Source organism: Streptomyces sp. RGM 3693 (assembly GCF_050471125.1).
In the GTDB taxonomy this organism is placed as follows: Bacteria; Actinomycetota; Actinomycetes; order Streptomycetales; family Streptomycetaceae; genus Streptomyces.
Genome location: NZ_JBMPPQ010000002.1, coordinates 1 through 223,847, shown reverse-complemented (window position 1 = coordinate 223,847; position 223,847 = coordinate 1). Strand labels below are relative to the sequence as shown.

The 223,847-nt window shown below is 71.1% G+C and carries 216 protein-coding genes, 5 tRNA genes, 1 other RNA gene and 5 pseudogenes (1 of these 227 running past the window's edge); 115 read left to right on the top strand and 112 right to left on the bottom strand.

The features are described from left to right. The 20 genes from ACO0M4_RS18315 to ACO0M4_RS18220 all read right to left on the bottom strand — a co-directional run. On the bottom strand, positions 1-20 hold the beginning of the coding sequence (locus ACO0M4_RS18315) for a bifunctional DNA primase/polymerase (protein WP_430371710.1). Its footprint begins 880 nt before the window's first position; the window shows 20 of its 900 coding nt (coding positions 1-20); its start codon is at positions 18-20; its stop codon lies beyond the left edge, outside the window. 87 nt (positions 21-107) lie between these two features. Further along, the gene (locus ACO0M4_RS18310) at positions 108-383 is read right to left on the bottom strand and encodes a hypothetical protein (protein WP_430371709.1); all 276 of its coding nucleotides are present in this window, start codon (positions 381-383) and stop codon (positions 108-110) included. A 40-nt stretch (positions 384-423) separates the two neighbouring features. Beyond that, positions 424-903 (bottom strand): single-stranded DNA-binding protein, encoded by a 480-nt coding sequence (ssb, locus tag ACO0M4_RS18305; protein WP_430371707.1) that lies wholly within the window; start codon positions 901-903, stop codon positions 424-426. Between the two features lie 15 nt (positions 904-918). Then, positions 919-1,053, bottom strand: coding sequence for a hypothetical protein (locus ACO0M4_RS18300; RefSeq protein ID WP_430371706.1), 135 nt, complete (start codon positions 1,051-1,053; stop codon positions 919-921). 11 nt (positions 1,054-1,064) lie between these two features. Beyond that, entirely contained in the window at positions 1,065-1,511 is a 447-nt protein-coding gene (locus ACO0M4_RS18295; protein ID WP_430371704.1) for a hypothetical protein, read from the bottom strand. 30 nt (positions 1,512-1,541) lie between these two features. Beyond that, positions 1,542-1,736 (bottom strand): hypothetical protein, encoded by a 195-nt coding sequence (locus tag ACO0M4_RS18290; RefSeq protein WP_430371702.1) that lies wholly within the window; start codon positions 1,734-1,736, stop codon positions 1,542-1,544. Between the two features lie 218 nt (positions 1,737-1,954). Next, on the bottom strand, positions 1,955-4,099 hold the full coding sequence (locus ACO0M4_RS18285; RefSeq protein ID WP_430371700.1) for a hypothetical protein: 2,145 nt from the start codon (positions 4,097-4,099) through the stop codon (positions 1,955-1,957). A gap of 73 nt (positions 4,100-4,172) precedes the next feature. After that, the gene (locus tag ACO0M4_RS18280) at positions 4,173-5,072 is read right to left on the bottom strand and encodes a hypothetical protein (protein WP_430371699.1); all 900 of its coding nucleotides are present in this window, start codon (positions 5,070-5,072) and stop codon (positions 4,173-4,175) included. Positions 5,073-5,812: 740 nt separating this feature from the next. Then, complete coding sequence (locus ACO0M4_RS18275) at positions 5,813-6,034, bottom strand: hypothetical protein (RefSeq protein WP_430371698.1); 222 nt, start codon at positions 6,032-6,034, stop codon at positions 5,813-5,815. A 47-nt stretch (positions 6,035-6,081) separates the two neighbouring features. Beyond that, entirely contained in the window at positions 6,082-6,396 is a 315-nt protein-coding gene (locus tag ACO0M4_RS18270; RefSeq protein WP_430371696.1) for a hypothetical protein, read from the bottom strand. 13 nt (positions 6,397-6,409) lie between these two features. Then, positions 6,410-6,745: an RRQRL motif-containing zinc-binding protein gene (locus tag ACO0M4_RS18265; protein ID WP_430371695.1), complete on the bottom strand. Its 336-nt coding sequence runs from the start codon at positions 6,743-6,745 to the stop codon at positions 6,410-6,412. After that, positions 6,742-7,254 (bottom strand): hypothetical protein, encoded by a 513-nt coding sequence (locus tag ACO0M4_RS18260; RefSeq protein ID WP_430371693.1) that lies wholly within the window; start codon positions 7,252-7,254, stop codon positions 6,742-6,744. Before ACO0M4_RS18260 ends, ACO0M4_RS18265 begins: the two co-directional genes overlap by 4 nt. Beyond that, positions 7,251-8,981, bottom strand: coding sequence for a hypothetical protein (locus ACO0M4_RS18255; RefSeq protein WP_430371692.1), 1,731 nt, complete (start codon positions 8,979-8,981; stop codon positions 7,251-7,253). The genes ACO0M4_RS18260 and ACO0M4_RS18255 overlap by 4 nt, the downstream gene beginning before the upstream one ends. Beyond that, complete coding sequence (locus ACO0M4_RS18250) at positions 8,978-9,172, bottom strand: hypothetical protein (protein WP_430371691.1); 195 nt, start codon at positions 9,170-9,172, stop codon at positions 8,978-8,980. The genes ACO0M4_RS18255 and ACO0M4_RS18250 overlap by 4 nt, the downstream gene beginning before the upstream one ends. Beyond that, positions 9,169-9,543 carry a hypothetical protein gene (locus ACO0M4_RS18245; RefSeq protein WP_430371689.1) on the bottom strand — a complete coding sequence of 125 codons (375 nt, stop codon included), beginning with the start codon at positions 9,541-9,543 and terminating at the stop codon, positions 9,169-9,171. The genes ACO0M4_RS18250 and ACO0M4_RS18245 overlap by 4 nt, the downstream gene beginning before the upstream one ends. Continuing rightward, entirely contained in the window at positions 9,540-9,818 is a 279-nt protein-coding gene (locus ACO0M4_RS18240; RefSeq protein WP_430371688.1) for a DUF6303 family protein, read from the bottom strand. The genes ACO0M4_RS18245 and ACO0M4_RS18240 overlap by 4 nt, the downstream gene beginning before the upstream one ends. Then, entirely contained in the window at positions 9,815-10,069 is a 255-nt protein-coding gene (locus ACO0M4_RS18235; RefSeq protein WP_430371687.1) for a DUF6284 family protein, read from the bottom strand. The genes ACO0M4_RS18240 and ACO0M4_RS18235 overlap by 4 nt, the downstream gene beginning before the upstream one ends. Positions 10,070-10,245: 176 nt before the next feature. Continuing rightward, positions 10,246-10,419 carry a hypothetical protein gene (locus ACO0M4_RS18230; protein WP_430371686.1) on the bottom strand — a complete coding sequence of 58 codons (174 nt, stop codon included), beginning with the start codon at positions 10,417-10,419 and terminating at the stop codon, positions 10,246-10,248. Continuing rightward, positions 10,416-10,607 (bottom strand): hypothetical protein, encoded by a 192-nt coding sequence (locus ACO0M4_RS18225; protein WP_430371684.1) that lies wholly within the window; start codon positions 10,605-10,607, stop codon positions 10,416-10,418. The genes ACO0M4_RS18230 and ACO0M4_RS18225 overlap by 4 nt, the downstream gene beginning before the upstream one ends. A 97-nt stretch (positions 10,608-10,704) precedes the next feature. Next, positions 10,705-10,836: a hypothetical protein gene (locus ACO0M4_RS18220; protein WP_430371682.1), complete on the bottom strand. Its 132-nt coding sequence runs from the start codon at positions 10,834-10,836 to the stop codon at positions 10,705-10,707. An 804-nt stretch (positions 10,837-11,640) separates the two neighbouring features. On the opposite strand from ACO0M4_RS18220, the gene ACO0M4_RS18215 reads away from it, so the two are divergent. From ACO0M4_RS18215 to ACO0M4_RS18195, 5 genes are all read left to right on the top strand, one after another. Next, positions 11,641-12,006, top strand: a complete 366-nt coding sequence (locus ACO0M4_RS18215) for a GntR family transcriptional regulator (protein WP_430371680.1) — start codon at positions 11,641-11,643, stop codon at positions 12,004-12,006. 243 nt (positions 12,007-12,249) lie between these two features. Further along, complete coding sequence (locus ACO0M4_RS18210; protein WP_430371679.1) at positions 12,250-13,464, top strand: helix-turn-helix domain-containing protein; 1,215 nt, start codon at positions 12,250-12,252, stop codon at positions 13,462-13,464. Positions 13,465-13,483: 19 nt separating this feature from the next. After that, positions 13,484-13,966, top strand: a complete 483-nt coding sequence (locus tag ACO0M4_RS18205) for an NUDIX domain-containing protein (protein WP_430371678.1) — start codon at positions 13,484-13,486, stop codon at positions 13,964-13,966. 504 nt (positions 13,967-14,470) lie between these two features. Further along, complete coding sequence (locus tag ACO0M4_RS18200) at positions 14,471-15,166, top strand: hypothetical protein (RefSeq protein ID WP_430371676.1); 696 nt, start codon at positions 14,471-14,473, stop codon at positions 15,164-15,166. Between the two features lie 81 nt (positions 15,167-15,247). Then, a complete protein-coding gene (locus tag ACO0M4_RS18195; RefSeq protein WP_430371674.1) occupies positions 15,248-15,949 on the top strand; it encodes a hypothetical protein in 702 nt (233 codons plus the stop codon). Positions 15,950-16,023: 74 nt separating this feature from the next. Here ACO0M4_RS18195 and ACO0M4_RS18190 read toward each other — a convergent pair whose 3' ends face one another. Further along, entirely contained in the window at positions 16,024-16,398 is a 375-nt protein-coding gene (locus ACO0M4_RS18190) for a hypothetical protein (protein ID WP_430371673.1), read from the bottom strand. Between the two features lie 84 nt (positions 16,399-16,482). Then, positions 16,483-17,010: a MarR family winged helix-turn-helix transcriptional regulator gene (locus ACO0M4_RS18185; RefSeq protein ID WP_430371671.1), complete on the bottom strand. Its 528-nt coding sequence runs from the start codon at positions 17,008-17,010 to the stop codon at positions 16,483-16,485. A 41-nt stretch (positions 17,011-17,051) separates the two neighbouring features. Here ACO0M4_RS18185 and ACO0M4_RS18180 point away from each other — a divergent pair, with 41 nt between their 5' ends. Together ACO0M4_RS18180 and ACO0M4_RS18175 are read left to right on the top strand one after the other, a co-directional pair. Continuing rightward, positions 17,052-17,981 carry a DMT family transporter gene (locus ACO0M4_RS18180; protein ID WP_430371669.1) on the top strand — a complete coding sequence of 310 codons (930 nt, stop codon included), beginning with the start codon at positions 17,052-17,054 and terminating at the stop codon, positions 17,979-17,981. 36 nt (positions 17,982-18,017) lie between these two features. Continuing rightward, entirely contained in the window at positions 18,018-18,782 is a 765-nt protein-coding gene (locus ACO0M4_RS18175) for a class I SAM-dependent methyltransferase (RefSeq protein ID WP_430371668.1), read from the top strand. 37 nt (positions 18,783-18,819) lie between these two features. Here the strand turns inward: ACO0M4_RS18175 and ACO0M4_RS18170 are convergent, their stop codons facing one another. Then, a complete protein-coding gene (locus ACO0M4_RS18170; protein ID WP_430371667.1) occupies positions 18,820-19,860 on the bottom strand; it encodes a bifunctional DNA primase/polymerase in 1,041 nt (346 codons plus the stop codon). A gap of 483 nt (positions 19,861-20,343) precedes the next feature. Here ACO0M4_RS18170 and ACO0M4_RS18165 point away from each other — a divergent pair, with 483 nt between their 5' ends. The 7 genes from ACO0M4_RS18165 to ACO0M4_RS18135 all read left to right on the top strand — a co-directional run bounded on the left by ACO0M4_RS18165 (position 20,344) and on the right by ACO0M4_RS18135 (position 26,538). Then, positions 20,344-20,649, top strand: a complete 306-nt coding sequence (locus ACO0M4_RS18165; protein ID WP_430371666.1) for a hypothetical protein — start codon at positions 20,344-20,346, stop codon at positions 20,647-20,649. A gap of 182 nt (positions 20,650-20,831) precedes the next feature. Continuing rightward, on the top strand, positions 20,832-22,100 hold the full coding sequence (locus ACO0M4_RS18160; RefSeq protein ID WP_430371665.1) for an acyl-CoA dehydrogenase family protein: 1,269 nt from the start codon (positions 20,832-20,834) through the stop codon (positions 22,098-22,100). Continuing rightward, on the top strand, positions 22,097-23,146 hold the full coding sequence (locus ACO0M4_RS18155; protein WP_430371664.1) for a bifunctional MaoC family dehydratase N-terminal/OB-fold nucleic acid binding domain-containing protein: 1,050 nt from the start codon (positions 22,097-22,099) through the stop codon (positions 23,144-23,146). The genes ACO0M4_RS18160 and ACO0M4_RS18155 overlap by 4 nt, the downstream gene beginning before the upstream one ends. A gap of 1 nt (position 23,147) precedes the next feature. Beyond that, positions 23,148-24,233 carry an acyl-CoA dehydrogenase family protein gene (locus ACO0M4_RS18150; RefSeq protein WP_430371663.1) on the top strand — a complete coding sequence of 362 codons (1,086 nt, stop codon included), beginning with the start codon at positions 23,148-23,150 and terminating at the stop codon, positions 24,231-24,233. Beyond that, on the top strand, positions 24,230-24,664 hold the full coding sequence (locus ACO0M4_RS18145; protein WP_430371661.1) for a MaoC family dehydratase: 435 nt from the start codon (positions 24,230-24,232) through the stop codon (positions 24,662-24,664). Before ACO0M4_RS18150 ends, ACO0M4_RS18145 begins: the two co-directional genes overlap by 4 nt. After that, positions 24,661-25,827 carry a lipid-transfer protein gene (locus tag ACO0M4_RS18140; protein WP_430371659.1) on the top strand — a complete coding sequence of 389 codons (1,167 nt, stop codon included), beginning with the start codon at positions 24,661-24,663 and terminating at the stop codon, positions 25,825-25,827. Before ACO0M4_RS18145 ends, ACO0M4_RS18140 begins: the two co-directional genes overlap by 4 nt. 159 nt (positions 25,828-25,986) lie before the next feature. After that, on the top strand, positions 25,987-26,538 hold the full coding sequence (locus ACO0M4_RS18135; RefSeq protein WP_430371658.1) for a SigE family RNA polymerase sigma factor: 552 nt from the start codon (positions 25,987-25,989) through the stop codon (positions 26,536-26,538). A 60-nt stretch (positions 26,539-26,598) separates the two neighbouring features. Here the strand turns inward: ACO0M4_RS18135 and ACO0M4_RS18130 are convergent, their stop codons facing one another. Genes ACO0M4_RS18130 through ACO0M4_RS18120 form a run of 3 tightly spaced genes read right to left on the bottom strand, consistent with a single transcriptional unit; the run spans position 26,599 to position 31,896 of the window. Further along, positions 26,599-26,793 (bottom strand): hypothetical protein, encoded by a 195-nt coding sequence (locus ACO0M4_RS18130; protein ID WP_430371657.1) that lies wholly within the window; start codon positions 26,791-26,793, stop codon positions 26,599-26,601. A 16-nt stretch (positions 26,794-26,809) separates the two neighbouring features. After that, a complete protein-coding gene (locus ACO0M4_RS18125; RefSeq protein WP_430371656.1) occupies positions 26,810-27,520 on the bottom strand; it encodes a response regulator in 711 nt (236 codons plus the stop codon). After that, positions 27,517-31,896: a HAMP domain-containing protein gene (locus ACO0M4_RS18120; protein ID WP_430371654.1), complete on the bottom strand. Its 4,380-nt coding sequence runs from the start codon at positions 31,894-31,896 to the stop codon at positions 27,517-27,519. The genes ACO0M4_RS18125 and ACO0M4_RS18120 overlap by 4 nt, the downstream gene beginning before the upstream one ends. Positions 31,897-32,119: 223 nt before the next feature. Here ACO0M4_RS18120 and ACO0M4_RS18115 point away from each other — a divergent pair, with 223 nt between their 5' ends. Beyond that, the gene (locus ACO0M4_RS18115; RefSeq protein ID WP_430371652.1) at positions 32,120-34,030 is read left to right on the top strand and encodes a SpoIIE family protein phosphatase; all 1,911 of its coding nucleotides are present in this window, start codon (positions 32,120-32,122) and stop codon (positions 34,028-34,030) included. 8 nt (positions 34,031-34,038) lie between these two features. Here ACO0M4_RS18115 and ACO0M4_RS18110 read toward each other — a convergent pair whose 3' ends face one another. From ACO0M4_RS18110 to ACO0M4_RS18095, 4 genes are all read right to left on the bottom strand, one after another. Next, on the bottom strand, positions 34,039-34,596 hold the full coding sequence (locus ACO0M4_RS18110; RefSeq protein ID WP_430371650.1) for a DUF6624 domain-containing protein: 558 nt from the start codon (positions 34,594-34,596) through the stop codon (positions 34,039-34,041). A gap of 114 nt (positions 34,597-34,710) precedes the next feature. Continuing rightward, positions 34,711-34,887: a hypothetical protein gene (locus ACO0M4_RS18105; RefSeq protein WP_430371648.1), complete on the bottom strand. Its 177-nt coding sequence runs from the start codon at positions 34,885-34,887 to the stop codon at positions 34,711-34,713. 224 nt (positions 34,888-35,111) lie between these two features. Continuing rightward, a complete protein-coding gene (locus ACO0M4_RS18100; RefSeq protein ID WP_430371647.1) occupies positions 35,112-35,315 on the bottom strand; it encodes a DUF397 domain-containing protein in 204 nt (67 codons plus the stop codon). Between the two features lie 10 nt (positions 35,316-35,325). Next, positions 35,326-36,174: a helix-turn-helix domain-containing protein gene (locus tag ACO0M4_RS18095; protein WP_430371646.1), complete on the bottom strand. Its 849-nt coding sequence runs from the start codon at positions 36,172-36,174 to the stop codon at positions 35,326-35,328. 245 nt (positions 36,175-36,419) lie between these two features. Between ACO0M4_RS18095 and ACO0M4_RS18090 the strand changes: the two genes are divergently transcribed. The 3 genes from ACO0M4_RS18090 (at position 36,420) to ACO0M4_RS18080 (ending at position 39,361) form a co-directional block, all read left to right on the top strand. After that, the gene (locus tag ACO0M4_RS18090) at positions 36,420-36,917 is read left to right on the top strand and encodes an ATP-binding protein (protein WP_430371644.1); all 498 of its coding nucleotides are present in this window, start codon (positions 36,420-36,422) and stop codon (positions 36,915-36,917) included. 149 nt (positions 36,918-37,066) lie between these two features. Further along, positions 37,067-37,555, top strand: a complete 489-nt coding sequence (locus ACO0M4_RS18085) for a carboxymuconolactone decarboxylase family protein (RefSeq protein ID WP_430371642.1) — start codon at positions 37,067-37,069, stop codon at positions 37,553-37,555. Positions 37,556-37,708: 153 nt separating this feature from the next. Continuing rightward, positions 37,709-39,361 (top strand): long-chain fatty acid--CoA ligase, encoded by a 1,653-nt coding sequence (locus tag ACO0M4_RS18080; RefSeq protein WP_430371641.1) that lies wholly within the window; start codon positions 37,709-37,711, stop codon positions 39,359-39,361. Between the two features lie 68 nt (positions 39,362-39,429). Here ACO0M4_RS18080 and ACO0M4_RS18075 read toward each other — a convergent pair whose 3' ends face one another. Then, a complete protein-coding gene (locus ACO0M4_RS18075; RefSeq protein ID WP_430371640.1) occupies positions 39,430-43,506 on the bottom strand; it encodes a PAS domain-containing protein in 4,077 nt (1,358 codons plus the stop codon). A 192-nt stretch (positions 43,507-43,698) separates the two neighbouring features. Beyond that, positions 43,699-44,256: an SSI family serine proteinase inhibitor gene (locus ACO0M4_RS18070; protein WP_430371638.1), complete on the bottom strand. Its 558-nt coding sequence runs from the start codon at positions 44,254-44,256 to the stop codon at positions 43,699-43,701. A 282-nt stretch (positions 44,257-44,538) separates the two neighbouring features. On the opposite strand from ACO0M4_RS18070, the gene ACO0M4_RS18065 reads away from it, so the two are divergent. The 8 genes and pseudogenes from ACO0M4_RS18065 (at position 44,539) to ACO0M4_RS18030 (ending at position 50,642) form a co-directional block, all read left to right on the top strand. Further along, positions 44,539-44,629, top strand: a tRNA-Ser gene (locus ACO0M4_RS18065). Positions 44,630-44,754: 125 nt separating this feature from the next. After that, positions 44,755-45,741, top strand: a complete 987-nt coding sequence (locus ACO0M4_RS18060) for a GlxA family transcriptional regulator (RefSeq protein WP_430371637.1) — start codon at positions 44,755-44,757, stop codon at positions 45,739-45,741. 65 nt (positions 45,742-45,806) lie between these two features. Beyond that, positions 45,807-46,250: pseudogene (locus ACO0M4_RS18055) on the top strand (HD domain-containing protein); the annotation flags it as partial. Between the two features lie 433 nt (positions 46,251-46,683). After that, a tRNA-Arg gene (locus tag ACO0M4_RS18050) sits at positions 46,684-46,756 on the top strand. 233 nt (positions 46,757-46,989) lie between these two features. Then, positions 46,990-47,556 carry a hypothetical protein gene (locus ACO0M4_RS18045; protein ID WP_430371635.1) on the top strand — a complete coding sequence of 189 codons (567 nt, stop codon included), beginning with the start codon at positions 46,990-46,992 and terminating at the stop codon, positions 47,554-47,556. A gap of 184 nt (positions 47,557-47,740) precedes the next feature. Then, on the top strand, positions 47,741-48,259 hold the full coding sequence (locus tag ACO0M4_RS18040; protein ID WP_430371634.1) for a hypothetical protein: 519 nt from the start codon (positions 47,741-47,743) through the stop codon (positions 48,257-48,259). 139 nt (positions 48,260-48,398) lie between these two features. After that, the gene (locus ACO0M4_RS18035; protein ID WP_430371633.1) at positions 48,399-49,244 is read left to right on the top strand and encodes a DUF4097 family beta strand repeat-containing protein; all 846 of its coding nucleotides are present in this window, start codon (positions 48,399-48,401) and stop codon (positions 49,242-49,244) included. A gap of 171 nt (positions 49,245-49,415) precedes the next feature. Then, the gene (locus tag ACO0M4_RS18030) at positions 49,416-50,642 is read left to right on the top strand and encodes a cytochrome P450 (RefSeq protein WP_430371631.1); all 1,227 of its coding nucleotides are present in this window, start codon (positions 49,416-49,418) and stop codon (positions 50,640-50,642) included. Positions 50,643-50,723: 81 nt separating this feature from the next. On the opposite strand, the gene ACO0M4_RS18025 is transcribed toward ACO0M4_RS18030, so the two are convergent. Further along, positions 50,724-51,512, bottom strand: coding sequence for an NAD(P)H-dependent oxidoreductase (locus ACO0M4_RS18025; RefSeq protein ID WP_430371629.1), 789 nt, complete (start codon positions 51,510-51,512; stop codon positions 50,724-50,726). Between the two features lie 96 nt (positions 51,513-51,608). Between ACO0M4_RS18025 and ACO0M4_RS18020 the strand changes: the two genes are divergently transcribed. From ACO0M4_RS18020 to ACO0M4_RS18010, 3 genes are all read left to right on the top strand, one after another. Next, positions 51,609-52,682 carry a GlxA family transcriptional regulator gene (locus ACO0M4_RS18020; RefSeq protein WP_430371628.1) on the top strand — a complete coding sequence of 358 codons (1,074 nt, stop codon included), beginning with the start codon at positions 51,609-51,611 and terminating at the stop codon, positions 52,680-52,682. Positions 52,683-52,937: 255 nt separating this feature from the next. After that, the gene (locus tag ACO0M4_RS18015; protein ID WP_430373840.1) at positions 52,938-53,798 is read left to right on the top strand and encodes a DUF2797 domain-containing protein; all 861 of its coding nucleotides are present in this window, start codon (positions 52,938-52,940) and stop codon (positions 53,796-53,798) included. A gap of 90 nt (positions 53,799-53,888) precedes the next feature. Continuing rightward, positions 53,889-54,782 carry an amidohydrolase family protein gene (locus ACO0M4_RS18010; protein WP_430371626.1) on the top strand — a complete coding sequence of 298 codons (894 nt, stop codon included), beginning with the start codon at positions 53,889-53,891 and terminating at the stop codon, positions 54,780-54,782. Positions 54,783-54,902: 120 nt separating this feature from the next. Here the strand turns inward: ACO0M4_RS18010 and ACO0M4_RS18005 are convergent, their stop codons facing one another. Next, positions 54,903-55,505: an NADPH-dependent FMN reductase gene (locus tag ACO0M4_RS18005; protein ID WP_430371624.1), complete on the bottom strand. Its 603-nt coding sequence runs from the start codon at positions 55,503-55,505 to the stop codon at positions 54,903-54,905. Between the two features lie 180 nt (positions 55,506-55,685). On the opposite strand from ACO0M4_RS18005, the gene ACO0M4_RS18000 reads away from it, so the two are divergent. The 7 genes and pseudogenes from ACO0M4_RS18000 to ACO0M4_RS17970 form a co-directional block, all read left to right on the top strand. Further along, the gene (locus ACO0M4_RS18000; protein ID WP_430371623.1) at positions 55,686-56,504 is read left to right on the top strand and encodes a response regulator transcription factor; all 819 of its coding nucleotides are present in this window, start codon (positions 55,686-55,688) and stop codon (positions 56,502-56,504) included. Positions 56,505-56,705: 201 nt separating this feature from the next. Further along, positions 56,706-58,295: a sensor histidine kinase gene (locus ACO0M4_RS17995; protein ID WP_430373838.1), complete on the top strand. Its 1,590-nt coding sequence runs from the start codon at positions 56,706-56,708 to the stop codon at positions 58,293-58,295. Between the two features lie 80 nt (positions 58,296-58,375). Beyond that, entirely contained in the window at positions 58,376-59,743 is a 1,368-nt protein-coding gene (locus tag ACO0M4_RS17990) for a glycosyltransferase (protein WP_430371622.1), read from the top strand. A 35-nt stretch (positions 59,744-59,778) separates the two neighbouring features. Beyond that, the gene (locus ACO0M4_RS17985; protein WP_430371621.1) at positions 59,779-62,103 is read left to right on the top strand and encodes an ArnT family glycosyltransferase; all 2,325 of its coding nucleotides are present in this window, start codon (positions 59,779-59,781) and stop codon (positions 62,101-62,103) included. A gap of 96 nt (positions 62,104-62,199) precedes the next feature. Next, positions 62,200-63,786, top strand: a complete 1,587-nt coding sequence (locus ACO0M4_RS17980; protein WP_430371620.1) for an MFS transporter — start codon at positions 62,200-62,202, stop codon at positions 63,784-63,786. A 99-nt stretch (positions 63,787-63,885) separates the two neighbouring features. Next, the gene (locus ACO0M4_RS17975; RefSeq protein WP_430371619.1) at positions 63,886-64,659 is read left to right on the top strand and encodes a TetR/AcrR family transcriptional regulator; all 774 of its coding nucleotides are present in this window, start codon (positions 63,886-63,888) and stop codon (positions 64,657-64,659) included. A 377-nt stretch (positions 64,660-65,036) separates the two neighbouring features. Further along, positions 65,037-66,234 (top strand): annotated as a pseudogene (locus ACO0M4_RS17970) (RNA-guided endonuclease InsQ/TnpB family protein); the annotation flags it as partial. 116 nt (positions 66,235-66,350) lie between these two features. On the opposite strand, the gene ACO0M4_RS17965 reads toward ACO0M4_RS17970, so the two are convergent. Both ACO0M4_RS17965 and ACO0M4_RS17960 read right to left on the bottom strand, forming a co-directional pair. After that, the gene (locus ACO0M4_RS17965; RefSeq protein ID WP_430371618.1) at positions 66,351-66,527 is read right to left on the bottom strand and encodes a hypothetical protein; all 177 of its coding nucleotides are present in this window, start codon (positions 66,525-66,527) and stop codon (positions 66,351-66,353) included. A gap of 190 nt (positions 66,528-66,717) precedes the next feature. After that, positions 66,718-67,962 carry a S53 family peptidase gene (locus ACO0M4_RS17960; protein WP_430373836.1) on the bottom strand — a complete coding sequence of 415 codons (1,245 nt, stop codon included), beginning with the start codon at positions 67,960-67,962 and terminating at the stop codon, positions 66,718-66,720. A 510-nt stretch (positions 67,963-68,472) separates the two neighbouring features. Between ACO0M4_RS17960 and ACO0M4_RS17955 the strand changes: the two genes are divergently transcribed. Next, positions 68,473-69,300 carry a TrmB family transcriptional regulator gene (locus tag ACO0M4_RS17955; RefSeq protein WP_430371617.1) on the top strand — a complete coding sequence of 276 codons (828 nt, stop codon included), beginning with the start codon at positions 68,473-68,475 and terminating at the stop codon, positions 69,298-69,300. Between the two features lie 93 nt (positions 69,301-69,393). Here ACO0M4_RS17955 and ACO0M4_RS17950 read toward each other — a convergent pair whose 3' ends face one another. The 3 genes from ACO0M4_RS17950 to ACO0M4_RS17940 all read right to left on the bottom strand — a co-directional run bounded on the left by ACO0M4_RS17950 (position 69,394) and on the right by ACO0M4_RS17940 (position 73,676). Continuing rightward, entirely contained in the window at positions 69,394-70,236 is an 843-nt protein-coding gene (locus ACO0M4_RS17950; RefSeq protein ID WP_430371615.1) for a YceI family protein, read from the bottom strand. 324 nt (positions 70,237-70,560) lie between these two features. Beyond that, a complete protein-coding gene (locus tag ACO0M4_RS17945) occupies positions 70,561-73,173 on the bottom strand; it encodes an MFS transporter (protein ID WP_430371613.1) in 2,613 nt (870 codons plus the stop codon). 20 nt (positions 73,174-73,193) lie between these two features. Then, positions 73,194-73,676, bottom strand: coding sequence for a MarR family winged helix-turn-helix transcriptional regulator (locus ACO0M4_RS17940; protein WP_430371612.1), 483 nt, complete (start codon positions 73,674-73,676; stop codon positions 73,194-73,196). Positions 73,677-74,109: 433 nt separating this feature from the next. Here ACO0M4_RS17940 and ACO0M4_RS17935 point away from each other — a divergent pair, with 433 nt between their 5' ends. Next, positions 74,110-74,343, top strand: a complete 234-nt coding sequence (locus tag ACO0M4_RS17935; RefSeq protein WP_430371611.1) for a hypothetical protein — start codon at positions 74,110-74,112, stop codon at positions 74,341-74,343. 26 nt (positions 74,344-74,369) lie between these two features. Here ACO0M4_RS17935 and ACO0M4_RS17930 read toward each other — a convergent pair whose 3' ends face one another. Then, on the bottom strand, positions 74,370-75,296 hold the full coding sequence (locus ACO0M4_RS17930; RefSeq protein ID WP_430371609.1) for a LysR family transcriptional regulator: 927 nt from the start codon (positions 75,294-75,296) through the stop codon (positions 74,370-74,372). 71 nt (positions 75,297-75,367) lie between these two features. Between ACO0M4_RS17930 and ACO0M4_RS17925 the strand changes: the two genes are divergently transcribed. Then, entirely contained in the window at positions 75,368-76,108 is a 741-nt protein-coding gene (locus ACO0M4_RS17925; protein WP_430371608.1) for an SDR family oxidoreductase, read from the top strand. Positions 76,109-76,391: 283 nt separating this feature from the next. On the opposite strand, the gene ACO0M4_RS17920 is transcribed toward ACO0M4_RS17925, so the two are convergent. Beyond that, entirely contained in the window at positions 76,392-76,754 is a 363-nt protein-coding gene (locus tag ACO0M4_RS17920) for a hypothetical protein (RefSeq protein WP_430371601.1), read from the bottom strand. Next, positions 76,751-76,957: a hypothetical protein gene (locus tag ACO0M4_RS17915; RefSeq protein WP_430371607.1), complete on the bottom strand. Its 207-nt coding sequence runs from the start codon at positions 76,955-76,957 to the stop codon at positions 76,751-76,753. The genes ACO0M4_RS17920 and ACO0M4_RS17915 overlap by 4 nt, the downstream gene beginning before the upstream one ends. Positions 76,958-77,297: 340 nt before the next feature. Between ACO0M4_RS17915 and ACO0M4_RS17910 the strand changes: the two genes are divergently transcribed. Then, on the top strand, positions 77,298-78,119 hold the full coding sequence (locus ACO0M4_RS17910; RefSeq protein WP_430371605.1) for a helix-turn-helix domain-containing protein: 822 nt from the start codon (positions 77,298-77,300) through the stop codon (positions 78,117-78,119). Then, on the top strand, positions 78,109-78,348 hold the full coding sequence (locus ACO0M4_RS17905; protein WP_430371603.1) for a DUF397 domain-containing protein: 240 nt from the start codon (positions 78,109-78,111) through the stop codon (positions 78,346-78,348). Before ACO0M4_RS17910 ends, ACO0M4_RS17905 begins: the two co-directional genes overlap by 11 nt. A 346-nt stretch (positions 78,349-78,694) precedes the next feature. Here the strand turns inward: ACO0M4_RS17905 and ACO0M4_RS17900 are convergent, their stop codons facing one another. Next, entirely contained in the window at positions 78,695-79,057 is a 363-nt protein-coding gene (locus tag ACO0M4_RS17900) for a hypothetical protein (RefSeq protein ID WP_430371601.1), read from the bottom strand. Continuing rightward, positions 79,054-79,260: a hypothetical protein gene (locus tag ACO0M4_RS17895; RefSeq protein WP_430371600.1), complete on the bottom strand. Its 207-nt coding sequence runs from the start codon at positions 79,258-79,260 to the stop codon at positions 79,054-79,056. Before ACO0M4_RS17895 ends, ACO0M4_RS17900 begins: the two co-directional genes overlap by 4 nt. A gap of 241 nt (positions 79,261-79,501) precedes the next feature. Here ACO0M4_RS17895 and ACO0M4_RS17890 point away from each other — a divergent pair, with 241 nt between their 5' ends. After that, on the top strand, positions 79,502-80,326 hold the full coding sequence (locus tag ACO0M4_RS17890; protein WP_430371598.1) for a helix-turn-helix domain-containing protein: 825 nt from the start codon (positions 79,502-79,504) through the stop codon (positions 80,324-80,326). Further along, on the top strand, positions 80,323-80,544 hold the full coding sequence (locus ACO0M4_RS17885) for a DUF397 domain-containing protein (RefSeq protein WP_430371596.1): 222 nt from the start codon (positions 80,323-80,325) through the stop codon (positions 80,542-80,544). The genes ACO0M4_RS17890 and ACO0M4_RS17885 overlap by 4 nt, the downstream gene beginning before the upstream one ends. A gap of 77 nt (positions 80,545-80,621) precedes the next feature. On the opposite strand, the gene ACO0M4_RS17880 is transcribed toward ACO0M4_RS17885, so the two are convergent. Continuing rightward, positions 80,622-81,098, bottom strand: coding sequence for a VOC family protein (locus ACO0M4_RS17880; RefSeq protein WP_430371595.1), 477 nt, complete (start codon positions 81,096-81,098; stop codon positions 80,622-80,624). A gap of 328 nt (positions 81,099-81,426) precedes the next feature. Here ACO0M4_RS17880 and ACO0M4_RS17875 point away from each other — a divergent pair, with 328 nt between their 5' ends. Further along, positions 81,427-82,575, top strand: coding sequence for a methyltransferase domain-containing protein (locus ACO0M4_RS17875; RefSeq protein WP_430371593.1), 1,149 nt, complete (start codon positions 81,427-81,429; stop codon positions 82,573-82,575). A gap of 188 nt (positions 82,576-82,763) precedes the next feature. Here ACO0M4_RS17875 and ACO0M4_RS17870 read toward each other — a convergent pair whose 3' ends face one another. The 5 genes from ACO0M4_RS17870 to ACO0M4_RS17850 form a co-directional block, all read right to left on the bottom strand. Continuing rightward, positions 82,764-83,564, bottom strand: a complete 801-nt coding sequence (locus tag ACO0M4_RS17870; protein WP_430371592.1) for a hypothetical protein — start codon at positions 83,562-83,564, stop codon at positions 82,764-82,766. Between the two features lie 300 nt (positions 83,565-83,864). Continuing rightward, entirely contained in the window at positions 83,865-84,704 is an 840-nt protein-coding gene (locus ACO0M4_RS17865; protein ID WP_430371590.1) for an RNA polymerase sigma factor SigF, read from the bottom strand. Positions 84,705-84,893: 189 nt separating this feature from the next. Next, positions 84,894-85,703 (bottom strand): RNA polymerase sigma factor SigF, encoded by an 810-nt coding sequence (locus ACO0M4_RS17860; RefSeq protein ID WP_430371589.1) that lies wholly within the window; start codon positions 85,701-85,703, stop codon positions 84,894-84,896. 266 nt (positions 85,704-85,969) lie between these two features. Then, the gene (locus tag ACO0M4_RS17855; RefSeq protein WP_430371587.1) at positions 85,970-86,263 is read right to left on the bottom strand and encodes a Dabb family protein; all 294 of its coding nucleotides are present in this window, start codon (positions 86,261-86,263) and stop codon (positions 85,970-85,972) included. A 55-nt stretch (positions 86,264-86,318) separates the two neighbouring features. After that, a complete protein-coding gene (locus ACO0M4_RS17850; protein WP_430371585.1) occupies positions 86,319-86,483 on the bottom strand; it encodes a hypothetical protein in 165 nt (54 codons plus the stop codon). Between the two features lie 638 nt (positions 86,484-87,121). On the opposite strand from ACO0M4_RS17850, the gene ACO0M4_RS17845 reads away from it, so the two are divergent. From ACO0M4_RS17845 to ACO0M4_RS17825, 5 genes are all read left to right on the top strand, one after another. Beyond that, a complete protein-coding gene (locus tag ACO0M4_RS17845) occupies positions 87,122-87,901 on the top strand; it encodes a DUF2127 domain-containing protein (protein WP_430371584.1) in 780 nt (259 codons plus the stop codon). A 28-nt stretch (positions 87,902-87,929) separates the two neighbouring features. Next, positions 87,930-88,418 (top strand): hypothetical protein, encoded by a 489-nt coding sequence (locus ACO0M4_RS17840; protein ID WP_430371583.1) that lies wholly within the window; start codon positions 87,930-87,932, stop codon positions 88,416-88,418. Positions 88,419-88,820: 402 nt separating this feature from the next. Further along, the gene (locus ACO0M4_RS17835) at positions 88,821-88,940 is read left to right on the top strand and encodes an azolemycin family RiPP peptide (protein ID WP_430371581.1); all 120 of its coding nucleotides are present in this window, start codon (positions 88,821-88,823) and stop codon (positions 88,938-88,940) included. Between the two features lie 88 nt (positions 88,941-89,028). Then, complete coding sequence (locus ACO0M4_RS17830) at positions 89,029-91,227, top strand: YcaO-like family protein (RefSeq protein ID WP_430371580.1); 2,199 nt, start codon at positions 89,029-89,031, stop codon at positions 91,225-91,227. Further along, the gene (locus tag ACO0M4_RS17825) at positions 91,206-92,426 is read left to right on the top strand and encodes a SagB family peptide dehydrogenase (RefSeq protein ID WP_430371578.1); all 1,221 of its coding nucleotides are present in this window, start codon (positions 91,206-91,208) and stop codon (positions 92,424-92,426) included. Before ACO0M4_RS17830 ends, ACO0M4_RS17825 begins: the two co-directional genes overlap by 22 nt. 67 nt (positions 92,427-92,493) lie before the next feature. Here ACO0M4_RS17825 and ACO0M4_RS17820 read toward each other — a convergent pair whose 3' ends face one another. Beyond that, complete coding sequence (locus tag ACO0M4_RS17820) at positions 92,494-93,564, bottom strand: serine hydrolase domain-containing protein (protein WP_430371577.1); 1,071 nt, start codon at positions 93,562-93,564, stop codon at positions 92,494-92,496. 259 nt (positions 93,565-93,823) lie between these two features. On the opposite strand from ACO0M4_RS17820, the gene ACO0M4_RS17815 reads away from it, so the two are divergent. Together ACO0M4_RS17815 and ACO0M4_RS17810 are read left to right on the top strand one after the other, a co-directional pair. Further along, entirely contained in the window at positions 93,824-94,564 is a 741-nt protein-coding gene (locus ACO0M4_RS17815; protein WP_430371575.1) for a MarR family transcriptional regulator, read from the top strand. 257 nt (positions 94,565-94,821) lie between these two features. Further along, on the top strand, positions 94,822-95,601 hold the full coding sequence (locus ACO0M4_RS17810; protein WP_430373834.1) for an SDR family NAD(P)-dependent oxidoreductase: 780 nt from the start codon (positions 94,822-94,824) through the stop codon (positions 95,599-95,601). Positions 95,602-95,684: 83 nt separating this feature from the next. Here the strand turns inward: ACO0M4_RS17810 and ACO0M4_RS17805 are convergent, their stop codons facing one another. The 5 genes from ACO0M4_RS17805 to ACO0M4_RS17785 all read right to left on the bottom strand — a co-directional run bounded on the left by ACO0M4_RS17805 (position 95,685) and on the right by ACO0M4_RS17785 (position 98,255). After that, positions 95,685-96,107 carry a DUF6463 family protein gene (locus tag ACO0M4_RS17805; RefSeq protein WP_430371574.1) on the bottom strand — a complete coding sequence of 141 codons (423 nt, stop codon included), beginning with the start codon at positions 96,105-96,107 and terminating at the stop codon, positions 95,685-95,687. Positions 96,108-96,155: 48 nt separating this feature from the next. Then, positions 96,156-96,698 (bottom strand): TetR/AcrR family transcriptional regulator, encoded by a 543-nt coding sequence (locus tag ACO0M4_RS17800; RefSeq protein ID WP_430371573.1) that lies wholly within the window; start codon positions 96,696-96,698, stop codon positions 96,156-96,158. A gap of 307 nt (positions 96,699-97,005) precedes the next feature. Beyond that, positions 97,006-97,093: transfer RNA gene (locus tag ACO0M4_RS17795), tRNA-Ser, on the bottom strand. A 68-nt stretch (positions 97,094-97,161) separates the two neighbouring features. Further along, positions 97,162-97,662 carry a tRNA adenosine(34) deaminase TadA gene (tadA, locus tag ACO0M4_RS17790; RefSeq protein ID WP_430371571.1) on the bottom strand — a complete coding sequence of 167 codons (501 nt, stop codon included), beginning with the start codon at positions 97,660-97,662 and terminating at the stop codon, positions 97,162-97,164. A gap of 65 nt (positions 97,663-97,727) precedes the next feature. Beyond that, positions 97,728-98,255 carry a hypothetical protein gene (locus tag ACO0M4_RS17785; RefSeq protein WP_430373833.1) on the bottom strand — a complete coding sequence of 176 codons (528 nt, stop codon included), beginning with the start codon at positions 98,253-98,255 and terminating at the stop codon, positions 97,728-97,730. 218 nt (positions 98,256-98,473) lie between these two features. Between ACO0M4_RS17785 and upp the strand changes: the two genes are divergently transcribed. After that, on the top strand, positions 98,474-99,109 hold the full coding sequence (upp, locus tag ACO0M4_RS17780; RefSeq protein WP_430371570.1) for a uracil phosphoribosyltransferase: 636 nt from the start codon (positions 98,474-98,476) through the stop codon (positions 99,107-99,109). Between the two features lie 89 nt (positions 99,110-99,198). Here the strand turns inward: upp and ACO0M4_RS17775 are convergent, their stop codons facing one another. From ACO0M4_RS17775 to ACO0M4_RS17735, 9 genes are all read right to left on the bottom strand, one after another. Then, positions 99,199-99,843, bottom strand: a complete 645-nt coding sequence (locus ACO0M4_RS17775) for a LytR C-terminal domain-containing protein (protein ID WP_430371569.1) — start codon at positions 99,841-99,843, stop codon at positions 99,199-99,201. Positions 99,844-99,970: 127 nt separating this feature from the next. After that, complete coding sequence (locus ACO0M4_RS17770; protein WP_016572550.1) at positions 99,971-100,270, bottom strand: type II toxin-antitoxin system VapB family antitoxin; 300 nt, start codon at positions 100,268-100,270, stop codon at positions 99,971-99,973. 178 nt (positions 100,271-100,448) lie between these two features. Continuing rightward, the gene (locus ACO0M4_RS17765) at positions 100,449-101,084 is read right to left on the bottom strand and encodes a DUF4232 domain-containing protein (RefSeq protein ID WP_430371568.1); all 636 of its coding nucleotides are present in this window, start codon (positions 101,082-101,084) and stop codon (positions 100,449-100,451) included. 45 nt (positions 101,085-101,129) lie between these two features. Continuing rightward, complete coding sequence (locus tag ACO0M4_RS17760; protein ID WP_430371567.1) at positions 101,130-101,705, bottom strand: hypothetical protein; 576 nt, start codon at positions 101,703-101,705, stop codon at positions 101,130-101,132. Beyond that, on the bottom strand, positions 101,702-102,382 hold the full coding sequence (locus ACO0M4_RS17755; RefSeq protein ID WP_430371566.1) for an RNA polymerase sigma factor: 681 nt from the start codon (positions 102,380-102,382) through the stop codon (positions 101,702-101,704). The genes ACO0M4_RS17760 and ACO0M4_RS17755 overlap by 4 nt, the downstream gene beginning before the upstream one ends. 27 nt (positions 102,383-102,409) lie before the next feature. Next, positions 102,410-102,922: an LPXTG cell wall anchor domain-containing protein gene (locus ACO0M4_RS17750; RefSeq protein ID WP_430371565.1), complete on the bottom strand. Its 513-nt coding sequence runs from the start codon at positions 102,920-102,922 to the stop codon at positions 102,410-102,412. Positions 102,923-103,070: 148 nt separating this feature from the next. After that, positions 103,071-104,396: a GTP-binding protein gene (locus ACO0M4_RS17745; RefSeq protein WP_430371564.1), complete on the bottom strand. Its 1,326-nt coding sequence runs from the start codon at positions 104,394-104,396 to the stop codon at positions 103,071-103,073. Positions 104,397-104,402: 6 nt separating this feature from the next. Then, the gene (gene rpmF, locus ACO0M4_RS17740) at positions 104,403-104,573 is read right to left on the bottom strand and encodes a 50S ribosomal protein L32 (RefSeq protein WP_430371563.1); all 171 of its coding nucleotides are present in this window, start codon (positions 104,571-104,573) and stop codon (positions 104,403-104,405) included. A gap of 222 nt (positions 104,574-104,795) precedes the next feature. Then, positions 104,796-105,851: an NAD(P)-dependent alcohol dehydrogenase gene (locus tag ACO0M4_RS17735; protein WP_430371561.1), complete on the bottom strand. Its 1,056-nt coding sequence runs from the start codon at positions 105,849-105,851 to the stop codon at positions 104,796-104,798. 85 nt (positions 105,852-105,936) lie between these two features. Here ACO0M4_RS17735 and ACO0M4_RS17730 point away from each other — a divergent pair, with 85 nt between their 5' ends. Then, complete coding sequence (locus ACO0M4_RS17730) at positions 105,937-106,842, top strand: helix-turn-helix transcriptional regulator (RefSeq protein ID WP_430371560.1); 906 nt, start codon at positions 105,937-105,939, stop codon at positions 106,840-106,842. 181 nt (positions 106,843-107,023) lie between these two features. Here ACO0M4_RS17730 and ACO0M4_RS17725 read toward each other — a convergent pair whose 3' ends face one another. Together ACO0M4_RS17725 and ACO0M4_RS17720 are read right to left on the bottom strand one after the other, a co-directional pair. After that, the gene (locus ACO0M4_RS17725) at positions 107,024-107,218 is read right to left on the bottom strand and encodes a ferredoxin (RefSeq protein WP_430371558.1); all 195 of its coding nucleotides are present in this window, start codon (positions 107,216-107,218) and stop codon (positions 107,024-107,026) included. Between the two features lie 65 nt (positions 107,219-107,283). Beyond that, positions 107,284-108,495: a cytochrome P450 gene (locus tag ACO0M4_RS17720; RefSeq protein ID WP_430371556.1), complete on the bottom strand. Its 1,212-nt coding sequence runs from the start codon at positions 108,493-108,495 to the stop codon at positions 107,284-107,286. A 301-nt stretch (positions 108,496-108,796) separates the two neighbouring features. Here ACO0M4_RS17720 and ACO0M4_RS17715 point away from each other — a divergent pair, with 301 nt between their 5' ends. Further along, positions 108,797-109,294 (top strand): MarR family winged helix-turn-helix transcriptional regulator, encoded by a 498-nt coding sequence (locus ACO0M4_RS17715; protein WP_430371555.1) that lies wholly within the window; start codon positions 108,797-108,799, stop codon positions 109,292-109,294. A 100-nt stretch (positions 109,295-109,394) separates the two neighbouring features. On the opposite strand, the gene ACO0M4_RS17710 is transcribed toward ACO0M4_RS17715, so the two are convergent. After that, positions 109,395-110,561, bottom strand: a complete 1,167-nt coding sequence (locus ACO0M4_RS17710; protein ID WP_430371554.1) for an SPFH domain-containing protein — start codon at positions 110,559-110,561, stop codon at positions 109,395-109,397. Positions 110,562-110,572: 11 nt separating this feature from the next. Further along, on the bottom strand, positions 110,573-110,824 hold the full coding sequence (locus ACO0M4_RS17705; protein WP_430371553.1) for a hypothetical protein: 252 nt from the start codon (positions 110,822-110,824) through the stop codon (positions 110,573-110,575). Between the two features lie 64 nt (positions 110,825-110,888). On the opposite strand from ACO0M4_RS17705, the pseudogene ACO0M4_RS17700 reads away from it, so the two are divergent. Next, positions 110,889-111,284: pseudogene (locus tag ACO0M4_RS17700) on the top strand (hypothetical protein); the annotation flags it as partial. Here the strand turns inward: ACO0M4_RS17700 and ACO0M4_RS17695 are convergent. Then, on the bottom strand, positions 111,272-112,279 hold the full coding sequence (locus ACO0M4_RS17695; protein WP_430371551.1) for a methyltransferase domain-containing protein: 1,008 nt from the start codon (positions 112,277-112,279) through the stop codon (positions 111,272-111,274). The pseudogene ACO0M4_RS17700 and the gene ACO0M4_RS17695 sit on opposite strands and share 13 nt — an antisense overlap. A gap of 64 nt (positions 112,280-112,343) precedes the next feature. Here ACO0M4_RS17695 and ACO0M4_RS17690 point away from each other — a divergent pair, with 64 nt between their 5' ends. Next, a complete protein-coding gene (locus ACO0M4_RS17690) occupies positions 112,344-114,053 on the top strand; it encodes a PLP-dependent aminotransferase family protein (RefSeq protein WP_430371550.1) in 1,710 nt (569 codons plus the stop codon). On the opposite strand, the gene ACO0M4_RS17685 is transcribed toward ACO0M4_RS17690, so the two are convergent. Next, on the bottom strand, positions 114,009-114,533 hold the full coding sequence (locus ACO0M4_RS17685; RefSeq protein WP_430371549.1) for a nuclear transport factor 2 family protein: 525 nt from the start codon (positions 114,531-114,533) through the stop codon (positions 114,009-114,011). The two genes, ACO0M4_RS17690 and ACO0M4_RS17685, sit on opposite strands and share 45 nt — an antisense overlap. Before the next feature lie 139 nt (positions 114,534-114,672). On the opposite strand from ACO0M4_RS17685, the gene ACO0M4_RS17680 reads away from it, so the two are divergent. From ACO0M4_RS17680 to ACO0M4_RS17655, 6 genes are all read left to right on the top strand, one after another. Beyond that, the gene (locus ACO0M4_RS17680) at positions 114,673-115,254 is read left to right on the top strand and encodes a TetR/AcrR family transcriptional regulator (protein WP_430371547.1); all 582 of its coding nucleotides are present in this window, start codon (positions 114,673-114,675) and stop codon (positions 115,252-115,254) included. Between the two features lie 124 nt (positions 115,255-115,378). Beyond that, the gene (locus ACO0M4_RS17675; protein WP_430371545.1) at positions 115,379-115,807 is read left to right on the top strand and encodes an SseB family protein; all 429 of its coding nucleotides are present in this window, start codon (positions 115,379-115,381) and stop codon (positions 115,805-115,807) included. Positions 115,808-115,820: 13 nt separating this feature from the next. Beyond that, positions 115,821-116,435, top strand: a complete 615-nt coding sequence (locus tag ACO0M4_RS17670) for a hypothetical protein (RefSeq protein ID WP_430371544.1) — start codon at positions 115,821-115,823, stop codon at positions 116,433-116,435. A gap of 38 nt (positions 116,436-116,473) precedes the next feature. Next, positions 116,474-121,198, top strand: coding sequence for a putative T7SS-secreted protein (locus ACO0M4_RS17665; RefSeq protein ID WP_430373832.1), 4,725 nt, complete (start codon positions 116,474-116,476; stop codon positions 121,196-121,198). Between the two features lie 93 nt (positions 121,199-121,291). Beyond that, positions 121,292-122,005, top strand: a complete 714-nt coding sequence (locus tag ACO0M4_RS17660) for a DUF6193 family natural product biosynthesis protein (protein WP_430371543.1) — start codon at positions 121,292-121,294, stop codon at positions 122,003-122,005. Between the two features lie 128 nt (positions 122,006-122,133). Then, the gene (locus tag ACO0M4_RS17655) at positions 122,134-122,493 is read left to right on the top strand and encodes a hypothetical protein (RefSeq protein WP_430371541.1); all 360 of its coding nucleotides are present in this window, start codon (positions 122,134-122,136) and stop codon (positions 122,491-122,493) included. A 43-nt stretch (positions 122,494-122,536) separates the two neighbouring features. Here the strand turns inward: ACO0M4_RS17655 and ACO0M4_RS17650 are convergent, their stop codons facing one another. Next, complete coding sequence (locus ACO0M4_RS17650) at positions 122,537-122,896, bottom strand: hypothetical protein (RefSeq protein WP_430371540.1); 360 nt, start codon at positions 122,894-122,896, stop codon at positions 122,537-122,539. Between the two features lie 125 nt (positions 122,897-123,021). On the opposite strand from ACO0M4_RS17650, the gene ACO0M4_RS17645 reads away from it, so the two are divergent. The 4 genes and pseudogenes from ACO0M4_RS17645 (at position 123,022) to ACO0M4_RS17630 (ending at position 125,213) form a co-directional block, all read left to right on the top strand. Beyond that, positions 123,022-123,816 (top strand): helix-turn-helix domain-containing protein, encoded by a 795-nt coding sequence (locus ACO0M4_RS17645; RefSeq protein ID WP_430371539.1) that lies wholly within the window; start codon positions 123,022-123,024, stop codon positions 123,814-123,816. Beyond that, positions 123,809-124,033 carry a DUF397 domain-containing protein gene (locus tag ACO0M4_RS17640; protein ID WP_430371538.1) on the top strand — a complete coding sequence of 75 codons (225 nt, stop codon included), beginning with the start codon at positions 123,809-123,811 and terminating at the stop codon, positions 124,031-124,033. Before ACO0M4_RS17645 ends, ACO0M4_RS17640 begins: the two co-directional genes overlap by 8 nt. A 179-nt stretch (positions 124,034-124,212) precedes the next feature. Next, positions 124,213-124,563: pseudogene (locus ACO0M4_RS17635) on the top strand (zinc ribbon domain-containing protein); the annotation flags it as partial. A gap of 68 nt (positions 124,564-124,631) precedes the next feature. Continuing rightward, positions 124,632-125,213, top strand: a complete 582-nt coding sequence (locus ACO0M4_RS17630) for a DUF4232 domain-containing protein (RefSeq protein WP_430371536.1) — start codon at positions 124,632-124,634, stop codon at positions 125,211-125,213. 215 nt (positions 125,214-125,428) lie between these two features. Here the strand turns inward: ACO0M4_RS17630 and ACO0M4_RS17625 are convergent, their stop codons facing one another. From ACO0M4_RS17625 to ACO0M4_RS17610, 4 genes are all read right to left on the bottom strand, one after another. Next, complete coding sequence (locus ACO0M4_RS17625) at positions 125,429-126,190, bottom strand: SDR family oxidoreductase (protein ID WP_430371535.1); 762 nt, start codon at positions 126,188-126,190, stop codon at positions 125,429-125,431. A gap of 361 nt (positions 126,191-126,551) precedes the next feature. Further along, entirely contained in the window at positions 126,552-127,775 is a 1,224-nt protein-coding gene (rocD, locus tag ACO0M4_RS17620; RefSeq protein WP_430371534.1) for an ornithine--oxo-acid transaminase, read from the bottom strand. Then, complete coding sequence (gene ddaH, locus ACO0M4_RS17615; protein WP_430371533.1) at positions 127,772-128,653, bottom strand: dimethylargininase; 882 nt, start codon at positions 128,651-128,653, stop codon at positions 127,772-127,774. The genes rocD and ddaH overlap by 4 nt, the downstream gene beginning before the upstream one ends. 160 nt (positions 128,654-128,813) lie before the next feature. Next, positions 128,814-129,344 carry an Lrp/AsnC family transcriptional regulator gene (locus tag ACO0M4_RS17610; RefSeq protein WP_430371532.1) on the bottom strand — a complete coding sequence of 177 codons (531 nt, stop codon included), beginning with the start codon at positions 129,342-129,344 and terminating at the stop codon, positions 128,814-128,816. A 250-nt stretch (positions 129,345-129,594) separates the two neighbouring features. On the opposite strand from ACO0M4_RS17610, the gene ACO0M4_RS17605 reads away from it, so the two are divergent. Together ACO0M4_RS17605 and ACO0M4_RS17600 are read left to right on the top strand one after the other, a co-directional pair. Beyond that, positions 129,595-130,380, top strand: coding sequence for a GntR family transcriptional regulator (locus ACO0M4_RS17605; RefSeq protein WP_430371530.1), 786 nt, complete (start codon positions 129,595-129,597; stop codon positions 130,378-130,380). 11 nt (positions 130,381-130,391) lie between these two features. Further along, positions 130,392-131,891: an MFS transporter gene (locus tag ACO0M4_RS17600; RefSeq protein ID WP_430371528.1), complete on the top strand. Its 1,500-nt coding sequence runs from the start codon at positions 130,392-130,394 to the stop codon at positions 131,889-131,891. 201 nt (positions 131,892-132,092) lie between these two features. On the opposite strand, the gene ACO0M4_RS17595 is transcribed toward ACO0M4_RS17600, so the two are convergent. After that, positions 132,093-133,826, bottom strand: coding sequence for an amidohydrolase family protein (locus tag ACO0M4_RS17595; RefSeq protein WP_430371527.1), 1,734 nt, complete (start codon positions 133,824-133,826; stop codon positions 132,093-132,095). 409 nt (positions 133,827-134,235) lie between these two features. Between ACO0M4_RS17595 and ACO0M4_RS17590 the strand changes: the two genes are divergently transcribed. From ACO0M4_RS17590 to ACO0M4_RS17580, 3 genes are all read left to right on the top strand, one after another. Further along, positions 134,236-135,162 (top strand): ATP-grasp domain-containing protein, encoded by a 927-nt coding sequence (locus ACO0M4_RS17590; RefSeq protein ID WP_430371525.1) that lies wholly within the window; start codon positions 134,236-134,238, stop codon positions 135,160-135,162. A gap of 32 nt (positions 135,163-135,194) precedes the next feature. Then, positions 135,195-136,022 (top strand): ATP-grasp domain-containing protein, encoded by an 828-nt coding sequence (locus ACO0M4_RS17585; RefSeq protein WP_430373830.1) that lies wholly within the window; start codon positions 135,195-135,197, stop codon positions 136,020-136,022. Between the two features lie 313 nt (positions 136,023-136,335). Beyond that, positions 136,336-138,591 (top strand): terpene synthase family protein, encoded by a 2,256-nt coding sequence (locus tag ACO0M4_RS17580; protein WP_430373829.1) that lies wholly within the window; start codon positions 136,336-136,338, stop codon positions 138,589-138,591. Positions 138,592-138,930: 339 nt separating this feature from the next. Here the strand turns inward: ACO0M4_RS17580 and ACO0M4_RS17575 are convergent, their stop codons facing one another. From ACO0M4_RS17575 to ACO0M4_RS17565, 3 genes are all read right to left on the bottom strand, one after another. Next, positions 138,931-139,653 carry a hypothetical protein gene (locus ACO0M4_RS17575; RefSeq protein ID WP_430371523.1) on the bottom strand — a complete coding sequence of 241 codons (723 nt, stop codon included), beginning with the start codon at positions 139,651-139,653 and terminating at the stop codon, positions 138,931-138,933. Positions 139,654-140,009: 356 nt separating this feature from the next. Continuing rightward, positions 140,010-140,273 carry a DUF397 domain-containing protein gene (locus ACO0M4_RS17570; protein WP_430371522.1) on the bottom strand — a complete coding sequence of 88 codons (264 nt, stop codon included), beginning with the start codon at positions 140,271-140,273 and terminating at the stop codon, positions 140,010-140,012. A gap of 29 nt (positions 140,274-140,302) precedes the next feature. Next, positions 140,303-141,154 (bottom strand): helix-turn-helix domain-containing protein, encoded by an 852-nt coding sequence (locus tag ACO0M4_RS17565; RefSeq protein WP_430371521.1) that lies wholly within the window; start codon positions 141,152-141,154, stop codon positions 140,303-140,305. A gap of 167 nt (positions 141,155-141,321) precedes the next feature. Between ACO0M4_RS17565 and ACO0M4_RS17560 the strand changes: the two genes are divergently transcribed. The 6 genes from ACO0M4_RS17560 to ACO0M4_RS17535 all read left to right on the top strand — a co-directional run bounded on the left by ACO0M4_RS17560 (position 141,322) and on the right by ACO0M4_RS17535 (position 146,026). Continuing rightward, a complete protein-coding gene (locus ACO0M4_RS17560; RefSeq protein ID WP_430371519.1) occupies positions 141,322-141,795 on the top strand; it encodes an ATP-binding protein in 474 nt (157 codons plus the stop codon). Beyond that, complete coding sequence (locus ACO0M4_RS17555) at positions 141,792-142,103, top strand: hypothetical protein (RefSeq protein ID WP_430371517.1); 312 nt, start codon at positions 141,792-141,794, stop codon at positions 142,101-142,103. The genes ACO0M4_RS17560 and ACO0M4_RS17555 overlap by 4 nt, the downstream gene beginning before the upstream one ends. Further along, positions 142,100-142,525, top strand: coding sequence for a hypothetical protein (locus ACO0M4_RS17550; protein WP_430371516.1), 426 nt, complete (start codon positions 142,100-142,102; stop codon positions 142,523-142,525). The genes ACO0M4_RS17555 and ACO0M4_RS17550 overlap by 4 nt, the downstream gene beginning before the upstream one ends. A 114-nt stretch (positions 142,526-142,639) precedes the next feature. Beyond that, positions 142,640-142,957: an Lrp/AsnC family transcriptional regulator gene (locus ACO0M4_RS17545; RefSeq protein WP_430371515.1), complete on the top strand. Its 318-nt coding sequence runs from the start codon at positions 142,640-142,642 to the stop codon at positions 142,955-142,957. Beyond that, positions 142,867-143,283, top strand: a complete 417-nt coding sequence (locus ACO0M4_RS17540) for an Lrp/AsnC ligand binding domain-containing protein (protein WP_430373827.1) — start codon at positions 142,867-142,869, stop codon at positions 143,281-143,283. The genes ACO0M4_RS17545 and ACO0M4_RS17540 overlap by 91 nt, the downstream gene beginning before the upstream one ends. 193 nt (positions 143,284-143,476) lie before the next feature. After that, positions 143,477-146,026 carry a SpoIIE family protein phosphatase gene (locus ACO0M4_RS17535; RefSeq protein WP_430371514.1) on the top strand — a complete coding sequence of 850 codons (2,550 nt, stop codon included), beginning with the start codon at positions 143,477-143,479 and terminating at the stop codon, positions 146,024-146,026. 158 nt (positions 146,027-146,184) lie between these two features. On the opposite strand, the gene ACO0M4_RS17530 is transcribed toward ACO0M4_RS17535, so the two are convergent. After that, complete coding sequence (locus tag ACO0M4_RS17530; protein WP_430371513.1) at positions 146,185-146,841, bottom strand: LuxR C-terminal-related transcriptional regulator; 657 nt, start codon at positions 146,839-146,841, stop codon at positions 146,185-146,187. Further along, the gene (locus ACO0M4_RS17525; RefSeq protein ID WP_430373826.1) at positions 146,829-148,025 is read right to left on the bottom strand and encodes a sensor histidine kinase; all 1,197 of its coding nucleotides are present in this window, start codon (positions 148,023-148,025) and stop codon (positions 146,829-146,831) included. The genes ACO0M4_RS17530 and ACO0M4_RS17525 overlap by 13 nt, the downstream gene beginning before the upstream one ends. A 308-nt stretch (positions 148,026-148,333) precedes the next feature. On the opposite strand from ACO0M4_RS17525, the gene ACO0M4_RS17520 reads away from it, so the two are divergent. From ACO0M4_RS17520 to ACO0M4_RS17510, 3 genes are all read left to right on the top strand, one after another. Then, a complete protein-coding gene (locus ACO0M4_RS17520) occupies positions 148,334-148,510 on the top strand; it encodes a hypothetical protein (RefSeq protein WP_430371512.1) in 177 nt (58 codons plus the stop codon). 631 nt (positions 148,511-149,141) lie between these two features. Then, a complete protein-coding gene (locus tag ACO0M4_RS17515) occupies positions 149,142-151,190 on the top strand; it encodes an ABC transporter transmembrane domain-containing protein (RefSeq protein ID WP_430373825.1) in 2,049 nt (682 codons plus the stop codon). Positions 151,191-151,404: 214 nt separating this feature from the next. After that, positions 151,405-151,932 (top strand): hypothetical protein, encoded by a 528-nt coding sequence (locus tag ACO0M4_RS17510; RefSeq protein ID WP_430371510.1) that lies wholly within the window; start codon positions 151,405-151,407, stop codon positions 151,930-151,932. Positions 151,933-152,050: 118 nt separating this feature from the next. Here ACO0M4_RS17510 and ACO0M4_RS17505 read toward each other — a convergent pair whose 3' ends face one another. Then, positions 152,051-152,500 (bottom strand): DoxX family membrane protein, encoded by a 450-nt coding sequence (locus ACO0M4_RS17505; protein ID WP_430371509.1) that lies wholly within the window; start codon positions 152,498-152,500, stop codon positions 152,051-152,053. Positions 152,501-152,690: 190 nt separating this feature from the next. On the opposite strand from ACO0M4_RS17505, the gene ACO0M4_RS17500 reads away from it, so the two are divergent. Beyond that, complete coding sequence (locus tag ACO0M4_RS17500; protein ID WP_430371507.1) at positions 152,691-153,935, top strand: amidohydrolase family protein; 1,245 nt, start codon at positions 152,691-152,693, stop codon at positions 153,933-153,935. Between the two features lie 88 nt (positions 153,936-154,023). On the opposite strand, the gene ACO0M4_RS17495 is transcribed toward ACO0M4_RS17500, so the two are convergent. The 5 genes from ACO0M4_RS17495 to ACO0M4_RS17475 form a co-directional block, all read right to left on the bottom strand. Then, positions 154,024-154,989, bottom strand: a complete 966-nt coding sequence (locus tag ACO0M4_RS17495) for an FkbM family methyltransferase (RefSeq protein WP_430371506.1) — start codon at positions 154,987-154,989, stop codon at positions 154,024-154,026. Between the two features lie 122 nt (positions 154,990-155,111). Further along, a complete protein-coding gene (locus ACO0M4_RS17490) occupies positions 155,112-155,870 on the bottom strand; it encodes a glycosyltransferase family 2 protein (protein ID WP_430371504.1) in 759 nt (252 codons plus the stop codon). Between the two features lie 3 nt (positions 155,871-155,873). After that, positions 155,874-156,662 carry a GntR family transcriptional regulator gene (locus tag ACO0M4_RS17485; protein ID WP_430371502.1) on the bottom strand — a complete coding sequence of 263 codons (789 nt, stop codon included), beginning with the start codon at positions 156,660-156,662 and terminating at the stop codon, positions 155,874-155,876. Positions 156,663-156,939: 277 nt separating this feature from the next. Continuing rightward, positions 156,940-157,899 carry a hypothetical protein gene (locus ACO0M4_RS17480; RefSeq protein ID WP_430371501.1) on the bottom strand — a complete coding sequence of 320 codons (960 nt, stop codon included), beginning with the start codon at positions 157,897-157,899 and terminating at the stop codon, positions 156,940-156,942. Positions 157,900-158,615: 716 nt separating this feature from the next. Next, positions 158,616-160,007 carry an IS1380 family transposase gene (locus ACO0M4_RS17475; protein WP_430371067.1) on the bottom strand — a complete coding sequence of 464 codons (1,392 nt, stop codon included), beginning with the start codon at positions 160,005-160,007 and terminating at the stop codon, positions 158,616-158,618. 410 nt (positions 160,008-160,417) lie between these two features. Between ACO0M4_RS17475 and ACO0M4_RS17470 the strand changes: the two are divergent. Further along, positions 160,418-160,852, top strand: a pseudogene (locus tag ACO0M4_RS17470) (TylF/MycF/NovP-related O-methyltransferase); the annotation flags it as partial. A gap of 82 nt (positions 160,853-160,934) precedes the next feature. Next, positions 160,935-161,144 carry a hypothetical protein gene (locus ACO0M4_RS17465; protein ID WP_430373971.1) on the top strand — a complete coding sequence of 70 codons (210 nt, stop codon included), beginning with the start codon at positions 160,935-160,937 and terminating at the stop codon, positions 161,142-161,144. Positions 161,145-161,719: 575 nt separating this feature from the next. Here the strand turns inward: ACO0M4_RS17465 and ACO0M4_RS17460 are convergent. Beyond that, positions 161,720-161,807 (bottom strand) — tRNA-Ser (locus ACO0M4_RS17460). A gap of 141 nt (positions 161,808-161,948) precedes the next feature. On the opposite strand from ACO0M4_RS17460, the gene ffs reads away from it, so the two are divergent. The 10 genes from ffs (at position 161,949) to ACO0M4_RS17410 (ending at position 173,034) form a co-directional block, all read left to right on the top strand. After that, an RNA gene (ffs, locus tag ACO0M4_RS17455) (signal recognition particle sRNA small type) lies at positions 161,949-162,047 on the top strand. 44 nt (positions 162,048-162,091) lie between these two features. Next, a complete protein-coding gene (locus ACO0M4_RS17450) occupies positions 162,092-164,620 on the top strand; it encodes a DNA polymerase III subunit gamma and tau (RefSeq protein ID WP_430371500.1) in 2,529 nt (842 codons plus the stop codon). A gap of 305 nt (positions 164,621-164,925) precedes the next feature. Then, positions 164,926-165,279, top strand: a complete 354-nt coding sequence (locus ACO0M4_RS17445) for a YbaB/EbfC family nucleoid-associated protein (protein ID WP_430371499.1) — start codon at positions 164,926-164,928, stop codon at positions 165,277-165,279. A 51-nt stretch (positions 165,280-165,330) separates the two neighbouring features. After that, positions 165,331-165,930, top strand: a complete 600-nt coding sequence (gene recR, locus ACO0M4_RS17440) for a recombination mediator RecR (RefSeq protein ID WP_430371498.1) — start codon at positions 165,331-165,333, stop codon at positions 165,928-165,930. Continuing rightward, positions 165,923-166,585, top strand: coding sequence for a DUF5063 domain-containing protein (locus tag ACO0M4_RS17435; protein WP_430371497.1), 663 nt, complete (start codon positions 165,923-165,925; stop codon positions 166,583-166,585). Before recR ends, ACO0M4_RS17435 begins: the two co-directional genes overlap by 8 nt. Before the next feature lie 351 nt (positions 166,586-166,936). Beyond that, a complete protein-coding gene (locus ACO0M4_RS17430) occupies positions 166,937-168,208 on the top strand; it encodes an aspartate kinase (protein WP_430371496.1) in 1,272 nt (423 codons plus the stop codon). Continuing rightward, positions 168,205-169,320: an aspartate-semialdehyde dehydrogenase gene (locus ACO0M4_RS17425; protein ID WP_430371494.1), complete on the top strand. Its 1,116-nt coding sequence runs from the start codon at positions 168,205-168,207 to the stop codon at positions 169,318-169,320. The genes ACO0M4_RS17430 and ACO0M4_RS17425 overlap by 4 nt, the downstream gene beginning before the upstream one ends. Before the next feature lie 458 nt (positions 169,321-169,778). Further along, a complete protein-coding gene (locus ACO0M4_RS17420; protein WP_430371493.1) occupies positions 169,779-170,441 on the top strand; it encodes a SigE family RNA polymerase sigma factor in 663 nt (220 codons plus the stop codon). A gap of 377 nt (positions 170,442-170,818) precedes the next feature. Continuing rightward, positions 170,819-171,817: a hypothetical protein gene (locus tag ACO0M4_RS17415; protein WP_430371492.1), complete on the top strand. Its 999-nt coding sequence runs from the start codon at positions 170,819-170,821 to the stop codon at positions 171,815-171,817. A 332-nt stretch (positions 171,818-172,149) separates the two neighbouring features. After that, positions 172,150-173,034, top strand: coding sequence for an SURF1 family protein (locus ACO0M4_RS17410; RefSeq protein WP_430371491.1), 885 nt, complete (start codon positions 172,150-172,152; stop codon positions 173,032-173,034). A gap of 92 nt (positions 173,035-173,126) precedes the next feature. On the opposite strand, the gene ACO0M4_RS17405 is transcribed toward ACO0M4_RS17410, so the two are convergent. Then, positions 173,127-174,971: a S9 family peptidase gene (locus ACO0M4_RS17405; RefSeq protein ID WP_430373824.1), complete on the bottom strand. Its 1,845-nt coding sequence runs from the start codon at positions 174,969-174,971 to the stop codon at positions 173,127-173,129. 219 nt (positions 174,972-175,190) lie between these two features. Here ACO0M4_RS17405 and ACO0M4_RS17400 point away from each other — a divergent pair, with 219 nt between their 5' ends. Both ACO0M4_RS17400 and ACO0M4_RS17395 read left to right on the top strand, forming a co-directional pair. Beyond that, complete coding sequence (locus tag ACO0M4_RS17400; RefSeq protein ID WP_430371489.1) at positions 175,191-176,027, top strand: class I SAM-dependent methyltransferase; 837 nt, start codon at positions 175,191-175,193, stop codon at positions 176,025-176,027. 244 nt (positions 176,028-176,271) lie between these two features. Next, entirely contained in the window at positions 176,272-177,348 is a 1,077-nt protein-coding gene (locus tag ACO0M4_RS17395) for a hypothetical protein (protein ID WP_430371487.1), read from the top strand. A 56-nt stretch (positions 177,349-177,404) separates the two neighbouring features. On the opposite strand, the gene ACO0M4_RS17390 is transcribed toward ACO0M4_RS17395, so the two are convergent. The 3 genes from ACO0M4_RS17390 to ACO0M4_RS17380 form a co-directional block, all read right to left on the bottom strand. Further along, entirely contained in the window at positions 177,405-179,432 is a 2,028-nt protein-coding gene (locus tag ACO0M4_RS17390; RefSeq protein WP_430371486.1) for a M3 family metallopeptidase, read from the bottom strand. A gap of 843 nt (positions 179,433-180,275) precedes the next feature. Further along, positions 180,276-184,298 carry a hypothetical protein gene (locus ACO0M4_RS17385; RefSeq protein WP_430371485.1) on the bottom strand — a complete coding sequence of 1,341 codons (4,023 nt, stop codon included), beginning with the start codon at positions 184,296-184,298 and terminating at the stop codon, positions 180,276-180,278. Between the two features lie 205 nt (positions 184,299-184,503). Further along, a complete protein-coding gene (locus tag ACO0M4_RS17380; protein ID WP_430371484.1) occupies positions 184,504-185,013 on the bottom strand; it encodes a hypothetical protein in 510 nt (169 codons plus the stop codon). 167 nt (positions 185,014-185,180) lie between these two features. Between ACO0M4_RS17380 and ACO0M4_RS17375 the strand changes: the two genes are divergently transcribed. After that, the gene (locus ACO0M4_RS17375; RefSeq protein WP_430371483.1) at positions 185,181-186,020 is read left to right on the top strand and encodes a hypothetical protein; all 840 of its coding nucleotides are present in this window, start codon (positions 185,181-185,183) and stop codon (positions 186,018-186,020) included. Here ACO0M4_RS17375 and ACO0M4_RS17370 read toward each other — a convergent pair. After that, positions 185,974-187,059 carry an Lrp/AsnC family transcriptional regulator gene (locus tag ACO0M4_RS17370; RefSeq protein WP_430371482.1) on the bottom strand — a complete coding sequence of 362 codons (1,086 nt, stop codon included), beginning with the start codon at positions 187,057-187,059 and terminating at the stop codon, positions 185,974-185,976. The genes ACO0M4_RS17375 and ACO0M4_RS17370 overlap by 47 nt on opposite strands. Positions 187,060-187,208: 149 nt before the next feature. Here ACO0M4_RS17370 and ACO0M4_RS17365 point away from each other — a divergent pair, with 149 nt between their 5' ends. Then, on the top strand, positions 187,209-188,246 hold the full coding sequence (locus ACO0M4_RS17365) for an amidohydrolase family protein (RefSeq protein ID WP_430371480.1): 1,038 nt from the start codon (positions 187,209-187,211) through the stop codon (positions 188,244-188,246). Then, entirely contained in the window at positions 188,243-188,947 is a 705-nt protein-coding gene (locus tag ACO0M4_RS17360) for an SDR family oxidoreductase (RefSeq protein ID WP_430371479.1), read from the top strand. The genes ACO0M4_RS17365 and ACO0M4_RS17360 overlap by 4 nt, the downstream gene beginning before the upstream one ends. 60 nt (positions 188,948-189,007) lie before the next feature. On the opposite strand, the gene ACO0M4_RS17355 is transcribed toward ACO0M4_RS17360, so the two are convergent. Then, positions 189,008-190,501, bottom strand: a complete 1,494-nt coding sequence (locus tag ACO0M4_RS17355; protein WP_430371478.1) for an alpha/beta hydrolase — start codon at positions 190,499-190,501, stop codon at positions 189,008-189,010. Positions 190,502-190,774: 273 nt separating this feature from the next. On the opposite strand from ACO0M4_RS17355, the gene ACO0M4_RS17350 reads away from it, so the two are divergent. The 7 genes from ACO0M4_RS17350 to ACO0M4_RS17320 all read left to right on the top strand — a co-directional run bounded on the left by ACO0M4_RS17350 (position 190,775) and on the right by ACO0M4_RS17320 (position 197,407). After that, a complete protein-coding gene (locus ACO0M4_RS17350; protein WP_430371477.1) occupies positions 190,775-192,034 on the top strand; it encodes a sensor histidine kinase in 1,260 nt (419 codons plus the stop codon). After that, a complete protein-coding gene (locus ACO0M4_RS17345) occupies positions 192,031-192,753 on the top strand; it encodes a response regulator transcription factor (RefSeq protein WP_430371475.1) in 723 nt (240 codons plus the stop codon). Before ACO0M4_RS17350 ends, ACO0M4_RS17345 begins: the two co-directional genes overlap by 4 nt. A 1,221-nt stretch (positions 192,754-193,974) precedes the next feature. Continuing rightward, complete coding sequence (locus ACO0M4_RS17340; RefSeq protein WP_069775160.1) at positions 193,975-194,178, top strand: cold-shock protein; 204 nt, start codon at positions 193,975-193,977, stop codon at positions 194,176-194,178. Positions 194,179-194,458: 280 nt separating this feature from the next. After that, positions 194,459-195,958 carry a DEAD/DEAH box helicase gene (locus tag ACO0M4_RS17335; RefSeq protein ID WP_430371473.1) on the top strand — a complete coding sequence of 500 codons (1,500 nt, stop codon included), beginning with the start codon at positions 194,459-194,461 and terminating at the stop codon, positions 195,956-195,958. Between the two features lie 75 nt (positions 195,959-196,033). After that, the gene (locus ACO0M4_RS17330) at positions 196,034-196,423 is read left to right on the top strand and encodes a CBS domain-containing protein (RefSeq protein WP_430371471.1); all 390 of its coding nucleotides are present in this window, start codon (positions 196,034-196,036) and stop codon (positions 196,421-196,423) included. 60 nt (positions 196,424-196,483) lie between these two features. Further along, positions 196,484-196,792 (top strand): SCO5918 family protein, encoded by a 309-nt coding sequence (locus tag ACO0M4_RS17325; RefSeq protein ID WP_430371469.1) that lies wholly within the window; start codon positions 196,484-196,486, stop codon positions 196,790-196,792. Positions 196,793-197,158: 366 nt separating this feature from the next. Then, the gene (locus ACO0M4_RS17320; protein ID WP_430371468.1) at positions 197,159-197,407 is read left to right on the top strand and encodes a hypothetical protein; all 249 of its coding nucleotides are present in this window, start codon (positions 197,159-197,161) and stop codon (positions 197,405-197,407) included. Positions 197,408-197,617: 210 nt separating this feature from the next. Here the strand turns inward: ACO0M4_RS17320 and ACO0M4_RS17315 are convergent, their stop codons facing one another. After that, complete coding sequence (locus ACO0M4_RS17315) at positions 197,618-198,166, bottom strand: DUF5994 family protein (RefSeq protein ID WP_430371467.1); 549 nt, start codon at positions 198,164-198,166, stop codon at positions 197,618-197,620. A gap of 1,271 nt (positions 198,167-199,437) precedes the next feature. On the opposite strand from ACO0M4_RS17315, the gene ACO0M4_RS17310 reads away from it, so the two are divergent. Continuing rightward, positions 199,438-199,764, top strand: coding sequence for a MerR family transcriptional regulator (locus ACO0M4_RS17310; protein ID WP_083106644.1), 327 nt, complete (start codon positions 199,438-199,440; stop codon positions 199,762-199,764). A 317-nt stretch (positions 199,765-200,081) separates the two neighbouring features. On the opposite strand, the gene ACO0M4_RS17305 is transcribed toward ACO0M4_RS17310, so the two are convergent. From ACO0M4_RS17305 to ACO0M4_RS17285, 5 genes are all read right to left on the bottom strand, one after another. Further along, positions 200,082-201,329 (bottom strand): PP2C family protein-serine/threonine phosphatase, encoded by a 1,248-nt coding sequence (locus tag ACO0M4_RS17305; protein WP_430371466.1) that lies wholly within the window; start codon positions 201,327-201,329, stop codon positions 200,082-200,084. Positions 201,330-201,380: 51 nt separating this feature from the next. Then, positions 201,381-201,785: an ATP-binding protein gene (locus ACO0M4_RS17300; protein WP_430371465.1), complete on the bottom strand. Its 405-nt coding sequence runs from the start codon at positions 201,783-201,785 to the stop codon at positions 201,381-201,383. Between the two features lie 385 nt (positions 201,786-202,170). Continuing rightward, positions 202,171-202,371 carry a hypothetical protein gene (locus ACO0M4_RS17295; RefSeq protein WP_430371463.1) on the bottom strand — a complete coding sequence of 67 codons (201 nt, stop codon included), beginning with the start codon at positions 202,369-202,371 and terminating at the stop codon, positions 202,171-202,173. Between the two features lie 71 nt (positions 202,372-202,442). After that, positions 202,443-202,516, bottom strand: a tRNA-Pro gene (locus tag ACO0M4_RS17290). Between the two features lie 270 nt (positions 202,517-202,786). Next, complete coding sequence (locus ACO0M4_RS17285) at positions 202,787-203,713, bottom strand: metallophosphoesterase (protein WP_430371462.1); 927 nt, start codon at positions 203,711-203,713, stop codon at positions 202,787-202,789. A 158-nt stretch (positions 203,714-203,871) separates the two neighbouring features. Between ACO0M4_RS17285 and ACO0M4_RS17280 the strand changes: the two genes are divergently transcribed. Continuing rightward, on the top strand, positions 203,872-204,336 hold the full coding sequence (locus tag ACO0M4_RS17280; RefSeq protein ID WP_430371461.1) for a GatB/YqeY domain-containing protein: 465 nt from the start codon (positions 203,872-203,874) through the stop codon (positions 204,334-204,336). 113 nt (positions 204,337-204,449) lie between these two features. Here ACO0M4_RS17280 and ACO0M4_RS17275 read toward each other — a convergent pair whose 3' ends face one another. Next, complete coding sequence (locus ACO0M4_RS17275) at positions 204,450-206,642, bottom strand: transglycosylase domain-containing protein (protein WP_430371459.1); 2,193 nt, start codon at positions 206,640-206,642, stop codon at positions 204,450-204,452. Between the two features lie 380 nt (positions 206,643-207,022). Between ACO0M4_RS17275 and ACO0M4_RS17270 the strand changes: the two genes are divergently transcribed. Beyond that, entirely contained in the window at positions 207,023-207,367 is a 345-nt protein-coding gene (locus tag ACO0M4_RS17270) for a WhiB family transcriptional regulator (protein WP_020930847.1), read from the top strand. 45 nt (positions 207,368-207,412) lie between these two features. Here ACO0M4_RS17270 and ACO0M4_RS17265 read toward each other — a convergent pair whose 3' ends face one another. Both ACO0M4_RS17265 and ACO0M4_RS17260 read right to left on the bottom strand, forming a co-directional pair. Continuing rightward, complete coding sequence (locus ACO0M4_RS17265) at positions 207,413-208,792, bottom strand: ArsA family ATPase (protein WP_430371457.1); 1,380 nt, start codon at positions 208,790-208,792, stop codon at positions 207,413-207,415. Then, the gene (locus ACO0M4_RS17260; protein WP_430371456.1) at positions 208,789-209,766 is read right to left on the bottom strand and encodes an ArsA family ATPase; all 978 of its coding nucleotides are present in this window, start codon (positions 209,764-209,766) and stop codon (positions 208,789-208,791) included. The genes ACO0M4_RS17265 and ACO0M4_RS17260 overlap by 4 nt, the downstream gene beginning before the upstream one ends. Positions 209,767-209,919: 153 nt before the next feature. Between ACO0M4_RS17260 and ACO0M4_RS17255 the strand changes: the two genes are divergently transcribed. The 4 genes from ACO0M4_RS17255 to ACO0M4_RS17240 all read left to right on the top strand — a co-directional run bounded on the left by ACO0M4_RS17255 (position 209,920) and on the right by ACO0M4_RS17240 (position 212,362). Continuing rightward, positions 209,920-210,078: a DUF4177 domain-containing protein gene (locus tag ACO0M4_RS17255; RefSeq protein WP_003967454.1), complete on the top strand. Its 159-nt coding sequence runs from the start codon at positions 209,920-209,922 to the stop codon at positions 210,076-210,078. Then, positions 210,075-210,539, top strand: a complete 465-nt coding sequence (locus ACO0M4_RS17250; protein ID WP_430371453.1) for a RidA family protein — start codon at positions 210,075-210,077, stop codon at positions 210,537-210,539. Before ACO0M4_RS17255 ends, ACO0M4_RS17250 begins: the two co-directional genes overlap by 4 nt. Before the next feature lie 90 nt (positions 210,540-210,629). Then, the gene (locus ACO0M4_RS17245) at positions 210,630-211,535 is read left to right on the top strand and encodes an NUDIX hydrolase (protein WP_430371452.1); all 906 of its coding nucleotides are present in this window, start codon (positions 210,630-210,632) and stop codon (positions 211,533-211,535) included. After that, positions 211,532-212,362 (top strand): MBL fold metallo-hydrolase, encoded by an 831-nt coding sequence (locus ACO0M4_RS17240; protein WP_430371451.1) that lies wholly within the window; start codon positions 211,532-211,534, stop codon positions 212,360-212,362. The genes ACO0M4_RS17245 and ACO0M4_RS17240 overlap by 4 nt, the downstream gene beginning before the upstream one ends. 53 nt (positions 212,363-212,415) lie before the next feature. Here the strand turns inward: ACO0M4_RS17240 and ACO0M4_RS17235 are convergent, their stop codons facing one another. Further along, entirely contained in the window at positions 212,416-213,249 is an 834-nt protein-coding gene (locus tag ACO0M4_RS17235; RefSeq protein ID WP_430371450.1) for a nucleotidyltransferase, read from the bottom strand. A gap of 130 nt (positions 213,250-213,379) precedes the next feature. Continuing rightward, entirely contained in the window at positions 213,380-214,054 is a 675-nt protein-coding gene (locus ACO0M4_RS17230) for a Crp/Fnr family transcriptional regulator (protein WP_003981529.1), read from the bottom strand. Between the two features lie 382 nt (positions 214,055-214,436). On the opposite strand from ACO0M4_RS17230, the gene nth reads away from it, so the two are divergent. The 3 genes from nth to ACO0M4_RS17215 all read left to right on the top strand — a co-directional run bounded on the left by nth (position 214,437) and on the right by ACO0M4_RS17215 (position 217,447). Further along, the gene (gene nth, locus ACO0M4_RS17225; protein WP_430371449.1) at positions 214,437-215,441 is read left to right on the top strand and encodes an endonuclease III; all 1,005 of its coding nucleotides are present in this window, start codon (positions 214,437-214,439) and stop codon (positions 215,439-215,441) included. 67 nt (positions 215,442-215,508) lie between these two features. Then, a complete protein-coding gene (locus tag ACO0M4_RS17220) occupies positions 215,509-216,234 on the top strand; it encodes an NUDIX hydrolase (protein WP_430371448.1) in 726 nt (241 codons plus the stop codon). A 13-nt stretch (positions 216,235-216,247) separates the two neighbouring features. Then, the gene (locus ACO0M4_RS17215) at positions 216,248-217,447 is read left to right on the top strand and encodes a MarP family serine protease (RefSeq protein WP_430371447.1); all 1,200 of its coding nucleotides are present in this window, start codon (positions 216,248-216,250) and stop codon (positions 217,445-217,447) included. 78 nt (positions 217,448-217,525) lie between these two features. Here the strand turns inward: ACO0M4_RS17215 and ACO0M4_RS17210 are convergent, their stop codons facing one another. From ACO0M4_RS17210 to ACO0M4_RS17185, 6 genes are all read right to left on the bottom strand, one after another. Beyond that, positions 217,526-217,723: a hypothetical protein gene (locus tag ACO0M4_RS17210; protein ID WP_430371446.1), complete on the bottom strand. Its 198-nt coding sequence runs from the start codon at positions 217,721-217,723 to the stop codon at positions 217,526-217,528. Between the two features lie 174 nt (positions 217,724-217,897). Next, the gene (locus ACO0M4_RS17205; RefSeq protein WP_430371444.1) at positions 217,898-218,827 is read right to left on the bottom strand and encodes an alpha/beta fold hydrolase; all 930 of its coding nucleotides are present in this window, start codon (positions 218,825-218,827) and stop codon (positions 217,898-217,900) included. Further along, entirely contained in the window at positions 218,824-219,282 is a 459-nt protein-coding gene (locus ACO0M4_RS17200) for a phage holin family protein (RefSeq protein ID WP_430371443.1), read from the bottom strand. Before ACO0M4_RS17200 ends, ACO0M4_RS17205 begins: the two co-directional genes overlap by 4 nt. Positions 219,283-219,326: 44 nt before the next feature. Beyond that, positions 219,327-220,721 (bottom strand): Na+/H+ antiporter NhaA, encoded by a 1,395-nt coding sequence (gene nhaA, locus ACO0M4_RS17195; protein WP_430371442.1) that lies wholly within the window; start codon positions 220,719-220,721, stop codon positions 219,327-219,329. A gap of 294 nt (positions 220,722-221,015) precedes the next feature. Next, positions 221,016-222,977: an acetate--CoA ligase gene (gene acs / locus ACO0M4_RS17190; RefSeq protein WP_430371441.1), complete on the bottom strand. Its 1,962-nt coding sequence runs from the start codon at positions 222,975-222,977 to the stop codon at positions 221,016-221,018. Between the two features lie 148 nt (positions 222,978-223,125). Continuing rightward, on the bottom strand, positions 223,126-223,847 hold a 722-nt coding region (locus ACO0M4_RS17185), incomplete at its 5' end, for a carbonic anhydrase (RefSeq protein ID WP_430371440.1).

Sequence of the window (223,847 nt, the reverse complement as noted above, 5' to 3'; positions counted from 1 at the left end):
GAGCGGGGGTCATGCGTCATGCTGGATGACTCCAGTTCTCTGGTTGGTGCTGGATGCCGGGGCGACCGCGCTTCTTTGGCGAGATGGGGCGGTCGCCCCGGGCGTATCTACTCGCTGTGGGCGAGGGGGAGTTCGTCGCCGGTGATGGTCTCGGTGCCCATGGCGACCAGGTCGCGGGCAGCGGGCGGGGTGACGGCGTAGGTGTCGTCCTCGTCGTGGACGAGACGCCAGCGTTGGGCTGCCGGGTCCCATTCGATGTGTTCGTCGCCGAGGGGGTTGGCGATGTGGCCATCCGGCTCGATGTGGACCGGTACGCCAGCGTCCACCAGGGCGTTGAGGCCGTCGAGGGCCTGCTGCCACGCGGTTCGGGAAGCTTGGGTCATGCTGGGCACTCCTTTGCAGGTGAGAGTGGTGTGCGGTGGGTTAGAACGGAGGCTGGTCGGCGGCTGGATCCGCGGGCGCCGCGGCGTTCGGGGTCGGTCGGTCGGCGGATGCCATGTCCCAGGGGTCGTTGTTGGCTGACGCGGGGTTGTTGCGCGGGGTGCGCTGGACGGTGGCGGTGGCGAACTGGAGGGAGGGGCCGATGTCGTCGACTTCGACGGCGAGCATCGAGCGGTTCTCGCCTTCGGGGGTCTGCCAGTTGTGCTGGCGGATGCGGCCGGAGAGCACGACACGGGAGCCCTTGGTGAGGCTGTCGGCGATGTGCTCGGCCAGCTGGCGCCAGGCCGCGCAGCGAAAGAACGCGGCGGTGCCGTCCGTCCACTGGCCGCTAGCCTTGTCGTAGGTGCGCGGGGTGGAGGCGACAGTGAACTTCGCGAGGGCAGCACCGTTGTTGGTGAAGCGCAACTCCGGGTCGGCCGTGAGGTTGCCGATGATGGTGACCGGGACTTCTCCGATGGACATGCGTGTCTCCCTGTGTCAGTCGCAGGTGCAGTCGGTGTATTGGCTGGAGCCGTCCGCGCCGCAACCGCAGCAGTGCGCGTAGGGGTACGGCTCGCTGTCGTCGCTCGGCGCGCACAGCTCGCAGTCGATGAAGTCGTCGTCCTCGTACACGAGGCGTCTCCTTAGCGGTGGTTGATGGTGCCGTTGGCCCGGCCGAACAGGCCGGTTGAGGTGATGTGCTGGGTGATGTGCGGGCGCTGCATCTCGCGCTGTGCAGCGGTGATCCGGGCCCGGACGCGCCCGATGACCGCGGCGGCTGCGGCGCCGCCGGCGGCGAGGGCGGCCACCGTGGACCACAGGACGTGGCTGACGGCGACGAGCCCGGGGGCCGCGGCGGACAGGCCGACCGTGGCCAGGGCGATGCCGCCGCCGACGGTCGGCGCCAGCAGTGCCGTGGCTTTGGCCCAGGCCGGGATCGGCTGAGCGACCGTCGGCGCCGGGACCGCGGATGGGGGCGGTGTGGTGGGCCCGGTGCTGTAGGCCAGGGCGCGTTCTCCGGAGGGGAGGATGACTTCCTGGACGCCGGGCGGGATGTCCTGCGGGGGCAGGGTGGGGTGTTCGGGGTGCATGGGGTCCTCCTTCTGCCCGGCGCCGGGCGGTTAGGCGGTGAGGTGGGTGAGGGCTTGGGCGATGGCTTGGCAGGCGGCGGTGATGGGCTTGCTGGCGCCGGTGCTGGCGATGAAGAAGCCGAAGAGGAACAGCACGAGCGCGGAGCCGAGTTGGACGTAGCGGGTGCGTATCAGGACCAGGCTGACGAGTCCGAAGAGGACGGCAGCGGAGATCGTGACGGCCATGGGGCGACTCCCTGGAAGGGTGTGGAGGACGCATCCGGCCGCCCGTTCGTGGGCGGCCGGTGGTGCGGTGTGGGCCTGTCATCCGGCCTGTCATCTGTCTGTCACCTGTCACCTGTCTGTCACCTGTAACGCGCAGGTCAGACAGGGGACAGGCCGCAGATGACACGCCGAACCCCCGCCTCGGGGGGTGGGCGACAGGTGACAGACAGGCGAGCTGGTTAGCCCTCGGTGGGGGGCTTGGGGGCGTGGGTGTGGTGGACGTAGCGGGCCTTGCTGCCTTCGCCGACGCGGACGGCTTCGCCGGATTCGGCCCATTCGCCGAGCCAGCGCTGGATGACCGGGCGGCGGGTGCCGTAGGTGTCTTTCAGGTCCCGTTCCATGGCGGAGGCGCCGGTGCCCTCGGGTCCGGCGGCGATCAGGAGGTTCAGGGCAGCCTGCCGGGCGTCGGGCTTGGCGTCGGCGCTCTTGCGGCCCGGGGCCCAGGTGGAGGGGTCGGACCAGTTGGTGCCAGGCCCGGAGGCGGGTTCGTCGGTGAGGCCGGCACCCACGATGTCGAGGAACTGCGCCTCCAGTTCCTTGTCCCGCGGCGCTCCCTCGGCCTGCGGCGGCCCGTTCTTGGGCTCGGGGGCATCCCAGTTGGCGGTGGCCCGCCAGGTGCGCGGGGTCGTCTCGCCCCCGCCCCCGCCGCCGCTGCCGCTGCCGCTGCTGGTGGTGGTGCTGGTGGCGGGTTGGAGGCCGAAGAGGTGCCCGCAGCGCTCCTGGGACCAGCGCTGCTCGTAGTCCTCTCCGGCCGCTTTCAGGGAGGGCGCGTCGAGGGTGGGGCGGCGGTGGGCGGTGGCGGCGCAGATCTCCTCGATGAGCGAGGGGGTGATGCGCCACTGGCGGCCCTTCTGCGGGGCCTTGCCGTCGGTGCCGACCTGGAGGGAGCCGGGGCCGTCGAAGGAGTCCTCCACCGTCATGGCCCGCCAGCCGAAGAAGTGCCCCAGCTCGGCATCTTCGGTGGCGCCGGTGCATACGCGGTTGGAGGCCATCTTGCGGACCATCGGGTCCGGCAGCACGTCCTGGGTGACGCGCAGGGCGGAGACGACGGCGCGGATGGCCATCGCGCGGGCGATGCGGATCACCTCGGAGATGCCCTTGAGGACTTCCCGGGCCTCGCGGGTGGCGGCGACCTCGGCGCCTTCGTCGGTGAGGATGATGATTTCGGGCAGGTCGGGGCCCACGGGCAGTTTGTCGTCGTCCTCGGCGCGCATGTGGTCCTGGTAGGCGACCTTGCGCTGCTTGGCGATGCGGACGGCGGCCTTGAGCATGCGGGTGGCTTCGGCGGGGGTGCTGGCCACCCAGTCCACGCCGGGGGCGGGGATGTCGGCTTCTGCCCAGCGGGAGCCTTCGGTGTGCTGCTGGGCTTCGCGCCAGGCGTGCAGCCACGGCAGGCCGAGGGAGCCGCCGTTGAGGTCGATGACCCACACCAGCACGTCGTTGGTCTGGTTCAGCCGGGCGATGAGGTTGTGGAGCCAGTTGGTCTTGCCGGTGCCGGTGGCGCCGGCCACGATCGTGGACGCCTGCCGCAAGTCCAACTCCGCCTTCCCGCCGTCTGACAGCAGCGCGAGCGGCACCGGGTTGTTCACCGTGGTGACCTGCGCCATCTCCGCTGCGGGGTAGGGGAGTTCGGTGCCGGCCATGGACTTGGTCGTCACCCGCAGCAGCACCAGGCGCCGGGAGAGTCCTTCGTGGACCTCCAGGCCGCAGCCGGTGGGCAGGTCCAGGTCGGAGGCGAGCGCGGCGGTGCGGTCCGCGATGGCTTTGCGGGTGACGCCGCCTTCGGGGAGCTTGACTTCGACGGTGTAGCCCATGCCGGTGGGCCAGTGCTCGATCGCCACGATCTCGATGTTCTCGACCCGGCACACCCGCGCGATGCGGTCGATCCACTCCTCGGCCAGCGCGCGGCGCACACCGAGGCCGAGGAGGGTGATGCGGCGGGCCTGCTCGGTCTCCTCGTGCGCTGCGAACCCCGCCGCCAGCGTGCCCGCGGTGATCCCGCCCACCGCGAGGGAGCCGAGCGCGGACAAGGTGGTAGGGCCGCCGGAGGTCAGGGCCCAGGAGGACCAGGTGCCGGCCGCCAGCCAGCACGCGGCGCGAAAGCTGGTGGTGGCGCGGGTCAGGCGGTTGCGGATGCCGGAGATGGTGGTGCCCACGGCCCCGGCCGCGCCGGCGGCGAGCATCCATCCGGCGGGTAGGTGGGCGGTGTGGGCGAGGGCGGTGGTAACCAGGGTTCCGGCGGTGGCGTTCAGGGTGCCGGAGACGATGCCGTGCCCGGCGCTCCAATCCACCCGCGTCGTGGTGGCGTTCTTCTTGCTGGCCATGGTGTCCTTCCAAGCGGACGGCCCCCGCAGGGCAGTTGCGGGGGCCGTCGGTCGAGAGCGGGTCAGGGGCTGGTCAGACGTTCCACTTGCGTTCGCCCTCGATGCCCTTGCGGGGGTTCTCATGCCGCTCGATGTCGGCGGCGTGGGCCTTGCGGTAGACGGTGCCGACCTCGGCCAGGGCGTCGATGACGCGGTTCATGGCCCGGTAGCCCTCCCCGATCTCCTCGGTGACGACCTGCTCGACCGGCAGCTTCTCGTCAGCCAGCTCCGCCAGGACCCGGATCGTCTCCTGCACCATTGCCATCGCTTCGGGCAGGTCGTCGATCAGCGCCTCGAACTCGCTCATCTGCTCGGGATCGAAGGTGGACGCGGCCTGCAACATGACTTCCGCCGCGTCCGACAGACGCGCCAGGCCCGGGGTGCTGGTCTTGGACACGGGTCCTCCCTTGGGAGCATCGAGGGTGACGGGACGGGCCGAGCGGCCCTTGCCCGGAGCCGAACGCGGCTTCTCGGTAGGCCGCTTGGGGTCGTTGACGGTCTCGCCCGGAACCGAGGTCTCGCCGGGCTTGCCCTTGCCGAGGATCGCGGCGTCGCGGATTTCACGAATCCGGCGGGCACGGTTGGCCAGACGCAGCCACACCGCCTTCACGTGCCGAGAGGCAACGCCGGGGCGGCGCCAGTTCCAGATGCCCGACGCCAGCCCCACACCGCCGGCCAGCACCGCACTCGCACCCATCCGCACCCCATGACGGGCGGCCGAACGCCGCAGCGCCTTGGCCTGCGCCGCACTGACCTGCCCCCGCCGCGCCGACGAGGACTCCGCCCGACGGGTCCTGCCCGACCTGGGGGCAGTGCCGGGCGGGGTCATGCCGGCGTTCTTGTATGCCTTCGCGGTGCCCCGGTCCGTGCGGCGGGTGGTGCGCTGCTCGGCACGGGCGGTGCGCTTGGGCGCACCCGCCTGCCACCGGGCCACCCCACGGGCCATACCGCCAGCAGCGGCCCGCGAGGCACGCGACAGTCCACCGGACGACGACCGCGGCCCACGGGGCGCCTTCGACAGCTGCACCCCCGCACCACCCCGGCCGGACCTGCCGGACGACGAGCGCGGGGACGGGACGGGGCCAATACGGCTGCCGGTGCGCGGATCGCTGGCCCTGGCCGCCGAGGGGCCTGCCGGTGCTCGGCGGGTTCCTGACTGAGGCGTGGAAGCGACGTTCGAGGTGGCGCGGCGGGAAGCACCGCGCCCTCCACCCCGCACCGCCCCCGCACTCGACCGCCCCATACGACCGACGCCGGACGCCAAGGGCGACCGCTGACCGGCCACGCCGCGGCTGCCCGCGACACCGGGGGTACGGAGGGGGGACCGCGTGCCGCGCCGCGGGCCCGCGGCGCGCCGGCGGGCAACGAGTGCGCCGACGCCGATGGCTCCGGCCGCAGCGCCGGTGGCGGCCAGGCCGACCGGTCCGCCGATCGCCATCGCACCAGCGACGACGGCTCCTATGGCGTTCGCGCCGGCAGCCGCAAGCGGCCGACCCGGCAACGGCGCCGGCGGCGAAGCAGCGGGTGGGGCCAGTGGTGGTGCGGTGGCTTGAACGGGGACTTCTGTCACGGTGTGGACCGTGGCTTCCGACATGATGGTGGTGCTCCCTTCACGGAGTGAGGTGCCCCCGGAGGCCCGGCAAAGCGACCGGGGGCACCAGATCGGGCAGCAGGTCAGAGTGCGTTGCGTTCCAGGGAGAAGAAGACGACGTTGGCGTGCGCCATCTCCGGGCTCTCCTCGGCGATTTCGGCCTTGAGGCCCATGAACACGTCACGGCGGGTAGCACCCTGCGGCGGGGTCAAGGTGCCGTAGAGCGTGTTCATCGCACGGCCCGGCAGCTCCAGGGTCATGACCCAGTGGTGGGAACCCTGCTGTTTGACGGTCTGGCTGGTCACAGTGGATCTCCTTGAGTTCGTTGACTGGTCGGCGCTGCGACCGCAGGTCAGCCGCGGTAGTGGTGGCTGGGGTGCTCGGCGGCGGTCTCCTGCCAGCGCCGGTTCTCGACGGCGTCGACGTGCCGGACGCGCACGGTGAAGGAGCAGGCCGGATCCGGGCACCGGTACGTCGTCGAGGCGAACGCCTTGGTGAGGAGGTCGACGGCCCACACGGTCGTGGCGAGGCAGGCCAGCGCGCAGGCGACGATCAGGGACAGCGGCACGTCGTAGGCGGCCAGCTTGGAGCCGATGGAGACGGCATCGGCCACCCCCAGCACGACGGCGACGGTCACAACGAGGCGAGAGACGGTCTTGCGGGACATCAAGGGTCTCCGTTCAAGCGGCGAGCGCGGGAACATCCGCGCAGATCAGGCAAGTTCCGAGCGAGGTGGGCAGGGTGTAGCCCGCGTCCTGGCCGCAGGTGGGGCAGGTGCGGCGGGCGGCCAACGCCCGTCGCACCGCCGCCCACTTGGCCGGGGTCATCGGCCGAACCGGCAGCGCCAGGTCGATGCGGTAGAGGTAGGCGACCAGTGGGCCTCGGCGGCGCCGGGGCCGTTCGAGCTGGGCGGCGACGTCTTGGCCGCCGGGCCGCAGCCCGAGGGCGCGGAGCTGGCGGCGGGTGGCCAGGCCATCCGGGCCGAGGCGCCACCGGTAGACCGGCACAGTGCTCACCGGGTGCCTCCGAGCGGGACCAGCCGGATACGCCAGGCAACCTCGGAGGCCGGGGTCGGGGATCCGCCGCAGCACGTGGTGGGCGAGGTCCATCCGTCCCGCGGGGCGCCCTCCGCCTCGGCTGCGATCTCCGCCGCGTCCCAGGAGGCGTGCACGCTGTGCAGCTCGCCGAAGCGGAAGAGGACGTAGACGCGGTCGGCCCGGGCGTTCTGCTTGCGGACGGTACGCAGCAGCGTCCGCAGCGCCTGCCGGTCCTCGGTGTCGAGGAGGGACTGGGCGCGCAGGGTCTCCAGCTCACCTTCGCGCCGGGCGACGTCGACGGCGGCCTGGGCGAGCGCGGCGCGCTGTTCCTCCAGGACAGTCTCCGCGCGGATCGCGGAGTCGGTGGCGAGCTCACTGCTCGACTGCTGCTGTGCGGCCTCGGCACGGGCGGCAGCGGTCTCCGTCTCCGCCTGGGAAACGGCGTCGCGCAGGGCGCGCAGGGTGCGGGTACGAACAAGGGCGATCATGCGGAAGCTCCCTCAAGAGTGGCGGCGCGCGGCAGGCGCGCGGCAGTGCGCGGTTCGCGCGCGGCGAGCTGCGCGGCGCGCGCGGCACGGAATTCCTTGAGCCAGTTGCGGGCGTTGCCGACGTGGATGCCGCAGCGGTCGGCGAGTTCGGCGGCGGTCGGCTCGACCTGGCCGCCGGTGGTGGTCATGACCTGGAGGTAGTGCTCCCAGCCCTGTTGCTTGGCCTCTGACCGGAACACCGTCCCCTCGCCCGTGCGGGCGGCTTCGGGGGCCTGAGAGCCGAAGGCGTCCAGCTCGCCGCGCAGCCGGTCATGGAGGAGAGTGGCCTCCTGGATCTCCCGGTTGACCTGCTCCAACGTGTCCTGACGGTCCTTGGCCAGGTCCTCAGCATCACGGCACTGCGCGACCAGAGAGTCGAGCTGTTGCCGTTGCTCGGTCAGCGCGTTTTGGGCTTGGTTCCAGGCGTTCTGGGCGTCGGTTGTGAGGCGGTCGGCTTCGGTGGTGGCGGCGGTGATGAGGGCTTCCGCGCGCTGCCGCGCGTCCTGCTCGGCCTGCCGCGCGTCTGCCGCGCGCTGCCGCGCAGCCTCCACCGCGCCGGCCACCCCGTCGTGATCCTTCAGAATCGCGTCGCGGGTTTCCTCGACCTCCGCCAGTTCCTTCCGCGCGGCATTCAATTCCTCTGCCGCGCGGTCCCGCGCGTCTTCCGCGCGCTGCCGCGCGTCCTCGGCTTCGCACCGCGCGCTTTCCGCGCGCTGCCGCGCAGCCTCCGCCTCCTCAGCGAGCGCGGAGGCTTCGATCCGCTCCACGGACGCCGTGACCGACAGGTCCTCGATCTTCTTCAGCACGACGTGCGGGTCGGAGTAGTCGAGCCGCGCGAGGTCTTCCACGCCGGTGAGGGTGACCATCCGCCGTGCCATCGCCAGCGCCTGGCGGCGGTCGGTGGCGATGTCCGCGCGGTCCAGGGCCTTCTGCGCCCGCCCCTGCAACCCTTCCCGCTTCCGCTCCGACCGCCGCTTCGCACGCTGCCCGTCGGGGACTTCGGCGTTCAGGATCAGGCGGAAGCGGTAGAGGCGCCGGGCGGCGCGCTGCGCCATGGCGGAGCGCGCGATCGCGGAGGACGAGGTGTTGGCGTCCAGGCCCCACAGGGCGAACAGTGCGGACCAGGCGTGCTGCCACAACAGCGCCACCAGCCGCGCCGGCCCGGGACGGGCGTCGGTGTCGTCGACATCGGGGGTGTGGAGCTTGCTGCGCAGTTGCAGTTCGATCAGCCACGCGGCCAGTGCCGGGACCGCGGCCAGGACCGGCCGGGCCCACCAGTTCGGCGCGTGGATGGCGTTCATGGCGCCGGAGAAGCCGACCAGAGTCCAGGCGGTGCGATGTATCAGGTGCAGCTCACGCGTCCAGCCGACCTTGGGGTCGGCGGTGCGGTAGAGCATCACCAGCAGCGTCATCTCCGCCGCGTCGAACACCCCGATGAACGCGATGGCGAGGATCTTGGGCAGGTGGACGGTCTCGGTGGCGAAGCCCCACAGGCCGAAGACGCTGACGGCGACACCGCCCAGTGCCACGATCGCCTGCGGGCCGATGCCGGACAGCCACACCGACTTCCGCAGCCGCCCAACACCCCAGGTGACCAGGGCCAGAGCGAGCAGTAAGCCGGCCAGCGGGGCGGCCCAGGACACCCAGGTCGGGGCACCGGGGAGCAGTGCGGTGAGTTGGGGGATCATCCGGCATCACCGCTGTCCTCGACCGCGAAGCGCGACAGCGAGACGGTGCGCCAGGGGTCCGCGGTCGCGGGCTTGTTGGTCGCCGGGCCCCACTTGTCGGCGGGGCACCCGAAGGACTGGGCACGGGTGCGCGCGCTCTCGACCGCCTGCTCAAGGGCGGCGAGGCGGGCCCGGGTAACAATGCGGATCACGCGTCATCCTCCTCGGGCTCGTAGACCATGCCCAGGTGCCACAGATGGCCGCTGGCCACCTGGAGATCGCCGAGCAGATCGGACAGGGCCCCGCGTGCGTCCAGGAGCGCGACAGCGGCGCCGTGTGCGTGTTCCTCGGGCACCGTCCCGTCATCCGGGGCGAGCAGGCCGGCTGCCAGATCGCGGTGCACACGCCTATCCATGTGCTCGGTCGCCTGCTGCAACCGCGCGCACATCTCAACCAAGGCAACCGCAGCGCGGCTGACCTCGGGCGTGCTGTCGTACCCACCGGCCATGGCCGCGTGGTTGTGCCGGCGCACCGCCTCGGAAGCCGCCTGCAGGTGCTCGGCGGGGCTCAAGGACTCACTCATGCCGCCACCCCCGTCCCTGCGGGCTGTACCTGCAGCGCGGCCAGCAGTTCCACGGAGTCCATGTAGCCGCTGGGCAGTTCCTGCCACTCCCACTCCGCGCGGGGGGCCACCTCGTAGCCGAGAGCCGCGAGCGCCCTGTCTCGCTGGGCGAGCGTCGGGATCGCCGCCGCAGCGCCGAACTTGTGCGTCGGCCAGTCCCAGGGATAGGGGCTGTCGGTGACGACGTAGATCTCCCACGTGCCGTCCGTGTTGGTCAGGCGGGCGCTGTGCGTCATGCCGCACCGCCCGTCTGCGCCACGCCGGCGCCGCGGTTGGACAAGTCGCGGCGGGCCGCGAGCATCTTGCGCCGGGCCCGCCGGATCCGCTGCTGGTCCAACTCCGTCACCAGACCGTCAAGGGCCCGGACCTGCGCGTCCAGCAGCTCGACCTCCGCCTCAATCAGCGGCGTCTCGGCGGCGATCGCGTCCAACTCTGCGGCCGTGGGCTCACGGTCCGGATCGGGGGCGAGTGCGATGATGGTGCTCATGGGTCGTGGTGTCCTTTCAGGTCGACGGCCCTTCAGCGGCCTCGGGATTGCGCCCCGGGGCCGCGCGCCGTCAGATAGGCCCGCGCCGGATGAGCGCGGGTGAGGTGGTGAGTGCCCTGGCCGGGAGTCGAACCCGGCCTGACGACCATCAGGGCTGATCGGCCAGGGGCTGGCCGTCAGTGGCGGATGCGGTGCTTGCACGACGAGCACGGCCAGCGACCGGTCCCGTAGATGCGGAGCATCCGCACGGTCAGGCCAGCGGCCTGGGCTTCGACCAGGCCCCGGGGGCAGTCGCCCAGCCAGCCGAACCCGTCGGCGTCGATGATCTTGTAACCCTTACGCGACTTCATGAGCGTTCCCTTCGGAGGGATGCGGTGTGGAGGTCGAGGACGTGGTGGCCCGCCGCGTACGCGCCTGCGGCGGCACCGGCTGCCGCGGCGAGCAGAGCGCGGGCCACCGGATGGTGGACGCCGTGACGGGCCAGGGCCCGCATCGCCGCGAAGTGCGTGATGCGGGCCCTGGCTACCGGGCTGGGCACGACCGGGGCTACAGGGAACCGCCGGGTTCGCGCTGGGGCAGCGACGGCATCTCGTCGGTGGTGTCGGGAGCGCGGTCGTGCTGCGGCTCGGGCTCGCTCACTGGGCCTCGCCCCGCAGCACCGCTGCTTGCTGCCGGGCGACTTCGGTCGCCTCCGCGGCCTCCCGGGCCGACTCGATGCGCTGCTGGGCAAGCGCGTCGGCGGCCTGCTGCTCAGCGATATCGCTCACCGGGAACCACCCCCGGCCCGCTGCGTGTCGGCCTGCCGGGCGCGACGAAGGAACTCATCCATCTGATCCGAATCACTGGACCTCACAGCGATCAGGAATGCCAAAATGGGAACCACAGGTTTGCCTCCAACTCAGGTGGCCTGTGCGCGGGCCTCGGAGGTGCAACTCCGGGGCCCGCACCTGTTTGTGGTCTCTCGTCACGAGCGACCACAGCCCCCGGCACCCCTGCCCGAAAACGGGGGTGTCGAGGACTGTGAGCACTGGTGCTCAGGAGAATCTGGGCGCGGCTGGCAAGCTGCGCGGTAGCCCCTACCAGGGGCCGTGGGTCTCACATGGACGCGGGCCGCGCTCGGTCCGGGGAGTCCCCTCCCGGACGTCGTCGCAACGGAATGTTGGTGCCGCGTCGTTCTTTTGCGTCGGCCAGTTCTGCAGCTCTCACCCCTCCCCGCAAGCAATGTGCCCTTGCGGATCGCCGGAATGGCCCAGAGCAACGCGTAAACGCATCACCCTGACCGACGGGTCTCCACTCACCTCCGGCCGGTGTCATCACGGCCGGTGTAGCGGTGGTGGATCACGCTGTGGAGTTCTCAAGTAACGACCGCTTCCTTCAGGCCCGTGTCACCGGGTCCCTCCGGACGGCGCACCCCGCGTTTCCGCAGGTCAAAGCAATGTCGTGCTGCTTCCTGCCGCCCCGAACGGGGTGACCAGCACTGGGACTGTTCTAGCACGACTGATACAACCAATACAACAGGTTGTGTTGTGCGTGCCGGTTGAGCTGGTGGAAGAGGCGGATAGCATCGCCGTATGACGCCAACCGCTGATGACTCGCGCCAAGTGAACGAGCAGATTGCGGATGCCCTTCAGAGGGACATCGAGTCAGGCAAGTTCAAGGCGGGTGCGAAGTTGCCGTCGGTCCGCGCGATCGTGAAGGACTTTGTCGTAGCTGCAGGTACCGCGTCGAAGGCGCTGCAGCTGCTCGAACAGCGCGGCCTCGCACGTCAAGACTCGACGCGTGGCTACTTCGTCAGAAGCCAGGCCGAGGAGCCGGAGACCGGCGAGCCCAGCCCGGAGTTCGTGGCGATCATGCAGGAGATCGAGGGCATCCGGACTCACCTGGCTCGTCTCGACGAGCGCCTGAGCCAGCTGGAGGGGCCGAAGGGCTCTGAATGAGCGTCGTCGCGAGTTCTTGCGCCCTCTCTGACAACGTATCTACCTCGGCAGAGAGCTCACTGATCGCGGTCTTTACCTCTTGCCATTCGCGTGCCGTCAAACCCACGACTCTTCCCCCTTGTTGCCGTCTCAGCGTGTCTCACTCTGTACGCCTTCGACGCTATGGCGCTGGTCCCGGGAGACCCCGGAAAATCCTTCCGGGGTCCCTTTCCGAACTGAGCTGAGGCTGAAGCCATGCGAGGAATGACGCAGCACCTAACGACCGGCGAGCGTGTTGCCTGGTACCGCCATCGCCGTGGTCTGTCTCAGGACGTACTGGCTGGTCTCGTCGGCCGCACGGCTGACTGGCTCGGGAAAGCAGAGAACAACCGCATCGAACTCGATCGCCTCTCGGTGATCCGGGCGCTCGCTCACGCGCTGGACGTGTCCATCGGAGACCTGATCGGCGAGCCGACCCTACTGGAGTGGTCCAAGGACAGCGGCCAGCGAACCGTGCCTGCCCTTCGCGAAGCGCTCATGGACTACCGGCTCCTCACCCCGCTCATCGGGAGGCCGGCCGACGGCGAACCTCCGACGCTGACGGCGCTGCGGTCGGATGTTGGCGAAGTCTGGGACGCCTACCAGGACTCGCGTTACGGATTCGCAGCCCGCCAGCTCCCACCGCTCCTGGCCGACGCCTTGCTCGCGGCTCGCACCTGCACTGGGGACGAACGCGACGAAGCTAACGGCTTGCTGGCCATGACCTACCAGGGCGCCGCCATGGTGCTGGGCAAGCTCGGCGAGAACGAATTGGCATGGATGGCGGCAGACCGGGGGCTTGGTGCAGCGCAGCTGAGTGGCAACAACGTGATCATTGGGTCGTTGTTCCGATCCGTGACGCACTGTCTGCTCTCCACAGGGCGCTTCGAGACGGCCGCGCAGCTCGTGAGGGACGCGGCCGGATTCCTCGAACCGGGACTGGGCGAGCCGACGCCGGCGTACCTGTCCGTGTACGGGACGCTGTTCCTGACCGGGGCCATGGCAGCGGCCCGAGCGGAGGATCGAGCGACCACCCAGGAATTCCTCCGGGAAGCCGGGAGTGCAGCCACTCGGCTCGGCACCGATGCCAACCACATGTGGACGGCCTTTGGCCCGACGAACGTGGCGATCCACCGGGTAGCCACGGCCGGCGAGCTGGGTGACATGCAGATCGCGGCAGAGCTCGGGCCCGAGGTGGACACCAGCGGCCTTCCGGTGGAGCGGCGCGTGCGGCACATCCTGGAGGTCGCACGGGCCCTCAGCGCGTGGAACCGTACCGACGAGGCACTCGCCGCAGTGCTGGAAGCCGAGCAGCTCGCGCCCGAACAGGTCAGGCACCACTACATGAGCCGAGATCTCGTCCTCGGCTGGGTCCGCGGCACCCGAGGACGCCCGAGCCAGCCGGTTGCTGACCTGGCGGAGAGGCTGCGGGTGGTGTGAGCTGGTTAGGCTCGTTCGCATGAGCGACAACGAGCACGAGGCGAAGATGGCGCGCCCGAGAATGGCCTCGGGCGCGCTGTTCTTTGACGACCAGGGGCGGGTCATGATGCTTGAGCCGACGTACAAGGACTACCGGGAGATCCCGGGAGGCTATGTCGAGACCGGCGAGTCTCCGCGCCAGGCGTGCATCCGGGAGGTGCGCGAGGAACTGGGCATCGAGCCGGAGATCGGGCGACTCCTCGCGGTGGACTGGGCTCCCAGCCCGACGGAGGGCGACAAGGTCCTCTACATCTTCGATGGCGGAGTCCTGGCCCCAGAGCTGCGGGGACGGATCGAACTGCAGTCATCAGAGATCGGCTCGTACGACTTCCACCCTGCTTCCGCCCTGGCAGACCTCACGATTCCTCGGCTCGCGCGGCGGATCGAGGCTGCCGTCCAAGCCAGGACCACAGGAAATGTGGCCTACCTGGAGCACGGGCGTGAGGCTCAGCGCGCGGCATGACCAGTCAGACCACCGGGGGAACGCCCTGTGGACGAGGCGTGGACGCGGCAAGGCAAAATGCCACCGACTAGCCGTTGCTGTGCAGGCCAGGTGCCTGGCGCTTTGTCCGCGGGCATTGTCTTGAAAACTGTCGTGGCGGCAACGTCACCGTGGGTTCAAATCCCACAGCCTCCGCAGGAAGAAGGCCCCTGACCAGGGAAATCCCGGTCGGGGGCCTTCTCCGTTCCTCGCTGATCTTCCCGCATGCGGTCTGCTTCCCTCGACCGACTGGCTCTGCGTCGTTACGCGCGTAAGGCATAAGGCCGTCCTCCGGATTAGAGGCCGCGAACGTCCGGTTGGGCTGCCGTAGAAGTAAGGATGGCCGATCACCCGAAGCGGTTTGCTGACTGATCCGGGGGTTCGGAATTCCCCACCCGTTTGACCGTCGCCGAGGTGTGCCTTGCCTTCCAGCGGGATCTAGTTGGGACGAGCGGCCGATGTGCGGCCTGACCGAAGGGATCCACTGTGCCCGACTACACCGTGCGTGTCACGATCGACTCGGATTCCATCAAGGAGATGGACAAGTACACCCTTTACGGGTTCAAGGCAGTGAAGACGTCAGGCGATGCCGAGCCTGTCGTGTGGTTCGCGGACAACTCCTACAGCACCAACACCGACATCACTTGGCATACGGAGTATCAGGCGTATGCGTCCCCCTTCGCCCAATCGGGCCCGATCAGCACGTACCACCCGGAGGATATTGAATTGGGGGAGACCTTCAAGGTCGAAGACAAAAAGTGTCTGGGCAGCGTAATCGGGGATCCGGATCCCAAGCAACCCATCACTGTGACCAACAGGGTTCTCTCGACGAAGTTCAGAGTGGGGATCGCCCAGAAGCCTTCGGTGAGAGACGAGTTTCGCCCACTCTGCACATCGACGATGATCGCGGATGGGACAAACGCCTTCATGCCCGTCGAGAGGGTGTTGCTCATTTTCGCAACGAAGGAAATCGACGAGGGTGCTGTCATTACGAAAGCCTTCTCGGCTGGCGTACTGATCGACCTGACCGGCGCCGAAAAGAGGACCGTCAGCTTCAGTACGCAAAACTCGTGGAAGTGGGACGAAAAGGCGAAGTGGGCGAAGAAGATCACGCAGGATGATCCGATCACCCAACACTTGGTCTCGGCGCAGCAGCACAGAATGCTGCTGCACTCGGCTTAGTCGCGTATCCCCGGCGCCACGCTGGCTCTTGGCGTGGCAGTGGCGCCGGGGCTGGGTAGATCTGAAGGAGTGGTGTCGACCATGGCTGAATATGAAGTGACCTTGTTTGTTGACGCTAGTAATGATGGCTCGGGCGCTAAATTACCAAAGCTCTATGGATTCAAGGCGGCAGGCGATAATCATCCGCAGAGTAAGCCACTCGTCTGGTTTCATGCTGAGTATGTAACCAGGACCTCGATCAAGTGGGATACCCGAAGCTGGGTTTATGTCGCCAAGGCTCGCCAAGGCAAGGAGCCTCTCACTTCGTATAGCCCGCGTGAACTGCAGTGCGGGGAGCAGTTTGTAGTTGATTCGGTAAAGGGGTCTGGGCAGGAATTGGCGTACGACGATCCTACGCATATCGCCGTAGTCAATAAAGCAGGGAAGGGGCTCCGGGCTGGTATGGCCGGAGAAGTCTCGGTGGCCGGCACCCCTATGGAGACAATCCCCTACTGCGAGAACCCCCTCGCAAATGAGGCGATGACTACATTCAAACCCGTTGAGAAAGTGATTCTTTTTATCGCTCAATCAAGCGCCGAAGAATCTGAAATTAAGAAGGGGGTTGTCGTTGAAAATGCACTGTCGCCCGGCGTGGTCATTGATGCGGCTATTGCCGATTGGGAAGGGGAGGAAATGAAAGTGCGTTTCAACGAAAAGGAGGGAACCTGGAGTTGGCCTGAAGGGGCGGCGTGGGCGCGCAGCATCGAGAAGGGGGATGACCTCACCAACTTCGTCCATTTCTAGCTTAAGCCGAAAGGGATGCCGCTGGTTCGTGCGGACCGGCTCTCGCTTAAGAGTGGGTGGGCGGTCCGGTGGGGTTATTCGCCGAGGGCCTGGCGCTCTTCGGACTCTTCCTCCTGGGCGTGGAGGTGTTTGAGGGCGGAGCGGGCGGCGGGGGTGTCGTCGCAGGTGGCCCAGAAGGGGTGGGTGACGACGCGTTCGGCGAGGGTGAGTTGGCGGGTGCGCAGCTCGGAGACCTGGGCCTGTTCCTCGTCGGTCCAGCCCGGGGAATCGGGGCGTTCGGTCTCGTGGAAGTGGCCGTTTTCCTTGGTGTGCGTCCAGCCGGGGAGCGGTTCGATCGACCACGGCAGGTGTTGGTAGAGGTCCGCGAGGGCGGACCGGACCTGGTGCAGCTCCAGCTGTGCTTCCCGCAGGTCCTGGGGGAAGTCGTAGGTCTTCTGCTTGTCAGCCACAACGGAAGGATACCGCTCATCCGTTCGATTCCGTGGGGACGGCGCGGGCGCTGTGGGGGGTTTCACCCGGTTGGCGGGTGGGTGTCAGGGCGTTGCTCGTGGGGGTTCGACGCGGGCCAGCCAGGTGGTGAGGAGGGCTTCCAGTTGGGCGGCCTCTTCGGGGTTCAGGTCGTCGAGGAGGGTGCGCTCGTTGTGCATGTGGTCGGTGAAGGCCCGGTCGAACAGGTCGCGGCCGGCTTCGGTCAGGGCGACCACGCGGCCGCGGCCGTCGGTGGCCGAGCGGCGGCGGGTGACCAGGCCGTCGTGTTCGAGTCGGTCGATCCGCTTGGTCATCGCGCCGGTGGTGACCATCGTGTGCGCGGCCAGTTCGCCGGGTGCCCGCTCGTAGGGCTCGCCGGCGCGGCGTAGGGCGGCCAGGACGTCGAACTCGCCCTCGCTCAGGCCGTATCGGCGGTAGACGAGGTAGAGGCGGTCGGTGAGGAGGGCGCCGAGGCGGTGCAGGCGACCGATGACGCCCTGCGGGCTGACGTCGAGGTCGGGGCGTTCGCGGGCCCATTCGGCCTGGATGCGGGAGATGTGGTCGGGGGGTGGGGGTGGCGGGATTTCGGGCATGGGGGGAGCCTATGGCTTCCTTGGAAGGTAGTTTAGCTTCCATGGAAGGTATTTTGCGGTGGGGATTGCTGACGGCCGTCGCGCCGGTGGCGTGGGGCACCAACTACTTCGTGACGCATGAGTTCCTGCCGGACGGCCATCCCCTGTACGGGGCGGCGATCCGGGCGCTGCCCGCCGGTGCGCTGCTGCTGGCGGTGGGTCGGCGGCTGCCGCGGGGCGCGTGGTGGTGGCGGTCGGTGGTGCTCGGCGTGCTCAACATGGGCGGGTTCTTCGCGCTGGTCTACGTGGCGGCGCAGCGGTTGCCGACGAGTCTGGCCTCGGTGGTGATGGCGTTGTCGCCGCTGGTCATGGCGTTGATCGCGTGGGGGCTGGTGGGTGAGCGGCCGCGGGTGGCGCATCTGGCCGGGGCGGCGGTGGGCGCCGGCGGGGTCGGGCTGATGCTGCTGACGGCGTCGGCGGCGGTGGACCCGGTCGGGGTGCTGGCGTCCGTGGGGGCCATGGGGATGTCGTCGCTGGGCTATGTGCTGGCCAAGCGGTGGAGTTCGGGGGACGGCGCCGGGGTGGACGTACTGGCGTCCACGGCCTGGCAGTTGGTGGCGGGTGGGCTGCTGCTGGTGCCGTGCGCGGTGGTGGTGGAAGGGGCGCCGCCGGTGCTCGACGGGCGGGCGTTGCTGGGGTTTGGCTATGTGACGGTGGTGGCGACGGCGGTGGCGTTCGCCGCGTGGTTCGCCGGGTTGCGGCGGCTGCCGGCCGCGACGGTGGGGTTGATCGGGCTGCTCAATCCGGTGACGGGGGTATTGCTGGGGACGGCGCTTTCCGGGGAGGCGCTCGGTGGGCGGGAATGGTGCGGATTGGTGCTGGTGCTGGGTGGGGTGTTTCTGGGGCGGCCGGGAGGCAAGGCCGAAAAGGGCGGGAAGGCGGCGCGGGGGAATGGTGCGCGGGGGCGTGTGGGGGTCGGCGGGGAGAAATAGCTGGCAGGGAGGGTGGGGGGCGGTGAGGGTGGGGGGATGGAGCGTTCTTTTGAGGAACTGGTGGCGGAGGCCGCTGAGGTGTCGGTGGCGGGCTGGGACTTTTCCTGGTTGGCCGGGCGGGCCACCGAGCAGCGGCCTTCGTGGGGGTATCAGCGGTTGATGGGGGAGCGGCTGGCGCGGGCGTCGGCGGCGCTGGACATCCAGACCGGGGGCGGTGAGGTGCTCGCCGGCGCGGGGGTGTTTCCGCCGGTCATGGCGGCCACGGAGTCCTGGCCGCCGAACGTCGCCAAGGCGACCGCGCTGCTGCATCCGCGGGGTGCGGTGGTGGTGGCGGACGCGGACGAACCGCCTCTGCCGTTCGGTGACGCGGCGTTCGACCTGGTGACCAGCCGGCATCCGGTGACGGTGTGGTGGGAGGAAATCGACCGGGTATTGCGGCCGGGCGGCAGGTATCTCTCCCAACAGGTCGGTCCGGCCAGTGTGTTCGAGTTGGTGGAGTATTTCCTGGGGCCGCAGCCGGCGGAAGTGCGGCGGGCCCGGCATCCCGAGGACGCGCGGCGGGCGGCGGAAGCGGTGGGCTGGGAAGTCGTCGATCTGCGGCACGAAACGCTGCGGACCGAATTCTTCGACATCGGGGCCGTCGTCTATTTCCTGCGGAAAGTGGTGTGGATGGTGCCGGGATTCACCGTGGAGCAATACCGGGAGCAGCTGCGGGAGTTGGACCGGCTGATCCGCCGCGAGGGGGCGTTCGTGGCGCATACGACGCGGTTCCTGATCGAGGCGCGGAAGCCGGTCGGGTAGCGGCGCGGGTGGTCCCGGGGCCGTCCGCCCCGGGCGCTCAGCGGTGGGCCGCCGAGGCGAGGGTGGCGCGGGCCTCGGTCTCCGGGAGGCCGGTGTGGCGGGCCGCGGCGACCAGGCGTTCGGCGAGTTCTGCCCCGAGTCCGGATTCGTAGGCGCGGCAGGCGGCCCAGAAGAGGCGGGTGTTGCGCTGGCCCCGGGGGGCGGCGCGGACGAAGCGGAGGAGGGCGGCGGCGGGCTGCTGGGGGCGGGCGTGCGGGTCCGCGTACGGGGACGGGTGCGGGCGGCCGGGCGGGGTGCCGAGCGGGGGCAGTAGGAGCGTCAGCAGGGCGTGCGGGGCCGGGGCGGGGCGGCGGGGCGCGTCCGGCGCGAGGACGTACCGGCCGTGGGTGGTGAGGGAGCCGGGGCCGACCAGATAGCCGCCCGCGCCGCGGACGTCGACGCCCGGGGCGAGCCGGCCGGCGGAGTTGGGGACGGGCGGCGCCGGCGGGCCGGTGAACCACAGGTGGCGGCCGCCGCTGGGGGTCAGGACGGTGACCGTCGGGGGGAGCGGGAAGCCGTGCGCCTCGGCGATGAGGCGGAGGGCGGTGCGGCCGTCGGCGCCGTGCTTGGTGTCGAGGTCGAGGCCGATGAGGTGGTGTGGGGCCCGGCCGCAGGCGATGCCGTAGCCGGTGGCCCACGGGGCGGCGGCGAACATCCGGCGGATCGCGAGCGGGTCGGTGGCGGCGTCGTGGACGCCGTGGCCGAGGCGGCCGCAGGCGCCGTGGCAGGGCGGGGCGGCGAGGTCATCGCGGGTATCGGGCGCGCCGTGGTCGTGGTGCGGGGACCGCAGGGCGGGGAGTTTGCCGCGGGTCAGCGGGATGACGGGGTAGCCGCGCTCGGCGGCGAGGAGGGCGTGGGCGAGGGCGGTGTGGTGGGCGTCCGCCGGGGCGAGGGCGGGGGCCGGGGTCGGGGAGGTGTGGGGCGCCGTCCGGAGGGCCGGGCGGGGGTCGGGCCGGAGGTCGGCGGGGGCTGCGGGCGGGAGCGTGGCCGCCGCCGGGTGTGCGGTGGGCGGTGCGATATGGCGTCGGGGCGTGGCCATGGCTCTATTTTCGTACGAATGTTCGATGAAGGGAAGGGGGATGGGGTGGGCGTGCGGCGAAGATCACGTATGCGCCGGGTCTGTTGGGGCGCCGGGTGACGGGTGGTTCTCAAGGGGCGACTGGGCCGTAGTGGATCACTGCGGCGCGCGGGGGTGGCGCGGGGGCGCGAGTGGGGGCGTCGGGGTTTACCCGGGGTTCCTCATGCTTGCGGGGGAATCGGTCGTTCGCTGCGGGTTCGCTGCGGATCGGTGGGCAATCCTGAGGTCGCGACGTCGAGGCAGGTACCGCGGTGGTCGGCCAACTACCCGGTGGACACATGGAGTTAGCGCTTTACGGACCGGCCGGGACCGGTCGTCCGGAGCGGGGGACCAGGAGGAAGGGGACCCCGTCCGGGGGAGGGTCCCGCAGGCCGGGCCCCTTTATCGGATTTATCGGATCCATCAGGTCAGAAGCTAGAAGTTTGCCTTCCGTAGGAGGAAGACATGGCAAGCACCCGTACCGCCCGTGTCATCGCTGTCGCTCTCGCACTGCCCTTCGCGGCGGCGCTCTGCGCCGGTGTGGCGCAGGCCGACAACGGCGGCTTTGCGAACAACGGGTCGAGCTCGGCCGCCACGAGCCAGATGGGCACCGGCGTCGGTCACGACAACCACGGCAACTCCACGACCGGTCAGCAGGTGGCCAACGGCGCCGGCGCGTCGAACCAGAACAACACCGCCAGCGTGAACGGCCACGGCTTCACCGTGATCGACCAGGACAACGCCAACGTCGACTTCAACCAGATCTGGTGAGCCGGTCCGCCGCACTCGGGTGCGGCGGTTGACCGGCGGGTGATACGAGGCGCCGCGCGGCGGGCCAGTGAGCCGCTCTGGGGTTCGCCGCGCGGACCTTGACAGCGAGCGGGTTTCTGACGGACAGTCAGAAACCCGCTCGCTCGTTCGTACGGCCGTCACCCGAAGGAAGGCCCGCCGACGTGCACCTCGCCCCCACCGCGCGCCAACAGCGACTGCGCGCCGAACTCCGCGCCTACTTCCGTGACCTGCTGCCGGACGGGCCGGTCGCGGACCCGGTGGCCCAGCGCACGGTGCTCCGCCGGATCGGCGCCGACGGCCTCCTGGGCCTGGGCTGGCCGACCGCGTACGGAGGGCAGGGGCGCGGGCCCGACGAGCAGTTCGTCTTCTTCGACGAGGCGTACCGCGCGGGCGCCCCGGTCTCGATGGTCACGCTGAACACCGTCGGCCCGACGCTGATGAAGTACGGGACGCCGCGCCAGAAGGACTTCTTCCTGCCGCGCATCCTCAAGGGCGAACTGGTCTTCGCGATCGGTTACACGGAGCCCGAGGCCGGCACGGATCTGGCGTCGCTACGGACGCGAGCGGTGCGGGCGGCGGGAGCGGGGGACGGGGAGGGCGTCGGCGCCCCGGGTGGTGACGGGTCCGGCGCTGGCCCCAAGGGGGCGGTCGGTGGCCCCAAGGGGTCGGTCGGTGGCCCCGAGGGTCCCGACTGGTTGATCCACGGCAGCAAGAGCTTCACCAGCAACGCCCACCAGGCCGACTGGATCTGGCTCGCCTGCCGCACCGACCCGGACGCCCCCCGGCACCGCGGCATCTCGATCATCCTCGTGCCGACCGATGCACCCGGCTTCTCCTGGTCCCCCATCGAGACGGTCGGCGGGCTGATGACCACCGCCACCTACTACGACGGGGTGCGCGTCCCGTACGGGAACCTCGTCGGGGCGGAGAACGCCGGCTGGGGGCTGATCACCAATCAACTCAACCACGAACGGGTCGCGTTGGCGGCCATCGGGATGCAGGCCGAGGACGCCTACGAGGCCGCGCTGGCCCATGCCGGCAGGCCGGACCCGCAGACCGGGGAGCGGCCCGCCGACCGGGCCTGGGTGCGGTCCCGGCTCGCCGAGGCGCACGCCCGGCTGGCCGCCACCCGGCTGCTCAACTGGCGGCTGGTCGGCGACGTCGGCGCCGGGACGCTGAGCCCCGGGGACGCCAGCGGGGTCAAGTTCGCCGGTACCGAGAGCACGGTCGAGGTCTACCGGATGTGCCAGGAGGTGGTCGGCGACACCGCGCTCATCCGGGCCGGCTCGCCGGGCGCCTACGGGGACGGCGAGTTGGAGCGGATGAACCGCGCCGCACAGATCAACACCTTCGGGGGCGGGGTCGGCGAGGTGCAGCGGGAGATCGTGGCCACGATGCGACTGGGCATGCGGAAGGGGCGGCGGCGGTGAGTGGGGACGAGGAGACCCCGGTGCGGGACGGTGCGGGGGCGGACGCCTCGTACGAGCGGGCGCTGAAGGCGTACGAAGGGCGGTCGGCGGCGACCGGGGGGGTGGGGAAGGACCCGGTCAACGAGGCGATGATCCGGCACTGGTGCGAGGCGATGGGCGATGCCCACCCCGCCTACCGGGGGCCGGGCGGCGTCGCCCCGCCGACCATGCTCCAGGCGTGGACGATGGGCGGGCTCTCCGGTCACCAGGGCCGCAGCGGCGCCCACGACGAGCTGTTCGCCCTGCTCGACGGCGCGGGCTACACCGCGGTCGTCGCCACCGACTGCGAGCAGGAGTACCTGCGACCGCTGCGCCCCGGGGACGTGATCACCTTCGACGCGGTGATCGAGTCGGTCTCGGCGTGTAAGACCACCAAGCTGGGCACCGGGCACTTCGTCACCACGCGGATGGACATCCGGGCGAACGGGGAGGCGGCCGGGACGCACCGCTTCCGGATCCTCAAGTACGCGCCGGCGGCGCGCCGCGGCTCCAAGGGGCGGGGCCCCGACGGGTCGTCCCGGGGGAAGCGGCCCCGGCCGGTCATCAACCGGGACAACGCCGGGTTCTGGGACGGGGTGGCCGACCACAAGCTGCTGATCCAGCGCTGCGGCGGCTGCGGCACGCTGCGCTTCCCCTGGCTGCCCGGGTGCAACGGCTGCGGTGCGGCGGAGTGGGACACCGTCGAGGCGAGTGGCGCGGGGACGGTCTATTCGTACGTGGTGATGCACCACCCGCCCTTCCCGGCCTTCACCGCGCCCGAGGGGCCGGCCGGCGCGGCGGGGCCGTACGCGGTCGGGCTGATCGAGCTGGCGGAGGGGGTGCGGATGGTCAGCAACGTCGTGGGGGTGCCGTACGACCGGGTGCGGATCGGGATGCCGGTGCGGCTGGAATTCCTGCGGGTGGATACGGAGTTGGTGCTTCCGGTCTTCCGGGCCGGGGCGGACGCGGACGCGGCGGCCGGGGCGGAGCCGGCGGCCGGGGCGGCGGGCGCGGGAGGCGAGGGCTGACGTGGACTTCACGCCTACGGACGAGCAACGGGCCGCGGGCCACCTGGCGGCGGAGATCTTCGGCGACCTGTCCACACCGGAGCGGCTGGCCGCCCTGGGCACGTCCGCCGACGCCGACCTGTGGAAGGCCCTGTGCGCGGCCGGACTGCCGGGCGCGGTGGAGGAGGCCGGGCTGCTGGGCCTGGTGCTGATGGCGGAGGAGCAGGGGCGGACGACCGCCCAGGTGCCGTTCGCGGCCAGTTGCGCGTACGGGCTGCTGGCCGTCGGCGCGCACGGGAGCGCGGCGCAGCGGGCGCGGCTGCTGCCGGGGCTGCGGGACGGGACGGAGGTGGCGACCGGGGCGTTCGCGCGGGCGGCGGGGGCCGGCGGGCCGCGGCCGGTCGCCGCCGGACCGCCGGCGGACTCCGGGCGGGCCCGGCTGACCGGGACCGTACCCGTCGTCCCCTGGCTGTGCGAGGCCACGGTGCTGCTGGTCCCGGACGCGGAACGCCGACTGTGGCTCGTCCGGGCCGACGAGTCCGGCGTCGGCGTCGAGCCGGTGGCGACGACCGCGCCCTGGTCCGCGGGCCGGTTGACGCTGGAGGGAGCCGCGGCCGAGCCGCTCGGCGGTCCGGGCGCGCACCACCCCCACGGCGCCCACGACGAGGTGCTCGCCGTCGCCCGGACCGCCTTCGCCGGGCTCCAGGCGGGCGTGTGCGCGGGCGCGCTGGCCCGGGCGGTGGCGCACACCACCACCCGTGAGCAGTTCGGCCGCCCGCTCGCCACGAACCAGGGGGTCCAACTGCGGGCCGCCGAGGCGTACATGGACACCGAGGCGATCCGGGTCACCGCCTACGAGGCGGCCTGGCGCCTGGACGCCGGCCTGGACGCCGTGACGCATGCGCTGACCGCCGCCTGGTGGGCCGCCGAGGCCGGTAAACGGGTGGTGCACACCGGCCAGCACCTGCACGGCGGCATCGGCGCCGACCTCGACCACCCCGTGCACCGGCACTTCCTCTGGGGCCGGCAGCTCGACGCCTATCTGGGCGCCGGCGCCGAACTCCTCGAAGAACTGGGCGCGTTGCTGACCAAGGAGCCGCAGGCATGACCACCGACGCCGCCCGGGACGCGGACCGGGCCACCGCACCCCACCCGGGCCTGGAACTCCCGCCCCTCACGCTCCCCGTCACCCGCACCCTGATCGTCTCCGGGGCGCTGGCCTCGCGCGACTACCAGGACGTGCACCACGACGCCGAGGCGGCCCGGGAGAAGGGCTCCCCGGACATCTTCATGAACATCCTCACCACCAACGGCCTCGTCGGCCGCTACCTCACCGACCACTTCGGCCCGCGGTGCGTCCTGCGCAAGGTCGCGATCCGCCTCGGCGCGCCCAACTACCCGGGAGACACCATGGTGTTGCGGGGCACCGTCACCGCCGTCGACGGGGAGACGGTCCAGGTGCACGTCGTGGGGGCGAACGGCCTCGGCAACCACGTCACCGGCACCGTCACGGTCCAGCTGGAGGCGGGCGCCCGATGACCCGTCACCGCCCCGACTCCCTCGGCGGCCGGGCCGCCGTCGTCGGCATCGGCGCCACCGAGTTCTCCAAGGACTCCGGGCGCAGCGAACTCACACTCGCCGTCGAGGCCGTGCACACCGCCCTGGCCGACGCCGGACTCACCCCGGACGACGTGGACGGCCTGGTCACCTTCACCATGGACACCAATCCGGAGATCACCGTCGCCCAGGCGGCCGGCATCGGCGAGCTGACGTTCTTCTCCCGCGTCCACTACGGGGGCGGCGCGGCCTGCGCGACCGTCCAGCAGGCGGCCCTCGCGGTCGCCAGCGGGCTCGCCGACGTCGTGGTCTGCTACCGCGCGTTCAACGAACGGTCCGGCCGTCGTTTCGGCGCCGGCGTGCAGCAGCGCGAACCGTCCGCCGAGGGCACCGCACTCGGCTGGAACCTCCCCTTCGGCCTGCTCACCCCGGCCTCCTGGGTCGCCATGGCCGCCCAGCGCTACCTGCACACCTACGGTCTGACCCCGGACGCCTTCGGCCACGTCGCGGTCACCGACCGCCGGCACGCCGCCCGCAACCCGGCCGCGTACTTCTACGACCGGCCGATCACGCTGGCCGACCACGCCGCGTCCCGCTGGATCGTCGAACCGCTGCGGCTGCTGGACTGCTGCCAGGAGACCGACGGCGCGCAGGCGCTGGTGGTGACCTCCGTCGAGCGGGCCCGCGACCTGCCGCAGCCGCCCGCGCTGATCACCGCCGCGGCCCAGGGCGCCGGGCGCGCGCAGGAGCAGATGACCAGCTTCTACCGCGACGACCTCACCGGCCTCCCCGAGATGAACGTCGTCGCCCGCCAGCTGTGGCGCACCGCCGGCCTCACCCCGGCCGAGATCGACGTCGCCATCCTCTACGACCACTTCACGCCCTTCGTCCTCATGCAGCTGGAGGAGTTCGGTTTCTGCGGCCGCGGTGAGGCCGCCGACTTCGTGGCCGCCGACGCCCTCCCCCTGAACACCCACGGCGGCCAGCTCGGCGAGGCGTACCTGCACGGTATGAACGGCATCGCCGAGGGGGTGCGCCAGCTCCGCGGCAGCAGCGCCAATCAGGCCGGCACCCCCGACCACGTCCTGGTCACCGCGGGCACCGGCGTGCCCACGTCGGGATTGGTACTGGGGCGGGCGGGGTAGCCCAGCGGGCGTCGGCGACCGCCCCGCCCCTAGGGGAGCGCCCGGCGCGCTCCCCCCTGAGGAGGTCCGGCAGGCCCCACCCCTACAACTTGAGACGGACTCCGCTTCGGCACCTTGGGGCGACGCCTGCGCCCCGCTCCCGCTTCTAGCGTGGAACACATGACCACGTCAGTGTGCACAAGCGCCTCGATGCCTGCGACGTTCCCGTCGTTCGCGTCCTACGTACGGGCCCGGGGGCCGGTCCTGCTGCGTGCCGCGCGGTCCCTGTCCTCGAACCCGAACGACGCCGAGGACCTCCTCCAGACCGCGCTCACCAAGACGTACGTGGCCTGGGAGCGCATCGAGGACCACCGGGCGCTGGACGGCTACGTCCGGCGGGCGCTGATCAACACCCGCACCTCCCAGTGGCGCAAGCGCAAGGTCGAGGAGTTCGCCTGCGACGAGCTGCCCGAGCCGGACCCGGTCCCCGCGCCGGACCCGGCCGAGCTCCAGGGGCTGCGCGACGCGATGTGGCGGGCGATCATGCGGCTGCCGGCGCGGCAGCGCGCGATGGTCGTCCTCAGGTATTACGAGGACCTCAGCGAGGCCCAGACCGCCGAGGTCATGGAGGTCTCGATCGGCACGGTCAAGAGCGCGGTCTCGCGCGCCCTGGCCAAACTCCGGGAGGACCAGGAGCTGGCGGACCTGGGCCTGAGCCGCATCGCCGCCTAGCTAGGGCCTGTCCGGTGGATCAGGGTCGGAAGGGGCCCCAGGGCCGGGGCCCTGGGTCGTTCAACCGGCGTTCTTGAAGGCGGAGTTGAGGACGGCCATCACGTAGGGGCGTTCGGAGGCGGTGCCGGTGGGGTTGAGGGAGTAGGCCACGCGGCGTGTCAGATCGCGGGTGGCGAAGAGGCCGTTGGTCCACCCGGGCAGGGAGCCGGTCTTGCCCCAGACGGTGACGCCGTTGTCGAGGGTGACGCGCCCCATGCCCGTCAGGCGCGCCCTACACCTCGCGGCCGGCCATCAGCCGCTCCACCGAGTCCTCCAGGGCGGCGATGCGGTCGGCGAGGCCGGCGGACTCGGCGTCCCGGGCGTCGCGGAGGAGCAGTTCGATCTGGACGAGGCGGCTGGCGATGTCCGACAGGCGGGCCTCGTCGCCGGCCGTGGGCGTCGCGGTGGTCTCCGGCTTGGGGGGCCCGGACCGGTGGGGCTCGCCCTCGCCGACTTCGGGGCGACGGGGTTCGGTGGACGTCGGCCCCTCACCGCTACCGGTCAGCAGACGTTTCAACTGGTCTGCCTGGGAGGTGAGTTGGTGGTTCTTGCGGTACAGGTCGAGGAAGACGTTGACCTTGGTGCGCAGCAGCCAGGGGTCGAAGGGCTTGATGAGGAAGTCGGCGGCGCCGACCGTGTAGCCGCGGTAGGCGTAGTTGGGGTCCACCGAGGCGCCGGTCAGCAGGATGATCGGGACGTCCTTCGTCTGGTCCAGGCCCTTGATGTTGGCCGCCGTCTCGAAGCCGTTCATGCCGGGCATCAGGACGTCGATGAGGACGACCGCGAACTCCTCGCGGAGCATGGCCTTCAGGGCCTCCTCGCCGGAGCGGGCGCGGACGACCTTCGGGGTCAGCGAGCTGAGGACCGCTTCGAGGGCGACCAGGTTCTCCTCCATGTCGTCGACGATGAGGATGGGCGCGGTGTCGGGTGGGGGCGGGGTCATGGCTGCGGCCCTTCCGTTCCGTCGTCGGGGGTGTCGTTCGGCGGGTGAGCCGTTGGGTCGGCCGGCGTTGGGTCGGCCGGTGTGGAGTCGGCCACCGCTTTGGCGGGCGGGTCCAGCAGTCCGCAGATGACCGACAGCAGGCGGTCCACGTCGACCGGTTTGGGGATGTAGTCGTCGGCGCCGCTCTCGATGGCCTTCTCCCGGTCGCCAGGCATCGCTTTGGCGGTCAGGGCGACGATCGGGAGGTCGGCGAAGCGGGGGGTGCGGCGGATGGCCCGGATCATTTCGTAGCCGTCCATCTCCGGCATCATGATGTCCATCAGGACGAGGGAGACGTCCGGGGTCTGGTCGAGGACCTCCAGGCCCTCGCGGCCGTTCTCGGCGTATTTGACGTTGATGCCCACCCGGCCGAGGACGTGGGTGAGTGCGAAGACGTTGCGGATGTCGTCGTCGACGATGAGGATCCGGCGCTTGGCGAGGACCCGTCCGGGCCGGCCGCTGAGCCAGTCCTTGAGGCGGGTGGCCTCGGGCCAGGTCACGTCGCCGCTCTCCCCGGGGCGGATCGCCGCGTGGGCGCCAAGACCATCCTGACCAGGGAAGATATCGCCCGGGGCGGGAGTGGCGGTGACCGGTGGGGCGGTGAGCTGTTCGGCCAGGACCGGGCGGGCGGTGTGGGTGGGCCGGGCCGCGGACGCGGTGTTCGCGGGGGTCGGCGGACCGATGGCCGCGGCGGCGGGCCCGTCGGCTTCCGAGGGGAAGAGGACGGGGGCCCGGCCGCCGGCGCCCGAGGTGGTGCTGGTGGCCGGTGTCGTGGACGGCCCGGTGTAACGGGCGGGGACGTAGAGGGTGAAGGTGGAGCCGACGTCGACCTGGCTCTCGGCCTTGATGCGGCCGCCGAGCAGCGCGGCCATGTCGCGGCTGATGGAGAGGCCGAGGCCGGTGCCGCCGTATTTGCGGTTGGTGGTGCCGTCGGACTGCTGGAACGCCTCGAAGATCCCGTCGAGTTTCTCCAGGGGGATGCCGATGCCGGTGTCTTTGACGGACATCGCGAGGACGGCTTCCGCGGTGCGGAGGGACACCTCCTCGAACTGGCTGCACTGGTGGTCGGGGACCCGTTCCACGATGAGTTCCACGCCGCCGGTGGAGGTGAACTTCACCGCGTTGGAGAGGAGGTTGCGGAGGATCTGCTGGAGGCGTTGTTCGTCGGAGAAGAGTTCCGCGGGGACGTCGTCGCCGACCCGGACGTCGAAGCTCAGGCCGCGGTCGACGGTGAGCGGGCGGAAGGTGGCCCGTACGTAGTCGAGGAGTTTCTTCAGCGGCAGGGCCTTGGGGTGGACGTCCATCCGGCCGGCCTCGATCTTCGACAGGTCGAGGATGTCGTTGATGAGTTGCAGCAGGTCGGATCCGGCGCGGTGGATGGTGACGGCGAATTCCACTTCCTGGGGGCTGAGATGGCCTTCGGAGTTGTCGGCGAGGAGGCGGGAGAGGACGAGGAGCGAGTTGAGGGGGGTGCGCAGCTCGTGCGACATGTTGGCCAGGAATTCGGATTTGTATTGGGAGGAGGTGGCGAGGAGTGCGGCCTTTTCCTCCAGTTCGGCGTTGGTGAGTTGGAGTTCGTCGGAGCGTTGGCGGAGTTCGACGGTCAGGCGCTGGGATTCCGAAAGGAGGGATTCGGTACGGGAGTTGGCGATGATGGTGTTGATGGAGACGCCGATGGTGTTCACGAACTGGTCGATGAAGGCGAGGTGGACATCGCTGAAGCGGCTGAACGAGGCCAGCTCGATCACGCCGAGGACGTGGTCCTCGAAGAGGATCGGCAGGATGACGACGCTGGCGGGGGCCGCGGCGCCGAGTCCGGAGCTGATGGTGAGGTAGTCGGTGGGGACGGCCTCGACGAGGATGCGTTTCTTCTCCGTCGCGGCCTGGGTGATCAGGCCCCAGCCGGGTCTGCCCATCCGCAGCCGGGGCAGGCTGCTGCGGCCTTCGGCGCGGCCGGTGCCGTAGCCGGCGATCAGTTCCAGGCCCTCGCCCGGTGCGGCGCCCGCCTCGGCCAGGAAGAACGCGCCGAACTGGGCGTTCACCAGCGGGGTCAGCTCGCGCAGGATCAGGTCGGCGACCTCGACCAGGTCGCGGTGGCCCTGCATCAGGCCGGCGATGCGGGTCAGGTTGGACTCCAGCCAGTCCTTGGCGCGGGTGGTCTCGCGGAGGTTGGCGACCATGAGGTTGATGTTGTTCTTCAGGGCGGCGACCTCGCCCTGGGCGTCCACGGTGATCGAGCCGGACATGTCGCCCTGGGTGACCGCGCTGGTCACCGCGGCGATCGCCCGGACCTGCGTGGTGAGGTTGAGGGCGAGCTCGTTGACGCTGGTGGTGAGCTGCTTCCAGGTGCCGTAGACGCCCTCGACCCGGGCCTGGCCGCCGAGTTGGCCCTCGCTGCCGACCTCGCGGGCCACCCGGGTCACCTCGGAGGCGAACGAGGAGAGGGTGTCGACCATGGTGTTGATCGTCGTCTTGAGTTCCAGGATCTCGCCGCGGGCGTCGACGTCGATCTTCTTGGAGAGGTTGCCGCGGGCCACCGACGTCGCCACCTCGGCGATGTTGCGGACCTGGGAGGTCAGGTTGTCCGCCATGGAGTTGACGTTGTCGGTGAGGTTCTTCCAGACGCCGGAGACGCCGTGCACCTGGGCGCGACCGCCGAGCCGGCCCTCGGTGCCGACCTCGCGGGCCACCCGGGTGACCTCGTCGGCGAACGCCCGGAGCTGCTTGACCATGGTGTTCACGGTGTCCTTGAGCTCCAGGATCTCGCCGCGGGCGTCCACGTCGATCTTCTTGGTGAGGTCGCCGTTGGCGACGGCGGTGGTCACCTGGGCGATGTTGCGGACCTGCGAGGTGAGGTTCAGGGCCATGAAGTTGACGTTGTCGGTGAGCTCCTTCCAGACCCCGGAGACGCCCCGGACCTGCGCCTGACCGCCGAGGTTGCCCTCGGTGCCGACCTCGCGCGCGACCCGGGTGACCTCGTCGGCGAAGGCGGAGAGCTGGTCGACCATGGTGTTGATCGTCGACTTGAGCTCCAGGATCTCGCCCTTCGCCTCGACGGTGATCTTCTTGCCGAGGTCGCCCTCGGCGACGGCGGTGGCGACCAGGGCGATGTTGCGGACCTGCGTGGTGAGGTTGTCCGCCATGAAGTTGACGCTCTCGGTGAGGTCCTTCCAGACGCCGGAGACGCCGCGGACCTGGGCCCGGCCGCCGAGCTGGCCTTCGGTGCCGACTTCCCGGGCGACGCGGGTGACCTCGTCGGCGAAGGCGGAGAGCTGGTCGACCATGGTGTTGATGGTCGACTTGAGTTCCAGGATCTCGCCGCGGGCGTCCACGGTGATCTTCTGGCTGAGGTCGCCGTTGGCGACGGCGGTGGTCACCTGGGCGATGTTGCGGACCTGCCAGGTCAGGTTGGACGCCATGAGGTTGACGTTGTCGGTGAGGTCCTTCCAGACGCCGGAGACGCCGCGGACCTGGGCCCGGCCGCCGAGCTGGCCTTCGGTGCCGACCTCGCGGGCGACCCGGGTGACCTCGTCGGCGAACGCCCGCAGCTGGTCGACCATGGTGTTGACGGTGAGCTTGAGCTCCAGCAGCTCGCCGGTGGCCTCGACCGTCACCTGCTGAGTGAGGTCGCCGCCGGCCACCGCCGTGGTCACCACCGCGATGTCCCGGACCTGCGCGGTCAGCCGGGCCGCCATGGTGTTGACCGCCTCGGTCACGTTCAGCCAGTTGCCGGAGAGGCCCTGCACCTTGGCCCGGCCGCCGAGCCGGCCCTCGGTGCCGACCTCGCGGGCGACCCGGGTGACCTCGCCGGTGAACAGCGAGAGCTGGTCGACCACGCGGTTGACGCAGCTGGCCAGGCGGCGCAGGTCGCCGCGGAGCTGGCGGCTGCCGTCGTGCAGGTCGACGTGGCGGGTCAGGTCGCCGTCGGCGACCGAGTCCAGCACCCGGGTGGCCTTGGCGACCGGGGTGACCACCGCTTCCAGGACCGCGTTGGCGGCCTCGACGTTGGTGGTCCAGCCGCCCTGGCCGGGGCTGGCGCTGATCCGCTCGTCCAGTCGGCCCTGGCGGATGACCTCGCGGCGCAGTCGCTGGAGTTCGGTGGCCAGGTGGGCGTTGCGGGCGACGATCTGGGCGAAGACGTCGGTCATGCCGGCCAGCACGCCGTCGGCCGGCGGGTCGCCCGGGGCGAGCTCGGTGCGGGCGGTGAAGTCGCCGTCCCGTAGGGCGTTCATGGCGGCCAGGAGGGGGCGCAGCTCGCTGGTGCGCACCCACTGGCCGTCGGGGCGGGCGTCCGGGGGTGACGCCGCGGACTCTGGCCGGGTCGGGTCGGGCGCCATGGCACACCATCCCCCCAGTGATCGAGACCGAACGTGAACCGGACGGGGGCCGGGCCGGCCGGCTGGTGCAGAGCCCTCCGGCTCGTCCCGGGGCGGTCCGGAGCCGTCCCGGAGCCGTCCCGGCGCGGTCCCGAAGACGGTCCGGAACTGATCGAATTTGGCAGATATGTCATAGTATAAAGCGCCCGTAATGAGTTGCTTTCCAGATTCATCAGGGGGCGCAGTGACCTCGCTGTCCCCGCGGACGACGGCCCCGCAAGAGACCGAAACGGTGTCCCGCACCGGACTGCCGGCGAACCAGCTGGCCGCCGCCGGGGCCCGCAGGTTCGTGCGCACCCTGCTGACCGAACGGGCGGCCGCCCGTGCCGCCGTCCCCGGCGCGGCGGCGATCAGCCAGGAGTTCATCGACCAGGCCGTCCTCCTGGTCAGCGAACTGGTCACCAACGCCGTGATGTACGCGGGGACCGACATCGACGTCACCTGCCGGCTGGAGTACGGGCGCAAGTCGGCGGCGGGCCGCGGCCACGGCCCGGCGGCGGCTCGCGGTGACGGTCCCGGCGGCGCTACCGGGCCGCCCGGCCCGGCCACCGTCGCCGTCGTCCTGGAGGTCTCCGACCGCCATCCCTCGCGCGTGGTGCGCGGCGGGGTGGACGCCCGTAGTGGCGAGCCCGGCTACGGCCTCCAGCTGGTCAGCGCGCTCGCCGAGTCCTGGGGGGTGACCTACCGCAAGTCCACCAAGACGGTCTGGTTCCGCCTGGAGGCCACCGTGGGCGAGACGGAGGCCGCGCAGGCTGGCCCGGCCCGGCGTCCGCACGGCGCCGCGACCCCGGTCCGGGTGCCGCACGGGCACGACGGCCCGCCGCACGGCAACGCCGCCGAGTGGGTCGACCGCGGCGGCCCCTCGTTCCTCGCCGAGACCAGCGAACTGCTGGCCGGCCAGCTCGACCAGGACATGGTCACCGCGCTCGCCGCCCAGCTGCTGGTGCCCCGCCTCGCCGACTGGTGCGCGATCTGGCTGAGCGTCGAGGGGGGCGGGATGGCGCTCTCCCGGGTCTGGCACGTAGACGAGCGACGGATCGGGCCGCTCCGCACCGACCTGGAGCGCGACCCGCCGACCGACGTCGCCGGGCCCGGCGGCACCCCCTGGCCCTGGCCGGAATACGCCGGTGCGTCCTCGTCAGGCGGGTCGGCATTGGCCTTTCCCCTTGTGGCCCGCGGCGAACTCCAGGGCCTCCTGCTGCTGGGCCGGGCGGGCAAGCTGAAGATGACCGACACCGTTGTCCGCATGGTGGAGGACGTCGCCCGCCGGGTCGCCCAGGCCGTCCACACCGCCCGTCAGTACACCCGGCAGACCACCATCAGCCTGGCCCTCCAGCGCCGCCAGCTACCCGCCTCGCTGGCCAGCATCCCCAGCGTGGACACCGCGATCGTCTACGAGCCGCACGGTGAGGGGCAGACCGTCGGCGGCGACTTCTACGACGTCTTCCCCATGGGCGACCGTCGCTGGTGCTTCCTCCTGGGGGACGTGCAGGGTAAGGACCCCGAGGCGATGTCGGTGACCGGACTGGCCCGCCATCTGGTGCGTCTGCTGGCTCGTGAGGGCCACGGCGTCGAATCGGTCCTCGGGCGACTGAATCTGGCCATGGCCGAGGAGAGCGCGGAGGCGGTGGAACAAGGCGGCGAGCGGGCCGAATCCCGCTTCCTGAGCCTGCTCTACGGCGAACTGACCGTCGATCCCGGCGCCCCCGGGGCCCGTTGCACGGTCGCCAGCGCCGGACACCCACCCCCGCTCCACATGTTCGCCGACGGCGTCGTGGAGCCGGCCTCCGACCCGCAGATGCTGCTGGGCATCGACGAGGGCACCGAGTACCACTCCAGCACCTTCGTCCTCGCGTCCGGCGAGACGCTGCTCTGCGTCACCGACGGGGTCACCGAACGCCGTTGCGGCAACTGGCAGTTGGACGACAACGACGGCCTGGTCGAGGTGTTGCGGGACGGCCTCGGCCTGGGCGCCAAGGCCCTGGCGGAGCACGTCCGCCGGGCCGCCCACGACTTCGGCACCGGCCCGGTGGAGGACGACCTCTCGGTCCTCGTCCTCCAGGCGGTGACACCGAAGCGGGACCTGCTGCGGTGACCGCGTGGTCAGGGAGCGGAGGGCCCGCCGATGCCGTAGTGGCCGAAAAGGTCGCGCAGGGCCGCGGCGTACGCGGAGTGCGGGCCGAGACCGACGGTCGCGCGGCGGGCGTCGAGGTCTTCGGGGTCGGCCACCTCCCACAGTTGGTATCCGTGGCCGTCGCGCAGGTCCCGGTACTGCGTGCCGTACAGCTGTGGCTTTCCCTGCCGCATGAGGACACGGTCGGTGAGCAGGGCCAGTTGTTGCCGCGTGGCCTCCCCTTGCTCGACGGCGGAGGCGAGCAGGTCGAGGGAGCGCAACTGGAGGTCGAGTTCCGCGTGTTGGACGATGAGCCAGGCGGCGTTGGCGGCCTCCGTCCCGACGAGGGAATGTCCCGGCCACCCGTGCGCGCCGATGATCCGCCGGAGCGCCGCCGCGTTCTCGGCGTCGAGGGCCCGCATCCGTGCGAAGTCGGGCGGGACCTGGTTGCCGTCCTCCCGGACGCCGCGGGCGTGCTGGTCGGCGGCCATGCGGCGCAGTAACTCAGCTGCCAGGGCGGGCTGTTGCGGCTGGGCGGGGAAGGCCATGGGTGGTTCTCTCTCGGTGTGGTCCGCTGATGGACGAGAGCGGCGCCCCGAACGTCTGTCGCGGGAGGCCGGACGAGGCATGCCGACGCGGTCGACCGCGTCGAGGAGCGGGGATCAGAGGTGGCGTTCGCGGAGGTGGTGCCGCAGAAGCACGTTGCCGTCGGATACGGCGCTCAAGTCGCCGCGTCGGTAGGCATCGGCGCGCCCCTTGGCGAGTTCGCGGCACCGGGCGCAGTCGGGGTGTGGCTTGGGATCTGCCGGCCAGGCGGAGGGCGGCGGCGTGTAGAGCATGGGCAGTCTCCTGGTGCGGCGGCCGTTAGGGCCAGGGACCAGTCAGGGCAGGGGAGTTGCGGCGCGCAAAGAGCCGGGCCTTGCCGTGTATCGACTCCTCGCGGCGACGCACAGCGACGGTAGCGCCACTCGACGAAGCGTCGCAACAGTGTGACGTCCCTAAGTTGTGCCGGGATACGCGAAAGGCCCCCCACCTGCAGAGATGGGGGGCCGTGGGTGCCGCGTCAGGCGATCAGGTGATCGAACTCGCCGGCCTTGACGCCCAGGACGAACGCGCGAAGTTTCTCCACGGACGTCGTGACGATCACCTCCGGATCGTCGCTCTCGCGCATCTTGATTTCGCCGTCGACGGGGGCCAGTTCGATGCAGCTTTGATTTTCGTGCGGCCCGGAGAAAGACGACTTCTGCCAGTTGATTGCGTCGGTCATGTCGGTGAACTCACATTTCCTGTGCGATGCGTTGGATCCATTTTCTTGACTCGTTCGCGTTGAGTGAGATCGATTCGACTGAATCGAGCAGGGACCGGTATCTGGAAAGCTGGGCTTCGGCGTCCAGGAAGCCGCTGTCGAACGCGCTGTCAAGCTGGACGGTGTCGAGCGCCGGGATGATGGCCCCGGCGTACATCATCGATTCGACCGAGCTGGTGACCTGGGCGGCGAACGGGATGACGCGAATCTTCACTGACGGCCAGTGGGAGACTTCGACGAGAAATTCGAGCTGGTCCTGCATGGTGTCGGCCGCGCAGTAGCGCATGCGTAGCGCTGCCTCGTGGATGAACGCATCGAATGGCGTTGGCGCTGGCCGGTCGAAGATGTCGCGTCGTCGAATTCTGTGTTCGACGCGGGTGTTCACTTCGGTGGTCGGAAGTTCGGTAACGCCGCCGCGGATCAGTTCGCGTGCATACGCTTCCGTTTGGAGGATTCCGGGGACGTACAGCATTTGGATGGCGCGGATGTACTGAGCGTGGTGTTCCAGCTCGGCGACGTCGAGGAATCCTGGCGACAGTATTCCGCGGTAATCCTCCCACCACCCTTTGCTGCGTTCCTCGGCCATGTTGGCGAGTGCGTCAACGAGGTGCTTGTCCGTGGCGGAGTAGTGCGCGGCAAGGCGGCGAACGCGCTCAGCGCTGACCCCGTAGCGGGCGCTTTCGATGTGACTGATCTGTGCTCGCTCGCCACCGAGGAAGGCGGCGGCTTCGGTCCCGGACATGCCGGCGCGCTCGCGCAATTTCCGTAGCTCGGCGCCCAACCGCTTCTGGCGGGCGGTTGGGTAGCTCCTCGGTGGCATGGGCCCCTCCCTGTTCTGTGCGTAGAAGTGTGCCGCCCCGCAGTGTCGCGGGTCCACCCGAAGAGTTGGTACGGCCGTCACACTGTTGCGACGTCCCACTGTTGTGCCCTACGGTCCTCGCAACGGCGCACCGCATGCCGGGAAGACCCGAAGTGCAGCCATTTGCAAGCCCATTGGGCTCCGGGGGATGGACCAGGCCACGGACGGCAGCGGCGGCGTTCACGTTCTCGTGAGGAGACATGACCATGAGCACGGTCGACGAAAAGCCCGTTCCCCTGTCGCACCACCCCGTCCGAGAGTCGTACCGCTTCAGCGTGCCGAGCAGCTCCGCGGCCCCCAAGGTCGCGCGGGAGATGGTCGCGAGGCTGCTGGTTCTCACCGGACACGCCCCCGCATCCGAGACGGCGCGCCTGCTCGTCTCGGAGCTGGTCACCAACATCCATCTGCACACCCGCACCCGCACGATCCACCTCGACGTCTTACTCGGTCCGGCCCGGGTGAACGTCAGCGTGTGGGACGCCAGTCCGGAATTGCGCCCCGCGTTCGGCGCTGGTCGCGGCGGCGATGAGTCGGGGCGCGGGCTGTGCCTCGTCGACGCGTTGGCGTCCGGGTGGGGCGTCGTGTGGCCCACCGGCTCCGACGGCTGGAAGCGGGTGTGGTTCGCGCTGGACGAAGGCCGCGCGGAGGGCGGCACGACCGGCCGCGCCCACGCTTCCGAGCGGCCCGCGGAGGTAGTCCAATGACCGCCGCCCAGGCGCCGCCTCGGAAGGGCCGAAATTTCCCCAGGTCAGAGGCGTGCCAGAGAAGTTTTCCGGATTCCGGTCACATCTGTGTACGTCGACCCGTCAGGGGAGTGAAGACGCCAACCAGGCAGAAACGAAGGAGCCCAGCCATGACGAACACCTCCCTCTCCCGGATGCCCAACCCGGCCGAGTTCGTACCCGAGTTGAACGACGTCAGCGCCGCCCTCTTCCGGGCCACGGGCAACCACTCGGTGCCGCGCACCACGATGAACCTCATCCACCTGCGCGCCGGGCAGATCGTCCGCAACACCTACCTGACGATCCTGAACACCGGTTTCCTGCGCAAGGCGGGTGAGTCCGAGGAGCGCATCACCGCGGTCTCCTCCTGGCAGGACGCCCCGTACTTCACCGACGCCGAGCGCGCCGCCCTCGCCTTGGTGGAGGCCACCCTCCAGCCCGCCCCGCACGGCAAGGAGCGCGTCTCCGACGAGCTGTACGCCGAGGTGGCGAAGCACTACGACGAGAAGGCGCTGGCCACCCTGACCATCGCGATCGGCCAGATCAACTTCTTCATCGCCGTGGCCGTCATCGGCAAGCCGCAGCCGGTCAGCTCCCTCGCGGACGAGCAGTGGGACTGACCTGGCCGGGGCCGGGAACGCGTCCCGCCGACGCGTTCCCGGCCGTTTCCGGCCGGTAGGGAAAAGAACACGCCATGGAGACGTGACATACCACCTGGTATGCATCGACAATCGCAGCACCACTACCCGCCCGTAACTAAGCGGAGGCACTCGGTGCTCAGCACGATGCAGGACGTACCGCTCACGGTCTCGCGAATCCTGACCCATGGATCCACGGTCCACGGAAAGGCCCAGGTCATCACCTGGACCGGCGAGGCAGAGCCGCACCGCCGCACCTTCGCCGATATCGGCCGCCGGGCCGCGCAGCTCGCGCACGCGCTCCACGACGCCCTGGGGGTGCGAGCCGCGGAGCGGGTCGGGACCCTCATGTGGAACAACAGTGAGCACATGGAGGCGTACCTCGGCATCCCGTCCATGGGGGCGGTGCTGCACACGCTGAACCTGCGGCTCCCGGCCGAACAGCTGGCCTGGATCGTCAACCACGCCGAAGACCGGGTCATCCTCGTCAACGGCACCCTGATCCCGCTGCTCGCGCCCCTGCTGCCGCAGCTGCCCCAGGTGGCGCACGTGATCGTCGTCGGCCCCGGCGACCGCGCCCCGCTGGCCGGCAGCCACGCCCAGATCCACGAGTACGAGGACCTGCTCTCCGGCCGGCCGGAGAACTACGACTGGCCGGAGATCGAGGAGCGGGCGGCCGCGGCGCTCTGCTACACCTCCGGCACGACCGGCGAACCCAAGGGCGTGGTCTACAGCCACCGTTCGCTCTACCTCCACTCCCTCCAGGTCAACACCGCGGAGGCGTTCGCCCTCGCCTCGCGGGACATCGCGCTGCCGGTGGTGCCGATGTTCCACGTCAACGCCTGGGGACTGCCGCACGCCGCGTTCATGGCCGGCGCCTCGCTGCTGATGCCGGACCGCTTCCTCCAGCCCGCGCCGCTCGCCGAGATGATCGAGACGATCCGGCCCACCATCGGTGCCGCGGTCCCGACCATCTGGCAGGGCCTGCTGGCCGAACTCGACGCCCACAAGCGGGACGTGGCCTGTTTGCACACCGTCGTCATCGGCGGTTCGGCCTGCCCGCCCGCACTGATGCGGGGCTTCGAGGAGCGGCACGGGATCCGCGTGGTGCACGCCTGGGGGATGACCGAGACCTCGCCGCTGGGCTGCGTCTCCCACCCGCCGGCCGGGGTGAGCGACGAGGAGGAGTGGGCCTACCGCGCCACCCAGGGCCGCTTCCCGGCCTCCGTCGAGGCCCGGCTGATCGGCCCGGCCGGCGAGGTACTGCCCTGGGACGGCACCGCCGCGGGCGAACTGGAGGTGCGCGGCCCGTGGATCGCGGGTGCGTACTACGGCGGCGCGCAGGGCGAACCGCTGCGCCCGGCCGACAAGTTCAGCCCCGACGGCTGGCTGCGCACCGGCGACGTCGGCACCATCACCCCGGACGGCTACCTGACCCTGACCGACCGGGCCAAGGACGTCATCAAGTCGGGCGGCGAATGGATCTCGTCGGTCGAGCTGGAGAACCACCTGATGGCGCACCCGGGGGTCGCCGAGGCCGCGGTGGTGGCCGTACCGGACGAGAAGTGGGGCGAGCGGCCGCTGGCGACCGTGGTGCTGACCGACGGTTCGGCGCTCACCTACGAGGAGCTGCGGGCGTTCCTCGGCGAGCGGATCGCGCGCTGGCAGCTGCCGGAGCGGTGGGCGGTGATCCCGTCGGTGCCGAAGACGAGCGTCGGCAAGTTCGACAAGAAGGTGCTGCGGCGGCAGTACGCGGACGGCGAACTGGACGTCACGCTGCTGGGCTGACCGGACGGCAGGGCCCGCCGGGTGATTCCGGCGGGCCCCGGCGCCTGTCCGGTGGGCCGGTCGGCCGGCTAGTTCGTGCCGATCTTCGCGAGCAGGTCCACGATGCGGCTCTGCACCTCGGCGCTGGTGGACCGCTCCGACAGGAACAGCACCGTCTCCCCCGAGGCGAGCCCCGGCAGCTGGGTCGGATCCAGGTCGGCGGCGGTGTAGACGACCAGCGGGGTGCGGTCGAGCAGCCCGTTCGCGCGCAGCCAGTCCACGATGCCGGCCCGGCGGCGGCGCACCTGCATCAGGTCCATCACCACGAGGTTGGGCCGCAACTGCGTCGCCAGGGCGACCGCGTCGGTGTCCGCGCCGGCCCGGGCGACCTGCATGCCGCGCCGCTCCAGCGATCCGGTCAGCGCGCCCGCGATGGCGTCGTTCTGCTCGATGAGCAGCACCCGCGCCGGCTGGTTCTCGCTGTCCCGCGGGGCGAGCGCCTTGAGCAGCACGGCCGGATCGGCGCCGTACGCGGCGTCCCGGGTCGCCTGCCCCAGCCCGGCGGTGACCAGGACGGGCACCTCCGCGGCACCGGCGGCCTGCCGCAGCGACTGGAGCGCGGTACGGGTGATCGGCCCGGTCAGCGGGTCCACGAAGAGCGCCGCCGGGTACGCGGCGATCTGCGCGTCCACCTCCTCGCGGGAGTTGACGATCACCGGGCGGTAGCCGCGGTCGCTGAGCGCCTGCTGGGTGGCGACGTCGGGCGCCGGCCAGACCAGCAGCCGACGCGGGTTGTCCAGCGGCTCCGGCGGCAACTCGTCGTCCATCGGCGGCTGCTGACGGTCCGTCACCTCGATTGCGCCGTTCGGCCCGTCCAACGGCTCGGGACCCTCGCTGCCCTCGTCGGGCGCGGAGATGGCGAACGCCCGACCCTCACTGGCGTCCATGAGGTGCGGCTGCGGCCCCGGCTGCTTGGGCCGGGCGGCCGGCTGCGGACCGGCGGCCTGGTGCGGACCGGCACCGGGCGTCGCGGCCTCGGCGGCCGAGCCGCGCTCGTCCTCCGGCGGGGGCGCGGCGAGCTTGCGCCGACGACCGGAGCCGGTGGACGTGCCGCCCGGCGGCGTGCTCGTACTCCCCGGCGGGACCGCGCCGGGCTGCGGCGCCGGACGCTGCGGATCGGCCAACTGCTGGGCGAACGGCACGCCCTGGCCGAGCGTGCGCACACTGAACGCCCGCCCGGAGGTGTGCCCGGAGTCGTCCTCGGCGGGCGGCAACGGCTGCCGGGTCTGCGGGGGCACGGCGGCGCCCGACGGCGGCACCGGCCCGCCCGCAGGGCCCGGAGCGGGGGCGGGGGCGGCCGGGGCCCCCTCGGCGGGGCTGGGGCGGCCCCGGCGGCGGCCGGTGGGCGTGACCGGGGAAGGCGCGGGGGCATCCGCGATGCCGGGTGCGGTGCCGGTGCCCGTGCCGGTCGCCTCGGCCGGCACGACCGGGCCCGCGGGTTCGGACGGCTGCGCGACCAGGCCCTCGGGGCCCGCCACGAACGTGCCGGACGCCTCGGAGTCGGCCATCGCCGCGGCCGCGCGCTCCTCGGCGGCGGCCCGCCGCGCGCGCCGCCGGCCGGTCGGCTCGGCGTCCCATGTGCCCGGTCCGTCGGGGGAGTCGGCCGCGCCGGCCGGTTGCTCGGCCGGGGTGCCGGCGGTCGCCTCCGGGCCACCGGCCACCGGACGACGCGCCCGGCGCCGCCCCGTACCGCCGGTCTCCTGCGGTCCGGCCTCCGGCTGGCCGGGGGCCTGCGCGGGCACCGGCACCCCGCCGGCGATCGCGGGCAGCGCCGACTGCGCGGCCGGCGGCTGCGGTGCCCGGTCCGCCGCGGCCGGCGGCAGCGCGAACGGCGACCGCGGTCCGGCCGGGGCCTGGGCGGCCCGCCCGCCGGACTGCTGCAACGCGCCCGCGCCGTGCGCAGCGGCGCCGGCCGGGTCCGGCTCGCCGGGCCGCTCGGGTGCCTCGGCCAGCGTCCGTCGGGCCCGGCGGCCGGCGGCCGGTACGGGTCCCTGCGCGAGCGCCGGAAGGTGCCCCGGAGCCGCACCCTGGGGCTGCCCCGCCTGCGGTCCCTGCTGCCGCGTCCGCTGCTGCCCTTGAGCCTGACCCTGGAACGGTGCCTGGGACGGTGCTTGAGGCTGTGCTGGCTGTGCTGCTTGGGGCTGTGCCTGCGGCTGCCCCTGCGGCGGCACCGGCCCGAGTGCCGGGCTCACCGCGGGCGTCAGACCGGGTGCCGGCCGACCGACCGGGGCACCGTCAGCGGCCCCGGACGCCAGCGCGGGCAGCGCCGAACCCTCCGTCGCCGGCCGCGCCCGGCGACGACCGCTCGGCGGCCCCGCCTCGGCGCCCGCCGGCAGCCCCGCACCCTGCGTACCGTCGGCCGCGGCACCCGGCTCCGCGCCCGTCCGCCGGGCCCGCCGCCGTCCGGTCGGCTGCCCGCCGCTCGTACCGTTCTTCGCCTCCGCACCCGCGGCCGGCTCCCCGGCGCCGGGCTGCCCGCGGCCGTCCGTCCCCGGACCGCCCGGGGCGGCGGTGTCCCCGTCGGCCAGGTCGGCGTCGCCGTCCGGTGCGTCGGCACCCTCGGCCGCCGCCTCGTCGGCCGCCGGCGCCGGTTCGTCGATCAACACCGGCAGCTCCAGCACGTACGCGCTGCCGCCGGCGCCGGAACCACCGGGCACCTTGTGCGTCTGGATCAACCCGTCGTGCATCCGCACGATCCCGCGGACGATCGGCCCGTGCACCGGATCGCCACCGCCGAACGGCCCGCGCACCTCGATGCGGACGACCTCGCCGCGCTTGGCCGCCGCCACCACGATCGTCGAGTCGCCGGGCACCGGACGTCCGCCCGGCCCGGCGGTACCGCCACCGGCCGGGCGCCGACCCGTGGAGTCCACCCCGGCGACGTCCGCAATCAGGTGCGACAGCGCCTGCGCCAGCCGCTCCGCGTCGACCAGTGCCGCTATCGGCGGCGCGTGCACCGCGAACTGCGCCCGGCCCGGCCCGATCAGCTCGACCGCGCCCTCCACACCGGCCGCGACCACCTGGTCCAGCGACACCTTGGTGCGGTGGAGCTTGTCCTTGCCGGAGTCCAGCCGTTGGTAGCTGAGGACGTTGTCGACCAGCGCCGTCATCCGGGCGTGCCCGGCCGAGAGGTGGTGCAGGATCTGGTTCGCCTCGGGCCACAACTGGCCGGCCGGATCGGAGGCGAGGGTGCTCAGCTCACTGCCCAGCTCCGCAAGCGGCCCGCGCAGCGACTGCCCCACGACGGCCAGCAGCTGTGCGTGCCGCGCCACCAGCGCGTCGTACGGCCGCCGGTCGGTGAACGTCATCACCGCGCCCACCAACTGGTCGCCGTCCCGCACCGGCGCCGTGGTCAGATCGACGGCGACCGACCGGCCGTCCTTGGACCACAACACCTGCCCGCGCACCCGGTGCTTGCGCCCGGACTTGAGGGTGTCGGCGAGCGGGGTGTCCTCCCAAGGCAGCGACGAACCGTCCGCCCGCGAGTGGTGGACCAGCGGGTGCAGTTCCTTGCCGCCCAGCTCGCTCGCCCGGTAGCCGAGGATCTGCGCCGCGGACGGATTGACGAGGACCACCCGGCCCTCGGAGTCGACACCGACCACGCCCTCCGCCGCGGCCCGCAGGATCATCTCGGTCTGCCGCTGCTGACGCGCCAGCTCGGCCTCGGTGTCCAACGTCCCGGTCAGATCCCGCACCACGAGCATCAGCAGCTCGTCGCCCGTGTAGCCGTTGCGGTGGTCGGCGTAGGCGGCCTCGAAGGCGGACTCGTACGGGGTGCGGCCGTCCTCCAAGTTGGCGCTGGTCACCTCGACCAGCAACTCGGTGCCGTCGGTGCGCCGCGCGACCATCCGCGTCGGCCGGGTCCGCTCCTCCACGTCCTCGTCCCGGCGCCGCATGGAACCGGGGATCCGCTTGGAGTCGAAGGACGGCAGCAGGTCGAGGAGGCCACGACCGACCAGGGCCGTGCCCGGCGTCTCGAACATCTCCAGGGCGATGGCGTTCGCGTTGACGACGGTGCCGTTGCAGTTGACCAGCAACAACGCGTCGGGGAGGGCGTCCAGTATGGCTGCGAGGCGAGCAGCGCCTCGGGATGGCCTGCTGCTCACGCGACGCTTCCTCCCTGTTACCGCACCTTGCCGACCCACCATGGCGGATCGCTGGGATGGAGTCTACGGGCACATGCCGGAGACGCGGAGGCGGATGACGACCCACGTAATGCCGCGCTCCGACGCGACTCGCCGCACGCCCGACATGTGCCCCTCGTCCTGACCTGGCGCGCTACTCCGGCACGAACTGGGTCAGGAAACGGTCGACGGGAGCATCGGTTCGAAGCGGCTCCAGCGTTCGATCTCACACCCGTTGGTGCGCCGGAAGTCGGCGTTCACCGGGCGCCCCGCCCACGTCCCGCTGACGTGCGCCCGCGCCGGACCGCCGTACATCATCGTGCACTGCGCACCCTGCGGCACGGGGGCGAACTCGTCCTTGCCCCACCGCGTCATGTGGTCCAGCCGGTCGCAGGCGCGCCGCGCGTCGAAGTGGTTCCCACCCCGCGGATGGCAGTACAGCTCGAACCTGCCGTCCGTGCGGTCCGAACCGGAGCGGGTGACGGTGATCCTGAGGTGGTCCCCCCGCCGCCCACCGAGCGCCCCGGCGTCGGGCGCCCCGTGGCCCAGGAACGGCAGGACGTCGTGGTGGTACGGCAACGGCAACGGGATCGGGATCGGAGCGGCGGAGGCGGCCGGCGCCACGGCGAGCGCGGGCACCGCACACACGGCGGCGGTGGCGGCCGCGAGGACCGCGGCGAACCGGGGCAGCGACCGGGAGCGGAACGGGGACGGGATCCGGCGACGGGACATCACGGGCTCCTGAGGAGGAGGGCGGGCGGTCCGCGAGGCGCGGCACCGGCCCGTGCGGGAGGGCTCGGCGGCACGCGGTCCGTACCCGCCGGGGGCGCACGACGCGCGTGCGTCCGTGCCGCCCCGACTCGTTAACGCTCCGCCGCCCGCGACGTTGCGCCGCAGGAACGTCTTTGCCGGGTGGCCCGCGGGCCGAGTACCGTAGGGGGCGATTGGTGACAGGCCACCGAGCTGTGTCATCATTTGGTCACGCCACATCGCGCTCACGCGCGTCAGGTGTGTGGAGGCGTCGCCTAGTCCGGTCTATGGCGCCGCACTGCTAATGCGGTTTGGGTTTTAACACCCATCGAGGGTTCAAATCCCTCCGCCTCCGCTCTTGCATCACCCCGGGCCCGGTCGATCACGACCGGGCTCGATTTTTTATGCCCCGCGACCGCCACCGGGACGGCGGGGCTCCGGCGCCCGCCGCCCGCGGCCCCCCGGCCTACGCTGCCGGTCATGTCCCTGCCGAGGTCGTCGCCCCCGCCCCGGTCCGCGCCCGAGCGGCCCGGTCCCGCTCCCCGCACCCTCGTGATGCTGGCCTTCGAAGGCGCCCGACTGCTCGACATCACCGGCCCGTTGGAGGTCTTCAGCGCCGCCGCCCGCCTCGGCGGCCACTACACGATCCACCTCTGCTCCCCCGACGGCCGGACCGTCACCACCGCCTCGGGCACCCGCCTGGTCGTCGACGCGGCGGTCCCGGATGTCGCCGGCCGCCCGGTGGACACCGTCCTCGTCCCCGGAGCCGAGGAACTCACCCGGGGCCGGTTCCCTCCCGGCCTGCTGGACTCCGTACGCACCCTCGCCGGGCGCTCCCGCCGGGTCGCCTCGGTCTGCGCCGGGGCGTTCGCGCTGGCCGGGGCCGGGCTGCTCGACGGGCGGCGGGCCACCACCCACTGGCGCCACACCGCCACCCTCGCCGCCCGCCACCCCACCCTCACCGTCGACCCGGACGCGCTCTACGTCCGGGACGCCGAGCTCTTCACCTCCGCCGGGGTCTCGGCCGGCATCGACCTCGCACTGGCCCTGGTGGAGGCCGACGAGGGCCCCGACCTGGCCCGCGAGGTCGCCCGCGACCTGGTCATCTTCATGCAGCGGCCGGGCGGCCAGTCACAGTTCTCGGTACCCGCCCGGACACCGCGGCCCCGCCACGACGCGCTGCGCGCCCTCCTGGACGTGATCGCCGCCGACCCGGCCGCCGACCACTCCAACACCGCGCTCGCCGCCCGGGCCGGCGTCAGCCGCCGCCACCTCACCCGGCTCTTCCGCGAACACACCGGCACCACCCCGACCGGCTACGTCGAGGCGGTACGCCTGGAGGCCGCCCAGAACCTCCTCGCGAACGGCGAGACGGTCACCGCCGCCGCCCGCCGCCCGCCGCCCGCCGCACCGGCATCGGCAGCGACGAATCCCTCCGCCGCCTCTTCCTCCGCCGCCTGGGTGTGACCCCCTCCGCCTACCGCTCCCGCTTCCACACCACCACCCGCTGACCGCCGCCGGCGCACCCCCGCATGTCCCCATCTGTGGGCCCCCTGGCCCGCACACACCGGGCGCCGGCCACCCCCGCCACGCGACCCTCCCCCCATGCCCCCAACAACACCCCCTCCCCCTCTCCCTCCTCCCGCTCCCTCGCCGGGATCCCCGTCCCGGACAGCCGGCTGGCCCGCGAGGCCACCGAACTGGTCCGCGACGTCGCCGACGACCTGATCTACCACCACTCGCACCGCGTCTACCTCTTCGGCGCCCACCACGGCCGCCGGCACCACCTCACCTTCGACCCCGAGCTGCTCTACGTAGGTGCCCTCTTCCACGACCTCGGCCTCACCGCGAAGTTCCGCACCTCCCAGCAGCGCTTCGAGATCGACGGCGCCGAGGAGGCCCGCGCCTTCCTGACCGCCCGCGGCATCCCCGAGGACCGCGCCCGCCTCGTCTGGGAGGGCATCGCCCTGCACACCACCCCGGAGATCCCGCACCGCATGGCCCCGGAGGTCGCCCTCGTCACGGCCGGCGTCGAACTCGACGTCCTCGGCATCGGCTACGACACCCTGCCCCGGGAGACCCGCGAGGCCGTCGTCGCCGCCCACCCCCGCCCCGACTTCAAGCCCCGCATCCTGCGCGCTTTCCACGCCGGACTGGCCCACCGCCCCCAGACCACCTTCGGCAACGTCAAGGCGGACGTCCTGGAGCGCTTCGAAGCGGAGTACACCCGCCCGAACTTCGTCCGGATCATCGAGGAGTCGCCCTGGCCGGCCTGTCCCCTCACTCACGGGCTCACGGCCATTTCCGCAGGTCAGCAGGGGTGCAGCAATCAGATTTCGCCTAACGGCGCAGGTCATGTAATGTTGTTCCCGCAACGCCGACCGGCAAGAAAAACCGCCGGAAAGCCAAGCGCTCGTAGCTTAACGGATAGAGCATCTGACTACGGATCAGAAGGTTGCAGGTTCGAATCCTGCCGAGCGCACAGCAGTCAAAGCCCCCGCCGGGTTCTCCGGGCGGGGGCTTTGTCGTGCCGTGCGGCAGTGAAGTGCAGTAACCGGGTCGGTCGGTGCGGGTGCGGGTGCGGGTGGGGTCGCTGGGGGGAAGGGGCGACGGGGGCGATGGGTTGGGGTGTCGTGCCGTCGCCGTCTCCCATGCTGAAGTCAGGCATAGGCTCAGGGGCTTGATCGATGTGGGAACCGGCCAGAAGCGGACAGGGTGGATGCACTCACGCAGTTGGTGACTGTCGCTGCCGTGCTGCTTGGGGCATTGACGACGTATGTCGCGAATCACTTGGCGGAGCGGAGCGAGCGGCAGGAGACTCGGCGTGTTCGGTGGGATGAGAAGAAGTTCGTTGCGTACGCCGATTACGTCAGCAAGGTCCGTGCCACGATCAGCGCCAATGTGGTGCTCTATGAGGTCCGTGAGGGGACGCGGGGAACTCCTCGAAGTGAGCAGGACTTGCGGGCGGAACTCACTGAGGCGGGGCGCGTACAAGCGATTGCCTTCGAGCGGGTGATGTTGTTGGCCGGGGACGCCGTGGTCGATGCGGCCCACGCCCTACAGGAAGCGATGGCCGCGTGCGGACGGCAAGCCAAAGGGGCCGTCGAGGGGGCGTTGGATGAGTGGGGTGAGCTTCACGCTGCGACGTTCCGGGCGATCAATCAGTTTCACGAACAGGCGCGGGCCGACCTCGGTGTGAGCGGGAGGTTTGTGGGCGAGCGGCACTCGGCCCGTGGTCTGCCGCCATCGGCGAGCAACGAGCCTGGGGGCAGGGGCGATTGAGTCGCGGTCGGGTAGCGGACCGCGGGGGCTACCGGGGTGCCGGCCGTGGTGTCGCGTGGTGCCGTGATGGCGCAGGTTGATTCTTTTGTTTTTTGCCAGGTCAGGGGGGTCGTTCTGGGGTTCGCGCCACGTTAGGTGTCATTGGTGCTTGTGTGTGGTGCCATGGTGGTGTCATCATGGCGTCATGGACCTCACTCCGTATGTTGACACTCTGCGGCGCGAACTCGCGGTGGCTGCCGAAGCCGGCGGGGAAGATGCCCGTGAGCTGGCCGAGCGGCTCACCGCTCCGCTGGAGTCGGCGACCCGTCTGACCATGCTCAATGTGCTCTCCGCCGCGATGGACGAGATCACCCGCGAGCTCGCCCCCGGTTCGGTCGACGTACGGCTGCGTGGGCTGGATCCCGACTTCGTGGTGACGCTGCCGCCCGGTGACAGTGGCCGGTCGGAAGCGGCGGCCGCGCCCGTCGAACCGCTGGCGACGCCGCCTCCCGCGGACGGCGACGAGGGGGGCACCGCCCGCGTCAATCTGCGGCTGCCAGCCCGCCTCAAGGCGCGTGCCGAGGAGGCCGCGAACCGCGAGGGCCTGTCGGTCAATGCGTGGCTGGTGCGCGCCGTGTCGGCGGCGGTCGACGGTGGTACGCGGCCGCATACGACGGAGAAGGCCCGCACCGTCGGACAGAACTTCAAGGGCTGGGTGCGCTAGCCGCGTCCGCGCTCGCGCCACTTCACCCACGCCACTTCACCCACGCTACTTCACCCACGCCGCTTCACCCACGCCGCTTCACCCACATCACGTCCCCAGCAGCGGGGGCGATCTTGAGAGCCAAGAGGACGGGACAGCCATGCCTTCTTTCGACACTCCCGAACCGATCTCGGTCACGGCGCACGTGGACGCCGGATCCATCCAGTTCACCGCGGGCGACCGCCTCGACACGGTCGTCGAGGTGCGCCCCCGCGATCCGCAGCGGGACGCGGACGTGCGGGATGCCGGGCAGACCCAGGTGACGTACGCGAGTGGTGTTCTGACCATCAGGACGCCCAAGCAGCGTTATCTGCTCGGGCGCACCGGCACCGTCGATGTGACGGTTGACCTGCCTGCGGGCTCGCGGATCGACATGACCGGTGCCTGGGCCCAGGTGCTCGGCGAGGGCCGGCTCGGCGAGGTCCGGGTGAAGACCTCTTCGGGCGATGTGCGCCTGGACGCGACCGGACCGTTGCGGCTGACCGCGTCGCACGGCTCGATCAGCGTGGACCGCGTCGAGGGCATGGCCGAGATCAGCACCAGCTCCGGCAGTCTGCGGGTCGGCCTCGTCGACGGACCCGCGACCCTGAAGAACTCGCACGGCACCACGACCGTCGGCGCCGCGACCGGGGAGCTGCGGGTGAGTGGCGCCAACGGCGACATCGACATCCTGCGCGCCGAGGGCTCGGTCGCCGCGACCACCGCGCACGGCACCCTACGGGTGGCCGAAGTGGTCCGTGGGAACGTCCAGTTGGAGACCTCCTACGGAGCCATCGAGGTCGGTGTCCGCGAGGGTACGGCCGCCTGGCTCGACGTCAGCTCGGGCTCCGGTCAGGTGCGCAACACGCTCACCGCGTCCGAGTCCCCGGAGGAGGCCGAGGACACCGTCGAGGTCCGCGCCCGTACCCGGCACGGCAACATCGACATTCGGCGCGCCAAGCCCTGAGCGCCCCCGCGCCTCTCGTCTTCTCCTCAACTCGCCCCATTCTCTTGCTAGTTCAGCCATTGAACGGGAGGGCTCCATGGGTTCTTCTGTCATGCCTACGCTAAGGCGGCCGCGGCGTCCGCGGTCATCCGCCGTCGTCCGGCCGCACCGACCGCCACGAGAGGAAAACCGATGAGTGACACCACTCCCATCCCGCACGGCCTCCCGATGGAGCGCGACGCGAGCCCCTTCGACCCGCCCCGCCGCATAACCCAGCTGCGCGAGGCGCGCCCGGTCAGTCCCCTGATCTTCCCCAATGGTCACGAGGGCTGGCTGGTCACCGGCTACGACGCGGTCCGCCAGCTCATGGCCGACACCCGGTTCAGCTCCCGCCAGGACATCGGCATCCTCCACGTGCCGTTCGAGACCCCCGGCATGCCCGCGGCCACCGAGCCGTCTCCGCAGGTGCCGGGCCTGTTCATCAGCATGGACCCGCCGGACCACTCCCGGCTGCGGCGCAAGCTCACCGGCGCCTTCACCGTCAAACGCATGAAGCAGCTCGAAGAGCGCATCAGCGAGATCACCGAGCGGCAACTGGACGAGCTGGCGCGGCTGACCCCGCCGGTCGACCTGGTCAAGGAGTTCGCGCTGCCGGCGCCCTCGCTGGTGATCTGTGAACTGCTCGGTGTCCCCTACGCGGACCGGGAGAACTTCCAGGCCAACTCCGCCAAGTTCATGGAGAGGGAGGTGAACTTCGACGACAAGATGGCCGCGTACGGCGCGATAACCGCGTACCTGGCCGAACTGGTCGTGGGCAAGCGGGCCGAACCCGGCGAGGACATCCTGTCCGACCTGGCCCGCCAGGACGACCTCAGCATCGAGGAACTGGTCGGCATCGCCTTCCTGTTGCTGCTCGCGGGCCACGAGACCACCGCCAACATGCTGGCACTGGGCACCTTCGCGCTCCTGGAGCACCCCGAGCAGCTGGCCGAACTGCGCGCCAACCCGGATCTGCTGCCCGACGCCGTCGAGGAACTCCTGCGCTACCTGGCCGTCGGCGACACCTTCTACCGCTACGCCACGGAGGACATCGAACTCGGCGGTGAAACCATCACCAAGGGGTCGACCGTCGTCGTCTCGTTGCTGGCCGCCAACCACGACCCCCAGCGCTTCGACAACCCCGACACCCTCGACGTCCACCGCAAGGCCCGCGGTCACCTCTCCTTCGGCCACGGCGTCCACCAATGCCTCGGCCAGCAACTGGCCCGCATCGAGATGCGGGTCGGTTTCGAGGGACTGCTGCGTCGCTTCCCGACCCTTGAGCTCGCCATCCCCGCCGCCGAGGTGAAACTCAAGACCGACATGAACATCTACGGCGTGCACGCGCTGCCGGTCACCTGGACGGAAACGGCCCGGTAGAACCGTCGGCCGAATGCCGCAGCAGCAGGTCGGAGGCCCCGTCGAGGAATCGGCGGGGCCTGTGGTGTGTGTGGGGTGGGGTCAGAGGTGTGGGGGCGGGGCGGTGTAGTGGGCCCAGGGGCCGGTGGGGGATGTGGGGGTGAGGTGGGGGTGGAGGAGGAGGTCGTCGTCGTAGTCGCCGGTGTTCTGGTGGCGGAAGGGGAGGGGGTCGGTGGTGGGGAGGGTGAGCAGGCGGTGGCGTAGGCGGGCGGTGGCGGTGGCGTAGGCGTCGGGGGTGGTGCGGTCCGCGCCGGGGATCAGGAGGGGCGGGACGACGGACATGCCCGTGTACCAGAGGGCGCCGTGCTGGAGGGGGAAGAGGAGGTCGTTGAGGTCGCCGTTGACGCCCCGGGGGCCGAGGGTGGCGGCGCGGGCGCCGGCGGTGACGATGACCAGGGCGCGTTTGCCGGTCAGCGGGCCGTCGCCGTAGCGCTGCGGGCGGCCGGTGGCGGGGTCGGTGCGACCGAACGCGAAGCCCTTGACGAAGACGCGGTCGAACCAGCCCTTGAGGATCGCGGGCATGCCGTACCACCACAGGGGGAACTGGACGACGAGGGCATCGGCCCAGGCGAGTTTCTGCTGTTCGGCCGCGATGTCGGGGCTCAACCGGCCGCCGGTGTACGCGCGTTCGGAGGCGGCGCCCACCTGGAGGCGGTCGGTCGGGTCGTGGTCGTAGTCGGCGGCGTCGACCACCGGGTTCCACTTCATGGCGTAGAGGTCGGAGACCTGGTGCTGGTGGCCGTGGGCTTCGAGGGTGCGCAGCCCTTCCGTTTTGAGGGCGCCGTTGAGGGAGCGGTGGTCGGGGTGGGCGAACAGCCAGAGGACCTTCATGGGGCCCACCCTCCGGGGTGGGGCGGACGGCGGACGAGTGGCCAGATGGTCACGGTGTGCAAGGATCGGGCCATGGATGGGGCCATGGATCGGGTCATGGGGTGGGTACGAGTGGGCGAGCGGGAGCCGGACCGGGGCGAACGGCGGCGGCACCGGGTGGCGGTGTTGGTGCGGCCGGGGATGCTGCCCATCGAAGTGGGCATCGTGCACCGGATCTTCGGGGAGGCCAGGGCGGCGTCCGGCGAGGAGCTGTACGAGGTGGTGACGTGCGCGTTGGAGCCGGGGGAGGTGCGCACCGACGCCGACTTCACGGTCAACGTGGCGCACGGTCCGGAGGCGTTGGAGACCGCGGACACCGTCGTTCTGCCGGCGTCCGGGATGGACTACGACCCGGCGACCGAGCAGCGGGACGGGCGGCTGAGCCCGCCGATGGCCGACGCCCTGGCCCGGATCCGGCCGGGGACCCGGATCGCGTCGATCTGCACGGGGGCGTTCGTCCTGGCCGCGGCCGGGCTGCTGGACGGGCGGCGGGCCACCACGCACTGGCGGTCGGTGGATGACTTCCGGCGGTTGTTCCCGCAGATCGAGCTGGACGCCGATGTGCTGTACACCGACGAGGGGGACGTGCTGACGGCGGCCGGGGTCGCTTCCGGCGTAGATCTCTGCCTGCACATGGTGCGGTGTGATCACGGGGCGGCGGTGGCCAACGACGTGGCGCGGCGGACGGTGGTGCCGCCGCACCGGGAGGGTGGGCAGGCGCAGTACGTGCGGCGGCCGGTACCGGAGCCGCAGGTGTCGTCGACGGGCGCGGCGCGGGCCTGGGCGCTGGAACACCTGGACCGGCCGCTGACCCTGCGGGAACTGGCGGCCCGGGAGTCGATGAGCGTACGGACCTTCACCCGGCGGTTCCGGGAGGAGGTGGGGCTGTCGCCGGTGCAGTGGCTGACGCAGCAACGGATCGAGCGGGCCCGGCAGTTGCTGGAGGAGACGGCACTGACGGTGGATCGGGTCGCGGCGGACGCCGGGTTCGGGACGGCGGCGTCGCTGCGGCAGCACTTCCAGGTGGCGCTGGGGGTGTCGCCGCGGGCCTATCGGAGCACGTTCCGGGGGGCGGGTGCAGAGGCGGGGGCGGGGGCGGGGGCGATGGAGGCTGTGGAGGCTGTGGGGTAGTGGTGCCGGTGCTGATGTCGGTGCCCGTGCCGGTCTTGGTGCTGGTGGGCCCGGTGGGGCGGCGGTGCCGGTGGGGCGGTGGTGTGGTCCGGGTGGCGGGTGCGGGGCCGGGGCGTTGTCAGTGGGCGGTCGTACGCTGACGGTGTGTGGCGTTGTACGGGACCGCGGTGGTCGGGCGGCGGGCCGGGGGCCGGGCCGGCGGGGCGGTTCGGCCAGCGGCTCGGTTGGTACTGCGCGGAGCGGGGCGCCGAGCGGGTGAGCCTGCTGCCGCCGGGGAAGGCGCTGGCGTTCGCGGCGGTCGGGGAGCGGCGGTGCCTGGGGGTGCGGCGGGCCGGGCGGTGGCTCGTCTGCCCGTACGGCGCGGTGCTGGACGGCGAGGGGGTGAAGGACCAGTGCCCGCGGTGTGCGCAGCTGGACCGGTCGCGGTCGGTGGCGGCGGACACCATGGCCGATGATCCGCGTCCGTACGGCGTCTATCTGGCGTACTTCGGGCCCGGTCTGGTCAAGGTGGGGATCACGGCCGCGGAGCGGGGCGCGGCGCGGTTGGTGGAGCAGGGGGCGGTGGCGTACGCCTGGCTGGGGCGCGGGCCGCTGATGGCGGCGCGGCGGGCGGAGGCGCTGTTGGGGAGCGCGCTGGGGATTCCGGACCGGTTCGCGAAGGAGGCGAAGCGGGCGGCGCGCGGGGCGCTGCCTCCGGTGCCGGAGCGGGCCGCTGAATTGGCCGAACTGCACGGTGCGGCACGGGAGTTGGGCGGTTGGCCGGAATCGCTGGAGCCGGTGGATTTTGCGTGTGCGGATCACACGGAGCTGTTCGGGCTGGCGCGGGTACCGGCGGGCGGGGTCGCGGAGCTGGGCGGGCTGGTCGCCGGGGCGGAGGTCGTGGGCGAGGTCGTGGCCGGGGCGGGGGCGGATGTGTATCTGCGGTTGGCCGGTGCAGGGGCAGCTGACGGGGGCGGTGCGGGCGGGGTGATCGCCGTCATGGACGCGCGGGTGTTGTCCGGGTGGGTGCTGGGGGCGGCCCGGGGGCGGGTGACGATGGTTGCGGTGCGGCGGGCCCCGGAGGCGGACCGGCAGCGGGGCGGACAGCGGGGAGGGGAGCAGGAAGGGTTGTTTTGAGGGGCGGGTGGGGGTTGTGTGGGGCGCTGGTGGGGCGGGCGCCTGCGTGGGCGTGCGAGTGGGCGAGCGAGTGGGTGTGTGGGAGGGCGTATGGCGGGGCGTGTTGTGGTGGACGGGGACGGGCGGGTCGGGGAGTTCTGGCGGGGGCTGGGGCTGCCGGGGCTGATCGATGTGCACACGCACTTCATGCCCGAGCGGGTGATGGCGAAGGTCTGGGCGTATTTCGACGCCGCCGGGCCGCTGGTGGGGCGTCGCTGGCCGATTGCCTACCGCTATGAGGAGGACGAGCGGTTGGCGGTGCTGCGGGGCTTCGGGGTGCGGGCGTTCACTTCGATGGTCTATCCGCACAAGCCCGGTATGGCGCGTTGGCTGAACGGCTGGGCGGCGGACTTCGCGGCCCGTACGCCGGACTGCCTGCGGACCGCGACGTTCTTCCCGGAGGACGGGGTCGCCAAGTACGTGGCGGACGAACTGGCCGGCGGGGCGCGGGTCTTCAAGGCGCATGTGCAGGTGGGCGGGTACGACCCGGCGGATGCGGTCCTGGACCCGGTGTGGGGCCTCCTGGCGGAGGCCGGGGTTCCGGTGGTCGCCCACTGCGGGTCGGGGCCGGTCGCGGCCAAGCACACCGGGCCGGATCCGATCGCCCGGGTGCTGGCCCGGCACCCCCGGTTGCGGCTGGTCATCGCGCACATGGGGATGCCGGAGTACGTCGACTTCCTGGAGCTGGCGGCGCGCTATCCCCGGGTGTGCCTGGACACCACGATGGTCTTCACGGATTTCGTCGAGCAGGCCGCGCCGTTCCCGAGGGCGGAGCGGGGGCGTCTGCTGGACGTGGGCGACCGGGTGCTGTTCGGGAGCGACTTCCCCAACATGCCGTACGGGTACGCGCATGCGCTGGAGGTGCTGGCGCGGCTGGAGTTGGGGGAGGAGTGGCTGCGGGCCGTCTGTTACGGGAACGGGGCGCGGTTGTTCGGGCTGGAGTAGCGGGCTGGAGCAGCCGGCGGGCGGGGCGGGGTCCGGCTTCGGCTCTTGTTCCGGTTCCGGTTCCGGTTCCGGCCTCGGCTTCGGCTTCGGCTTCGGTTCCCGTTCGCGTTCCGGTTCCCGTTATGGGGCGGTGGGGGCGTCCGCGGTGGTGGCTTCGGCGGGTGCGGTGGCTTCGGTGGCTTCGGCGGATTTGGTGGTCGCGGTGGCCAGGTGGGTCAGGGCGGTGCGGAGGTCGGCGAGGGTGGGCCCGTCGGTGACGCGTTCGGTGACGGGGTCGATCTTCGGGCCGATGGCGGGGATCTCCCGGCAGGCGTCCGCGATGACCCGGCCGGTCATCATGCGCAGGGTTTCGCGGAGTTGGGCGTTGGCGTGGTCGCCGCCGGTGGGGAACGGGGAGGCGGTGATCACGGCGACCGGCTTGTCGACGCATTCGCCGCTGCTGACCAGCCAGTCGAGGGCGTTCTTGAGGACGCCGGGGACGCCGTGGGCGTACTCGGGGCTGACGATGAGCAGGGCGTCGGCGCCGGCGACGGCGGTGCGCAGGGCGGCGACGGAGGCCGGTGGGGTGGCGCCCTCGCCGTCCAGGTCCGGGTTGAAGTGCGGGAGCGCGCCGATGTCCGCGGTGGCGGTGGGGCCGTCGAAGAGTTCCAGGGCGGAGCGCAGGACGGCGCCGTTGGTGGAGCGGGCGCGGAGACTGCCGGAAATGGCCAGGAGTCGGGTCATGGGGGGTGACGTTACGGGGTGGCCTGATGGGGCGGGAGTGATGGGCCTGGGGGCCGAACGCGGACCAGTGGGCGCGTCCCATTGGGTGGCCGCGGCCTTGACCGAAGGGAGGGGAGATTCTCAGGAGATTCACAGAAACCGGCAAGGGAGCTTTCAGAGGCCCAGGTCAGGCTGCCTGGCATGACCCTGACTTCGTCGACGTCCTCAGCTTCGTACCGTGCGCCGGCCGCGGGCTCGTCCTCCAGGAGGGCGGCCGGCAAGACGCCCGGGCAGGGGCCCGGCAGGCAGCCGGAGTTGTTGCGGGCGGACGGCAGTCCGGTGCGGGTTCTGGTCGTGGACGACGAGTCCTCGCTGGCGGATCTGCTGTCGCTGGCGCTGCGTTACGAGGGCTGGGACATCCGGGCGGAGGGCGACGGCGCGGGTGCGCTGCGGTGTGCCAGGAGCTGGCGGCCGGACGCGGTGGTGCTCGATGTGATGCTGCCGGACATGGACGGGCTGACCGTCCTCGGCCGGCTGCGGAACGACGTGCCGGACGTGCCGGTGCTGTTCCTGACCGCCAAGGACGCGGTCGAGGACCGGATCGCCGGGCTGACGGCGGGCGGCGACGACTACGTCACCAAGCCGTTCAGCCTGGAGGAGGTGGTGGCCCGGCTGCGCGGGCTGCTGCGGCGGGCGGGTGCGGCCGCCGAGCGCAGTGAGTCGCTGCTGACCGTGGGCGGACTGGTGCTGGACGAGGACAGCCATGAGGTGTGGCGGGACGGCCAGGACATCCATCTGACCGCCACGGAATTCGAGTTGCTGCGCTATCTGATGCGGAATCCGCGGCGGGTGCTCAGCAAGACGCAGATTCTGGACCGGGTGTGGAGCTATGACTTCGGCGGGCAGGCCAATGTCGTCGAGCTGTACATCTCGTACTTGAGGCGGAAGATCGACGCCGGGCGGGATCCGATGATCCACACTCGGCGGGGCGCGGGCTATCTGATCAAACCGGCCGGGTAGCGGGCCGTGGGCTCTTCCGTGGTCGCGGCGACGCCCGGGGTCGATTCCCGCCCCGGTTCCCGCCCCGGTTCCGGTTCCGATTCCGCATCCGATTCCCCTTCCGGTTCCTCGGCTGATTCCCGTTCCGGTTCCCGTACCACCCGTACCCGGTCCCGTTTCGGGTTCGGTGTTTTCGGGTCGGGTGGGTGGCGGCGCTGGACGCTGCGGACGCGGCTGGTGGTGTCGGCGGTGGTGCTGATCGCCGTCGTGGGGGCGGTGATCAGCACGGTCACCGCGATTGCGCTGCATTCGTATTTGCAGGGGCAGTTGGACCGTCAGCTGATCGAGGGCATCACGCGGGCGGAGGAGCCGCGGCCGCACGATCCGTTGCGGGACCAGGGGCTGGAGTTCGTGGCCATGCCCGGCCAGCCCTTCGGGTCGGTGGGGGCGCGGGTCGGGCCCGGTGGGCGGCTCGACGACGGTGCGCGGATGAACCGTTCGACGAGCCGGCTGCCGTCCGAGCGGCTGACCTCGCTGCGTACGGATCAGCTCGCCGTGCTGGACGGGATGCCCCGGGACGGCAAGCCGCACAGTACGGATCTGCCCGGGCTCGGCTCGTACCGGATGCAGTACTCCCGGGACGGCGTGCTGGTGCTGGGGATGCCGCTCAGCGGCGTGAACGACACGGTCGGGCGGCTGGTGCTCATCGAATGCTGTGTGACGCTCGCCGGGCTGGTCGCGGCCGGTATCGCGGGCTCGACCATGGTCGGGATCGCGCTGCGGCCGTTGCGGCGGGTCGCCGCGACCGCGACCCGGGTGTCCGAACTCCCGCTCCACCAGGGCGAGGTGGCGCTGCACGTGCGGGTGCCGGCGGCCGAGGCGGATGCCCGTACGGAGGTGGGGCAGGTCGGGGCCGCGCTCAACCGCATGCTGGGGCACGTGGGATCGGCGCTCTCGGCGCGTCAGGAGAGCGAGACGCGGGTGCGGCGGTTCGTCGCCGATGCCAGTCATGAGCTGCGGACGCCGCTGGCGTCGATCCGGGGCTATGCCGAGCTGACCCGGCGCGGGCAGGAGCGGCCCGGTCCGGAGACCCGGCATGCGCTGGGGCGGATCGAGTCCGAGGCGGAGCGGATGACCGGCCTGGTGGAGGACCTGCTGCTGCTCGCCCGGCTCGATTCCGGGCGTCCGCTCTCGTACGGGACGGTGGATCTCTCGCCGCTGGTGGTGGATGCGGTGAGCGATGCGCGGGCGGCCGGCCCCGACCACCGCTGGCGTCTGGAACTGCCTGACGTGGAAGCGCCCGTCCCCGCGCTGGTGTGCGGGGATGCCGACCGGCTGCACCAGATCCTGGTCAATCTGCTGGCCAATGCGCGGACGCACACGCCGGAGGGCACGACGGTGACCGCCCGGGTGCGGACCGTCCGGCGGTCATGGCCGAGTGGGGTGGGACCGGGGGCGGAGCCCTCGGGCGGTGCGGGGGCGGGGCCAGTGGGATCAGTGCCGGTGGGGTCGGCGCCGGTGGCGTCAGGTCCTTTTGGTGTGGTGCGGGACGCGGTGCAGTTGGAGGTCGAGGACGACGGGCCCGGGATTCCGGCCGCGTTGTTGCCGCATGTCTTCGAGCGGTTCGCGCGGGGCGACGCGTCCCGTTCGCGGACCGCGGGGAGCGGTCGGAGCGGGGGCAGTACGGGGCTGGGGCTGGCCATCGTGCAGGCGGTGGTGGCCGCGCACGGCGGGACGGTGGTGGTGGCGAGCGTCCCGGGGCGGACGGTGTTCACGGTGACGCTGCCGGGGGCCGGGCGGGCGTCCGGGTAGGGCGCGCGGCCGCTGATCTCACAGCCCGCGCACAGCCTCACCACACGGCCGTGACAGGCCCCTTGGCGACCGTCGTGGGCATGACGACGCCTCCGCCGGGCCCGACGCCGTTGGGTTCCCTGCCGCCACGTGAGCATCTGCGCCCGGGCCAGATCGAGACCGTCCTCGATGTCGTGGTCCCCGTCTACAACGAGGAGAAGGACCTCGAACCCTGTGTGCGTCGGCTCCACGACCACCTGGTCCGCACCTTCCCCTACGGGTTCCGGATCACCATCGCGGACAACGCGAGCACCGACGACACGCCCCGGATCGCCGCCCGGCTGGACGACGAGATGGATTACGTCACCGCCGTACGGCTGGAGCAGAAGGGCCGTGGGCGGGCGCTCCGCACGGTGTGGTCGCTGTCCGAGGCGCCGGTGCTGGCCTATATGGACGTCGATCTGTCCACCGACCTCAACGCGCTGCTGCCGCTGGTGGCGCCGCTGATCTCCGGGCATTCGGACCTGGCGATCGGGTCCCGGCTCAGCCGGAGCGCGCGGGTGGTGCGCGGGCCGAAGCGGGAGTTCATCTCGCGCACCTACAACCTGATCCTGCGGGGCTCGCTCGCCGCGCGGTTCTCCGACGCGCAGTGCGGCTTCAAGGCGATCCGCGGCGATGTCGCGGGGCGGCTGCTGCCGATGATCGAGGACACCGGCTGGTTCTTCGACACCGAGATGCTGGTGCTGGCCGAGCGGGCCGGGCTGCGGATCCACGAGGTGCCGGTGGACTGGGTGGACGACCCGGACAGCACCGTGCACCTCGTGCGGACCGCGACCGACGACCTCAAGGGCGTGTGGCGGGTGGGGCGGGCGCTGGCGACCGGTGCGCTGCCGTTGGACCGGTTGGCCCGGCCGTTCGGCGACGACCCCCGGGACCGGGAACTCTTCGGGGTGCCGGGCGGGCTGGCCCGGCAGGTCGTCGGGTTCGCCGTGGTGGGGGCGCTGAGCACGCTGCTCTACCTCGGCCTCTACACCCTCTTCCGGCTCGGCGTGGGGCCTCAGGTGTCCAACGCCGCCGCCCTGTTGGTGTCGGCCCTGGGCAATACGGCCGCCAACCGGCGGCTGACCTTCGGGGTGCGGGGCCGGGAGCGCGCGGTCCGTCATCAGGCGCAGGGCCTGGTGGTCTTCGCCATCGGACTGGCGCTGACCAGCGGGTCGCTCGCGGCCCTCGACTCCGCCACCGTCAACCCCTCGCACGGCAGTGAGCTGACCGTGCTGGTGGCCGCCAACCTCGCGGCCACGGTGCTGCGCTTCCTGCTCTTCCGCGCCTGGGTGTTCCCGGAGCGCGAGCGGCGGGAGGCGGCGGGCCGCGCGGCCGGGGAGGGGCAGGGCCGGCCCGGGGAGCACGACAACAAGCTCGGTGCGCAGGACGCGCACGACCGGAACGACTTCAGCAGGAGCGCGCGATGAGCCCCCGTCCACCCCATACGGAGCAGGAGCGAACGATGGCCCCGCAGCCGGCAGCAGCGGACCACGTGTCGGAGGAAGGGCCGGGGAACGGTCCGCGGTCCGCCCCCGGGACGGCCGCGGTGCGCGGCTTCGCCCAGCGGGTCGTGCGGGGGCGGCCGGAGGACCCGCGCTGGGCCCGGCCGGCGCTGCTGGCGTTGTTGGCGGTCACCGCGGCGCTCTACCTCTGGGACCTGTCGGCGTCGAAGTACGCCAACCAGTTCTACTCGGCCGCCGTACAGGCCGGCAGCGTCAGTTGGAAGGCGTTCTTCTTCGGCTCCTCGGACGCGGCCAATGCCATCACCGTGGACAAGCCGCCGGCCTCGCTCTGGCCGATGGAGCTCTCCGTGCGGCTCTTCGGGCTGAGCTCCTGGGCGGTCCTGGTGCCCGAGGCGCTGATGGGCGTCGCCGCGGTCGGCGTGCTCTACGCGGCCGTGCGGCGCCGCTTCGGGGCGGCGGCGGGGCTGCTGTCGGCCGGGTCGCTGGCGCTCACCCCGGTCGCCGCGCTGATGTTCCGCTTCAACAACCCGGACGCGATGCTGTGCCTGCTGATGGTGTGCGCGGTCGCCTGTGTGCTGCGCGCCCTTGAGGCGGGCCGGACGAAGTGGCTGGTGCTGGCCGGGGTCTGCTTCGGGCTGGGCTTCTTGACCAAGACCCTCCAGGCGTGGCTGATCCTGCCGGCGCTGGCCGTGGTCTATGCGTGCTGCGCGCCGGTCCGGGTGCGCAGGCGGCTGGGGCAACTGCTGCTGGCCGGGCTGGCGCTCGTACTGTCCGGCGGCTGGTGGGTGGCGATCGTCGAGCTGCTGCCGGCATCGGCCCGTCCCTACATGGGCGGTTCGCAGACCAACAGCTTCCTGGAGCTGACGTTCGGCTACAACGGCCTGGGGCGGATCGACGGGAACGAGCGGGGCAGCGTCGGGGGCGGCCACCGCGGCGGCGGTATGGGCGGCGGCTGGGGCGCCACCGGGATCACCCGGCTGTTCTCCTCCGACATGGGCGGTCAGATCTCCTGGCTGCTGCCCGCCGCACTGATCCTGCTGATCGCCGCGGTCGGTGTGCTGTGGCGGGCGCGGCGCGCGGTCGCCGCCGAACAGGCGGCGCAGCGGACGGAGTTCCTGGTGTGGGGCGGCGCGCTGCTGATGACGTTCACCATCTTCAGCTTCATGTCCGGGATCTTCCACCAGTACTACAACGTCGCACTGGCCCCGTACATCGCGGCGTTGGTCGGCATGGGGTCGGTGCTGCTGTGGCGGCGCGGCGGACGGCTGGCGCGGGGCGTGCTGGCGCTGGTCGTCGGGGTGACCGCGGTCTGGTCGTACGTCCTGCTGGACCGGTCGCCGCAGTGGCTGCCGTGGCTGCGGTGGGCGGTGCTGGTGCTCGGTCTGCTGGCGGCGCTCGGGCTGCTGGTGACGGCAGGGACGGGCGCACGGTCGGCGGCTGACGGCGAGCCCGCCGACGGCGATCCGGCCGGCAGCGGTGCGGCGGACGGCGGTCCGGTCGACGGTGTTCCGGTGGACGGCCGGGTGCCGGGGCGGGCGCGGTGGCGGGCCGGGGTCGTGGCCGGTGTGGCGGCCGGGCTTGGGGTGGCGACGGCGCTGGCCGGCCCCCTCGCGTACAGCCTGGACACCATCAACACCCCCAAGGGCGGCTCGATCATCACCGCCGGCCCCGCGGTCCAGGGCGGCGGGAACTTCCCCGGCGGCGGTCGGGGGCGGACGTTCTGGAAGGGCGGCAACAAGATCGTCCTGCCGGGCGGCGCCGGCGGGCGGAACAAGGGCGGCCAGGGCTTCCCCGGCGGCCAGGGCTTCCCCGGCGCCGGCCAGATGGGCGGCGGCCCCGGCCAGCCGGGTGGCACCAAGGGGCACGGCGGCCGGACGCGCGGGGCGGCCGGTATGGGCGGTCTGCTCAACGGCGCCTCGGTGAGCGACCAGGCCAAGCGCCTGGTGGAGCGGAACGCCGACCGGTACACCTGGGCCGCCGCGGCCGTCGGCTCCCAGAACGCCGCGAGCTACCAACTCGCCACCCAGAAGCCGGTGATGGCGATCGGCGGCTTCAACGGGAGTGACCCGTCGCCGACCCTCGCCCAGTTCCAGCGCTACGTGGCGGAGGGGAAGATCCACTACTTCATCGTGGGGGAGCGGGGCATGTTCCGCGCCGCCCCGGGCGGTGCTGAGGGCAAGCAGGCCGGCGGCCAGGGGATGCCCGGTGGCGGCCGCGCCGAGCAGGGCCCCGCGACGCAGATCAGCGCCTGGATCGAGAAGACCTTCAAGAAGGTCACCGTCGGCGGCGCCACCTTCTACGACCTGACCCAGCGGAAGGCGTAGCAGCGGGGGGCACCACCCCGGCCGAAAACAGATGTACGGCGTATAAGAGTCCCTGTACGGTGTAAGTCATCCGCTCGCACCGTACAGGGAGCTCGTATGTCCGCCGTGGCCCCCGACGCCACCACACTCCAGCCGCCGGGCCGGCCCGCGACCCGCTGGCTGATCCTCGCCGTCATCTGCCTCGCGCAGCTCACGGTGGTCCTCGACAACACCGTGCTGAACGTCGCGGTCCCGTCCCTCACCGAAGAGCTGGGCGCCACCACCGCCGACGTCCAGTGGATGCTCAACGCCTACTCGCTGGTCCAGTCCGGCCTGTTGCTGATCGCCGGCAACTCCGCCGACCGCTACGGCCGGAAGAAGATGCTCGTCGTCGGCCTGGCGCTGTTCGGCCTGGCATCGCTGGGTGCCACCCTCGCCCAATCGCCCGGCCAACTGATCGGCGCCCGTGCCGTGATGGGGATCGGCGGCGCACTGCTGGTCACCACCACCCTCGCCGTCACCATGCAGATCTTCGACGACGCCGAACGCCCGAAGGCCATCGGCATCTGGAGCTCGGTGAACTCCCTGAGCTTCGCCGCCGGGCCGCTGATCGGCGGCACGCTCCTGGACCACTTCTGGTGGGGCTCGCTGTTCCTGGTCAACCTCCCGGTCACGGCGATAGCACTGGTGGCCGTCCTCGCCCTCGTCCCGGAGTCCAAGAGCCACGGTGGTGAGCGCCCGGACATGCTGGGCGCCCTGCTGTCGATGATCGGCATGGTCGGCGTGGTCTTCGCGATCATCTCCGGTCCGGTGACCGGCTGGACGTCGGGCCGGGTGCTGGTCTCGGCCGCGATCGGCATCGTGGGCCTGGCCCTCTTCGCCTTCTGGGAGCTGCGCATCCCGCACCCCATGCTGGACATGCACTTCTTCCGCAACCGCCGGTTCATCGGCGCGGTCTCCGGCGGCATCCTGGTGGCCTTCGGGATGGGCGGCTCGATCTTCCTGCTCACCCAGCACCTCCAACTGGTGCTCGGCTACGGCCCGCTGGACGCCGGTCTGCGGATGGCGCCGCTCGCCCTCACCGTCGTGCTGATCAACTTCACCGGCCTGAGCGCCCGGCTGGCGCCCCGCCTCGGTGGCACCCCGGGCATGATCGTCTCCGGTATGACCCTGCTGTCCGTCGGCCTCGCCGCGATCTCGCTGCTCGGCGCGCACAGCTACGGCGGCCTGCTGGCGGGCCTGATCATCATGGGCATCGGCGTGGCGATCGCGATGCCGACGATGGCCAATGCCGTCATGTCCGCGATCCCGCCCGCCAAGGCCGGCGTCGGCGCCGGGGTCAACGGCACCCTGATGGAGTTCGGCCAGGGCCTGGGCGTCGCGGTGCTCGGCGCGGTCCTCAACTCCCGCTTCGCCGCGCTGATTCCGCTGGTCGCCGCGGGCGCCGGCTCACTCCCCGCGGCCCTCGCCCGGACGCACACGGCCGAGGAGCGCACCGCCGTCCACGACGCCTTCGCGTCCGGTATCGGCACCAGCCAGCTGGTCGGTGCGGTGGCCGTCTTCCTCGGCGGGATGCTCGCCGCGGTCCTGCTGCGCCGCGCGGAACGGGCCGGCAGCGGCGCGGGCGGCTCCGAGGCCCAGGGCGGCGGGGAGACCGCAGGCCAGGGCGCCGGCCCCAGCCCCGCCCCGGCCCCGGCGGAATAGCATCGACACCGGACGGGACGTCACACCCGTCCCGTCCGGTCCGGCGGCCCCCACCGCCCGCACGACCTGCACGACCCGCACGACCCGAGGAGGGGCGCCATGGCAGCAGCGACGAACGGGCGCGCCAAGCAGCGGCCGCACAGCGTCTGGCTGACCGAACGCCCTCCGCTGAGGAGGAAGGCGGAGCAGCCGGCCGGACTCGACCTGGAGAAGATCGTCGGGGCGACGGTCCGGCTGCTCGACGCCGAGGGGCTGGCCAAGTTCTCCATGCGGCGCCTCGCCGCCGAACTCGGCGTCACCGCGATGTCCCTCTACTGGTACGTCGACACCAAGGACGACCTCCTGGAACTGGCCGTGGACGCGGTGGCCGGCGAGATGACGCTCCCCGACGCGTCCGACGACGCCGTCGACTGGCGCGACCAACTCCGCGGCCTGGCCCGCTCCTACCGCGACGTCCTGCTGCGCCACCCCTGGGCGCCCCGACTGCTCGGCGAGGTCATCAATATCGGGCCGCACTCCACGGCCTTCTCCAACGCCACCCTGCGCGTGATGGCGCGCAGCGGGCTGGGCCCGGACCACACCTCCGGCGCGCTCGCCTCGGTCTTCCAGTTCGTCTACGGCTTCGCGACCATCCGGTCCCTCCACGAGGCGCGCTGCCGCGCCGCCGGCATCAGCCTCGACGACTACTTCACCCAGGTCGTCGCCGCGATCTCGGACCGCCCCGAGTTCGTCGAGATGCGGGAGCTCTCCAGCCGCGCCGGCTACGCCATGGGCGAGGGCAACGCCTGCGACATGCTCGAACGCGACTTCGCCTTCGCCCTGGACCTCCAGATCGCGGGCATCGACGCGATGCGGGCCGGCCAGGCGGACTGAAGCGCCCCCACCCGGTGAGGGCACCGGCGCCGCCGCGGCCTCAGCGCCAGCTGGCGAGGGAGACCGACCGGGCCGCGCCGCCGGGTTCCAGTGCGCCGACGCGGACCGAGCAGCGCGGTGACGCGTAGAACGACGCGGCCGCGTAGTCGTGGTTGTACACCGATCGCGCGGGGCGGAACGGCGCGTCCAGGCAGTCACCTGATCCCTCCGAGGACGCCCCGTCCTTTGGGGCGGGGAGGAATCGGACTCCTGCGGAGCAGGGCAGGGGTAGCGGGATCGCCGTCAGGGTGATCCGGCGTCCATCCCGAATGGGCGTGAGCGAGCCCGCTGAGATCGATTGTTCTCAACTGTCAGTCCTCCCAGGTAGGTTCGGGTTTATGACGACTGCAGCGCAGACGGTGGAGGGTTCCGGGCATGCTCGTTACACCTTCCGCCTGCGTACGTCGTCCGGTGCACGGTCCGCGCTCGAAGCGGAGTGGGACCGGTGCCGGTGGATCTGGAACGAGTCCGTGGCCAAGTCGAAGGCCGTGCACGCGCACAACCAGGCGACCGGCGAGAAGGTGACGTGCGGTCCGGCCCGGCTCGACAGGATGCTGACCGAAGCCCGATCGCGTACACCATGGCTGGCACAGGGCGCGAGCGTTCCTCAGCAGCAGCTCATACGCGACTTCGCCACATCGCGGGCGAAGGCCCTGGGGGACATCAAGGCGCGGTTGCCGGTGCGGCAGCGGGCCGGGATGCCCCGGTACAAGAAGAAGCGCGAGGCGCTTGCCACGCTCAACTACACCCGGCGCGGGTTCCGCCTCAAAGACGGACGACTGCACCTGGCCAGCGGCATCGTCGTACGGCCGGTATGGTCGCGGGACCTCCCCAAGCCACCCAGTTCGGTACGTGTGTACCGCGACAGCACCGGAGCCTGGTACGCGTCGTTCGTCGTCGCCACGACCACCGAGCACCTTCCCGAAACCGGGCGTGTGATCGGCATCGACTGGGGCGTTTGCGAGACCGCGACCACCACCAGCGACGCACACGACCTTCCCCACGCCCAGCACGGCCGCACAGCCGCGCAGAAACTCGCCCGCTACCAGCGGATGATGTCCCGCCGCAGGCCGGCCAAGGGTCAGGCGGCATCGAAGGGCTACCGCGCGGCGAAGCTGCAGACTGCCAAGCTTCACAAGAAGGTGGCCCGTCAGCGGCAGGACACCGGCCGCAAGTGGGCCAAGAAGGTCGTCCGTGACCATGATGCTTTGGCCGTCGAGGACTTCCGCCCGAAGTTCCTGGCGAAGTCGACCATGGCGCGCAAAGCAGCCGACGCCGCGATCGGGGCGACGAAGGCGGCCCTGGTCGAGATGGCCCGCAAGCACGGGCGCATTGTGCACCTTGTCCACCCCGCGCACACCACCATGGACTGCGCACAGTGCGGAGCGAGAACCAAGCACGCACTCCCTCTTTCGGAACGAACGTATGCCTGCACCGCATGCGGAGCCGTCTCGCCCCGAGACAAGAACTCCGCCCGCGTGATGCTGGCCCGGGCTGGTCTGCAACCCGGCTGGTGCTGATCGTGTAAGACCTGCACGCCCGCCGGTCCGCAGGCAACGTGAGCTAGGAATCCCCCTCGTTTACGAGGAGGAGGAGTCAAGTAGGCGCGTCCGTCCGGGCGTGCCGGACGCCCGCTACGAGGCGTCCGCCCGCTATGAGGCGTCCGCCCGCCACGGGGCGTCCGCCCGCTCCGACCACGCGACGCCCTGCCGGTCGATGTGCTGCCCCTCGGGGTGTTCGGTCCGTGCGCAGGGCCGGGGGTTGTTGCTGGCCTTCGGCCGGGTCGCCCCGCAGAGCCGGGGCGTCCGGACCGGGCACGACTGGGTCATGTCACACCGCCACCAGGTTGGTACGGGCGCGGGCCCGGACCGGTCGGGAACGGTCCGGGCCCACTGGTTGGGGGTCGCAGTCCGGTTCGTCGGGCGGGCGCCGGACTGCGACGGTCGGTGGGGCGGCCCCCGACCGGCCCCGCGCGGTCCGGGGACCGCGCGGGGCCGGGTCAGGCCGCCGGTGGGTGGGTTACTTGATGAAGGCCGCGGTGCCGTTCGGGGTGCCGAGGCCGGTCGGGCCGTCGTAGCCCTTGCCCGCGGTGCACAGGTACGACGGCGAGCAGGAGCCGTTGGCACCGCTGCTGACGTCGTTCAGCGCCGAGGCGTGGGTGTACGGGTACGAGGCCGGGGTGTCGGACGCGCCCGGGGCCCCCGCGAGGGCGTAGACGCCGGCGATGAACGGGGCGGAGGCACTGGTGCCGCCGTACACGTTCCAGCCGCTGGCCTGGTAACTGTCGTAGACCGCGAGGCCGGTGGCCGGGTCGGCGACCGAGGCGACGTCCGCGACGGTGCGCTTGGCGCAGCCGGTGTCCTTCTGCCAGGACGGCTTGGCGTCGTACTGGGAGCAACCGGAGCCGGCACCCTCGCCGCCCGCCGTGGTGCCCCAGACCGACTCGGTCCAACCGCGGGTCCCGCTGTCCTTCTTGAGCGAGGTGCCGCCGACCGCGGTGACGTACTGCGAGGCCGCCGGGTACTCGACGCCGTAGCCGCTGTCACCGGAGCTGACGGTGATCGCCACGCCCGGGTGCTTGAAGTACTTGTCGTCCGAGGTGGTGTCGGTCGAGTCCTCGGGGCCGCCGTAGCTGTTGGAGACGAACTTGGCGCCCATGGTGACCGCGCGGTTCACGGCCGCACCCAGGTCGTCCATGTTGGCGCTGTTCGCCTCGACCAGCAGGATGTGGCAGGAGGGGCAGGAGGCGCTGACCATGTCGACGTCGAGCGATATCTCGCCGGCCCAACCGGCGTCCGGCGCCGGGTACTTGGTGCCGCCGTTCTGGTCGACCTTCTTGAAGCAGCCGTTGGCGGTGGTGCATTCCGGCAGGCCGTACTGCTTGCGGTAGGTCGCCAGGTCCTTCTCGGCGTTGGGGTCGTCGTTGGCGTCGACGATCGCGACGGTCTGCCCGGAACCGGCGGTCTTCGGCAGGTTGTAGGCGCTCTGCAGGTCGCTGGGGCCGAAGCCGGACGGGGTGAGGTGGCGGCCGAGCGCGAGGCTCTGCTTCACGTCCGTCCGGGCCACCGCGTTGCAGGCCATGTAGCCGGGCTTGGCCGGCTCCGCGCACAGGCGGTGGGTGGGGACGGAAGTGGTCTTCGACGCGGTGGGGGACGCGTGCGGGGCGATCGGGGCCGGGGCGGCGCCCGCCGGGGCGGCGGCGATCAGGCCGCCGATGACGAGGGTGGCCGCCGACAGCAGGGCCGGGACGCCGCGGCGCGCCAGCCCTCCGGTGCGGTCCGTTCTGCCGTTGTCTGCCGTGCTCTGTCGCAGGGAAGGCAAGGGAGTGACCTCCGTGGGGGGAGAGAGGAACCGGCGGCCGACGGTCCGCGGACGCCGGGTGGGGGGTGCGGGTGCGGTGCAAAACGCAGTGGTGCCGGTGGTGCGGTGGTGCCGGTGGTGCTGAGGGGCGGATCCGCGGAGTCGCGCGGTCCGGACGGCATGTCACGCACATGACAGGCGCTGATGCGGAGGTATGGCGCGCAGACCTCCGCACGGTGCCCCGTCACGTCACAGGCATGACGTCCGGCCCCCCGTGGACTCCGTACGAATCCGGTGGTGCGTCGCGCACGTGCACTCGATGGTGCCACCCCGGTCAGTGGTGGCTTGTTAGGAAAGTAGTGAACACACCGTCAAAGGGACACCGGGTTACGGCAAAGCCTTCTTCTGGTCCGCTTTTGGTGGCCCGCCGGACACCCGCCCGCCCGGCGGCGCGGCCCGATACCTTGGTGCGTCATGGAGTTGGAAGAGGACGCGGTGGGCAACCTCGTCGCGCTGGGCCTGGCCCGCTACGAAGCACGGGTCTATCTCGCCCTGATCAGGCGGGAGTCGTACACGGCGGCCGAGGTCGCCCGCGAGGCGGACGTACCGCGCCAGCGGGTGTACGACGTGCTGGACGCGCTGGTCCGGCGGCGACTGGCCAATACGCACCCCGGACGGGTGGCGACCTATTCGGCCGTCGCCCCGGAATTGGCCGTCGCCCGGCTGGTGGCGCTGCAACGCGAGTCCCTGGAACGGTTGGAGCGCGCCTCCGACACCCTGGCCGCGTCCCTCCAGCCGCTGTGGACAGACGGCCGCGGGCACAGCGACCCGCTCGACTACGTGGAGATCCTGCGCGACCCGACGGCGATCTCCGAACGGTTCGCCGACATCCAACGGCAGGCCCGCCGCGAGCTGTTGAGCTTCTGCAAGCCGCCGTTCGTCGCTCCGGCGGAGAACGCCGAGGGGATGGCGGCCGCCCGCCGGCTGCACCGGGCCGGCGGGACCATCCGCGCCATCTACTCCTCCGGAGCCCTGGAGGACGCCGGCATGCTCGCCAACGTCCGCAGCTTCGCGGAAGCCGGCGAGGAGGCCCGCTTCACCGCGGACCTCCCCCTCAAACTCGTCATCGCCGACGCCTCGGTGGTCCTGTGCGACATGCCCGACCCGGTGGCCGGCGCGGACTCCACCACCGCCCTGGTCATCGAGCACCCGGCGCTCGCGGCCTGTCTGCGGCTGGCCTTCCTGACGGTGTGGGAGACCGCGGCCACCGCCCCGGAGCCGCGTGCGGTGCTCCGGACGTAGCCGAAGGGGCGGGCCCCGGCGAAAGAATCGCCGGGGCCCGCCCCTTGGCGTGGACGCGCACGGACTCGCGTCGGCCACCGCTCGGACGGCTGATCAGCCCATGGGCAGGCTCTCGCCCTGGACGGCCTGGATGTCCAGTTCGACCTTGAGGGTGGTGCCGATGGCCGCTATACCGGCGGCCACGACCTGGTTGTAGTTCATCTTGAAGTCCTCGCGGCGCAGTTCCGCGGTGGCGCGGAAGGCGGCACGGACGCCGCCCCACGGGTCCGGGCCGGTGCCCAGGTAGCTGAGGTCGAGGTCGACGGGGCGGACCACGCCGTGCAGCGAGAGGTCGCCGTGCACCGTCCAGCGGTCCGGGCCGGCCGGTTCGAGACCGGTGCTGCGGTAGGTGATCTGCGGGTAGACCTCGACGTTGAGGAAGTCCTCGTTGCGCAGGTGGCCGTCGCGCATGCCGTTGCCGGTGTCGACCGACCCGGCCTTGATGACCGCCTCCACCCGGGACTTCTCGACGTCCTCGGCGATGTCGATCCGGCCGCTGAACTCGGTGAAGCGGCCGTGCACGCTGGAGATGCCCAGGTGCTGGGCGACCGCGGCCACCGTGGAGTGCATGGGGTCGATGGTCCAGGGGCCCGGCGGCGGGAGTTCCACGCCGCCCTGCCGGGCCAGGACGATGTTGCCGACGTCCATCCGGCCGCTGGCCGTGACGATCGCGCTGGAGGCGACCGGTGCGTAGCCGACGGCGGTCACGATGACCGTGTAGGGGCCGGCGGGCAGCGGCTCCGCGCTGCGCACCGCGCCGTCCTCGTCGGCGGACGCGCGCAACACCTGCGCGCCCGTCATGTCGGTGACGGTCAGCACGGCGTGCTGTACCGCCCAGCCGTCCCGCGTGCGGACCTGCGCCCGTACTCCCGCAGCTCCCGCGCCCGTCGAAGTCATTTACGTGCCTCTCCCGTTCAGTGCCGGTACGTGCCGTGTGGTGCGGGTACGTGCCGTGCCTGTCCGTGCGTGTGTCCGTGTGAGCGTGTGGTCCGTCGGGCCCTGCGGGCCCGGGTGGTCCCGGTCCGGCCCCCGGTGCGTACCGTTCCCCGGCCGGTCGGTGGAGGGGTGGACTCCGGCGGCGGCGTGCAGGCCGTCCCCTGCCTGTGCGCAGCGCCGCCGCCGGAGTCCCGGGTCCGGGCCGGGGCGCGTCTCCGCTCAATGCGCGCCCCGGTCCGGGGTGTGTCGCCCGGGCCGTCGCGGTCGCGCGGCCCGGGTCCGGGGTCAGTCCCCGGGGTGGGCGAGCTGGACGTCGTGGCCGTCCAGCCCGCCGGCGTTGATGGCCAGGCCGGAGGCGACCGGCGGGTAGCCGCTCGCGATGACCGTGTAGTCGCCGGCGTCCAGGTCGGTGAAGGCGTAGGCGCCGTCCGCACCGGTGGTGGAGGTGGCCACGACGTTGCCGGCCGCGTCGACCAGGGTGACCCGGGCGTCGGCCAGCGGGGCGCGGTCCGCCCCGGCCCGGACGACACCCTGCACCCGGGCGCCGGACAGCAGCTCGATCTCGGTCCGGGTGGTGCCCTGGCCGCCGATCTCGACGGGCTGGGCGGTGGGCCGGAAGCTCGCCGCGTTGACCGCCACGGTGTAGGTGCCGGGGGCCAGTTCGCCGAAGGAGAAGGTGCCCTCGGCGGAGGTCCGGCCGGTGGCGAGCACCTCGCCGCGGACGTCGGTGACGACGACCATCGCGTCGCCCACCGGTTCGCCGGTGATCGCGTTGCGGACCTGGCCGGTCAGGCCGCTGGTGCCGCTGAGCAGGATGTCGTAGCCGTGCGGCGCCTCGCCGATGACGACCGTGGACGCCTGCGGCTGGTGGCCGTCGGCCGCCGCGATCAGGACGTACGAGCCGGCGCCGGGCGCTTGCAGCGCGTACGAGCCGTTGGCCTGGGCGACCGAGCGGCCCAACTGCCGGCCGCTGAGCGAGATCAGCGTGACGGCGGAGCGGGGCACCGGGTTGCCCTCGGCGTTGCGGACGAAGCCGTGGACCGAGGAACCGGTCGGGGTGGCGTCACCGCCGCCGGCGGACGCGTACGCCGCCAGGGGCTGGGCCGCCGGGGCCGGCTTGGCCCAGGAGGGGGTGTGCAGACCGTCGTCGTCGGATATGGAGGGGGCGGCACCCACCAGGGCGGGCTCCCGCTCCCCGACCCCGGCGGCCGACGCGGGGGCGGACGCGGCCAGCGGGGCCGGTGCCGCGGCGGCCACGGGGGCCTGGGACGCGTCGCCGTCGCCGTCTCCGGCGAGGGCGCGCTCCGAACCGGACTTGCTGCGCAAGGCGACCTCCTTGATGAACAGGGTGATGATCAGGGCGAGAAGGGCGAACGGAGCCGCGTAGAGGAAGACATCACCGACGCCGTGCCCGTACGCGTCCTCCATGATCGACCGGATCGGGGCGGGCAGCGTCGACAGGTCGGGAATCCCGTCGCTGCTACCGCCGCCGTGGCTCGCCGCCGCGGCGGCCTTGGGGCCGAGAGCAGTGAGGCCGTCGGTCACGTAGTGCGTGACGCGGTTGGCGAGCGCCGCGCCGAGCGCCGAGACGCCCACGGCACCACCGAGGGTACGGAAGAAAGTGACCAGCGAGCTGGCGGATCCGATGTCCTGCGGCGCCACCTGGTTCTGGGTCGCCAGGACCAGGTTCTGCATCATCATGCCGACGCCGAGGCCCATCAGCGCCATGTAGATGGCGGCGTGCCAGTACGGGGTGTCCGTGCGCAGCGTGCCCAGCAGGCCGAGGCCCGCGGTGAGCAGCACACCGCCGCTGACGAGGAAGATCTTCCAGCGCCCGGTACGGGTGATGATCTGGCCGGAGATCATCGAGGAGAGGAACAGGCCCATGACCATCGGAATGGTCATGACGCCGGACATCGTCGGGGTCTTGCCCTCGGCCAGCTGGAAGTACTGCGAGAAGAAGACCGTGCCGCTGTACATCCCGATGCCGACGAACAGCGAGGCGATGGTGGCCAGCGTGATCGTCTTGTTGCGGAACAGCCGCAGCGGGATCAGCGGCTCCTTGGCCTTGGACTCGACGATCACGAAGATCACCGCGAGCACGATCGCGCCGCCGACCATGGCGAAGGTCTGCCAGGAGATCCAGTCGTAGTTCTTGCCGGCCAGGGTGACCCACACCAGCAGCAGGGTGACCGCGCCGGCGATGAAGAACGAGCCGGCCCAGTCGACCTTGACGCCCTCGCGCTTGACGACCGGGAGCTTCAGGGTCTTCTGGAGCACGACCAGCGCGAGGATGGCGAACGGCACGCCGACGTAGAAGCACCAGCGCCAGCCGAGCCAGCTGGTGTCGGTGATGACGCCGCCGAGGAGCGGTCCGCCGACGGTGGCGACCGCGAAGGTCGCGCCCAGGTAGCCGCTGTAACGCCCGCGCTCCCGCGGGGAGATCATCGCGGCCATCACGATCTGGGCCAGCGCGGACAGACCGCCCACGCCGATGCCCTGCACCACACGGCAGGCGATCAGCATGCCGGTGTTCTGCGACAGACCGGCGACGACCGAACCGCCGACGTAGATGATCAGGGCGACCTGGACGAGCGCCTTCTTGCTGAACAGGTCGGAGAGCTTGCCCCACAGCGGTGTGGTCGCGGTCATCGACAGCAGTGCCGCGGTGACGACCCAGGTGTACGAGCTCTGGCCGCCGCCCAGGTCGTGGATGATGTGCGGCAGCGCGTTGGAAACGATCGTCGAGGACAGGATGGCGACGAACATGCCGAGCAGCAGCCCGGACAGCGCCTCCATGATCTGACGGTGCGTCATGGGGCCGTCATGGGAAGCGCCGTGGCCGCCCCCATGCTTGGCATGCCCGCCCCGCACACCGGCTGGTGAGGTCGTAGCCATGTAGTTCCTTTACTTCCTTTTCATCCTGCTGCGGGGGTACGGGTGGTGGCGGGGGAGTCGTGATGCGCCCGGGTACGGCAGTCGCCGAAGCTCGTGCGGAGCCTGGCGAGCAGCTCGATGAGGTGCCCGACGTCGGTGTCGGTCCAGTCGTCCAAATACCGGGCGAGCGTCTGGGTGTAGCGCTCGGAAAGCTCCGCCAGGAGCTCCCTGCCACTCGGGGTCAGTCGCAGCAGCCGTGACCGCTTGTCCGCCGGATCGGGCTCGCGCTCGATCCAGCCGCGCTCAGCGACGTGCGCGACGTGCCGGCTGGTCACCGACATGTCGATCGCGAGCAGCTCGGCCAGCTGGCTCATCCGCATCTCGCCGTGCCGGTCGAGGAGCGTGAGCAGCCCGGCCGACGCCGGCGGGCAGTCCTGGGGCAGGATCCGCCCCATCTCCCGCTTGACGGCCCCGATGGCGCTGAGTTGCCGGGCCAGCTCTTCGTACTGACTGTGAGCGGCCACCGGCTCCTCCACGCCTCTTCACCTGCGCAACCTACGCGGTTGTTTTGTTGCTTGGGGCAACCATAGGCAAAGTTGGTTGCTGAAGGCAAACGATTCGGCGCGGATGCGGGTACGAGAATGGCAAAGTCTGACCCATGACTGAGCCATGAAAGCCGTTTCCGTGCGTAAAGGTGCTGGTCAATGCGGTAAATGGGCGGCCCGCCAAGGTGTACGCGGCGTTTGTGCCGCCCTGCCCCTCGTGCCCACCCGGACGCTCACGCCATGTACGCGTCACGCGCCACCCGGTAGGTGACCCGCCTCCGCTCTGTGACCAGCCGATCTGCGCTCCGTAGGCGGGGCCGTCCACCCTTTCCAGCCCGCGCTCGCGCCCGCCCGCGGAGGATACGCGCCCCAGGGGTGCCCCCGAGTCCCGGGTTCGCTAGGGTCCTTGCCCATGGCGACCAACCCGCAGAACCAGGCCGAGGGCAACTACGACCCGGCGGGCAGCACGCAGATGTTCAAAGCCTTCGTCGACGAGGGCGGTACCCCGCAGGGCGGCACCCCGCAGGGCGGCCGCCGTGCCCCCGCGCCCCAGCAGGCGTCCGGCGGCCCGCGCGTCGGCCTGATCGTCGGCGTGATCGTCGCCCTCGTGGTGGTGGCCGGCGCGGCCTGGCTGGCACTGGGCTGAGCGCCTGGGTCTGAATCCGGGCCGGATCAGCGGCACTCCGCGCAGACGTCCCCCGGACCGCCCTGCCGCAGCACCGTCTCCGCTGCCGCCTCGGCGAAGGCGCGGATGCGTCCGGTGTCCGCCGCGGCCCGCCACACCAGGCCGTACTCCAGCGGGGGAGCGTCGTCGAAAGGGACGTACGCGATGTTCGGCCGGGCGTAGTACCTGACCTCGTGCGCGGCGGCCGGATGTACTCCTCGCCCCGCCCCGACCAGGGCGAGGAGCTCCTGCCGGGTCGCTGCCCGCTCACCACGCTCGACGGGACGGCCCGCCGGAGTCGTGCGCGGCAGGAGATGGTCGAGCCAGTACTCCGGTACGGGCCCCGAGAGGCTGAGCACCTTGTCCCCGGCGAGGTCATCGACCCGGACGGAGGGCCGCTTCGCGAAGGGGTGCCGGGTGGAGACGGCCAGCACGCGGGTGTCGGAGATCAGTACGGGACCGGTGGCCAGATCGGGTTCGACGACGGGGAACTGGGCGAGCAGCAGGTCGAGTTCGCCCGAGCGCAGCAGGCCGAAGGGGTCGGCGAGCGGGGTCTCGTGCAGCAGGACCTCGCCGGCCGCCGGATGCCGCTCGCGGTAGGCGGAGGCGGCGAACAGTACGAGCTCACCGGCGAGCGGACTGCTGAACCCGACGCGCAGCGGCTCGGCCAGACCGCGTCCCGCGGCGACCGCCCGCTCGACGCCCTCCTTGATCAGCTCGTAGCCGGGGCGTATGTCGTCCGCGAGGCGGCGCCCGATCGACGTCAACTCCACGCGCCTGCTGGTCCGTTCGAAGAGTGCCGCGCCTATGCGCCGTTCCAGTTGCTTGATGGTCTGGCTGACCCGGGCCTGTGAGACGTGCAGGCGCTGCGCGGTGCGGCCGAAGTGCAGCTCCTCGGTGAGGGCCAGGAAGATCTCGACGTCGCGGCGTTCCATAACCATCAGGTTATCGATCGTTGCGGAACCGGCTGTTGTTCGGGGTCCGCCGGACGATCAAGGTTGAGGACATGAACACCGACCTGCACACCGCCGCCAAGCCCCTCGCCGTCATCACCGGAGCCAGCTCGGGCATCGGCGCCGCCACCGCCCGTACCCTCTCCGCACTCGGCCACCCCCTCCTGCTGCTGGCCCGCAGGGTGGAGCGGATCGAGGCGCTCGGCCTCCCCGACACCCTCGCCAGGTCCGTCGATGTCACCGACGCCGAGGCGGTGACCGGGGCCGTCCGGGAAGCCGAGGCGCTGTACGGCCCCGCCGACCTGATCGTCAACAACGCGGGCGTGATGCTGCTGGGCGAGGTGGCCAGGCAGCCGGCCGACGAGTGGGAGCGGATGTTCGACGTCAACGTGCGGGGTCTGCTCCATGGGGTACGTGCGGTCCTGCCCGGCATGATCGAGCGCGGCCGCGGCACGGTGATCAACGTCAGCTCGGTCGCGGGCCGCAGGACCTACGCCAACCACACGGTCTACAGCGGCAGCAAGTTCGCCGTGCACGGCATGTCCGAGAGCCTGCGCGAGGAGGTCGCGGGCCACGGGGTCCGCGTCGTCACCATCGCCCCGGGAGCCGTTGAGACCGAGCTGCTCTCGCACACCACCGACGAGGCGGTGAAGGCCGACTACCAGGCGTTCAAGGACTCCATCGAGGTGCTCGCCCCCGAAGACGTAGCTGCGGCGATCGGCTTCGCGTACCAGCAGCCGCAGCGCGTCACCCTGCGCGAGCTGGTCCTCGCGGCCACAGCCCAAGTGGCCTGAGGCCAACGATCCGGCAGGCGGCGGGAGTTCGCCCGACGGTCACCGTCCGCCCGGCGCCCCGACGGGCCTCGCCCGGCACCCCACCGCCGGCGCGGCCCCGCCCGGTGCTCATGCTCACCGGGCGGGACCGATTTCCCTCACCGCGCGGGCGGACCCACCGCGGCATCCTTCAGGGGAGCGCCCGGGACGCTCCCCGCGGGACGGACCGGGGCCGTGGGCCGAGCCCGTCGGCTCGGCCGGGACAGGCGCTGTCCCGTCTCACGGCTTGTCCGGTCGGGGGAAGTCACAAGTCGCCCTCGCGCTCTCCCTCTCCGTCGCTCCCGTCCTCCGCGTCGAGGTCATCCTCGTCCTCCGCGTCCTCCAACAGCAGCAGACGGGCGCCCCGACTCTCCGACACCCGGTGCACCTTGGCCAGGCGGTCGTTCAACTCGACGGCCAGCAGGTGGATTTCGCCGGGTGTCCATGTCCGGTCGGCGAGGATGCGGTAGGCGTCCTCGATGAGTTCGGCCGCCGAGGTCATCTGCTCCGCCTCGACCCGGTCGGCGAGCCGGGAGACGTATCCGGTCCCGTTACCGCGGACGAGGTAGCACGGCTTCCCGTCCCAACTGGTCCACGGCAGCAGCCGCGCGCCGTCGATGGCGTTCATCGGGCGGCCACCTCCACCCCGTGCAGCCGCCGCGGATCGACGTCGATCCCGTGCACCGCCAGCCACAACTCCCGCCGCCGGCCCCGCTGCACGCGGCGTTCCCGTCGTGCGGTGGGACGCGGACCTGCCGCCCGGTGGCAGCCGTGGGCGGGCAGTAACAGGCACAGCAGAATTTCGAAGATCGTTCGGATAGTGTGCAGCACTGTCGTCAACCTCCTGAGGGTTGAGGGCCACGCCCCCGGACGTACGCCGCTCCAGCAACGTCGCGGGGGTTTTGCGCGGCGGGATCTGTCTTGGCGAGCTGACTAGCGCCGGGATCCTTGGCGAAATTACGGCGCCAGTTATCGAGGCTGCTGTGACGCGCAGTCAAGCGCCCTGCTGACAGCTTGCTCTTGTTTGCAATGGATCCGCAATATTGCGGATCCAATCCGCAGGAACGTCTGAACGCTTGTTCTTATCCGGGTGCTGACAATGTTGTGCCAGACTGCGCACATGACCAGTGCTCAGACGTCACCGCCGGTTATGAGGCGCAGACTTGGGAGGATGCTGCGCCACTACCGCACTGAATCCGCAATGACGCTGGTGCAGGCCGCATCGTGTGTCGGATGGGAGAGCACTCGGCTGTCCCGAGTGGAAACCGGCCAGTACCAGATCAAGACGGAGGACGTCGCAAGGCTTCTGGGGGCGTACGGAGTTGGTGACTCGGAAGTCATCGTCGAGCTGAGCCAGGCCGCGGAGTCGAGCGTCAGGGCGTGGTGGGCGGCCTACTCGGACATACTCCCGAGGGCCTACGCGGACAGCATCGCGCTGGAGACAGAGGCGACGCAGATCCGCGCCTACTTCCCGCAGTTGATCACCGCCATGCTTCAGACGCCTGCCTATGCCCACGCCATTATTTCCAGCTCTCCCCGCGCGGAGACGCAGCGGGACGCCGATGCGCTCGTGCAGGTTCGGCAAGCTCGAAAGGCGGTTTTGACCAGAGCCGCCGGCCCCGTAGCACTGCGTACGGTGATCGATGAGTCCGCACTCCATGCCCGCTCAGGCTCCACGTCCGACGTCATGCGGGATCAGCTCCTGAGCCTGCTGGACATGTCGGAGCGCGACAACATCTCCATCCGCGTCATGCCTCTGGACGCGCCTGTTCACTCAGGCTTGACCAGCAACATGACGATCATGGACTTCCGGCACCCTTGGCCTTCGCTGGTGACGATCGACCACATCCGGGGAGGCGTCTTTCTGGAGCAACCGGAGGACGTCCGCGCCTTCTCGGCAGCGTTCGACGCCGTTTACGAAGCCGCCCTACCTGTTGATGACTCGCAAGACGTGATCAAGAAGTACATGAAGGGAAACTTCCATGACCGGTAAGGCAGCAATGAGCGCCGGCGATCTGACGGAGGCGACCTGGTTCAAGTCCAGCTACAGCGGCACCGACCAGTCCCAGTGTGTTGAGGCCGCTGACTTGACCGGCACTGCGTATGTGGCGATTGCCGTGCGAGATTCCAAGTACCCGCAAGGCCCTGCGTTGCTCTTCTCAGCGAGTGATTGGTCATCCTTCGTATCCGCAGTCGGGCGTGGGGGGTTCACCACCACCTGACCTGGTCGGCTACCAGCTACCGAAGTGAACGGCCCCCGCAACCGGGGGCCGTTGTCGTGTCGCCGCGAGGCTGATCCCGTCACCCTTTCCCGTCGGCGGCCGCCTTCAGGGCCGCGAGGTCCAGCTTCTTCATGTTCATCACGGCCTGCATGGCGCGGCCCCGCCCGGTGCTCATGCTCACCGGGCGGGACCGATTTCCCTCACCGCGCGGGCGGACCCACCGCGGCATCCTTCAGGGGAGCGCCCGGGACGCTCCCCGCGGGACGGACCGGGGCCGTGGGCCGAGCCCGTCGGCTCGGCCGGGACAGGCGCTGTCCCGTCTCACGGCTTGTCCGGTCGGGGGAAGTCACAAGTCGCCCTCGCGCTCTCCCTCTCCGTCGCTCCCGTCCTCCGCGTCGAGGTCATCCTCGTCCTCCGCGTCCTCCAACAGCAGCAGACGGGCGCCCCGACTCTCCGACACCCGGTGCACCTTGGCCAGGCGGTCGTTCAACTCGACGGCCAGCAGGTGGATTTCGCCGGGTGTCCATGTCCGGTCGGCGAGGATGCGGTAGGCGTCCTCGATGAGTTCGGCCGCCGAGGTCATCTGCTCCGCCTCGACCCGGTCGGCGAGCCGGGAGACGTATCCGGTCCCGTTGCCGCGGACGAGGTAGCACGGCTTCCCGTCCCAACTGGTCCACGGCAGCAGCCGCGCGCCGTCGATGGCGTTCATCGGGCGGCCACCTCCACCCCGTGCAGCCGCCGCGGACCGACGTCGATCCCGTGCACCGCCAGCCACAACTCCCGCCGCCGGCCCCGCTGCACGCGGCGTTCCCGTCGTGCGGTGGGACGCGGACCTGCCGCCCGGTGGCAGCCGTGGGCGGGCAGTAACAGGCACAGCAGAATTTCGAAGATCGTTCGGATAGTGTGCAGCACTGTCGTCAACCTCCTGAGGGTTGAGGGCCACGCCCCCGGGCCGTCCAGCAACGGTCGCGGGGGTCTCGCGTGTGGCGAGTGGTCTGGCGTCGGCTTGGTCACCCGGCTGTGTACCGGGTGTAGTCAATTGGTCACCAGATGGGCCTAACTTCCAATAGGCTGGGCGAAGTTCAGTTGCAAAATTGAGATTTACTCTGCGCTGCACCGCGGTGTCTGGTCGCAAAAGCAGGAGGTCACGGCGTTGGATGAGGCGACGGCTCCGGAGAACTTCAATCCACTTCAACGCTTCGGGGCGGACGTGAAGCGCGTACGGCTCGGGCGCAAGCTCACGCAGAAGCACCTGGCCAAGGCTGTGGGCTACTCCGATGGCTACGTCAGCATGGTGGAGGCGGGGAAGCAGATGCCCAGCGCGAGGTTCGCCAGCGGGTGCGACCTGGCCTTCGGCACAAACGGCCTGTTTGCAGGCTTGTTGAAGAGACTTGATGAGGCCGATCACCCGAGCTGGTTCGTCTCGTACCTCGAAAAGGAGAAGAGGGCGGCCAGCATCTGCGACTACTCGGTCCACGGCATCATGGGCCTCTTGCAGACGGAGGCGTACGCACATGCGATCTTCCGAGCTGGGCACCCGCACGCGCCAGCGGACGTGATCAAGGGCAAGGTCGATGCCCGCATAAGTCGCCGCACCGTGATGGCCCAGGGATACCCGCCAACACTGTGGGTGGTCCTGCACGAGGCGTGCCTGAGAACGCACGTCGGCGGACCCGCAGTGATGGCCGCTCAGTTAGGGCACTTGATCGCCTCGGCCGAGAGCCCCGGCATCGACATTCAAGTGATCACGTTCGCTGCCGGGGCTGCTGCGGCGCACGTGTTGCCGTTCACTCTGCTCACGTTCCACTCCGAGCCCACCATCCTCTACTCGGATGGACCACTCGGAGGAAAGCTCTACGACAGGGAGCCAACTGTCGCGACCGCCGTGCGCAACTATGATCGATTGCGGGCGCACGCCTTGTCTCCGGATGATTCGCTCGCCATGGTCAAGGGATTGCACAAGGAGTTCACCTCATGAGCGCAGGCATAGATCTCGCCGTCGCCGCGTGGTTCAAGTCCTCGTACAGCGGATCCGACGGCGGCCAGTGCATCGAGGTCGCCACCAACCTCGTGCCCTCGCACGGCGTCGTCCCGGTTCGGGACAGCAAGACCGTGGAGGGTCCGGTCCTCGCCTTCCCCGCTACGTCCTTCTCCTCCTTCATCGTGGCAGTCAAGGGCAACACGCTTTCCCGCTGACCCTGTTGCGCGGAGTGAGTAGCAGAACGGCCCCCGCGACCGGGGGCCGTTGTCGTGTCGCCGCGAGGCTGATCCCGTCACCCCTCGCCGTCGGCGGCCGCCTTCAGGGCCGCGAGGTCCAGCTTCTTCATGCTCATCACGGCCTGCATGGCGCGGGTGGCGCGGGCGCGGTCGGGATCGTTGAGCATGTCGGCCATTCCCTCCGGGACGACCTGCCAGGACAGCCCGTACCTGTCCTTGAGCCAGCCGCAGGGGCCCTCCTCGCCGCCCTCGGAGAGCTTGGTCCAGTAGTAGTCGATCTCCTTCTGGTCGGTACACGTGACGGCGAAGGAGATCGCCTCGTCGAAGGTGAACTCCGGACCGCCGTTGAGCGCGGTGAACTCCTGGCCGTCCAGCTCGAACTCGACGGTCAGCACCGTGCCGGCCGGGCGCGGGCTGCCCTCGGTGTAGTGCGTGACGTTCTTGATCTTCGAGTTCGGGAAGACCGAGCAGTAGAACTCGGCGGCCTCCATGCTCTGGGTGTCGAACCAGAGGTTGGGGGTGATCTTCGGCATGACGCGCTCCTGGTGGTGGGGCCGGGTGGCCGGATGGCCGGACGGTCGTGGTCGGTGGATCGGCGGCCCGGGGGCCGTCATCTGTATCGACCGCCGCGCGGCACCGGACTCATCGCCATTCGGGTGGGGAATCCGGCGGAAGCGGGGGCCGCTCACCGGGACCGTGGCGCATCCGGCAAATGCGCCCTGTCGTTGCCTCAACCGCGGGCCTACACTCCGGCGGACCTGACACCCGACGAAGGAGGCGCACCGTGGGCAAGCACCGTTCCCCGATCGGAGACGACGGTCAGCAGCCAGGTCGTCCGCCGCAGCCGAAGTAGGTCCGTTCGTGTCCCGTCCAGTGCCCGACGAGGCCATCGGCGCTCTACTGGAGCAGATCGCCGAACAACTGGGTGCGCCCGTCCCCGCACAACTACGGGCGGCCCTCCGCGCCGTGCCTCGTCATCTCTTCCTGCCGTCCACGCTGTGGTTGCGCGACGGCAAGGGAGGCTACGAGGCGTGCGACCGCGCGCGGGAGCCCGATCGTTGGTGGCGCGCGGCCTACCGCGACGTCCCGCTCGTCACTCAGTTCACCGAGTTGCCCGACGGGGACCTCGTTCCCTCCTCCTCCGCCTCGATGCCCAGCATGGTGGTACGCATGCTGATGGCCCTCGGCGGCCGGCGCGGACAGCGGTTGCTGGAGATCGGTACGGGCACCGGGTTCAACGCGGCGCTGCTCTCGTACCTTTTCGGCGCCGAGAACGTGACCTCGCTCGACGTCGATCCAGGGCTGATCCGCCGGGCCGAGCAGGCTCTGCGGGCGAGCGGCCAGCGGCCGGAGGTGCACTGCGCGGACGGTGCGGGCGGCTGGCGGCCGGCTGCCCCGTACGACGCGATCATCGCCACCTGCTCCGTCAGGACCGTGCCGCTCCCCTGGCTGGAACAGGTCGTGGCAGGCGGCCGCATCGTCACCCCGTGGGACACCGCGTGGTGCAACTACGGCACCCTCGTCGCCACCAAGCAGGCAGACGGTACGGCCGAGGGCGCCCTCGCTCCGTACGGTTCCTTCATGCTGATGCGGGCCCAGCAGGCCGACGTCGAACTGCACCGCGATCTACTGCGCGACGGCCAGCACCCCGAACGCTCCACGACCCGCCTCTCTCCCTGGTCGGTGGCCGGGAACGACCTCGATGCGCAGATGTACGTGGGCCTGCATGTGCCGGGAGCGTGGCATTCGTGGGACACGGAGGCGGAAGGGGCCCATACCCGGCTGTGGTTGGCCGACGATCAGGCGACGAGCTGGGCCAGCGTGGACTACGACGGCCGGCAGACGTCGACCTTCGCGGTGGCCCAGTACGGCGCCAGGAAGCTGTGGGACGAGGTCGTCCGGGCATACGACCAGTACGTGGCCGCCGACCGCCCCGGAATCGACCGACTTCGACTGCGGGTCTCCGCCGAAGGCCGTGGGACGCGGCACGAGGTGCGCCTGTCGGCCTGACACGTCAGCCCCGCGCCGTAGTGCGCCCCGCTCCGGCCGTTCACAGTGAGGAGAGCGTATGACCGCCAAGGGCGAGGGCCGTCAGCCGCAGTACAGATGATCCTGGACTCGGCCGCGTACGTCCTCGAATACGACATCGAGGCGTAGTGATGGCGGCCGACCGGAATCAGCCCCTAACTACCGTCCTGTCATTTCCACTTGAACGTTACGTCCTTGGTGTCCAGGTGCATCCCCAGCGGCACCCGCCAGGCGTCCACGCAGACCCGCCAGGTGCCGGTCGCCGGTTTGTCGGGGGCGAGGGGGAGCGGGAGTTGGTGGGTGGAGTCGAGCGTGGCCCAGTCGATGCCCAGGGCGCCGATGACGTGGCTGCCGAAGGTGACGGTGCCGGCGGTGACTGGGCGGTCGCCGGTGTTGAGGAAGTCGATGGTGATCCGCTGGCACCAGCGGACGTCGGTGTCCGAGAGGGCGGGTTTGCCGACCACCAGGCCGGACGGGGCGTCCGGGCCGGCCGGGATGGTGGGGGAGGGCGGCTCGGGCGCGGGGGATCCGCCGGGCGGTGGAGCGGGGGAACCGCCGGGTGGAGAAGGGGCGGTGGAGCCGGGGGCGCCGCCGCTGCCGTGGCCCGTGGAAGGCCCTGTGGGGGATCCGGGCGGGCCGGTCGGCGGGGTGCCGGGGGTACCGGACGGCGTGTGGCCCGCTGTGCCCGACGAGGGGCCTGGGGCGGCCGGGTCGGGGTGGCCGGAGGAGCCTGGGGAGCCGGCAGGGCCGGAGTCGTGGGTGCCGGCGCCGTCGCCGTCCAGGGGCGTTAGTTCGACGCTGCCCGGTGGGGGTGCGGGCTTCGTCGGTGCGGTGCCGTCGGAGGGGCCTGCCGCGCCCACCGCGGCATAGCCGGATCCGGCCGCGCTGCCGCAGCCGGTGAGGAGGACGCCCAGGCAGAGCACGGCCGCCGAGGCGGAGGCAACGTGGGCAACAGGCGTGGTGCGTCGCATCGTGCGGACACCTCCCAGCGGTGGCTGGGCGACAGTGTCGCTGACGAAGCGTCAGGTGTGAAGAGGTGGGCGTGGGGAGGTGCGTGCAAAGAGGTGGGTGTGGAGAGGGGTGTGCGGGTCGGCGTGGGTCGGCGCGGGGCCGGAAAGGGGTCACGGCAGACGGCCGACAGTGGGGTCACGGCACGCGACGACCGGTGAGGGCGGAGCCGGCCGTGCCGCGAGAGCGCGGTGCCGTCTCCTCTTGCTGTCCGCCGAGCGGCCCGGATGGGCTGTCGCCGTTGCCCCTCGGCGGACCGTTCCTCAGTCCGAGATCAGCCCTTCTCGGAGTTGCGCCAGCGTGCGGGTGAGCAGTCGGGAGACGTGCATCTGGGAGATGCCGACCTCCTCGCCGATCTGCGACTGCGTCATGTTGGCGAAGAACCGCAGCATGATGATTTGGCGCTCCCGGGGCGGGAGTTTGGCCAGCAGCGGCTTGAGGGACTCGCGGTACTCGACGCCCTCCAGCGCGGTGTCCTCGTAGCCGAGGCGGTCCGCGAGGGAGCCCTCGCCGCCGTCGTCCTCCGGGGAGGGGGAGTCGAGCGAGGAGGCGGTGTAGGCGTTGCCCACCGCCAGGCCGTCGACGACGTCCTCCTCCGACACCCCGAGGCACAGGGCGAGTTCGGGAACGGTCGGCGAGCGGTCCAGCTTCTGGGAGAGCTCGTCGCTGGCCTTGGTGAGGGCGAGGCGCAGCTCCTGGAGGCGACGCGGGACGCGCACGGACCAGGACGTGTCACGGAAGAAGCGCTTGATCTCGCCGACCACGGTCGGCATCGCGAACGTCGGGAATTCCACCCCGCGTTCGCAGTCGAAACGGTCGATCGCCTTGATCAGGCCGATGGTGCCGACCTGGACGATGTCCTCCATCGGCTCGTTGCGGCTACGGAAGCGCGCAGCCGCGTAGCGCACGAGCGGGAGGTTCAGTTCGATGAGTGTGTCGCGCACATACGCGCGCTCGGCGGAGTCCTTGTCGAGCGTGGCGAGCCGCAGGAACAGGGACCGGGAGAGCGAGCGGGTGTTGATGGCGTCGACGTCGTCATGCACGTGTGGTGCCGGCGCGGGAATCGCTGAAAGCACCTTTGAGCTGCCCAGTTCTACGGACATGCCACCCCCTTGAGGTCGCGGACGGGTCGCTGCGGCGTCCCCGGCCCAGGCGGACCGAGGAGTTATGCCTCCACCTGAATACCGGAGGCAGCACCACGGCAAACGCGGTTCCTGCAGAATGTCACATGTCGGCAACACGCTGTAGCGTCTTGTCGACATATCTGTGCAGGAACGGGTCGCCCATGCTGGTTAGGCGTCGATCCTGTTTGCGGATCGCAGACGAGCGAAGCTCCGCGACAGTAGCCGGGACACGTGCATCTGCGAAACCCCGAGCTCCGCACTGATCTGGGACTGCGTCAGATTGCTGTAGTAACGGAGCAGGAGGATGCGCTGCTCGCGCTCCGGGAGCTGGACGAGGAGGTGCCGTACGAGGTCTCGGTGCTCGACGCCGGCCAGTTCGGGGTCCTCGTAGCCGAGGCGGTCCAGGAGGCCGGGCAGGCCGTCGCCCTCCTGCGCGGCCTCCAGTGATGTGGCGTGATACGAACGGCCCGCCTCCAGGCAGGCCAGTACCTCGTCCTCGCCGATCTTCAGCCGCTCGGCGATCTCCGCGGTGGTGGGGGAGCGGCCGTGCAGCACCGTGAGGTCCTCGGTGGCGCCGTTGACCTGTACCCACAGCTCGTGGAGGCGGCGCGGGACGTGGACGGTGCGGACGTTGTCCCGGAAGTAGCGCTTGATCTCGCCGACGACGGTCGGCATCGCGAAGGTGGGGAACTGTACGCCGCGCTCCGGGTCGAACCGGTCGATGGCGTTGATCAGGCCGATGGTGCCGACCTGGATCACGTCCTCCATCGGCTCGTTGCGGCTGCGGAAGCGGGCCGCGGCGTAGCGGACCAGCGGGAGGTTGGCCTCGATCAGTGCGGCACGGACGCGGGAGTGCTCGGGGGTGCTGGGTTCCAGGCCGACCAGCTCGGCGAAGAGCACCTGCGTCAGCGCCCGGGTGTCCGCGCTACGGCTCTCGCGGGCCGGAGCCTTTGGCGCAGTACGGGCCGTCACGGTCACGCCACCCTTCACAGTGCATATATCGCAGCATGTATCGCGTATCGCATGTATCCGGCAAAAGCGGTCATAGCATCACAAGACATGTGCACTGTGTGCAAGCACCCCATAACGCCGTGTTGAAGAGAGAGTTGGCGTTGCGCGCGGGTTGCGCGCGGGTCGCGCGCGAGGGGGGTGCGGTGGGCGGCCCGGGCGCACGGCGAAGCCCCTCGCCTACGGGGGGCGAGGGGCCGGGGTGGGCGTCGCGGCGCGGGTGGCGCCGGAGGGGGTCAGAACTCGTAGTCAGCGATCACCCAGGTGGCGAATTCGCGCCACTGGACGGCAGCCGCCTGGTGGGCCGGGTGCTCGATGTACCGCTTGAGGGCGTCGGTGTCGGCGACGGCCGAGTTGATCGCGAAGTCGTAGGCGATCGGGCGGTCGGTGATGTTCCAGGCGCACTCCCAGAACGTCAGCTCCGGGATCTCCTTCTCCAGCGCGGCGAAGGCGCGGACGCCGTCCTGCACCCGCTCCTCGTCGCGCGAGACGCCCTCGTTGAGCTTGAACAGGACCAGGTGGCGGATCACAGCGGCCTCCGTGCGGCGGGACGATGCGCAGCCGGTCCGGCGGGCCGACTGGGACCTAGCTGACCAGCTGGGTCATGAACTGGCCGACGCTCTGCGCGGCGGTCGAGATGCCCTCGAAGCCTATCTGGACGAGCCCGGCTGCCCGTTTGGGGGTGGCGATGATCGTCCAGAACACGAAGATGATGACCAGGTACAACGCGACTTTCTTCGCCGTCGCCATCAGTTCCGTCTCCCCTACGGCAGGTCCCTACGCCCCTACGGCGTCCCCCGCGGACCCCCTGGCCCCCGTGGCCGCCCCGTTTGCCGGTGCGGTCGGGCGAGTGTAACCACAGGTGTTCGACCGGGGCAGGCGGAGCGGCCCGGCCGGCCCCGCCCTTCACATGGGCCTTATGGACCAAAGGCCCGCCAAGGAGGGCCCTTTGTCCGCCTGTTGGGGCGGCCCGCGGGCGGCAGTATGGAAGCACGGGTCACGGCGGATCTGGCAGGAATCCGCGGGGCCCCGGGATCAGTGCCCCACTGCGGGGTCCGTGCCGCGCGCCCCCTGACAGCGCGGTGTGGACATCGGGGCCCGGTCCTCATCGGGGGAGGCGGTTCCAGCCCCCTGGCCCGCCTCCCCCGGCCAACACCCCGCCCCCGCCCCGCGCTCCGTGCGCCGGGCGCGCGCACCGGTCCGGACCGTTTTCCCGGCAACCTCAGGACCGTTCTTCTCGTCCCTCTTCCCGTAAGGCATCCCCGTACGCCGGCGATTCCGCCATGTACGCGACAATCGGTCGGCACGGAGCGCGGGCCGGTCCGCGGCGGCCGACCGCCGTGGCACGAGCCCGCGCGGAACGACGAGAGGAAAACGGGGCTCCGACGATGAAGATCGACTGGGACCGGCGCACCTGCGCGCGGCGCGGGCACATCACCTATCTCCCGCACGAGGAGCACCTCCAGGCGAGACTGCACGCCAGCACCGCCCTGGGCACGGCCTGGCGCTGTCTGCGCTGCGGCGACTTCGTGCTCGGTGAGCCGCACGGCTCCGGGCCGGCCACCGACGCCCCCCTGGTGCCGCGCGGCAAGGCGCTGCGGGATCTGTTCATCCTGCGGTTCCTGGCCGTGGAACGGGCGCTGCGCGGGGTGTTCGTCGTGCTGGCGGCGCTCGCGGTGTGGCAGTTCAGCAACAAGCAGGACGCGGTCCGCCAGTTCTTCGACAAGAACCTGGACGTGGTCCGCCCGATCGCCGTCCACTTCCACTACGACCTGGACCACTCCCCGGTCGTCGACACCATCCGGAAGACCTTCGGCTACCAGCACTCCACTCTGGTCCTGGTGGCTGCGCTGCTGCTCGCCTACGCACTGGTGGAGATCGTCGAGGGGGTCGGCCTGTGGATGGCCAAGCGCTGGGCGGAGTACCTGGCGGTGGTGGCCACCTCCGCCTTCCTGCCGCTGGAGATCTACGAACTGACCGAGAAGGTCAGCTGGATCAAGATCGCCACCCTGGTCATCAACATCCTCGCGGTGCTCTACATCGCGTTCGGCAAGCGGCTGTTCGGCCTGCGGGGCGGTCGCGCGGCCTTCGAGGGGGAGCGGCAGAGCGCCTCCCTGCTGGAGGTCGAGACGTCCGCCGGGATGCCCGCACCCGCCCATAATGGCTGAACGCACCGTACGAGGGGGAAAGCAACCCATGCGACCGAAGCTCACCAACTCCGCGCACCGGCAGTCCGGTTCGCCGCACACGTCCGTCCGCCGGACCGTGGGGCGTCGCCCGATGGCCGTACTGGCGCTGCTGTTCGGCCTGCTGGCCGTCGCGGCCGGTCCGGCGGCCGCCGCCGGGCTGACCGACGCCGCCGCGGCCCACCCGGCCGCCGTGGCCGCCCCGCAGGCCGCGTCGGGCGCGCGGACGGCCGCCGCCGACGCCGCCGAGCGCGTCGAGGCGGCCCCCGCGGCCGCCATGAAGTGGCGGCACAGCACGCACAGCAGCTACCACCACGTCACGCACCTCACGCACCAGACGTCCTTCACGTCCCACGCCAAGCCGAAGAAGAAGATGGGCTTCTTCAAGAAGCTCGGCATCTTCCTGATCGTGATCATCGTGGTCATCATCGTCATCGTGATCCTGCTGATCTGGATGATCGTGCACTTCATCCGGAAGGCTTTCCGCCGCCGGGACTGACGGATCGCGTCAGCCTTTCGGCGCCGACCGCACACGCGGGGGCGGCCGGAGTCCGTAACGGGCTCCGGTCGCCCCCGTTTTTGTTTTCTGTTTCGGGCGTTTTCGGGAATTTCTCGGTGACCGGAAAAGGCTGGTCGGTGGCTCGCGGCCGGTTCGCGCGCTTGCGTCGGCGAGGGCTTCCGCGTCCTCCTCGGGCGATTCGAGAAAGCGCAGCTCAGTGGCGTAAATAAGGCGTCATTGAATCCATCACATCATCGTACTAATGGGGGATTGAGTCATTTCATAGGTTTTTCTTGACGTGGATTGCCGTGGTCCGCGGCAATGGTTGTCGAGCGCTCACCCGGAGCGATGGCGGGTGTGGCTCATGGGGTAATTGAAAAATCCACGGAAAGGGGAATCCGCATGACCGAGGAAGACGAGCTGTTCGAGGAGATGGCCATTCCGGAGTCGGAGACGGCTTTCGCCGGCCACAGCTGCCTTTGTTTCGTCACCGAATACGACGACTCGGAGTCCGCGGAGTAACGAGAAAACGTGCCTCCCGGCCGGTGCGACGAACCGGCCGGGAGGCGCCTCCGCGCCCCACCCCACGGCTCCCCGAAGGCGGACAGCATTGGACACCCCCCGGCCCACTCCCCGGCCCACCTCCCCGCTCACCCTCCGCCGCGACGTCCGGCTCGTCGCCCGCGGCGCGCACCTCTACGTCTGCGCGAGCACCGGCACCCTCCGGGTCCCCGTCCACCTGCCCGGCAACGGCACCGACCGGGGCACGGACCACGGGACGGACCACGGCGCGGACCACGGCGCGGACCACGGCGCGGACCACGGGACGGTCACCCTCGACGCGGTGCCCGAGCGGGTGGCCAAGGGGCTGCGCGCCCGCGGTCTGGCCCATCCCGGGGACGGGCGGCTGCCGCACCCGCTCTACGGGGACGGCGCGGACCGCAGCAGCCGGCCGGTCGCGGTCGCCGGGGACGGCCCGTTGGCCACCGAGGTGGCCGCCCTCCTCACCCGGGCCGGGATGCGGACCGTACCGGCCGACGGCGCCGACCAACCCGTCGCCGCAGTGCTCCCGTTGAGCCTCCCCGAGGACGAACTCCGGCGCTGGACCGGCCTGGTCCTCGACCGGGGCACGCCCCTCGTGACGTATCTGAGCACCCCGACGCGGCTGCTGCTCGCCACCCTCGCCCCGCCGCGCACGCCCTGCCCGGTCTGCCTCGTGCGGCGGATCCGGGCCAACCACACCTGGCAGCCGGTGGCCGGTCTGCCGCTGGACCTGCTGCTGGGCGCGGCGGAGAGCGAGGCGTGGCCGACCACCGCCGTCGCGGCCGGGGCGGTGGCCCATGAGGTCCTCACCGCGCTCGCCGCCCCCGAGGCGCCCACCGGCCCCCCGGAACTGACCGAACTCGACCACGCCACCTGGGAACGCACCCCGCACACCCTGTTCCACACCCCCGGCTGCCCCGCATGCGGCCCCGCCGCCGTACCGCCCAAGCGTGACGAGACGGCCACCGTGGACGCCCGGGAGAGCTGGCGGCTGATGCGCGGCGCGGTCGACCCGCTGACCGGGCTGGTGCCCGAACTGCGGGTGGACGGGACGGACGGCCCGGAGGGCGGTACCACCTACGCGCGGACCGCCGGGATGATCACCACCACGTGGTTCTCCCCGGTGGCGGCCGAGGCCCGCGGCGGGGCGGTCAAGAGCGACCCGGTCAACGCCCGGGTCTGTGCGGTGGGCGAGACCCTGGAACGGTACGCGGCCGGGGTGTACGACCCCGACCGGTTCGTCCGCGCCACCCTCGCCGAACTCGGCGACACGGCGGTCGACCCGCGCAGCCTGCCGCTGGGCTCCGCCAAGGAGTACGCCGCACAGCGCCGTTACGCGCCCTTCGACCCCGACGTGGCGATCGACTGGGTGGCGGGGACGTCCCTGACCACCGGCCGCCCGCGGTACCTCCCCGCCTGCGCGGTCTACCTGCCCTACCGCTTCCCGCGCGCCCACAAGCCGTGGTTCGACCCGATCTCCACCGGGCTGGCGGCCGGCGGCTCGTACCACCACGCCGTCCTCGGCGGCCTGATGGAGAGCGTCGAACGCGACGCCACCCTGGTCTTCTGGGAGAACCGGCTCACCCTGCCCAGCCTCGACCTGACCGACCTCCCCGACGGGCCCGCCCGGCGCATCGTCGACCGGATCACCGCCGAGGGCGCGACCGTCACCTGCAAGGACCTCACCACCGACCTGGGCATCCCGGCCGTCGCCGTGCGCTTCGCCGAGGGCACCGCGCAGCGGCCGATCGTGGTGCACGCCGCCCGCGCCGACCTCGACCCGCACACCGCGCTGCTGGGCGCGCTGGAGGAGGCGTGCCTGTGCCGGACCGGCGCCGGCATCTGGCTCGCAGAGGGCGAAGTGCCGGCCGCCGACGCCGCGTTGAGCAGCCTCAGCGAGTTCTGCCTCTACTACTGCGCGCCGGAGCGGCAGCACCACCTCGCCTTCTGGGCGGACGGCCCGCGGCACCCGCTGCCCGCGGCCCGGCCGGCCGGCAGCTTCCAGGACGACGTCGCCGAGGCGGTCCGCCGGCTCGCCGCCCGCGGCCACGAGGCGATCGCCGTCGACCTCACCCCCATCGACGTGGCCGAATGCGGGGTCAGCGTGGTCCGCACGGTCGTCCCGGGCCTGTGTCCGCTCACCCTCCGCAGCGACTTCCACCGGCGCGGCGGCCCCCGGGTCCGCCACGCCCCGGTCGCGATGGGCGTCCGCACCACCGCACTGACGGAGGACCAACTCAACCCGTGGCCACTGCCGTTCCTGTGACGCCCGCCGACCGCCACCCCTCGACCGCCGACGACCTGCCGGAGGGCGGGAACCACCCCATGGACGACACCACGGTCCACAACGCCCCGAGCGCGCTGAACGGCGCACCCGACGACACCGCGTACCACTACCGCCGCAACCCCGACCTGCTGCTGGAGTGGGCGGACGGCGGCGGCCCGGTCCTCGTCGACTGCGGCAGCTGGCGGAAGTTCGCCGCCAAGCCCGCCCTCGTCGACCTCCTCAACCAACTCGACCGCCCGCAGACCGCCGACCAACTCCGTACCCGCTGGCGGCACTCCGCCCCCGGCGGCGACGTACTTGCGCTGCTGGCCCGGCTCACCGCGGCCGGCATCCTCCAGCGCTGCGGCCCGCCCGCGCCGGACGCGGCGGAGAACGGCACCAGGGGCCCCGGCGCCGGCTGGACCCCGTACGAACGCGCCGTCCACGCCCGGTCGGGCCACGGTCCGGACGTCGCCGCCGGCCGGGGCACCCCGCCACCGGCCCGCCTCCACCACCCCGAGGCCGACGCGGTGATCGCCCTCCCCGACGGCGCCGACGCCCCCAGCCGCCCGCTGGCCGACGTCCTGGCCGCGCGCCGCAGCGTCCGCGGCTACGCCCCCGACCCCGTCCCGCTGCCGCTGCTCGGCGCCCTACTGGCCCGCGCCGCCCGGGTCCGCGGCCACCTGGCGCCTCGGTCGTACCAGCAGACCCAGCGCCCGGCACCCTCCGGCGGCGCCCGCCACAGCCTGGAGATCTACCTACTGGCCCGGGCCGTCGAGGGCCTGCCCGCCGGCGCCCACCACTACGACCCGTTCGCGCACACCCTGCACCGGCTCACCCCCTGGACCGACGAGCTGGCCGCCTTCCAGCAGCGGACCGTCACCGACCCCGCGCTGCTGGATTCCGCACCCCCGGTCAGCCTCTGCCTGGTCTCCTTGGCGGCCCGCACCACCTGGAAGTACGAGGGCATGGCCCTCAGCCTCATCTACCGCGACACCGGCTGCCTGATGCAGACCCTCTCCCTGACCGCCACCGACCTGGGTCTGGCCTCCTGCCTCACCGGCCGCATGGAGGCCCCCCTCACGGCCCCCTTCCTCCCCGCACACCACCGCGCCCACCTCAGCCACGTCGGCAACCTGGCCCTCGGCCTCCCCACGAGCCCCCCAGCGGCCCCAGAGGTCACCCCGCTCGACCTCTGACGCCGGGCCGTAGGGGATCCAGGGCTACCGCGTCCGCCCGGCCGAAGCGTTCGACCTGTCCCGCCCGTCACTTCCCGGCGGCGGGGAATTCCGCTTCGAGGACGGCGAAGAACGCGTCGAGCGGGTTGACCCAGTCGCCGTTCACGTTGCAGACGACCAGGCGCTTGCCGTCGCGGGTGCCCATCACGTACGTCCACGAGCCGTTGAGGGCGCCGCCGCCGCCGAAGACGGTGACCCCGTTGGGGAGCGTCTGCTCGAAGGTGCCCATGCCGTAGCGCGTGTCGGGGATCCAGCCCGCGCCCTCGGTGGAGACGGTGGCCCACATCTCCGCCTGTAGGGCAGGCGAGAAGAGTTCGCCGCCGAGCAGGGCGGCGAAGAAGCGGCCCAGGTCGCCGGTGGAGGAGACGATGCCGCCCGCGGCCCAGCCCAGGGACGAGTTCAGCTCGGTGACGTCGTAGACCTGGGCGTCGGGGTCACCGGCCGGCAGTTTGGTGTACATGCGCGAGTGCGGCCCGGCGATGATGGTCTCGGTGCCGGGGAGGTAGGTCCCGGTCAGGCCGAGCGGGCGGAAGAGCAGGCGGGAGAGCTCCTCGGCGTAGGTGCTGCCGCTGGCCCGTTCGATGATCAGGCCGAGGAGCATGTAGTTGGCGTTGGAGTAGCGGAAGGCGGTGCCCGGCGCGTAGTAGGGCGGGTACTTCATGCCGATCCGCACGAGCTCTTCGGGGGTCCACTGGTCGAACCGGTGCTTGAGGTAGTCGGTGCTGATGTAACGGTTCATCATGTCCGGGTCATCGAAGGCGTAGTTGACCAGGCCGCTGGTCTGCTGCAGCAGGTGCCGGACGGTGATCAGGCGCCCGTTGTTGCCGTTGCCCTGGACCAGGCCGGGCAGCCAGTGCTCCACGGTGTCGTCCAGGCGCAGCCGGTGCTCGTCCACGAGCTTGAAGACCACGGTGGCGGTGAACGCCTTGGTGAGGCTGCCGATGTGGAACTGCTCCTCCTGGGTGCGGGCGCGCCCGGTGGCGCGGTCGGCCACGCCGGCCGTGCCGAACCAGCTGCGCCCGCCGTCGCGGACCTCGGCGACGATGCCGGGCAGGCCCGCGGCGACGGCCTGCTCAAGAGCGTCCTGGATCGTGTTCATGGGGTACCCCTCTTCGGATGTGCGAGGCGGTGTCGACCGCGCCGCAACGAGCGTTCAGTACGTACTGAAAGCTACGGTGCATTCACCAAACGGTCAACACTAAATCTCATCCTGACCACTATCTATGCAGGTCACAGACTCATACTGGTGCAATGACCCTGTCGCCGAATGCACCATCACTCACCTCGCTGTTGCAATGATCTGACTCTGAATGCACACTTGGCGCCGGACACCGGAGCGCGAGACAGGGAGAACACCGATGCCGGGAAGCAGGCTCAGTCAGCAAGAACGCCGCACCGTCGCGGCAGGGCTGACCGAAGGGCTCTCCTACACCGAGATCGCCCGGCGCCTGGACCGGCCGACATCGACCATCACCCGGGAGGTGAACCGCAACGGCGGCCCCACCGGCTACCGCGCGGACCAGGCACACCAGGCCACCGAGCGGCGCGCTCGCCGCCACAAGGCCGCCCCGACGCCCCCATCGGCCGAGACCGGGACCGACGGGTCCGAACGGCCGGGGGTGCGCGACTTCGAGAAGGAGTTCACCGCGCTACTGATCCAGACCGGGCTGCCGGCGATGGCCTCCCGGGTGCTCGCCTGCCTGTACGCCGCCGACGCCGGCAGCCGCACCGCCGCGGAACTGGTGCAACGCCTGCGGGTCAGCCCGGCCTCCATCTCCTCCGCCGTGCGCTACCTGGACGAACAGGAACTGATCCGGCGCGAACGCACCCCCGGAAAGCGGCACGAGCGCTACGTCATCGACGACGACGTCTGGTTCCGGGCCATGCTCGCCAGTGCCAACGTCAACGCGCTGCTCGCCGACGCCGCCCACCGAGGAGCCGACACGCTCGGCGCCACCACCCCCTCCGGGCAACGCCTCGCGTCCATGAGCCAGTTCCTCACCCACGTCGGCCGTGACTTGGTCACCTCGGCCACACGCTGGCGGGAAGTCTTCGCGGCCGGGCCGGAGCCGACGCCGGGCGGCCCGACACCCGAGTGAGGACTCAGCCGGCCACGGCACACGCGTACGCGCCGCGACGGCGGTCCAGATCGTCGAGGAGCGCTTCCAGAGTGCGTCCGCCGCCAGCGGCCTTGACCCGAACGAACGGGCGCACGGGGCGCCGCATCAGCACACGCGCTTAACTAGCTTCTGCAACAGTGAAGTTGTGGGCAGTGTCGGAGCAGGCGAACCGCATGCGCACGGGCCACTGAACCGCTACCGGACTCGGCCGGGGCATGACGAGGGAAGAGGCGATCATGGGCGAACTGGACGGCAGGACCGCACTGGTCACGGGCGGCTCGCGCGGGATCGGGCGCGCGGTCGCCCTGCGACTCGCCGCCGAGGGGGCGCTGGTCGCGGTCCACTACGGCGGCAACGACGCGGCCGCCGCGGAGACCGTGGCGAAGATAGCCGAGACCGGTGGCCGGGCGTTCGCGGTGCAGGCCCGCTTCGGCGAGAGCGGTGCGGTGGACCGACTGTTCGAAGGGCTCATCGCCGGACTGGCGGACCACGGCGCGGACGGCCTGGACATCCTGGTCAACAATGCGGGCATCCACTCGGTCACGTCGATCGGGAAGCTCACCGAGGAGGAGTTCGAGCGGCTGCTGGCGGTCAACGTGAGCACGCCGATCTTCGTGGTCCAGCGGGCCCTGCCGCTGCTGCGGGACGGCGGACGGATCGTCAACATGGGCTCCGCGGCCACCCGGATCGCGAACCCCGCCCAGATCGGCTACACCGTCACCAAGGCGGCGCTGGCGGCGCTCGGCCCGTCGCTTGCCAACGAACTGGGCCGGCGTGGGATCACCGTGAACACGGTCGAACCCGGGGTGGTGCTGACCGACCTGATCGCCCCCTACACCGCGGTTCCCGGGGCGGTCGCCGGACTTGAGGCGATCACCGCGCTCGGACGGATCGGCGAACCGGAGGACGTCGCAGACGTAGTGGGCTTCCTCGCGGGGTCGCAGGGGCGCTGGGTGACCGGCCAGACCATCGACGTCTCCGGCGGTACCTACCTCGGACCGATCGCGGCCGAGTGAGCCGCCCGGGGCGCGGCCATGCGGCATTCCGTGAGACCGCGCCCGACGCGACTGCCTCTCCCGCTCACTGAGCGGCCGACAGGTCAAAAACCCGTCGTGAAACGGTCACGCCGCGACATCACCACGGCCAGCACCCCAATGGCGATCAACGACCAGCCACCCGAGACCGGTTCCAGCACCGCCACCGGGATTCCCAGCGTCAGCAGGATCCATCCGGTCTCCGCGGGCACCGTGCCCGTAACGATCACGGACCTCCTGGCAAGGAGTCCGAGACCGAAGAAGGCAATCCCGCTGACCATGAACCACAGGGCCGTCATGCGGGCGTCGTCGTCGTTGCGGACCGTGTTCCACAGCCCGTCGGAGACGATGCCGCTCCAGTGCGAGTAGGCGGCGACGACGCCCACCGTCATGTGCACCACGGCGGCAGCGAGCATCAGGCGGGGCACCCAGCGGCGGAGACCTCTGGCGTTGGACTGACGGGATTCCGGGCGTGCGGAGGCATTCATGACGCTGTGTTCCTTCCGGATGGGGGCCTACCTCGGTTGCCTGCCGAGTCAGGAGGCCGGCCGGTCCAGCAGCGGCATCAGCAACTCGTACATGCCGCGCAGCTCTGATTTCGGGAGCGGGGGCAGGAGGTGCTCTGCCCCGACCAACAGCAGATAGAGCAGCTTGGCCATTTGGTCCGGTCGGCCGTGACCGGCCTGTTCGCACAGCTCACGCAGATATCCGATGCGGGTCGCGTCGACACGCTCCTGCACCCGCGCCGCTTCCGGATCCTGTTTCGCCCAGGCCCGCATCGCGACCTCCAGCGAGGGGCCGGCCGCCTTGGTCGCCTCCGCCATGAGCCTGTCCAGCCGCTCCCGGGCCGGCAGTGCGTCGGACGCTTCCACTCCGTTGATGATCGTCGTGGTGCACTTGGCCTCGAAGTGGTCGAGCAGTCGAGTCCGATACTTCGGCATCGATCCGAAGTGGTGGTAGAAGGCGCCCTTCGACATGCCCATCCGCTCGCACAGCCGCTCCAGCGTGACCGCCGGGGCACCCTGCTCCGCCAGCAGCGTCAAGCCTTGGTCCAGCCACGCCGATCTCTCCGCGCTCACCCTGCCCCGCCTCTCCATACCAAAATGTTTGGTATGGAGAGACTAGCAGGGCGCGTGCGACAGCAAGGGGAGGCCGAGTCGAACTCTCAGGATCCGGCGGAGCCGACAACCCGTGAGCCTGCCGCTGTGGGCACCCTCCCGGCGCCGCAGTGGGGCGATCCTCCCCGTGCGGCACCAACTTCGTTGGCGTTCAGGGGAGTTGGGGGAGTTGGGAGAGGCGGGACGGTTGCCGTGGTGGCGGGTCGGCGCGCAGCACCACGCACAACACCCCCCTGATCTGCGTTTCCGCAGTTCAGGGGGGTGTTATTGGCGGTAGCGGAGGGATTTGAACCCTCGGTGACTTGCGCCACACTCGCTTTCGAGGCGAGCTCCTTCGGCCGCTCGGACACGCTACCGAGAGAGAGCTTAGCCCAAAGGCCCCCGTGCGCCGAAATCGGATTGCCGGGTGTGGGGCGCGGGCGGGTCAGCGGTCGCGGAAGAAAGCGGTGAGCAGGGCGGCGCAGTCGGTTTCCAGGACGCCGGCGATGACCTCGGGGCGGTGGTTGAGGCGGCGGTCGCGGACCACGTCCCAGAGGGAGCCGACGGCGCCGGCCTTGGCGTCGCGGGCGCCGTAGACGACCCGGTCGACGCGGGACAGGACGATTGCGCCGGCGCACATCGTGCAGGGTTCGAGGGTGACGAGCAGGGTGCAGCCGGTGAGCCGCCATTCCCCGTGGGCGCGGGCGGCGGCGCGGAGGGCGAGGACTTCGGCGTGGGCGGTGGGGTCGCCGGTGGCCTCGCGTTCGTTGTGGCCGGTGCCCAGGACCGTGCCGTCGGCGGACAGCACGACGGCGCCCACCGGGACGTCACCGGTCCCGGGGGCGCGGGCGGCCTCCGCCAGCGCCCGGCGCATCGGCCCGGTCCAGGGGTCGCGCAGCGGGTCGGGTGCGGGGGAGGGGAGGGAGGCGGGCGGAGGGACGGTCATGTCCCCAGTGTCGGGGACGGGGCGGTGAGGTGGGGCCGGGCCCGGGGTGCGTGGGCCCGGCGGGGTCAGCGGACGGCTTCCAGGAGCTCGGAGCAGCCCAGGGCGTCGGCGATCTCGCCGAGGGCGTCGCCGTCGAGGGCCAGCAGTTGCCGCTCGCTGACGCCGACGTCCTCCAGGAGTTTGGGGTCGCCGAGCGGGCCGCGGGCCACGGGTGCCTCGTCGGTCTCCGCGCTCTCGGGGTCCTCGTCCTCCCTTTCCGGTTCGCCGTCCTCGGTGCCGTCCAGGTCGAGGAGGTCGAGGTCGTCCTCGTCGCTGTCGTCACGGCCGAGGAGCTCGTCGGTCAGCATCGCGCCGTACGAGCTCCTGGCTGCCATCGCGGCGTTGGAGACGAAGACCCTCGGGTCCTCCTCGCCGTCGACCCGGACGACGCCGAACCAGGCGTCCTCCTGCTCGATGAGGATCACTACCGTGTCGTCGATCGCTGCCGCTCGGGCCAGGTCGGCCAGATCGGTCAGCCTTTCCACATTGTCGAGCTCTGTATCGCTCGCTTCCCACCCGTCTTCGGTGCGCGCGAGCAGTGCGGTGAAATACACCGTGACTCTCCCACTGGTCAGGGGCGTGCCGGGCCGGGCGGGGCGGGGCTGCACGCCGCTGCTTCCCGCCCCTTCGGAATCGTGGCAGAAACATCGCGTCTGCGCGGTGTCTTCGGCGCTGCGTCGTGCGGACGTTGTGAGAGATGTCGCTCACGTGCCGGAGCGTGGGCGGCGCACGGCGGGCGCCGGGGCCTGGTGGCTCGGTTAATGTCGATGTCATGCGGATCCACGTCGTCGACCACCCGCTGGTGGCGCACAAACTCACCACTCTGCGCGACAAGCGCACCGACTCCCCGACTTTCCGGCGGCTCGCCGACGAGCTGGTCACCCTGCTCGCCTACGAGGCCACCCGTGATGTGCGCACCGAGCAGGTCGACATCGAGACGCCGGTGACGGCGACCACCGGCGTGCGGCTGTCGCACCCCCGTCCCCTGGTCGTGCCGATCCTGCGGGCCGGGCTGGGCATGCTGGACGGCATGGTCCGGCTGCTGCCCACCGCCGAGGTCGGCTTCATGGGCATGGTGCGCAACGAAGAGACCTACGAGGCGCACACGTACGCCACGCGGATGCCTGACGACCTGTCGGGGCGGCAGGTGTACGTCGTCGACCCGATGCTGGCCACCGGCGGCACGCTGGTCGCGGCGATCAAGGAACTGATCAAGCGCGGTGCGGACGACGTCACCGCGATCTGCCTGCTGGCCGCGCCCGAGGGCGTCGAGGTCATGGAGCGCGAGCTGGCCGGTACGCCGGTGACGGTGGTCACCGCCGCCGTCGACGAGATGCTGAACGAGAACCGCTACATCGTGCCGGGCCTGGGCGACGCGGGCGACCGGATGTACGGCACGGCCGGCTGAGCCAGAGGTGCCCGGGGCGGGAGCGCCCCGATGGGTACCGGTAGACCGCGGGGCCCCGCATCACGTCGTGGTGCGGGGCCCCGCGGCGTTCAGCACTTCGCGGGGACCGGAGCCTGGGCCGGGCGGGACAGCAGGGCCAGGGCCTTGGCGGCGTCCTGCGGGGCGGTGAGCTCCTGGAAGGCGCCGCCGATGATCAGGTCGAGGTCGGCGCCCTTGCGGTCGTCGGTCTTCAGCTGGGCGCCGGCGAGCTGGGTGGCCAGGACCTTCAGCGGGCCGGCGGTGGCGGCCTTGGGGCCGAGCAGTATCCCCGTGCCCGGCACCTTCTTGTCGTAGGCGGCCGGGGCGTTGCCGACCTTTCCGATCTTGAAGCCGCGCTTCTGGAGTTCGTCGGCGGTGCGCTTGGCGAGGCCGGAGCGCGGGGTGGCGTTGTAGACGTTGATGGTCAGTGACGCCGGGGCGGGCGGCTTGGCGGCCGGCGGGGTGGCCTTGGCGTGGCCGGCCGCGGCGCTGTCCGGGCAATGTCTGGTGTCCTGCGCGGCCTGGGCCGTACTGCCCTGGCCGCCGAAGACGTCGATGAGCTGCAGAGTTCCCCAGCCGGCCAGCCCGAGGACACAGGCGCCGGTCACGATGCTGAGGATGATGCGGCGACGGTGGCGGGGGCGGCGCATCCGCGGGTACCTGTCGCCTTTGATGCGGTATTTACCGCCCATTCCTGGAGGCGTCAGCATGCTCATGGCCGCAGCGTAGTGCCGGGCGTGTGCCGTGCCTACTAGATGATCAGTGCGTTGTGTGAGGGAAACCCGAGTGGGCCAATTCGGGTGGCGCCTGCGCCGTGTCGGTGGTTAGGGCGGCGTCCGGTCGTCAGTTGTCGAGTTCGAGCACGCGGGCGTGCAGCACCTGGCGCTGCTGGAGGGCCGCGCGCACCGCGCGGTGCAGGCCGTCCTCCAGATAGAGGTCGCCCTCCCACTTGACGACGTGGGCGAAGAGGTCGCCGTAGAACGTCGAGTCCTCGGCGAGCAGCGTTTCGAGGTCGAGCTGCTGCTTGGTGGTCACCAACTGGTCGAGGCGTACCGGGCGCGGGGCGACGTCCGCCCACTGGCGGGTGCTCTCCCGGCCGTGGTCGGGGTACGGCCGCCCATTTCCGATGCGCTTGAAGATCACACGGAAAGCCTACCGGGCCGGGGGCACCGGGCGCAGCCAGGAAGCGGTGGAGCAAAGGCGATCAATCGCGGCAAAATTGGATCATTGGTGGGTGATGAGCTGGCTGATACGGCACGAACGGGCTATCGCTCGTCCGTCCGCCCGCGTCGGCCGCACGGTGCCCTGAGGGATGGCCGGATCACCACGTCCCGGTGGGCGCCGGGCCTGGTTGCCAGTACGTGACCGCGGCGGCGTCCGGGTCCACCCGGACCGGGGCGCGGCCGTCCACGCCGACCTGGGCGGGGGTGGTGCGGGCGGCCAGGGCGACGCCGAATTGGGACGCCTTTTCGGCCGTGCTGCGCGGGGCGCTCCGACCACCCGATCCGCCGGGCGTGGCGGCGGTGATCACCTCGGCGTGGGCGGTGCCGTCGGGCGGCAGCGCGACCGGGGTGCGCGGTCGGCTGTCCGGGAGGGGCCGGAGGGGGCCGGGACGGCGGTCGCCGAAGTGCAGCAGGGGGTAGGGCTGGGCGGCGAAGGTGCAGGTCCGGTCGGAGATGTTGGTGACGGTGAGCAGCATGCGGCGGGTCCGGTGCGGCTCCGCGCCGGCGTGGAAACGCAGCATGTCGGGCGTGCAGCCGCCCCGGTCGCCGCGGCTGGTCGAGCGGGAGACGGCGCGTGCGGCGGCGTCCGCCCGGTAGCCGGTGCCGTCCTGGCAGGCGGTGAGCGGGAGGGCGGTCGCGGCGGTCAGCGCGACGGCGGCGAGGGTTCGGGCGCGGCGGGCGGCGGTGGTGCACCGGGGCGGGGCCGGCGTCGGGGGTGCGGGCCGGAAGGGCATGGGCACGATTGTCGGGCACGGGAGGACGGGACGGGCAAGGGTCGGTCAGCCAACACTGGGTGTCGCTTTCCCCGTGGGCGGGGGCGAGGCGGACGAGGAGGGGGTGGGGGTGGCGCCGTGCGCCGCGCGGCCGGTGGGGGTGCCGGACGGCCGGGCGGTGGGGACGGGCGGGGTGGTGTTGTGCGGCGGGTGGCCGGAGGGGCGGCCCGGGGAGCTGGGGAGGGGGCCGCGGCCGGGTTCCGTGGACCGGTCCGGGGCGGACGGGGACGGGGACGGGGCCGGCGTGGTGCCGCGCGGGGTCGGCGGGGCCGGGCTCGGCGGGGCGGCCGGCTGCGGCGGGGCCGGCGGGTGGTCGGGGGCGGTGGCGAGGTGTGCGGCGAGGGCGACGACGGCGGCGGTCGCCGCGGCGGCCAGCGGCAGGGCGAGGCGGCGCGGGGAGAGGCGGGTGAGGAAGGCCGGGCGGGGGCGGCGGTTGCGGCGGAGGTGCGGGCCGGGGGGCGCCGCCGGGCGGAGGTCGTGGACGCCGATGGCGTCGGCGCGGGCCGTGAGGGCGCGGCGCAGCCGGTCCTCGACGGGGCGATCCGCGCAGGTGTCCCAGGGGGCGGTGTCGCGGGTACTCAAGACCGTTCCTCCAGGATCTTTTCCAGGGCGTCCAGGGCGCGGCTGGCCAGGGACTTCACCGCGCCGCGGCTGATGCCCAGGGTCGCCGCGATCTCCGCTTCGGTGAGGTCGCCCCAGTAGCGCAGGACCAGCACCTCGCGGCGGCGGGCGGTGAGCCCGCCGAGCGCGGCGAAGACCTCGCGGTGCTCCTCGTCGAGGACCACCCGCTCCTCGGCGGAGGGCGCGTCGGCCTCGTGCGGCGGGGTGTAGTCGCGGGCGGTGCGGCGGCGGCGCAGCACCGAGCGGGCGGCGTTGACCACTGCGGTGCGGAGGTAGGCGAGGGCGTTGTCGACCTCGCCGAGCTGTTCGCCGTGGCGTTTGTAGAGGGCGGCGAACGCGTCCTGGACGACGTCCTCGGCGGTGGCGCGGTCGTCGACGAGGAGGACGGCCAGCCGGACCATTTTCAGCCGGTGGGCGTGGTAGAGCTCGGTGATGGTGGGGCGGGACGGTTCCGGGGGCGGTGCGCCGTCCTGTTCGTACGTCAACTGCCGTGTGGGGACTGGCAGTTGGTGGACGGATGCGGAGTGGCGGGGCGGCGAATCGCGGCGGACGGCGCGCAGCAGGCGGTGCCAGGCGGCGCGCCGGAGCCCCGACAGGGCGAACCCTGTCGGGGCCGGGTGCGGGGCGTAGTGGGCCATCGTTCCCTCGGGCGTACCCGGTCGGGGTCAGGCGCGGTTGCGGCGGACGGCGTAGAGCGCGCCACCGCCCGCGGCGATCAGGACGGCCGCGCCGGCGCCCAGTGCGAGGGTGGTCCCGGAGGAGGCACCGGTCTTGGCGAGTTGCTTGTCGTCACCGCCGGCCGGGGTCGGTGCGGGGCGGCTGCCGGGGCGGCTGGGGACGGGCGAGGGGGTGGCGCTGTGGCCCGGGGGGACCGGCGAGGGGGTGGCGCTGTGGCCCGGGGGGTAGGTGGGGACCGGCGAGGGGCTGCCGCCGTGGCCGGGCGGCTGGGTGGGGACGGGCGACGGGGTGGCGCTGTGGCCCGGGGGCTGGGTGGGGACGGGGGAGGGGCTGGCGCTGGAGGCCGGGCCCGAGGCGAGTGCGGACGCGGGGGCGGCGTAGGCGGTGCCGGTCGTCGAGACGGCGGTGAGCGCTATCGCGGCCAGGAGGCCGGCACCGGCCGAATGGCGCAGCCGGTGGCCGGCGGTACGAGAGGTGCGAGCGGTACGGGACGGGTTCACGGTCGGCTGCTCCAGTTCGTCGACGGTGGCGCCCTAAGGCGCCCTCACCCGAGACGACGTGCGGCCGGGGACGGGGTTGCCGCCCGGGTCGAAAAACTTTTCGCGGGCCAGCACCGCCTCCGCGACCGTACCTCGTGATCCCGTGCGGCTATCCGGCCGCCGCGGGCGAGGGGGGCGGCGCGGTCCCGGTCCCGGTCCCGGCCCCGGTGCTGGTCCCGGTCCCCGGCTCGGGCTCGTGTGCGCAGATGTCGTCGGTGCCGTGCACCGCCCAGGCCGGGAACGGGTCGTCGTCCGTAGTGGGCAGCGGCTCGTCGGGGGCGAGGAGGCAGTCGGCCAGTGCGGCGTGCAGGGGCTCCGGGCGCAGGTCGGTGCCGATGAAGACGAGTTCCTGGCCGGAGGGGCCGGAGGGGCCGAGCGGTTCGAAGGGGTCGAGCGGTTCGGCACGGCCGTCGGTCGCATCCGCCCCAGTCGTGTCCGCCCCGGTTGTGTCCACCCCGGTTGTGTCCACCCCGGTCGGTTCGAAGCGGGCGACGGCGCCGGCCTGGGACCACAGGCCGGTGATGCCGGGCCGGGTGGCGAGGCGGAAGAAGCCCTTGGAGCGGAGGACGTCGCCGTAGTCGCCGCTGTCCAACCGTGTGGTGACGAACTGCCAGAGGCGGCCCGGGTGGAAGGGGCGGTCGGCCCGGAAGACTGTGCTGGAGATGCCGTACTCCTCGGTCTCGGGGACGTGGTCGCCGTTGAGTTCGCGCACCCAGTCGGGTGCCTGTTGGGCGCGTTCGAGGTCGAAGCGGCCGGTGTTCAGGACCTCGGCGAGTGGGACCCGGCCGTGCTGGGCGGGGACGATCCGGGCGGCCGGGTTGAGCCGGGCGAGGGTGGCGCCGAGGCGGTCCGCGGTGGCCGGGTCGACCAGGTCGGTCTTGTTGAGGACGAGGACGTCGGCGAACTCGATCTGGTCCATCAGGAGGTCGCTGACCGTGCGCTCGTCGTCCTCGTACTGGTCCAGGCCGCGCTCGACCAGGGCGTCGCCGCCGGCGAGTTCGGGGAGGAAGTTGGCCGCGTCGACGACCGTGACCATGGTGTCCAGGCGCGCCAGGTCGCCCAGGGTGGCGCCGTCGTCGCGCGGGAAGGCGAAGGTCGCGGCGACCGGCATCGGTTCGGAGATTCCGCTGGATTCGATCAGCAGGTGGTCGAAGCGGCCGGCCCGGGCCAGCCGGTCGACCTCCGTCAGCAGGTCGTCGCGCAGGGTGCAGCAGATGCAGCCGTTGGTCATCTCGACCAGGCGTTCCTCGGTGCGGGAGAGCGCCGCGTCGCCGCCGCGGACCAGCGCGGCGTCGATGTTGACCTCGCTCATGTCGTTGACGATCACGGCGACGCGCAGGCCCTCCCGGTTGCCCAGGACGTGGTTGAGCAGGGTGGTCTTGCCTGCGCCGAGGAAGCCGGAGAGCACGGTGACGGGCAGTCGGGGGTGCGGCACGGCCGGTCAGCCCTTCGGGTCGATCAGGCCGAGCTGGTACGCCTTCACCAGGCGCTGCGGGACCTGGTAGACGGAGCCGTCGATGGTGATCGGCACCAGCTGGGGGGTGCTGGCCTTCCACTGGGCGCGGCGGTGGCGGGTGTTGCTGCGGGAGAGCTTGCGCTTGGGCACGGCCATGGTGGTGGGCCTCCGGGGATCGGGTGGGTGCCGGTCGGAAGGGAGGCTATATGGAAATGGGTACCATTTCCAAGTAGAGTCTCGGTGCAGTGCCAGGGGTCACGGCACGCGGAACGCCCGGGGCGGCCTGTGGGGGCGGCCCCGGGCGTTCACCTGCCCGGATCCGACGGGTCAGTGCGATCGTCGGATTGGCGGATCAGTTCGTCGGATCGGCACGGCGGCTCAGATCGTCGAGGTGTCGATCACGAAGCGGTAGCGGACGTCGCTCGCCAGCACCCGCTCGTACGCCTCGTTGATCTGGTCCGCGCTGATCACCTCGATGTCCGAGGCCAGGCCGTGCTCGGCGCAGAAGTCGAGCATTTCCTGGGTCTCCGCGATGCCGCCGATCAGCGAGCCGGCGATCGACCGGCGGCCGCCGATCAGCGCGAACGGCGCGATGGGCAGCGGCTGCTCGGGGACGCCGAGCTGGACCAGGGTGCCGTTGGTGCGCAGCAGGCCGAGGTAGGCGCCCATGTCCAGGTTGGCCGAGACGGTGTTGACGATCAGGTCGAAGGTGCCGGCCAGCGCCTCGAAGGTGGCCGGGTCGCTGGTCGCGTAGTAGTGGTCGGCGCCGAGCCGCAGGCCGTCGTCCTTCTTGCGGAGCGACTGGCTCAGGACGGTGACCTCCGCACCCATGGCGTGCGCGATCTTGACGCCCATGTGGCCCAGGCCGCCCAGGCCGACCACGGCGACCTTCTTGCCGGGGCCCGCCTGCCAGTGGGCGAGCGGGGAGTAGAGGGTGATGCCGGCGCACAGCAGCGGGGCCGCGGCGTCCAGCGGGAGCGCGTCGGGGATGCGCAGCGCGTAGTTCTCGTCGACGACCACGTGGGTGGCGTAGCCGCCGTAGGTGGTCTCGCCGTTCCGGTCGGTGTCGCCGTAGGTGTTGACGGTGCCGAGCTCGCCGGTGCAGTACTGCTCCAGGCCGGCCCGGCAGTTCTCGCAGGTGCGGCAGGAGTCGACGAAGCAGCCGACGCCGACCCGGTCGCCCACCTGGTAGCGGGTGACCTCGGGGCCGGTCGCGGAGACCACGCCGGCTATCTCGTGGCCGGGGACGATCGGGAAGTTCCCGTTGTCACCCCACTCGGCGCGCACGGTGTGGATGTCGGAGTGGCAGATGCCGGCGAACTTGATGTCGATCAGGATGTCGTGGGCACCCAGCTCGCGGCGCGGGATGGTGGTCCGCTCCAGCGGTGCCTTCGGTGCGGATGCGGCATACGCGGCGACAGAGGTGTGCGTCATGCCACCGAGAATGCGTCGTCCCGCATGTCCTAACCAGTGCACTCTTGAACATATGAATGGTGTGCCTACTACTGACGGAACCACCTTGGGGGGCGGCGAACCCGAAGGGCCCGGTGGTGCGGCGGGCCGGCCGGGGCCCGCCGGTGACCTGGGGGTGGACCGGCGCACCGAGCTGAGCGAGTTCCTGCGCTCGCGGCGGGCCCGACTGCGGCCCGGGGACGTCGGGCTGCCGGAGCGCGGCGGTCACCGTCGGGTGCCGGGACTGCGCCGCGAGGAGCTGGCGCAGCTGGCCGGGGTGAGCGTGGCGTATTACATCAGGCTGGAGCAGGGCCACGGTCCGAACGTCTCGGACGCCGTACTGGACGCGCTCGGCACCGCGCTCCGGTTGACCCCGGCCGAGCGCGACCACCTCCGGCATCTGGTCCGCCCGGTCTCCCGGCGGGTCCGGGCCGCCCGCCAGCCGCAACGGGTCGGGCCCGCGTGCCGGCAGTTGCTGGACGCGCTGGAGCTGGTCCCGGCGTTCGTGGTGGGGCGGCGGCTGGACATCATCGGCTGGAACCGGCTCGGCTGCGCCCTGTTCGGGGACTTCCCGGCGATGCCCCCGGAGCGGCGCAACATGGCCCGGCAGGTCTTCCTGGACCCGGCGGTCCGCGCGCTCTACGTGAACTGGGAGGGCAAGGCGGAGGTGATGGTCGGGCTGCTCCGCCGCGAGCTGGGGCGGATGCCGGACGATCCCGCGCTGACCGGACTGATCACCGAACTGGCCGGGCAGAGCGAGGAGTTCCGGCGGCTGTGGGCCCGGCACGACGTCAAGGACAAGGGCTTCGGCGTGAAGCAGTTGCACCACCCGCTGGTGGGCCCGCTGACGCTGTCCTACGAGTCGCTGGTGGTGGCGGCCGACCCGGAGCAGATGCTGGTCACCCACCACGCCGCGCCGGGCTCGCCGTCCGAGGCGGCGCTGCGGAGGCTGGCGGCGAGCGCGGTGGCGTAGGGGCGGCGGCCCCGCGGTCGGGAGAAGGGCCACCTCGGCTGGCCGGGACGGGTTTCGGTGGGCGCGCCCCGGGGTCCGCGGGGAGTGCGGGAGCCGGGGCGCGCGGGGCGAGGGGCGGCCGGTCGGCCCGTCGGTCCCTCGGCCCGTCGCCCGTAGGCCAGCCGACCAGCCAGTCAGTCGGTCAGTCGGTCACCAGGATGGCGGCGGCGGGGCAGATGGCCGCCGCCTCGCGGACCGCGTCGTGCAGCGCGGTGGGCGGTTCGGGGTCGAGGACGATCACGATGCCGTCCTCCTCCCGCTGGTCGAAGACGTCCGGTGCGGCGAGGACGCAGCTACCGGCGCCGCAGCACTTCTCCTGGTCGGCGTGGATGCGCATGGTGCTCCCAAGTGGTGCGTGGTGGGCGGTGGTTGGGGGTGGTGCGAGGGGGTGAGGGGCGGAGGTCACCAGGCGATCGGCAGGGAGTGGACCCCGTAGATCGCCATGTCGCCGCGGAACGGGATCTCCTCGTACGGGACGGCCAGCCGCAGGGTCGGCAGCCGGCGGATCAGGGTTTCCACGGCGATCTGGAGCTCCACCCTGGCCAGCGGCTGTCCCAGGCACTGGTGGACGCCGAAGCCGAAGGCGACGTGGCGGCGGGCGTCCCGGGCCACGTCGAGGGCGTCGCCGTCGGGGAAGACCTCGGCGTCCCGGTTGGCGGAGTTGAGCATGCACAGGACGCCCTCGCCGGCGCGGATGGTGCGGCCGCCGACGACGACGTCCTCGGTGGCGACCCGAGGGGCGCCGTTGTGCACGATCGTCAGGTAGCGCAGCAGCTCCTCGACGGCGCCCTTGATGAGCGCGGGTTCGGCGCGCAGTCGGGCGAGTTGGTCGGGGTTGCGGAGCAGGGCGAGGGTGGACAGGGCGGTCATGTTGGCGGTCGTCTCGTGGCCGGCGACCAGCAGCAGGCGTCCCATGGTGGCGATCTCGGTGTCGTCGAGTTCGCCGCGGGCGGCCAGCCGGCTGACGATGGCGTCGTCCGGCTTCTCCCGCTTGGCCCGGGCGAGCCGGACGAGGTACTCCAGCAACTCGTCCTGGGCGGCCCGGGTTTCCTCGGGCGTGGAACGCAGGGTGAGCAGGATCCGGCTCCGCTCCTGGAAGAACTCGTGGTCCTCGTAGGGGACGCCGAGCAGCAGGCAGATCACCAGGGACGGCAGCGGCAGTGCGAAGTCGGTGACCAGGTCGCCGGAGGTGCGTCCGGCGGTCATCTGGTCGAGCAGGTCATCGGCGAGGCGTTGCACCTCGGGGCGCATCGCCTCGACCTTCTTGACCACGAACTCGGCGGTGAGCATCCGGCGCAGCCGGGCGTGCTCCGGATCGTCCATGCGGAGGAAGGTCCGGTTGGTGCCGAGGGCCTCGCGGTTGCCGGCGGTGAGGAAGGGGAAGCCGGGGCGGTGGGCGTCGGCGCTGAAGCGCGGGTCGCCGAGCACCGCCCGGACGTTCTGATGGCCCGTCACCAGCCAGCAGGGGGAGCCGTCCCAGAGGGTCGCCCGGGTGACCGGTTCGGCGCGCGCCGCGTCGGTGATGGCGGGGGCGGGGTCGAACGGGCAGCCGGGGGCGCGGCTGGCCGGGACGGTGAGGGGCTTCGGGGGAGCGGTGCGTTCTGCGGTCGTCATGCGGCCGGTCCTTCCGCGTGAGAGTTAATTACCTAACTTAGGTAACTAAGTTGTGGCCACGCTAACGCAGGCCCGGCGGGGGAGGGAAGGACGGATTACGGCCGGCCCGAGGTTGGCTCAAACTGCATGGCGGACGGGCGGAGGAACGGGCGGGTGGACGGAGGAACGGGCGGGCGCGGGGCGGTCCGTGGAGCGATCCGTAGGGCGAACCGCAGGCGGCGTGGTAGCGAGGCCCGATGGCGGCCGGATCCTGGTACGGACCGCGACGGATTCGGGAACCGGTGCCCGCTACAGTGCCCCCATGTCGGACCCCGCGCCCCACCAGGACTCCACCGCCGCCCTGCAAGGGGTGCTGGCCACGCTGTCCTACCTGCTCACCCGCTCGCGGGCGCACGAGCGCCACGCGAGCCAGGCGGGCATCACGGTCGGCCGCTCCGACCTGTATCTGTTGATGGCGCTGGAGGACAGCGGAGGCGTCAGCCGGGTCGGTGACCTGGCGGCGCAGCTGATGGTCGAGCCGCCGCACGTCACCCGGCAGATCAGCCAGTTGGTGGCGCAGGACCTGGTCGAGCGCACCCCGGACGAGATGGACCGGCGGGCCCGCCGGGTCGCGATCACGCCGCACGGCAAGGCCGTCCTGGAGAGCTTCAAGGCGGCCAGACTGGCCGGATTGCGTCAGGCCCTCGGCGATTTCGACGACGCCGAACTGGCCACCACGAAGGCGGTGCTGGACCGCCTCGTGGTCCACGTCCGCGACATGAACACGGAGGAGCCGCGGCCGCGGAGGCGCGGGGCGTAGCGCCCGCGCTCGGGGGCGAGCCGGGTGACGGCCCGCCCCCGGGTGGTGACCGGTGGTGCCGGTGCCGGGCGGTGGCCGGTAGCGCCGCCCGGCGTGCGGGCTACTCGATCTCGACGCGGCCGCTGCGGGCGGTGCCGTTGCCGGTCCCGGTGGACCCCTTCTGGGCGGTGGTGCCGCCGGACGCGTCGGGGGTGCCGAGGTTGCGGCGGACCGAGTCGAGGATGGTCAGGCCCTGGCCGACCAGGCCGGCGGCGATCTCGCCCAGGCCGTCGGTGCCGTTGAGGACGTTGACGTTGGCGTTGGCCAGGCCCGCGGAGGCTTCCTTGACGATCTGCGGGAGCTGGTCGATGAGCATCCGGTCCAGGGCGACCCGGTCGTGCGACGCGGCGGCCTCGGCCTGGATCTTCATCCGCTCGGCCTCGGCCAGGGCCAGCAGCCGGATGCGCTCGGCCTCCGCCTCGGCGGGCTTGACGACCTCGGCGACCAGTTCCTGCTGGCGCAGCTTGGCCGCGCGCTCGGCGAGTTCGGTCTGGGCGGCCAGCACCTCCTGTTGGGCGTGGGCCTGGGCCAGCGGGCCGGCCTGCGCGGCACGGGCTTGGGCGCGGTCCACCTCGGCGTTGTACTCGGCCTGGACCACGGCGGTCTGCCGTTGGTACTCGGCCTGGTTGCGCGCCGCCTCCTGCTGCGCCTCGACCGACGCCTGGGTGGCCTGGGCCTGGGCGATCTGGGCCTGGCGCTGGATGGCGGCCTTGTGCGGGGCGGACATCGCCGCGATGTAGCCGGTGTCGCCGTCGTCGATCGACTGGATCTGCAACGAGTCGACGGTCAGGCCGATCTTGGCCATTTCGGTCTTGGACGTCTCCAGGACCTCGGTGGCCAGCTTCTGCCGTTCGGTGACGATCTCCTCGACCGTCATCGAACCGATGATGGAGCGCAGATGGCCGGCGAAGATCCGGCCGGTCAGGACCGCCATCTGGTCCTGGTCGGACAGGAAGCGCTGGCCGGCGTTGACGATGCTCTCGGTGTCGTTGCCGACCTTGAACGCGATCACGGCGCGCACCGTGAGGCCGATGCCCTGCCTCGTCACGCACTTCTCGGCGACCTCGGCCTCACACATCGCCAGGGTCAGGAAGCGGACCTTGCGGAAGACCGGCAGCACGAACTTGCCGTGGCCGGTCACCACCCGGAAGGGCGCCCCGCCCTGTCCTCGCCTGCCACCGGAGATCAGCATGGCTTGATCAGGGGCAGGAACGCGGTAACCGAACATCACTTGTCTCCTCAACCAGCGTCGCCGGGATCACCGGCCGACGCGTCCAACGGATCGGCCCACTCCATGACGTTGACCTGGCGATTGCCACGGGACTCGATCACGAGCACGGTCGCCCCCACAGGCAGGGGCTCGGGGGACCAGGCGAGGAACGTCTCGGAGCCACCTCGGATCCGCACCAGAACCTCACCGGGTCCGGCAGCTCCACGTGTGCCGATCAGCAGTACTCCGGTACAGCCGATCACGGCTTCATCCCGGGCCATCGACCGCTGCCCTCCCCCGTTCGTTCTTGGATTCTGACCATAGCGCTCCGGCGCGCGGCGGCCTATGGCGGGAGGGCGGCGAGTTGGTGCGCCGTTGAGGTGGTGCGACGAGGAGGCCGGGCGGGGTGCTCCCGGAGCGGTCGGGTGGTGCGCCGGCGCCGGCCCTCGGCCGCGGCGGGCCGCCGGGTCGGGGAGCAGCGGGAGCAGCAGCGACCCGGCGATGTGGATGCTCCTGGTGGACTGGGAGGGGCAGGCGCGGGACCTCGTCGCCCCGTTCCGGGCGGACGCCGGCGAGCGCTTCGGCGATCCACGATGCGATCGACTGACCAAGGAACTCTGCGCGCGGAGCCCTGGGCTCGGCACCTGGTGGCAGGCGCACCACCTCGCGGACTTCGGAAGCACCCGGTGGGCCTTCCTGCATCCGACGGTCGGGGCGCTGACCTTCGACTACGTGAAGCTGGCGGCGCTGGAGGCGCCCGGGATCAAGCTGTTCGCCTGCCTGCCAGCACGACGAGCAGACGCGGGAGAAACTGCCCGCGCTACGGGAGTGCTGACCGGGTCGGCCCGGCCCTGCGGGTCGTCCGCGGGCGCGACGGCCACGGCCTTGAAGAACGTGTAGTGAAAGCTGCCGCCGGGGTCCGCGGAGCGCCGTAGGTCGGTGATGCCGCGGTCCCAGTCGGCGGGCGTGGTCAGCCCGGCGGCGAGGGCCTCGTCCCGGACGGATTCGACCATGGCGAGAAAGGTCCGGCGGGTGAAGCCGTAGACGAGGCCGGGCCGGCTCGCGTCGGCGTAGACGGTGCGCGGCCGGACGGCGACGTCCGCGAAACCGGCAGCGCTGAGGAGGGGGTGCAACTGCCGCCCCATCAGGGCGTTTCCGCCGGCCGCCGCCTGGAGGCGGACCTGGTGGCCGATCACCCGGCGGGCGGCCGGGCTGTCCGGGTGGAAGACGACCGAGCCGTGGTCGCCCTCGATGGCGGTGAGGGTGCCGCCGGGGCGCAGAACGCGGCGCAGTTCGGTCAGGGCGCGGACGGGGTCGGGGAGGTGTTCCAGGACGAAGCAGAGGAAGAGGTGGTCGAAGGAGGCGTCGGGGAAGGGGAGTTGGTGCAGGTCGCCGTGGTGCCAGGTGACCCGGTCCGTCGCGTCCGGGGCGTGCGTCGCCAGGTGGGCGCGGGCCTGGGCGAGGGAGGACGCGGAACGGTCGAGGGCGGCGATGCGGGCGCCCGGGCTGCCGTTCACCAGGTGGACGGTCTGCGCGCCGACGCCGCAGCCGACCTCCAGGACATGGCTCCCGTCCGGATAGGCGGTCCCGGCGTGGAGCAGTGCGGCCAGGGTGTCGGCCTGGTCGCCGAGGCGGCGGGCCTCGTCGTCGGAGTAGCCGTGGACGTAGGCGGGGGAGGCGTGGGCGTCGGTTCGGTGGGCGTAGGCAGGGGAGGCGTGGGCATCGGTTCCGGGCATCTCGGATGGGTGGACCTCGGATACCGGGGCGGGGGAGGGGAGTTGGGCTGGGGCGTGCGCGTTCATGGGATCACCGTCGCGGGAGAATGGTCCGGTGGACAGGTCCAAAGAAGGTGCGGTTGAGGGGTCCATAACGCCCGGGGGCGTAGTCGGCCCGTCCGCGGCTGTAGCCGGCTCCGATTTCCTCCAGTTGCGGATCGGGGAGGTGCCCGTCGGGGGCCGGGCGGAGCGGCTGGCCGGTGAGCTGCGGCGGGCCATCGCGGACGGCCGGCTGCCGGTCGGCAGCAGGCTGCCCGCGACCCGGGTGCTCGCCGCCGACCTGCGGGTCTCGCGCGGCCTGGTCACCGAGGCGTACCAACGGCTACGGGAGGACGGCCAGGTGGCCGGGCGGGGGCGCGGCGGCACGGTGGTGGTCGCCGCCCCGCTGACGGCCGGCGCGGCAACCACGACGGGTGCGGGCACGGAGGGCCCCGCCCCCACTCCCACCCTCTTCGCCGCCCCACCCGGCAGCGACATCTTCGACGCCCTCCGCTCGGCCCCCGCGCGGATCGACCTCACGCCCGGTGTGCCCGACCTGGCCTCGTTCCCCCGCGCCGCCTGGCTGCGCGCCGAACGCGCGGTGCTCGCCGGGCTCCCGTCGGCGGCCTTCGGCTACGGCGACCCGCGCGGCACCCCCGAGCTGCGGCGGGCCGTCGTCCACTGGCTGGCCCGCAACCGCGGTATCCGGGCCGACCCCGCCGATGTCCTGATCGTCGCCGGTACGGCACAGGCGCTCGGGCTGATCGCCCAGGTGCTGCACGGCGACGGCGTCGACGCCATCGCGGTGGAGGACCCCGGTTCGCTCGGCGCCCGCCAGCACCTCCACCACTGGGGCGCGGCGACCCCACCGGTCCCGGTGGACGAGGACGGCGTACGGGTCGACGCCCTACGGGCGACCGGCGCCCGCGCCGTCCTCCTCACCCCGGCCCACCAGTTCCCGACCGGCGTGGTGCTCGGCGGGGCCCGCCGCCGCGACCTGCTCCGCTGGGCCTCCGACACCGGTGGCCTGATCATCGAGGACGACTACGACGCCGAGCACCGCTACGACCGTCCCCCGGTCCCCGCCCTGCGCTCCCTCCTCGCGGCCCACGTCTGTTACGCGGGCAGCGTCTCCAAGCTGCTGGCCCCCGCCCTACGGATCGGCTGGCTGCTCGCCCCGCCCCGTTACCGGGAGGCGCTGGTGGCGGCCAAACGCTTCGCCGACCTCGGCAATGCCGCGCTGCCACAGCTCGTCCTGGCCCACCTGATGGAATCCGGCGAACTGGAGCGTCTGATACGGCAGGTGCGACGCCGCCACCGGGCCCGCCGGGACGCGGTGATCGCTGCGGTCCGTACCCACCTGCCGGCCGCGGCCGTCCACGGCGCCGCGGCCGGCCTGCACCTGACGATCACCTTCCCGCCCACCACCCCGCCCGACACCGAACTGGCGGCCGCCGCGCTCGCCCGCGGCGTCAAGGTCCAGCCGCTGTCCTGGCACAGCCAGCGGCCCTACGGACGGCCGGGCCTGGTGCTCGGCTACGCGGCGCGCACGCCCGGGGAGCTGACCGAGGGCGTCGCTGTCCTGGGGGAGGCGCTACGAGCCGTGGGCCAACGGGACGGCGACGACGGGGCATCCGAAGGGGGCGCATCCGAAGGTGGTGCATCCCAAGGTGGCGCACCCCAAATTGGTGCATCCCAAGGTGGCGCATCCTCACCGGAACGGAATCGGCAGCCCCCGTTCCCCCTCCGGCCGTGACCCGAAGATCCGCCGATCCGCCTCCTCGATCCGGACGTCGTGGATCCCGGCCTCCCGCCGCCGCATCAGCCCCGACGCGTCGAACTCCCACAGTTCATTGCCGTAACTCCGCCACCACTGGCCGCTGGCGTTCCGGCTCTCGTACTGGAACCGCACCGCGATCCGGTCCCCCGCGTACGACCAGAGTTCCTTGCGCAGCGCGTAGTCCAGTTCCCGGTCCCACTTCTGGCGCAGGAACGCGACGATCTCGGCGCGCCCGGTGAGGAAGGTGTCCCGGTTCCGCCAGACCGAGTCCTCGGTGTAGGCGAGGGCCACCCGCTCGGGGTCGCGGGTGTTCCAGGCGTCCTCGGCGGCCTGGACCTTCTGCCGCGCGCTCTGTTCGTCGAACGGGGGGAACGGCGGCCGGGGCGAGGACGTGGCGGTTGAGGTCGATGAGGCGGATGAGGCGGATGAGGCGGATGAGCTGGGTGTATCGGACATGGCGCGACTCCTGTCGGTGGCGGGTGGCATGACCGTGCGCAGCTGGAGGACGAGAGAACCAGAGCACTGGAGAACGCTCGTTCTCCGCTCGCCTCGACTAGGGTAGAGAACGTTCGTTCTCAACGGAAGGCAGGACCCTGTGACGGACCACGACGAGGTGCGGACACGGATCCTCGACGCCGCGGAAAAGCTCTTCTACGAGCGCGGCATCCAGGCCGTCGGCATGGACGAACTCCGTACCGCCGCCGGCGTGTCCCTCAAGCGCCTCTACGGCACGTTCCCGGCCAAGCACGACCTCATCGAGGCGTACCTGCGCCGCCGCGACGCCCGCTGGCGGGCCGACCTCGCCGCCTACGTGGACACCCACGCGAACCCCGACGCCCCGGCGGCCCGGATCCTCGCCGTCTTCGACTGGCTCGCCACCTGGTTCGCCGCCCCGGACTTCCGCGGCTGCGCCTTCATCAACGCCTACGGCGAACTGGGCGCCGCCTCGGGCGGCGTCGCCCACATCACCCGCGACCACAAACAGTCCCTGCTCGCCTACCTCACCCGCCTCGTCGAACCCTTGGGACACGACGACCCCACCGCCCTGGCCGGCCAACTGGCGCTCCTCCTCGACGGCGCCATCACGAGCGCCGCCATAACGGGCGCACCGGACCCCGCCCGCACGGCCCGCACGGCGGCCGAGGCACTGGTCGAGGTATCTACGGACGACTCCTAATACTTGAACGAAAAAAGAACTCCCGGCCGGTTTAATTGGGGAGATCTCCCGGCGGCGTTGTCAGTGCCGTATGCCAAAGTGGTTCCAGCGGACGAGCTGAACAACGACGGGGGAGGGGCTCGCCATGCCATTGGCGGACGAGGTGGCGGCGTTCCATGAAGCGCGGCCGAATCCGGCCGCATTGGTCGGCGAATTCCGGCGCACGGTCGTCATGCTCCCGATGGTCAACGACGCCATTCTCGCCGCTGATATGGACGGAATTCGCTGGCTTTACGCCTTCAGCGACGAGGGTGCCTTGTCCCGTTTTGCCGCGGCCCGTGGGAGCGAGCCGGCGACGGAATGGCAGTACCTCACCGTGTCCGGCGCCCGGATCCTTGACGTGCTGATCCCGGCCATCGAAGGGCCAGCGGGCGTGGCTCTGGACGCCGGAAGCGCAGCGGGCATGCTTTTTCCGCCGGTGTCCGGAATCGTTCCGGACCACGTCGCGGTGGACATGGACAACGGCATAGCCACGGCCTCAGTTGCCGATACGTCGGGCACCACGCACGCCTAGGGGGAGATCGTCCATGGGGCTTATCGAGGGAAGCGGCTACCGCGCTGATCCGGAGGCTTTTGAACAGCTCACCAAGGGCATAACCGCTGCGACGGACGAGCTAAAGGAGTTGGGTTTCGATATCGAGGCCCAACTCGGCCGAGGCTTCGACAAGTTGTCCTTGGACGCCGCGGAGTGTGGCGATGACGGGCTGGCGGCGGTCTTCTCCTCGTTCTGCGACCGCTGGGGCTGGGGCGTCTACAACCTCATGCAGGAAGCCAACGACTTCTCCAAGAAGCTGGGGATCACGGCCGGTCTCTACTACGAGCAGGAGCAGTACGCCTCCGACCTCCTCAAACAGGGGCTGAACGCCGCCGTCGGCGACCCGAACAAGTCGGCGGAAGAGCTGCACGGGACGTCCTGGAGCAAGCTCAAGAATGACACCGTCGATGCGTACACGCGCTGGGACTGGGACCCGAATTCGGCGGCCTCGCACGAGTCCTACGGGAGGACGAGCGAAGCCGCGCGGCAGTTCGGGCACGAGGTGACCTCGCTCCCGGACCGCCTGGCCAACGGGGGCGAGGATCCAACCGAGACCACCGCGAAGCTCCAGGAGCCGCATCAGACACCCGGGGGTAGTGACAAGTGAGCTTGTTGGGAGACGGCCTCAACAAGGTCTCCGAGGGGATGGGCGAGTTCACGGACGCCGTGGAGCGCGGCGCCGGCAAGGTCGTCGAGTACGGCGCCGACAAACTGGGCGACGGCCTGGAGGCGGTCGGTGCGGACGGCGCCGCGGATTCGGTCCGCTCGGGCGGCGACAAGCTCGCGGGCGCGCTCGGCGCCCACGTCGGCGAGCGACAGTTGGACGAGACCGAGGACCCCACACAGCTCATCCACGGAGACGTCGCGAAGCTCGAAGAGACGGTCTCCCACCTGAAGGACTTCGCGGCGGCGTTCAACCGCGTTGCCGACGGAATGCGCAAGTTGGGCTCCGGACAGCACTGGAGCGGCCAGGCCGCCGACGCCTTCCGCGAGGCGTTCGAGATGCACCCCAAGCAGTGGATGCACGCCGCCGACGCCTGCGACGACGCGTACAAGGCGCTGAAGGCGTACGCGGAGACGGTCTCATGGGCGCAGGGCAAGGCTTCCGAGGCGATCGAGAAGTACCGCCAGGCCCAGCAGGACCGCGAAAACGCCCTGCAGTCCTGGAAGTCGAAGGTCGACGCGTACGTGGCGCAGGGCGAGCGTTACGAAGCCGCCGTCCAACGGGGCGAGGACGCCGGCCCGCAGCCCACCCCGCCCGGCGACTTCGTGGACCCGGGCGCCGAGGGCCGCGAAGCCGCACAGGACATGGTCAAGAACGCCCGCAGTCAGCGCGACGAGGCTGCCGAGCGGGCCCGCAGCGCCATCCAAGGCGCCCTGGCGCACGCCCCCGACAAGCCGCAGTTCACCGATCTGGCGGGCGCCGGCCTGAAGGACGGCGGCAAGGCGTTCGCCATCGAGCACATGCACCTGCTCGGCGGTGTGGCGAAGGCCGGCATCGAGACCCTGAACCTCGCCCGCAAGGTCAACCCCTTCGACCCCTACAACATCGCCCACCCCTTCCAGTACGCCGCGAACGTCTCCACCACCCTCCTCGGGCTGGCTCAGGCGCCCCTGCACCCCGTCGAGACGGCCAAGGGCATGCTCGGCTCCGGCTGGGGCAGCGACCCGATGGAGGCGTACGGCACGTTCCTCGGCAACCTCGTCGGGGGCAAAGGGGCCGGCGGGCTGGCCAAGGGGGCGGTGAAGGCGGGCGCGAAGGACGCGCTCGAGGGCGCCGCCCGTAACGCCGCCAAGGAGGGCGGGAAACGGACGGTCCGCGACCGCCTGCGCACCGCCTGGTGCAAGACCTTCGGCAGCGACCCGATCGACCTGGCCACCGGCCGGATGATCCTGCCGCAGACCGACGTCTCCCTCCCCGGCAGCCTCCCCCTCGCCTTCACCCGCACCTTCGAGTCGTCCTACCGCACCGGCCGCTGGTTCGGCCGCACGTGGATGAGCACCCTCGACCAGCGCCTGGAGATCGACGCCGAGGGCGTCATCCTCATAGGCGAGGAGGGCAACTTCCTCCTCTACCCGCACCCGGCCGTAGGCGTCCCGACCCTCCCTCTCGAAGGCGACGGCGCGCCCCTCGCCCGCACCCCCGACGGCGACTACTTCCTCGTCGACCCGGTCACCGGAATCCGCCGCTACTTCACCACCTACACCGAGAACCTCGCCCTCCTCGACGAGATCTCCGACCGCCACGGCAACCACCAGACCTTCGACTACACCGAAGACGGCACGCCCACCGCGATCACCCACAGCGCCGGCTACCGTCTCCTGCTGACCACCGAGGGCGACCGCATCACCGCCCTCCACCTGGCCGGCGCCGCCCCCGACGGCAGCGACCAACTCCTGGTCACCTACGGCTACGACGCCTTCGGCCACCTCACCACCGTCACCAAGCCCTCCACCGACCGCCCCCTCTGCTTCACCTACGACGACGCCGGTCGCATCACCTCCTGGACCGACACCAACGGCAGCAGCTACTCCTACGCCTACGACGAGGCGGACCGCTGCACCTCACAGGGCGGCATCGCGGGCCACCTCCGCGCCCGCTACGTCTGGGGTGACCCGGACCCGCAAACGGGCCTGTGCACCAACCGTTTCTTCAACTCCCTGGATCAGCCCACCACTTACCAGGTCAACGACCACCATCAGATCGTCGCGACCACTGACCCGACCGGTGCCACCACCCGCACCACCCGCGACAGCAAGCACCGCGTCCTCTCCACCACCGACGCGCTGGGCCGCACCACCCGCTTCACCTACGACGACGCGGGCCGCCCCACCACCGTCACCCTCCCCGACGGCGCCACCTCCACCACGGCCTACGACGCCCACGGCAACCCCCGCACCGTCACCGGCCCGGACGGCGCCACCTGGACCCACACCTACGACGCCCGCGGCCAGCGCGTCGCCACCACCGACCCCGCGGGCGCCACCACCACCTACACCCACGACGCCCGGGGCAACCTCGCCTCCGTCACGGACGCCCTCGGCCACACCACCCGCATCGACTGCGACGCCGCCGGCCTACCCGCTGCGGTCACCGACCCCCTGGGCCACACCACTCACTACCGCCGCGACGCCTTCGGCCGCACCACGTCCGTAACGGACCCCCTGGGCGCAACCACCCACCTCCAGTGGACCGTCGGGGGCAATCTCGCCGCCCGCACCGACCCCACCGGCGCCACCGAGAGGTGGACCTACGACGGTGAGGGCAACCGCCTCACCCACACCGACGCCGTCGGGCAGACGACGCGCTTCGAGTACACCCACTTCGACCTGCTCGCGGCCCGCACCGACCCCGACGGCGTCCGCTACGAGTTCGCCCACGACACCGAACTCCGCCTCACCCAGGTCACCAACCCCCAGGGCCTGACCTGGAACTACGCCTACGACGGCGCCGGCCGCCTGATATCCGAGACCGACTTCGACGACCGCCCCCTGACCTACGTCCACGACGCCGCCGGCCAGCTCGCCACCCGCACCAACGCCCTGGGCGAGGTCACGACCTATACCCGTGACGCACTGGGCCGCATCACCACCAAGGACGCCGCGGGCCTGGTCACCACCTACGTCCACGACGCCGCCGGCAACCTCCGACAGGCCGCCAACCCCGACGCCACCGTCACCTACACCCGCGACACCCTGGGCCGGGTCCTGGCCGAGACGGTCAACGACCGCACCATGACGTTCACCTACGACGTCCTGGGCCGCCGTACCTCCCGCACCACCCCCACCGGCCACGCCACCACCTACACCTACGACGCTGCCGGCAACCGCACCGGCATGGACATCGCCGGCCACCCCCTGTCCTTCGCGTACGACGCCGCCGGCCAGGAACTCACCCGCACCATCGGCGGCACCCTCCACCTCAGCCACACCTGGGACCCCACCGGCCGCCTGACCAGCCAGTCACTGACCACCGCCGCCACCGACCCCACCGGCACCGCCCAGGCCGAGGTCCAACGAGTCCTCCAACGCGCCTACACCTACCGCGCGGACGGCCACCTCACCGCCATCGACGACTCCCACACCGGCCGCCGCACCTTCGACCTCGACCGCGCCGGCCGCGTCACCGCCGTCACCGCCACTGACTGGACGGAGACCTACGCCTACGACGCGGCGGGCAACCAGACGTATGCGTCTTGGCCAGACCAGCATCCGAACGCTTCGGCGCGGGGGGAGCGCGCCTATGAGGGCACGCGGATCACTCGGGCGGGGCGTGTTCGGTACGAGCACGACGCGTTGGGCCGGGTAACCCTGCGTCAGAAAGCGCGAATATCCCGCAAGCCGGATGCGTGGCGGTACACCTGGAACACCGAAGGCCACCTCAGTTCAGTCATTACTCCTGACGGTGTCACCTGGCGCTACCTACACGACCCATTTTCCCGCCGAATAGCCAAACAACGCCTGGCCGTCGACGGCGCAACGGTCATCGACCAAACCAACTTCGTCTGGGATGGAACCACACTTGCCGAACAATCCGCCTACGTGCCTGGTGCGGAAGGGGTCGTTGCTCTCACTTGGGACCACCAAGGAGTCACTCCCCTAACTCAAACTGAGCGCAAGGGCGATGCTCGAGAATTTTCTCAAGCATCCCAACAGGCTATTGATCAGCGCTTCTTTTCCATCGTCACAGATCTTGTTGGTGCTCCGACTGAACTCGTATGCGAATCCGGCGATGTCGCGTGGCGTTCTCAAACAACGCTTTGGGGTACGACCGCCTGGAACGGAGATGCCACTGCTTATACGCCGTTGCGGTTCCCGGGTCAGTATTACGACCCAGAGACGCAGCTTCACTACAACTACTTTCGCACGTTCGATGCCCAAAGCGGCCGCTATCTCACTCTCGACCCTCTCGGGCTTGAGCCATCCCCCAACCCGGCCGCCTACGTGGCCAACCCACATGCGTGGGCAGACCCTCTCGGCCTGACGCCCTGCGAGGTGGCCCTTGGGTACCAGCATCATGGCGTCGAGGCATTTGCCCAACAGAGAGGGCTCAAGCACTTCATGGGTCTTTCTGCTGATGAATGGCGGGGGCCAGTGTTGGATGCCATCAAGGACGGTTCAGTGAAAATTCACGTGAGTATGAAGGGATTCTCTGGCGGATTTGAGGGCATGGCCAAAAGGGGTCTGGGTCACGAGAAGGGGATAGCTCCGCACGCAACAGAGGAAGAGATGGGATGGATAGCTAGGTCAGTGAAGCATGGATATCGAGAGTGGGATTCGGTCAAGTTCTACGATCGCGATGGAAAGGCCATCAATATTCCCGAACCTGACTGGGGTGAATTTGGGAGGGTGATTCCGTTCTTTGATTGAGGTGATTGACTCTCTCTTGGGGAGCACTGCCCTGTCTTGTTATTATGGAGTCCACTATGCCGGCTCCAGTGTGGATTTGAAAGGTGTGGTCACATGCCAGAAAAAGATGGGGCGTGTTCGGAAGTCTTGTCGGCCGTGAACGTCGACTTGTACCCGGACTTGGTCCACTATGGAGGTCTCACATCAGCGATTATTCGAATCTCCATGGAGAATGGAGCCGAGTTGGGGTCAATTCGACCCGCTTCTGAATCTCGGCAGGGTCGATTTGTCACTGCGGAGGTTAAATCGGAGCGAGGGCCTATATTGGTCTTCCTGGGGGCGGAAGAGCGCTGGTTCTCCATCAGTATCGAGGGCGACGGCCATCAATGGGCGGGCGGTGGTACCGATGACCTCCTCACGGTAATCAAGGTGCTTGAAGCGTGGCGGCGAGGGGTAGGGCTTAAGGAGTTGAGAACTCGCTTCTCGTTCATGCACTATGACGATCTGGCGGAGGCACGGGAAGCCGGTGATCCGGTTTCATTTCAATGGATTCGGCTCCTTGCGGATGAGCAGTTCTCATCCGCTCGACCTCTATTGCGCCAGATCCACTCGAACGGCAAATTGTGTACGCTGTTCCCAGCTTTTAGCCGCGGCGTTCTTCGCCTCGCCAAAGACTACTCGGACCGGACTGCTGGAGAAATCTCCGTCACGCCGCTCCGTGGCGGGCATTACCGAGTCGAATCCACGGACCCAGGCGCTAATGGAAGAGAAGTGGATTCGATGGATGGTGCAATCGATGCCATTCTCTCCCTTCTTGGGCATCCGTAATGCCTATTCGTGAATGGTGAACATGCCATCTGTTTTGTAGACGCCTGGGGTGAGCAGGGGGCGAGTGGGGGGCGAATGAGTACGCGGGCTCATGTGGGCGGGTAGCGGCACGGGGTTGGCTGGTGGGCATGGAAGATGTGACGCTGCCGTTGGACGTGGAACGGGACTCCTATGCCTGGGTGGGGCCGTTGGCGTCGACCGTGGTCACGGTGGTGGTGGGGTTCTTCGCCCTGGTCTTCGCTGGGTTCTCAGCGATGGCCTGTGATGCGTGCAGTGGCGAGAAGGCGCATGGGTTCGACTCCAGTATTTCGACTGCCATCTCGGTGCTCCAGGTCGGTTTTCTGATGCCGGCTGCGCTGCTCCTCGCCAGTTGGGGACTGCCTTGGGAGCGGCGGAACGCCGGGCGGCGGGCGATGTTCGCCCTGATGGCCCCGCTGTCGATCGTCGGGTTGTTCGTCGTCTCCATGGCCATCGTCAACTGGCCGTGAGGCGGTAGGCCGGGGAGGAACGGGGCCGGTTCTTGCCCCCTTGCTAGTGGCGCCCCACGCCTTTCTCTTGATCCTTTTCGTCGTGTCCTGAGAGCGCCGGGAGGCGGCCGAGGCGGCTGTCGGCGATGCGGAGGGTGTTGGCGAGGGCGGCCGTGGTGCGGATGAGGGTCAGGCGGAGCAGGAGGGGGCCGGCGGCTTCGTTGCGCAGGGCGGTTTGGGCGTCGGTGAAGGCGTTGGCGGCGTTGCGCATTTGTTGGGCCTCCATGCGGTCTGCCTTGCGGGAGAGGTAGCCGTTGCCGTCTCCGGAGGCGGCCAGGTAGCAAGGTCGGCCGTCCCAGGTGGACCAGGGCAGCAACCGGAGGTCGGAGCCCGGCTGTTGGGGGTTGTCGGGGTCGTAGGTCATGGCGAGTTCGCCTCCGGGTGCGTCGTGGGCGGGCCTGTGGATTCCCCACCAGCGTTGTGTCACTGCGCGTAAGCTCGCAATAGACCGACGGTGACGGTGTTGAAGTCACGAGGGGGTACGCACGCATGACCAATACGTATGGGGAGTGGCTTCGGCAGCAACGGGAGCTGGCGGGGCTGACGCAGCAACGGTTGGCCGATTCGGCGATCATGACGCGGACGCATATTGCCCACATTGAGGCTGGTCGGCGGATTCCTTCCAAGGAGGACGCGAGGAGGCTGGACAGCGCTCTCAACACGGGGAACGTGCTGAGTAGCTTCTTGCCACAGGACGACTCGGCGGTGGTCGACTACTTCGAGGCGGCGCTGCACCTGGAGCGACAGGCGACGGTGATCCGGGAGTACGCGCTGTCGTATGTGCCCGGCATCCTGCAGACGGAGGAGTATGCGGGTGCGGTTCTGGATGCGGCATACCCGTCCCGAGGCGACGAGGAGCGTGACCGACTGCTCGTCACACGCCTGGGGCGCGCGAAGGTCCTTGTGAATCCGGTAACGCCCGAAGCGTGGGCGCTGTTTGATGAGGCGTTGCTACGTCGCCCGTTTGGTGGCCCGGAGGTCATGGCGAGCCAGATCATGCACATTGTCCGTTTGGCCGAAGCGCAGCGGGTGCGGGTACACGTCTTGCCACTGGGTCGCGGTGTGTATCCCCTGTTGCAGGGGATGCTGTCTCTGATGTGGTTCGAGGACCAGCCCCCGGCGGCCTATTCCGAGGGTCAGGCCATCGGCAAGGTGCATGATTCCCCGTCCGTGGTCGAGCGGTTGCAGGGCGCATACGCTCTCGCCATGGGCGAGGCCCTGCCGATGGCGGAGTCAATTGCCTTGATGAGAGCGACAGCGAAGGATTTCGGACACCATGACTGAACACACCATCCAGAGCGCCGCCTTGATATGTGGTTGGCGCAAGTCCTCCTACAGCGGGTCCGAAGGAGGCAGCTGCATCGAAGTGCTCGACCAGTACCCCACCGGCGTCCCTATCCGAGACTCCAAGGCCCCGCACGGGCCGGCGATCGTCGTCCCGGCGGGGGCGTGGAGCACGTTCGTGGATGCCGTGAAAGGTGGGGTGTTCGGGGGGAGTTAGGTCGTGTTTGAGGAGTGGCTTCTGTGTCTTGCCTTGGGGCGTGATGGTCTCGGTGTGGGGTGAAGGATCGTTCGCCGGAGTGCGGGCCGTTGCGGGCGGTCTATGGGCTCTTGCAGCGCTGGCGGCGTGACTCAACGGGGTGTATTGGGCTGGCGGTTGGGTGATGTGTCGTGGGCATGATGGTACGTACCGTGACGCCGAAGCTCGACCCCGAGACGCCGGGCAGCTTCCTGCCCAACGGGGCCGCCGCCAAGACGGGCTTGAACCGTTCGATCTCCGATGCCGGATGGGGGGTGTTCCTCGCGATCCTGAACGCAAAGGCTGAGAGTGCCGGGCGGCAAGTGATGGCCGTGGACCCCCGCAACACCTCCCGGCGGTGCCCCGAATGCGGGCACACCGCCAAGGAGAACCGGCCCACACAGGACAAGTTCCACTGCATCGCCTGCGACCACATCGCGCACGCGGACACGGTGGGCGCCCTGAACGTTCTACGGGCCGGGCTGGTCCGTCGCGAGCCTCAACCGGCATAGCGAGAAGCCCCCTCATTCATGAGGGGGAGGAGTCACGCTGATGACGGCGTGCCAGGGCGGGGACTCGGGTGCCGCGCAGGGCTCTTCGTCTGCCACTCCGGCCGGCGGCGCGGCCGCTTCGTCCGGCTCGTCGGCCACGGGCCAATCAGGGCGGCGGGAAGGGCTCCGCCGGGAAGGGCTCCGGTGGGCAGGGTACGGCCGCCGGGGCCGGCTCCAACGAGAACGGTAAGGCCGGCAAGTGCCGCACCGACGAGCTGAAGATCACGGCGACGGACAGCACCATCACCGGCGACCCCGACGGCACCGTCGCGGTGCAACTGAAGAACACCGGTGGCCGGGACTGTGCGATCTCCGGGTACGCGGGCGTCGACCTGAAGACCAACGCGGGGGCGCTGTCCGCGAAGCGCAGTGGTGAGCAGGCCACCTCGATTGTCCTCAAGAGCGGGAAGTCGGTGGCCTTCGGCATCAACTACCCGCTCAACACGTCGGGCGGCTCCGGCGTCCGCATCACAGGGCTGCTGGTGACCCCGCCGAACGAGACGAAGTCGGTCAGCCTGCCCTGGCCGGGTGCTGGCTCGCTGCCCGTCACGAACGGCTCCGGCTCCCCGGTGAAGGTCGGCCCGGTCGGAAGCGCCGGCCAGGGCGGCTGACCCGCACGCTTGAGAAGACTGCTGAAGACCTTGGGTACGGGCCCCACCGCGTGAGCGAGGGGGCCCGTGCCTGTAGGAGGGCCAGCCCAGTACGCCCCACGCCGTCACGCTGCCGGCGGCGGAAGAGCCCGTGGGCCGTCTGCTACGGCCCGTGCTCCGGCGAACGATCCCGCCACGGGCGCCAGTGAGGGCAGGTCTCGACGGTCGGTCGCCTGTTACAGGGATCGCAGGGCGCCTCCATCGATGTGGATCATGCTGCCGGTGGTGTAGGAGGCCACCGGCGACAGCACGACCGCCGCCAGGCGGCCGAACTCTTCGGGTGTGCCGTACCGGCGCAGCGGTATTTCGGCTGTTCGCTGCGTGCGTGCCTGGTCGGGGTTGCCGGTGGCCTGTTCGAGTTGGGTGAGGCGGTCCGTGGCGATGGAGCCGACTACGAAGCCGTTGACCCTGATGCCGCGTGGGCCCAGTTCGTCGGCCAGGGTCTTCGCCGCCATGGCGAGTCCTGGTCGCAGCCCGTTGGACACGCTCATGTTCGGCCAGGCGGCCTTCACGGACAAGGACAGGACGAAGCCGATGGAGCCTCCGGCGGGCAGTACCGGGGCAGCGGTGCGTGCGACGCGTAGGGCACCGAGGAAGACGGACTCAAAGGACTCCCGCCACTGGGTGTCGGTGATGGTGGTGATGGGCCCCGTCGGAGGCCCACCCACGCTGATCAGCGCACCATCCAGACGTCCGTACTGCTGGAGGGCGGCGGCCGTCATTCGGTCGGCCGCCTCAGGGTCGCTGTTGTCGGCGACCAGACCGATGGCGTGCTCTGGGCCACCCAGCTCCACAACCGCCTTCTCCACGGCTTCCTGAGTGCGTGAGGACACGACCACGCGGGCCCCTTCCGCGGTAAGGGCTCGCGCGGCCGCCAGTCCGAGCCCCTTGGTCCCTCCAGTGATCAGAAAAACCTTGCCGTCAATCATCAGATCCACGGATCACGACCCCCATGCTCAAGTGCGAACGTGCACAGTTCTCATGAGGGTCAACGCGAAGAACGGCCGCTCACATTCCGAGCTGGACATCTCGCTATGTGAACGCCGCGCTGGCCGTGGTTCTCGCTCCGAACTTCCCGGTGCGGGGCTGGAGTTGTCGGCGTGACGGGTTGGCCGCGTAGGGGGCCGGGGGCCGGATGTGTGGGCCTGCTGCCGGGAGTTGGTCCCGGGCGGGACTGCGTTCGCGTTCCTGGACCGACCCGCACGGGCAGCGCCTGGACGATCACCTCAGCCACCGCATGGACCGAGGGGCCGCCGGCCTACGACCGGACAGCCCCTCGACAAGATCGTGATCGGCCTTCTAGGCCAGGACGCGGCCCAGGGATCCGAGGGCCGAGGTCAGTTCGGGCTCGGTGATGGTCAGGGGCGGAGCCAGCCGGATGGTGGAGCCGTGGGTGTCCTTGACCAGGACGCCTTCGGCCATGAGGCGTTCGCTGATGGTGCGGCCGGTGCCGAGGGCGGGGTCGATGTCGACGCCGGCCCAGAGTCCACGGGTGCGGAAGCCGGTGACGCCGTGGCCGAGGAGGTCGGTGAGGCCGGAGTGGAGGACCTTGCCCAACTCGGCGGCGCGGGCTTGGAATTCGCCGGTGGAGAGGAGGTCGATGACGGCCGTGCCGACGGCTGCGGCGAGCGGGTTGCCGCCGAAGGTGGAGCCGTGTTGGCCGGGGCCGAGGACGGACATCACGTCGCGGCGGGCGACGACCGCGGAGACGGGGATGATGCCGCCGCCGAGTGCCTTGCCGAGGAGGACGACGTCCGGGGTGACGTGCTCGTGCTCGACGGCCAGTGTGGTGCCGGTGCGGCCCAGGCCGGATTGGATCTCGTCGGCGATGAAGAGGCAGTTGGCGCGGGTGGTCGCGGCGCGGACGCCGGCGAGGTAGCCGTCGTCGGGGATGAGGACGCCGGCCTCGCCCTGGATGGGTTCGATCAGGACCGCGGCGGTGGTGTCGTCGAGGGCGGCTTCGAGGGCGGCGAGGTCGTTGTAGGGGACGGTGCGGAAGCCGGGGGTGTAGGGGCCGAAGCCGGCGCGGGCGTCCTCGTCGTCGGAGAAGCTGATGATGGTGGTGGTGCGGCCGTGGAAGTTGCCGCCCGCGACGACGATGGTGGCCTGGTCGGCGGGGACGCCCTTGACCTCGTAGGCCCATTTGCGGGCGAGCTTGATGCCGCTCTCGACGGCCTCGGCGCCGGTGTTCATGGGGAGGACCATGTCCAGGCCGGTGAGGTCGGCCAGGCCCTCGGCGAACTGCGCGAGGCGGTTGTGGTGGAAGGCGCGGGAGGTCAGGGTGAGGGCGTCGAGCTGGCGGTGGGCGGCCTCGATGAGCGCCGGGTGTCGGTGGCCGAAGTTGAGCGCCGAGTAGCCGGCCAGCATGTCGAGGTAGCGGCGGCCCTCGACGTCCTCGACCCAGACGCCCTCGGCGCGGGAGATGACGACGGGGAGGGGGTGGTAGTTGTGGGCCAGGACCGGGGCCTCGGCCTCGATGAGGGAGGCGGAGGAGCGGCGGGCGTCGATGGACGTGTGCGTCATGGGCGAAGCTCCTGAGTGCAGCACTTGATGCCGCCGCCGGCCTTGTGGAATTCGGAGAGGTCGACGGGGACGGGGACGTAGCCACGGGCGGTGAGTTGGTCGATCAGGCCGGTGGCCTGGGGGGCGATGAAGACGTGGCGGCCGTCGGAGACCGAGTTGAGGCCGAAGGCCAGGGCGTCGTCGCGGGTGGCGAGGACGGCGTCGGGGAAGAGGCGGCGGAGCACCTCGCGGCTGCCGGGCGAGAAGGCTTCGGGGTAGTAGGCGACGGCGGCACCGCCGTCGGGGCGCCCGGGGTCGGCGGTCAGGCCGTCGTCGAGGACGAAGAGGGCGGTGTCCAGGTGGTAGAAGTACGGGTCGGTGAGGTGGAGGCTGATCGTCGGTAGGCCGAAGTGCTCCTGGACCTCGGCGTGGGCGTCGCGGGTGGTGCGGAAGCCGGTGCCGGCGAGGAGGTAGCGGCCGACGGGGACGAGGTCGCCCTCGCCCTCGCAGGGGGATTCGGGACGGTAGAGGTCGTAGCCGGCGGCCTTGAACCAGACCTCGTACTCGCGGGACTCCGGGCGGCGCTGCGGGGCGTGGAAGAGGGAGCCGAAGGCGCGGCCGCCGACGACGACCGCGGAGTTCGCGGCGAAGACCATGTCGGGGAGGCCGGGGGCCGGCTGGACGGTCTCGATGGTGTGGCCGTGGTCGCGGTAGGCGCGGACCAGGTTCTCCCACTGGTGGACGGCGAGTGCGGTGTCGACGTCGGCGTCCTCGCGCATCCAGGGGTTGATGGCGTACTCGACGGCGAAGTGGGTGGGCCGGCAGAGGAGGTAGCGCCGGGCACGGGGGGTGCGGTGCGCCGCGTTCAGCAGCGCGCCGCCGGGCTGGGTGGTGGGCACAGAAAGGGCCTCCGCTTCCTGGGATCCGTTGCCACTGCCCACCGGGTGACGGACCGTTATGGGGCGTCACCGGGGGCAATTCACGGTACGGAGCGGTCGATTCTGGCCACAAGAAATGAATGCTGCGCAGATACGCAGGAATGCTGCTTGTACGGGACGGTTACCGCTGGTTTGCTGCGCGCTTTTGCGGGTGGGGACGGTCCCGAGCGTCCTCGGAGGAGCGGCGAGCGCCGGCCTCGGGGCTGTCCGGGAGGAGGTGCGAGAGCACCATGTAGCTGATCGTCTTGCGGATGAAGGGCTCCGTCCGGATGCGTTCGAGGACCTCCTCGAAGTGCTCGACGTCGGTGGCCCGAACGTGCAGCAGGGCGTCGGCGCCGCCGGTGACGGTCATCGCGGCGGCGATCTCCGGGTGGTTGCGGACGACCTCGGCCAGGCGCCGGGGCGGCGCCGCGCTGTCGCAGTAGACCTCCACGTACGCCTCGGTGAGCCAGCCCAGGGCGGCCGGGCGGACGGTGGCGGAGAAGCCCGTGATGACGTTGCTCTCGCGGAGGCGGTCCACCCGGCGTTTGACGGCGGTGGGGGACAGGCCGATGGCCGAGCCGATCTCGGCGAAGCTCGCCCGGCCGTTCTCGATCAGCGCGGCGACGATCTTGCGGTCCAGCTCGTCGAACGGCGCGGACTTGGTGCTCATGGGGCGGCCCTTTCTTCCTCTCCCGTCCGGTCCCCCGGGTCGCGGGATCGCACGTCACGGTAACGGGGTCCGGCGGGTGGTGGCGCAGCGCTCGACCCCGGCAGGAAATCCGCAGGTCAGACGTTTGTGCAGGTCAGTGTGGGTGGCGTAACTCCGCCGAAACGGGGCTTGGCCTAGCGTCGGGGGCCCGGCGGTCGCCCGTCGGGGCACATCACAGGCGGCGCGGCGCGGCGGGGCGAGGAGGGCGGGCATGGGCGACGACGCGAACGACGGCGGGGACGGCCGGGGTGGCGCGGTCGGGGACGGGCTGACCCGGGCGGATCGGGCGCGGCGGGTGGCGCACGTGCTGCGCGGGCAGGTGCTGCGGGGCGCGTTCCCCGGGGGTGTGCTGCCCGATGAGCGGGCGCTGGTCGCGGAGTTCGGGACGACCCGCAACACGGTCCGGGAGGCGCTGGGGCTGCTGCGCGACGAGGGGCTGGTGGAGCGGCGGCGCGGGGTGGGGACGGTCGTCGTCGGCCGGACCTACGAGCATCCGCTGGGGGAGCTGTCCGGGCTGGCCGAGGTGTTGCAGCGGCACGGAACGGTGGTCAACGAGGTGCGGGAGGCGCGCACCGTGCGGGCACCGGGGGCGGTGGCGCGGCGGCTGGAGCTGCCGGCGGGCGGTCCGGTGGTCTATCTGGAGCGGCTGCGGCGGGTGGACGGGATGCCGCTGTCCTTGGACTGCACGTACCTCATCCCCGACGTGGGCGAGCCGCTGCTCGCGCTCGGACGGGAGCGGCTGGAGAGCCGGGACGTCTTCGACCTGATCGAGAGCGCGGCCGGGCGGCCGCTGGGGTCGGCGGAGGTGGCGGTGCGGGCGGTGGTCGGGGATCCGGCGACCTGCGGGGTGCTGGCGATGCCGGGCGGCGGCGCGGTGCTGGCCGTGGAGCGGCTGACGCGGCTGGCGGACGGGCGGCCGGCCGACCTGGAGTTCATCCACCTGCGCGGGGACCGGCTGACGCTGCGGGCGCGGATGGACCGGGTCCGGGAGGGGTGAGGGTGCGTCGGATGCCGGACCGGTCGGCCCCGCGGGGGCCGGTGACCGTGGCGATGTGTCTGTGCGTGACGTTGGTCGTCGGCATGGTCTCGGCGGTCAACCTGGCCATCCCGGACCTGTCCGCCGGGCCGCTGCACCCGTCCGCGCGGGCCGTGGTGTGGGTGGTGGACGGCTATGTGGTGGTCTTCGCCTGCCTGCTGGTGCCGGCCGGGGCGCTGGCCGACCGGCGGGGGCGCAAGGGGACGCTGCTGGGCGGGATGGGGGTGTTCGTCGTCGGTTCGGCGGTGTGCGCGGTGGCGCCGCACGTCGGGGTGTTGATCGCCGGGCGGATGATCAGCGGGGTGGGGGCCGCGGCGGTGCTGCCGAACACCCTGGCGCTGCTGGTGGACGGGCTGCCGGACGGGCCGCGGCGCCGGGCGATCGCGGTCTGGGCGGCGATGACGGGGCTGGCCGCGGTGCTGGGCAATGTGGGCGGGGGCGCGGCGATCCAGTACGGGAGCTGGCGGGCGCTGTTCGTGTGCGTGGTGCCGGTGGCGCTGGCCGCGCTGGTGCTGGTCGCGGTGGTCGCGCCGGTGGCGGAGCGGCATCCGGGGCCGGTCGCGCCGCTGGCCGCTGCCCTGTTCACCGGTGGGTTCCTGGCCCTGCTGAACGGGATCGTGAGCGGGCCGGGGGCGGGGTGGCTGAGCCCGCTGGTGCTCGGGTCGCTCGGGGTGGCCGGGCTGCTGCTGGCCGGCTGGGCCCGGTGTGAACTGCGCTCCGTGCGGCCGCTGTTGGACCCCCGGGTGTTCGCCCGGCCCGCGGTCCGGGCGGGGGCGGTGGGGATGGCGGTGCTGTTCCTGGGGATGTTCGGGCTGTTCTACCTCAACGGCCAGTACCTCCAGTACGCGAAGGGGTACGGGCCGTTCGGCGCCGGGGTGCGGCTGCTGCCGATGGCGGCGGCGCTGTTGGCGGGGCCGCGGTGCGGACTGGTGCTGGAGCGGTGGTGCGGGCGGCGCGGTGCGGTCGCCGCCGGGATGCTCGTACTGGCCGGTGGGCTGGCCACGGTGTCGGCCGCCGACGCCGGGACGCCGTACGCGCTGTACGCCGTCGGGGCCGGGTTGACCGCGCTGGGCTGCGGCACCGCGACGCCGCTGCTCTCGCACGCGATGATGTCCGCGCTGCCGCCGGAGGCCGTCGGGGTCGGGTCCGGACTCCAGAGCCTGACGCGGGAGTTGGGGAGCGCGTTGGGGATCGCGGTGACCGGGACGCTGACCGCCGCGGTGTTCACCGCCCGGCTGCCGGCGCCGCTGGCTGGGCCCGGCGGGCCGACGACGGTCGCGGCGGCACAGGCCGCGCTCGGGGGGCTGCCGGGCCGGGGCGGTGAGCTGCGGACGGCGGTGATCGGTGCCTTCACATCCGGGCTGCACATGGCGATGCTGTCGTTGGCGGTGGGGGTGGCGGTCGCGGCGGGGGCGATCTTCCGGTGGATGCCGGAGGGGGAGCGCGTGGAAGCGCCAAGGGCGCACGCCTAACTCACACGAAGTAACTGGGCGTGCGCGGGGCGTGGATGGCTACCCTGAACGCGTCGGGGCGGGAGCAGCTGCACGTGGAGCCGGCGAACGGATCGGCCTCCCAGCGCTGGCGGTTCGTGCGCGTCGGCGAGTGACGCCGGGCGGGGCGCGCCCGGTCGTTCCGGGCGCGCCCCGCCCGTGCTCCTCGCCCTGTCCGCGTTCCTACCGCGGTTCGACCCGCTGGATCTTGGCCCGCTTGACGACCTCCGGGCCCACCTCCGCCGCGCGGGCGACCAGCGCGCGGGCGTCCCAGTCGGTCGGCCAGCCCTCCCAGAGGCGGAGCCGGCCGGCGACCACCACGGCGCGGATCTGGTCGCGGCCGGCCAGCCGGACGAGCTCCCAGCGCAGGTCGTAGGAGGGGGTGAGTTCGGGGACGGCCAGGTCCACGAGGAGGTAGTCGGCGGCCTTGCCGACGGCGATCTGCCCCGTGACGCGGCCCAGTCCGAGGGCGTCGGCGCCGCCCGCCGTGGCGTGCTCCAGCCACAGGTCCCCGGCGCCGCACACCGAGTCGCCCGAGGCCAGCCCGTAGGTCAGCCGCTGGGCCGACTCCGCCGTGTCGACGAGCCGGAAGCCGTCGCCGCGGGTGCCGTCCGTGCCGGTGCCGAAGCGGACGCCCAGCGCGGCCCACATGGTGGCGTGCGCGACGGCGTTGCCCTTCCAGGCGCTGGCCACCGGGTTGTAGCTGACCGCGGTGCCGGTGTCGGCCAGCTGCCGCATCTCCGTGGGGGTCAGGAGGGTGGCGTGCGCGCCCAGGGTGTGCGGGCCGAGGGCGCCGAGGTGGTGCAGATAGTCCACCGGGCGGCGGCCGACGCTCTTCAACGAGCGTTCCACGGACGCCAGATGCTCGTTGACGTGGATCTGGAGCACCGCCCCGGCCTCGGCGCAGAGGTCGGCGGTGCGCTTGATGACCGGGCCGGTGGCGTCCTCGGGGACGGCGATGGCCAGGGACGGATGGACCAGCGGATGGCCGTGCCAGCGCGCGAGGTGGGCCGGGCCGCCGGTCCCGTCGGAGACGATCTTGCCCAGGACGCAGCGGATACCGGCTTCCTCGGTGCCCTTGGCCAGCGCCGCCACGTCGACCGGGGCCCGGGTCCCGGCGTCCGCGACGGTGGTGAAGCCGCCGCGCAGCGCCTCCAGCGCGGCCAGTTTGGCCGACAGGTAGGCGCTCTCCTGGTCCAGCGCGTGCTCCAGCGGCTCCCAGACGGTCTTGAAGATCTCCGACGGCTGCCCGAACGACTGGGCCTTGCCGAAGCTCTGGGTGAGGTGGTGGTGCGCGTCGACGAAGCCGGGCATCAGCAGGTGGCCGTCGAGGCGGACCGGGGCGGGGCCGTCGCGGTGCGCGGCGAGGAGGCGGGCGGCCGGGCCGACCTCGCGGAAGGTGCCGTGCTCGACGAGGACGGCGTGGTCGCGCACCGGGCCGTCCGGCAGCAGCACCACTTCCGGGACGAGGAGTTGGCGGGCGCCGGTCAACTGGTCGGGGCGGAGGGCGGGGTGGGCGCCCGGGCGGGGTTCGGTACGGGTGCCGGAGCTGGAACCGGGGGTCGGGGTGGCCCCTGCGGTCGCGGACCGGGCGTACGCGGTGCCGGCGCCCGCTCCGCCGAGCAGCCCGCTGGCGCCGACGCCGGCCAGTCCGGCCACGCCGGCGAGGAAGCCGCGGCGGCGGAAATCGCCGTGGGGGGCGGGCGCTTCGGGTGTCGCTGCGGGTCCTTCGGCCGTCGCTTCGGGCCCTTCGGGTGTCGTTTCGGGCGTCGCTCGGGGTGCCGCGCCGGGGGCTGCTCCGGGCGGCCCGTCCTGGGTGCCCGCGCTCCGTATGCCGTCCGGGTCCACGCCCGGACACCCGCCGGGGTGGTCCGTCCCGGCCTCCTGGGCCTCGTGGCCCCGCTGCTCGTTCGCCAACCCGCTCGCCTGCTTCCGTCACCGCGTACGTAGGCGCGGCCGGGCCCTGGAAACGGGCCGGCCGCGCCGGGGGGCCCGACCCTAGGACCAGCCATAAAGCGGAACAAGGCTTTCGACATGCGGGATTTGGGGAGGTCGGGGGTGGGTGGCGCAACCCCCCGAGGGGTGGACGGCGTCCCAGCTCACGGCGTGTGCCGAGGTCCCACCCGGTGGCGTAACGTCGCCGAAACACGACCTCGGGGGCGGCGGCCGGGCCACGACCGACCGCTTGATCGCCGCATGGGATCCTGGTGCGTCATGTTTCCGCCGGGCGGACGGTGTGCGTACGGCGACACGGGGTGGACGTGCGCCGGAGGTGGCGGACGGGTTGGCGATACGGGTGGACGTGCGGCGATACAAGGGTGCATCGATGAGACTCTGCTTCCTGGTGGAGGAGCAGTACCGCCACGACGGCATGCCGCGGGACGTGATCGCCCAACTCCGGGCCTGGGGGCACCAGGTGGACGTCATGTTGCCGGGCCGCTCGCTGATCCGGATGTCGGAGTTGTCCGAGGTCGTGGCGGACGGCCGGCATGACGCCTGGGTCCTCAAGACCGTCTCCGGCGGGCCCGGACTGACCCTGCTGGAGGCCGCCGCGACCACCGGCCTGACCACCGTCAACGACGTCCGGGCCATACGGGGCGTGCGCGACAAAGCACTCGCCGCGGTGGTCGCGCGGGCCGGCGGACTGCCGGTGCCGATGACGTACGCGGCGGCGCGGGCCGAGGAGTTCGCCGGGATACCGGAGGCGGAGTACCCGCTGGTGGTGAAGCCGGCGGACGGCAGTTCGGGGCGTGCGGTGCGGCTGGTGGAGCGGCCCGGGCAGCTGACCGCCGAGGCTGCGGAGGCGACGTCCGACGGGACCGGCACGGGCGACGGCATGCTGATCGCGCAGCCCTACGTCCCCAACTCCGGGACCGACCTGAAGGTCTACTGCGTCGCCGGCGACCTCTACGCGACCCAACGCTGCTCCCCGCTGCACCCCGGCCAGGCCGTGCCGGAACGGCAGGTGCCGCTGCCGCCCGAGGTCGCCCGGATCGCCGCCGAGGTCGGCACGGTCTTCGGGCTCGACCTGTACGGGGTGGACGTGCTGCTGGGGCCGGACGGACCGGTCGTGGTCGACATCAACGACTTCCCGAGCTTCCGGCAGGTGCCGGACGCGGTAGCCCGGGTCTCCGCGGCGGTACTGCGACTGGCCCGCCACGGCAGCGAGCGCGAACTGGCGACCGGCCTGCCCTTCATCGGCCACCAGCGCGAGCCGTGGCCCGCGGCGGAGGCGGTCGGGGGCGCACGGTGAGGACCGGAGCACGGACCGGGGCAAGGACCGGGGTGCGGGTCGGGGTGATCAGCGCGGATCCGGGGCACCCACTGCTGACGGCGACCGCGGCGGTGCTGCGGCGGGACGCGCACCGGGTGGAGTTCGTCGATCCGGGCGACACGCGCCCCGCGGCGGACGGGGACGCTGCGCCCGGGGCCCCCGCCGACGTCTATCTGCTCAAGGCGCGGACGCCGGCGGCGCTGGCCCTCGCCGCCCGCCTGGAAGGCCAGGGAGTACCCGTCGTCAACTCCGTCCCGGCCACCACCCGGTGCCAGGACCGGGTCGCGATGGCGGAGGTGGCGCGGGCGGCCGGGCTGCCGTTCGCGGAGACCGTGCGGGTGGCGACCGTCGACGCGCTGGTGGCCTCCAGGGCGGACCTCGACTTCCCCCTCGTCCTCAAGAGCCGCGAAAGCCGCCGCCACGACCTCGTGGCGCGCGTCGACACCCCGGCCGAGCTGGCGGAGCTGGCCGCCGTCTGGCGCCATGAACCCGTGATCGTCCAGGAGTTCACCGCCAACAGCGGCTGGGACCACAAGCTGTGGATCGTGGACGGGCAGCCGTTCGCCGCCCGCCGACGCTCCGAACTGTCCCCCGGCGGCCGCGGCCCGAACCAGCCGCTGCCGCCCGCCGCCCTCCCCGCCGCCTGGATCGAGAGTGCGTTGCACGCCGGCGAGGTCTTCGGCCTGGAGGTGTACGGCGTGGACATCCTTCACCTCGGCGTCGGTGCCCCGCTGATCGTGGACATCAACGCCTTCCCGGGCATCCGCGGCCAGGCGGGCGCCCCGGAGACGCTGGCGGCACTGGCGCTGCGCCGGGCCCGGGGCGGCACCGGGCGGTGACCGGCGAGGGCCCGGCCCGGACCGTCCGCGTCGTCCATGAGCGTCCCCCCATAGCCCACGCGCCCCGCGAGTTACACCCCCTCCCGGCCAACTCAACCCGAAAGAGTGCCAGTTCAGCGCGGGTGTGACGGCACAGGTCTAGGGCGTCGGGGCCCGGGGTAGGGCTGGCGCCGTCAGAGGGGGTGCTTTCGTGCGCCCTCCTTCCGTACACACCGTCCGTACGGAGGGGCACCGGTATCGGGAGAGGCCACCAACGGTGACGCAGTCACAGTCGCAGCCCACGTCGCAGCCATTCGTCCTGCCGCACTTCTACATGCCGCATCCGGCGCGGCTGAACCCGCATCTTCAGGCCGCCCGGGCGCACTCCAAGCAGTGGGCGCGGCAGATGAACATGCTGGAAGGTTCCGGCATCTGGGACGAGCGGGATCTGGCCGCCCACGATTACGCGTTGCTGTGCGCCTACACCCACCCGGAGTGTTCCGAGGAGGCGCTCAACCTCGTCACCGACTGGTACGTCTGGGTCTTCTTCTTCGACGACCACTTCCTGGAGAAGTTCAAGCGGACCCTGGACCGGGAGGGCGGGAAGGCGTACCTCGACCGACTGCCGGCGTTCATGCCGATGGACCTGGACACGCCCATGCCGGAGCCGACCAACCAGGTCGAGGCGGGGCTGGCGGACCTGTGGCGGCGCACCGTGCCCGCGATGTCGCTGGACTGGCGCCGCCGGTTCGCCGAAAGCACCGAGAACCTCCTGAACGAATCCCTCTGGGAACTCTCCAACATCAACATCAACCGGATCTCCAACCCCGTCGAATACATCGAGATGCGGCGGAAGGTGGGCGGCGCCCCCTGGTCGGCGGGGCTGGTGGAGTACGCGACCGGCGCCGAGGTGCCGGCGGCGGTGGCCGACTCCCGCCCCCTCCGCGTGCTCAAGGACGCCTTCTCCGACGCCGTCCACCTCCGCAACGACCTCTTCTCGTACCAGCGCGAGACCGAGGACGAGGGCGAGCTGAGCAACGGCGTCCTGGTGCTGGAGACGTTCTTGGACTGCTCCACCCAGGAGGCAGCGGACGCGGTCAACGAGCTGATCACCTCGCGGTTGCAGCAGTTCGAGGACACCGTCCTCACCGAACTGCCGACGCTCTTCGTCGACCGTGGCCTGGACCCGGCCGGCTGCGCCGCCGTGCTCGCGTACGCCAAGGGCCTCCAGGACTGGCAGTCCGGCGGCCACGAGTGGCACATGCGCTCCAGCCGCTACATGAACGGCGGCGGGGCGGGCGAGCCCGGTGCCACCGCGGCCCCCTGGTCGCCGCTGGTCTTCGGCGGTCTGGGCACCCAGGGGCTGGGCGCGCTGGTCACCGGCGCGCTCGGCCTGGGCACCTCCGCCGCGGACCTGCCGACCGCCCTCCGCACCGCCGGCGCCCAACGGCTCCGCCGCCGCACCCACACCCCCCACCAGCCGGTCGGACCCTCCCAACTCCCCGACTTCCACATGCCGTTCACCACCACGCTCAGCCCCCACCTGGGCGCGGCCCGACGCAACGTCGTCACCTGGTCACACCGGATGGGCCTGCTCCAGCCGCAGCCCGGCGTACCGTTCTCCGACATCTGGGACGAGGACGCCCTGCTCCGCTTCGACTTCGCCCTCTGCGCGGCCGGCCTGCACCCCGACGCCACCCTCGAAGAACTCGACCTCGGCACCCAATGGCTGACCTGGGGCACCTACGCCGACGACTACTACCCCGCGGTCTTCGGCCGGACCCGCGACGTCGCCGGCGCCATGGCCACCACCAAACGCCTCTCCGCCCTGATGCCCGTCGACGCGTCCGACCCGACCCCCGAACCGGCCAACGCCCTCGAACGCGCCCTCGTCGACCTCTGGAACCGCACGGCCGGACCGCTGACCCCGGACGCCCGCCGCACCTTCAAGGCCACCATCGACACGATGACGGCCAGTTGGCTCTGGGAACTGGACAACATGGTGCTGCACCGCGTCCCGGACCCGGTCGACTACATCGAGATGCGCCGCGCCACCTTCGGCTCGGACCTCACCATGAGCCTGAGCCGGCTCGGCCACGGCCGGCAGGTGCCGCCGGAGATCTACCGCAGCGGCCCGATGCGCTCCCTGGAGAACGCCGCCGCCGACTACGCCTGCCTGCTCAACGACGTCTTCTCGTACCAGAAGGAGATCGAGTACGAGGGCGAGGTGCACAACGGAATCCTCGTCGTACAGAACTTCTTCGACTGCGACTACCCGACCGGGCTGGCCATCGTCCACGACCTGATGACCTCCCGGATGCGCGAGTTCCAACACGTCGCCGCCCACCAACTCCCCATCCTCTACGACGACTTCAACCTCTCCGCCGAGGCCCGCGCCATCCTCGACGGCTACGTCAAGGAACTGGAGAACTGGCTCGCCGGCATCCTCACCTGGCACCAGGGCTGCCTCCGCTACCGCCCGGAACACCTCCGCCACCGCCCCGGCGCCCCCGGCTGGCTGCCGGGCCCCTCGGGACTGGGGACGTCGGGGGCACGGATGGTGGGGGCCATCGGGGCGGCGGCCGGGTAACGAGGGGGCGGGTGGGCTGCGCCGAGCGGAATTCGAGGTGAGCGGGCTGGGCGGGTGACCCCGGGACTGTTCGGCGCCGGGGCCGGCCCGCCCTGACCGCCTTGAAGCCCTGTACCAGCACCTGCTCCGTGCCCTCTAATTCCCACACGGTCGGGCACGGCCCCTCATCGCAGTCGCTAGCGAGCTGTTTGAGCTTCACCGGCTGCCCCCTGTCGGTTGATGTCCTGCTTGATGCTCCCGAGGATGTGACCCGAGGGCCAAGGGACCACAGTTGAGAGAACGGGAAACTGAGGCGGCCCACCTGGATGAGGGGGGTGCGGCTGCGGGGGCGTTCTGCCGTTACTCGGACGACGCGGTCGTGCGTGAGCGGCGGCGCACCGCGATCACTCCACCTACGGCGAGGGCCGCCCCGGCCGCGACGGCGCCGGGGACGATCCAGGAAGGGCCGTGTTCGACGGGTGCGCCGGCGATCGTGACGTGCTGTTTGGCGATCCGCTTGCCGTGGTCGCTGACCGCGGTGAGCGTGTAGCGGCCCTCGGGGACGTCTTCACGCACACGTGCGTGGCCCGCGTAGACCGTGCCGCCGCCATCGTCGCACTTGCATCCGGGATCGTCAGCGCTGTTCGTCGTGATGGTCATAGCGTCGCTGAAGACGGGGGACCTGACGGTCAGGGAGTCTCCCAATGCCGGTCCCTGAACGGTGAGGATCACCCGGACATCAGTGCCTGGCCGTATCGGGGCGGGTGCGTCGCTGAACGCCTTCTGGGGGCCGATGACGAACCGGCGGATCTCCGCCGGGCCCTCCGCCGCGACCTTGAGGCTCACGGTGGCGACCGTACGGCCGTGGCTGGTCGCCGTGAACGGGTAGGTGCCCGCGCGCAGACCCGACCGGATACCGGACCAGCCCAGCACCCTCGACTCCCTCGCGCCCTTCTTCAGGGGGACCAGGATGATCGGCTTGTCGAGGGCCGGGGAGGTGACCTCGACCCTGTCCCAGCCCGGCGCCATGCCTTCGACGCGGAACTCGGGCTCCGAGTCGCCCGAGACCAGGAGCCTGCCCATAGGTACGTCGTACTCCAGGCGGATGCCTGCCGACGGGCTCCCGGACGGAGCCGGGCTTACTCCATAGGCCGCTGCCCCTGCGGCCGTTCCCAGCGAGGGCACCGCGACAAGAGCGGCGACACTCAGGGCCCGGACTGCGTTGCGGAACATCGATTCCCCTTCGACAAGCAACGGTTGGGCCGGTTCGACCACATCGATCCGTCGTCCAGGAAGAGGGCGAAGGCGGGCATCAGGTTGCGAGGCGGCGCAGTTCACGATGCGAGGCGGACACCCGCCATCGAGGGTCGGGGAGGCGGGAGAGCCCCGGGCCGCGGTGGGCGGGTCCGGGGCTCCGGCGATGCCGTGCCCGTGCGTTCTCAGATGGTCGCGGGTGCGCTGTTCTTCAGTGACGTGAGGAACGAGTCCCAGGCGCCGGCGCCGACGGTCAGGTGGGGGCCTGAGGTGTCCTTGCTGTCGCGTATGGCGGTGGTTCCCGGGGCGTTGTGTGCCACCTCTACGCACTCGCCCCCGTCGCCGCTGTAACTGCTCTTGCGCCAGGTAGCGATCTCGACGCAGTTGCCGCCCGTGCCGCTGTAGCTGCTCTTCTGCCACGTGTGGTTCTCAGAGATTTGGGTGCTCATCGTTAGCTACCTCTCTGGCGCGGGTCCTGTTAGAGGCTTTTCCGCACCTGGCCGATCAATTCGATGCTTTCCGTGGGGCCCAGTGCGATCGACCGGAGCGATTCGAAGATCGTCGCGTACTGCACTGTTTCGTCCTGGGTCTCCATGTAGTGCATGCCGGTGCGGTGCTCCACCGATACGACTTCGGGATACGCGGGGTTGGGGAAGCTGAATAGTACGAACGCACAGTTCAGTCCGCCGTGAGCGCCTGCCTGGTCGGGGATGGTCTGCAACTCGACCGCGGGATGGTCTGCCATGGCCTCAAGGTGTTCCAACTGGCGGCGCATCACCGAGAGGCCGCCTACCTGAACTCGAAGCGAGGACTCGATCAGTATTGCGTGCAAGCGCGGCGGATTGGCGCGCTCCAGCACCTCTTGTCTTTTTACGCGCGCTTCCAGCAGAGCCTCTATCCCTTCGTGCCCGAGCGCGGACGGAGGTGCGGAGAGGATGGCGCGGGCATAGTCAGGTGTCTGCAACAGCCCTGGGATGAGGTTGTTCTGAAACGACCGGATGCACGAAGCGGTCTCCTCGTAGTGGACGAGGTCCTTCATCGAAGGACGCACGAGAGCCGCGCGGCGTAGCCAGGAAGGTTCTCGGCGTCGCTGAGCCAACTCCACCATGCCGTCGACCTCGGCGGGGTCGTCCACTTCGTAATACGTCAGCAGATCGCGCAGCTCACCCAGTGAGATCCCGAGGCGGGCGTTCTCGATTCTGTTGATCTTCGTGCGGTGGCAGCCGATGCGCTCGGCGGCCTCTTCTGGTGTCTTCCCTGCCTGCTCCCTGAACTCGACCAGCTTGCCGGCAAGGCGGCGCCGCCACACCGGCGGTTGTGTCCCGGCCATGAGGCCCCCCTCTCGACGTGTGCGTACGCAGAACACTAGCCCCTACGAGGTGAGTTGGGACAAGTTCCAATTGGTCGGTTGCAATCTGGAGTCGTCCGGAGCAGTCTAGTCCCGTAGTCACTCGGTGTGTTGAGTTGCTCACCGTCGAGTGATCTCGCAACTCCGTCATGCGCTCCAAGGGGATAGCCATGTCCGCACGCGCTCGGCCCGTAGTAGCTCGACTCGCCCCCGTCGTTTCCGCCGCCGTTGCCTACCGCATACCGAGTGAGCCCCGGAGCGCTGGATGGGCTCGTAGGGAACTGCGGCGGCTGTTGCGGCAGTGGTGCGTAGCGGACGAACTCGCTTGTACGGCTGGGGTGTTGGTGTCCGAGTTGGTTGCCAATGCGGTGCGGGCGCAGGCGGCGGTGGATGGGGCGTGGGTCGGGGTGCGGTTCGTGCTGGCGGACGGGGGTGGGCGGCTGCGGCTGGAGGTGCGGGACGGGAGTGCGGAAGAGCCGGTGGTGAAGGACGACGTGGAGGAGGACGCGGAATGTGGGCGTGGACTGGTGCTCGTGGACGCCTTGGCAAGTGGCTGGGGCGTGGTGCCGGACGGCATCGGAAAGGTCGTGTGGGCGGAGTTGGCCGTGGTGGGGGCGGTGTGAGGTATCGGGCGGAGGTGACGGTGCGGTGTCCGGACGGGGTGGCGATCGAGCTGGGCGGGCTGGCGTCGTCGTCGCCGCGTCGGGCGGTGGGGTGGGTCCGGCGGCGGGCCGTGCACGTGGCGCAGCAGTTAGGGGCACCGTATGAGGGTGGGGTGCGGGCCTGGCTGGACGGTGCGGGGGAGTTCGGCGGGGCGGTGCATGCGTTGGCGGGGGGAAGTGCCGTGGCGCTGACCGTCGTTGATGCGGAGGGGTGTGCGTATGCGCTGGTGGCGCGGCCGGTCGCCGCGTCGCTGGAGGTGGCGGCGTGACGCGGGGAGTGGGGACGCCGGGGATCTGGTGCGAGCGGGTGGTGTACCGGTCGCTGGACGCGGACATCGTCGCGTCGCGGGTGGCGTTCGCGGTGGACAGCCCGGCGCAGGCGGCCCGGGCGATCGGGGCGGATGCGCGGAGGATGGCCGGTGGGCTGGCCGGGCGGGCGCGGCGGCGGGTGTTGAGCGGGGTGCAGGGCGGCGGGCGCGTGGGGGCCATTGCCGCGTTGCACCGGGGGGAGCCGTGTGGGCTGGCGCTCAACTGCGGTGGGGTGTGGGTGGAGTGGTCGGCGCGGCCGGTGTTCTTCCTGCCGGTGGTGAGTCGTACGGGGCCGCGTTGTCCGGAGGTGGCTGAGGGGGGAGTGGGGTTCGGTGGTGTGGTGGGGGCGGCGGGTGGTTGGTGGTCGGCCGTGCCGGGGTGACCGGCCCCCTCGGGCGAGTGGCCGGATTTCCGTCCCGGCCCGGGGCGGTGGGTGGGAGCCTCCAGCCTCCCCCCCCCGTGTCACCGGCGGCCGCTCAACCGGGACGCGGAGGTTTTGGGCGAGCTGGATCACGCCGCCATCCGCATCCTGGCCCGGGAACCGCGCGCCGCCTTCGCCGACGTCGGGGCGCGCCTGGGCGTGCACGAGCGGACGGTCGCCCGCCGCCTCGACCGGCTGATCGCCGCGGGCCTGGTCCGCTTCACCGCCTTCCTCGTGCCCGAGCACCTCGGCGAGGGCCTGGCCTGGTCGTCGAACCCGACGGCCGCTGCGCCCCCGGCCGGCTGCACGAGACGGCACTGGCACTGGCCCGGCGGCCGGACGTCCGCGCGGTGGACGTGGCCACCGGCGCGTCCGAGGTCGTCGCCGAGCTGATCGTGCCGGGCCCCGATCAGCTGTTCTCCCTGGTCGACGGGCCGATCGCCCGCATCCCCGGCGTCACCGGCATCCACACCGCGGTCGTACTGCGCCTGCTGCTGACCGCCACCGACTGGGACCCGTACGGCGACGAACCCACCCCTACCCGGCGACGACCCCACCCCCACCCGGTGCCGGATCGCGGAGGGCGGGCCGCTGCCCGCGCCGCCGACCATCGACGGGAGCTGATCGGCACCGCGGCACCGCTCCGCTTTCGGGGTGCTCCCCTCCGCTTCTGCTCTGCCGCGGTGCTCCCCTCCGCTTCGCCTTCGCATTGCTCCTAAAATGGGCAAGGCGGGGCGTAGCGGGCAGAGTGTGGGCGCGGCGGGAAGGACACGGCGGCCGCCCCCGACACCGCCGAGCACGCCGGTGGACCACCGGCCCGGCGAGCGCCCGCCGGCGGCGGACCGTACCGGCCCCGCGCCACGGAGACGGCAGCGCCCCGGAAAGTACAGGCTGCGACGGACTGGCGATGCGATGACCTCGGAGAATGACCGGCCGCAGAGGCCGGGCGACGGGGCGGACGAGGGGCCGGGCCGGGCCTGCGACCTCGCCACGGCGGCCGCGGCCGAGCTGGACGGGCACGGGGTGGTGGTCTCCTGGACCCGGGCGGCGGAACGGCTGCTCGGGTACCCGGCGGCGGAGGTCCTGGGGCACGACGCGGTGGAGCTGCTGGCCGTACCGGGGGACGCGGCCCGGGTCGCCGCCGTGGCGCACTGGGCGGAGGACGGCTGGAGCGGGTCGGTGGCGGCCCGGCACCGGGACGGGCGGGCGATCCAGCTCGCGGTGCAGGTCTCGCCGGTGCTCGCCTCGACCGACGACGGGAGAGCCGGGGCCGGGCGGTGGTCGGTGGTCGCCCTGGAGGAGTGGCGGGTCCCCGGCGGCGGGGTGAACCAGCTGATGTTGGAACCGTTTCTGGCCCATGCACCGGTCGGCATGGCCGTCCTCGACACCGAGCTGCGCTACGTCTGGGTGAACGCCGTACTGGAGCGCCTGATCCCGCTGGAGCAGCGGCTGGGGCGCACGGTGGGCGAGGTACTGCCGCGACTGGAGGCGGAGGCGTTCGAGGAGCGGATGAGGCGGGTGCTGGAGACCGGGCACCCGGTGATGGACTACGAGTTCCGCAGCCCCACCTACGCCGATCCCACCCAGGAACGGGCCTACTCGGCGTCGTTCTTCCGGCTGGCCGGCCCGCACGGCCGGTGCGTGGGGATCTGGTACATGGTCATCGACGTCACCGAACGCTGGCGGGCCCAGGAAGGACTGGCGCTGCTGAACGACGCCAGCGCCCGGATCGGCAGCACCCTCGACGTGACGCGGACCGCGCAGGAACTGGCCGACGTGGCGGTGCCGGCGCTGGCCGACTTCGTGGCCGTCGATCTGCTGGACTCCGTGCTGCGCGGCGAGGAACCGGTCCCCGGGCCGGTCGACAGCACCCCGACGATGCGGCGGACCGGGCAGCGGTCGGTCCGCGAGGGGTGTCCGGAGGCCGCGCTGGCGGTCGGCGAGACGGTCCGGCGGGCGCCGTCGTCGGCGATGGCGCGCTGCCTGCTGTCGGGGGAACCGGTGGTGGAACCGCTGCTGCACGCCGACAGCCCCTGGGTGACCGAGGACCCGCGGCGGGCCGACATCGTGCGCGCCTACGGGTTCCGGTCGGCGATGGTGGCACCCGTCCGGGCCCGCGGCATCACCCTCGGCACGGCGACCTTCGTCCGGTCCCGGCGACTGGGGCCCTTCGGCGCGGACGACGTGCGCCTCGCCGAGGAACTGGTCGCCCGCGCCGCGGTCTGCCTCGACAACGCGCGGCGGTTCACCCGCGAGCGCACCGCGGCCCGGATGATGCAGCGCAACCTGCTGCCGCACGCGCTGGCCGGCGGCGCGGCCCTGGACGTCGCGTCCTGGTACTTCCCGGCGGACGCGCCGAGCGGGGTGGGCGGCGACTGGTTCGACGTGATCCCGCTGTCGGGGGCGCGGGTGGCGCTGGTCGTCGGGGACGTGGTCGGGCACGGCCTCGACGCCGCGGCCAGCATGGGCCGGCTGCGGACCGCGGTGCGGACCCTGGCCAATCTGGACCTGCCGCCGGACGAACTCCTCGCCCGGCTCGACGACTTGGTGATCGGGCTGATGGAGACCCGCCGGGACGGCGGCGCGGCCGCCGACGACGAGACGGCCGCCACCCTCCAGGGCTTCCTGGGCGCCACCTGCCTGTACGCCGTGTACGACCCGGTCAGCCGGCGCTGCACGATGGCCCGTGCCGGCCATCTGCCGCCCGCGGTCCTCGCCCCGGGCGGCGCCGTGGAGTTCCCGGACCTGCCCGCCGGACCACCGCTCGGCCTGGGCGCGCTGCCCTTCGAATCGGCCGAACTGGAGCTGGCCGAGGGCAGTTTGCTGGCGCTCTACACCAACGGCCTGATCGAGACCCACGACCGGGACATCGGGGTGGGCATGGCCCGGCTGGGCGGCGCCCTCGCCGCGCCCGGCGCGACGCTCCAGGAGATCGGCGGGAACGTGGTGACGGCGCTGCTCACCGAGCCACCGTCCGACGACGCCGCGCTGCTGCTGGCCCGGACGCACGCCCTGGACGCGAGCCAGGTCGCCTCCTGGGACCTGGGCACCGACCCGGCCGTGGTCGCCGGCGCCCGCAACCTCGCCGGGCGGCAGCTGACGGAGTGGGGGCTGGAGCCGCTGCGGTTCACCACCGAACTGGTCGTCAGCGAACTGGTCACCAACGCCATCCGGCACGGCAGCGGCCCGATCACGCTGCGGCTGATCCGCCAGGAAGCCGCCCTGATCTGCGAGGTCTTCGACACCGGCAGCACCGCCCCGCATCTGCGGCACGCCCGGACCACCGACGAGGGCGGCCGCGGCCTGCTGATCGTCGCCCAGCTCACCCGCCGCTGGGGCACCCGTTACACGACCAACGGGAAGATCATCTGGGCGGAGCAGGGACAGGGGGACCGAGACGGGCAGGGGTCGGAACAGGCGTCGTCGTCGGGGGACGGGGAGGGCGCGGTCGCGGTGGGGTGACCGGACCGGGGTGCGGTCGCCTGGCACCCGCCTGGCACCCGCCTGGCACCCGCCCGGCACCCGCCCGGCACCCGCTCGGGCCGCTCGGGCCGTACCGGGCCCACCGGCCCGCGCGGCACGGTTCCCGCCCGCACAGGGTCGGTCGCCCGATGGCCCGTCTACGCCTTCTCCGTACGCCGGTTGAGATACGCCAGCACGGCCAGCACCCGGCGGTGCCCGCTGTCGCTCGGCGGCAGCCCCAGCTTCGCGAAGACGTTGCCGATGTGCTTGCTGACGGCCCGGTCCGAGACCACCAGCAGACGCGCGATGGTGGAGTTGTCCCGGCCCTCCGCCATCAACTGGAGCACCTCGCGCTCGCGCGGCGTCAGCGAGTCCAGCGGATCGTCCCGGCGGCGGGTCAACAACTCGGTGACCACTTCCGGGTCCAGCGCCGTACCGCCGCCCGCGACCCGTTCCAACGCGTCCAAGAAGGCGTCCACCCGGCCCACCCGGTCCTTGAGCAAGTAGCCGACCCCGCCCGCGCCGTCGCCCAGCAACTCGGCGGCGTAGGTCTCCTCGACGTACTGCGACAGCACCAGCACCGGCAGCCCGGGCAGCTCCCTGCGCGCCGCGAGCGCCGCCCGCAGCCCTTCGTCCCGGAACCCCGGCGGCATCCGCACGTCCAGTACCGCCACGTCCGGCCGGTGGGTGAGCAGGGCCGGCAGTACCTCCGGTCCGGTGGCCGCGACCGCCGCCACGTCGTGCCCGGCGGAGGTCAGCAACAGGACCAGCCCCTCCCGCAACAAGGCGTTGTCCTCGGCGATCACCACGCGCACGGCAGCTCCACTTCGATCACGGTGGGCCCGCCGACCGGGCTCACCAGCTCCATCGTCCCGTCGAGGGCGGCGACCCGCCGGCGCATCCCGAGCAGCCCGGTGCCGCCGGCCCCGGAGCCCGTGCCGGCCCCGGTGCCCCCCTCACGGGCGCCGCCCCGGCCCTCGTCCCGCACCCGGACCCGCAACGCCCCTGCCGAACGGGTGAGTTCGACCGCCGCCCGGTCCGCCCCGCCGTGCTTGGCCGCGTTGGTCAGCGCCTCCGCGACCACGAAGTACGCGGCCGCCTCCACCGCCGCCGGGGCGCGCGGCGCCTGGGTGCGGCCGCTCTCGCGCACCTCCACCGTCAGACCGCTGCCGGCCGCCAAGGCCCGTACCGCACCGGCCAGTCCACGGTCGGTCAGGATCGGCGGATGGATGCCGCGGACGACGTGCCGCAGCTCGGTGAGGGCCTCCTCGGCCTGGTCCTGGGCGTCGTCCAGCAGTGCGCGCGCGGCCTGCGGGTCCGCGTCGTACATCCGGCGCGCCAGCCCCAGCCGCAGGGACAGCGCCACCAAGTGGGCCTGTGCGCCGTCGTGCAGATCCCGTTCGATGCGCCGTAGTTCGGCGCCGTGGGCGGCGACCGCGCCGGCCCGTGTGACGGTCAGTTCCTCGACGCGTTCCGCGAGTCGGCCGGTGTGCAGGGCCTCCGGTGTCGGCGTCAGCAGTGCCCGCGACCACGCCGCGTCGAGGTCGGCGAGCCGCCCGATCAGCGGCAACACCACCGCCCGGCGCCTGAACAGCCCGCACCACACCCCGTCGACCACCAGCCCGAGCGCCCACAGCGGCAGGCAGACGTACGCCAGCAGCCAGCCGTAGCCGAAGTGCACCACCAGCCACCGCAGATCGCGCACCGTCCCGGGATCCGACAGGGCCGTCCGCACCCGTTCGCCGAGCCCGCCGCGCAACGGCAGATACGCCGCGGGGACCGGCTCGCCCGTCCAGGCGGCCACCCGGCGCCGCTTGAACCCGGCCATCCCGCGCAGCATCAGCACCGTCTCGGGCAGCACCCCCGCGCCGATCACGATGAGCGTCGCCACGGCGGTGAACAGGAGCACCGCCAAGAACAGGTACGACAGCAGCGCCAGCCCCGCCCCCGCCGTCAACTGGCCGGTGGCACGCGCCGCCCGCCGTACCGCTGTCCGCATCCCCGCCCCGCCCCCCATGGCCAACAGGCTAGATGGCCAACGGGCTAGGCGACGGTACCGGCGGGCACGGCCGGGTCGGCCCCAACCCCGGGGGTGTAGCGCGCTACACCCCTGATCAGGGGGTGCGCTCCCTCGTCGCCGGCCCGCGCGCCGGGCATCGTGGTGGACGGGCCGAGCGCACAGGGTCACCGCTGCTGACATGGCGTCCGCACCGGTGACCGCGCCCGCCCCAGCCCCCTGTTGTGCACCGCCCCGGGTCCCCGGCCCCAGGCCCCGGACCCGTCTCACGCCCGGAAGGAACGCCACCGATGAACGCCCTGAAAGCCCTGGTCTGGTGCGCACTGGCCGTCGCCCTCGTCGTCAACGTCGCCACCAGCTTCGCCTTCGACGGCGTCCAGCAGGTCCTGATCAGCGTCGGTACCGGCAGCGTGGTCATCGTGTCGGCCGCGGCCCTGTTCCTGATGCGTCGGAGGCGGCGCCCGTGACGCCGCCACCGCGTTCCGGGTGGCCCGCGTGGACCATCGGCAAGCGCCGGGACACCCACAGTGACCTGCCTGTTTTGCCTGAATTTTCACGCAAAGGTACTTGTTGGTGCCGAGTGTCCGTCGTAGTGTCGAAAGTGTCGCGGCGAGAACGTTCCGCCGGAACGAAACCGTTAGGGAACGCCCCGACGGGAGCGCCGAATCGCCACCAGAGCACGGTCCGGGAAGCTGCGGCGCCATTCCTCTCATAGGAGGCGAAGATGACCTTCAGGGCATTCTTCCCCCGCAACCGCAACAACGACCGCGGACGCCACGGTGGTGGCTGCGGAGACTGGGGTGACGGCTACGGAGGACGCGGAGGATACGGCGGGTACGGCGGACGCGGGGGCTATGGCCACCGTGGCCACGGCGGCCGTGGTTTCTTCCTCGTCGGTAGGTTCTGATCCGTCCATCCGACCTGTTGTCCTCATCTGTTGTCCTTACCTCGAACGACAGTTGACGACCAGTGACAGTGACATGTGATTCGGGCCTAGGGACCTGATACACAGCCCGAGGCGGGCTCGCGTATCGCACGCGAGCCGGCCTCGTGGGCTGCCGTCACCCGGTTCACCGGCCCGCACTACACCTCGTGACCATGCATCTGCGCACCTCCCGCCGCGCCCGCGGCCCCAGAACGGCCGACGGACGTAAGGCGGGGACGGCCAACGACCGGGAGACGCCGACGCCCCGCGGCCGAGGGACGAAGACGGCCACGCTCGCCGGGCCGTCGCCCGCACCGACCCCCGAACGCCCGCGCCCGACAGCACAATCCGCGCCACCCGGGCCGGAGATGGGGCCGGAGACGGGGCCGGAGCCGGCCCACCCCACCACCCCCACCACCCCCACCCACCTCCCCACCGACGCCCCCATCCTGACCCGCCACGTCGGCCCTGTGGAGGCGTTCCGCCGCTTCTGGCCGCTGACCCTGGGCGACCGCCGCTGGATGCTGCTGGTGGGACTGTGCGCCATCCTCGCCGCCCTCGCCGAGACCGTCACGATCCTGATCTTCGCCCAACTCACCGACCACGCCCTGGCGAAGGGCTCGGTCAGCGCCTTCTGGCACCCCGCCGGCATGTGGCTCGCGATCGCGGTCATCGGCGCCGTGGCGGGCTACCTCGGCAACTCCCTCGCCGCCTGGACCGCGGAACGCTTCCTGCTGCGCCTGCGCGCCCGCGTCTTCACCCATCTCCAGACGCTGCCGCCGCACTTCTTCCAACGCAACCGCCGCGGTGACCTCGTGGAACGGCTGACCGGTGACGTCGACGCCATCGAAAGCCTCGTGGTGAGCGGGCTGGTGGGCGCCTGCGCGGCCGTCTTCAGCACGCTCTTCTACGGCGCCGCCGCACTCCTGCTGCGCTGGGAACTGGCGCTCGCCACCTTCGTCGCCGCCCCGATCTTCTTCGCCGCCACCCGCCGCTTCACCGGCCGGCTCCGCGACGTCTCCCGCCGCCAGCGGGCCGCCGACGGCGCCCTCACCTCCGTCGTCGAGGAAACGCTGGTCAACGTCGTCCTCACCCAGGCGTACAACCGCCAGCGCGACGAGGAACAACGCCTGAGGCGGGAGGCCCTGCGCTGGCTGCGCGCCTCCGTCGCCAGCGCCCGCCTCAACGCCCTCTACGACCAGTTCATCGAAATCCTGGAAACCCTCTGCGTACTGGCCATCATCGGCCTGGGCGCCTGGGAGATCTCCGCCGGCCGGATGACCCTCGGCCAGCTCCTCGCCTTCGCCGCCTTCATCGGCTACCTCTACCCGCCGATCCGCTCCCTGGGCAAGCTGGGTCTGACCGCCACCGCCGCCACCGCCGCCGCCGACCGACTCTTGGAGATCCTCGACGCCCGACCCGCCGTCACCGATCCGGCACCCGCCCGCACCACCCCGTTCCCGTACCGCGCCCACGGCGAGGTCACCGCCGACGACGTCACCTTCCGTTACCCCAACTCCCCGCACCACAACGCCCTCAACGCCTTCTCCTTCACCGCGCACCCCGGCCAGTTCCTGGTCGTCACCGGCCCCAGCGGCGCCGGCAAGTCCACCCTCGCCGCGCTCCTGCTGCGCTTCTACGACCCGGACGCCGGCACCATCCGCCTCGACGGCATCGAGGTCGACCGCCTCCCGCTCGCCGACCTCCGCCGCAACATCACCCTGCTCCCCCAAGAGACGCTCGTCCTCCACGACACCATCGAACGCAACATCGCCTGCGGCCGCGAGAGCCCCGACCCGACCCACCAGGAAGTCGTCCACGCCGCCCAGGCCGCCGACGCCCACGCCTTCGTCACCGCCCTCCCGGACGGCTACGCCACGGTCATCGCCCCCGCCACCGCCGCGCTCTCCGGCGGCCAGCTGCAACGCATCGCCATCGCCCGCGCCATGCTCCGCGACGCCCCGGTCCTCATCCTCGACGAGCCCACCACCGGCCTCGACACCCTCGCCGCCCAGCGCATCCTCACCCCCCTCCACCGCCTCGCCGCCGGCCGCACCACCCTCGTCATCACCCACGACCTCGACCTGGCCGCCACCGCCGACCGCATCCTCGTCCTCGACGACGGCAACCTCACCGAATCGGGCACCCACACCGAACTCCTCCTCCGCGGCGGGTTGTACGCGGAACTGTTCGCAGGGGGGAGGCCCGACTCGGGGCACTAGAGCGGCCGGTATGCGCTGCTCCTCTAACGCGGCCACCACACCCACGACCAACGGGACGTCCCTCGGCGCCCCGCGCAGTGCTCTGGTGTGTTCGCGGCGGACGTGTCACCCTGCCGGCGCCTACGGCTCGGGCCGCGCCCGCCGGTTCGGCAGGTCACGGCACCCCGCCGACCGGCCGATCCCTTCGCGGCGCTCGACGGACAAGGAGACGGCCATGAGGACATCCCATGACGACGCGCCGCAGAACCCCGCACGCGACGCAGGCGGAGAGCGCCACGGCGAGGCGTCGGCCTCCGGGGACGGGGACGCCTTGCGCAAGCGGCATCTGGCACGCGGCCGTAGCGCGATCGACCGGGCCACGGCGATGTGCCGCTACGCCGGTATCGCCGAGGACGATGCGCAGGTCGTGCCGAAGGACCCCACCGCGAAGGCGGCCAACGCCGTCCGGCTGTCCGCGCAGGCCCTCGCGCGCCTTCCCGAGTTTCCCCTCGACCCCGCGGCCGACGCCCGTTGCGCACGGAACGCCGCCGCCGCGGCCGCCGTCGTAGCCAAGGTGGCGCAGTCCCACGCGGGAGCCGGTGACCTCTCGGACGTCGCCTACCGCGCCGCCATCAAGGCTTCCATGACCGGTGGAGCAGCCGCCGGCCAGGCCGCGCGGGGCCGGGACGAGGCGCTGAACCGGACGGCGGATGCGGACGAGGCGGCAGCCGTGGCGGCGGCCGAGGCGGCCGGCTGGATGTAAGACGAGCCAGCCCCGCCCCAGGAACCGCACCACTACGGGAACGCCCCCGTCACAGGAACCGCACCACTACGGGAACGCCCCCGTCACAGGAACACCCCCATCCCAGGGAACACCCCCGTCACCAGAACAACCCCAATGCGCCATCCACCGACCAGCTCTGCCAGGACACGGCGAAGAAGCCGACCGCGGAGACCAGCGCCATCATCAGGTTCTGCCCCTGCTCCGCCCAGTCGTGGATCATCAGGACGAGGTAGATCAGGTTGAGCACCAGTCCGGCGATCAGGGCGACGGGGGTCAACAGCCCGATGATCAAGCCGAGCCCGAGCGCCAGCTCCGCGTAGGCGACGACGTACGCCATCAGTCGCGGCCGGGGCTTCACGACGCGGTCGAAGCCCGTCCGGACCACGGACCAGCGGTGTTTGGCCGCGACGCCGGCCGCCCAGTCGATGCCGCCGCCGGCGAACCAGCTCTTCTTGTCCTTGTGGCGCCAGCTCTCCAGCCACCACAGCCCGAGACCGATGCGGAGGACGGCGAGCCATTCGGCGTCGGTGAGCCAGATCGTCTGCATGCGAGCTGCCCCTCTCACTTCCCTGGCTATCTGATGGTCCGTCAGTTCAGCGGAGGTCGGCCGATCGCGCAAGAGGTCGAGTTTCCGGCCCTCCCTTGTGGTTGCAAGGGCGAGCTCCTAACCTCCGAACTGATGGGTCGTCAGATTCCGGACCGGCGTGACTCACCGGCACGGCAGTTGGGGGTACAGCGTGACCAGCGGCAACAGCAGCACCAACGGCACCGCGGAGCTGCCGAGGATCATCAGCGTGGACGACCACGTGATCGAGCCGGCCCACCTCTTCGAGACCTGGTTGCCCCGGAAGTACCGCGACCGCGGCCCGAAACCTTTCACCGCCGGCATCGGCGAGCTGGCGTACGTCGGCGGGAAGTACCGCTTCACCACGGACCCGGAAGGCCAACTCACGGACTGGTGGGAGTACGAAGGGCTGCTCTTCCCGTACAAGCGCATCATCGCGGCCGTCGGCTTCTCCCGCGACGAGATGACGCTCGACGGCATCACCCGCGACCAGATGCGGCGCGGCTGCTGGGACCCCAAGGCCCGCCTGGTGGACATGGACGTCAACCACGTCGAGGCGTCGCTCTGCTTCCCGACCTTCCCGCGGTTCTGCGGGCAGACCTTCGCCGAGGCGGAGGACAAGGAGGTCGGACTGGCCTGCGTCCGGGCGTACAACGACTGGATGGTGGAGGAGTGGTGCGGTGACAGCGGCGGCCGGCTCATCCCGCTGTGCCTGATCCCCCTCTGGGACATCGACCTCGCCGTCGCCGAGATCAGGCGCAACGCCGCCCGCGGCGTCCGGGCGGTCACCTTCAGCGAGATCCCCACCTACCTGGGCCTGCCGTCCATCCACTCCGGCTACTGGGACCCGTTCTTCGCGGCCTGCGAAGAGACCGGGACGGTCGTGAACATGCACATCGGCTCGTCGTCGCAGATGCCGGCCGCCTCCCCGGACGCACCGCCCGCCGTCCAGGCGTCGCTCTCCTTCAACAACGCGATGGCCTCGATGATGGACTTCCTCTTCAGCGGGGTGCTGGTGAAGTTCCCGCGGCTCAAACTCGCCTACAGCGAGGGCCAGATGGGCTGGATCCCGTACGCCCTGGAGCGGGCCGACGACGTCTGGGAGGAGCACCGGGCGTGGGGCGGGGTGAAGGACCTGATCCCGGAACCGCCGTCGACCTACTACTACCGACAGATCTTCTGCTGCTTCTTCCGCGACAAGCACGGGGTCGAGGCGATCGAAACCGTCGGGGTGGACAACGCGACCTTCGAGACCGACTACCCGCACGTCGACTCCACCTGGCCGCACACCAAGGAGGTGGCCGCCGACCACGTAGGCCACCTCCCGGAGGACGTGGCCTACAAACTGCTCCGCGGGAACGCGATCCGCATGCTGGACCTGCCTTTCGACCGCGACCGCGCCGGAGACCGCGCCTGAGGCCGCGTCGGAGACCGCGCCGGAGAGCGTGGCTCAGGCCGTGCCCGAGGCCGGGCAGCGGCGGGGGCGCGGCCGGGGCGCGGGCCGGTCAGGTGAGCGCGTCCGCGTCCACCCGCGACAGGACCAGGTCCATCTGCTCGGTCACCGGTCCGCGCACCCGGACCGGTGGGCGCGGCTGTCGCAACATCGCCGGATAGTCCTCCGGCATATAGGAGTTGACCAGGCGGTACGGGTGCAGGCCGTGTGCCAGGAAGGGCGCCAGGACCTCGTCCGGGGTCGTCCCGCAGGCGGCCAGCCGGTCCGGGCTGACCTCCACCACGATCTCGCAGTCCGCCGGCAGCTCGTCGAGCAGCGGGACCAGGCTGGCCAGCACCGTCCCCTCGGCCCCCTCGACGTCGATCTTGATGATCCGGGCCCGCCGGAACTCCTCGGCGGTCACCGCCTCGGTCATCGGGAGGCCCGGCACCCGCAGCTCGGCCTCGTGCCGCTCGGGCTGGATCAGGCTCGTGGCGCCCAGGTTCCCGGCGTGCGGGACGAACAGCCGGACCTCGCCCGGCTCCGCCGTGATCGCGCACCGCACCGCCCGTACGTGGGAGAAGCCGTTCAGGTCAATGTTGGCCCGCAGCGCACTGTGCATGTCGGGGGCCGGCTCGACGGCGACCACCATTCCCTCCGGGCCAACCAGCTGGGCGGCGAGCAGGGAGTAGTACCCCAGGTTCGCCCCGACGTCCACCAGCCCGGAGCCGGGCTTCAGCCGCGCCGCGATGAACGCGCTGACCTGCGGCTCCCAGCACCCGTGCACCAGGATCGACCGCTGGATCAGATCCTCCGTCGTGCCGATGCGGACCCGGAAGCCGTACCGGGTCCGCACCACCCGATCGCGGCGCGGATTCTGCCGCAGCCCCACATCGAGCCACTCGCGCAACATCAACCGCTTCAGGCCGAGGCCCCACCCATGGCGGACCCACCAGCGGGACGCCAACAGCAGCGGCGTCCACGGCGGGGGCACCAAGTGCGTCTCGGACGGCGGAGGACGGAGCCCGGCGGAAGACATGTCCGCGACGCTACGAGACCTCCCGACGGACAGCAAGGAGACGCATCCCACACCGGCGGCCGCCCCCTGCCGACCCCGAAGGCACCACCGGCACCGAAGCCGCCCCAACCCCCCACACGCGACTAGCCATTGGCCGGAAAACGCCACTCGAAGCGGGCCAGCTGACGCGCCCGGGCCTCCACAACGGCCATCCGGGCGTCCCGCTCGGCCGCATCGGTGTGCGACGCCTGACTGGTCACCTGCCCGGGCCACTTCCGGTACAGCAGACCCACCTCAGAGGAGAACCAGCCGCGACTGGTGGCGTTCAACGCCAGGAGCAACCCCGTGTCCTCGGAGGCCGGGAGCGCCATCCAGCCCCCTAGAGCCAGCAGCAGATCGCGGCGGACACACAGGGACGCGGGGTGGACCGGCGCCAGGTAGTCGTGCGCCTTCCAGAAGTCGAGGACCGCGCCGCGCTCGATCGGACCGGGCGCCGGATCCCCCTCGAAGCCGACCGTCGAACCGTCCGGGAGCAGGTCGAGGACGCGCGAGGTCGCCCAGCCGAGGCTGCGATCGCCTTCCAGGACGGCCAGGTCACGGGCGAGCGCGCCGGGCGGCAACTGGTCATCGGCGTCCAGGACCTTGACGTACTCGCCCTCCGCCTGCGCCAGGGCGATGGTGCGCGCGACGCCAGGTCCGCCGGGCCGCCCCTGACGGAAAGTCACCCGCGGGTCGTCCGGAACGTGCGGAGCGACCTCCGCGCTCATGCCGTCCTCCTGGACGACCCAATGCCACTCCCACCCGTCAGGGAGCTCCTGCCGGCAGAGCGACGCGTAGGCGTCCGGCAAATACGGCGCGGAGGGGGCATGGACGGCCGTGACGATGATGATGCGCCGACGCACGGCTCACCACCTTTCCAGGAGAGTAGTGAAGACCAGTTCCGTGCGGTCGCCGGGCAGGATGACGTCGGTGACGTCCACGACGCGGCGATCGGTGTCGTAGGAGACCTTCCGGAGCACCAGCACCGACGTCCCGGGCGGCAACTCCAGCTCTTCGGCCTCCTCGGGCGTCGGCGGACGAGCGGTGACGTGCTCCTCGACGCGGTCCAGCTCGATCCCGACGGAATGGAGCTGGCTCTGCGAGCCTCCCGGCCACGGCTCCTTGGTCTCGTCCAGGAGGTCGGGATTGCCGACGATCATGTCGCGGACGAGGTAGGAGGTGACCAGGCTGAACGGGGCGCTCTCGACGGTGCACCGGGTCCGGTAACTACGCCGGAGCAGCGCCGTCCCCTCGGGGACGCCGAGCGCCTGCGCGAGGGCCGCAGTCGCCTCGACCTCGCGGTACCGCGCGCGGAAAACCAGATCGCCGACCCGGAGGCCGGTGTCGTGCTCGGTGGCCCCGGTCTGCGCCCGCCGCTCCAGTGGCGCCCGCGCCCGGTCCTTCTCCCACTGGTGCCGAAGATTGCTGCGCCGCGCGAGGGCACGCGGACGGCGGACGAAGTTCCCGATGCCGTGCTGCTTCTCGATGAGCCCCTCGTCCTGTAGCGCACGCAGCGCCTCCCGGATGGTCGGCACGCTACGACCGAACTCCTCGGCGAGCTTCGTCTCGGCCGGCAGCCGGTCCCCGGGCCTCAGCTGGCCGCCACGGATAGCAGTACGAAGCTCGTCCGCGATCCGCTCGTACGCCACTGCCATGGGTGCTCACCGTTCCGTCGCCCGACGCTCCGGCCCGCGCCCCAGAAGCCCGGCCGCCCGCCCCAGCCGAATCAACCGCCTACCTCCAGGCTACGACTCCTCATGAGGTGTTGACGAGTTGCCAAATCGTGCGATGCACCTGCATCGTGCGCCCGCCGCGTAGCGGGCCGGAGCGGCCGGCAACAGGCGGCACCTGAAAGGAAACGAGGCGGAAGATTGCGTGGTGCCCACAGATCGGATGTGGGCACCCTCGCCGCCCAGTTGCGGAAGGAGACATCTATCCGTTCGGCTCGACGCCGACATTCTCGAGCCACGTGTCGCTGATATTGATAGCCGGCTGAATTACCTCCGGATAGCGATCCGCCAGGTACTCCTGCTGGATCTCCTTGCCGGTTCGCCGATCTTTGACGATCTTCACACCCGCCGCTTTCATCTTCTTCAGCGTGCCAATGGATTCGCCCGACACCAGGGCGTTAAATGCCTTGATGGCCTGCGCCGATTGCTGAACGCTGTCCCTGCTCACGACCCCGCGATTGACGTTGATCATGGTGTTCGTGTAGGTGGCGCGAGGATCCCGACCCACAAACTCGCGACAGGCCGATCCGATTCCGTCGAAGAAGAGGTCGGCGATACTCTCCGGCCACACTTCGGTAATGATTTTGAATGCGACAATCAATCCTGTTGCGCTGGAATGGCATTGCTTTCCCTTGCCGACCATACGAACGATGCGCTCCTCGTCGACCGGCCAGCTGGGGACCAAGTCCTGCAGCTGCTCCGGGGTCAGTCGCCCGTTGGTCCACCTCATCCAGTGGAGACCCGCTGCGCGGTTGGCCAGGATCTTCAGCGCGGCCGCGTAGACGTTGGCGTTGCTCTGCTTCATCTCCGTAATCTGCGCGACGAAGTCGGCGGCTGAGCGGACGCGACCACCGTCGATTGCGGCAAAGGTGTCCGGGCTGAGGTTGTATGTGACCTGTGCGGTCACCGTAACGCCGGTTTCGATAATGGCAGCGGCGCGGTGCTGTCCGTCGATGAGGCAACCGTGCCAGTCCAGCGCGAAGCCCTGATGCGTGGTGCGGAACAGCCTATTTCGCAGAATGGTTTTGAATTTGTCCACATTGGACCGCTTCAAGGGGACACGGTTGCATGTCCGCTTTTCCATCCATGTCGAGCACCTGTCCGGCGTCACCTCGATGGTTTCGGTATACGTGCGTGGCTCGCTGCTGTCTTCCGCGGGCATGACTTGTCCTTCCGTTCCGTGCTTTGCGTTAATTTCTCGGAGGTCCGAAGAGGAGTAGTTGGGAGTCTAGCTCTGTTTCAATGGATGGTAGAGGAGTGCATCTGTAGTCGCTGCCAGATTCCATGCAGTGCATACAACTGTGTCATTATTGGATAATCGCGATCTTCATTGATAATTTACTGAACTCTATTGATCTTCATTGACTGTTTTTGCTCCGTTGGCGTGGCCCCGGAGCTTGCGGTGTCGCCCCGCGCGAGACCAGCCCCCAGCCTTCAGTCGCCTTCCCCGTGCGCCTGGAGTACGGCTCCATGTCGCGTAGAAAACGGTGTGCAGGTGCGCACTGCCTCGATGTATGCGCCTCCAGCGACGGCGTTGAGTGGGAGGCGGCGAACTGCGTCAGCTGCGTCGAACGGCGACTAGAGCTGACGATTCCGCAGTACGTGCGACAAGTGCTGGGCGCCTAGCAGCTCTGCGCGGAGCGTCGCATCTGCACCCTCGACCGGCTGCGGCTGGACCGTCGGCAGCCTCCCTCGTACTGGCTGACGGACGCACAGCTCAGCCCCGATCCACCGGCTTGATTCCGGAGTGATCGTTTCGGTGGGTTCGGGTCCTTGAGGTTGGTTGATCCGGTGGAGGGTGTGGGGTGTCCGCTGGTCTGCCCAGCTTTTCCACATGTCCACAGGTGTCGGGCCCTCGCGGGCGGGTCGGATGGGGCGTCAGGCCGCTTGGGGTGGGGCGTGCACGGCGGCGAAGAGATTGTCGAACGCCTCCTTCCAGGGCCAGTGTTCGGGCAGGTGCAGCGTCAGCTTGCGGGCTGAACGCGCCAGCCGGGCCGGGGCGTTGATCAGGTGGTCGCGCAGGGTGGTGGTGGTCGCCTTGGCGTGGAAGGTGCCGGCCAGGGTGCCCGCGGCGCGGGTCAGGTTGAAGGCGCAGGCGGCCAGCGCCAGCCAGGCGGCGTTCGCCTGGAAGTCGCCGGAGGGTGCGTGCGCGAACGGCCCGCCCTTGACATCGGCGATCACCTGCTCGACGACAGCGTGCCGCCGGTGATCGGCTTCGGCCTCCACAAGCGGCAGCGGGGAGTCGGTAAACGCGGCGTGGTAGCGGTAGAGCGTGAACAGCTCACCCTGGCCCTGCGGGGCCGCGTCCGGGTTGAGGCGCTTGACACGGCGGACGATGAGACGGGCGGTGACCTGCTGCTTCTTCGGTTTCGAGGTGAACGCGGTGTAGGTGACCTCAGCGATCTCGGCGTCCGAGATCCAGCACTGCTCCTCCTGGTCCCACACCGCCTTCGGGTACTTGATCGGCCTCCAGGCGTCCTCGTCGATCGTCGCGATCGCCTTCTTGACGGAGGCGTTCATCCGCACCGTGATGGAGAACTTCGCGCCCAGGGACCGGCAGGCGGCGATCACCTCGGCGGCGTAGAACGCGGAATCCGCCCGCAGTACCACCAGACCACCGGCGCCGCAGGCCCTCGCAGCGCGGATCGCCTCAGCGGCGAACGAAGCCGCACCACGCACCGAGTTGGTCGCGCCCTTGCGCAGCCTGCTGGCCGCGATCACCGGGGCGGCCATCGGCGTGGAGACTACTGCCAGCAGCGCGTTGAGCCCCTTGACCTTGTTGTAGCCGTAACCGGTGCCCTGCTTCGCGTAGCCGTAGGTGCGCTTGATGGTGTCGTCCAGGTCGACGTAGGCCACCGTGTCGATGCCGAGCAGCAGCGGGGTGTGCGCGGCCAGTTCGGGCAGGAACCGCCGTGCCACCGCGTGCAGTTGCTTCACATGCCCGTGAGTGAAGGACCGCAGGAAGCTGCCCAGCGTCGAGGGCGCACGCACCCCGCCGAAGAGCTTCCCCATCGCACCGTGCCGCAACCGGTCCATGTCATCGATGCTGTCCGCCCCGGCCACCATCCCGGCGATCAGCGTCATCAGCTTCGCCGCGGCGAACGCACCGGTGCCGTCCCGGTTCTTCGGCAGCCGGATCAACTGCCCGGCCAGCCGAGGCAACCCGCACCGCTCCGCCAGGCGCACCACCGGGGCCAGCCCACCGTACGCGACCAGATTCGGATCATCGAACCGTGCGGAAACCCTCGCCGTGCTGTGAGAAGATCGCATCCCGGAAGTGCCTTGTCGATCGTGCGTGGTGGAAGCCTCAAGAACTCCCATCATCGCAGGTCACAAGGCACTTCCTCGTTCCCGGCCCCCGCCCGCCTCGATCACCGACCGGTGGATCGGGGCTCAGCGTGCTGGTGTCGACGAAGGGACTAAACGCGCAGGCACCAGAACGTCGCGAAATGAACGTTCGATGATGGAGGTGCTTACAAATCCACGGCAACCCTGTTCGCCCGCTACGCGACCGAAACGGCATCCTCCCGAAGGCGTACGAGGCGAGTGGCGCATTGACGTTGGAGCTGAGGCGATATCGCTCAGCTCCTCGTTGAGCGGGAGACCGTGAGTTTTTGTGCGCTTCCCGCTGCCCATGCATGGCGAGAAAGCACAATGCCGGAGCCGAGCGACGTTGAACGATGTGGCGGTGGCATTCCTATGGCGGAGAGGTTCGGTGGGACATGTCGGATGTTCGTGGAGCGCTGCGGGAGGCCCAGCTGGGCGAGCGACCGCGGACCGTCAACCGGGGGCGGATGCCGGTGGTGGAACGGGAGCTGTCGCGCGTGGTGGCCACCGGCGTCCCCGGAGCTGTGGTGGAGTTCGGCTGCTTCCGCGGCGGGATGACCGCGTGGATGCGGGCCGTCCTGGAGGGACAGGGCTGTTCGGACCGGGTGATCCACACCTACGACGCCTTCCAGGGGCTACCGGAAGCGGGAGCGCACGACGGCGACCATCTGGCTGCCGGCGAGTTCGCCGCCTGCGCCACGGAGGTGCGCAGTCTGCACGAGACCTGGGGACTGCCCCAACCGGTCATCCACGAGGGCTGGTTCAACCAGACGCTGCCCCACCACCTACCGGAGCGGATCGCGTTCGGCTACCTGGACGCCGGCCGGTACGCATCTCACCTGTCTGCGTGCCTGCGTACCGCGCCTTTCAGTGGGGTCGGTGCTCGTCCTCGACGACTACGCGGACGCCTCCGCACCAGGGGCGGACGGCAGGTATCCGGCGCAGCCGAAGTCGCCGGGCGTGATGAGGGCGTGCGAGGAGTTCTTCGGAGCGCCGTCGCCGGTGGCCGTGGCATCCGCCGGAGGTGGCTGGGGCCTGGGCGTCTACCGACATCTGGACCGCGCCGGCAGCTTCAGATGACCCCACGGCCGGCCCAGAACTTTCCACCTCACGAAACCCGACCACCGCAAATCGATCACCGAACGGACCGATCACCGAACGGATCAATCACGGAACAGAACGATCGTTGGACAGATCGAGCACTGAAAAGGTCGAGCACTGAACAGATGGGGCGCTGAACAGAGGGAGCGACCGGTGGAACGCCTGAACTGTTCCGCGGCGATAGGGCTCGGTGACCGGCAGCCGTAAAGGAGCGGGGGTATTCACCGGACCGCGAAAACCCCCAACACGAATTTCCGCCATGTCCCCCTCATGCCCTCCTCATGCCCTGCTCCTACTCTCCTCCCGTCCCCCTTCCCTTGCTGGCATGCACACGGCCCCGCTCGGACGTCAGCCACTCCGAGGACTCCCCAGGACAGCCGGCGCTCCTTGGCTAAGGAGGCGGTGAAGCCTTCGCCCCCACGACGCCGCCGAAGCGAAGCCGCCGGGTCGGCAGGCCCCAGGACCGGGAGGTAACCGGTGGGGGCTCGGACGAAACGTCGAAGGGCCCCACCGCGAACGGTGGGGCCCTTCGACATCGTGCCCGGTGAGAGCACTGGCGGAGGATACGAGATTCGAACTCGTGAGGGGTTGCCCCCAACACGCTTTCCAAGCGTGCGCCCTAGGCCACTAGGCGAATCCTCCGCCGCAAACAATACAAGACGTTGGGGAGTGCTCGCGAACACGATCTGGCGGGAGGGGTGGCCAGGGGGTCGGGGAGGGGGTGAGGGGGAGGCCGGTGGGGGGCAGGTTCGTTTCTTGGGGTGGGGATCCGCTAATGTGGGGCCCAGCCCCTCACGTGGCGCTATCTGACTGAACTCCCCCAGGGCCGGAAGGCAGCAAGGGTAGGTCGGCTCTGGCGGGTGCGTGAGGGGCGCTTGCGTTTGCGGGGCGACCGGTTGTCAGTGGGGCCCGATATCGTCGTATGCGTGTCGTCCCTTGCGCTGTACCGCCGCTACCGCCCCGAGTCCTTCGCCGAGGTCATCGGGCAAGAGCACGTGACCGACCCGCTGCAGCAGGCGTTGCGGAACAACCGGGTCAACCACGCGTATCTGTTCAGTGGGCCGCGCGGCTGCGGCAAGACGACGAGCGCGCGGATCCTGGCGCGCTGTTTGAACTGTGAGGAAGGTCCCACTCCGACGCCGTGCGGGAAGTGCCACTCGTGCGTGGACCTGGCGCGGAACGGCCGGGGCTCGATCGATGTGATCGAGATCGACGCGGCGTCGCACGGTGGTGTCGACGACGCGCGTGAGCTGCGGGAGAAGGCGTTCTTCGGGCCGGCCAGCAGCCGGTACAAGATCTACATCATCGACGAGGCGCACATGGTGACCTCGGCGGGGTTCAACGCCCTGCTGAAGGTCGTCGAGGAGCCGCCGGAGCACCTGAAGTTCATCTTTGCGACCACGGAGCCCGAGAAGGTCATCGGGACGATCCGGTCGCGGACCCACCACTATCCGTTCCGCTTGGTGCCGCCCGGGACGCTGCGGGAGTACCTCGCGGAGGTGTGCGGGCGGGAGGAGATCCCGGTCGAGGACGGCGTGCTGCCGTTGGTGGTGCGGGCCGGTGCCGGTTCGGTGCGTGACTCGATGTCGGTGATGGACCAGCTGCTCGCCGGCGCCGGTGAAGCCGGTGTGACGTATGCCATGGCGACGTCGCTGCTGGGGTACACGGACGGGTCGCTGCTCGACTCCGTCGTGGAGGCGTTCGCGGCCGGGGACGGGGCGGCCGCCTTCGAGGTCGTCGACCGGGTCATCGAGGGGGGGAACGATCCGCGGCGGTTCGTGGCCGACCTGCTGGAGCGGCTGCGGGACCTGGTGATCCTGGCGGCGGTGCCGGACGCCGCGGAGAAGGGGCTGATCGACGCCCCGGCCGATGTCGTGGAGCGGATGACGGCCCAGGCGTCCGTGTTCGGGGCGGCCGAGCTGAGCCGGGCCGCCGACCTGGTCAATGCCGGTCTGACGGAGATGCGCGGGGCCACCTCCCCGCGGCTCCAGCTGGAGCTGATCTGCGCCCGGGTGCTGCTCCCCGCGGCGTACGACGACGAGCGGTCGATGCAGGCGCGGCTGGACCGCCTGGAGCGCGGGATCGGCGCCGGTGCGGCGGCGATGGCGTTGGGCGGCGGGCTCGGGGCGGCTGGTGGCGCCGGTGGCACGGGGGGCGTTGGTCCCGGCGGGGCGATGGTGGAGTCCGGCGGGCCCGCGGTCGCGTATGCGCCGGGCGCGGAGGCCCATCCGCCGATGCCGGCTGCCGGACCGCCCGGACCGTCCGGACCGGCGGCGGCGCGGGCCGCGGTGCGTGGAACGACGGGCGGCCCGGGCGCAGGGGCGGCCTCGGGCGCGGCTCCGGTGCCCGGCGGGGGCCCGGGGGTGGGCCCTGCGGGGGCCGTTGCGCCTGCTGGCCCTGCTGCTCCGGCTGCTGCCGGGCCAGGCGGGGACGCGGGTGCGGCGCCGGCCGGGGGCGGTGCCTACGGCGCGGCGCAGACCGGTGCGCCGGGCGGCCAGGAGGCCGGGCCGGCCCCTGCGCCGCAGGGTGGCGCGGCGCGGCCCGGAGCGTGGCCCGGTGGCAGCCGCGGTGCCGGTGCGGCGGGCGCCGGGCAGGGCGCTGCGGCGCGGCAGCCCGGCAGTTGGCCGTCGGCCGTGGCGCCCGGGCAGGGCGGACCGGCGGCGACCGGGGCGCCGGCGGCGTCCGGGACCGGTGGCGGTGCCCCCGCACAGGCCGGTGGTGCACCCGTGTCCAGCGGCGGTGGCGCTCCCGCCCCGGTGGGGCCCGGTCAGTCGATGGCCGGTGGGCCGGTGTCCGGTGGGGCGGCGCAGGGTGCCGCGCAGGTGCGGCAGCTCTGGCCGCAGATCCTGGACGCGGTCAAAGGCCGCCGGCGCTTCACCTGGATCCTGCTGAGCCAGAACGCCCAGGTCTCCGGCTTCGACGGCACCACGCTGCAGATCGGGTTCCCCAACGCCGGGGCCCGGGACAGCTTCGCCAACGGCGGCAGTGAGGACGTCCTCAAGGAAGTGCTCGCCGAGCACTTCCAGTTGCAGTGGCGGGTCGAGGCGATCGTCGATCCGTCCGGTGGCGCCAATCCGCCGGCCGGCGGTGCCCGGGGCGGCGGAGGCGGCTTCGGCGGCGGGGGCGGTGCGCCGCAGCCGGCGGCGCCGCAGGCCCCGGCCCGGCAGAGCGCCCCGGCGGCGCCCGAGTCGTACGGGTCGGGCGGTGCCGGATCCGGTGGCGGTCAGGGCGCCCGGATGGCGCGCGAGGCGGTGGCCTCGTCGCCGTCCACGGGCGGCGGCCAGGGCGGACCGGCGGCGGAGCCCTCGTACGCCGCGCCGGAACCCCCGATGTCGATCGAGTACGACATGCCGGCGGAGGACGACCCGGACCTCGTCGACTCGGCGTTGAGTGGGCACGAGCTGATCGTGCGCGAACTGGGCGCGACGGTCCTGGAAGAGTTCGACAACGAGTGATGCGACCACGAGTGACCCGCGGCACCGAGTGGCATGCGGCCACGAGCTGAGCACGCGGCCATGAGTGAGCGGCGGTGTGGGGGCGGTGCGTCAGCGCTGGTGGGCGCGGCCCCGGCGGCGGAGCGTCACGCTCCGACCGCGCTCCGCGCACCTGGGCGGGAGGGTGGCCGCCGGCCCGTCCCAGGGGCGTACCGGGTACATCAGTGCTCCTCAGTGCTCCTCCCTACGGCGTAGGGCGCCAGGCGCGGGAAACACGTAGGCTCGGGCTACCGCACCAATCGTTGTCGTACGGCAGGAGCCATGTCGTGATCCCCGGTGGTCAGCCCAATATGCAGCAGCTGCTCCAGCAGGCCCAGAAGATGCAGCAGGATCTCGCGGCCGCCCAACAGGAGCTGGCCGAGACGCCCGTGGAGGGTTCCGCGGGGGGTGGCCTGGTGAAGGCGACGGTGACCGGCTCCGGTGAGCTCAAGGCGCTGGTGATCGACCCGAAGGCGGTCGACACCGACTCCGCCGAGGAGACCGCCGAGACCCTCGCCGACCTCGTCCTCGCGGCGGTCCGCGACGCCAACGCCACCGCGCAGAAGATCCAGCAGCAGAAGCTCGGTCCGCTCGCCCAGGCGCTGGGCGGCGGCGGTGGCATCCCCGGCCTCCCCTTCTGAGGAGTAGCCAACTAGCGTACGCAGCACGGCAGAAGAGAGAGAAGACGTTCCGTGTATGAAGGCGTGGTCCAGGACCTGATCGACGAGTTGGGCAGACTGCCCGGCGTCGGTCCCAAGAGCGCGCAGCGGATCGCCTTCCACATCCTTCAGGCCGAGCCGACCGATGTCCGCCGGCTCGCGAACGCGCTGATGGAGGTCAAGGCGAAGGTCCGGTTCTGCAGCGTGTGCGGCAATGTCGCGCAGGAGGAGCAGTGCCGGGTCTGCCTGGACCCGCGGCGCGATCTGGCGGTCATCTGCGTCGTGGAGGAGCCCAAGGACGTCGTGGCGATCGAGCGGACGCGGGAGTTCCGCGGCCGTTACCACGTCCTCGGCGGGGCGATCAGCCCGATCGAGGGCGTCGGCCCCGACGACCTGCGGATACGGGAACTCCTGGCCAGGCTCGCGGACGGCACGGTCACCGAGCTGATCCTGGCCACCGACCCGAATCTGGAGGGCGAGGCCACGGCCACGTACCTGGCCCGCATGATCAAGCCGATGGGCCTCAAAGTGACGCGACTGGCCAGTGGGCTGCCGGTCGGAGGCGATCTGGAGTATGCCGACGAGGTCACGCTCGGGCGGGCCTTCGAAGGGAGGAGACTTCTTGATGTCTGACGCCACGCTGCATGACACGACACAGAACCCGGACGACTTCGCCGTTTCGATCTCCGACTCGATCGAGAGCTTCATCGTCGCGGTGACCGAGGTCGCCAAGGGCGACGAGCCGGACAGCGCGGTGCCCTTCCTGCTGCTGGAGATCTCCCAGCTGCTGCTCACGGGCGGCCGGCTGGGCGCCCACGAGGACATCGTTCCGGACGAGCGGTACGAACCGGACACCGGTCCGGAGGTGGACGCGGACGATCTGCGCGAGCGGTTCGCGCGATTGCTCGACCCGGTGGACGTGTACTCCGAGGTCTTCGACCCGTACGTGCCGCGCAGCGAGCCGGTGGCCTGCCGGATCTCCGACGATCTCGCCGACGTCATCACCGACCTGCGGCACGGACTGGCGCACTACCGGGCGGGCCGGGTCACCGAGGCCCTGTGGTGGTGGCAGTTCTCCTACCTCTCCAACTGGGGCCCGACCGCCTCGGCCGCCCTACGGGCGCTCCAGTCGCTGGTCGCCCACGTACGCCTCGACCAGCCGCTGGACGCGCTGGAAGGGCTGGACACCGACACCTCCGCCGCCGGGGACGAGGACCGGCTCGCCGAGGAGGCCGGCAAGGTCATGGCGGCGGAGATCGCCGGTCCGCTGGGGTTGCGGGGGGTGTGACCGGCGCTCGCGCCGCCGTACGCTTGAGCGGTGTGCGAGGTGTGAGCTGGGTTACGTTCCGTGTGCCCGGGTGTGGAGCGGGAAGGTGCACGCCGAGCCGGTGCGACGGAGCACCGCGCTGGAACCAGCGAGGGACACGGCGTTCACGGACCGCGTTCGACGTGCTCATCGGGCGTTTTCACGAGCGTGGCCATGGTGAGCGAGTTGATCAAAGCGTGGGTTTTGTGTCTCACGATGTGGTAGTAGCGGGGCGGATTCCGCCCGCTCGTTAGACTGAGCCGACCGCAGTACCCCCATGTCAGGGGGTCCGGGAGGGACCCCCTCCCGCAGAGACAGTTGCGAGGAGCGCACGTGGGCCTTGTCGTGCAGAAGTACGGCGGCTCATCCGTTGCGGATGCCGAGGGCATCAAGCGCGTCGCCAAGCGAATCGTTGAGGCCAAGAAGAACGGCAACCAGGTTGTCGTGGTGGTTTCGGCGATGGGCGACACGACGGACGAGCTGATCGATCTCGCGCAGGAAGTGTCCCCGATCCCGTCGGGGCGCGAGTTCGACATGCTGCTGACCGCCGGAGAGCGGATCTCCATGGCCCTGCTGGCGATGGCGATCAAAAACCTCGGCCATGAGGCACAGTCCTTCACCGGCAGCCAGGCCGGAGTGATCACCGACTCCGTGCACAACAAAGCACGGATCATCGACGTCACGCCGGGCCGCATCAAGGCGTCCCTCGACGAGGGCAACATCGCCATCGTCGCCGGATTCCAGGGCGTGTCCCAGGACAAGAAGGACATCACGACGCTGGGACGCGGCGGTTCGGACACCACCGCGGTGGCGCTCGCCGCCGCGCTGAACGCCGATGTCTGCGAGATCTACACCGACGTGGACGGTGTCTTCACCGCCGACCCGCGGGTCGTGAAGAAGGCCCGGAAGATCGACTGGATCTCCTTCGAGGACATGCTGGAGCTGGCCAGCTCCGGCTCCAAGGTGCTGCTGCACCGCTGCGTCGAGTACGCACGCCGTTACAACATCCCGATCCACGTCCGTTCCTCCTTCTCGGGGCTGAAGGGCACGTGGGTCAGCAACGAACCGCAAGGGGACAGGCCGATGGAGCAGGCAATCATCTCGGGCGTCGCGCACGACACCTCCGAGGCGAAGGTCACGGTCGTCGGGGTCCCGGACAAGCCGGGCGAGGCCGCGCGGATCTTCCGTGCCATCGCCGACTCCGAGGTCAACATCGACATGGTCGTCCAGAACGTGTCGGCGGCCTCCACCGGGCTGACGGACATCTCCTTCACGCTGCCGAAGGCCGAGGGCCGCAAGGCCGTCGCGGCACTGGAGAAGACCCGGGCCGCGGTCGGCTTCGACTCGCTCCGCTACGACGACCAGATCGCCAAGATCTCGCTGGTCGGCGCGGGCATGAAGACCAACCCCGGCGTGACCGCGACGTTCTTCGAGGCGCTGTCGAACGCGGGCGTGAACATCGAGCTCATCTCGACCTCCGAGATCCGCATCTCGGTCGTCACCCGTGCCGATGACGTCAAGGAGGCCGTCCAGGCGGTGCACAGCGCCTTCGGCCTCGACAGCGAGACCGACGAAGCGGTCGTCTACGGCGGCACCGGACGATGATTCCGGCCGAGGCTGGCCGCCCGTCCCTCGCCGATTCGGCTGGGGCGGGGGCCCGCCCGGCTGCCAAGCCGCACCTCGCGGTCGTCGGTGCCACCGGTGCCGTCGGCCGCGTCCTGCTCGGGATCCTCTCCGAGCGGGCCGACATCTGGGGTGAGATCCGGCTGATCGCCTCACCCCGCTCGGCCGGCCGCAAGCTGACCGTGCGGGGCGAAGAGGTCGAGGTCGTCGGGCTGAGCGAGGACGCCTTCGACGGCATCGACGTCGCGGTGTTCGACCTGCCGGACGAGGTCGCCGCGCAGTGGGCGCCGGTCGCGGTGTCCAAGGGCACGGTCGTGGTGGACAATTCGGGCGCGTTCCGGGGGGACCCGGACGTGCCGATGGTCGTGCCCGAGGTCAACGGGTGCGCGGCACGGATCCGTCCGCGCGGCATCATCGCCAACCCGAACTGCGCCACCCTGTCGATGATCGTCGTCCTCGGCGCGCTGCATGCCGAGTACGGGCTGAGCGAACTGATCGTCTCCTCGTACCAGGCCGCGTCGGCGGCCGGACAGGCCGGCACCGACACGCTGCGGGCACAGCTCGCCGCGGTGTCCGGTACGGAACTGGGCGCCGCGCCGGGCGATGTGCGGCGGGCGGTCGGCGACACCCTGGGGCCGTTCCCGGCGCCGCTCGCCCTCAACGTCGTGCCGTGGGCCGGATCGCTCCAGGAGGACGGTTGGTCCTCGGAGGAACTCGCGATCCGCGAGGCGTCCCGGAAGGTCCTGGGGCTGCCGGAACTGCCGGTCACCGCGACCTGCGTGCAGGTGCCGGTGCTCACCACGCACTCGATGGCCGTGCACGCGCGCTTCGAGAACGAGGTCACGGTCGTCGGTGCGCACGAGATCCTTGCGGCCGCGCCCGGCGTCGTGCTGTGCGACGACCCGGCGGAGGGCGAGTACCCGACCCCGTCGGACGTGGTGGGGACCGATCCCACCTGGGTGGGGCGGGTGCGGCGGTCGCTGGACGATCCGCGCGCACTGGAGCTCTTCGTGTGCGGGGACAACCTGCGCAAGGGGGCGGCTCTGAACGCGGCGCAGATCGGTGAGTTGGTGGCGGGGGAGCTGCGGGGGTAGGGGCGGGGGAGGCTTGCGCTCTGTGCCTTGGGGCTGTGGCTCGGGTCTGTGCCGCTATTTTCGTCGCTCCTCTGTAGTGGGCGCGGTAGTTGGGGGGAGTGGCTGCGGTGGGCTGGCCGCCTGCGACATACTTTGCGGGGCGTGTGAAGATTTCGTGTGTGGAGTGCTGGTTCGAGCCGCTTGATCTGGGCTGATGTTCTGTTCGATCATTCGCTTCCCGTGGTGCTGCAACCGGCGGCCGACGGGTGGCGTCTTTTGGGGTCACTCCCTGGAGTGGGCCGCGGTGTTCGCGGGCCGCTTCCGGGGCCCTGGGGTGGCGGGGCGATGGCGTCAGGGCTGTCGCATCAGGGCAATTGGGGTGTTTGGGAAGAGCTGGTGCGCATGAGGGCATTTGACGCATCGCCGCAAGCGGTGCCTTGTGCGTACAACCCTTTTGGGGGGAAGCGTGTCCAACAGGCGTGGCAGAGGTACTCGGATTCACCATCGTCCCGGCGGGAGCGGCAGGCGCGGCAGTGCGCCCGCCACGCCCACGCGTTTCCGGGGGCATGCCGGTGATCGCCCCCTGGTCCGCCGCACGCCCCGCGCAGCTCCCGACGCAGCGTGGGGACACTGACGACGCGATGGCAGCCGGCACCACAGTCGACCACCTCACCGAGACCTATCGCGCGCACTACCGCTCGCTTCTCGGCCTGGCGGCGCTGCTGCTCGACGACACCGCCTCCTGCGAGGACGTCGTGCAGGAAGCTTTCATCCGCGTGCACTCCGCCCGCGGCCGGGTACGCGACCCCGAAAAGACCCTGGCCTACCTGCGACAGACGGTCGTCAACCTCTCGCGTTCCGCGCTGCGCCGCCGGATCCTCGGGCTGAAGCTCCTCTCCAAGCCGATGCCCGACATGGCGAGCGCCGAGGAGGGCGCGTACGACCTGCTGGAACGGGACGAGTTGATCAAGGCGATGCGCGGGTTGCAGCGCCGTCAGCGCGAGGTGCTGGTGCTCCGCTACTTCGCCGACATGACGGAGGCTCAGGTCGCGGAGACGTTGGGGATATCGCTCGGCTCGGTCAAGGCGTACGGCTCGCGGGGGATCGCGGCTCTCCGCGTCGCCATGGAGGCTCCGGCGTGAGTGCGGCAGGATCCAGCCGGGGGAACGCTGGGCACGACGAGGGCAGCTGGGACGACGGGGAAGCCCGGGAGGTCCGGGAGGTCCGGGACGCCCAGGGCGCTCGGGATGATGCCTGGGGTGTCTGGGGGGATGAAGCCGGCCGGGGGGTCGGTGGGGCGTATGAGGGGCGCGGCCGGGAGGACGACTTCGGGGCGCGGGTTGGGGGCGATTCGGCTTCCGGGCCTGGGGTCGGGTCTGGTTCTGGGTCTGGGTCTGGTTCCTGTGGGTCCGAATTCCGTTCTGGTTCCGGTTCCGGTTCCTGCTCTGGGGCTGGTGCTGGTGCTGGGCTTGGTGAGGGTGGTGCCGGGTTCGGCGGTGAGGACGATCTGCGGCGGCTGTTGCAGTCCAGCGTCGCCGACCTGGAGCCCGCGCCGGAGGCGCTGGAGCAGTTGCGGCGGGCGGTCCCGGCCCGTCGTCAGCGACGGCGGCATGCCCTGGTGGGCGCGGCCGCGGCGGTGCTGCTCGGCGGTACCGCGGTCCCGGCGATGGTCCACGTCGCGAGCTTCAGCGATGCCCCCGGGGACCGCCCGGCCAACGCCGCCAGCAGCCGGAGCGCCGAGCACGACAGCAGCGGCGCACACGGCGAAGGCACCGAGCAGGCCAGTACCCGCCCGACCGGCCAGAGCGGGGGGAAGCCCGACGCGGACCGCCCGCCGGGCACAGTGGGCAAGGGCACCGAGACGCCCGGTACGGGCCCCGGCGCCGGAGTCGGCACACCCGCCCCCGATACGACCATGGACGTCACCTCGCCGGTCTGCGGGCGTGAGCAACTCGGCAAGGGGACCGGCACGGTCGGCGCGGCCGACTCGTCGGGCCGGGTCTACGGCGCGTTCCGGGTGGTGAACACTTCCGATTCCGCTTGTTCCGTGCAGGGCGGCGGGACCGTGGACCTCACGCCGCAGGGCTCCACCAAACCGGACAAGATCCATGTGGTCGACCACACCTCGGGTGACGACGCCACCGGGCTGCCCGATCCGGCGACCACCCCCGACCAGTTGGTGCTGAAGCCGGGGCAGGCGTACGAGGTCAAGTTCGCCTGGATCCCGGCGGCCGGCGGCGGTCCGAGCGGATGCGTCAGCCCGCGGCCGTCGCCGACGCCCGACCCGTCCAAGGCGCCTGGGGAGTCGCCGGCCGCCGCGTCGACGACGAGCGGCAGCGGCAGTGGCACCGAAGGCCAGGCCGGCGGCGGAAACGGCACCGGGGACGGTGGCGCGGCGGCCGGCGGCGTGCTCCTCACCCATACGCCGGAGGCGGGCGAGCCCGTGGCGGCCGACGCCAAGATCGCGGACGCGTGCGCCGGCACGGTGTACCGCACGGCACCCCTGGCGGCGCCGTAGCCGGTGCGGCGCCGGGGCGGGCCTTTCGGTGAGGGCTTGTTGGCGAGGGGCCGTTGCCGCTGGTCTGTTGGTGGTTGGTGGTTGGTGGTTGGTGGTTGGTGGTTGTGGGGCTGCGGCTGTTGTCGTGTGGCCGTTGCTCTTGCCGCTCTTGCCGAAGTCGCTGCTCTCGCTGCCGTTGTCCTGAACGGTCTGGACGAGTCGTCGTTTGGTCGGTGCGGGTGCCGGGCCGTCAGGTGGCGTGTTCGCCGATATCCGCCCAGGTCGCGTGGGCGGGGCGGCGGTGGGGAGGGGGCGGTGCGGCCGTGCGGTGCAGGCCCCGTACCGTTGGTGGGGTGTACCGGTTCCTGCTGACCCCGCGGTGGTGGGGAATCAACGTCTTCGCCGTACTGGCGATCCCCTTCTGCATCTTCATGGGCAGCTGGCAGCTGAGTCGCTTCGACGCCCGGGTCGCCTCACACCAGCAGCAGGAGAACCGATCCGCCGACGCCAAGGCCGCGGCTCCCCGACCGCTGGAGAGCCTGCTGCCGGTCGACCAGGTCACCTCTGGTCACCAGGCCAGCGCCCGAGGCCGCTACGACACCGAGCACCAACTTCTGGTCCCCGACCGCACCCTTCAGGGCAAGCACGGCGACCAGCAGGGCTTCTACGTCCTGACCCTGCTGCGCACGGACAGCGGCAAGGCCCTGCCGGTCGTACGCGGCTGGCTCCCCGGTGACGCGAACGCCAAGGCCGACACGGCGAAGGTGCCCGTGCCGCCCAAGGGCGAGGTCACGGTGACCGGTGCGCTGCAGGCGTCCGAGAACGAAGGCACATCCGGGGTCCAGGCGGGCGGCGGTCTGCCCAAGGGCCAGCTCGGCATGATCAGCGCGGCGTCGCTGGTCAACATCGTGCCGTACGGCATCTACGACGCCTGGATCACGCTCGCCGACCCGCCGGCCCCGCTGCACGCCGTGCCGCCGGCCGCCGCGGAGGGCAGCAGCCTGGACATGAAGGCGTTCCAGAACCTCGGCTACACCGGCGAATGGTTCGTCTTCGCGGGCTTCGTCGTCTTCATGTGGTTCCGCCTGGTCCGCCGCGAGGCGGAAGCCGCCAAGGACGCCGCCCTGGGCATCCTCCCGGAGGGGCCGGACGGGGCGGTGGCCGGCGAGAGCGAGAGCAGGGGCGAGAGCGGGGGCGGGGGCGTCACGGCCGGGGACGAAGTGCCGGCGGGCAGGTAGGGGGCCGTTCCCCCGGGGGGCTTCCCCTCCCCTCCCCTCCCCCCTCCCCTCCCCCCTCCCCCCCCCACCCACCCCCACCCCCCGAATCGCGGCTACTCGGCCACTCGGCCGCTCGTTTGCTCGTTCGACGCCGGCCGTGCCGTCTCCAGGTAGCGGCGGGCGAAGTCGAGTTCCAGTCGGACCTGCTTGATGCGCTCTTCGACTACGAGGGAGCCGTGGCCGGCGTCGTAGCGGTAGACCTCGTGCGGGTGGTCGCGCGTTTCCAGGCGCTGGACGTAGTTCTCGACCTGCTGGATCGGGCAGCGGGGGTCGTTGACGCCGGCGGAGATGTAGACCGGGGCCCGCACCGCGTCGACGTACGTCAGCGGGGAGGACGCTTCGAAGCGTTCGGGGACCTCCTCCGGGGTTCCGCCCAGGAGGGTGCGGTCCATGGCCTTCAGGGCTTCCATCTCGTCGTGGTACGCCGTGACGTAGTCCGCGACCGGGACCGCGGCCAGGCCCAGCGCCCAGGCGTCCGGCTGGGTGCCCAGGCCCAGCAGCGTCAGATAGCCGCCCCACGAGCCACCGGCGAGCACCAGGCGCTCCGGATCCGCGAGACCGGAGGCGACCGCCCACTCCCGCACCGCGGCGATGTCCTCCAGCTCGATCAGCCCGACGCGGTGCTTGAGCGCGTCGGTCCAGGCCCGGCCGTAACCGGTCGATCCCCGGTAGTTGACGCGGACGACCGCGAAGCCGTGATCCACCCAGGCCGCCGGCGACGAGGCGAAGGAGTCGCTGTCGTGCCAGGTCGGGCCGCCGTGGATGTCGAAGACGGTGGGGAAGGGACCCGTGCCGGGGGGCTGCTGGACCAGGGCGTGGATCCGGCCGCCGGGGCCGTCCACCCAGACGTCGGTCACCGGAACCGACCCGGGGGCCTTCATACCGGGCGGATCCAGGACCACCGTGCCGTCCGTCGACCGCACCTCCGGCGGCTGGGCGGCGGACGACCACAGGAACTCCACCGTCCCGTCCGGGCGGGCGGTGGCGCCCGAGACCGTGCCGGCGGGGGTGTCGACCCGGCTCAGGGCGCTGCCGGGGGCGTCCGTGGCGCTCGCACCACCCGTCGTGCCCAGGTCGTAGCGCCAGAGCTCGCTGCGGGCCTGGTACTCGTGCTCCACCAGGAGCGCCGAGCCGTCCGGATACCAGTCCGCGGCCACATCGCCGGGCAGGTCGATCTCCAGCGCGGTCTCCGTGCCCGTCAGCGGATCCCAGACCATCGGCTCCCAGCGGCCCCGCCGCTGGTGCCCGACGAGCAGCCGGCTGTCGCCGTCCACCGGGGCGAAGCCCATCACCGACAGGCCCAGCTCCTCGGTGCCGCCGTTGGTGTCGTCCAGCTCGGCGACCGTCGACCCGTCGGGGCGTACGACGCGGATGGCGGAGTGCATGGCGTCGCCGTGCTCGGTGTGCTCGATGGCGATCAGTGAGCCGTCGTGGGAGAGGTCGCCGACGCCCGCTGACTCGCGGTGCCGGTAGATCTCCACCGGCGGCTCCCCGTGCCGTACGACGTGGATCGTGGAGCCCTCCTCGTCCGTGGAGCGGCCGATCACCGCGGTGCCGTCCCGGCTGATCGCCAGGCCGCCCGGATAAGAGGCGTCGAGCCCCGGTGCGGCCGGCTCGTCGGGGCCGCCCGTGAACGGCTGCCGCATCCAGACGCCGAACTCGTCCCCGTCGGTGTCGGAGAACCACCAGATCCATTCACCGTCCGGCGAGAGCGTGCCGTCCGTCGTGCCGTGCGGGCGGTCCGTGGCCTGCCGCTGGGTGCCGGTCGCGCGGTCCCAGGCGTACAGCTCGAAGGTGCCGGTGGCGTTCGAGACGAACAGGGAGTGGGCCGGGGCGTATTCGGCCCAGTCCGGCAGCCCGATCCGCGGAGCGCGGAAGCGCTGCTCCCAGGCCGGCATGCCGTCCGTCGCGCCCGTCGTGCCCGTCGTGCCCGCTTGCGGGCCCGTGGTCTTCGGCGCCGCCGACTCCACCGCGGCGTCGGCGGAACGGGGGTGGGCGGGGGACGGATCGGTGGGGGTGCGGCCGGGGCCTGTGGTCTCGTCAGTCATGGGGCCATTCTGCGCCCGGCGGGAGAATTTCCGTTGGCGAGGCCGTCAGGCTGTGGATAACTTCGCCCTATGCGAGAACAGAGGGGCCCCGATGACTGGCGTGAGGTGAATCGTGCGAGGTGGGACGAGCGCGTTCCGCTCCACACCGTGAGCGATTACTACGACCAGGACGCATTCCGGCGGACCCGGGATGTGATCCGTGACTTCGAGGTCGCCGAGGTCGGGGACGTCACCGGCCGGAGCCTGCTGCACCTCCAATGCCACTTCGGTCAGGACACGCTGTCGTGGGCGCACCGCGGCGCTGCCCGGGTCGTCGGCCTGGACTTCTCCGAACCGGCCGTCGAGACGGCCCGCGACCTGGCCGCCGAACTCGGCTACGGCCCGGACCGCGCGGCCTTCGTCGCCGCCGACGTCTATGACGCCGCCGAAGCGGTGCCCGACCCCGCGTACGACATCGTCTACACCGGCATAGGGGCGGTGAACTGGCTGCCGGATCTGGTCGGCTGGGCCGAGACCGCCGCGTCCCTGATCGTGCCGGGTGGTTTCCTCTACCTCGCCGAATTCCACCCGCTGAGCGACGTACTGGACGAGGAGACCGGTTCGCGCGTCGCCCACGACTATTTCCGTCGCGAGGCGTGGGACGAGGAGACCTCCGGCAGCTATACGGATTTCTCGGCGCAGACGGTCCATAACAGGAGCGTCGAATGGCAGCACTCCCTGGGCGACGTGGTCAGTGCGGTGGCGCGGGCCGGGTTGCGGATCGAGTTCCTGCACGAGCACGACATGACGCTGTTTCAGCGCTTCGGTGTGCTGCGGCGTGGGGAGGACGGTTTCTACCGTTTCCCGGAGGACCGGCCCCGCATCCCGCTGATGTATTCCCTGAAGGCGACGAAGCCGGCGGTTTGAGGGCGCGGTACCGGACGGGCTGAGGGCGGGGGAGCCGGGAGCCGGGAGCCGGGAGGCGGGAGGCGGCCCGTCAGGCCCGCCGGGGCGGCTCAGGACCGGGCCGGTTAATGTGGCGGACGGCCCGGTCGGTTTCGGCCGATTGCGGTCCGCCGCCCCAAGGGGCCACTGCGAAGGACCACTTCGAGCGCGACCTCCATCCGTGCCGACGCGGGCAATGACGAACGACTCTGCAACGGGGGTTTCCGTGCACGTACGGAGACGGATAGCTGGCGCCGCGGGCGCGAGCGTGCTGATGCTGCTGGCCGTGGGATGCGGCGGAGCGTCCGGCGGCAAGGCGAGCCCGGGGGCGTCCCCCGCCGTGGTGCCCGCCAAACCGCTGCCGATGGTGTCCGCGGCCCGGACCGGCACCTGGACCGGTTCGGACCACAAGGCGCGCCCGCTGCGGCTCAAGCCGACCCGGTTGGCGCTCGGCCACGCCTCGGACCTCTCGCACATCCGGTTGGACGACGACCTCAAGGGAATGGTCCCGTACTACCTCACCGTCTCCTACACCAACACCGGCAAGGGCACGGTGAGCCAGCTGTCCCCGCAGCGGAACTTCTCCGTCAACGGGGTGGACGGCCAGGCCGGCCAGCAGGTCTCGCTGTTCCGCACCGACCCGTTGGCCACCAGCAATGGTCTGCCGCCCGAGTGCCAGGATTCCGGCAAGGCCGAGCTGGCCGCCGGTGAGACCGCCGCGTTCTGCCAGATCTTCATGCTCCCCAAGGGGCTGAAGCCGGGGAACGTCTCCTACAAGGACGACGGCGGCGACACCCTGCTGTGGCAGGTCGGGGGCGCCCAACAGGGTGCGCGCGGGGTACTGCCCGCGCACCAGCCCGCCGACGCGGTCACCACGGACAGCGACAGCCGTACGGCGACCGTCCTGGCCACCCCGAAGAGCGTCCGCACCGGCTCCCTGGCCGATCTGAGCCGCTTCGACCTGAGCGCGGACCAGAAGAAGCTCGTCCCGTACTACGTGACGGTGGAGTACCGGAACACGGGCAAGCGGGACCTGCTCCCGAGCCTCAACGACAGCGTGGTGCTGAGCAGTGTTAGCGGCCAACAGGCCCGGAAGATGCTCCTGTTGGACATCGGCGGCCCCGGGGTCAGCCAGTGCCCCGAGGCGGTGCCCGACAAGATGCTCAAGCCGGGCGCCACGGCGACCGCGTGCACCATCCACATGTTGCCCAAGGGAGACCTGCCGGCCTCGCTGACCTTCCAGGGCAGCGGTGACGGTGCGCAGCCGGTCACCTGGCGGGCCGCCGCGGACGACGGGAAGTAGCCGGCGCCGGGGTGCCGGCGGGCCCGGCGCGGCCCCCGGCCCCCGGCGTCCGTCGGCTACTCCGCGACTGCCGCGCCCCGCCGCTCCAGCAGCGGACCGAAGTCCGGATCGCGGCCGATCACCGCGCGGAACGCCACCATCGGGTCGACGCTGTTGCCCCGGCTGAGCAGCTCCCGCCGGAAGATCTCGCCGCTCTCGCGGACCGTCCGGCCGTTCTCCCGGAACCACCGAACGGTGTCCGCGTCCAGGACTTCCGCCCAGCGGTACCCGTAGTACCCGGCCGCATAGCCGCCCCCGAAGACATGCGCGAAGTAGCCGGTCCGGTAGCGCGGCGGGATCGCCGGGTGGGCCAGCCCGTGGCGCTCCAGCACGGCCGCCTCGAACGCCTCGACGCCGTCCGTACCGGGCAGTTCCGCGGTGGGCAAGGTGTGCCAGGCCCAGTCCAGGACGGCGGCGGACAGGTGCTCGACGCTGTCGAACCCCTCGCCGAACCGTTCCGCCTCCCGCAGCTTGGCCGGCAGTTCGGGCGGCATCGGCTCCCCGGTGCGGTGGTGCCGGGCATAACGGGCCAGGACCTCCGGCCACTCTGCCCACATCTCGTTCACCTGCGAGGGGAACTCGACGAAGTCCCGCGGCACTTCGGTGCCCGCCAGCAGGGGATAGCGGACATCGGAGAACAGCCCGTGCAGCGCGTGCCCGAACTCGTGGAAGAGCGTGGTCACTTCGCTCCAGTTCAGGAGCACCGGCTCGCCCGCCGCCGGCTTGGCGATGTTCAGGTTGTTGACCACCACGGGCCGCTGCCCCAACAGGTTTGACTGCGTGACCAGTTCGTTCATCCAGGCACCGCCGCGCTTGGATTCCCGGGCGTGGAAGTCGCCGAGGTACAGGCCGAGCGGGCTGCCGTCGGCGTTGCGCACCTCGAAGACCCGGGCGTCCGGGTGGTACGCGTCCAGATCGGGGCGCTCGGTGAAGGTGACCCCGTACACCAGGGTGGCGGCGTGGAAGACGCCGTCCCGGAGGACGGCCTCCAGCTCCAGATAGGGGCGCAGCGCCGCCGCATCGAGGTCGAATCGTTCCTTCCGCACCCGCTCGGCGAAGAACTGCCAGTCGGCGGCGGGGACTTCCGGAACGCCGGCGGCCGCCTCCAGCGCCGCACCCTCCCGCTCGGCGTGGGCCACGGCCGGGCCGATCAGCTTCCCGAACATCTCCTCCACGGCGCCGGTCGTCCCCGCGGTCTGGTCGGCGACCTGCCAGGAAGCGTGGTGGGGGTGGCCGAGCAGGGCGGCGCGCTCGGCCCGCAGCCGGGCCACGGTGACCGCGACGGCCCCATTGGCGCCGCCGCCGCGCCCCATGGAGGCGGCCAGCAGCCGCTCCCGCAGCGCGGGGTCCTCCAGGGCGGCGAGCTGCGGCTGGTTGGTGAAGTTCAGCAGGCTCAGCGCGAAGGCGCCGTCGTGCCCGAGGGCCCGGGCGTTCTCGGCGGCCGCGGCGATCTCGTCGGCGGGCAGCCCGGCCAACTCCTCGGCGCGGTCCACCACCAGCGCGGCCGCCGCGGTATCGGCCCGCAGGTTCCGCCGGAACTCGGTGCAGAGCATGGCGATTTCGGCGTTCAGCGCCCGCAGCCGCCGCTGCTGCTCGGGGTTCAGCCGCGCCCCGGCCCGCACCCGTACGGCGTGGTGGCGCGCCAACAGCCGCAGCTGCTCACCGTCCAACCCCAGCCCGTCACGGCCGTCATGGAGCGTCTCCAGGCGGGCGAACAGGGCCGGATCGAGCAGCAGCGCATCCTCGTGGGCGGCCAGCCGCGGCACGATCTCGGCCTCCAGCTCCTGGGTGGCCTCGTCGGTGTCCGCGTTCGTCTTGTTGAAGAACACCGCGGACACCCGCTGCAACACCGCACCGCTGCGCTCCAGCGCCGCCACGGTGTTCTCGAACGTCGGCAGATCGGGGCTCGCCCCGATGGCGGCCACCTCGGCCAGCTGCTCGGTGATGCCCCGCTCGAAGGCGGGCCGGAAGTGCTCGTGCCGGATACGGGCGAAGGGCGGTAGCCCGTAGGGGAGTGCACTCGGCGAGAAGAAAGGATTCGACACCGCGTCGTCCGCGCGCCGCCCTGCCGCGCCCGAGGCCGTTGCGGATCCCGCAGCCGCCACCGGCCCCGCCGTCGTCTCGGAACTCGGACTCGTCTCGGAACTCTTCGCAGAAGTCACGGAGAACGACCCTACGCGCGCCGCCCTCCGACGGTCCGTAGCTTTACCGGCCCGATTACCCACGATCATGCCCGCCCCGACTGTGCCTGAGGAGACTGCTTGAGGCCGCCTGCCTCCGCATGCCTCCGCATGAGGCTGTATGGGACTGCGTGAGTCCGGGTGAGTCCGGGTGAGTCCGGGTGAGTGGGAGTGAGCGTGCGTGAGTCCGTATGTGCCTGCGGGATCTCGCGTGCGTGCGTACGAGTTAGGGGGCCGGGCTCCCGGAGATAGTCGGGCGTTCCGGGAAGGCAAAGAGGGGGAGAAGAGACGCCTTTTGTTTGAATGCGGAATCGTCGGTCCGCGCTATCGAAATGCCCCGCGCAGTGGGATGCCGCGGAAGGGAAAGGCGTGCTTTCGCTGGCTCCCGTACGGCGCGCAGGGCATCCGGGTCATGTGGGACATGCGCGACATGAAAGCGCCCGATCGCTGGCGACGGGGGATGCACCAGCGATCGGGCTGTGGCCAATCGTAGCAAGACTGGCTCCGAGACGGGAGTCAACTGCCGAATTGTCGGGCGGAGTTGTGACCGGTGTCACGGACTTCGGCGGGGCGCGGGGTGCGAACGGAGGGCCGAGGGCGCGGCGGAGCCGATCGGCCACGCCTCGCCCGGCGCGTCGGAATGGGCGGCTCGCCGCGCCCCGGACCGGATAGCCGGCGGCCCGGCTATCCGGCTACCTGCCTACTCGGCTACTCGCCGCACGGAGGCGCGTACGAGAGGTGAGGGAGATAGTCGTGCCATTTCTCCGGGGTCAGAACACCCCGGGTCGTCGAACAAATGCGTCGGATTGCCTCGTCGGTGTCCAGGCTCCACAGCCGGACGGTGCCGGCGCCGCTCGATACTCCGAGCAGGTGGCTTTGCGGACTGAACGACAAGAAATTGCCCGTCTTGGCGTTGGGGCTCGTCGATTGACCGATGGCAGCGGCCCTGGAGGGGCTCGCGACGTTCCAGAACCGGACCGTGTTGTCGTTGCCGCCGCTCGCCAGGGTGTGGCCGTCCTTGCTGAACGTCAGCGAGACGACCGCTTCGGTGTGGCCGGTGAGGGGGGAGCCCAGGCGGGTCGCCTTGCGCGGATCGGTCGTGTTCCAGAGCCGGACCGTGTCGTCGTCGCTGCCGCTGGCCAGCGTGCGGCCGTCCGGGCTGAAGGTGAGCGCGTTGACGGGGCCCAGGTGTCCCGCGAGGGGCTCGCCGAGCAGGGTGGCGTGCGCCGGGTCGGTGGTGTTCCACAGCCGGATGGCGTCGTCCGCGCTGCCGCTGGCCAGCGTGCGGCCGTCGGGGCTGAAGACGAGGGAGTTGACGTAGCCCTGGTGACCGGTGAGGAGCGGACCGAGCCGGCGGAGGTGGGACGGGTCGCTGACGTTCCACAACTGCACGGTGAAGTCGTCGTAGGCGGTCGCCAGCGTGCGGCCGTCCGGGCTGAAGGCCACGGTGTCGGGGCCCGCGAAGCGGATCGGCAGCGCCAGGGGCGGCCCGTAGGGGACCGGTCGGGTCGGGTCGGTGACGTTCCACAGTTGCACCGCGGGGCTGGGGTTTCCCGTCCGCACCGCGAGGGTGTGGCCGTCGGGGGAGAACGCCAGCGCGTAGACGTTGCCCCCCTTCCCGGACTGGAACGGCTCGGCCAGTGCCACCGGCCGCTTGGGCGACTCCACGTTCCACAGGCGCACCTTCTGGTCCCGGGCGGCCGTGGCCAGCACCCGACCGTCCGGGCGGAACGCGCCGATCCGGCCGACCATGTTGGACGTCGGGATCGACCACAGCCGCACCTTGCTGTCGCCGCTCCCCGTGGCGAGGGTCCGCCCGTCGGGGCTGAAGCCCACGGCGTACATCTCACCGCTGCTGCCCGCGAGGGACTCGCCGACCTGCGACGGGTACGCCGGATCGCTGACGTTCCACAGGCTCGCCGTGCTGTCCGCGCTGCCGGCGGCGAGCATGCTCCCGTCGGGGCTGAACGCCACGGACCACAGGGCGCCGGTGTGGCCGGTGAGCGGCGCGCCGAGCGGAGCGGGGTGTTCCGGGTCGGCCACGTTCCACAGCCGGACGGTGTCGTCCGCGCTGCCGCTGGCCAGCGTGCGGCCGTCGGGGCTGAACGCCACCGAGTGCACCGTGGCCGTGTGGCCGGTCAGCACCGTGTCGATCGGCGTCGGATGCCGCCGATCGGTCATCTCCCACAGCCTGATGGTGTTGTCGTCGCCGCCGGCTGCCAGCGTCCGCCCGTCGGGGCTGAACGCCACGGAGCGCACCGCGGCGGTGGGGCCGGTCAACGTCGCCAGCGCCGTCGGCCGGCGCCGGTCGCCGACGTCCCACAGGCGCACGGTGCGCCCCTCGGTGGCGGCGGCCAGCGTGCGGCTGTCCGGACTGAAGGAGAGCAGGTAGACCGTGCCGTCATGGCCGGCGAGCGGCGCGCCGATCGGTACCGGGTGGCGGGGGTCCCGCACGTCCCACAGCCGGATCGTGCCGTCGTCCGCAGCGCTGGCGAGGGTCTGCCCGTCCGGGCTGAAGACGGCGGTGCTCACCCAGCTCGTATGGCCGGTGAGGGGTTTGCCCAGGGGCTTGGGGCGGGTCGGGTCCGCCACGTCCCACAGGCGTACGGTCCGGTCGTAGCTGGCGGTGGCCAGGACCCGCCCGTTCGGGCTGAACGAGGTCAGGTAGACGGCGCCGGTGTGGCCCAGCAGCGGCGTGGCCAGCGGTGCGTTCACGATCGAGGACAGCCGGTTGTTCGTGCCCTCGTCGGAGGGCCGCATGCGGTGCGCCACCAGGTCGAGTTGCGCCGACAGGGACGGATCCGTGTACTGGGCGCGGTCGGCCTGCGCGAGCACCTGCTCGAAAACGGTGTCGTCCCGCTGCTGCCACGCGACCACCGCCGAACCAACGGCCAGCATCGCCATGACGACCAGGGCCGCCACCGCACCCCGGCTGAGCAGGACCGTGCGCCTGCGCAGCCGGACCGAAGCGGCCAGGAACTCCACCGCGCTGCGGGTCAGGAAGGGGTCGCCGGCGGATTCCGCCCAGGTGCGGGCCTGGGCCAGCCGGGAACCCCGGTAGAGCAGGGACGCGTCGCGGTGCGAGCCCTCCCAGGCCCGGCCGTCCTCCTCCAGCTGCTGGCGCAGCAGATTGCCGTTGCGGTCCTCGTCGATCCAGTCGCGCAGCCGCGGCCAGGCGTGCAGCAACGCCTCATGGGTGATCTCCACGGCCTCCGCGTCGAGCGTCACCAAACGGGCGTGCACCAGCGCTTCGAGGGATTCCTCCGTTTTGTTGGGATCCGTCGATTCCGCCGCCAGTTGGCGCCGGGTCCCCCGCCTACGGGTGGCCTGGGTGTCTTCGCCCAGCCGGACCAGCCTCAGCAGGAGCAGGCGCGCGGCCGTCCGCGCCGACGGGTCGAGGCCGGACCAGGCCCGCTCGGCGGTCGCCGCCACCGCGCCCTGGATGCCGCCCGCCGCGCGGTATCCGGCCAGCGTCAGCCGTCCCGCCTTCCGCCGCTGCCAGGTCGCGAGCAGGGCGTGGGAGAGCAGCGGCAGCACCCCCGCGTCGTGCGTCCCGCCGGGGCCGTCCGCGCTCACCTCCCGGATGATCAGCTCCGCCAGCCCCGGTTCGAGTTCCAGACCCACGGCCTTGGCCGGGCCGGTCACCGCCTCGCGCAGCTCGGCGGAGGTCAGCGGTCCGAGCACCATGTGCCGGTGTTGCAGCGCGTCGGCCAGTTCGGGATGGCCGAGGCACTGCTCGAAGAAGTCGGCGCGGATGCCCAGGATGACCAGCGCCGGGGCGGGATCACCGGCGTCGGTGGATGTGCACGCGGCGTGCAGGAGCTGGATGAACGTGCGTCGGGTCGCCTCGTCGGAGCAGAGCGTGAACGCCTCCTCGAACTGGTCCACGATCACGACCGGACGGGCCGCGGCGGACGCGCCGCGCCCCGCCCAGGCCGTGGTCGCCGCCCGCACCGCGGGCGCGAAGCCTGAGAGGTCCGGCGGCTCGGCCGCCGGCCCGTCCGCGGCCGCCAGGACCGGCGCGAGCTCGGGGATCCGGTGCGTCAGCTCCGCGAGCGGGTCGCCGCCCGGTACGAGCTGGAGGACCTCCCGGCCCTGGCCCGTCCCGTCGCCCAGCGCGCCGTTCTCCAAGGCGGGCACCAGCCCGGCGTTCAGCAGGGAGGATTTCCCCGCCCCCGAGGCGCCCACGAGCATGACCAGACCGCCCGTCTTCTCCGCCGCGCGCAGCTGCGCGACGAGGGCGTCCGTGCTCCGCTCCCGACCGAAGAACCACCGGGCGTCCTGCTGACGGTACGAAGCCAGGCCCCGGTAGGGGCACACGCCGGGGACGGCAGGGGCTTCGGCCGGGGGGCGCTCCTCTTCTTGTGCGGACGGCGCGGTGCGGTCGCCGACCGGGTCGGCGACCGCGCGCTCCCACAGACGCTGCCACTGCGCCACGTCGTACAGTCCCGCGGACACCGGCGCGGGGCGTGTGCGCCGGGCTTCGGGGATCAGGATGTGCAGCACCGCCGCGAGCGCGGCAAACTGCGCGGGGACGTTCTTGGCCCGCCGCCAGTCGCTGATCCGCTGCACGGACACCCGCACGGGCCGCCCTCGTTCGTCGACCCGCTGCAGCCGGACGACCGCCTCGGCCACCTTCTTGAGGGGCGGGTTACCGGCCTCCTTGTAGAGCAGCGCGAGACGTTCCGCGAAGGCTGTGCGTGCCCCTGAGTCGGAACTCAAGGTCTCCACCCCTTACTTCCCCCGCACCTGGACATCCGGACCGGAAAACTCACCTTAACTGGCTGACCTGGGGAAAAGCCCTTGTCCTGACGCCGGAATCTCCTCCGTGGAAGCCACAGCTGGCAGGATCACCACGCAGCAGGGCAGCAAATCGGGTACTACCCGGACAGGCCACCAGCTCAGCGCGCGGCGAGACAACCCCTGGGGCACGTTCTCACCCACCTGCTGCCGGAGTCACGAGTTGGTGGTGCGGATCTCGGCGCACGAGCGCGGAGGAATCCGACGAGTCGGTCCACCACGGACCGTTCTCACGCCGACCACAGTCCGGCCATCTTCGATCCGCCCACCCGCGGATCGACGCCGCCTGTGCCGTTCGGCACCGGTCCCCACGAGGGGAGGGACCGGTGCCGAACGGCGCGGAGTTCGACGGGACCGCCAGCAGTTCGCTCAGTCGGTCGGCCATCGGCACGGCCCCGTCCTGGCCCGCGACGACGCAGACCGGGTCGTAGGCGCGGAGCTGCTCGACGAGTTCCGCCTCGTCGGAGCCGATCACGTTGGCCAGGTAGTCGGAGAAGGCGGGCGGCGCCATGGAGGTGATGAGGTCCGGCGTGCTCTGCACGTGGACGAGATCGGCGCCGAGCCGGGCGAAGGCGGCCGGGTAGAAGTTGCCGGCGGAATAGCCGTCGACGACGACGGCGACGGGCTTGCTGTCTGCGGAACGCATGGGCGTCCTTTCAAGGCGATGCCCCGGACGGCGGTCCGCAGCACCAGCCGGCTGACGGGCGACCCGGTCCGGCAGGGCGGCTGCCGGGCGGCCGCCTGAGCCGGTCCCCCCACACAGGGGGGAAACAGGGGCAGATAGGTTGACGGAAGTCGAGCCCCAGGAGAACGATGCCGTCCGCCCAGCCCAGCGTCCTGTACGTCACCGACCTGACCTATGAGGCCCAGGGACGCCGGTACGGCGACGAGGACGTCTTCCTCAGCTCCCGGCTCCGCGACACCTTCACCGTCGCCCTCTGCCATCCCCGGGACGCGGTCGCGCTGATGGACGGCTTCGACGCGGTCGTCGTCCGCAACAGCGGCCCCGTACTCCACTACCAGGCCGCATACGAGGACTTCCGCACCCGGGCGCTGGCGCACGGCGTACGCGTCTACAACCCGCTCACCGGCAAGGCCGACATGGCCGGCAAGCAATACCTCCTCGACCTGAGCGCCGCGGACTACCCGGTCATCCCGACCGCCGACCGCCGCGACACCCTCGACCGGCTCCCGCCCGCGGACGCCTACGTGGCCAAGCCCAAGGCCGGCGCCGACTCGCTCGGCCTGCGCGTCCTCACACGGGACGACCTGGCCGGACTGGACGGACTCGACAGCGGCGACGTCCTCGTCCAGCCGCGCATCGACTTCCGCTACGAGGTCTCCTTCTACTTCGTCGACCACACCTTCCAGTACGCCCTCCGCACCCCCGACGCCGACCGGCGCTGGGCGCTGACGCCGTATCGGCCCACCGACGACGACCTGGCCTTCGCGCAGTGCTTCGTCGACTGGAACGCGCTCGACCACGGCATCCAGCGCGTCGACGCCTGCCGCACACGGGACGGCCGCCTGCTGCTGGTCGAACTTGAGGACCTCAACCCCTACCTGTCACTGGACCGCCTCGCCCCGGACGACCGTGACGCCTTCGTCACCGCCCTGAAGACGTCACTCCTCCACTTCGCCCAGCCGCACTGACCGCAGCGGCTTCGGAACTCAGGCGGTCGCCGTCCACGCGGGTTCCGACCTGCTTGATCTGGCGGAGGACGGGACTGATCTCCAGGGCTTCGACGCCGGGCAACGTTCCGACCCGGTCGGTGCTGAACTCGAAGAGCCGGTCGAGGTCATGGCAGTGGACGGCGGCGTGGAGGTTGTACGGACCGGACACCGCGGCGACGAACCCCACCTCGGGCATCTGCGCCATCGCCCGCCCGACGGTTTTGATCTCGGCCGGGTGGACCCGCATCCACAGGTTCGCCCGGGCCCGGAATCCCAGGGCCAGCGGTGCGGTCTCCACGTCGATGTGGACCACTCCGCCGGAGAGCAGCGCGTGCAGACGCCGGGACGCCCGACCCGGCGTGAGGTCGGCCGCGGCTGCGAGGTCGACGAGACTGGCCCGTCCGTCGGCGGCGAGGGCCGCGAGCAGCTTCTCGTCATGGGCGTCGAGCGGCGACGGGTGATCCCGCACCACCGGCCGTTCGGTGAACGGCCGGCCGCCGGGCCCGAGCGCGGACTCCTGCTCGGGCGTCAGGACTCCGGCGAGTGCGGCCCAGTAGTGCCCGCGCCCGCCGAGGAACTGTCGGAGGATCACCGATGTCTGGAGGTCGAGCACGGCGGCGGTGCGGGGGAGCCGGCGGCCCAGCAGGTCGTCGCGCTGTTCCTGTGAGCGCGAGCGCACGGCGCAGGTGACCTCGGAGCCGGCGGCGCTCAGGGCGACCCAGCTGACGTCGTCGCGCTGCGCGAGCGCTTCGGCGAGGGCCGTGCCGCTGCCGGGTCGGCAGCGCAGGCGCACCATCCACCGGCTCTGCCCGAGCGCCCCCGGGTCGACCACCCCGACCACCCGGATCGCCCCGGCCCGCAGCATGCGGCGGTAGCGGCGGGCGACGGTCAGCTCGGAGAGCCCCAGGACCGTCGCCACGGTCGCGAATCCGACCCGCGGATCAATCTGAAGGGCACGAAGGATTCGCACATCATCCGGCTCCAGGATGACGGAATCAACGATCACCGGACGCGCCATGGCGGCAACCCTACAGAAGGCGCCGTTTCCGGGCCGCTGCGCGCGCCGCGTGACCGAGGCTTGCCCGCACGGACACGACGGAAGGCGCACACGAGCGTGCGTCCCCGACGCGTACCCGGCTACTGCTGCCAGCGGCAGGGAGGAGCGTCATGAGAGTCATCGCCATCGAAGAGCACTGGACCACCACGAAAATCGACCGGGCACTGCGCGCGCAGCCGGCGGGGGCACGGGACGAGAGCGTGGCGTGGAACGACCGGGGGGACATCCCCGCCGCGCTGCTCGACATCGGCGAGCAGCGCATTGCGGCGATGGACGCGGCGGGCATCGACGTCCAGATCCTCGCGCTCGCCCCGCCGGGGACGCACGGGCTCCCGCCCCGCGAGGCGGTGGCGCTGAGCCGCGAGGCGAACGACCGCGCCAGCGAGGCCGCTCGTCGCCATCCGACCCGCCTGAGGGCCATGACGACGTTGCCGATGTCCGACCCGGACGCCGCGGTGGCCGAGCTCCAACGCACCGCGGACGCGCCCGGCCACGTGGGGATCATGTCCTACGGACGCAGCGGCGCGCGCCCGCTGGACGACCCCGCCCACGACGAACTGCTGGCCACCGCCGCCACCTTGGGGCGGCCCGTGTTCATCCATCCCCAGATTCCCCCGGACGCGGTCCGAGAGGCGTCCTACCGCGGGTTCGACCCGACCCTCGACCTCGCGCTGGCCACCTTCGGCTGGGGATGGCACGTCGAGGCAGGACTCGCGGCGCTCCGCCTCATCCTGCGCGGCACCTTCGACCGCCACCCGGACCTACAGATCGTCCTCGGCCACTGGGGCGAGCTGCTCCTGTTCGCACTTGACCGCATCGACGGCCTCTCCCGCCTCGCCACCCACCTCGACCGGCGAGTCGCCGACTACGTCGCCACCAACGTCCACATCGCGACCAGCGGCATGCTGACCCCCCGTCTGCTCCGCCATGCGCTGGCCTACACCAGCGTCGACCGCATCCTGCTCTCAGGGGACCACCCCTTCCACCGACTAGACGCCGCGACCCTCACCGCCTTCCTGCACACGCTTCCCAACCCCGACGACCAACAGAAGATCGCCCACACCAACGCCGAGTCGCTCTACGGCCTCCCACAGCCGCCCGCCGAGGCGGACGCCCGGACGACGACGAGCCTTCAGGAGAACTCATGAACCCGATCTCACCGAACACCACCGTGCTCCTCATCGGCGCCTCCCGCGGCCTCGGCCACGCGATCGCCGCGGAGTACCTCGACCGGGGATCCCGCGTCGTGGCGACCGTCCGCGGCCCGGCCCGCACCGCCCTGCACGAACTGCAGGAAACCGCCGGCGGGCGACTGGAGATCGAGCACGTGGACATCAACGCGCCCGAGCAGGTCCAGGCCCTCCGCGACCGGCTCGCCGTCCGCAGGTTCGATCTGCTCTTCGTCAACGCGGGCGTCACCCACCGCCTGGAGGAGACCACCGCGGACATCACGACCGAGGAGTTCACCCGCGTGATGATCACCAACGCGCTGAGCCCGATGCGGGTCATCGAAACGCTCGGCGAGCTCATCGCACCGAACGGCACCCTCGCGATCATGTCCTCCGGCCAAGGCAGCGTCGCCAACAACGAAGGCGGCGGCTTCGAGATCTACCGGGCCAGCAAATCCGCCCTCAACCAACTCATGCGCAGCTACGCCGCCCGCCACCACGACGACGGCCGCACGCTGCTCCTGATGGCGCCCGGCTGGGTCAGGACCGAACTCGGCGGCCCCCACGCCCGCCTCACCATCAGCGAGAGCATCCCCCACCTCGTCACGACCCTCGACGCCCAACGCGGCCACGCCGGCCTGCAATACCTCGACTACCGCGGCCAGACCGTCGCCTGGTGAGGACCCCGCCATCGAACCACCGCCGCGATCAGCCGCCGGGGAGGTCCGCCCGGCCGAGGTTCAGCCGCCGGCCCGGCAGTTGAGGTCCCCGGCCGGGAGCCGGCCCGTGGTCAGGTAGGCCGCGGCGCTCTTGTCCGCACAGGAGTTGGTGCCGTTGACGATGTGCCCCTCGCCACCGACGACGGTGACCATCCGGGAGCCGCGCAGGGCCCGGTGCATGGCCCGGCCGCCGGCCAGGGGCGTGGTGAGGTCCCATTCGTTCTGCAGGATCAGCGCACGGACCGTGTTGTTGACCGTCGTCCCGGGCTCGCTGCCCGGCTTCCAGAAGGCACACGGCATGACGTTGGACGCGAAATCGCCGGACAGCGGATACCGGGCCTTGTCGCGGATCGCGTCGCGCCGGTACTGCTCGGGGTCACGCGGCCACGACGTGCGGGTGTCGCCACACAGGACGGCCCAGGCGCCCGCGGCCGCATTGTCCGACGGAACGTCACGGGCAGAGGCCGGTGGGAGAGGCCCCGGGGCTCGCTCGGGCGCGCCGGACGGGCCCTGCTCCTCGGCCGCCTGCTTCAGCCCGGCGACCCATGCGGCGGCCTTCTGCATACGGGAGAACGCGGCGCGCTGAGCCCGGATGGCGACACCGGTGGAGCGCGTCCCGCCGTAGTCGATGGGCTCGCGGTCGGCCCGGGCCACGAGGTCCCAGAAGGTCCTGCGCACCTCGGCCGGGGTACGGCCCAGTCCGTACGTCCCGTGCCGCCGGGCGGTCCATGCGGTCCACCGCGTGAAGGCGGGCTCGGCCCGCTCCGCCATCGCCCGGAACATGCCCCGCCCGTACCGCCCGGGGTCGGCCGCACTGTCCAGCACGAAGCGGTCGGCTCGCCGGGGGAACATCTGGGTGTAGACGGCGCCGAGATAGGTGCCGTAGGAGAACCCCAGATAGGAGATCTTCTCCTCTCCCAACACGGCACGGATCACGTCCATATCGCGCGCCGTGTTGCGGGTGGTGAGGTGCCGCAGGACCTCACCCGCCTCGGCCCGGCACTTCTCGGCGACCGTACGCGCCCACTGCACGTCCTTCGCGAAGTCCGTGGCCTGGTACGGGCGTTCCACGTCCTGCTCGGCGTCGGTCAGACCACAACCGACGGGAGAACTGCGGCCGATCCCCCTCGGGTCGAATCCGATGAGGTCGTACTGTCTCTTCACTTTCTCGGGCAGTTTCACCGCCGGGTCGACCGGCAAATCCAGGCCCGGCCCCCCGGGGCCGCCCGGGTTGAGCAGCAGAACGCCGCGCCGCTCCTTCGCACTGCTCGCCCTCAACCGGGATACCGCGATGTCGATCGTCCTACCGCCGGGATCGCCGTAGTCCAGCGGCACTTTGACAGTCGTGCACTGTAAGGCGACGGGACGGTCCGTGCCACAGCGCTGCCAACGGGGATTCTGATGCGCCGCGGATTTCTCGGCGGCGGTAAAGGCCGTTGCGGGTGCCGGCGCCGAAACGAAAGTCGCCACGGTGCACAGGGCCAGGAGAGACGCTATTCGTGTGCTGCGCACCATGGTCAGTCCCTGGTGAGTTGTTGGTGGACGCACTGCGCGTATTGCCGCACCGGTCCCATGCGATGCCGTGCGAGGCGGCGACATCTCTCTTCCTTGCGTATCTCTTCCCTGCGTGTCTCTTCCTTGCGCATTCATCAGCCGTCCTCCGGTCAACTGCTCAGGGCACGATCCTGGTTTCCGGAGCCGCGAACGCGCATCGCGGGAAGGCGGGAGAAAATGCTCCCCCGATCGGGGGAGGCCCCCGGTGAACTGCGCGGCCATACTGGCCGAATCATGATCTGGGGAATCCGGCCGCTGTTGCGCGGCTCTACGTACGCGGGCATGCTGTTCGCCTCTTGCGGCGCATTGGCGAGCCTTCCACTGCTGCCTTTCGCCATGCTGCCGACACGGTTGTGGCCCTCCGCTCCCTATGGCGTGCAGGCCGTTCTGGTCCTCCTGGTCTGGGCCGTACTGATCGGCGCGGTGGGGCTGGCCCGCAGCACGCGGCGGGTGCTGATCGCGTGCGCCCGCCGCCTGCTGCGGGTGCCGTTGCCGGATCCGCTGGCCGTACGCCGGCCCGCGAACTCACCCGGTACCGGGCGGCCATCCGGCGCTGACCGCCTGCGTACTCCCCTCTGGCTGCTGCTGCACGTGGCGCTGGGGTGGACGGGAGCGCTGGTCGGCGGAGTGCTGATGCTCGGGGGCCTGGCCCTCCCGTTCGGCGCCGAGGCGGGGCTGAGCCTGTTCGGCCGGACGGTGCGGCCGGAGCCCGGCTGGCAGAGCTGGGTGGCGGCGCTCGGCTGCGTCCTGCTCGCCGCGGTGGTGTGCGTGGTGGTGACGAAGGCCCTGCGGTGGTTGGCGCCCAGGCTGTTGGGGCCGTCGCCGGCCGAGCGGCTCGCGCTGGCGGCCGAGCGGGAGCTGGCGCTGGCCGAACGCAACCGACTGGCCCACGAGTTGCACGACTCGATCGGGCACACGCTGACGGCGAACACGATCCAGGCCGCGGTGGCGGGCGAGGTGCTCTCCGCCGACCCGGTGGCGGCGCGGGCCGCCCTGCGCAGCATCGAGGAGTCGGCCCGGGCCGCACTGGAGGACCTGGACTACGTACTGGGCGTGCTGCGCGAGCAGCCCGCGGAGACCGCACCGCCGCGCACCCTGGCCGATCTGCCCGAGCTGCTCGACCGGTTGCGGCATGCGGGCGCGGTGGCGGAGCCGGAGCTGTCGGGCGACTTGGCGCAGGTGCAGGGGACGCTCTCCCGCGCGGCGTACCGGATCCTTCAGGAGGGACTGACGAACGCGCTGCGGCACGGGGCGGGCGGTCCGATCGAAGTCCGGGTGGTGGCGGCGTCGGACGCACTGGAGCTCCGTGTGATCAACCGGACCGAGGCGGCCACGGGCATCGGCACGGACCCGGGCGCCTTCCCGACGTCCGGGCGCGGCATGCCCGGTCTCGCCGAGCGCGTGCGGCTGCTGCACGGCGAGATCGAGGCCGGCCCGCACGGGCCGCAGCACTGGCGGTTGGCGGTCCGGCTGCCGGTACGGGTCTCGGCATGACCGGCCCTGACCCCAGCGCCACCGCCACGACCGGCGCCGCCATCAGCCCCACCCCTGCCGGCACCCCCGTCACCCTCCTGATCGCGGACGACGACGAGGTGACCCGCAGCGGTCTGCGTACGTTGCTCGCGGCCCAGCCGGGGATCAAGGTGGTCGGGGAGGCCGCCGACGGCGTCGAGGCGGTCGAGCAGGCGCGGCGGCTGCGCCCGGACGTGGTCCTGATGGACGTGCGGATGCCACGCCGCAACGGAATCGAGGCCACCCGGCAGCTGCTGGCCGAGTCGGCCGAACCGCCGAAGGTCGTGGTGATCACCACCTTCGAGAACGACGACTACGTCACCGCCGCACTCAGCGCGGGTGCCAGCGGGTTCGTACTCAAGCGGCTTCCGGTCCGGCAGATCGCGGAGGCGGTGCGGGTGGTGGCGGCGGGGGAAGCGATCCTTTTCCCCGCGGCGCTGCGTCGGATGGTCGCCGCCCGCCCACTGGACTCCGCCGCCGCGCTGCCGAGAGCGGCGCTGACGGACCGGGAGGAAGAGGTGCTGCGGTGGATGGCCACCGGCCTGTCCAACCCGGAAATCGCAAAGTCGCTCACGGTGAGCCTGGAGACGGTGAAGACCCACGTCGGCAACGTGCTGGCCAAGCTCGGCGCGCAGAACAGGACCCATGCGGTGGTGATCGCGTACGAGTCCGGCCTGGTGGTGCCGGGGTTCGCCGGCTGACCCGGTCTGACCTCGACCCTTGACCTCACCTGGCGGCCGCCGCCCCAGCGGCGGCCGCCAAATGACTCCCGGAATGGGGCCGTACAAGACATCGATTGGTCCCGCGCGGTTCCGGTGGACTTCCGGGAGAAGGTCATCTCCCAGATTTCTCCCAGACTTCTCCCACGAGGCGGTCTGCGGATGGTGTCACCCTGGCCGCGCGTCGCTTTGCATCAGCACGTTTGCGTGATCTTGTTCGCTACTGCTCGGCTGCTCACAGTCGAGTGTGGAGGGTGCTCATGGGCCAGGACGCCAGGCTCTTGCGGCGCGCTCGGACTGCGGGGATTCTCGTTGTGGTCCGCGAGCGACCAGCGGACGTCATGGACATGGTCCGCAAGGCCCGTTTGCGGGATGAGCGGGATGGCCGCCTTCGGAGCGCGGCGGGACGATGAGTCGGGCTTCGTCGACGGCCCTCAGGCTTCGTCCGCTATGACAGAAACTGGCCATGCGAACTACGAATGTCTACTGCTGCCAGTGTAGTTTTTCCTCGGTTGCAGCAAAGGGATCAAAACTGCCCGCAATGGCCGAGCGCCGCGTGCCAGGCTGGCTCCGCTGCCCTGGGTCGGCCTATGGGCAGTGTTTTCCGTCCCGCTGCCCGCTCGGGTTGTCCTCAGACTGCGCAGCCGCGGCTTCTCCAGCACCCGTCCTCCGAGATGGGACGGTTGCTTGCGTGAGCTCATGACTCCGGAGATGCCCAGCGGGCCGAGCGGGAAAGGCGTCATGCCCTGGCCCCGCGATCTCACCCGGCACGCCGCTCCTGGCGTGTCGCGCCGCGAACCGTCCCCGACGGTTGTGCGGTGTGGTGCGGCCAGGCGTGGTGGGTACCCGGCTCGTGCCTGCGGAGCCCGGGTGGTGGCCGAGGAGGTCGACGTATTCCCGCTCGAATACGGGCGAGCGGAATCCTGAATATCTCATGCCGCAACTACAGAAATGGCCACTGCCGCAGTAAGGTTTTTTTACGCTCTCGAAAGCTTCGGGACCATCTGCCGCGCACGGCCGCCAGTACCGTGCTACCTTCGATCTCAGTTGCAGTTGTGGTTCCCAAGACTTCAAGCGCGCTCGCTGTCGTACATGGCGGAGCGCTTTCGTATTGCCGGTGTTTCTTTCCGGACGGGCAATCAACGCAGCGATACGGAGCTCGCACGGTGTGGGCTCCGGGCATTGCCCCGAAGGAGATATGACATGGCTACTGGCACCGTGAAGTGGTTCAACGCGGAAAAGGGCTTCGGCTTCATCGAGCAGGATGGTGGCGGCGCCGACGTCTTCGCCCACTACTCGAACATCGCCGCCCAGGGCTTCCGCGAGCTGCAGGAAGGCCAGAAGGTGAACTTCGACGTCACGCAGGGCCAGAAGGGCCCGCAGGCCGAGAACATCGTTCCCGCCTGACGCTGACGCGTAGCACCGTAGCTGGGGCCCGCACCTTGGGTGCGGGCCCCAGCTCGTTGCTTTTTTCCGCGTGCCCCACAACGGCCGCGCACGTGGCGTGCGGGCGGGCAGCCAGTTGCTCTTCCTTACGGCGTTGCCGGACCCGCTTCGGCGCGCAGGGTCGACATATTCCCGCCCCGCTTCGTTCCATCTCATTTCATCGGTTCGTTCTTGCGATTCTTTGTGGGCGGCCCATTGCCGCCGGGAATTCCTCGACGCACCGCATCGAGGAAGGTTCTCCATGAACCGCACAGCTCGCACGAATGACCGCTACTCCCGCTCTGCCCGCTCGTCCGACTCAGGCCGCGGCGGCTACCGCTCCGGTCGGCCGAACCGCTCGGGCACGGGTCGTTCCGGGGGCCCCGGACGGCGTCCCGCGACACTGCAGGGAGAGTTCGCCCTGCCCGTCACCCACACTCCCGCCCTGCCCCCGGCCGAGGCTTTCGCCGAGCTGGACATGCCGTCGCCGCTGCTGGCGGCCCTCAGCGCGGAAGGCATGTCCGCCCCGTTCCCCATCCAGGCCGCCACGCTGCCGAACTCGCTGGCCGGGCGCGATGTTCTCGGCCGCGGTCGCACCGGATCGGGCAAGACGCTGGCCTTCGGTCTGGCCCTGCTGGCCCGTACCGCCGGGCAGCGCGCGGAGCCCCGCCAGCCGCTGGCGCTGGTCCTGGTCCCGACCCGGGAACTGGCCCAGCAGGTCACCGACGCCCTCACCCCCTATGGCCGGTCGCTCAAGCTGCGCCTGGCCACCGTCGTCGGCGGAATGTCGATCGGCCGCCAGTCCAGCGCACTGCGCGGCGGGGTCGAGGTGGTCGTCGCCACGCCGGGACGGCTCAAGGACCTCATAGAGCGCGGTGACTGCAGGCTGAACCAGGTCGCTATCACCGTGCTGGACGAGGCCGACCAGATGGCCGACATGGGCTTCATGCCCCAGGTCACCGCGCTGCTCGACCAGGTTCGGCCCGAGGGGCAGCGGATGCTCTTCTCGGCCACCCTGGACCGCAACGTCGACCTCCTGGTCCGGCGCTACCTGACGGACCCGGTGGTCCACTCCGTCGATCCTTCGGCGGGCGCGGTCACGACGATGGAGCACCACGTGCTGCACGTCCACGGCGCCGACAAGCACGCCACCACCACCGAGATCGCCGCCCGCGAAGGTCGGTCGATCATGTTCCTGGATACCAAGCACGCCGTGGACAACCTCACCAAACACCTGCTGAACAGCGGTGTCCGCGCCGCGGCCCTGCACGGTGGCAAGTCCCAGTCCCAGCGCACCCGCACCCTGGCCCAGTTCAAGACCGGCCATGTCACCGTCCTGGTGGCCACCAACGTCGCCGCCCGCGGCATCCACGTCGACAACCTCGATCTCGTCGTCAACGTCGACCCGCCCAGCGACCACAAGGACTACCTGCACCGCGGTGGCCGTACCGCGCGCGCCGGCGAGTCCGGCAGCGTCGTCACCCTCGTCCTGCCCAACCAGCGCCGCACCATGAACCGCCTGATGGCGGACGCGGGCATCACCCCGCAGACCACCCAGGTCCGCTCCGGCGAGGCCGAACTGAGCCGCATCACCGGCGCCCAGGCACCCTCCGGCACCCCGGTCACCATCGCCGCACCAGTTGTCGAACGCGCCAAGCGCAGCGGCTCCTCCACGCGAGGCCGCCGCAGCCGCCCCGCCCAGGCCCGTCGTGCCGCCGGATCAGCCCGTACCGGGACACCGACTGCGCGGCAGACCTCCTAGGCCCCGGCCGCCTAGCCCGGTCAGGACGATCACGCTCGGCTCGTCGGATCACCATCGTCACGGAGGCTTTCGTTGATGCTGCAGAGCTACCCCCAGGGGGACTTCCCCGGCAAGGCAGCCGGCGACGTCATGTCGTCGCCGGGACCACAGGTCGGCGACGACATGGTCGTCGACGTGGCTCTGTCCGTCCTCATCGGGGCCGGTGTCGACCATCTCCTCGTCCGTGACGAGGACGGGCGGTGTACGGGCCTGATCACCCGTTCCCAGATGACAGAACATCACCAAGGCTCCTGGTACACCGAGGAGACCCGGTTGCGGGACCTCATCTACGACCGTGGGCCCTTCACTTCGCCCGTGATGTCCGCACACGACGCGGAACGCGCCATGCGTCAACGCGCGCTGTGGGCCTCACCCGTGATCGGTGAGGACGGGCACGCCCTGGGCGTCGTCGTCCTCACCCGTTGATCCCTCTCCATCCGGGCCGGCGATCCGTTTCCGGCTTCTCTTCGACCTTGTGGAGGCACGATGCGCGTCGTCATCGCCCGCTTTCCTTTCGACCTGCTCAAGACCGAGGTGCAGGATGCGATGAAGGGCATCAAAGCCGAACCCGTCACGGGTGAGTCCGTGCTCATCGGTCGCCGCCATTACCCCGTCAAGCAGGTCGGGGAGATCATCACCGGGCAGGATCGCCGTGACTTCTCCGCCTGTGAAGTGACCCGAGCCCTGAGCCGCCTCGGCTTCGTGTGCCGCCCGGCTGCCGCTCTCGTGCCACCGACCGGTCTCACACCACTGGAGACGGCGTCGGCCTTGCTGGGGCACCCGGCCCGAGCCTGACCGGACCGCTGTGGGCAAAGAATCCGCCCCGCAGCTGCCAACTCGGCGGTCGGAAGAGCGCAAGGATCCCTGGCTGTCAGCGAGGCCCAACAGCCAAGAGGAGGGCGGAAGCTGTGTCCCGCACCCGGCTGCCGCTCTGGTGGAGCGGGCGGCCGAGCTGGTGGATGCGGCGGAGACTCGTGCCCCGGTCCGGCAAGGCCCCAAGAACGTGCTCCCCGAACGCCTCCGACCGGCCCGGGCCCCCCGTCCGGGACCAGCGTTCACCTCCTGCCATCGCCGGCCCCTTGCCAGGTCGGATCCTCCTGATCCATTGCTCCGCAGGCGGCATGTCACGCGAGAAATCCGCGAGCGATCTATCGTCAAGGTATGAGCGTGTTCATCAAGCTGGTGGAGAACCGGCCCCCCAAGGAATACTCGGAGCTGGCGGTTGCAGATATCTCCTACGACGACATCACCGAGGGCGAGTCGCCCGCGACGTACGAGTACGACCTGCTTCCGTGCGGCGCATTGCGGATCCTGAGGGTGACCAAAGGCGAAGCCGCTGTCGTCGATTCGATCTACGCTCCGGGACTCTGGTTCCGTGTCCGGGGGCAGTGGCGCGGTAATCCGGAATAGCAAGAACTCTGCCGGTGGCCGGGCGCTGCCGGCTGCTGAGCCCGGTCGTCGGCGCTTGAGGTCCGAGCAGAATGTGCTCATGCTTCGCGTCAGCCTACGGAATCACGTCGGAAGCTACCTGCAGGTGTACCGTGGATTGTGGGTAGCGCACTCTCACGTGTTGCGCCTGAAAGGACGGCCCCGGCGGTTTCACCGGGGCCGTTTCAGGATTCACGCCGAGCGTGCTGGCGCGGTCTCACGGGCGCCATGGCCGCCCTCGGAGTCCCAGACCGCTTCTCGCGCCTGGTCGGCTTCTGTCATGATCCGTTGGAATGCGGCCCTCTTTAGCAGATCACTCGCTGTGTGGCTGCGCAGCGGACCGGTAGCCGCGGTCATCAGCCAGGCGGCGATGGCCGGATCCGTCTGCGGCGGAATCACCAGCAGGTCCCAGCGGCCGACGGCGTAGGAGAGCAGCAACAGCTTGTGAGGGTCTTGCTCGGCCTTGAACCAGCCGACGCTCACCACGTGCCCATCAACGGGCACCCTCCGTGGGATGACCGGCCACTGGGTCGGGTTCACCGTGACATGCGTGATGCGCCCCCAAAGGGGATCCAGCACCGCGGTCAACGCAGGAAGTTCCGCCGCCAGGTCGCGGGAGCGGGGCCACCAGGCACCGTCAAGAAGAGCACCAGGGGTGTCCGTCGAGGCGAGTGCGAGTCGCAGCGGCAGCGAAAAGGTCCGCTTCTCGACCGCCGGCGTATACAGAATGGTCGCGGTCATAACGCGGACCTGTCCCCGGGCCGGTGTACGCCGGCCCGGTGTTGTGAATCGCCGAGAACGACAGGAGCTCAGAGACTCTTATGCGAAATGTCCTCGGTAATTTCAGGATACTCCCGAATACAGCCCGCCGGACGGTTTCGGGGTGACGGATATCAGGGCGTTTTGGCGTTGTCCCGCGACTCATCGGCATATGGTCTGTCGCTGGCTGCCGCTACAGGAATGCGGCGTTACGGAAAGCGTTGCGAATCAGGAAATCGGGTTTCGGTCGCGGGTGTAGTAAAACTCGTTTGGCAGACTCGCCGGGAAGGAGCCCGAAGGTCGTCTCCGTCGCGAGGGGCGTCGGGCTGGTCGATCAGCCGCTGGACTTCGCTGTGGCGTTCGCATTCAGCAGGCGTCACCGTGTGACGCCTGCTTGTCACGCGATCGGGGACTTTCCCGACCGGAGCCCGGAGCCGGGGGTGGTGGTGACGCTGTCGGTGAGGCGGCGGATCATGTGCCATCCGGTGCCGCCGTTGAGCCAGGGGTGCGTTCGCGCGGGGGCGCCGGGTTGAGGTCGCTGAAGGCGACGTTCGCTGCATCGGCGGTTGCGCCGAGTGCGAGGGTGCAGTGGCCGCCTCCGTGACGCAGGGCGTTGGTGAGCGGGCGACGCCGCGGGCGCGTGCTCACGCCCCGCTTGGGTCGGCTGTGCCGCCGGGCTCAGCTTGTGCCGCCGGGCCGGTCTTCAACTCGGATGGCAATCTTCCGGGTGTGCATGAGACAGAAGCCCACTCACTGACTGTTGAGAAAATCTGTCACGCCGAGAGTAGACATGGGTGCGTGCGGGGGTTAGTGTTTCCTCGTACCCAAGAAGTCGAAGAGGGCACGGCAGAGATGAACTGCCGTGCGAGCAGGTCAGGCAGGATGCGGAACGGCAGTGGAGTGGCGGGGCCGGAAATGGTGGGTTCCGTCACTGGCTGCCGGGCCGAGCGGCCCCAGGGGCCGCATGCAGTACCCGCGATACCCAGCAGTACAACCGAGCAACCGAATGAGGTAAGGAGCAGACGCCATCAGGATCGCCCGGGCGAGGAAGAACACCGCTCGGGTACTGCAGGCCCCGGATTGGAAGGTGGTCCCCGGTCACGTATTCGCGATCCCCGCACCTCCGCCCTCCCAGGCGGACCAGCGGAACAAGAGAGCCGGCGCAGTCAGCCGGTAGATGGTGTTGAAAGCTCGGGGCCCGGGTGCCAGTACGGCACTCGGGCCCCTCGACGCGTCCCCGAAAGAAGAGGTCTATGCCCCCTCGCAGTTCCCGCCCCGCCGACAAGTTCGACGACGACGATTACCCCGCCTACACCATGGGCCGGGCCGCCGAGATGCTCGGCACCACCCCCGCCTTCCTCCGCGCCCTTGGCGAGCACCGCCTGATCACCCCGCTGCGCTCCGAAGGCGGCCACCGCCGCTACTCGCGCTACCAGCTGCGCATCGCCGCCCGCGCCCGCGAACTCGTCGACTCCGGCACCCCCATCGAAGCCGCCTGCCGCATCGTCATTCTCGAAGACCAGCTCGAAGAAGCCCAGCGCATCAACGAAGAACTGCGCACCCGCGGCGCCACGTCGTAACGGCGTTTCGAGACCGATCTGCCCGAGCTGAGCACCGCTGCGGCCGCGACCTGACCCGCGACGGCAGACGTTGTCCCGGCGGCCGGGCCAGCACCGTGAACCAGGCCCGTCCGCTGCACCGAGGTTCAGGAGAGCCTTGCGTCGCTTGGCCAACTCGCCACGCCCCAACGCATGGCCGCCCGCCGGCAGTCCTGGGGACCGGGCAGGCTCCGGTGCTGCCGCCCGGGTGGCGTGGTGCGAGGCGAAGGATGTTTTCGACAGGGTGAATGAGAGCCGCTCGGGCAGTGGGATCGAGCAGCGATGGTGCGGGTGTCGGTTCACTCCATGGTGGCGAAGTGGTCGGCGGCGCCACCGTGCCACTCGATCATGAAGAGGGTGGCGTCGTCGCTGGTGCGCCCGCCTCGTTCCCTCTTCAGCGTGTGGGAGAGCCGGCGCAGGTCCGCCCGCAGCCCCTCTGACGGCTCTTCCCCCAGGCGGTTGACGCAGCCGATGAGGCGTTCCTCGCCGAACGGCTCCCCGCCGGCGACATGCTCCTCGATGATGCCGTCGGTGTAGCACAGCACCCGGTCGCCCTGCTGAAGCGTGTGCTCTCTGACCCGGGGCGCCTCGCCTCCGAAGCCGACGGGCAGCGTCGTCGCGCTCTCCAGCTGCCGCACGACCCGGCCCTCCCGGATCAGCAGCGGCGCGGGGTGGCCCGCGTTGACCAGCTCCATCTCCCCGGTGGAGATGTTCATGTGCATCAGCTGCGCCGTGACGAAGTGGTCAGGCCCGAACTGCTGGGAGATGGCATCGTCCATGAACGCGTACTTCTCGGCCAGGCTGACGAACACGCGCCGGGCATGGCGGTAGGCGCCGATGACGACGGTCGCCATCGCGGCGGCGTCCAGGCCGTGGCCCATCGCGTCGATGACGGCCGTGTGCAGGATGTTGTCGTTGAGGGCGTAGTCGAAGCTGTCACCGGCGACGCGGTAGGCGGGCTCTAGGATGCCGGCCACCTCGACCTGCGGCACGGACATCGTCAGCGGCGGCAGCAGGCCCCACTGGATCTCCGCAGACACGCTCATCGGCTCCCGACGCCGGACCAGGAAGAACTGGTCGGTGTAGGCATTCTTGGTGACCAGCATGTCGGCAACCAGGCCGGCGAGCCGGCCCAGCAAGCGCCGGTCATCGTCGTCGACGGCGTCCAGAGTCAGGGCCATGACGCCCACCTGGTCGCTTCCGTCCAGCAGGGGCAGATACATCCGGACGCTGCCGCCGGCCTGTGGTACCTCGACGACAGCCGCGCGCAGGAAGGCCCGGCCGGCGGGGGAGCCGGTCACCGGCTCAGGCTGGCCCACGTGCAGTTTCCTGCCAGGCAGCGGCACCAACAGCTCCTGCGCGTAGTCCTGGAGCAGGATGGAGACGTCACGGCCGCCGATCCCGGCCACCTCTTCCGCGATCAGGGGGGCGATCAGCTGCGGTGGCAACAGCCGCGCCCTGTCCAGCAGCAGGCCGAGCAGCCGCTCGCCAAAACCCTCCGACCGGTCCACCACGCCCTTGTCCGGCTGCCGCTCACCTTCCGCCATAGCCATGTCCTTCCATCCCGCTGGCCTCATTTCGCATGACACAGGGGCGATTCACCGGGCGGTGTGGTGTTCGGCTTCTGTGGCCTGGAGCCGGTGGGACTCGGTGCCGGTCTGGATGAAGGTGCAGCGGAAAGTGATCCGGTCAGCGATGGCCGCGCAGAGCCGCGGCTCGTTGATCGCCTCCCACTCGTTGAACGGGGAGTTTGTGGCGACCGCGGTCGCCTTGCGTTCTTCCCGCTCGGTGAAGATCTGGAACAGCAGCTTGGCGCCCTTCGTGTCCAGGTCGAGAGAGCCGAGAGGCGGCTTCCGCACCGTTGGCACCGGATGGTTGAGGGTCTTGACGACCGTCTTGCACGAGACTCTGTACCGCTGAGCCAGCGTCCGCTGCGACACCATCGGATCCAGCCGGCGGTCCCGGCGGATCCGCTCGAAGATCCACTCACGCGATCGGTACACGAAAAGGTCTCCTGACACGACCTTGACCAACGCACACAGCATGACCGGCCAACGGCCCAAGACCTCTATTACGCCGAAAGCGGCATGTCGCACACGATCAGATCGGGTGGTCCCCATTCTCGTTGCCCAGACGGTGGTCCCCAATCTCACCGCCCGAGTGGCCCCCCTACGCCCTGTCGAAAACACGTAGAGGGAAGACCGTCGCGCCACGCCGGTCTATCGGATCGGCCACGGACAGCGGCTGCGCGCAACGGCGCTGCGGGCGCTGCCCAGGTGACCCCCACGCCACAGCCATACAAGAACGCGCACGAGCCGTCTCCCGCCGCTTGCGGGCGTACCGATAGGGGATGGAGTCCCCTCTCGGCCCTTTTCGGCCGACGAGGCTTTACTGTCTGGTCAACCTGCAGCGGTTCAGGGTGGCCAAGACCGGGAACGTCTCGCGGATGCGGTCTGCGAATCCGGGGGCGAGCAGCGAGTAGGCCAGCAACATGGCGGCGTCGTATCCGACCGGGGCGAGCCCGAAGCCCTCCCAGTCCAGCAGATGCTGGGGGAGCCCGAACAAGATCGTCTCCCAGATTTCTCCCAAACGATCTCCAGGAACGAATCAGGGGCCTGATCCACCGAGTGGATCAGGCCCCTGATCTGTTGTTCCTTCAGTCGGGGTGGCGGGATTTGAACCCACGACCTCTTCGTCCCGAACGAAGCGCGCTGCCAAGCTGCGCTACACCCCGAAGCAACGAGCTCTACTTTAGCGGACTGATCCCCGTAGGTGAAATCCGCTTTCGGTCGGCGACGGAGACGGGTCTGACCTGGGGTTTTGTCGGGCGGGGTCGGCGGGGGTGCGGGGTGCTGGAGGGGCGGGGCGGGCCACCGAAGGGGGCAAAGTGACGGAGGTCACCACGGATTGGGTCGTGATGTGGCTTCCGGGGGCGGAGGCCGGCCCGCCGAGGTCGCACGCGGCCCCGGCCCCTGAGACGAGGGGCCGGGGCCGGGGCGTTGTGTCAGTCGCGCGCCGTCAGCGTCAGGAGGGTGGCCTCCGGGGGGCAGGCGAAGCGGACGGGGGTGTAGCGGTTGGTGCCGCAGCCGGCGGAGACGTGGAGGTAGGAGGTGCGGCCGTCGGCGGTGTGGGTGGAGAGGCCCTTGGCGCGCTGGGTGTCGATGTCGCAGTTGGTGACGAGGGCGCCGTAGAAGGGGACGCAGAGCTGACCGCCGTGGGTGTGGCCGGCGAGGATCAGCGGATAGCCGTCGGCGGCGAAGGCGTCCAGGGACCGCAGGTACGGGGCGTGGACGACGGCCAGCGAGAGGTCGGCGTCGACTTCCGGGCCGCCGGCGACCTCGGCGTAGCGGTCGCGCTTGATGTGCGGGTCGTCCAGGCCGGTCAGCGCGATCTCGGCGCCCTCCAGCTTGAGGTGGCCGCGGGTGTTGGAGAGGTTGACCCAGCCGGCGCTGTCGAAGGCGTCGCGGAGGTCCTCCCAGGGGTTGTGGACGACGCCGACGGCGGGGGTGTTGCCGTTCAGGCCGTGCCGGCCCTGGACCTTCTCGACCAGGTAGCGGGCGGGGTTTCGCAGCTTGGGGCCGTAGTAGTCGTTGGAGCCGAAGACGTAGGCGCCGGGGAACTCCATCAGCGGGCCCAGGGCGTCCAGGGTCTCCGGGACGCCCTCGGGGTCGGAGAGGTTGTCGCCGGTGTTGACGACGAAGTCGGGGCGGAGCCCGGCGAGCGACTGGAGCCAGCGCTGTTTCTTGCGCTGCCCGCTGACCATGTGGATGTCGGAGACCTGGAGGACGCGCAACGGCCGCATGCCGTGGGGCAGTACGGGCACGGTGACGCGTCGCAGGCGGAAGGAGCGGACTTCGAAGCCGGCGGCGTAGGCCAGGCCGGCCGCGCCGACCGCGGCAAGGGACAGGGGAACTCCGTATCGCGCGCGCATGTCTCCATGGTTGCAGAGTGGGCGGAGGGCGGGGAGCGGCGATCTTGGTCGGAGGGCCGGCGGGCGGCCCCCGCGGCGCGGCGGCGGGTGGGCGGCGGCGGGGCGCGCGGTGGGAAAAGGCGCGGCGGTTGTCGGTGGGTGGAGGCATACTCAACGTCATGACCACGCTCAAGGCCAAGCTCAAGGACGACCTCACCGCCGCGATCAAGGCGCGCGACGAGCTGCGTTCCTCCACCCTCCGTCTGACGCTGACCGCGCTCCAGAAGGAGGAGGTGGCGGGCACAGAGGCGCGTGAGCTGTCCGACGGCGAGGTCGAGAAGATCATTGCGCGGGAGGCGAAGAAGCGTCGCGAGGCCGCGGAGGCGTTCGACAAGGGCGACCGGGCCGCGCAGGCCGACCGCGAGCGCGCCGAGGGCGAGGTGCTCGCCGAGTACCTCCCCAAGCCGTTGACCGACGACGAGCTGGAGTCGCTGGTCGCCGAGGCCGTGGCGGAGGCCACCGGGGCCGGGGCCGAGGGCCCGAAGGCCATGGGCGCCGTGATGAAGATCGTCAACCCGAAGGTGGCGGGCCGTGCCGACGGCGGCCGGGTCGCCGCGATGGTGAAGAAGCTGCTGGCCGGCTGAGGCCGTACGCGACGGCCCGCCCTCGGCCGGCCGTTGCGCAGACGTCGAAGGGGCGCCCTCGCCAAGAGGGCGCCCCTTCTCCGTTCTGGAGGGCGGTCAGACGGACCGGCCGTTCACCAACCGCCGTTCCCGCCGCCCAAGAAGTCGGGGAAGCCGGGGATGTGCCAGCCGCCGCCGGGCTTGTTGTCACCGCCGCCGGGCTTCGGCTTCGGGTTGGGCTTCGGCTGGCCCTTGTTGCCGTCGTCGCCCTTGGCGTTGGGGTCGTCGATCGGGACGGTCGGCAGGGTCAGGGCCGGGCGGCCGGCCAGGGCACCGGTCATCAGGTCGCGCCAGATCGGGCCGGGGGTGTCGGCGCCGTAGACCTTGTCGTGCGGGACGCCGCCGATGGTGATGCCGTACATCTGGCGCTGGTGGCGCGGGTCGCCGACCCAGACCGCGCCGGCCGCGTTCGGGGTGTAGCCGACGAACCAGGCGGCGTAGCGGCTGTCCGTGGTGCCGGTCTTGCCGGCGCTGTCGCGGCCCGTGAGACCGGCCTGCTTGCCGGTGCCGTCCTCGACGACGCCCTTGAGGAGGGTGTTGACGGTGTCCGCGGTCTTCTTGGACATCGCGCTGCGGCAGTCGGTCTTCGGGACGTTCAGCGCCTTGCCCTGTGCGTCGGTGATCGACTCGATGGCGACGGGGGAGCAGTAGGTGCCCTCGTTGGCGAAGGTGGCGTACGCCGTGGCCATGGTCAGCGGGGACATCTCCTGGACGCCGAGCGCCATGGCGGGCACCTGCTTGAGGGGCTTGCCGTCGGCCCGTTGGAGCCCCATCTTCTGGGCCATCGTGATCGCGGGGCAGATGCCCATGTCGCTGATCAGCTGTACGTAGTAGGTGTTGACCGACTTCGCGGTCGCCTCCTTCATGGCGAACGGGCCGACTTCCTTGGGGTCCTCGTTCTGGAGCGTGCCGCCGCCGTTCCACTCGCCGGTGCAGGTCTGGACCGGCTTCGGGTACGCCATCTTGAACGGCGAGGAGTACTGCTGGTACGGGCTGATGCCCTGCTCCAGCGCGGCCGCCGCGACGATCGGCTTGAACGTCGAGCCGGGCTGGTAGCCGGCGCCGCCGCCCATCTTGCGGTCGACCGAGAGGTTGATCTGGGTCTGGTTGGTGCCGAAGCCGTACGGCCGGGACTGGCCCATGCCGAGGATCTTGCCGGTGCCCGGCTGGACGACCGTGGAGGCACTGGCGACCGGGTCGTCCTCGAAGACGTGCTTGCTCAGCGACGCCTGGATCGACTTCTGGGTCTGCCGGTCCAAGGTGGTGCGGATGGTCAAACCGCCCTGCATCCAGCGCTTGGAACGGATCTCGCGGGTCGCGCCGAACGTCTTGTCGTTCAGCAGCACCTCGCGGACGTAGTCGCAGAAGAAGCCGGCGCCGTCGGTGGCGGTGATGCAGCCGTTCTGCGGGCGGCTGATCTTCAGCTTGATCGGCCGGGCGGCGGCCGCGTCGGCCTGGGCCCGGGTGATGTTTTTCAGGTCGGCCATCCGCCGCAGGACGGTGTTGCGCCGCTCCGTCGCCGCCTGCGGGTGGTTGACCGGGTCGTACCGCGTCGGGGACTGGACGATGCCGGCGAGCAGCGCCGACTCCTCCAGGCTCAGGTCCTTGGCGGGCTTGCTGAAGTAGCGCTGGGCGGCGGACTCGACGCCGTACGCCTGCTCACCGAAGAAGGTGATGTTGAGGTAGTTCTGGAGGATCTTGCGCTTGCCGAGCTTCTCCTCCAGCTTGATCGCGTACTTCAGCTCCTTGACCTTGCGGCCGAGGGTCTGCTGGGTGGCCTGCGCGACCTTGTCCGGGTCGTCGCCGGCCTCCTCGATGAAGACGTTCTTCACGTACTGCTGGGTCAGGGTGGACGCGCCCTGGGCGACCCCGCCCGACTGCGCGTTCTTGTTGACCGCGCGCAGGATGCCCTTCAGGTCGATGGCGCCGTGCGAGTAGAAGCGGGCGTCCTCGATGGCGACGATCGCCTGCTGGACGTACGGCGACATGTTCTTGAGGTCGACGACGGTGCGGTCGCGGGAGTAGACCGACGCGATCTCGCCACCGTCGGCGTCGAGGATGGTGGTGCGCTGGCTGAGCGGCGGGGTCTTGAGGTTGGCCGGGATGTCGTCGAAGCCCTCGACGGACGTCTTGGCCGCGAGGCCGAGCGCTCCGGCGGCCGGCAGCGCGATCCCGGCGAGGACGGCTCCGGCAAGGACGCTGACACCGAGGAACTTGGCGGCCTGCTGGGTCTTGGATTGACCCCCGCCCTCGCGCTTCTTAGCCATGAGGGCACCCTACGTTCTCATTCGCCGGACAGGGGCGCACCTGTTCGCTTAGCCTGTTCCCATCTGCCGCAGCGGAATGGTTTCTCCCCAGTACGTCAACCCCTGCTCCCGGCGCGGACGCTGTCCCACTTGTCCGCCGTGCGCCAGAAATCCCTTGCTGTCACGGCGAAGTGTCCCGCTTGGGAGGGAAGTGACGTATGTCGCACGGTCACTCCGTTGGGTGATCTGCCGCGTACGCATAGTCCGTTCGGGCCATTCAAGATTGGGCCCGAAGGGGGTGTTGCGCCCTGCCTGCCTTCCGTAACGTCCTCAACTGGCAACGGTGAATATGCCGTTTGCCGCCGTGGGGGAGCCTCGATTCGGGAGAGGACGGCGCCAGCATGGGCTGGGTAACCGACTGGAGTGCACAGGCAGCGTGCCGCACTACCGATCCGGACGAACTGTTCGTGCAAGGGGCGGCGCAGAACCGCGCCAAGGCGGTGTGCACCGGGTGTCCGGTGCGCACGGAGTGCCTGGCCGACGCCCTGGACAACCGGGTGGAGTTCGGCGTGTGGGGCGGGATGACGGAACGCGAGCGGAGGGCGCTGTTGCGCCGCCGTCCGACGGTCACGTCATGGCGTCGCCTGTTGGAGACGGCGCGTACGGAATACGAGCGCAGCACTGGCCTGTTGCCGGTGGACTGCTCGGACGACGCGTTCGACGACGAGTACGCGGCGGTCGGGTAGGCCGCGTTCGCCGCCTGGCGGCGGGCCGTTGGCCAGTGGCGTCGGTCAGGCTTCGGTCTTGCCGGGGCGCAGCACCAGGCGGTCACCGATCGCGCGCAGGCCCGCGAGGTCATGGACGTCACCGGGCAGCGCGCCGACCTCCGTCACCGGCACCTCGGGGTGCAGTGCGGTGAAGCGGTCACGGGTGCGCCGTTCGCGCGCCAGGACCTGCATGCGTTCCGCGTGCAGCCGCAGCAGCCCGGCGGCGAGTTGCGCTGCCGAGGCCGGAGGGGATGCCGCCTGCTCCGCGGCGGCGGGGGAGGAGCCGCCGGGGGTACGTGATCCAGTCTTCCCGCCGGCTAGATCGACAATGCCGTCCGGCTCAAGATTTTCCGCGGACGATGAACCAGCCTCGCTGGAGGGCGAGTTGAGGTCGTCGTACGGCTCCTGCGGCGGCTCCGCGTCCTCTGGTGCGCGGTCGGCGAAGTCCTCCGTCAGGGCCTCCGCGGCGGCCAGCGCCCGCTCGGCGCTGAGCTGGGCCGCGCCGCTGCCGTGGACGCGGTTGAGCACCAGCCCGGCCAGCGGCATCTGTTCGGCGGCCAGCCGCTCGACGAAGTACGCCGCCTCGCGCAGCGCGTCCCGCTCCGGCGCGGCGACCACCAGGAACGCCGTGCCGGGCGCCTGGAGCAGGCGGTAGGTGGCGTCCGCGCGGGTGCGGAAACCGCCGAACATGGTGTCCATCGCGGCCACGAACGTCTGGACGTCGCGGAGGAGTTGGCCACCCATGAGCTTGCTGAGGGTGCCGGTCATCATCGACATGCCGACGTTGAGGAACTTCATGCCGGCCCGCCCGCCGACCTTCGCCGGCGCCATCAGGACCCGGATGAACTTGCCGTCCAGGAACGAACCCAGCCGCTTGGGGGCGTCCAGGAAGTCCAGCGCGGAGCGGCTCGGCGGGGTGTCCACGACGATCAGGTCCCAGTCGTCGCCGGCGCGGAGCTGGCCGAGCTTCTCCATCGCCATGTACTCCTGCGTGCCGGCGAAACCGGCCGACAGGGACTGGTAGAAGGGGTTCTCCAGGATGGCGCGGGCCCGCTCGGCGTCCGCATGGCCCTCGACGATCTCGTCGAAGGTGCGCTTCATGTCCAGCATCATCGCGTGGAGTTCGCCGCCGGCGGTCTCGTCGACGCCCTTGACCCGGCGGGGGACGTTGTCGAGCTCCGAGATGCCCATCGACTGCGCCAGGCGGCGGGCCGGGTCGATCGTCAGCACCACGACCTTGCGACCGCGCTCGGCGGCACGCACCCCCAGCGCCGCGGCGGTGGTGGTCTTGCCGACGCCACCCGAACCGCAGCACACCACGATGCGGGTGCGCGGGTCGTCGATCAGGGCGTCGACCTCCAGCCACGGGGCCGAGGCGTCCAGCGTCGTGTCGTCGGAGGTCATATGGGCCCCTGTTTCCGCAGGTCTCTGGCCAGGCCGTAGAGCCCGGCGAGGTCCACTCCCTCGGGGAGCAGCCCCAACTCGTAGGTGGGCAGGCCGAGGTCGGTCAGTGCGGCGTGCTGGGCGCGCTCCAGCTCGACCCGCTCGGCGTGCTCGCGCGCCTGCTCCAGCAACGGGTCGATCAGGCGCTCGGCGAGGCCGCCGCGCCGGGCGCCGCCCAGACCGGCCTGGGAGAGCGCCTTGGCGATGCCGGCCCGGGCGCCGCGGGCGGCGACCTCCAGATCCCCGTTGTCCAGCAGCGCGGGGCGGGTCATGTTGATGACGACGCCGCCCACCGGGATGCCGACGGCGCGCAGCTCGGCGATGCCGTCGGCGGTCTCCTGGACGGGCATCTCCTCCAGGAGGGTCACCAGGTGCACCGCGGTCTCGGGGGACTTCAGCACGCGCATCACGGCCTGGGCCTGATTGTGGATCGGGCCGATCTTGGCCAGGCCGGCGACCTCGTCGTTGACGTTCAGGAAGCGGGTGACGCGGCCGGTCGGCGGGGCGTCCATCACGACCGCGTCGTAGACGAACGCGCCGCTCTTGTCCTTGCGGCGGACCGCCTCGCACGCCTTGCCGGTCAGCAGGACGTCCCGCAGGCCGGGGGCGATGGTGGTGGCGAAGTCGATCGCGCCGAGCTTCTTCAGGGCCCGGCCGGCGCTGCCGAGCTTGTAGAACATCTGGAGGTAGTCCAGCAGGGCGCGCTCGGCGTCGATGGCCAGGGCGTGCACCTCGCCGCCCCCGGGGGCCACCGCGATCTTGCGCTCCTCGTAGGGAAGCGCCTCGGTCTCGAACAGCTGGGCAATGCCCTGCCGACCCTCGACCTCGACCAGGAGGGTACGGCGCCCCTCGGTGGCGAGGGCGAGGGCGAGGGCAGCGGCGACCGTGGTCTTTCCGGTGCCGCCCTTGCCGCTGACGACATGGAGCCTGCTCACGCCATGGAGCCTAACCAGTCCGCGTCCCGCGTACGCACGGGATACGCCTGGGAACACCCGGAGATCCGCCCGCACGCGGTCAGGGACGGCGTCGGGGATGTGCCCTAGGGGTCGCGGACCCGGAGCCCCCGGGACAGGCATTACGCTCGGCCCATGACCAAGTGGGAATACGCAACCGTGCCGCTGCTCGTGCACGCGACGAAGCAGATTCTGGACACCTGGGGCGAGGACGGCTGGGAGCTGGTCCAGGTCGTGCCGGGCCCGAACAACCCCGAGCAGTTGGTGGCCTACCTGAAGCGGGAGAAGGCGTGAGCGCCGTAGAGGAGAAGATCGCGGCGCTCGGCCTGAAGCTGCCGGAGGTCGTGCCGCCGCTGGCCTCCTACCAGCCCGCGGTCCGTTCCGGTGCGTACGTCTACACCTCCGGCCAGCTGCCCATGGTGGACGGCGCGCTGCCGGTCACCGGCAAGGTCGGTGCCGAGGTCAGCCCCGAGCAGGCCAAGGAGCTCGCCGCGGTCTGCGCGCTGAACGCGCTGGCCGCCGTGAAGTCCGTCACCGGCGACCTCGACAAGATCGTCCGGGTTGTGAAGGTCGTCGGCTTCGTGGCCTCCGCGCCGGAGTTCACCGGCCAGCCGGGCGTCGTCAACGGCGCCAGCGAGCTGCTCGGCGAGATCCTGGGCGAGAAGGGCGTGCACGCCCGCTCCGCGGTCGGCGTGGCGGTGCTGCCGATCGACGCCCCGGTCGAGGTCGAGATCCAGGTCGAGATCGCCGACTGACGCGGCACGAGCGGTGCGCTCGCGTCCGGATAGGGCCCGCTCCCCGGAGGACCCCTCGAACATCCGCACGCGAGCGCATAGCATCCGGCCATGGCGTCGACGACGAATGGCCAGTGGTATCCGCCGGAATGGCCGGCCCGCATCCGGGCCCTGACGAACGGCGAACTGACGCCGCCCGCGCCCCGGCGGGCCGCGACGGTCCTGCTGCTGCGGGACACCGACCACGGCGGTCCCGCCGTCCACATGCTGCGCAGACGCGCCTCCATGGCCTTCGCCGGAGGCGCGTACGCCTATCCGGGCGGTTCCGTCGATCCCCGGGACGAGCGTCCCGTGGGGTGGGCCGGCCCCTCGCGGGCCGAATGGGCGGTGCGGCTGGGCGTCGACCCGTCCACCGCGCAGGCCATCGTCTGCGCCGCCGTGCGCGAGACGTTCGAGGAGTCCGGGGTGCTGCTCGCCGGCGACTCCGCCACCACGGTCGTCGCGGACACCACCGGTGAGGACTGGGAGGCGGACCGGGCGGCGCTGGTCGGCCACGAGCTGTCCTTCGCCGACTTCCTGGCCCGCCGCGGCCTGGTGCTGCGCTCCGACCTGCTGGCCGCCTGGGCGCGCTGGATCACCCCGGAGTTCGAACCGCGCCGCTACGACACGTTCTTCTTCGTCGCCGCGCTCCCCAAGGGACAGCTCGCCCTCAACGTCTCCACGGAGGCGGACCGCACGGTGTGGATCCGCCCGGAGGAGGCCGCGGCCGGCTACGACCGGGGGGAACTGCTGATGATGCCGCCGACCATCTCCACGTTGCGCTCCCTCCAGCCGTACGCCAGCGTCTCCGAGGCGCTGTCCGGGGCCGGGGCGCAGGACCTGACGCCGGTACTGGCCCGCGCCCGTCTCGTGGGCGGCGAGATCGTGTTGAGCTGGCCGGGCCACGACGAGTTCACCAAGCACATCGCACCGGCGGACGAGGGCCCCGCCGGCCCGTCGGGAGGTCCCTCCGCATGACCGAAGCAGCCGCCCTCCCCGGTCAGCCCCGCGGCGGTGTCCTCTCGGGGCCGGCCACGGCGCGCGCCCACTGCATCCTGGCCCCGAACCCGTCCCCGATGACGCTGGACGGCACCAACACCTGGATCGTCGCCGAGCCGGGCTCCGACCTGGCCGTCGTCATCGACCCCGGACCGCTCGACGAGGACCACCTCGGGGCCGTCATCGACACCGCGGAGCGGGCCGGGCACCGGGTCGCGCTGACCCTGCTCACCCACGGGCACCCGGACCACGCCGACGGGGCGGCCCGGTTCGCCGAGCTGACCGGCGCCCCCGTACGGGCGCTGGACCCGGCGCTGCGCCTGGGGGACGAGGGGCTCGGCGCGGGCGACGTCATCACCACCGGGGGGCTGGAGCTACGGGTGGTGTCCACCCCGGGGCACACCGCGGACTCGCTCTGCTTCCATCTGCCCGCCGACCGGGCGGTCCTGACGGGCGACACGATCCTGGGGCGCGGCACCACCGTGGTCGCGCACCCCGACGGGCGGCTGGGCGACTATCTGGACTCGCTGCGCCGACTGCGTTCCCTCACCGTGGACGACGGGGTCGCCACGGTCCTCCCGGGCCACGGGCCGGTGCTGAACGACGCGCAGGGGGCGGTGGAGTTCTATCTGGCGCACCGGGCCCATCGGCTGGCTCAGGTGGAGACCGCCGTGGAGGCCGGCCACCGTACCCCCGCCGAGGTCGTGGCGAGCGTCTACGCGGACGTCGACCGCTCCCTGTGGCCGGCCGCCGAGCTGTCGGTGCGGGCGCAGTTGGAATACCTGGGCGAGCACGGGCTGATCTAGGGCCGGTCGGACGGGGGCCTGCCCATGCGGCGCCAAGGGGCGCTGCGGGGGCGTCAGGGCCCTTGTGGCGGCAAGGTCTTCGCCCCGTGGACGGCCAGGTATTCGTCGGCCAACCAGGGGGCGAGCCCGTTCAGCAGGTCGTCGAGCAGTTCGGGGTACGCGGCGGGGTGCCGGGCGGCGCGCGCCGCGGCGTGCATCTGGTCGGCGTGCGCCGGGTAGTAGTGCCCGAAGACCTCAGCGGACTCGACGAGATCGCTGGTCCAGCCGCCCCAGCGCGGCATGACCAGGGTGAATCCGGTGCGGACGAGGTTCCGTGTGACCCCTCGGGTCAGCCGGTTGCGCTCCTCCTGGGTGGTGGCCGCGGCGGCCCGCTCGCGCAGGCCGGGCAGCCGGCGGTGCAGGTCTCCGTTGGTCTCCCGGGCGAGGAGCGAGGTGGGCCGGTAACGGGGCAGCGCCGCGGTCACGTCCGGGCCGCTGAGCGGTGTGCACAGACAGGCCACGAACCAGCCCGTGTCGTACCGCTCTTCCGCGCTGAGCAGCCGTTCCTCGGCGATCAGCAGGATCCCGGCGCCGTCGATCTGCGGGAAGGCGGCGTCCAACTCCGTCTCGACGGCCCGGGCGGCGGCCCGGTCGGCGTCGGTGGGGTCCGTGCGCAGGACGAGCAGCGCGTCGAGGTCGGAGACCCCGGGGACGGCGGTGCCGCGCGGGATGCTGCCGTAGAGGTAGCTGCTCACCAGCCGGTCGGGGGCGAAGCGGGTGGCCAGCAGGGCGGTCAGCTCCGCCACGACGGGCGCGAACGGCGCGGGCACCCGTTCCAGGGAGCCCTCCCGCACGAAGCAGCCGTCCTGGTCGAGGCCCGTGCCCCGGGAATCCCCACTGGTGGTCATGGCGCCCACTATGGGGCGGCGGAACGGCGGGCCGCGAGCCGATTACCCGGCGGTCGCCTGCCACGCCCTGGACACGGCAAGGGCCCCGCCGGAGCGGGGCCCTTGGGGTGGTCGCCGTGAACGCGGGGCGTCAGCGCGAGCGCTTGGCCAGTCGTTCGACGTCCAGCAGGATCACGGCGCGCGCCTCCAGGCGCAGCCAGCCGCGGCCCGCGAAGTCCGCGAGCGCCTTGTTGACGGTCTCCCGGGAGGCGCCGACCAACTGGGCCAGCTCCTCCTGCGTGAGGTCGTGTACGACGTGGATGCCTTCCTCGGACTGCACGCCGAAGCGGCGCGACAGGTCCAGGAGGGCGCGCGCCACACGGCCCGGCACGTCCGAGAAGACCAGGTCGGACATCTGGTCGTTGGTCTTGCGCAGTCGGCGGGCGACCGCGCGCAGCAGGGCGGTGGCCACCTCCGGGCGGGCATTCAGCCAGGGCTGAAGGTCGCCGTGGCCCAGGCCGAGCAGTTTGACCTCGGTCAGCGCGGTGGCAGTGGCCGTGCGCGGTCCCGGGTCGAACAGTGACAGCTCACCGATGAGCTCGCCGGGTCCGAGGACGGCCAGCATGTTCTCGCGGCCGTCGGGTGAGGTGCGGTGGAGCTTCACCTTGCCCTCGGTGACCACGTACAGGCGGTCGCCCGGGTCCCCTTCGTGGAACAGGGCGTCGCCGCGGGCGAGCGTGACCTCTCCCATCGAGGCGCGAAGCTCGGCCGCCTGCTCGTCGTCGAGCGCCGCGAAGAGCGGGGCGCGCCGCAGAACGTCGTCCACGAGTTCTCTCCTTGTCGACATGCTCCGGAGGACTGTGGTCCCCATCATGCCGGAATGCAAAACAGTGCGATCAATCACAAGTTTGCCGGACCCGTGGCCCGAGCCATACGGCAGGGGGCCGATTGGGGTCACGAATCTTGGTGATCGAGTCGGATGTCAGTGGGTGGCCTTAGTCTGGCCGAGTGTCCAATACGCCGGTGAGAGCAGAGGACTGGGGGCCTACAGAGTGAGCGCAGGGCGCGATTCCGCTGTGGGCGAACAGCTGCCCGCAGGCGCCTCGAATACCGACAAAAGTAACAAATCGTCTTCCAGGGTGATGACCGCGCGGAAGCCGACGGCGCCCGCGACCGGCGCGTCGCGTTCCGAGGCGAAGGAGGCGGTCGTGAACGAAACCCCCGCAAAGCCGGCGAAGGAGACCGCGGCGAAGAAGGCCGCGACGACGAAGAAGACGGCCGCCAAGAAGGCCGCGACGAAGACGGCCACCGCCGCGAAGACCACTGGCACGAAGGCCGCCGCCACGAAGACCGCCGCGAAGACGACGGCCGCGGCGAAGAAGGCCGCGGCGAAGAAGGCAGCCGCCAAGAGCGCGGCGCCCGCCAAGAAGGCGGCGCCCGCCCGTAAGCCCGAGTCCCGGGTCGCCATGGTGCGTCGGGCCCGCCGGATCAACCGCGAGCTGGCCGAGCTGTATCCGTACGCCCACCCGGAGCTGGACTTCACCAACTCCTTCGAGCTGCTGGTCGCGACGGTCCTGTCCGCCCAGACCACCGACCTACGGGTCAACCAGACCACCCCCCGGCTCTTCGCGGTTTGCCCCACGCCCGAGGACATGGCCGCGATCCCCCCGGAGCAGTTGGAGGAGCTGATCCGCCCCACCGGCTTCTTCCGGGCCAAGGCGAAGTCCCTGATCGGGCTCTCCACCGCCCTGCGCGACCGCTTCGACGGCGAGGTGCCCGGCCGCCTGGAGGACCTCGTCACGCTCCCCGGCGTCGGCCGCAAGACCGCCAACGTGGTGCTCGGCAATGCCTTCGGCGTCCCCGGCATCACCGTGGACACGCACTTCGGCCGGCTGGCGCGCCGCTTCGGCTGGACGACCGCGCAGGACGCAGAGAAGGTCGAGGCCGACGTCGCCGAGATCTTCCCCAAGAGCGAGTGGACGATGCTCTCGCACCGGGTGGTCTTCCACGGCCGCCGGGTCTGCCACTCCCGCAAGCCCGCCTGCGGGGCCTGTCCCATCGCCCCGCTGTGCCCCTCGTACGGCGAGGGCGAGACCGACCCGGAGAAGGCGAAGAAGCTGCTCAAGTACGAGCTGGGCGGGCAGCCCGGGCAGCGGCTGAAGCCGCCGACCGACTATCCGGGGCAGCCCGCGCTCCCGCTGGCGGCCTCATAGGGCGACGACGGCGAGCACGACTCCACAGGGGGACCGACCCATCGACGTAAGCCTCAAGGGGGCGCGGATGACGAGTGCACGGGAGCAGTACGACGAGACGACGGATCCCTGCCGGGCGGTGGCCGAGCGGGAGGTCGCGGTCACGACCGAGGGCCTGCCCGGGTGGCTGGCTCCGGTGGCGCGTGCGGCCGCCACGATAGAGCCGCGCCAGCTCAGCAGCTTCCTGCCGCCGAAGGACGGCGGCCGGCAGTCCGCCGTCCTGATCCTCTTCGGGCACGGTGCCCGTGGGCCCGAACTGCTCCTGATGGAGCGCGCCGGCACCCTGCGCTCGCACGCCGGGCAGCCCTCGTTCCCCGGTGGGTCGCTCGATCCGCAGGACGGTGACCCGGACGGGCCGGGCCCGGTCCGTGCGGCGCTGCGGGAGGCCCAGGAGGAGACCGGGCTCGACCCGGCCGGGGTCCAGGTCTTCGGGGTGCTGCCGCGGCTCTACATCCCCGTCAGCGGTTTCGTCGTCACGCCCGTGCTGGGGTGGTGGCGGGTGCCGAGTCCGGTGGACGTGGTGGACCGGGGGGAGACCGCCCGGGTCTTCACGGTTCCCGTGGCGGATCTCACGGACCCGGCACATCGGGTCACCACCCGTCACCCCAGCGGCCACGTCGGCCCCGCCTTCCTCGTCGAGGATGCGCTGGTCTGGGGTTTCACCGCCGGAGTGATCGACCGGATCCTGCACTACGCAGGCTGGGAGATCGCATGGGACCGCGACAAGCAGGTCCCGCTCGACTGGCGCTCGTGAGACGGTGTCCGGCGTGAACGTCCTGGACATCCTGCTGCTGATCGCGGCCGTGTGGTTCGCGATCGTCGGTTACCGGCAAGGCTTCCTCGTCGGCATCCTGTCCGTGATCGGCTTCCTCGGGGGAGGTCTGATCGCGGTCTACGTGCTGCCGGTGATCTGGAACGGGGTCACCGACGACGCCAAACCGGGCACCTTCGCGGTGATCGCGGCGGTCGCCATCGTGATCGTCTGCGCATCGGTGGGCCAGGCGCTCACCACCCATCTCGGCAACAAACTCCGCCGCCACATCACCTGGACACCGGCACGGGCGCTGGACGCCACCGGTGGGGCGCTGGTCAACGTCCTGGCGATGCTGCTGGTCGCCTGGCTGATCGGCTCGGCGCTGGCCGGTACGTCGCTGCCCACGCTCAGCAAGGAGGTCCGCAACTCCAAGGTGCTGCTCGGGGTGTCCCAGGTCATGCCGCCGCAGGCCAGCACCTGGTTCGCGGACTTCTCCTCGGCACTGGCGCAGAACGGCTTCCCGCAGGTCTTCACGCCGTTCTCCAACGAGCCGATCCGGCCGGTCCGCCCGCCGGACCCGGGCCTGGCCAACGGCCCCGTGGCGGCGGACGCCCGGCACAGCATCGTCAAGATCGTCGGACGGGCGCCCAGCTGCGGCAAGATCCTCGAAGGCACCGGCTTCGTCTTCGCCCCGCACCGGGTGATGACCAACGCGCACGTCGTCGGCGGCGTCAGCGACCCGACGGTCCAGGTGGGCGGCGAGGGCATCCCGGTGAACGCCAAGGTCGTGCTCTATGACTGGGAGCGCGACATCGCCGTGCTCGACGTCCCGCAGCTCCGCGCGCCGGTGCTGAAGTTCGCCGACAAGGACGCCGGCAGCGGCAAGAGCGCCATCGTCGCCGGCTTCCCGGAGAACGGCGGCTACGACGTCCGTCCGGCCCGGATCCGCGGCCGCATCCAGGCCGACGGCGCGGACATCTACCACCGGGGCACGGTCGGCCGCGATGTCTACTCGCTCTACGCCACGGTCCGGGAGGGCAACTCCGGTGGCCCGCTGCTCACGCCCGGGGGTGCGGTCTACGGCGTGGTCTTCGCCAAGTCGAGGGACGACGCGCACACCGGCTACGCGCTGACGGCCGACGAGGTGCGGCAGGACGCCGTGCGGGGACGGAGCGCGAGCCGGCCGGTCGACACCCAGGGCTGCGCGATCTGAGGCCGGGCGCGGGGCCGCGAACCGATCCGTTGCGGACGGGACGCGGCCCGGCGGCCGGGGAAGGCGGAGTGCGCCGGGTCAGCCCCGGGGATGGCGCAGCCGTGCGCTCATCCAGCGCGCTCTGCGGCGCAGGATGCGGGGGATGCCCATCGGGTGCGCCGGGTCGGGGGACCCGCCGGATCCGAGATCCGGGGTACCCCTGTCCTGCGTGCCCACTGCAGCGGCACTGCTGCGGCGGTTGCGTGCCACGTCACGGTAGTCGTGCGTCCAGCCCATACCCTCGACTCTGCCCGTGGCCCAAGGTCCGTAACCGCCCCGGCGAGGGCCAATTGGCCTATGCGGGAGGCAATTGGCTGTTCGTCAGACGAGCGTTCGTATGACGTGGTGGAACGGGCCGGTCACCGTGTGGTGTCGATGGGGACAGGGGGATGGGCGTGGGTCCGTGGGCCCTCAGCGGTCCGGTTCCGGGTCCTTCAGCCAGTTGATCAGTTCGGTGGAGAAGGCCGCCGGGTCCTCCTCGTGCGGCCAGTGCCCCAGGCCGTCGAAGAGCCGCCAGCGGTAGGGGGCTTCGACGTACTCGCCGGAGCCGGCGGCGCTGCGGGTGCGCATCACCGGGTCCAGGGAGCCGTGCAGATGCAGGGTGGGGACCCGCACGGGCAGCTTCATCCGGCGGTTGAACTGGATGCCGTCGGGGCGGGCCATCGAGCGCACCATCCAGCGGTACGGCTCGATCGAGCAGTGCGCCGTCGAGGGGATGGCCATCGCCCGCCGGTAGACCTCGACGGTCTCGTCCTCCGGGAGCCGGGGGCCGGACCAGTCGCGGATCATCCGGCCCACCAGGGCCGCGTCGTCCGCGGTCAGCCGGCGCTCCGGCAGCCAGGGCCGCTGGCAGCTCCAGATGTGTGAGCTGCGGCGGACGTCGGCGAGCATCGCGGCCCGCCAGCGCCGCGGGTGCGGCATCGAGGACACCGCGAGCCGGCGGACCAGCTTGGGCCGCATCACCGCGGCCGTCCAGGCGAGGTAGCCGCCCAGATCGTGCCCGACCAGCGCGGCGTCCGGCTCGCCCAGGGAGCGGATGACGCCGGTGATGTCGAGGGCGAGGTTCGCGGGGTCGTAGCCGCGTGGGGTGCGGTCGCTGCCGCCGACGCCCCGCAGGTCCATGGCGACCGCGCGGAAGCCCGCGTCGGCCAGTGCGGGCAGTTGGTGCCGCCAGGTCCACCAGAACTGCGGGAAGCCGTGCAGCAGCAGCACGAGGGGCCCGTCGCCCATCTCGGCGATGTGGAAACGGGCGCCGTTGGCCGCGACGTCCCGGTGTGTCACCTCGGTCCCGTCCGGGAGGCCGAGCCGCACGACCGAGGCGGTGCTGTCAGGGGCTGTCATACCGATGAGCGTGTCACAGACTCCAGGACCGGGTGCTCCAAGTCCGTCGGGCGCGGGTGCGGCTTGGCCTTCTGCAGCACGGCCGCGGTCTCCTTGGCGGAGGCGATCGACTTCTCCGGCTTCTTGATCTTCTTGATCTTGGCCATCGCGATCAGGATCAGCAGCGCGGCGATGATCAGGAAGGCGCCGCCCACGATCAGGAAGGACCAGGCGAGGCCGAGGCCGAGGTTGTGGATGCCGTAGGCCGCCGCGAAACTCAGCACCGGCAGCGCGAACAGCGCCAGGACGCCCGCCACGATGAACGCGGCACTGCCGATGCCCGCCCGCTTGGCATCCTGCCGAAGTTCCGCTTTGGCCAGTGCGATCTCGTCGTGCACCAGCGCGGACATCTCCGCGGTCGCCGTGGCCACCAACTGCCCGAGGCTGCGGTCCGCACCGTCTTCGGCTGCGCTCATCGCCGTCTCCCTGTTCTCTTCGCCTGGATGCAAAGCCTCTCAGATCATGCCGGACCATCGTCCCCGGAGCGGCCGCCGGCAGCCATTTCGGCTAGCCGGCGGTGTTCAGCGGCCTTCGCCTCGTGGATCGCGGCCATGCGCAAGTGGTACGCGGGCTGGCCCAGTTCGTAGATGTCGGGGATGCCGTCCTGGTCCTCGTCCCGCTCCTCCTCGTCGCACAGGCGCCGGTACTTGTTGTTGCGGATCTTGAGGAGGATGCCCGCGAAGACGGCCGCGAGCAGCGAGCCGATCAGCACCGACGCCTTGATCTCGTCGGTCAGGACGGAGTCGCCCGCGAAGGCCAGTTCGCCGATGAGTAGGGAGACGGTGAAGCCGATTCCGGCCAAGGCGGCGACCCCGAAGACGTCCGGCCACTTCAGGTCGGGGTTGAGTTCGGCCCGGGTGAAGCGGGCGGTGCACCAGGTGCCGCCGAATATGCCCACCGCCTTGCCCACTATCAGGCCGAGGACCACGCCCAGCGTCTCCGGCCGGACGAAGACGTCGTGGATCGCACCGCCGGATATGGACACCCCCGCGGAGAAGAGCGCGAACAGCGGCACCGCCAGCCCCGCCGACAGCGGGCGGACCAGGTGCTCGATGTGCTCGCCGGGTGACCGCTGTTCGCCCTCGCGGCGGTGGCAGCGCAGCATCAGGCCCATGGCGACGCCGGCGATGGTGGCGTGCACGCCGCTGTTCTCCATCAGGGCCCAGATCACCACGCCGAGCGGTACGTACACGTACCAACCGCGGACGCCCTTGCGCAGCAGGAGGTAGAAGAGGCCCAGGCCGACGACGGACAGGCCGAGGGCGAGGAAGTTGAGCTTCGAGGTGAAGAAGATCGCGATGATCAGGATCGCGAAGAGGTCGTCGACTACGGCGAGGGTGAGCAGGAAGGCGCGCAGCGCGGACGGCAGGGAGGTGCCGATGACCGCGAGGACGGCGAGCGCGAAGGCGATGTCGGTGGCGGTGGGGACCGCCCAGCCCTGGAGGGAGCCGCCGCCGGCGGCGTTGACGGCGACGTAGACGAGGGCGGGGGTCGCCATGCCGCAGATCGCGGCGATCACCGGGAGGGCGGCGGCCTTGCGGTCGCGGAGTTCGCCGGCGACCAGTTCGCGCTTGAGCTCGATGCCCGCCACGAAGAAGAAGATCGCGAGTAGGCCGTTGGCGGCCCAGTGCTGGAGGGAGAGGTCCAGGCCGAGCGAGGCTGGGCCGAGGTGCAGGCCGCGGACCGCCTCGTAGCTGCCGCCGAGCGTATTGGCCCAGATGAGGGCGGCGATGGCGGCGACGAGGAGGAGGACACCGCCGACGGTTTCGGTGCGCAGTGCTTCGGCGATGAAGTTCCGCTCCGGTAGCGGCATTCTGCCGAGGAATATGGAGCGGCGGTTGCTGGGCGCAGTCACGCGATGACCTCCGGCAGCTGAGAACGGCTGTAGCAGTTGCCGACCAGACTTCCCGGCGCACCCAGAGTTTCTTAGCGCCTCATTGACGCCTCCCTAACCCTACCGGGTGGGTGCAAGGGGTTAATGCGTGGGCTCAACTTTACGGGCATTTCGGGCGCCGGGCCGCCGGGGGAGCAAGGGCGGGCCCGCCCTGGAGAAACGCCGGAGGGGCACCGGACGCGATGGTCCGGTGCCCCTCCGTGCGCACGTCGGCGCGGTGCTCCGCGGGCGTGGCGTCATTCGACGCCCGGCGCGTCAGTCCTCGCTGGGCGCGCTCGGCAGCTTCGCCTGGATCAGGTCCATGACGGAGGAGTCGGTGAGCGTGGTGACGTCGCCGAGGGCGCGGTTCTCGGCGACGTCGCGCAGCAGCCGTCGCATGATCTTGCCGGAGCGGGTCTTCGGCAGCTCGGCGACCGGCAGGATCCGCTTGGGCTTGGCGATCGGGCCGAGCTGCTGGCCGACATGGGCGCGCAGCTCGTCGACGAGCCCCTCGTCCTCGGCCGCACCGCCGCGCAGGATGACGAAGGCGCAGATGGCCTGGGTCGTCTGCGGGTCGGTGGCGCCGACCACCGCGGCCTCGGCCACCTTCGGGTGCGAGACCAGCGCGGACTCCACCTCGGTGGTGGAGATGTTGTGGCCGGACACCAGCATCACGTCGTCCACCCGGCCCAGCAGCCAGATGTCGCCGTCCTCGTCCTTCTTGGCGCCGTCGCCGGCGAAGTACGTGCCCGCGAAGCGGGACCAGTAGGTGTCCAGGTAGCGCTGGTCGTCGCCCCAGATGGTGCGCAGCATCGACGGCCAGGGCTCGGTGAGCACCAGATACCCACCGGCGCCGTTGGGCACCTCGTGCGCGTCGTCGTCGACCACCGTGGCGGCGATACCGGGCAGCGGTACCTGCGCCGAGCCGGGCTTGGTCTCCGTCACGCCCGGCAGCGGGCTGAGCATCATCGCGCCGGTCTCGGTCTGCCACCAGGTGTCGACGATCGGCGTCCGGTCCGCCCCGATGTGCTTGCGGTACCAGATCCACGCCTCGGGGTTGATCGGCTCGCCGACCGACCCCAGGAGGCGGAGCGACGACAGGTCGAACTTCGCCGGGATGTCGTCGCCCCACTTCATGCAGGCGCGGATCGCGGTCGGCGCGGTGTACAGGATCGTCACGCCGTACTTCTGGACGATCTCCCACCAGCGGCCCTGGTGCGGGGTGTCCGGGGTGCCCTCGTAGAGCACCTCGGTGGCGCCGTTGGAGAGCGGGCCGTAGGTGATGTACGAGTGGCCGGTCACCCAGCCGACGTCGGCGGTGCACCAGAAGACGTCGGTCTCCGGCTTCAGGTCGAAGACCGCGTGGTGGGTGTACGAGACCTGGGTGAGGTAGCCGCCGGTGGTGTGCAGGATGCCCTTGGGCTTACCCGTCGTCCCGGAGGTGTAGAGGATGAACAGCGGGTGCTCGGCGTCGAACGCCTCGGGGGTGTGCTGCTCGCTCTGGCGCTCGACCAGATCGTGCCACCACACGTCCCGGCCCTCGGTCCAGTCGACGTCCTGGCCGGTGCGGCGGACGACCAGCACGCTGCGGACGTCCTCGGTGCCGGGCTTGGTCAGCGCCTCGTCCACGGCCGGCTTGAGGGCGGACGGCTTGCCGCGGCGGTACCCGCCGTCGGCGGTGATCACCACCCGGGCGTCCGCGTCGTTGATCCGCGTCGCCAGCGCGTCCGCGGAGAAGCCGCCGAAGACGACGGAGTGCGGTGCGCCCAGCCGGGCGCAGGCCAGCATCGCGATCACCGTCTCCGGGATCATCGGCATGTAGATGGCGATCCGGTCGCCGGCCTGAACGCCCAGCTCGACCAGGGCGTTGGCGGCCTTGGAGACCTCGCGCTGGAGTTCGGCGTAGGTGATCGCGCGGCTGTCGCCCGACTCGCCTTCGAAGTGGATGGCGACCCGGTCGCCGAGGCCGTTCTCCACGTGGCGGTCCACGCAGTTGTAGGCGACGTTCAGCTTGCCGTCGGCGAACCACTTCGCGAACGGCGGATTGGACCAGTCGAGGATCTCAGTGGGCTCGGTCTCCCAGGTCAGGCGTTTGGCCTGCTCGGCCCAGAAGCCCAGCCGGTCCGCCGCGGCCTCTTCGTACGCGGCGGCCGTGACGTTGGCGTTCGCGGCCAGCTCGGCGGGCGGTGCGAACCGCCGCTCCTCCTTCAAGAGGTTGGCCAGGCTTTCGTTGCTCACGACTTCTCCCATTCCCAGGGCGTGCGATGTGTCCCGGGCCATAGCTCATCAGCCCGCGACCGACCCTGACAAGGGCTGTGGACAACTATTGGTGTAGACCTGTCTGAATCTGGCCGGTCATAGGGCCGTTCGGGTGATGTCGAGCAGGTCAGACCCCGATTGCCGGGACGTCGGCGCGCACCGCCCGGAACCGCCCGCTGGACTCGTCCAGCAGGTACGCCTGGGCCTCGGCGACATGGAAGTACATGCCGTGCAGGGTGAGGCTGCCCTCGGCCATCCGGCGGGCGACGCACGGGTGCGCCCGCAGGTGGTCGAGCTGCTGCCGGACGTTGACCAGCGCCAGCCGCTCCTGGTCGTCGGTCACCGGCCGCTCGGCGAGGGCGACTTCGCCCCTGCCCAGCCGCCCGATCCGCGCCATACGGGCCAGGCTCGGGCGGCCGTGCCGCAGCCAACGGGTGAGCGGGGTGGCCCCGTCGGGCGACGGTGGGGAACCGGCCGCGTCGAGCAGCGCCGCCATGGCGCCGCAGCCCGAGTGCCCGCAGACCGTGATCGACTCGACCCGCAGCACCTCGACCGCGTACTCGACCGCGGCGCCCACGGAGTCACAGGAGGCGTCCGAGTCGGGCGGCGGCATCAGATTGCCGACGTTGCGCACGGTGAACAGGTCACCCGGCCCGCTCGACGTGATCATGCTCGTCACCAGCCGGGAATCGGCGCAGGTCAGGAAGAGCTGGGTGGGGCACTGGCCCTCCCGTGCCAGCCGGGCCAGCTCCTCGCGCACCAGCGGGGCGGTGTGCCGCTGGAACGCGCTGACGCCGCCCAGCAGTTGGCTGCCGCTCCGGTGGTCCGCCGTGCGGGCCGGTGCGGGCC

Coding starts and splice junctions, on each gene's coding strand:
- ACO0M4_RS18310 (WP_430371709.1), bottom strand. CDS start 383: ATGACCCAAGCTTCCCGAACCGCGTGGCAGCAGGCCCTCGACGGCCTC.
- ssb (WP_430371707.1), bottom strand. CDS start 903: ATGTCCATCGGAGAAGTCCCGGTCACCATCATCGGCAACCTCACGGCC.
- ACO0M4_RS18295 (WP_430371704.1), bottom strand. CDS start 1,511: ATGCACCCCGAACACCCCACCCTGCCCCCGCAGGACATCCCGCCCGGC.
- ACO0M4_RS18290 (WP_430371702.1), bottom strand. CDS start 1,736: ATGGCCGTCACGATCTCCGCTGCCGTCCTCTTCGGACTCGTCAGCCTG.
- ACO0M4_RS18285 (WP_430371700.1), bottom strand. CDS start 4,099: ATGGCCAGCAAGAAGAACGCCACCACGACGCGGGTGGATTGGAGCGCC.
- ACO0M4_RS18270 (WP_430371696.1), bottom strand. CDS start 6,396: ATGTCCCGCAAGACCGTCTCTCGCCTCGTTGTGACCGTCGCCGTCGTG.
- ACO0M4_RS18260 (WP_430371693.1), bottom strand. CDS start 7,254: ATGATCGCCCTTGTTCGTACCCGCACCCTGCGCGCCCTGCGCGACGCC.
- ACO0M4_RS18255 (WP_430371692.1), bottom strand. CDS start 8,981: ATGATCCCCCAACTCACCGCACTGCTCCCCGGTGCCCCGACCTGGGTG.
- ACO0M4_RS18245 (WP_430371689.1), bottom strand. CDS start 9,543: ATGAGTGAGTCCTTGAGCCCCGCCGAGCACCTGCAGGCGGCTTCCGAG.
- ACO0M4_RS18240 (WP_430371688.1), bottom strand. CDS start 9,818: ATGACGCACAGCGCCCGCCTGACCAACACGGACGGCACGTGGGAGATC.
- ACO0M4_RS18235 (WP_430371687.1), bottom strand. CDS start 10,069: ATGAGCACCATCATCGCACTCGCCCCCGATCCGGACCGTGAGCCCACG.
- ACO0M4_RS18230 (WP_430371686.1), bottom strand. CDS start 10,419: ATGAAGTCGCGTAAGGGTTACAAGATCATCGACGCCGACGGGTTCGGC.
- ACO0M4_RS18215 (WP_430371680.1), top strand. CDS start 11,641: ATGACGCCAACCGCTGATGACTCGCGCCAAGTGAACGAGCAGATTGCG.
- ACO0M4_RS18210 (WP_430371679.1), top strand. CDS start 12,250: ATGACGCAGCACCTAACGACCGGCGAGCGTGTTGCCTGGTACCGCCAT.
- ACO0M4_RS18205 (WP_430371678.1), top strand. CDS start 13,484: ATGAGCGACAACGAGCACGAGGCGAAGATGGCGCGCCCGAGAATGGCC.
- ACO0M4_RS18195 (WP_430371674.1), top strand. CDS start 15,248: ATGGCTGAATATGAAGTGACCTTGTTTGTTGACGCTAGTAATGATGGC.
- ACO0M4_RS18185 (WP_430371671.1), bottom strand. CDS start 17,010: ATGCCCGAAATCCCGCCACCCCCACCCCCCGACCACATCTCCCGCATC.
- ACO0M4_RS18180 (WP_430371669.1), top strand. CDS start 17,052: ATGGAAGGTATTTTGCGGTGGGGATTGCTGACGGCCGTCGCGCCGGTG.
- ACO0M4_RS18175 (WP_430371668.1), top strand. CDS start 18,018: ATGGAGCGTTCTTTTGAGGAACTGGTGGCGGAGGCCGCTGAGGTGTCG.
- ACO0M4_RS18170 (WP_430371667.1), bottom strand. CDS start 19,860: ATGGCCACGCCCCGACGCCATATCGCACCGCCCACCGCACACCCGGCG.
- ACO0M4_RS18165 (WP_430371666.1), top strand. CDS start 20,344: ATGGCAAGCACCCGTACCGCCCGTGTCATCGCTGTCGCTCTCGCACTG.
- ACO0M4_RS18145 (WP_430371661.1), top strand. CDS start 24,230: ATGACCACCGACGCCGCCCGGGACGCGGACCGGGCCACCGCACCCCAC.
- ACO0M4_RS18140 (WP_430371659.1), top strand. CDS start 24,661: ATGACCCGTCACCGCCCCGACTCCCTCGGCGGCCGGGCCGCCGTCGTC.
- ACO0M4_RS18135 (WP_430371658.1), top strand. CDS start 25,987: ATGACCACGTCAGTGTGCACAAGCGCCTCGATGCCTGCGACGTTCCCG.
- ACO0M4_RS18130 (WP_430371657.1), bottom strand. CDS start 26,793: ATGGGGCGCGTCACCCTCGACAACGGCGTCACCGTCTGGGGCAAGACC.
- ACO0M4_RS18125 (WP_430371656.1), bottom strand. CDS start 27,520: ATGACCCCGCCCCCACCCGACACCGCGCCCATCCTCATCGTCGACGAC.
- ACO0M4_RS18120 (WP_430371654.1), bottom strand. CDS start 31,896: ATGGCGCCCGACCCGACCCGGCCAGAGTCCGCGGCGTCACCCCCGGAC.
- ACO0M4_RS18110 (WP_430371650.1), bottom strand. CDS start 34,596: ATGGCCTTCCCCGCCCAGCCGCAACAGCCCGCCCTGGCAGCTGAGTTA.
- ACO0M4_RS18105 (WP_430371648.1), bottom strand. CDS start 34,887: ATGCTCTACACGCCGCCGCCCTCCGCCTGGCCGGCAGATCCCAAGCCA.
- ACO0M4_RS18100 (WP_430371647.1), bottom strand. CDS start 35,315: ATGACCGACGCAATCAACTGGCAGAAGTCGTCTTTCTCCGGGCCGCAC.
- ACO0M4_RS18095 (WP_430371646.1), bottom strand. CDS start 36,174: ATGCCACCGAGGAGCTACCCAACCGCCCGCCAGAAGCGGTTGGGCGCC.
- ACO0M4_RS18090 (WP_430371644.1), top strand. CDS start 36,420: ATGAGCACGGTCGACGAAAAGCCCGTTCCCCTGTCGCACCACCCCGTC.
- ACO0M4_RS18085 (WP_430371642.1), top strand. CDS start 37,067: ATGACGAACACCTCCCTCTCCCGGATGCCCAACCCGGCCGAGTTCGTA.
- ACO0M4_RS18070 (WP_430371638.1), bottom strand. CDS start 44,256: ATGTCCCGTCGCCGGATCCCGTCCCCGTTCCGCTCCCGGTCGCTGCCC.
- ACO0M4_RS18060 (WP_430371637.1), top strand. CDS start 44,755: ATGTCCCTGCCGAGGTCGTCGCCCCCGCCCCGGTCCGCGCCCGAGCGG.
- ACO0M4_RS18040 (WP_430371634.1), top strand. CDS start 47,741: ATGGACCTCACTCCGTATGTTGACACTCTGCGGCGCGAACTCGCGGTG.
- ACO0M4_RS18035 (WP_430371633.1), top strand. CDS start 48,399: ATGCCTTCTTTCGACACTCCCGAACCGATCTCGGTCACGGCGCACGTG.
- ACO0M4_RS18030 (WP_430371631.1), top strand. CDS start 49,416: ATGAGTGACACCACTCCCATCCCGCACGGCCTCCCGATGGAGCGCGAC.
- ACO0M4_RS18025 (WP_430371629.1), bottom strand. CDS start 51,512: ATGAAGGTCCTCTGGCTGTTCGCCCACCCCGACCACCGCTCCCTCAAC.
- ACO0M4_RS18020 (WP_430371628.1), top strand. CDS start 51,609: ATGGGGTGGGTACGAGTGGGCGAGCGGGAGCCGGACCGGGGCGAACGG.
- ACO0M4_RS18010 (WP_430371626.1), top strand. CDS start 53,889: ATGGCGGGGCGTGTTGTGGTGGACGGGGACGGGCGGGTCGGGGAGTTC.
- ACO0M4_RS18005 (WP_430371624.1), bottom strand. CDS start 55,505: ATGACCCGACTCCTGGCCATTTCCGGCAGTCTCCGCGCCCGCTCCACC.
- ACO0M4_RS18000 (WP_430371623.1), top strand. CDS start 55,686: ATGACCCTGACTTCGTCGACGTCCTCAGCTTCGTACCGTGCGCCGGCC.
- ACO0M4_RS17990 (WP_430371622.1), top strand. CDS start 58,376: ATGACGACGCCTCCGCCGGGCCCGACGCCGTTGGGTTCCCTGCCGCCA.
- ACO0M4_RS17985 (WP_430371621.1), top strand. CDS start 59,779: ATGGCCCCGCAGCCGGCAGCAGCGGACCACGTGTCGGAGGAAGGGCCG.
- ACO0M4_RS17980 (WP_430371620.1), top strand. CDS start 62,200: ATGTCCGCCGTGGCCCCCGACGCCACCACACTCCAGCCGCCGGGCCGG.
- ACO0M4_RS17975 (WP_430371619.1), top strand. CDS start 63,886: ATGGCAGCAGCGACGAACGGGCGCGCCAAGCAGCGGCCGCACAGCGTC.
- ACO0M4_RS17965 (WP_430371618.1), bottom strand. CDS start 66,527: ATGACCCAGTCGTGCCCGGTCCGGACGCCCCGGCTCTGCGGGGCGACC.
- ACO0M4_RS17955 (WP_430371617.1), top strand. CDS start 68,473: ATGGAGTTGGAAGAGGACGCGGTGGGCAACCTCGTCGCGCTGGGCCTG.
- ACO0M4_RS17950 (WP_430371615.1), bottom strand. CDS start 70,236: ATGACTTCGACGGGCGCGGGAGCTGCGGGAGTACGGGCGCAGGTCCGC.
- ACO0M4_RS17945 (WP_430371613.1), bottom strand. CDS start 73,173: ATGGCTACGACCTCACCAGCCGGTGTGCGGGGCGGGCATGCCAAGCAT.
- ACO0M4_RS17935 (WP_430371611.1), top strand. CDS start 74,110: ATGGCGACCAACCCGCAGAACCAGGCCGAGGGCAACTACGACCCGGCG.
- ACO0M4_RS17930 (WP_430371609.1), bottom strand. CDS start 75,296: ATGGAACGCCGCGACGTCGAGATCTTCCTGGCCCTCACCGAGGAGCTG.
- ACO0M4_RS17925 (WP_430371608.1), top strand. CDS start 75,368: ATGAACACCGACCTGCACACCGCCGCCAAGCCCCTCGCCGTCATCACC.
- ACO0M4_RS17920 (WP_430371601.1), bottom strand. CDS start 76,754: ATGAACGCCATCGACGGCGCGCGGCTGCTGCCGTGGACCAGTTGGGAC.
- ACO0M4_RS17910 (WP_430371605.1), top strand. CDS start 77,298: ATGCTGCGCCACTACCGCACTGAATCCGCAATGACGCTGGTGCAGGCC.
- ACO0M4_RS17905 (WP_430371603.1), top strand. CDS start 78,109: ATGACCGGTAAGGCAGCAATGAGCGCCGGCGATCTGACGGAGGCGACC.
- ACO0M4_RS17900 (WP_430371601.1), bottom strand. CDS start 79,057: ATGAACGCCATCGACGGCGCGCGGCTGCTGCCGTGGACCAGTTGGGAC.
- ACO0M4_RS17885 (WP_430371596.1), top strand. CDS start 80,323: ATGAGCGCAGGCATAGATCTCGCCGTCGCCGCGTGGTTCAAGTCCTCG.
- ACO0M4_RS17880 (WP_430371595.1), bottom strand. CDS start 81,098: ATGCCGAAGATCACCCCCAACCTCTGGTTCGACACCCAGAGCATGGAG.
- ACO0M4_RS17870 (WP_430371592.1), bottom strand. CDS start 83,564: ATGCGACGCACCACGCCTGTTGCCCACGTTGCCTCCGCCTCGGCGGCC.
- ACO0M4_RS17865 (WP_430371590.1), bottom strand. CDS start 84,704: ATGTCCGTAGAACTGGGCAGCTCAAAGGTGCTTTCAGCGATTCCCGCG.
- ACO0M4_RS17850 (WP_430371585.1), bottom strand. CDS start 86,483: ATGGCGACGGCGAAGAAAGTCGCGTTGTACCTGGTCATCATCTTCGTG.
- ACO0M4_RS17845 (WP_430371584.1), top strand. CDS start 87,122: ATGAAGATCGACTGGGACCGGCGCACCTGCGCGCGGCGCGGGCACATC.
- ACO0M4_RS17840 (WP_430371583.1), top strand. CDS start 87,930: ATGCGACCGAAGCTCACCAACTCCGCGCACCGGCAGTCCGGTTCGCCG.
- ACO0M4_RS17835 (WP_430371581.1), top strand. CDS start 88,821: ATGACCGAGGAAGACGAGCTGTTCGAGGAGATGGCCATTCCGGAGTCG.
- ACO0M4_RS17820 (WP_430371577.1), bottom strand. CDS start 93,564: ATGAACACGATCCAGGACGCTCTTGAGCAGGCCGTCGCCGCGGGCCTG.
- ACO0M4_RS17815 (WP_430371575.1), top strand. CDS start 93,824: ATGCCGGGAAGCAGGCTCAGTCAGCAAGAACGCCGCACCGTCGCGGCA.
- ACO0M4_RS17810 (WP_430373834.1), top strand. CDS start 94,822: ATGGGCGAACTGGACGGCAGGACCGCACTGGTCACGGGCGGCTCGCGC.
- ACO0M4_RS17805 (WP_430371574.1), bottom strand. CDS start 96,107: ATGAATGCCTCCGCACGCCCGGAATCCCGTCAGTCCAACGCCAGAGGT.
- tadA (WP_430371571.1), bottom strand. CDS start 97,662: ATGACCGTCCCTCCGCCCGCCTCCCTCCCCTCCCCCGCACCCGACCCG.
- upp (WP_430371570.1), top strand. CDS start 98,474: ATGCGGATCCACGTCGTCGACCACCCGCTGGTGGCGCACAAACTCACC.
- ACO0M4_RS17775 (WP_430371569.1), bottom strand. CDS start 99,843: ATGAGCATGCTGACGCCTCCAGGAATGGGCGGTAAATACCGCATCAAA.
- ACO0M4_RS17765 (WP_430371568.1), bottom strand. CDS start 101,084: ATGCCCTTCCGGCCCGCACCCCCGACGCCGGCCCCGCCCCGGTGCACC.
- ACO0M4_RS17755 (WP_430371566.1), bottom strand. CDS start 102,382: ATGGCCCACTACGCCCCGCACCCGGCCCCGACAGGGTTCGCCCTGTCG.
- rpmF (WP_430371563.1), bottom strand. CDS start 104,573: ATGGCCGTGCCCAAGCGCAAGCTCTCCCGCAGCAACACCCGCCACCGC.
- ACO0M4_RS17735 (WP_430371561.1), bottom strand. CDS start 105,851: ATGACGCACACCTCTGTCGCCGCGTATGCCGCATCCGCACCGAAGGCA.
- ACO0M4_RS17725 (WP_430371558.1), bottom strand. CDS start 107,218: ATGCGCATCCACGCCGACCAGGAGAAGTGCTGCGGCGCCGGTAGCTGC.
- ACO0M4_RS17720 (WP_430371556.1), bottom strand. CDS start 108,495: ATGACGACCGCAGAACGCACCGCTCCCCCGAAGCCCCTCACCGTCCCG.
- ACO0M4_RS17715 (WP_430371555.1), top strand. CDS start 108,797: ATGTCGGACCCCGCGCCCCACCAGGACTCCACCGCCGCCCTGCAAGGG.
- ACO0M4_RS17710 (WP_430371554.1), bottom strand. CDS start 110,561: ATGTTCGGTTACCGCGTTCCTGCCCCTGATCAAGCCATGCTGATCTCC.
- ACO0M4_RS17705 (WP_430371553.1), bottom strand. CDS start 110,824: ATGGCCCGGGATGAAGCCGTGATCGGCTGTACCGGAGTACTGCTGATC.
- ACO0M4_RS17695 (WP_430371551.1), bottom strand. CDS start 112,279: ATGCCCGGAACCGATGCCCACGCCTCCCCTGCCTACGCCCACCGAACC.
- ACO0M4_RS17690 (WP_430371550.1), top strand. CDS start 112,344: ATGGGATCACCGTCGCGGGAGAATGGTCCGGTGGACAGGTCCAAAGAA.
- ACO0M4_RS17685 (WP_430371549.1), bottom strand. CDS start 114,533: ATGTCCGATACACCCAGCTCATCCGCCTCATCCGCCTCATCCGCCTCA.
- ACO0M4_RS17675 (WP_430371545.1), top strand. CDS start 115,379: ATGCCATTGGCGGACGAGGTGGCGGCGTTCCATGAAGCGCGGCCGAAT.
- ACO0M4_RS17670 (WP_430371544.1), top strand. CDS start 115,821: ATGGGGCTTATCGAGGGAAGCGGCTACCGCGCTGATCCGGAGGCTTTT.
- ACO0M4_RS17665 (WP_430373832.1), top strand. CDS start 116,474: ATGGGCGAGTTCACGGACGCCGTGGAGCGCGGCGCCGGCAAGGTCGTC.
- ACO0M4_RS17660 (WP_430371543.1), top strand. CDS start 121,292: ATGCCAGAAAAAGATGGGGCGTGTTCGGAAGTCTTGTCGGCCGTGAAC.
- ACO0M4_RS17655 (WP_430371541.1), top strand. CDS start 122,134: ATGGAAGATGTGACGCTGCCGTTGGACGTGGAACGGGACTCCTATGCC.
- ACO0M4_RS17650 (WP_430371540.1), bottom strand. CDS start 122,896: ATGACCTACGACCCCGACAACCCCCAACAGCCGGGCTCCGACCTCCGG.
- ACO0M4_RS17645 (WP_430371539.1), top strand. CDS start 123,022: ATGACCAATACGTATGGGGAGTGGCTTCGGCAGCAACGGGAGCTGGCG.
- ACO0M4_RS17640 (WP_430371538.1), top strand. CDS start 123,809: ATGACTGAACACACCATCCAGAGCGCCGCCTTGATATGTGGTTGGCGC.
- rocD (WP_430371534.1), bottom strand. CDS start 127,775: ATGACGCACACGTCCATCGACGCCCGCCGCTCCTCCGCCTCCCTCATC.
- ACO0M4_RS17610 (WP_430371532.1), bottom strand. CDS start 129,344: ATGAGCACCAAGTCCGCGCCGTTCGACGAGCTGGACCGCAAGATCGTC.
- ACO0M4_RS17605 (WP_430371530.1), top strand. CDS start 129,595: ATGGGCGACGACGCGAACGACGGCGGGGACGGCCGGGGTGGCGCGGTC.
- ACO0M4_RS17600 (WP_430371528.1), top strand. CDS start 130,392: ATGCCGGACCGGTCGGCCCCGCGGGGGCCGGTGACCGTGGCGATGTGT.
- ACO0M4_RS17590 (WP_430371525.1), top strand. CDS start 134,236: ATGAGACTCTGCTTCCTGGTGGAGGAGCAGTACCGCCACGACGGCATG.
- ACO0M4_RS17580 (WP_430373829.1), top strand. CDS start 136,336: ATGCCGCATCCGGCGCGGCTGAACCCGCATCTTCAGGCCGCCCGGGCG.
- ACO0M4_RS17575 (WP_430371523.1), bottom strand. CDS start 139,653: ATGGGCAGGCTCCTGGTCTCGGGCGACTCGGAGCCCGAGTTCCGCGTC.
- ACO0M4_RS17570 (WP_430371522.1), bottom strand. CDS start 140,273: ATGAGCACCCAAATCTCTGAGAACCACACGTGGCAGAAGAGCAGCTAC.
- ACO0M4_RS17565 (WP_430371521.1), bottom strand. CDS start 141,154: ATGGCCGGGACACAACCGCCGGTGTGGCGGCGCCGCCTTGCCGGCAAG.
- ACO0M4_RS17560 (WP_430371519.1), top strand. CDS start 141,322: ATGCGCTCCAAGGGGATAGCCATGTCCGCACGCGCTCGGCCCGTAGTA.
- ACO0M4_RS17535 (WP_430371514.1), top strand. CDS start 143,477: ATGACCTCGGAGAATGACCGGCCGCAGAGGCCGGGCGACGGGGCGGAC.
- ACO0M4_RS17525 (WP_430373826.1), bottom strand. CDS start 148,025: ATGCGGACAGCGGTACGGCGGGCGGCGCGTGCCACCGGCCAGTTGACG.
- ACO0M4_RS17520 (WP_430371512.1), top strand. CDS start 148,334: ATGAACGCCCTGAAAGCCCTGGTCTGGTGCGCACTGGCCGTCGCCCTC.
- ACO0M4_RS17515 (WP_430373825.1), top strand. CDS start 149,142: ATGCATCTGCGCACCTCCCGCCGCGCCCGCGGCCCCAGAACGGCCGAC.
- ACO0M4_RS17510 (WP_430371510.1), top strand. CDS start 151,405: ATGAGGACATCCCATGACGACGCGCCGCAGAACCCCGCACGCGACGCA.
- ACO0M4_RS17505 (WP_430371509.1), bottom strand. CDS start 152,500: ATGCAGACGATCTGGCTCACCGACGCCGAATGGCTCGCCGTCCTCCGC.
- ACO0M4_RS17495 (WP_430371506.1), bottom strand. CDS start 154,989: ATGTCTTCCGCCGGGCTCCGTCCTCCGCCGTCCGAGACGCACTTGGTG.
- ACO0M4_RS17485 (WP_430371502.1), bottom strand. CDS start 156,662: ATGGCAGTGGCGTACGAGCGGATCGCGGACGAGCTTCGTACTGCTATC.
- ACO0M4_RS17480 (WP_430371501.1), bottom strand. CDS start 157,899: ATGCCCGCGGAAGACAGCAGCGAGCCACGCACGTATACCGAAACCATC.
- ACO0M4_RS17475 (WP_430371067.1), bottom strand. CDS start 160,007: ATGCGATCTTCTCACAGCACGGCGAGGGTTTCCGCACGGTTCGATGAT.
- ACO0M4_RS17435 (WP_430371497.1), top strand. CDS start 165,923: ATGTCTGACGCCACGCTGCATGACACGACACAGAACCCGGACGACTTC.
- ACO0M4_RS17425 (WP_430371494.1), top strand. CDS start 168,205: ATGATTCCGGCCGAGGCTGGCCGCCCGTCCCTCGCCGATTCGGCTGGG.
- ACO0M4_RS17405 (WP_430373824.1), bottom strand. CDS start 174,971: ATGCCGGCCTGGGAGCAGCGCTTCCGCGCTCCGCGGATCGGGCTGCCG.
- ACO0M4_RS17400 (WP_430371489.1), top strand. CDS start 175,191: ATGCGAGAACAGAGGGGCCCCGATGACTGGCGTGAGGTGAATCGTGCG.
- ACO0M4_RS17380 (WP_430371484.1), bottom strand. CDS start 185,013: ATGCGTTCCGCAGACAGCAAGCCCGTCGCCGTCGTCGTCGACGGCTAT.
- ACO0M4_RS17375 (WP_430371483.1), top strand. CDS start 185,181: ATGCCGTCCGCCCAGCCCAGCGTCCTGTACGTCACCGACCTGACCTAT.
- ACO0M4_RS17370 (WP_430371482.1), bottom strand. CDS start 187,059: ATGGCGCGTCCGGTGATCGTTGATTCCGTCATCCTGGAGCCGGATGAT.
- ACO0M4_RS17365 (WP_430371480.1), top strand. CDS start 187,209: ATGAGAGTCATCGCCATCGAAGAGCACTGGACCACCACGAAAATCGAC.
- ACO0M4_RS17360 (WP_430371479.1), top strand. CDS start 188,243: ATGAACCCGATCTCACCGAACACCACCGTGCTCCTCATCGGCGCCTCC.
- ACO0M4_RS17355 (WP_430371478.1), bottom strand. CDS start 190,501: ATGGTGCGCAGCACACGAATAGCGTCTCTCCTGGCCCTGTGCACCGTG.
- ACO0M4_RS17350 (WP_430371477.1), top strand. CDS start 190,775: ATGATCTGGGGAATCCGGCCGCTGTTGCGCGGCTCTACGTACGCGGGC.
- ACO0M4_RS17345 (WP_430371475.1), top strand. CDS start 192,031: ATGACCGGCCCTGACCCCAGCGCCACCGCCACGACCGGCGCCGCCATC.
- ACO0M4_RS17340 (WP_069775160.1), top strand. CDS start 193,975: ATGGCTACTGGCACCGTGAAGTGGTTCAACGCGGAAAAGGGCTTCGGC.
- ACO0M4_RS17335 (WP_430371473.1), top strand. CDS start 194,459: ATGAACCGCACAGCTCGCACGAATGACCGCTACTCCCGCTCTGCCCGC.
- ACO0M4_RS17330 (WP_430371471.1), top strand. CDS start 196,034: ATGCTGCAGAGCTACCCCCAGGGGGACTTCCCCGGCAAGGCAGCCGGC.
- ACO0M4_RS17325 (WP_430371469.1), top strand. CDS start 196,484: ATGCGCGTCGTCATCGCCCGCTTTCCTTTCGACCTGCTCAAGACCGAG.
- ACO0M4_RS17320 (WP_430371468.1), top strand. CDS start 197,159: ATGAGCGTGTTCATCAAGCTGGTGGAGAACCGGCCCCCCAAGGAATAC.
- ACO0M4_RS17315 (WP_430371467.1), bottom strand. CDS start 198,166: ATGACCGCGACCATTCTGTATACGCCGGCGGTCGAGAAGCGGACCTTT.
- ACO0M4_RS17310 (WP_083106644.1), top strand. CDS start 199,438: ATGCCCCCTCGCAGTTCCCGCCCCGCCGACAAGTTCGACGACGACGAT.
- ACO0M4_RS17305 (WP_430371466.1), bottom strand. CDS start 201,329: ATGGCGGAAGGTGAGCGGCAGCCGGACAAGGGCGTGGTGGACCGGTCG.
- ACO0M4_RS17285 (WP_430371462.1), bottom strand. CDS start 203,713: ATGCGCGCGCGATACGGAGTTCCCCTGTCCCTTGCCGCGGTCGGCGCG.
- ACO0M4_RS17280 (WP_430371461.1), top strand. CDS start 203,872: ATGACCACGCTCAAGGCCAAGCTCAAGGACGACCTCACCGCCGCGATC.
- ACO0M4_RS17275 (WP_430371459.1), bottom strand. CDS start 206,642: ATGGCTAAGAAGCGCGAGGGCGGGGGTCAATCCAAGACCCAGCAGGCC.
- ACO0M4_RS17270 (WP_020930847.1), top strand. CDS start 207,023: ATGGGCTGGGTAACCGACTGGAGTGCACAGGCAGCGTGCCGCACTACC.
- ACO0M4_RS17265 (WP_430371457.1), bottom strand. CDS start 208,792: ATGACCTCCGACGACACGACGCTGGACGCCTCGGCCCCGTGGCTGGAG.
- ACO0M4_RS17255 (WP_003967454.1), top strand. CDS start 209,920: ATGACCAAGTGGGAATACGCAACCGTGCCGCTGCTCGTGCACGCGACG.
- ACO0M4_RS17245 (WP_430371452.1), top strand. CDS start 210,630: ATGGCGTCGACGACGAATGGCCAGTGGTATCCGCCGGAATGGCCGGCC.
- ACO0M4_RS17240 (WP_430371451.1), top strand. CDS start 211,532: ATGACCGAAGCAGCCGCCCTCCCCGGTCAGCCCCGCGGCGGTGTCCTC.
- ACO0M4_RS17235 (WP_430371450.1), bottom strand. CDS start 213,249: ATGACCACCAGTGGGGATTCCCGGGGCACGGGCCTCGACCAGGACGGC.
- ACO0M4_RS17220 (WP_430371448.1), top strand. CDS start 215,509: ATGACGAGTGCACGGGAGCAGTACGACGAGACGACGGATCCCTGCCGG.
- ACO0M4_RS17210 (WP_430371446.1), bottom strand. CDS start 217,723: ATGGGCTGGACGCACGACTACCGTGACGTGGCACGCAACCGCCGCAGC.
- ACO0M4_RS17205 (WP_430371444.1), bottom strand. CDS start 218,827: ATGACAGCCCCTGACAGCACCGCCTCGGTCGTGCGGCTCGGCCTCCCG.
- ACO0M4_RS17200 (WP_430371443.1), bottom strand. CDS start 219,282: ATGAGCGCAGCCGAAGACGGTGCGGACCGCAGCCTCGGGCAGTTGGTG.